General features: G+C 60.3%; 216 protein-coding genes, 4 pseudogenes and 1 other annotated feature (1 of these 221 only partly in view). Of the genes and pseudogenes, 79 read left to right on the top strand and 141 right to left on the bottom strand.

The window, feature by feature from the left end; genetic code table 11:
• Nucleotides 1–182 carry the 5' portion of a GntR family transcriptional regulator gene (locus FHW37_RS01085; protein WP_145631486.1) on the bottom strand. Its footprint begins 460 nt before the window's first position, so 182 of the gene's 642 nt are visible here — the first part of the coding sequence; it begins with the start codon at nt 180–182; its stop codon lies off the left edge, out of view.
• A gap of 143 nt (nt 183–325) precedes the next feature.
• Here FHW37_RS01085 and FHW37_RS01080 point away from each other — a divergent pair, with 143 nt between their 5' ends.
• The 7 genes from FHW37_RS01080 (at nt 326) to FHW37_RS01050 (ending at nt 9,044) form a co-directional block, all read left to right on the top strand.
• Nucleotides 326–2,395, top strand: a complete 2,070-nt coding sequence (locus FHW37_RS01080) for a hydantoinase/oxoprolinase family protein (protein ID WP_246690625.1) — start codon at nt 326–328, stop codon at nt 2,393–2,395.
• Nucleotides 2,396–2,400: 5 nt separating this feature from the next.
• A complete protein-coding gene (locus tag FHW37_RS01075; protein WP_145631484.1) occupies nt 2,401–4,062 on the top strand; it encodes a hydantoinase B/oxoprolinase family protein in 1,662 nt (553 codons plus the stop codon).
• 76 nt (nt 4,063–4,138) lie between these two features.
• Nucleotides 4,139–5,158, top strand: coding sequence for an NAD/NADP octopine/nopaline dehydrogenase family protein (locus FHW37_RS01070; RefSeq protein WP_145631481.1), 1,020 nt, complete (start codon nt 4,139–4,141; stop codon nt 5,156–5,158).
• A 174-nt stretch (nt 5,159–5,332) separates the two neighbouring features.
• Nucleotides 5,333–6,250, top strand: a complete 918-nt coding sequence (locus FHW37_RS01065; protein WP_145631478.1) for an ABC transporter permease — start codon at nt 5,333–5,335, stop codon at nt 6,248–6,250.
• Between the two features lie 9 nt (nt 6,251–6,259).
• Complete coding sequence (locus tag FHW37_RS01060) at nt 6,260–7,117, top strand: ABC transporter permease (protein ID WP_145631475.1); 858 nt, start codon at nt 6,260–6,262, stop codon at nt 7,115–7,117.
• Nucleotides 7,114–8,127: an ABC transporter ATP-binding protein gene (locus FHW37_RS01055; protein WP_145631472.1), complete on the top strand. Its 1,014-nt coding sequence runs from the start codon at nt 7,114–7,116 to the stop codon at nt 8,125–8,127. The genes FHW37_RS01060 and FHW37_RS01055 overlap by 4 nt, the downstream gene beginning before the upstream one ends.
• Nucleotides 8,124–9,044, top strand: coding sequence for an ABC transporter ATP-binding protein (locus FHW37_RS01050; RefSeq protein WP_432442818.1), 921 nt, complete (start codon nt 8,124–8,126; stop codon nt 9,042–9,044). Before FHW37_RS01055 ends, FHW37_RS01050 begins: the two co-directional genes overlap by 4 nt.
• A 35-nt stretch (nt 9,045–9,079) precedes the next feature.
• Here FHW37_RS01050 and FHW37_RS01045 read toward each other — a convergent pair whose 3' ends face one another.
• Nucleotides 9,080–9,550: an Lrp/AsnC family transcriptional regulator gene (locus tag FHW37_RS01045; protein ID WP_145631469.1), complete on the bottom strand. Its 471-nt coding sequence runs from the start codon at nt 9,548–9,550 to the stop codon at nt 9,080–9,082.
• Between the two features lie 130 nt (nt 9,551–9,680).
• On the opposite strand from FHW37_RS01045, the gene alr reads away from it, so the two are divergent.
• Both alr and FHW37_RS01035 read left to right on the top strand, forming a co-directional pair.
• A complete protein-coding gene (gene alr / locus FHW37_RS01040; protein ID WP_145631466.1) occupies nt 9,681–10,808 on the top strand; it encodes an alanine racemase in 1,128 nt (375 codons plus the stop codon).
• A 30-nt stretch (nt 10,809–10,838) separates the two neighbouring features.
• Nucleotides 10,839–12,101 carry a D-amino acid dehydrogenase gene (locus tag FHW37_RS01035; protein ID WP_145631463.1) on the top strand — a complete coding sequence of 421 codons (1,263 nt, stop codon included), beginning with the start codon at nt 10,839–10,841 and terminating at the stop codon, nt 12,099–12,101.
• A gap of 439 nt (nt 12,102–12,540) precedes the next feature.
• Here the strand turns inward: FHW37_RS01035 and FHW37_RS01030 are convergent, their stop codons facing one another.
• From FHW37_RS01030 to FHW37_RS01010, 5 genes are all read right to left on the bottom strand, one after another.
• The gene (locus FHW37_RS01030; RefSeq protein WP_145631460.1) at nt 12,541–12,930 is read right to left on the bottom strand and encodes a DUF4440 domain-containing protein; all 390 of its coding nucleotides are present in this window, start codon (nt 12,928–12,930) and stop codon (nt 12,541–12,543) included.
• Nucleotides 12,931–13,012: 82 nt separating this feature from the next.
• Nucleotides 13,013–13,495 carry a flavin reductase family protein gene (locus FHW37_RS01025; protein ID WP_186458102.1) on the bottom strand — a complete coding sequence of 161 codons (483 nt, stop codon included), beginning with the start codon at nt 13,493–13,495 and terminating at the stop codon, nt 13,013–13,015.
• A 204-nt stretch (nt 13,496–13,699) separates the two neighbouring features.
• Nucleotides 13,700–14,074 carry a DUF779 domain-containing protein gene (locus FHW37_RS01020; protein ID WP_145631454.1) on the bottom strand — a complete coding sequence of 125 codons (375 nt, stop codon included), beginning with the start codon at nt 14,072–14,074 and terminating at the stop codon, nt 13,700–13,702.
• Between the two features lie 180 nt (nt 14,075–14,254).
• A complete protein-coding gene (gene adh / locus FHW37_RS01015) occupies nt 14,255–15,763 on the bottom strand; it encodes an aldehyde dehydrogenase (protein WP_145631451.1) in 1,509 nt (502 codons plus the stop codon).
• A gap of 158 nt (nt 15,764–15,921) precedes the next feature.
• A complete protein-coding gene (locus FHW37_RS01010) occupies nt 15,922–16,875 on the bottom strand; it encodes a helix-turn-helix domain-containing protein (protein ID WP_145631449.1) in 954 nt (317 codons plus the stop codon).
• A 715-nt stretch (nt 16,876–17,590) separates the two neighbouring features.
• On the opposite strand from FHW37_RS01010, the gene FHW37_RS01005 reads away from it, so the two are divergent.
• The 9 genes from FHW37_RS01005 to fghA all read left to right on the top strand — a co-directional run bounded on the left by FHW37_RS01005 (nt 17,591) and on the right by fghA (nt 26,573).
• Nucleotides 17,591–18,157, top strand: a complete 567-nt coding sequence (locus FHW37_RS01005; RefSeq protein ID WP_210249252.1) for a sugar dehydrogenase complex small subunit — start codon at nt 17,591–17,593, stop codon at nt 18,155–18,157.
• Nucleotides 18,158–18,159: 2 nt separating this feature from the next.
• Entirely contained in the window at nt 18,160–19,806 is a 1,647-nt protein-coding gene (locus FHW37_RS01000) for a GMC family oxidoreductase (protein WP_145631446.1), read from the top strand.
• Nucleotides 19,803–21,260: a cytochrome c gene (locus FHW37_RS00995; protein ID WP_210249251.1), complete on the top strand. Its 1,458-nt coding sequence runs from the start codon at nt 19,803–19,805 to the stop codon at nt 21,258–21,260. The genes FHW37_RS01000 and FHW37_RS00995 overlap by 4 nt, the downstream gene beginning before the upstream one ends.
• Nucleotides 21,261–21,431: 171 nt before the next feature.
• Nucleotides 21,432–22,349 (top strand): LysR family transcriptional regulator, encoded by a 918-nt coding sequence (locus FHW37_RS00990; protein WP_246690624.1) that lies wholly within the window; start codon nt 21,432–21,434, stop codon nt 22,347–22,349.
• Between the two features lie 106 nt (nt 22,350–22,455).
• Entirely contained in the window at nt 22,456–22,863 is a 408-nt protein-coding gene (locus FHW37_RS00985) for a DoxX family protein (protein ID WP_145631443.1), read from the top strand.
• 87 nt (nt 22,864–22,950) lie between these two features.
• Nucleotides 22,951–23,910 carry a glutathione S-transferase family protein gene (locus FHW37_RS00980; RefSeq protein WP_145631440.1) on the top strand — a complete coding sequence of 320 codons (960 nt, stop codon included), beginning with the start codon at nt 22,951–22,953 and terminating at the stop codon, nt 23,908–23,910.
• A gap of 10 nt (nt 23,911–23,920) precedes the next feature.
• Nucleotides 23,921–24,535, top strand: coding sequence for an alpha/beta hydrolase (locus FHW37_RS00975; protein WP_145631437.1), 615 nt, complete (start codon nt 23,921–23,923; stop codon nt 24,533–24,535).
• Between the two features lie 28 nt (nt 24,536–24,563).
• Nucleotides 24,564–25,619, top strand: coding sequence for an LLM class flavin-dependent oxidoreductase (locus FHW37_RS00970; protein WP_145631434.1), 1,056 nt, complete (start codon nt 24,564–24,566; stop codon nt 25,617–25,619).
• Nucleotides 25,620–25,736: 117 nt separating this feature from the next.
• Nucleotides 25,737–26,573 carry an S-formylglutathione hydrolase gene (gene fghA / locus FHW37_RS00965; RefSeq protein ID WP_145631431.1) on the top strand — a complete coding sequence of 279 codons (837 nt, stop codon included), beginning with the start codon at nt 25,737–25,739 and terminating at the stop codon, nt 26,571–26,573.
• A gap of 132 nt (nt 26,574–26,705) precedes the next feature.
• Here the strand turns inward: fghA and FHW37_RS00960 are convergent, their stop codons facing one another.
• From FHW37_RS00960 to cyoA, 16 genes are all read right to left on the bottom strand, one after another.
• Nucleotides 26,706–27,584, bottom strand: a complete 879-nt coding sequence (locus FHW37_RS00960; RefSeq protein WP_145631428.1) for a ribokinase — start codon at nt 27,582–27,584, stop codon at nt 26,706–26,708.
• The gene (locus tag FHW37_RS00955; RefSeq protein ID WP_145631425.1) at nt 27,581–28,456 is read right to left on the bottom strand and encodes a MurR/RpiR family transcriptional regulator; all 876 of its coding nucleotides are present in this window, start codon (nt 28,454–28,456) and stop codon (nt 27,581–27,583) included. Before FHW37_RS00955 ends, FHW37_RS00960 begins: the two co-directional genes overlap by 4 nt.
• A complete protein-coding gene (locus FHW37_RS00950) occupies nt 28,453–29,427 on the bottom strand; it encodes an ABC transporter permease (protein ID WP_145631422.1) in 975 nt (324 codons plus the stop codon). The genes FHW37_RS00955 and FHW37_RS00950 overlap by 4 nt, the downstream gene beginning before the upstream one ends.
• Entirely contained in the window at nt 29,420–30,952 is a 1,533-nt protein-coding gene (locus FHW37_RS00945; RefSeq protein ID WP_145631419.1) for a sugar ABC transporter ATP-binding protein, read from the bottom strand. Before FHW37_RS00945 ends, FHW37_RS00950 begins: the two co-directional genes overlap by 8 nt.
• Nucleotides 30,953–31,015: 63 nt before the next feature.
• Nucleotides 31,016–32,077, bottom strand: coding sequence for a sugar ABC transporter substrate-binding protein (locus FHW37_RS00940; protein WP_145631416.1), 1,062 nt, complete (start codon nt 32,075–32,077; stop codon nt 31,016–31,018).
• A gap of 64 nt (nt 32,078–32,141) precedes the next feature.
• Nucleotides 32,142–33,131 (bottom strand): sugar phosphate isomerase/epimerase family protein, encoded by a 990-nt coding sequence (locus FHW37_RS00935; protein ID WP_145631413.1) that lies wholly within the window; start codon nt 33,129–33,131, stop codon nt 32,142–32,144.
• A gap of 89 nt (nt 33,132–33,220) precedes the next feature.
• Nucleotides 33,221–33,370, bottom strand: coding sequence for a hypothetical protein (locus tag FHW37_RS33430; protein ID WP_186458101.1), 150 nt, complete (start codon nt 33,368–33,370; stop codon nt 33,221–33,223).
• 214 nt (nt 33,371–33,584) lie between these two features.
• Nucleotides 33,585–34,277, bottom strand: a complete 693-nt coding sequence (locus tag FHW37_RS00930; RefSeq protein WP_145631410.1) for a RibD family protein — start codon at nt 34,275–34,277, stop codon at nt 33,585–33,587.
• Between the two features lie 30 nt (nt 34,278–34,307).
• A complete protein-coding gene (locus FHW37_RS00925; RefSeq protein ID WP_145631407.1) occupies nt 34,308–34,697 on the bottom strand; it encodes a (R)-mandelonitrile lyase in 390 nt (129 codons plus the stop codon).
• Between the two features lie 98 nt (nt 34,698–34,795).
• Nucleotides 34,796–35,092: a hypothetical protein gene (locus tag FHW37_RS00920; RefSeq protein WP_145631404.1), complete on the bottom strand. Its 297-nt coding sequence runs from the start codon at nt 35,090–35,092 to the stop codon at nt 34,796–34,798.
• Nucleotides 35,089–37,383, bottom strand: coding sequence for an FdhF/YdeP family oxidoreductase (locus tag FHW37_RS00915; protein WP_145631401.1), 2,295 nt, complete (start codon nt 37,381–37,383; stop codon nt 35,089–35,091). Before FHW37_RS00915 ends, FHW37_RS00920 begins: the two co-directional genes overlap by 4 nt.
• Nucleotides 37,384–37,476: 93 nt before the next feature.
• Nucleotides 37,477–38,232: an SURF1 family protein gene (locus FHW37_RS00910; RefSeq protein WP_145631398.1), complete on the bottom strand. Its 756-nt coding sequence runs from the start codon at nt 38,230–38,232 to the stop codon at nt 37,477–37,479.
• A gap of 5 nt (nt 38,233–38,237) precedes the next feature.
• On the bottom strand, nt 38,238–38,639 hold the full coding sequence (gene cyoD / locus FHW37_RS00905; RefSeq protein WP_145631396.1) for a cytochrome o ubiquinol oxidase subunit IV: 402 nt from the start codon (nt 38,637–38,639) through the stop codon (nt 38,238–38,240).
• Entirely contained in the window at nt 38,636–39,256 is a 621-nt protein-coding gene (gene cyoC, locus FHW37_RS00900) for a cytochrome o ubiquinol oxidase subunit III (protein WP_145631393.1), read from the bottom strand. Before cyoC ends, cyoD begins: the two co-directional genes overlap by 4 nt.
• A gap of 4 nt (nt 39,257–39,260) precedes the next feature.
• Nucleotides 39,261–41,264 carry a cytochrome o ubiquinol oxidase subunit I gene (gene cyoB / locus FHW37_RS00895; protein ID WP_145631390.1) on the bottom strand — a complete coding sequence of 668 codons (2,004 nt, stop codon included), beginning with the start codon at nt 41,262–41,264 and terminating at the stop codon, nt 39,261–39,263.
• Nucleotides 41,265–41,307: 43 nt separating this feature from the next.
• Complete coding sequence (cyoA, locus tag FHW37_RS00890) at nt 41,308–42,456, bottom strand: ubiquinol oxidase subunit II (protein WP_145631387.1); 1,149 nt, start codon at nt 42,454–42,456, stop codon at nt 41,308–41,310.
• A gap of 299 nt (nt 42,457–42,755) precedes the next feature.
• On the opposite strand from cyoA, the gene FHW37_RS00885 reads away from it, so the two are divergent.
• Nucleotides 42,756–44,105: an MFS transporter gene (locus tag FHW37_RS00885; RefSeq protein WP_145631384.1), complete on the top strand. Its 1,350-nt coding sequence runs from the start codon at nt 42,756–42,758 to the stop codon at nt 44,103–44,105.
• A gap of 63 nt (nt 44,106–44,168) precedes the next feature.
• Here the strand turns inward: FHW37_RS00885 and FHW37_RS00880 are convergent, their stop codons facing one another.
• The 16 genes from FHW37_RS00880 to FHW37_RS00805 form a co-directional block, all read right to left on the bottom strand.
• The gene (locus FHW37_RS00880) at nt 44,169–45,203 is read right to left on the bottom strand and encodes a LacI family DNA-binding transcriptional regulator (protein ID WP_145631381.1); all 1,035 of its coding nucleotides are present in this window, start codon (nt 45,201–45,203) and stop codon (nt 44,169–44,171) included.
• A 152-nt stretch (nt 45,204–45,355) separates the two neighbouring features.
• The gene (gene modC, locus FHW37_RS00875; protein WP_145631378.1) at nt 45,356–46,426 is read right to left on the bottom strand and encodes a molybdenum ABC transporter ATP-binding protein; all 1,071 of its coding nucleotides are present in this window, start codon (nt 46,424–46,426) and stop codon (nt 45,356–45,358) included.
• Nucleotides 46,423–47,124 (bottom strand): molybdate ABC transporter permease subunit, encoded by a 702-nt coding sequence (gene modB, locus FHW37_RS00870; RefSeq protein WP_145631375.1) that lies wholly within the window; start codon nt 47,122–47,124, stop codon nt 46,423–46,425. Before modB ends, modC begins: the two co-directional genes overlap by 4 nt.
• Before the next feature lie 177 nt (nt 47,125–47,301).
• Nucleotides 47,302–48,084: a molybdate ABC transporter substrate-binding protein gene (gene modA / locus FHW37_RS00865; RefSeq protein ID WP_145631372.1), complete on the bottom strand. Its 783-nt coding sequence runs from the start codon at nt 48,082–48,084 to the stop codon at nt 47,302–47,304.
• A 160-nt stretch (nt 48,085–48,244) separates the two neighbouring features.
• Nucleotides 48,245–50,227, bottom strand: a complete 1,983-nt coding sequence (fhuB, locus tag FHW37_RS00860) for a Fe(3+)-hydroxamate ABC transporter permease FhuB (RefSeq protein ID WP_145631369.1) — start codon at nt 50,225–50,227, stop codon at nt 48,245–48,247.
• Nucleotides 50,224–51,105, bottom strand: coding sequence for an iron-siderophore ABC transporter substrate-binding protein (locus FHW37_RS00855; protein ID WP_145631366.1), 882 nt, complete (start codon nt 51,103–51,105; stop codon nt 50,224–50,226). The genes fhuB and FHW37_RS00855 overlap by 4 nt, the downstream gene beginning before the upstream one ends.
• Before the next feature lie 13 nt (nt 51,106–51,118).
• Nucleotides 51,119–51,895 carry an ABC transporter ATP-binding protein gene (locus FHW37_RS00850; protein WP_145631363.1) on the bottom strand — a complete coding sequence of 259 codons (777 nt, stop codon included), beginning with the start codon at nt 51,893–51,895 and terminating at the stop codon, nt 51,119–51,121.
• 162 nt (nt 51,896–52,057) lie between these two features.
• A complete protein-coding gene (locus FHW37_RS00845) occupies nt 52,058–54,202 on the bottom strand; it encodes a TonB-dependent siderophore receptor (RefSeq protein WP_145631360.1) in 2,145 nt (714 codons plus the stop codon).
• A 163-nt stretch (nt 54,203–54,365) separates the two neighbouring features.
• Nucleotides 54,366–55,238 carry an alpha/beta hydrolase gene (locus FHW37_RS00840; RefSeq protein WP_145631357.1) on the bottom strand — a complete coding sequence of 291 codons (873 nt, stop codon included), beginning with the start codon at nt 55,236–55,238 and terminating at the stop codon, nt 54,366–54,368.
• A gap of 122 nt (nt 55,239–55,360) precedes the next feature.
• Nucleotides 55,361–56,488 (bottom strand): M24 family metallopeptidase, encoded by a 1,128-nt coding sequence (locus FHW37_RS00835; RefSeq protein ID WP_145631354.1) that lies wholly within the window; start codon nt 56,486–56,488, stop codon nt 55,361–55,363.
• Between the two features lie 2 nt (nt 56,489–56,490).
• Complete coding sequence (locus FHW37_RS00830) at nt 56,491–57,711, bottom strand: M20 family metallopeptidase (protein ID WP_145631351.1); 1,221 nt, start codon at nt 57,709–57,711, stop codon at nt 56,491–56,493.
• 22 nt (nt 57,712–57,733) lie between these two features.
• Nucleotides 57,734–59,368 carry a dipeptide ABC transporter ATP-binding protein gene (locus tag FHW37_RS00825; protein ID WP_145631348.1) on the bottom strand — a complete coding sequence of 545 codons (1,635 nt, stop codon included), beginning with the start codon at nt 59,366–59,368 and terminating at the stop codon, nt 57,734–57,736.
• A 10-nt stretch (nt 59,369–59,378) separates the two neighbouring features.
• Nucleotides 59,379–60,203: an ABC transporter permease gene (locus FHW37_RS00820; protein ID WP_145631345.1), complete on the bottom strand. Its 825-nt coding sequence runs from the start codon at nt 60,201–60,203 to the stop codon at nt 59,379–59,381.
• A complete protein-coding gene (locus FHW37_RS00815) occupies nt 60,196–61,143 on the bottom strand; it encodes an ABC transporter permease (RefSeq protein ID WP_145631342.1) in 948 nt (315 codons plus the stop codon). Before FHW37_RS00815 ends, FHW37_RS00820 begins: the two co-directional genes overlap by 8 nt.
• Nucleotides 61,144–61,203: 60 nt before the next feature.
• Nucleotides 61,204–62,754, bottom strand: a complete 1,551-nt coding sequence (locus FHW37_RS00810; protein WP_145631339.1) for an ABC transporter substrate-binding protein — start codon at nt 62,752–62,754, stop codon at nt 61,204–61,206.
• A 17-nt stretch (nt 62,755–62,771) separates the two neighbouring features.
• The gene (locus FHW37_RS00805) at nt 62,772–64,040 is read right to left on the bottom strand and encodes a M20 family metallopeptidase (protein WP_246690623.1); all 1,269 of its coding nucleotides are present in this window, start codon (nt 64,038–64,040) and stop codon (nt 62,772–62,774) included.
• Between the two features lie 162 nt (nt 64,041–64,202).
• Between FHW37_RS00805 and FHW37_RS00800 the strand changes: the two genes are divergently transcribed.
• Nucleotides 64,203–64,967 carry a GntR family transcriptional regulator gene (locus FHW37_RS00800; protein WP_145631333.1) on the top strand — a complete coding sequence of 255 codons (765 nt, stop codon included), beginning with the start codon at nt 64,203–64,205 and terminating at the stop codon, nt 64,965–64,967.
• Between the two features lie 30 nt (nt 64,968–64,997).
• On the opposite strand, the gene FHW37_RS00795 is transcribed toward FHW37_RS00800, so the two are convergent.
• The 8 genes from FHW37_RS00795 to FHW37_RS00755 all read right to left on the bottom strand — a co-directional run bounded on the left by FHW37_RS00795 (nt 64,998) and on the right by FHW37_RS00755 (nt 74,411).
• Nucleotides 64,998–66,263 (bottom strand): alkaline phosphatase family protein, encoded by a 1,266-nt coding sequence (locus FHW37_RS00795; RefSeq protein WP_186458100.1) that lies wholly within the window; start codon nt 66,261–66,263, stop codon nt 64,998–65,000.
• A 110-nt stretch (nt 66,264–66,373) separates the two neighbouring features.
• Nucleotides 66,374–67,942, bottom strand: a complete 1,569-nt coding sequence (locus tag FHW37_RS00790; RefSeq protein ID WP_145631328.1) for an ABC transporter substrate-binding protein — start codon at nt 67,940–67,942, stop codon at nt 66,374–66,376.
• Nucleotides 67,943–68,491: 549 nt separating this feature from the next.
• Nucleotides 68,492–69,181 (bottom strand): DUF4405 domain-containing protein, encoded by a 690-nt coding sequence (locus FHW37_RS00780; RefSeq protein WP_145631322.1) that lies wholly within the window; start codon nt 69,179–69,181, stop codon nt 68,492–68,494.
• A gap of 49 nt (nt 69,182–69,230) precedes the next feature.
• On the bottom strand, nt 69,231–69,653 hold the full coding sequence (locus FHW37_RS00775; protein ID WP_246690674.1) for a cytochrome P460 family protein: 423 nt from the start codon (nt 69,651–69,653) through the stop codon (nt 69,231–69,233).
• 155 nt (nt 69,654–69,808) lie between these two features.
• The gene (locus FHW37_RS00770; RefSeq protein ID WP_145631318.1) at nt 69,809–70,885 is read right to left on the bottom strand and encodes an alpha/beta hydrolase; all 1,077 of its coding nucleotides are present in this window, start codon (nt 70,883–70,885) and stop codon (nt 69,809–69,811) included.
• Nucleotides 70,886–71,013: 128 nt separating this feature from the next.
• Nucleotides 71,014–71,907 (bottom strand): LysR family transcriptional regulator, encoded by an 894-nt coding sequence (locus tag FHW37_RS00765; RefSeq protein WP_145631316.1) that lies wholly within the window; start codon nt 71,905–71,907, stop codon nt 71,014–71,016.
• A 177-nt stretch (nt 71,908–72,084) separates the two neighbouring features.
• A complete protein-coding gene (locus FHW37_RS00760) occupies nt 72,085–73,080 on the bottom strand; it encodes an aldo/keto reductase (RefSeq protein WP_145631313.1) in 996 nt (331 codons plus the stop codon).
• Between the two features lie 302 nt (nt 73,081–73,382).
• Nucleotides 73,383–74,411, bottom strand: a complete 1,029-nt coding sequence (locus tag FHW37_RS00755; RefSeq protein WP_145631311.1) for an alpha/beta hydrolase — start codon at nt 74,409–74,411, stop codon at nt 73,383–73,385.
• Between the two features lie 201 nt (nt 74,412–74,612).
• Here FHW37_RS00755 and FHW37_RS00750 point away from each other — a divergent pair, with 201 nt between their 5' ends.
• The 6 genes from FHW37_RS00750 (at nt 74,613) to FHW37_RS00725 (ending at nt 80,963) form a co-directional block, all read left to right on the top strand.
• Nucleotides 74,613–75,056: a MarR family winged helix-turn-helix transcriptional regulator gene (locus tag FHW37_RS00750; protein ID WP_145631309.1), complete on the top strand. Its 444-nt coding sequence runs from the start codon at nt 74,613–74,615 to the stop codon at nt 75,054–75,056.
• Nucleotides 75,057–75,407: 351 nt separating this feature from the next.
• Nucleotides 75,408–75,917 (top strand): MarR family winged helix-turn-helix transcriptional regulator, encoded by a 510-nt coding sequence (locus tag FHW37_RS00745; RefSeq protein ID WP_145631307.1) that lies wholly within the window; start codon nt 75,408–75,410, stop codon nt 75,915–75,917.
• Between the two features lie 13 nt (nt 75,918–75,930).
• Nucleotides 75,931–77,262: an NAD(P)/FAD-dependent oxidoreductase gene (locus FHW37_RS00740; RefSeq protein ID WP_145631305.1), complete on the top strand. Its 1,332-nt coding sequence runs from the start codon at nt 75,931–75,933 to the stop codon at nt 77,260–77,262.
• Between the two features lie 81 nt (nt 77,263–77,343).
• Nucleotides 77,344–79,023 (top strand): peptide ABC transporter substrate-binding protein, encoded by a 1,680-nt coding sequence (locus FHW37_RS00735; protein WP_145631303.1) that lies wholly within the window; start codon nt 77,344–77,346, stop codon nt 79,021–79,023.
• Between the two features lie 76 nt (nt 79,024–79,099).
• Nucleotides 79,100–80,050 carry an ABC transporter permease gene (locus tag FHW37_RS00730; RefSeq protein WP_145631301.1) on the top strand — a complete coding sequence of 317 codons (951 nt, stop codon included), beginning with the start codon at nt 79,100–79,102 and terminating at the stop codon, nt 80,048–80,050.
• 25 nt (nt 80,051–80,075) lie between these two features.
• Nucleotides 80,076–80,963: an ABC transporter permease gene (locus FHW37_RS00725; RefSeq protein WP_145633716.1), complete on the top strand. Its 888-nt coding sequence runs from the start codon at nt 80,076–80,078 to the stop codon at nt 80,961–80,963.
• Nucleotides 80,964–80,984: 21 nt separating this feature from the next.
• Here FHW37_RS00725 and FHW37_RS00720 read toward each other — a convergent pair whose 3' ends face one another.
• Genes FHW37_RS00720 through FHW37_RS00690 form a run of 7 tightly spaced genes read right to left on the bottom strand, consistent with a single transcriptional unit; the run spans nt 80,985 to nt 88,262 of the window.
• The gene (locus FHW37_RS00720) at nt 80,985–82,304 is read right to left on the bottom strand and encodes an NAD(P)/FAD-dependent oxidoreductase (protein ID WP_145631298.1); all 1,320 of its coding nucleotides are present in this window, start codon (nt 82,302–82,304) and stop codon (nt 80,985–80,987) included.
• Between the two features lie 23 nt (nt 82,305–82,327).
• Nucleotides 82,328–83,776: an aspartate ammonia-lyase gene (locus FHW37_RS00715; RefSeq protein ID WP_145631296.1), complete on the bottom strand. Its 1,449-nt coding sequence runs from the start codon at nt 83,774–83,776 to the stop codon at nt 82,328–82,330.
• A gap of 2 nt (nt 83,777–83,778) precedes the next feature.
• Nucleotides 83,779–85,095 (bottom strand): NAD(P)/FAD-dependent oxidoreductase, encoded by a 1,317-nt coding sequence (locus tag FHW37_RS00710; RefSeq protein WP_145631294.1) that lies wholly within the window; start codon nt 85,093–85,095, stop codon nt 83,779–83,781.
• Nucleotides 85,096–85,142: 47 nt separating this feature from the next.
• Nucleotides 85,143–85,889, bottom strand: coding sequence for an amino acid ABC transporter ATP-binding protein (locus FHW37_RS00705; protein ID WP_145631291.1), 747 nt, complete (start codon nt 85,887–85,889; stop codon nt 85,143–85,145).
• Nucleotides 85,886–86,686 (bottom strand): amino acid ABC transporter permease, encoded by an 801-nt coding sequence (locus FHW37_RS00700; protein WP_145631289.1) that lies wholly within the window; start codon nt 86,684–86,686, stop codon nt 85,886–85,888. The genes FHW37_RS00705 and FHW37_RS00700 overlap by 4 nt, the downstream gene beginning before the upstream one ends.
• 2 nt (nt 86,687–86,688) lie before the next feature.
• Entirely contained in the window at nt 86,689–87,405 is a 717-nt protein-coding gene (locus FHW37_RS00695; RefSeq protein WP_145631287.1) for an amino acid ABC transporter permease, read from the bottom strand.
• Between the two features lie 29 nt (nt 87,406–87,434).
• Nucleotides 87,435–88,262 carry a transporter substrate-binding domain-containing protein gene (locus tag FHW37_RS00690; protein ID WP_145631284.1) on the bottom strand — a complete coding sequence of 276 codons (828 nt, stop codon included), beginning with the start codon at nt 88,260–88,262 and terminating at the stop codon, nt 87,435–87,437.
• Nucleotides 88,263–88,445: 183 nt separating this feature from the next.
• On the opposite strand from FHW37_RS00690, the gene FHW37_RS00685 reads away from it, so the two are divergent.
• Nucleotides 88,446–89,216: an IclR family transcriptional regulator gene (locus FHW37_RS00685; protein ID WP_145631282.1), complete on the top strand. Its 771-nt coding sequence runs from the start codon at nt 88,446–88,448 to the stop codon at nt 89,214–89,216.
• Here FHW37_RS00685 and FHW37_RS00680 read toward each other — a convergent pair.
• The 7 genes from FHW37_RS00680 to FHW37_RS00650 form a co-directional block, all read right to left on the bottom strand.
• Entirely contained in the window at nt 89,210–89,908 is a 699-nt protein-coding gene (locus FHW37_RS00680) for an SDR family NAD(P)-dependent oxidoreductase (protein WP_145631280.1), read from the bottom strand. The two genes, FHW37_RS00685 and FHW37_RS00680, sit on opposite strands and share 7 nt — an antisense overlap.
• A gap of 15 nt (nt 89,909–89,923) precedes the next feature.
• Nucleotides 89,924–91,246, bottom strand: coding sequence for an NAD(P)/FAD-dependent oxidoreductase (locus tag FHW37_RS00675; RefSeq protein WP_145631278.1), 1,323 nt, complete (start codon nt 91,244–91,246; stop codon nt 89,924–89,926).
• Between the two features lie 343 nt (nt 91,247–91,589).
• Nucleotides 91,590–93,194 (bottom strand): MFS transporter, encoded by a 1,605-nt coding sequence (locus FHW37_RS00670; RefSeq protein WP_145631276.1) that lies wholly within the window; start codon nt 93,192–93,194, stop codon nt 91,590–91,592.
• Nucleotides 93,194–93,634, bottom strand: coding sequence for a DoxX family protein (locus FHW37_RS00665; RefSeq protein WP_145631274.1), 441 nt, complete (start codon nt 93,632–93,634; stop codon nt 93,194–93,196). Before FHW37_RS00665 ends, FHW37_RS00670 begins: the two co-directional genes overlap by 1 nt.
• Nucleotides 93,635–93,867: 233 nt before the next feature.
• Nucleotides 93,868–95,745: an amidohydrolase gene (locus FHW37_RS00660; RefSeq protein WP_246690622.1), complete on the bottom strand. Its 1,878-nt coding sequence runs from the start codon at nt 95,743–95,745 to the stop codon at nt 93,868–93,870.
• 94 nt (nt 95,746–95,839) lie between these two features.
• On the bottom strand, nt 95,840–96,130 hold the full coding sequence (locus tag FHW37_RS00655) for a XapX domain-containing protein (protein WP_145631272.1): 291 nt from the start codon (nt 96,128–96,130) through the stop codon (nt 95,840–95,842).
• A gap of 68 nt (nt 96,131–96,198) precedes the next feature.
• Nucleotides 96,199–96,888 carry a hydrolase gene (locus FHW37_RS00650; protein ID WP_145631269.1) on the bottom strand — a complete coding sequence of 230 codons (690 nt, stop codon included), beginning with the start codon at nt 96,886–96,888 and terminating at the stop codon, nt 96,199–96,201.
• A 328-nt stretch (nt 96,889–97,216) separates the two neighbouring features.
• Between FHW37_RS00650 and FHW37_RS00645 the strand changes: the two genes are divergently transcribed.
• Nucleotides 97,217–98,116, top strand: a complete 900-nt coding sequence (locus FHW37_RS00645; RefSeq protein WP_145631267.1) for a LysR family transcriptional regulator — start codon at nt 97,217–97,219, stop codon at nt 98,114–98,116.
• A gap of 14 nt (nt 98,117–98,130) precedes the next feature.
• Here FHW37_RS00645 and ggt read toward each other — a convergent pair whose 3' ends face one another.
• From ggt to pcaD, 13 genes are all read right to left on the bottom strand, one after another.
• Nucleotides 98,131–99,723: a gamma-glutamyltransferase gene (gene ggt / locus FHW37_RS00640; protein WP_145631265.1), complete on the bottom strand. Its 1,593-nt coding sequence runs from the start codon at nt 99,721–99,723 to the stop codon at nt 98,131–98,133.
• Between the two features lie 35 nt (nt 99,724–99,758).
• Nucleotides 99,759–100,178, bottom strand: coding sequence for a type II toxin-antitoxin system VapC family toxin (locus tag FHW37_RS00635; protein ID WP_145631263.1), 420 nt, complete (start codon nt 100,176–100,178; stop codon nt 99,759–99,761).
• A gap of 17 nt (nt 100,179–100,195) precedes the next feature.
• Nucleotides 100,196–100,450: a type II toxin-antitoxin system Phd/YefM family antitoxin gene (locus tag FHW37_RS00630; RefSeq protein ID WP_145631261.1), complete on the bottom strand. Its 255-nt coding sequence runs from the start codon at nt 100,448–100,450 to the stop codon at nt 100,196–100,198.
• A 61-nt stretch (nt 100,451–100,511) separates the two neighbouring features.
• Nucleotides 100,512–101,228 (bottom strand): ABC transporter ATP-binding protein, encoded by a 717-nt coding sequence (locus FHW37_RS00625; protein WP_145631259.1) that lies wholly within the window; start codon nt 101,226–101,228, stop codon nt 100,512–100,514.
• Nucleotides 101,209–101,973: an ABC transporter ATP-binding protein gene (locus FHW37_RS00620; RefSeq protein ID WP_145631256.1), complete on the bottom strand. Its 765-nt coding sequence runs from the start codon at nt 101,971–101,973 to the stop codon at nt 101,209–101,211. Before FHW37_RS00620 ends, FHW37_RS00625 begins: the two co-directional genes overlap by 20 nt.
• Entirely contained in the window at nt 101,970–102,968 is a 999-nt protein-coding gene (locus FHW37_RS00615; RefSeq protein ID WP_145631254.1) for a branched-chain amino acid ABC transporter permease, read from the bottom strand. Before FHW37_RS00615 ends, FHW37_RS00620 begins: the two co-directional genes overlap by 4 nt.
• Before the next feature lie 11 nt (nt 102,969–102,979).
• Complete coding sequence (locus FHW37_RS00610) at nt 102,980–103,843, bottom strand: branched-chain amino acid ABC transporter permease (protein ID WP_145631252.1); 864 nt, start codon at nt 103,841–103,843, stop codon at nt 102,980–102,982.
• A 126-nt stretch (nt 103,844–103,969) separates the two neighbouring features.
• Nucleotides 103,970–105,145 (bottom strand): ABC transporter substrate-binding protein, encoded by a 1,176-nt coding sequence (locus tag FHW37_RS00605; protein WP_145631250.1) that lies wholly within the window; start codon nt 105,143–105,145, stop codon nt 103,970–103,972.
• A 140-nt stretch (nt 105,146–105,285) separates the two neighbouring features.
• On the bottom strand, nt 105,286–106,347 hold the full coding sequence (locus FHW37_RS00600) for a 3-carboxy-cis,cis-muconate cycloisomerase (RefSeq protein ID WP_145631248.1): 1,062 nt from the start codon (nt 106,345–106,347) through the stop codon (nt 105,286–105,288).
• A 52-nt stretch (nt 106,348–106,399) separates the two neighbouring features.
• Complete coding sequence (pcaG, locus tag FHW37_RS00595) at nt 106,400–107,017, bottom strand: protocatechuate 3,4-dioxygenase subunit alpha (RefSeq protein WP_145631247.1); 618 nt, start codon at nt 107,015–107,017, stop codon at nt 106,400–106,402.
• Between the two features lie 2 nt (nt 107,018–107,019).
• Complete coding sequence (pcaH, locus tag FHW37_RS00590; protein WP_145631244.1) at nt 107,020–107,760, bottom strand: protocatechuate 3,4-dioxygenase subunit beta; 741 nt, start codon at nt 107,758–107,760, stop codon at nt 107,020–107,022.
• 1 nt (nt 107,761) lies between these two features.
• The gene (pcaC, locus tag FHW37_RS00585; protein ID WP_145631242.1) at nt 107,762–108,187 is read right to left on the bottom strand and encodes a 4-carboxymuconolactone decarboxylase; all 426 of its coding nucleotides are present in this window, start codon (nt 108,185–108,187) and stop codon (nt 107,762–107,764) included.
• Nucleotides 108,188–108,196: 9 nt separating this feature from the next.
• Entirely contained in the window at nt 108,197–108,988 is a 792-nt protein-coding gene (gene pcaD, locus FHW37_RS00580) for a 3-oxoadipate enol-lactonase (protein WP_145631240.1), read from the bottom strand.
• Nucleotides 108,989–109,080: 92 nt separating this feature from the next.
• Between pcaD and pcaQ the strand changes: the two genes are divergently transcribed.
• The gene (pcaQ, locus tag FHW37_RS00575) at nt 109,081–110,007 is read left to right on the top strand and encodes a pca operon transcription factor PcaQ (RefSeq protein WP_145631238.1); all 927 of its coding nucleotides are present in this window, start codon (nt 109,081–109,083) and stop codon (nt 110,005–110,007) included.
• Here pcaQ and FHW37_RS33985 read toward each other — a convergent pair.
• Nucleotides 109,991–110,194, bottom strand: a complete 204-nt coding sequence (locus tag FHW37_RS33985) for a hypothetical protein (RefSeq protein WP_246690621.1) — start codon at nt 110,192–110,194, stop codon at nt 109,991–109,993. The two genes, pcaQ and FHW37_RS33985, sit on opposite strands and share 17 nt — an antisense overlap.
• Before the next feature lie 351 nt (nt 110,195–110,545).
• Nucleotides 110,546–110,878, bottom strand: a complete 333-nt coding sequence (locus tag FHW37_RS00565; protein ID WP_145631235.1) for a hypothetical protein — start codon at nt 110,876–110,878, stop codon at nt 110,546–110,548.
• Between the two features lie 145 nt (nt 110,879–111,023).
• On the opposite strand from FHW37_RS00565, the gene FHW37_RS00560 reads away from it, so the two are divergent.
• Nucleotides 111,024–112,280, top strand: coding sequence for a glycerate kinase type-2 family protein (locus FHW37_RS00560; protein WP_145631232.1), 1,257 nt, complete (start codon nt 111,024–111,026; stop codon nt 112,278–112,280).
• Between the two features lie 6 nt (nt 112,281–112,286).
• Here the strand turns inward: FHW37_RS00560 and FHW37_RS00555 are convergent, their stop codons facing one another.
• The 3 genes from FHW37_RS00555 to FHW37_RS00545 all read right to left on the bottom strand — a co-directional run bounded on the left by FHW37_RS00555 (nt 112,287) and on the right by FHW37_RS00545 (nt 114,950).
• Nucleotides 112,287–113,192, bottom strand: a complete 906-nt coding sequence (locus tag FHW37_RS00555; protein WP_145631230.1) for a S1C family serine protease — start codon at nt 113,190–113,192, stop codon at nt 112,287–112,289.
• A gap of 189 nt (nt 113,193–113,381) precedes the next feature.
• Nucleotides 113,382–113,909: a DUF992 domain-containing protein gene (locus FHW37_RS00550; RefSeq protein WP_145631228.1), complete on the bottom strand. Its 528-nt coding sequence runs from the start codon at nt 113,907–113,909 to the stop codon at nt 113,382–113,384.
• 153 nt (nt 113,910–114,062) lie between these two features.
• Nucleotides 114,063–114,950, bottom strand: a complete 888-nt coding sequence (locus FHW37_RS00545; protein ID WP_145631226.1) for a helix-turn-helix domain-containing protein — start codon at nt 114,948–114,950, stop codon at nt 114,063–114,065.
• 109 nt (nt 114,951–115,059) lie between these two features.
• On the opposite strand from FHW37_RS00545, the gene pobA reads away from it, so the two are divergent.
• Together pobA and FHW37_RS00535 are read left to right on the top strand one after the other, a co-directional pair.
• Nucleotides 115,060–116,229 carry a 4-hydroxybenzoate 3-monooxygenase gene (gene pobA, locus FHW37_RS00540; RefSeq protein ID WP_145631224.1) on the top strand — a complete coding sequence of 390 codons (1,170 nt, stop codon included), beginning with the start codon at nt 115,060–115,062 and terminating at the stop codon, nt 116,227–116,229.
• 79 nt (nt 116,230–116,308) lie between these two features.
• Nucleotides 116,309–117,547: an amidohydrolase family protein gene (locus tag FHW37_RS00535; protein WP_145631221.1), complete on the top strand. Its 1,239-nt coding sequence runs from the start codon at nt 116,309–116,311 to the stop codon at nt 117,545–117,547.
• 23 nt (nt 117,548–117,570) lie between these two features.
• Here the strand turns inward: FHW37_RS00535 and FHW37_RS00530 are convergent, their stop codons facing one another.
• The 3 genes from FHW37_RS00530 to FHW37_RS00525 form a co-directional block, all read right to left on the bottom strand.
• Entirely contained in the window at nt 117,571–118,350 is a 780-nt protein-coding gene (locus FHW37_RS00530) for a DUF1194 domain-containing protein (protein WP_145631219.1), read from the bottom strand.
• A 103-nt stretch (nt 118,351–118,453) separates the two neighbouring features.
• Complete coding sequence (locus FHW37_RS33425; protein ID WP_186458167.1) at nt 118,454–118,594, bottom strand: hypothetical protein; 141 nt, start codon at nt 118,592–118,594, stop codon at nt 118,454–118,456.
• 279 nt (nt 118,595–118,873) lie between these two features.
• Nucleotides 118,874–119,728, bottom strand: a complete 855-nt coding sequence (locus FHW37_RS00525) for a LysR family transcriptional regulator (RefSeq protein WP_145631217.1) — start codon at nt 119,726–119,728, stop codon at nt 118,874–118,876.
• Between the two features lie 116 nt (nt 119,729–119,844).
• Between FHW37_RS00525 and FHW37_RS00520 the strand changes: the two genes are divergently transcribed.
• From FHW37_RS00520 to FHW37_RS00500, 4 genes are all read left to right on the top strand, one after another.
• On the top strand, nt 119,845–122,295 hold the full coding sequence (locus FHW37_RS00520; RefSeq protein ID WP_145631215.1) for a GcvT family protein: 2,451 nt from the start codon (nt 119,845–119,847) through the stop codon (nt 122,293–122,295).
• Nucleotides 122,292–124,760 (top strand): GcvT family protein, encoded by a 2,469-nt coding sequence (locus FHW37_RS00515; RefSeq protein WP_145631213.1) that lies wholly within the window; start codon nt 122,292–122,294, stop codon nt 124,758–124,760. Before FHW37_RS00520 ends, FHW37_RS00515 begins: the two co-directional genes overlap by 4 nt.
• Before the next feature lie 225 nt (nt 124,761–124,985).
• A complete protein-coding gene (locus tag FHW37_RS00505; RefSeq protein WP_145631211.1) occupies nt 124,986–126,227 on the top strand; it encodes an aromatic ring-hydroxylating oxygenase subunit alpha in 1,242 nt (413 codons plus the stop codon).
• 38 nt (nt 126,228–126,265) lie between these two features.
• On the top strand, nt 126,266–126,661 hold the full coding sequence (locus FHW37_RS00500; protein ID WP_145631208.1) for a GFA family protein: 396 nt from the start codon (nt 126,266–126,268) through the stop codon (nt 126,659–126,661).
• Between the two features lie 3 nt (nt 126,662–126,664).
• Here the strand turns inward: FHW37_RS00500 and FHW37_RS00495 are convergent, their stop codons facing one another.
• The 7 genes from FHW37_RS00495 to FHW37_RS00465 form a co-directional block, all read right to left on the bottom strand.
• Nucleotides 126,665–127,444 carry an ABC transporter ATP-binding protein gene (locus FHW37_RS00495; protein ID WP_145631206.1) on the bottom strand — a complete coding sequence of 260 codons (780 nt, stop codon included), beginning with the start codon at nt 127,442–127,444 and terminating at the stop codon, nt 126,665–126,667.
• Nucleotides 127,441–128,418: a FecCD family ABC transporter permease gene (locus FHW37_RS00490; protein ID WP_145631204.1), complete on the bottom strand. Its 978-nt coding sequence runs from the start codon at nt 128,416–128,418 to the stop codon at nt 127,441–127,443. Before FHW37_RS00490 ends, FHW37_RS00495 begins: the two co-directional genes overlap by 4 nt.
• Nucleotides 128,415–129,401: a FecCD family ABC transporter permease gene (locus FHW37_RS00485; protein ID WP_186458099.1), complete on the bottom strand. Its 987-nt coding sequence runs from the start codon at nt 129,399–129,401 to the stop codon at nt 128,415–128,417. Before FHW37_RS00485 ends, FHW37_RS00490 begins: the two co-directional genes overlap by 4 nt.
• Complete coding sequence (locus FHW37_RS00480; RefSeq protein WP_186458098.1) at nt 129,398–130,456, bottom strand: ABC transporter substrate-binding protein; 1,059 nt, start codon at nt 130,454–130,456, stop codon at nt 129,398–129,400. Before FHW37_RS00480 ends, FHW37_RS00485 begins: the two co-directional genes overlap by 4 nt.
• 114 nt (nt 130,457–130,570) lie before the next feature.
• On the bottom strand, nt 130,571–132,670 hold the full coding sequence (locus tag FHW37_RS00475; RefSeq protein WP_186458097.1) for a TonB-dependent siderophore receptor: 2,100 nt from the start codon (nt 132,668–132,670) through the stop codon (nt 130,571–130,573).
• Nucleotides 132,594–132,827: a hypothetical protein gene (locus FHW37_RS33420; protein ID WP_186458096.1), complete on the bottom strand. Its 234-nt coding sequence runs from the start codon at nt 132,825–132,827 to the stop codon at nt 132,594–132,596. Before FHW37_RS33420 ends, FHW37_RS00475 begins: the two co-directional genes overlap by 77 nt.
• 157 nt (nt 132,828–132,984) lie before the next feature.
• Nucleotides 132,985–133,389: a GNAT family N-acetyltransferase gene (locus tag FHW37_RS00465; RefSeq protein ID WP_145633707.1), complete on the bottom strand. Its 405-nt coding sequence runs from the start codon at nt 133,387–133,389 to the stop codon at nt 132,985–132,987.
• Between the two features lie 178 nt (nt 133,390–133,567).
• Between FHW37_RS00465 and FHW37_RS00460 the strand changes: the two genes are divergently transcribed.
• Nucleotides 133,568–133,804, top strand: coding sequence for a hypothetical protein (locus FHW37_RS00460; protein ID WP_145631195.1), 237 nt, complete (start codon nt 133,568–133,570; stop codon nt 133,802–133,804).
• A 21-nt stretch (nt 133,805–133,825) separates the two neighbouring features.
• On the opposite strand, the gene FHW37_RS00455 is transcribed toward FHW37_RS00460, so the two are convergent.
• The 5 genes from FHW37_RS00455 to FHW37_RS00435 all read right to left on the bottom strand — a co-directional run bounded on the left by FHW37_RS00455 (nt 133,826) and on the right by FHW37_RS00435 (nt 140,348).
• Complete coding sequence (locus FHW37_RS00455; RefSeq protein WP_145631193.1) at nt 133,826–134,611, bottom strand: carnitinyl-CoA dehydratase; 786 nt, start codon at nt 134,609–134,611, stop codon at nt 133,826–133,828.
• A 9-nt stretch (nt 134,612–134,620) separates the two neighbouring features.
• On the bottom strand, nt 134,621–136,675 hold the full coding sequence (locus FHW37_RS00450; protein ID WP_145631191.1) for an acetate--CoA ligase family protein: 2,055 nt from the start codon (nt 136,673–136,675) through the stop codon (nt 134,621–134,623).
• A gap of 4 nt (nt 136,676–136,679) precedes the next feature.
• Nucleotides 136,680–137,840 carry an acyl-CoA dehydrogenase family protein gene (locus FHW37_RS00445; RefSeq protein ID WP_145631189.1) on the bottom strand — a complete coding sequence of 387 codons (1,161 nt, stop codon included), beginning with the start codon at nt 137,838–137,840 and terminating at the stop codon, nt 136,680–136,682.
• A gap of 109 nt (nt 137,841–137,949) precedes the next feature.
• On the bottom strand, nt 137,950–139,440 hold the full coding sequence (locus tag FHW37_RS00440; RefSeq protein ID WP_145631187.1) for a carnitine 3-dehydrogenase: 1,491 nt from the start codon (nt 139,438–139,440) through the stop codon (nt 137,950–137,952).
• 5 nt (nt 139,441–139,445) lie between these two features.
• Nucleotides 139,446–140,348: a 3-keto-5-aminohexanoate cleavage protein gene (locus tag FHW37_RS00435; RefSeq protein WP_145631185.1), complete on the bottom strand. Its 903-nt coding sequence runs from the start codon at nt 140,346–140,348 to the stop codon at nt 139,446–139,448.
• 125 nt (nt 140,349–140,473) lie between these two features.
• Here FHW37_RS00435 and FHW37_RS00430 point away from each other — a divergent pair, with 125 nt between their 5' ends.
• Nucleotides 140,474–141,424 (top strand): GlxA family transcriptional regulator, encoded by a 951-nt coding sequence (locus tag FHW37_RS00430; protein WP_145631183.1) that lies wholly within the window; start codon nt 140,474–140,476, stop codon nt 141,422–141,424.
• On the opposite strand, the gene FHW37_RS00425 is transcribed toward FHW37_RS00430, so the two are convergent.
• Nucleotides 141,425–141,583, bottom strand: coding sequence for a YqaE/Pmp3 family membrane protein (locus tag FHW37_RS00425; RefSeq protein WP_145631180.1), 159 nt, complete (start codon nt 141,581–141,583; stop codon nt 141,425–141,427).
• A 244-nt stretch (nt 141,584–141,827) separates the two neighbouring features.
• Here FHW37_RS00425 and FHW37_RS00420 point away from each other — a divergent pair, with 244 nt between their 5' ends.
• From FHW37_RS00420 to FHW37_RS00390, 7 genes are all read left to right on the top strand, one after another.
• Nucleotides 141,828–142,928 carry a methyl-accepting chemotaxis protein gene (locus FHW37_RS00420; protein WP_145631178.1) on the top strand — a complete coding sequence of 367 codons (1,101 nt, stop codon included), beginning with the start codon at nt 141,828–141,830 and terminating at the stop codon, nt 142,926–142,928.
• 112 nt (nt 142,929–143,040) lie between these two features.
• On the top strand, nt 143,041–143,481 hold the full coding sequence (locus tag FHW37_RS00415; protein WP_145631176.1) for an HD domain-containing protein: 441 nt from the start codon (nt 143,041–143,043) through the stop codon (nt 143,479–143,481).
• Between the two features lie 73 nt (nt 143,482–143,554).
• A complete protein-coding gene (locus FHW37_RS00410; RefSeq protein ID WP_145631175.1) occupies nt 143,555–144,334 on the top strand; it encodes an SDR family oxidoreductase in 780 nt (259 codons plus the stop codon).
• 82 nt (nt 144,335–144,416) lie between these two features.
• Entirely contained in the window at nt 144,417–144,659 is a 243-nt protein-coding gene (locus FHW37_RS00405) for a hypothetical protein (protein WP_145631173.1), read from the top strand.
• Between the two features lie 238 nt (nt 144,660–144,897).
• On the top strand, nt 144,898–145,353 hold the full coding sequence (locus FHW37_RS00400) for a MarR family winged helix-turn-helix transcriptional regulator (protein ID WP_145631172.1): 456 nt from the start codon (nt 144,898–144,900) through the stop codon (nt 145,351–145,353).
• Nucleotides 145,354–145,480: 127 nt separating this feature from the next.
• Entirely contained in the window at nt 145,481–147,034 is a 1,554-nt protein-coding gene (locus FHW37_RS00395; protein ID WP_186458159.1) for an MFS transporter, read from the top strand.
• Between the two features lie 42 nt (nt 147,035–147,076).
• Nucleotides 147,077–148,147 carry an HlyD family secretion protein gene (locus FHW37_RS00390; protein WP_145631167.1) on the top strand — a complete coding sequence of 357 codons (1,071 nt, stop codon included), beginning with the start codon at nt 147,077–147,079 and terminating at the stop codon, nt 148,145–148,147.
• Between the two features lie 138 nt (nt 148,148–148,285).
• On the opposite strand, the gene FHW37_RS00385 is transcribed toward FHW37_RS00390, so the two are convergent.
• Complete coding sequence (locus FHW37_RS00385; protein WP_145631165.1) at nt 148,286–149,359, bottom strand: glycoside hydrolase family 25 protein; 1,074 nt, start codon at nt 149,357–149,359, stop codon at nt 148,286–148,288.
• 204 nt (nt 149,360–149,563) lie between these two features.
• On the opposite strand from FHW37_RS00385, the gene FHW37_RS00380 reads away from it, so the two are divergent.
• Nucleotides 149,564–151,015, top strand: a complete 1,452-nt coding sequence (locus FHW37_RS00380) for a sensor domain-containing diguanylate cyclase (RefSeq protein ID WP_145631163.1) — start codon at nt 149,564–149,566, stop codon at nt 151,013–151,015.
• On the opposite strand, the gene FHW37_RS00375 is transcribed toward FHW37_RS00380, so the two are convergent.
• The 3 genes from FHW37_RS00375 to FHW37_RS00365 form a co-directional block, all read right to left on the bottom strand.
• The gene (locus FHW37_RS00375; RefSeq protein ID WP_145631161.1) at nt 151,012–153,312 is read right to left on the bottom strand and encodes a heavy metal translocating P-type ATPase; all 2,301 of its coding nucleotides are present in this window, start codon (nt 153,310–153,312) and stop codon (nt 151,012–151,014) included. The genes FHW37_RS00380 and FHW37_RS00375 overlap by 4 nt on opposite strands.
• Nucleotides 153,313–153,422: 110 nt before the next feature.
• Nucleotides 153,423–153,941: a Dps family protein gene (locus FHW37_RS00370; protein WP_145631159.1), complete on the bottom strand. Its 519-nt coding sequence runs from the start codon at nt 153,939–153,941 to the stop codon at nt 153,423–153,425.
• Nucleotides 153,942–153,970: 29 nt separating this feature from the next.
• A complete protein-coding gene (locus tag FHW37_RS00365) occupies nt 153,971–154,171 on the bottom strand; it encodes a hypothetical protein (protein WP_145633704.1) in 201 nt (66 codons plus the stop codon).
• Between the two features lie 350 nt (nt 154,172–154,521).
• Between FHW37_RS00365 and FHW37_RS00360 the strand changes: the two genes are divergently transcribed.
• Nucleotides 154,522–156,450 carry a PAS domain-containing sensor histidine kinase gene (locus FHW37_RS00360; protein WP_145631157.1) on the top strand — a complete coding sequence of 643 codons (1,929 nt, stop codon included), beginning with the start codon at nt 154,522–154,524 and terminating at the stop codon, nt 156,448–156,450.
• A gap of 7 nt (nt 156,451–156,457) precedes the next feature.
• Here the strand turns inward: FHW37_RS00360 and hemN are convergent, their stop codons facing one another.
• Together hemN and FHW37_RS34410 are read right to left on the bottom strand one after the other, a co-directional pair.
• A complete protein-coding gene (gene hemN / locus FHW37_RS00355) occupies nt 156,458–157,783 on the bottom strand; it encodes an oxygen-independent coproporphyrinogen III oxidase (protein WP_145631154.1) in 1,326 nt (441 codons plus the stop codon).
• 138 nt (nt 157,784–157,921) lie between these two features.
• Nucleotides 157,922–158,053 (bottom strand): hypothetical protein, encoded by a 132-nt coding sequence (locus tag FHW37_RS34410; protein ID WP_281407227.1) that lies wholly within the window; start codon nt 158,051–158,053, stop codon nt 157,922–157,924.
• A gap of 200 nt (nt 158,054–158,253) precedes the next feature.
• Between FHW37_RS34410 and FHW37_RS00350 the strand changes: the two genes are divergently transcribed.
• Both FHW37_RS00350 and FHW37_RS00345 read left to right on the top strand, forming a co-directional pair.
• Complete coding sequence (locus FHW37_RS00350; protein ID WP_145631152.1) at nt 158,254–158,895, top strand: SGNH/GDSL hydrolase family protein; 642 nt, start codon at nt 158,254–158,256, stop codon at nt 158,893–158,895.
• Nucleotides 158,896–158,974: 79 nt separating this feature from the next.
• A complete protein-coding gene (locus FHW37_RS00345) occupies nt 158,975–160,345 on the top strand; it encodes a hypothetical protein (RefSeq protein ID WP_246690620.1) in 1,371 nt (456 codons plus the stop codon).
• On the opposite strand, the gene FHW37_RS00340 is transcribed toward FHW37_RS00345, so the two are convergent.
• The 15 genes from FHW37_RS00340 to FHW37_RS00270 all read right to left on the bottom strand — a co-directional run bounded on the left by FHW37_RS00340 (nt 160,338) and on the right by FHW37_RS00270 (nt 177,922).
• Nucleotides 160,338–161,495: a glycosyltransferase family 4 protein gene (locus tag FHW37_RS00340; protein ID WP_145631150.1), complete on the bottom strand. Its 1,158-nt coding sequence runs from the start codon at nt 161,493–161,495 to the stop codon at nt 160,338–160,340. The two genes, FHW37_RS00345 and FHW37_RS00340, sit on opposite strands and share 8 nt — an antisense overlap.
• On the bottom strand, nt 161,488–162,501 hold the full coding sequence (locus FHW37_RS00335; RefSeq protein ID WP_246690619.1) for a polysaccharide deacetylase family protein: 1,014 nt from the start codon (nt 162,499–162,501) through the stop codon (nt 161,488–161,490). Before FHW37_RS00335 ends, FHW37_RS00340 begins: the two co-directional genes overlap by 8 nt.
• On the bottom strand, nt 162,491–164,062 hold the full coding sequence (gene murJ, locus FHW37_RS00330; RefSeq protein WP_145631148.1) for a murein biosynthesis integral membrane protein MurJ: 1,572 nt from the start codon (nt 164,060–164,062) through the stop codon (nt 162,491–162,493). Before murJ ends, FHW37_RS00335 begins: the two co-directional genes overlap by 11 nt.
• Nucleotides 164,059–165,219, bottom strand: coding sequence for a glycosyltransferase family 4 protein (locus FHW37_RS00325; protein WP_145631145.1), 1,161 nt, complete (start codon nt 165,217–165,219; stop codon nt 164,059–164,061). Before FHW37_RS00325 ends, murJ begins: the two co-directional genes overlap by 4 nt.
• A gap of 1 nt (nt 165,220) precedes the next feature.
• Nucleotides 165,221–167,308, bottom strand: a complete 2,088-nt coding sequence (locus FHW37_RS00320) for a GumC family protein (RefSeq protein WP_186458095.1) — start codon at nt 167,306–167,308, stop codon at nt 165,221–165,223.
• Nucleotides 167,309–167,381: 73 nt separating this feature from the next.
• The gene (locus FHW37_RS00315) at nt 167,382–168,545 is read right to left on the bottom strand and encodes a glycosyltransferase (RefSeq protein WP_145631141.1); all 1,164 of its coding nucleotides are present in this window, start codon (nt 168,543–168,545) and stop codon (nt 167,382–167,384) included.
• Between the two features lie 155 nt (nt 168,546–168,700).
• Nucleotides 168,701–169,885, bottom strand: a complete 1,185-nt coding sequence (locus FHW37_RS00310; RefSeq protein WP_145631139.1) for a glycosyltransferase family 4 protein — start codon at nt 169,883–169,885, stop codon at nt 168,701–168,703.
• A 279-nt stretch (nt 169,886–170,164) separates the two neighbouring features.
• Nucleotides 170,165–170,935 carry a pyrimidine utilization protein D gene (rutD, locus tag FHW37_RS00305; RefSeq protein WP_186458094.1) on the bottom strand — a complete coding sequence of 257 codons (771 nt, stop codon included), beginning with the start codon at nt 170,933–170,935 and terminating at the stop codon, nt 170,165–170,167.
• Nucleotides 170,936–170,938: 3 nt separating this feature from the next.
• Nucleotides 170,939–171,325 (bottom strand): pyrimidine utilization protein C, encoded by a 387-nt coding sequence (gene rutC, locus FHW37_RS00300; protein WP_145631137.1) that lies wholly within the window; start codon nt 171,323–171,325, stop codon nt 170,939–170,941.
• A gap of 29 nt (nt 171,326–171,354) precedes the next feature.
• Nucleotides 171,355–172,086, bottom strand: coding sequence for a pyrimidine utilization protein B (gene rutB, locus FHW37_RS00295; RefSeq protein WP_145631135.1), 732 nt, complete (start codon nt 172,084–172,086; stop codon nt 171,355–171,357).
• A complete protein-coding gene (gene rutA / locus FHW37_RS00290) occupies nt 172,083–173,174 on the bottom strand; it encodes a pyrimidine utilization protein A (RefSeq protein ID WP_145631131.1) in 1,092 nt (363 codons plus the stop codon). The genes rutB and rutA overlap by 4 nt, the downstream gene beginning before the upstream one ends.
• 215 nt (nt 173,175–173,389) lie before the next feature.
• Nucleotides 173,390–175,048 carry a hypothetical protein gene (locus FHW37_RS00285; RefSeq protein ID WP_145631129.1) on the bottom strand — a complete coding sequence of 553 codons (1,659 nt, stop codon included), beginning with the start codon at nt 175,046–175,048 and terminating at the stop codon, nt 173,390–173,392.
• A complete protein-coding gene (locus FHW37_RS00280; protein WP_145631127.1) occupies nt 175,045–176,064 on the bottom strand; it encodes a glycosyltransferase family 2 protein in 1,020 nt (339 codons plus the stop codon). The genes FHW37_RS00285 and FHW37_RS00280 overlap by 4 nt, the downstream gene beginning before the upstream one ends.
• A 92-nt stretch (nt 176,065–176,156) precedes the next feature.
• Nucleotides 176,157–176,981: a bifunctional allantoicase/(S)-ureidoglycine aminohydrolase gene (locus tag FHW37_RS00275; RefSeq protein WP_145631125.1), complete on the bottom strand. Its 825-nt coding sequence runs from the start codon at nt 176,979–176,981 to the stop codon at nt 176,157–176,159.
• An 86-nt stretch (nt 176,982–177,067) separates the two neighbouring features.
• Nucleotides 177,068–177,922 carry a MurR/RpiR family transcriptional regulator gene (locus tag FHW37_RS00270; protein ID WP_145631123.1) on the bottom strand — a complete coding sequence of 285 codons (855 nt, stop codon included), beginning with the start codon at nt 177,920–177,922 and terminating at the stop codon, nt 177,068–177,070.
• Between the two features lie 184 nt (nt 177,923–178,106).
• On the opposite strand from FHW37_RS00270, the gene murA reads away from it, so the two are divergent.
• The 11 genes from murA (at nt 178,107) to FHW37_RS00215 (ending at nt 191,330) form a co-directional block, all read left to right on the top strand.
• On the top strand, nt 178,107–179,363 hold the full coding sequence (gene murA, locus FHW37_RS00265) for a UDP-N-acetylglucosamine 1-carboxyvinyltransferase (protein WP_145631121.1): 1,257 nt from the start codon (nt 178,107–178,109) through the stop codon (nt 179,361–179,363).
• Entirely contained in the window at nt 179,360–180,238 is an 879-nt protein-coding gene (locus tag FHW37_RS00260; RefSeq protein ID WP_145631118.1) for an N-acetylglucosamine kinase, read from the top strand. The genes murA and FHW37_RS00260 overlap by 4 nt, the downstream gene beginning before the upstream one ends.
• Before the next feature lie 116 nt (nt 180,239–180,354).
• Nucleotides 180,355–181,278: an N-acetylmuramic acid 6-phosphate etherase gene (murQ, locus tag FHW37_RS00255; protein WP_145631116.1), complete on the top strand. Its 924-nt coding sequence runs from the start codon at nt 180,355–180,357 to the stop codon at nt 181,276–181,278.
• A 45-nt stretch (nt 181,279–181,323) separates the two neighbouring features.
• Complete coding sequence (locus FHW37_RS00250) at nt 181,324–182,844, top strand: ABC transporter substrate-binding protein (RefSeq protein ID WP_145631114.1); 1,521 nt, start codon at nt 181,324–181,326, stop codon at nt 182,842–182,844.
• Nucleotides 182,845–183,073: 229 nt separating this feature from the next.
• Entirely contained in the window at nt 183,074–184,036 is a 963-nt protein-coding gene (locus tag FHW37_RS00245; RefSeq protein WP_145631112.1) for an ABC transporter permease, read from the top strand.
• Complete coding sequence (locus FHW37_RS00240; protein ID WP_145631110.1) at nt 184,036–184,875, top strand: ABC transporter permease; 840 nt, start codon at nt 184,036–184,038, stop codon at nt 184,873–184,875. Before FHW37_RS00245 ends, FHW37_RS00240 begins: the two co-directional genes overlap by 1 nt.
• Nucleotides 184,875–186,614 carry an ABC transporter ATP-binding protein gene (locus FHW37_RS00235; protein WP_145633693.1) on the top strand — a complete coding sequence of 580 codons (1,740 nt, stop codon included), beginning with the start codon at nt 184,875–184,877 and terminating at the stop codon, nt 186,612–186,614. Before FHW37_RS00240 ends, FHW37_RS00235 begins: the two co-directional genes overlap by 1 nt.
• Nucleotides 186,615–186,618: 4 nt before the next feature.
• Nucleotides 186,619–187,650, top strand: a complete 1,032-nt coding sequence (locus FHW37_RS00230; protein ID WP_145631108.1) for a serine hydrolase domain-containing protein — start codon at nt 186,619–186,621, stop codon at nt 187,648–187,650.
• Nucleotides 187,651–187,661: 11 nt separating this feature from the next.
• Entirely contained in the window at nt 187,662–188,789 is a 1,128-nt protein-coding gene (locus FHW37_RS00225) for an anhydro-N-acetylmuramic acid kinase (RefSeq protein ID WP_145631105.1), read from the top strand.
• 42 nt (nt 188,790–188,831) lie between these two features.
• Nucleotides 188,832–189,752 (top strand): DMT family transporter, encoded by a 921-nt coding sequence (locus FHW37_RS00220; protein ID WP_145631103.1) that lies wholly within the window; start codon nt 188,832–188,834, stop codon nt 189,750–189,752.
• Nucleotides 189,753–189,833: 81 nt separating this feature from the next.
• Complete coding sequence (locus FHW37_RS00215; RefSeq protein WP_186458093.1) at nt 189,834–191,330, top strand: S10 family peptidase; 1,497 nt, start codon at nt 189,834–189,836, stop codon at nt 191,328–191,330.
• 11 nt (nt 191,331–191,341) lie between these two features.
• Here FHW37_RS00215 and pcaF read toward each other — a convergent pair whose 3' ends face one another.
• The 3 genes from pcaF to FHW37_RS00200 are packed head-to-tail and all read right to left on the bottom strand — an operon-like array spanning nt 191,342 to nt 193,970.
• Nucleotides 191,342–192,550 (bottom strand): 3-oxoadipyl-CoA thiolase, encoded by a 1,209-nt coding sequence (pcaF, locus tag FHW37_RS00210; protein ID WP_145631101.1) that lies wholly within the window; start codon nt 192,548–192,550, stop codon nt 191,342–191,344.
• Between the two features lie 26 nt (nt 192,551–192,576).
• Entirely contained in the window at nt 192,577–193,266 is a 690-nt protein-coding gene (locus FHW37_RS00205) for a CoA transferase subunit B (protein ID WP_145631100.1), read from the bottom strand.
• Complete coding sequence (locus FHW37_RS00200) at nt 193,263–193,970, bottom strand: 3-oxoacid CoA-transferase subunit A (protein WP_145631098.1); 708 nt, start codon at nt 193,968–193,970, stop codon at nt 193,263–193,265. Before FHW37_RS00200 ends, FHW37_RS00205 begins: the two co-directional genes overlap by 4 nt.
• A gap of 156 nt (nt 193,971–194,126) precedes the next feature.
• Here FHW37_RS00200 and FHW37_RS00195 point away from each other — a divergent pair, with 156 nt between their 5' ends.
• Entirely contained in the window at nt 194,127–194,882 is a 756-nt protein-coding gene (locus FHW37_RS00195; RefSeq protein WP_145631096.1) for an IclR family transcriptional regulator, read from the top strand.
• Nucleotides 194,883–194,889: 7 nt separating this feature from the next.
• Here FHW37_RS00195 and FHW37_RS00190 read toward each other — a convergent pair whose 3' ends face one another.
• The 4 genes from FHW37_RS00190 to gnd all read right to left on the bottom strand — a co-directional run bounded on the left by FHW37_RS00190 (nt 194,890) and on the right by gnd (nt 198,970).
• Complete coding sequence (locus FHW37_RS00190; RefSeq protein ID WP_145631093.1) at nt 194,890–195,081, bottom strand: hypothetical protein; 192 nt, start codon at nt 195,079–195,081, stop codon at nt 194,890–194,892.
• A 169-nt stretch (nt 195,082–195,250) separates the two neighbouring features.
• Nucleotides 195,251–196,570: an LLM class flavin-dependent oxidoreductase gene (locus tag FHW37_RS00185; RefSeq protein WP_145631091.1), complete on the bottom strand. Its 1,320-nt coding sequence runs from the start codon at nt 196,568–196,570 to the stop codon at nt 195,251–195,253.
• A gap of 104 nt (nt 196,571–196,674) precedes the next feature.
• Nucleotides 196,675–197,904, bottom strand: coding sequence for a M24 family metallopeptidase (locus FHW37_RS00180; protein ID WP_145631089.1), 1,230 nt, complete (start codon nt 197,902–197,904; stop codon nt 196,675–196,677).
• A gap of 64 nt (nt 197,905–197,968) precedes the next feature.
• Nucleotides 197,969–198,970: a phosphogluconate dehydrogenase (NAD(+)-dependent, decarboxylating) gene (gene gnd, locus FHW37_RS00175; protein WP_145631087.1), complete on the bottom strand. Its 1,002-nt coding sequence runs from the start codon at nt 198,968–198,970 to the stop codon at nt 197,969–197,971.
• Nucleotides 198,971–199,194: 224 nt separating this feature from the next.
• On the opposite strand from gnd, the gene FHW37_RS33415 reads away from it, so the two are divergent.
• From FHW37_RS33415 to FHW37_RS00170, 3 genes are all read left to right on the top strand, one after another.
• Nucleotides 199,195–199,368, top strand: coding sequence for a hypothetical protein (locus FHW37_RS33415; protein ID WP_186458092.1), 174 nt, complete (start codon nt 199,195–199,197; stop codon nt 199,366–199,368).
• A 337-nt stretch (nt 199,369–199,705) separates the two neighbouring features.
• Nucleotides 199,706–199,834, top strand: a complete 129-nt coding sequence (locus tag FHW37_RS34405) for a hypothetical protein (protein WP_281407226.1) — start codon at nt 199,706–199,708, stop codon at nt 199,832–199,834.
• A 157-nt stretch (nt 199,835–199,991) separates the two neighbouring features.
• Entirely contained in the window at nt 199,992–200,381 is a 390-nt protein-coding gene (locus FHW37_RS00170; RefSeq protein ID WP_145631086.1) for a DoxX family protein, read from the top strand.
• 250 nt (nt 200,382–200,631) lie between these two features.
• Here FHW37_RS00170 and FHW37_RS00165 read toward each other — a convergent pair whose 3' ends face one another.
• From FHW37_RS00165 to FHW37_RS00130, 8 genes are all read right to left on the bottom strand, one after another.
• Nucleotides 200,632–202,362, bottom strand: coding sequence for an ABC transporter substrate-binding protein (locus FHW37_RS00165; RefSeq protein ID WP_145631084.1), 1,731 nt, complete (start codon nt 202,360–202,362; stop codon nt 200,632–200,634).
• A 72-nt stretch (nt 202,363–202,434) separates the two neighbouring features.
• Nucleotides 202,435–202,716 (bottom strand): DUF2160 domain-containing protein, encoded by a 282-nt coding sequence (locus FHW37_RS00160; protein WP_145631081.1) that lies wholly within the window; start codon nt 202,714–202,716, stop codon nt 202,435–202,437.
• Nucleotides 202,717–202,733: 17 nt separating this feature from the next.
• Nucleotides 202,734–203,561: a carbohydrate ABC transporter permease gene (locus tag FHW37_RS00155; RefSeq protein WP_145631078.1), complete on the bottom strand. Its 828-nt coding sequence runs from the start codon at nt 203,559–203,561 to the stop codon at nt 202,734–202,736.
• Nucleotides 203,562–203,578: 17 nt separating this feature from the next.
• On the bottom strand, nt 203,579–204,445 hold the full coding sequence (locus FHW37_RS00150) for a carbohydrate ABC transporter permease (RefSeq protein WP_145631076.1): 867 nt from the start codon (nt 204,443–204,445) through the stop codon (nt 203,579–203,581).
• Between the two features lie 3 nt (nt 204,446–204,448).
• Nucleotides 204,449–205,534, bottom strand: coding sequence for an ABC transporter ATP-binding protein (locus FHW37_RS00145; protein WP_145631074.1), 1,086 nt, complete (start codon nt 205,532–205,534; stop codon nt 204,449–204,451).
• A gap of 13 nt (nt 205,535–205,547) precedes the next feature.
• On the bottom strand, nt 205,548–206,621 hold the full coding sequence (locus tag FHW37_RS00140) for an ABC transporter ATP-binding protein (protein ID WP_145631072.1): 1,074 nt from the start codon (nt 206,619–206,621) through the stop codon (nt 205,548–205,550).
• Between the two features lie 41 nt (nt 206,622–206,662).
• Nucleotides 206,663–208,177 carry a glycerol-3-phosphate dehydrogenase gene (gene glpD / locus FHW37_RS00135; RefSeq protein WP_145631070.1) on the bottom strand — a complete coding sequence of 505 codons (1,515 nt, stop codon included), beginning with the start codon at nt 208,175–208,177 and terminating at the stop codon, nt 206,663–206,665.
• 105 nt (nt 208,178–208,282) lie between these two features.
• The gene (locus FHW37_RS00130; protein WP_145631067.1) at nt 208,283–209,077 is read right to left on the bottom strand and encodes a DeoR/GlpR family DNA-binding transcription regulator; all 795 of its coding nucleotides are present in this window, start codon (nt 209,075–209,077) and stop codon (nt 208,283–208,285) included.
• Between the two features lie 201 nt (nt 209,078–209,278).
• Between FHW37_RS00130 and FHW37_RS00125 the strand changes: the two genes are divergently transcribed.
• Complete coding sequence (locus FHW37_RS00125; RefSeq protein WP_145631065.1) at nt 209,279–210,565, top strand: diguanylate cyclase domain-containing protein; 1,287 nt, start codon at nt 209,279–209,281, stop codon at nt 210,563–210,565.
• A 380-nt stretch (nt 210,566–210,945) separates the two neighbouring features.
• Nucleotides 210,946–211,081 (bottom strand) — a sequence feature (AL1L pseudoknot).
• Here the strand turns inward: FHW37_RS00125 and FHW37_RS00120 are convergent.
• The 3 genes and pseudogenes from FHW37_RS00120 to FHW37_RS00110 all read right to left on the bottom strand — a co-directional run.
• Nucleotides 211,013–211,366: pseudogene (locus FHW37_RS00120) on the bottom strand (transposase); the annotation flags it as partial. It overlaps the preceding feature by 69 nt.
• 237 nt (nt 211,367–211,603) lie before the next feature.
• A complete protein-coding gene (locus tag FHW37_RS00115; RefSeq protein WP_145631063.1) occupies nt 211,604–212,026 on the bottom strand; it encodes a hypothetical protein in 423 nt (140 codons plus the stop codon).
• A gap of 45 nt (nt 212,027–212,071) precedes the next feature.
• Nucleotides 212,072–212,434, bottom strand: a complete 363-nt coding sequence (locus tag FHW37_RS00110) for a hypothetical protein (protein WP_145631061.1) — start codon at nt 212,432–212,434, stop codon at nt 212,072–212,074.
• Nucleotides 212,435–212,966: 532 nt separating this feature from the next.
• Between FHW37_RS00110 and FHW37_RS00100 the strand changes: the two genes are divergently transcribed.
• Together FHW37_RS00100 and FHW37_RS00095 are read left to right on the top strand one after the other, a co-directional pair.
• Nucleotides 212,967–214,247: an MFS transporter gene (locus FHW37_RS00100; protein WP_186458091.1), complete on the top strand. Its 1,281-nt coding sequence runs from the start codon at nt 212,967–212,969 to the stop codon at nt 214,245–214,247.
• A 96-nt stretch (nt 214,248–214,343) separates the two neighbouring features.
• Nucleotides 214,344–214,534 (top strand): annotated as a pseudogene (locus FHW37_RS00095) (CsbD family protein).
• 135 nt (nt 214,535–214,669) lie between these two features.
• Here FHW37_RS00095 and FHW37_RS00090 read toward each other — a convergent pair.
• The gene (locus FHW37_RS00090) at nt 214,670–215,122 is read right to left on the bottom strand and encodes a hypothetical protein (protein WP_145631054.1); all 453 of its coding nucleotides are present in this window, start codon (nt 215,120–215,122) and stop codon (nt 214,670–214,672) included.
• Between the two features lie 274 nt (nt 215,123–215,396).
• Between FHW37_RS00090 and FHW37_RS00085 the strand changes: the two genes are divergently transcribed.
• A complete protein-coding gene (locus FHW37_RS00085) occupies nt 215,397–215,909 on the top strand; it encodes a GrpB family protein (protein ID WP_145631052.1) in 513 nt (170 codons plus the stop codon).
• A 155-nt stretch (nt 215,910–216,064) separates the two neighbouring features.
• Here the strand turns inward: FHW37_RS00085 and FHW37_RS00080 are convergent, their stop codons facing one another.
• The 3 genes from FHW37_RS00080 to FHW37_RS00075 form a co-directional block, all read right to left on the bottom strand.
• Nucleotides 216,065–216,328 (bottom strand): DUF982 domain-containing protein, encoded by a 264-nt coding sequence (locus FHW37_RS00080; protein ID WP_186458090.1) that lies wholly within the window; start codon nt 216,326–216,328, stop codon nt 216,065–216,067.
• A gap of 165 nt (nt 216,329–216,493) precedes the next feature.
• Nucleotides 216,494–216,634 (bottom strand): hypothetical protein, encoded by a 141-nt coding sequence (locus tag FHW37_RS33410; protein ID WP_186458089.1) that lies wholly within the window; start codon nt 216,632–216,634, stop codon nt 216,494–216,496.
• A gap of 690 nt (nt 216,635–217,324) precedes the next feature.
• Entirely contained in the window at nt 217,325–218,212 is an 888-nt protein-coding gene (locus FHW37_RS00075) for a LysR family transcriptional regulator (RefSeq protein ID WP_145631048.1), read from the bottom strand.
• A 100-nt stretch (nt 218,213–218,312) separates the two neighbouring features.
• Between FHW37_RS00075 and FHW37_RS00070 the strand changes: the two genes are divergently transcribed.
• The 7 genes and pseudogenes from FHW37_RS00070 to FHW37_RS00045 all read left to right on the top strand — a co-directional run.
• Nucleotides 218,313–219,542 carry an MFS transporter gene (locus FHW37_RS00070; protein ID WP_432442826.1) on the top strand — a complete coding sequence of 410 codons (1,230 nt, stop codon included), beginning with the start codon at nt 218,313–218,315 and terminating at the stop codon, nt 219,540–219,542.
• Nucleotides 219,543–219,599: 57 nt separating this feature from the next.
• Entirely contained in the window at nt 219,600–220,706 is a 1,107-nt protein-coding gene (locus FHW37_RS00065; RefSeq protein ID WP_145631046.1) for an alpha/beta hydrolase, read from the top strand.
• A 165-nt stretch (nt 220,707–220,871) separates the two neighbouring features.
• Nucleotides 220,872–221,345, top strand: coding sequence for a hypothetical protein (locus FHW37_RS00060; RefSeq protein ID WP_145631044.1), 474 nt, complete (start codon nt 220,872–220,874; stop codon nt 221,343–221,345).
• A gap of 18 nt (nt 221,346–221,363) precedes the next feature.
• Complete coding sequence (locus FHW37_RS00055) at nt 221,364–222,059, top strand: hypothetical protein (protein ID WP_145631043.1); 696 nt, start codon at nt 221,364–221,366, stop codon at nt 222,057–222,059.
• On the top strand, nt 222,056–222,475 hold the full coding sequence (locus tag FHW37_RS00050; RefSeq protein ID WP_246690617.1) for a cyclophilin-like fold protein: 420 nt from the start codon (nt 222,056–222,058) through the stop codon (nt 222,473–222,475). Before FHW37_RS00055 ends, FHW37_RS00050 begins: the two co-directional genes overlap by 4 nt.
• Before the next feature lie 235 nt (nt 222,476–222,710).
• Entirely contained in the window at nt 222,711–222,887 is a 177-nt protein-coding gene (locus tag FHW37_RS33405) for a hypothetical protein (protein WP_186458088.1), read from the top strand.
• Nucleotides 222,884–223,135, top strand: a pseudogene (locus FHW37_RS00045) (FAD binding domain-containing protein); the annotation flags it as partial. The gene FHW37_RS33405 and the pseudogene FHW37_RS00045, both read left to right, overlap by 4 nt.
• A 1,003-nt stretch (nt 223,136–224,138) precedes the next feature.
• Here FHW37_RS00045 and FHW37_RS00035 read toward each other — a convergent pair.
• From FHW37_RS00035 to FHW37_RS00025, 3 genes are read right to left on the bottom strand one after another with little or no spacing between them, the layout of a single operon-like run.
• On the bottom strand, nt 224,139–224,444 hold the full coding sequence (locus FHW37_RS00035; protein ID WP_145631041.1) for a hypothetical protein: 306 nt from the start codon (nt 224,442–224,444) through the stop codon (nt 224,139–224,141).
• The gene (locus FHW37_RS00030) at nt 224,441–226,312 is read right to left on the bottom strand and encodes an AAA family ATPase (RefSeq protein ID WP_145631039.1); all 1,872 of its coding nucleotides are present in this window, start codon (nt 226,310–226,312) and stop codon (nt 224,441–224,443) included. The genes FHW37_RS00035 and FHW37_RS00030 overlap by 4 nt, the downstream gene beginning before the upstream one ends.
• An 11-nt stretch (nt 226,313–226,323) precedes the next feature.
• A complete protein-coding gene (locus FHW37_RS00025; protein WP_246690616.1) occupies nt 226,324–226,938 on the bottom strand; it encodes a hypothetical protein in 615 nt (204 codons plus the stop codon).
• 1 nt (nt 226,939) lies between these two features.
• On the opposite strand from FHW37_RS00025, the gene FHW37_RS00020 reads away from it, so the two are divergent.
• From FHW37_RS00020 to tnpC, 4 genes and pseudogenes are all read left to right on the top strand, one after another.
• Nucleotides 226,940–227,128 (top strand): hypothetical protein, encoded by a 189-nt coding sequence (locus tag FHW37_RS00020; protein ID WP_145631037.1) that lies wholly within the window; start codon nt 226,940–226,942, stop codon nt 227,126–227,128.
• 78 nt (nt 227,129–227,206) lie between these two features.
• The gene (gene tnpA, locus FHW37_RS00015) at nt 227,207–227,593 is read left to right on the top strand and encodes an IS66-like element accessory protein TnpA (protein ID WP_145631035.1); all 387 of its coding nucleotides are present in this window, start codon (nt 227,207–227,209) and stop codon (nt 227,591–227,593) included.
• Nucleotides 227,590–227,943 carry an IS66 family insertion sequence element accessory protein TnpB gene (tnpB, locus tag FHW37_RS00010; RefSeq protein ID WP_142912583.1) on the top strand — a complete coding sequence of 118 codons (354 nt, stop codon included), beginning with the start codon at nt 227,590–227,592 and terminating at the stop codon, nt 227,941–227,943. The genes tnpA and tnpB overlap by 4 nt, the downstream gene beginning before the upstream one ends.
• 69 nt (nt 227,944–228,012) lie before the next feature.
• Nucleotides 228,013–228,867: pseudogene (gene tnpC / locus FHW37_RS00005) on the top strand (IS66 family transposase); the annotation flags it as partial.
• Nucleotides 228,868–229,002: the final 135 nt, after the last annotated feature.

Here is a 229,002-nt window from a genome sequence, read left to right as displayed (position 1 = left end):
CGCGCCTGCAGCTGTTCCAGGGCGTGTCGCAAGGTCAATCTCGTGCACTGATACCGCTCTTCGAGATCGATCTGCTTGAGCCACATTCCAGGCGCGAGCTTGCCGCTGTAAATGTCGGTTTCGATCTGTTCAATCAGCGGCCGCGGGTCTTTTTCACCGCCGGTATCCGTCGTCTTATCCATATGCCGTTTCCCGCCTCCATCGCCGTCCTCCTGTGATGGGTCGGCTCGTGTTTTGATCTTATCAGCGATTTCCTGCGTTGACACTATCCAAAATTGGCGCCAATCTTGTGACAGATTTCAATTTAACGGTGGTTCATAGTATCGTGGCACAGAGCGCAGTTTCCCGTTACCGCATCGGCGTCGACTCCGGCGGCACCTTCACCGACGTCTGCATTTTCGACGAGACGAAACAGGAAATGTTCGTCTGGAAGGTCTCCTCGACACCTGCCGATCCGTCCGAAGGCATCGCCAACGGCATTGTTCAGGGGCTGCAGTCTCTGCCGGAAGGTGGCGCTAGCCCGGATGCGGTTGCCTATTTCGGTCACGGGACGACGGTCGGCACCAATGCCCTCATCCAGGGCCGTGGCGCAGCATCTGGCCTGATCACCACCGACGGTTTCCGCGACGTTCTGGAAATCGGCCGTCAGAAGCGGCCGGAGCTCTATTCGCTGCAGACCGTGAAGCCGCCGCTTCTCGCCAGCCGCGACATGCGCAAGGAAGTTCGCGAACGTGTTCTGTATGACGGCAGCATTGCCATTCCGCTCAACGAGGACGACGTCCGCAAGGCGGTGCGCGAGCTGAAGGAAGCGGGCATCAAGGCGATTGCCATCTGCACCCTGTTCTCCTTCGTCGAACCCGGCCACGAAAAGCGCATCCGCGAAATCGTCGAGGAAGAAATTCCGGACGCCTTCATCAGTGTCTCGCACGAGATCGCCCCGGAATTCCGTGAATACGAACGTGTCTCGACCACGGTGGTCAACGCCTATCTCGGGCCGATCATGCGCAGCTATCTCGACCGGCTGACGCCGCGTCTGGAAGCAGCCGGCGTGCATGCCGAGCCGCATCTGACCCAGAGCAATGGCGGCGTCATTTCCTGTGATACCGCCAAGAAGCAGCCGGTCCGCACCGTTCTGTCAGGTCCGGCAGCGGGCGTGACCGCCGCGCTTGAAATCGGCAAGGCGACGGGCAGCAACAATCTCATCACCTTCGACATGGGCGGCACGTCCAGCGACGTTTCGCTGATCGACGGCGGCAAGCCGCAAATGGCCAATGACATCGTCGTTCACGGTTATCCGCTGAAAGTGCCGATGCTCGACATTCACACGGTCGGCGCCGGCGGCGGCTCGATCGCCTATGTCGACAACGGCCTTCTGAAGGTCGGCCCGCGCAGCGCCGGCGCCAATCCCGGCCCGGTCTGCTACGGCCTCGGCAATGAAGAGCCGACGGTGACGGACGCCAATATCGTTCTCGGCGTGCTCAACCAGACGCATCTTCTCAACGGCCGCATGAAGATCGATGCGGAAGCCTCGAAGCGCGCAGTCGCACGCCTTGCGGCCGATCTCGGCATCGACGTCATGGATGCGGCACAGGGCATCATCCGCGTCGTCACCGCCAATATGGCCAAGGCAATCCGCGTCATCTCGGTCGAGCGCGGTTACGACCCGCGTGACTATACGATGCTCGCTTTCGGCGGCGCCGGCCCGATCCACGCGGCACGTCTCGCCAAGGAACTGGATATCCCGCGCCTGATGATCCCCAAACATCCGGGCATCATGTGCGCGCTCGGTCTGCTTCAGGCCGATCTTCGCACCAATATCTCGCTGACCCGCATGGCGCCGCTCGCCGCCGCCTCGCTGCAGGCGATCGACGAGGGTTTTGCCCAGCTCAACGAGCGTGCGCAGGAATGGTTCGAGCAGGAAAAGATCCCGGCTGAAGATCGCCGGGTGACGCTTGCAATCGACATGCGTTACGGCGGTCAGGGTTATGAGCTGACGGTCGAGCGTCCCGAAGGTCTGTCCGGTCAGGCGCTGCTCGATGCGATGAAGGCCGGCTTCGAGCGCGCTCACATGCAGCTCTACGGTTATGTCGCGGCAGAAGAGCCGATCCAGATCATCACGCTGCGCGTCGAGGCGATCGGCAATGTGCCGAAGGCCGAGATCAACTCCTATCCGGCCGCAACCGGCGACGTGAAGGCCGCCATCGTCGGCGAACGCACCGTCTATCTGCCGGAGCTCGGCGGCTTTACGCCTTGCCCGCTTTATGACCGCACGCTGCTTGGCCCCGGCCATGTGGTTGCCGGGCCTGCCGTCGTCGAGCAGATGGATTCGACCACGCTCATCCTTCCCAAGCAGTCGGCAACCGTCGACGCCCAGCTCAACCTGATCATCGAGTAAGCGCCATGAACCAGACTGTTCCAGTAACCGGGAAACTGCCTGCCGTTGATCCCGTCACGACGGAAGTGATCGGCAGCGCCCTGTCGACGATCGTCGAGGAAATGGGCAAGGCGATCGTTCGCGCCGCCTATTCGACCAATATCAAGGAGCGGCAGGACTGCTCCACGGTCATCTTCGATGCTCAGGGCCGCACCCTGGCTCAAGCCGAGCGTATCCCGGTTCATCTGGGCTCGCTGCTAGGCATCGGCGAATATGTGATGAACAATTGCGACCTGTCGTCCGTCGAACCGGGCGATGTCTTCATCGGCAACGACGCTCATACGGGCGGCGGCACGCATCTGAATGACATCGTTTTCCTCGAGCCGGTCTTCGTCGAAGGCGAGATCGTCGCCTGGGTGACGAACCTTGCTCACCATTCGGACTTCGTCGACCGCGGCCATGCGCATATCTTCCAGGAAGGCCTGCGCATCCCGCCGATCCGGCTTTATCGCAAGGGCGTGCTGCAGCAGGACATCATGGATCTGATCCTGCTCAACTGCCAGGTGCCGCGCGAACGCATCAACGATTTCCGCGCCCAGATGGCGGCAAACCGCCTCGGCGTGCAGCGTTATCAGGCGCTTTGCGAAAAATACGGCAAGGATGTCGTCGCCGCAGCCGGTGTCGAGGTCCTGAACTATGCCGACCGCAAGACACGTGCCGGCATCGCCCGTATTCCGGATGGCATCTACGAACACAGCTGCCGTTTCGACAGCAACCTTGTCGAAGAGGTCATGGATCTCAAGGTCAAGATCGAGGTAAAGGGCGACGAGATCTTCTTCGATCTCGCCGGCAATCCCGATCAGGTCCGCGCACCGATCAACATGGTGATGACCGCGACGCTGGCAACCGTGTATTTCGCAGTCAAGGCGCTGGTCGACCCGGATATCCCGGCCAATTCCGGCTTCCATCGCGCGATCCACGTTACCGCGCCGGAAGGTACGCTGTTCAACGCTGTAGCTCCGGCCGCCGTCTATAGCCGCACCGATCCGGGCCAGCGTCTCGTCGACCTGATCTTCGCGGCCATGTCGCAGGCGATCCCCGAGGAAGTCTGCGCTGCCTGCACCGGCGGTGGTCTGCTGACCTTCAGCGGTACCCATCCGCGCACCGGCCGCTTCTATGTCTATAACGAGATGTGCGGCGGCTCGATGGGTGCGCGTGCCCATATCGATGGACTGGACGGCGTGCAGGTTCACACGACCAACACCGCCAATATTCCGATCGAGGCGCTCGAATACGAACATCCGGTCATGGTCGAACGTTACGAGCTGGTCGAGGATTCCGGCGGCCCCGGCAAGTTCCGCGGCGGCATGACCATGCGGCGCAAGGTCAAGATCCTCGATCACACGGCAACGATCTCGGCCGGCGGCACCAATGCGGTGATCGCGCCCTGGGGCCTGTTCGGCGGCCAGGACGGTCGGACGACCAATGTAGAACTCGGCGAAGGTGTTGCGCCCTTGAAGAAGCGTGCCGGCATTGTCGGCCCGGGCCAGACGGTGGCGATGGTTGCGTCCTCCGGCGGCGGCTACGGCGATCCGAAGGAACGCGATCGCGATCTTGTCCGCAAGGACCTGCGTGAAGGCCGCATCTCGGAAAAGGCCGCACGGGAGATCTACGGCCTCGATATCTGAGGCTCGACCGGCGCGCTGCTTGACGGTGGCGCGCCAGAACCACACGGCGGATGCAAGCTAAAAAAGGGGAACAGGCATGCGCATTGGTATCGTTGGATGCGGCGGCATCGCGCTCGGTTATGCCGCCTGGCTGGCTGAGGAAGGGCATGATCCCATCCTCTGGTCGCCTTCCGGCAAGAGTGCAGCCGGTCTTTCCGGCCAGGACATCGAAGTCACCGGCGTGTTGGAAACGCGTTTCCGTCCGGTGATCGCCAGCGATCCGCAGGTCCTGGTCGAGCATGCCGAAGTGGTGATCATCGCCGTGCCGGGTTATGGTCACAAGGCGGTGATCGACGCGATCCTTCCCTATGCGAAGAGCTGCAATACCTTCATCGTCAGTGCCCAGCTTTCGTTGAGCGCGCGTTATCTCAAGGAACAGCTGAAGGCGAAGGGCGTCAATTCCAGCGTCATTGCCTGGGCAACGACTGCGCTCATGTCGCGCCGTTCAGGCCCCACCAGCATTTCGATCGGCGGCATCCGCACCCGGCTCGAACTGGCGACCCTGCCGGCCGATAACGGTGTTTCGGGATTGGGCCTCTGCCGCGAACTCTTCGGCGACCGGTTCACCGAGGTTGACGACATCACCGCGATCGCTCTCAGCAATCTGAACCCGCCGATCCATCTCGCCAGCGCGATGTGCAATTTCACCCGCATCGAAAAAGCCGAATACTGGGCCAATTACGATGCCATCACACCCTCGGTCGCCCGCATGATCGAAGTGCTGGATGCCGAAAGACTGGCGGTGGCCGCTGCCTATGGCGTCAAGGTGCGCACGGTCTATGATCATTATTACCTGACCTTCGGCTTCGAGCCGGGCATGTCGCTGGCGGAGATGGCGGCGGCCGTCCATGAAAAGCGCAAGGGACCTCCCGGTCCTACCTCGCTCGACACCCGCTTCATCACCGAGGATGTTCCTTTCGGCATCGTTCCGGTGATCGCACTTGCCGAAAAACGCGGCGTCGATGTCCCGCTTCACAAAGCCGGGCTCACCGTCGTCAACGCGCTTTACGGCCGCAATTTCGAAAACGAGAACGATCTACTTTCATGGGTGGCGTAACTGTCTCCTCCCATGATCTTCTGGAAATGTGTGGCGATGATTCCCGCCAAGGAGCCGACCGGCACAGCCGCCGGTATGGCTTTGAACCGGCAGGGCAGGCGAGATTGCGATGACAGGTAAATTCAAGACAAGTCCGGCGCCGACTGCCGGACGCCGTGAAACGGAAGGCCGCCGATGACGCGCTATCTTCTCGTCAAACTGCTGGAAGCCGTCGTCGCAATCTGGGGCGTCGTGACGATCGTCTTTTTCGTCAGCCGCATTCTGGGTGACCCGACGGTCCTGCTTCTGCCGGTCGGCGCAGGCCCCGAAGAAATTGCCAACCTGCGCACTGCACTCGGCCTCGATGAGCCGTTGTGGCAGCAATATCTCTATTCCCTGCTGGCCATGGTGAAGGGCGATTTCGGCATTTCCTTCCAGCATGTCCGCCCGGCACTCGACGTCGTCCTCGAACGCATGCCGGCAACGGCCTCGCTTGCCGGCCTCGCGCTGATCTTCGGTACGCTGATCGGTGCGATCGCCGGTGCGATTGCCGCGCTGATGCGTGGCACGGTGGCGGAGCTCGTCGTGATGATCGCAGCACTTCTCGGACAGGCAACGCCGACCTTCTGGCTCGGCATCATGCTGATCCTGCTGTTTTCGGTCGAACTCGGGCTTCTGCCGACCGGCGGGGCAGGGGGCTGGGAAAACTACATTCTTCCGGGCCTGACATTGTCGGTCTTCGTCTCGGCTTCCATCGCCCGCCTCCTGCGTTCATCGCTTCTCGACATCATGCGGGAAGATTATGTCCGCACTGCTCGCGCCAAGGGCCTGATGCCGCGCACCGTCTTCTTCTGGCATATCGCCCGCAACGCGCTGATCCCTGTCGTCACGATGATCGGCATTATCGCCGGTGAGCTGCTCGGCGGTTCGGTCGTCATCGAGACCGTTTTTGCATGGCCGGGTGTCGGCCGTGTCATCGTGCAGGCGATCCAGGCCCAGGATTTTCCGGTCATTCAGGCCGGCGTCGCACTGGTCGCTGGCATCTTCGTCGTCGTCAACCTTCTGGTCGATCTGCTTTACGGCGTGCTCGATCCGCGTATCCGTCGAGGCTGAGGCGCTGCCATGAAATCTTTCTTCCTTGCTCTCCTCAAAAGCCGCGCCGGCCTTTTCGGCTTCCTACTGGTGCTGGTCTTCATCGCCGGTGCGATCCTGGCGCCCTATCTCGGCCTGCCGTCGCCGACCCGTTCGAGCCTGACGGCGCGCATGGTCGCCCCGACCTGGACCAGCCTGTTTTCGCCCGGCGCCCATCCGCTCGGCACGGACGAACTCGGCCGCGATATTCTTTCGCGCATTCTTTATGGCAGCCGCACCACGCTGCTGATCGCGGCCGGTGCGGTGGTGCTTGGCGGCGTGGTCGGCACGCTTCTCGGAATTGTCGCCGGTTATTACCGCGGCATGGTCGATCGGATCCTGATGCGCATCGTCGATATCCAGCTGGCATTGCCGCTGATGCTGCTGGCCCTGCTGGTCGTGGCCGCCGTCGGCGCATCGAGCCAGAACCTCGTCGTTGTTCTGGCGCTGACCAGCTGGCTGCGGTATGCCCGCATCATCCGCGGTCAGGTGCTTGCCCTTCGCGAACGGGAATTCATCCTGTCGGCCCATGCGATTGGCGCCGGCACATGGCGGATCATGATCAAGCACCTGCTGCCCAATGTCATGACGCCGGTTCTGGTCATTGCCACACTCGAGCTTGCGCGCATCATCATCATGGACGCAGCGCTCTCCTTCCTCGGCCTCGGTGTGCAACCGCCAAGCCCGAGCTGGGGACGCATGCTGGCCGATGGCCGCGTCTACATCACCACCGCCTGGTGGATCGTCACCTTTCCGGGCCTCGCCATCTTGCTGACCGTCCTGAGCGTCAACCTTCTCGGCGACTGGCTGCGTGACTATTTCGACCCGAAGCTGAGGACCGCGCGATGACACCGCTTCTCGACATTCGCAACCTGACGGTCGTCTTCGATACACCGGCCGGCACGGTCCATGCCGTCAACGACGTCTCCTACACGATCGAAGAGGGCGAGACGCTGGGCATTGTCGGCGAATCCGGCTCCGGCAAGAGCGTGCATGCGCTCTCCATGGTCGGGCTGATTGCCCGGCCGCCCGGCCGTATCGTCAGCGGCGAGGTCTATTTCAAGGGCCGCGATCTCCTGAAGCTTGCACCGCGCGAACTCTACAATCTGCGCGGCAAGGAAATCGGCTTCGTTTTCCAGGATCCGATGACGTCGCTCAACCCGGTCCTGACCATCGAGAGGCAGATCGCCGAGCCTTTGCGCCGGCATTTCAACCTCTCGAAGAACCAGGCGCGCGAGCGGGTCGTCGAACTGCTTGAACTCGTCGGCATTCCCAATGCCCGCACCCGGATCGGGCAATATCCGCACGAATTTTCGGGCGGCATGCGCCAGCGGGTGATGATCGCGATCGGCATTTCCTGCAATCCGAAGCTTCTGATCGCCGACGAGGCGACGACGGCGCTGGATGTGACGGTGCAGGCGCAGATCCTTGATCTGGTGCGGGACCTGAAGAAGAAGATCGGCACGACGGTGATCTGGATCACCCATGACATGGGTGTCGTGGCCGGTCTCGCCGATACGATCCAGGTCATGTATGGCGGCCGGATCATGGAGCGTGGCCCGGTGGATGCGGTGTTTGAGGATCCGCGCAGCGCCTATACCTGGGGTCTTCTGAAATCGCTGCCTCATGGCGGCAAGCGCGGTGCGACGCGCCTTTACCAGATCCCGGGAAATCCGCCCAACCTGATCGAGAAACCGGTCGGCGACCCGTTTGCACCGCGCAACGCTTTCGCCACCGAACGCTGCAAGCGTGAAACGCCGCCGCTTCTGCAGGTGGAAGACGGCGTTGCCGGCCACAAGGCCGCGGCCTGGTACGACCTTCGCGCGGAACTGAAGAAAGAACGGGAAGCTTCGGCATGACGATGGAAAAGACGCCGCAAAAGCCCCTCGTGATCGCCGACCGCCTCTGCAAGACCTATGGGGGAGGGCGCGGTTTTCTGGCGGGATCGACGCCGGCCCTGAAGGCCGTCGACAATGTCAGTTTCGAGATTTATCCGGGCGAGACGCTCGGGCTCGTCGGTGAATCCGGTTCCGGAAAGAGCACGACCGGCCGGGTGCTGCTGCAGCTCGAAGAGCCGACCAGCGGCGACATCATCTTCAAGGGCCAGAACCTGACCGGCCTTTCCAAGCCGCTGCTAAAACCTTTCCGGCGCGACATGCAGATCATCTTCCAGGATCCGTATTCGTCGCTCAACCCGCGCATGACGGTCGGCGAATTTGTGGGCGAACCGCTGGTCGTGCATGGCCAGGGCGGCAACAGATCCGAGCGCAATGACAGGGTGGCGGCACTGTTTCGCAGGGTAGGGCTCGATCCCTCCTTCATGACGCGATATCCGCATGAATTTTCCGGCGGCCAGCGCCAGCGCGTCTGCATTGCCCGCGGCATTGCACTTGACCCGGCATTGATCGTTGCAGACGAACCGATTACCGCGCTCGACGTTTCGATCCAGGCGCAGATCGTCAACCTTTTCCAGGACCTGCAGGACGAGCTGGGGCTGACCTATCTGTTCATCGCCCACGACCTGTCGATGATCCGCTACCTCTGCCACCGCGTTGCGGTGATGCTGCGCGGACGCATCGTCGAAATCGGTCCCTGCGAGGCTATCTTCGAAAACCCGCAGCATCCGTATACGCAGGCGCTTCTCTCTGCGATCCCCGTCCCGGATCCGAAGATCGAGCGGGAGCGCCGGCCGATCGCCTTCGACGTCAACGCCAATCCGACACCGGCAGACGCGGTGCTGAAGCCGGTCGGCGAACGCCATTTCGTGCTTGGCTAAGCAAGCGAGGGCAATATGCCATCGCATAAATCCCGTTAGTTACGGTCGGAGCGGGGCAGGGAAGGGCCTGCCACGTTGCGGATCGAGAAGCTCGAATGGATTCGGGCCACGCCCGGCAATGTCGAGAGGATCTCCTTGTGGATCCGCTCGAAGTCGCGCGCATTCACAACCTCCACCCGCAGCAGATAATCGGAACCGCCGGTCATCAGAAAACATTCCCGGATTTCGGGAAAGCGCCTGACCGCAGCCTCGAAACGATCGAGATATTCCTCCGTCTGCCTGTCGAGCGTGATGTTGACGATGACGGCAATGGTGGGATCGATATCCGGGGAGCCGACCAGGGTTATGTAACCGCGGATGACACCCGATTCCTCCATGATCCGGATACGCCGCAGGCATGCCGAAGGCGACAGGCCGACTTCGGCTGCGATCGCCGCATTGCTGCGTCTCGCATCGGTGCGCAGCACACGCAATATGTTGCGGTCGATTGCATCCAGATCGGCCATGACAGATTATCTCAATTCTTCGTCGTTCATTTCATAATGGCCATAAATATGCGCGGATCTATCGCAGATCGCTAGGAAATTCGACGATCGTTTCAATATAGTTGCGGTAAGGGCAGCCTTGGAGGCCGGGGTGACGCAAGCAGCTATATCCGATTGGAAAATCACCGATGAGGCAGCCGGTGCGCCCGGTTATCTGACGATCGATCTCAAGGCTCTCGGCCGCAATTACGATCGACTTTGTGCGCTCGTCGCCCCGGCGCGGGTTGCGGCCATCGTCAAGGCGGATGCCTATGGGATCGGCGCCGAACCCGTCGCAAGAACGGTTTATGCGCGTGGCTGCCGCGACTTCTTCGTTGCACAGTTCAACGAGGCGGTTTTGCTGAGACCTGCCTTGGCAGGTGATGCGCGCATCTTCGTGCTGAACGGCCTGCAGCCCGGCAATGAGGATGTCTGTGCCCGGCAAAATATCGTGCCGGTGATCAATTCCTTAGAACAGTGGAAGCTCTGGTCCGACACGGTCAGGCGGCTGAACCGCATTCTGCCGGCCGTCGTGCAATTCGATACGGGCATGTCGCGGTTGGGGATTCCTCCCGAAGAACGGGAGGCTTTTGCCGGCGAAGTCGCCGCGGAGCGCGGCATCGACATCCTCTTTGTGATGAGCCATCTGGCTTCGGCCGATGAACCGGAGAACCTGCAGAATGCCGATCAGCTTGCCGAATTCGGCAAGATTGCCGCGCAATTCCCGGGGATCGACTTTTCCTTCGCCAATTCCGGCGGCGTCGGCCTGGGGGCGGCCTATCACGGGCTGATCGCGCGGCCGGGCATCGCGCTTTATGGCGGTGCGTTTACATCGGCTCCGCTCTCCATGGAACCGGTCGTGCATCTGGACGTCGCCGTCGTGCAGACGAGAACCGTGCCGGCCGGCGCGCGTGTCGGGTACAGCGCCACACATATAACCCGCGAGCCCAGACGCCTGGCGACGATCGCCGCGGGTTATGCCGACGGCCTGCCGCGCAGCCTGAGCGACAAGGGCGCCGTCTATTATGACGGAATACGCCTGCCGATCGTCGGACGCGTTTCCATGGACAGTATCACGATCGATATTTCCGCCCTGCCTGAAGGCACATTGGGGCTCGGCAGCCGCGTGGAGGTTTTCGGGCCGCACCAGACGGTCGAGGATGTTGCGCGTGATGCCGGCACGATATCCTACGAAATCCTGACCGGTCTCGGACAGCGTTACCAGCGGCACTGCAGATAAGGAGCGCAGGCTCCACACAATGAGGGAAACATGAAGGTCATTATCCTTGGTGCCGGCGTCATCGGCGTTACGTCTGCCTATCAACTCGCCAAGGCGGGCCACGAGGTTACGGTCATCGACCGCCAGCCCGGGCCGGCGCTTGAAACCAGCTTCGCGAATGCGGGCGAGGTCTCGTTCGGTTATTGCGGCCCCTGGGCTGCGCCCGGCATTCCGATGAAGGCGATCAAATGGATCTTCATGGAACATGCGCCGCTGATCCTGCGGCCGAAGCTGGATCGGGCAATGCTCTCCTGGCTTGTTCGCATGCTCGCGAACTGCACCTCGGAGCGTTATGCGATCAACAAGGGCAGGATGCTGCGGCTGGCCGATTACAGCCGTATCGCGCTGGCCGACCTGCGGGCGGAAACGGCGATCGAATACGACGAGCGGATGAAGGGTACGCTGCAGCTCTTCCGCAGCCAGCAGCAGCTCGACGCGTCTGCCAAGGACGTGAAGGCGCTTGCGGCTGACGGCATTCCTTATGAAGTGCTCGATCCGAACGGCTGCATCGCGGTCGAGCCGGCGCTCGCCCATGTCCGCGAAAAATTCGTCGGCGGTCTGCTGACCCCGAAGGATGAGACGGGCGACTGCTTCAAGTTCACCAATGCGCTGGCAGCAAAGGCCGAAGCGCTCGGTGTGCGGTTTCTTTACGGAACCGAGATCAAGGGCATCGACGTCGAAGGCAGGAAGGTCAAGGGCGTCGTGACTGACCGGGGCAATTTCTCCGCCGACAGCGTCGTCGTTGCGCTCGGAAGTTATTCGCCGCTTCTGCTGCGTGCGCATGGGATCAAGCTGCCGGTCTATCCGGTCAAGGGTTATTCGCTGACGATCCCGATCGTCGAACCCACGCGCGCACCGGAATCGACGATCATGGACGAGACGTTCAAGATCGCGATCACCCGGCTTGGCGACCGCATCCGCGTTGGCGGCATGGCAGAGATTTCCGGTTACACGAACGATCTCGGCGCACGGCGCCGCAGCACGCTCGAACATTCGGTCACCGATCTGTTTCCGGGGGGCGATGTCGGTAAGGCAACCTTCTGGTCAGGCCTTCGCCCGATGACGCCGGACGGAACACCGATCATCGGCCCGACGCCGATTTCCGGCCTGTTCCTCAATACCGGCCACGGTACGCTGGGCTGGACGATGAGCACCGGCTCCGCACGCGTGCTGGCCGATATGGTCGGCGGAAAGCGACCCGAGATCGATACCGGTGGCCTGTCGATTGCGCGGTATGGCAGCGCGCAGGGATGATCGAGCAATCCTGAACGCTCAAGCAATCCATGGCGTTCGGGGAACAGGTTCGGACATTGCCGCAAACTCCGAGTGCCAGCCAGTGGTTGCTGTGGAAGCGAGATCGGGCGTGCGAACAGAGGCTGTCGCACGCTGCCGACGATTTCAGGATTTCGGCAGTTTTCTGGCCTCTATGGCGTTGGGTGTCGTGGAGTGATCTTATGGGTCACCAACAAATGCCATGTTCCATAACACACGTTACGTGATTTAAGGCTATATCGCAACGTTGATGCCCCCAAAAAGCTCGATGGCAACATCCGGCTGATCTGGGCGGTGCCTGGAGGCAAGCAAAGCGAGTTGGTAAACGGGAGCGGTGAGTGAACAACACGGCCTACAGAAGACAGGCGCCCTGCCTGCAGTCATCCATTATTGGCTGGGTCGCTCTTCCGGCCTGAAGCCATCATTGATTGGGAACGGGCGTCCCTTGATGGAATATCATCTGCCAGCGGCCAGCCATCAATTTCCAGATGGAGCTTCGCAAAGTCTCATCATTGTTCTGACAGTCAGCCGACGTACGGATACTCTTGTAAGTGACCAGCACCACACGATCCGACAATGGACGAACGGAAAAGTCCGACACGTATGGCAGCGACGCCGAGGCCTGCGCGGTTTCGCCTGCAAGAGCCTCAACTGTGATCTGCTTGTTGTAAACTCTGCCGAATTTTCCGAATTCGATAAATTCATCGGCGATCAGATCCGACACGACCTCTCGCGACGCCCTGATTTCCGGCCGATGAAGGCTTGTCTCTAGCGCAAAGAACATGTCGATGTCGGGTTTGTTTAGCGACATTGAAGCTCCTGCCGGCAGTCCGGCGCAGCGATGATATGACGTCGAGAAAGAGGAAAGCGCCCCTTAAGGCGCTTTCGCTTGATCACATCAGCTTGCCCGCAAAGGAGATCAGCGGTTTCGCATCCTGATCGTGATGCAGACCGGTGATGCGGCCGAACAGAAGATAGGTATCGCCGCGCTTGATATGATCTTCGAGCCGGCATTCGATCACGGCCGTGGTCGCCTTGAAGATTGGCAGGCCTTCCGCTCCTGCGGACCAGTCAAACCCGGCAAACCGTTCCGCGCCCTTCGGTGCATCGCGGGAGGAAAAACGCTCGTAGATAGCCCTCCCCTCCGCGCTGAGGAAATTGATCGCGAACATGCCGGTTTCCAGGATCGGCTTCAAGGCGCTGGTATTTTCACCGATCGCCACCGTCATGGTCGGCGGTGAGGCCGAGAAATGCGTGGCAGACAGGGCGACGAACCCTGCCGGACCATTTTCATCCGCTGCGGTGACGATGGTCGCGCCGATCGCCCTTGCACCAATGGCCTTCCAAAAATCCTTTGCCGACAATTCCATATCCATCACTATTCCCTTGTTCCCCAATTCAGCAAACGAGCCGTATCGACCCATCCGAGTTATGGCCAGCGCACGAAAATCGCGCGCGTCATGCTCGAATGGCAGGTCGATCCTGAGGAATATAGGGGCTTGTGTCTTCGTGAGATAGCGAAAGTCGGCCTCGACAATGCCGCGATGCGACCTTTCTTGAAACGCCTTGCGGCTCGGGGATTAGCCGGGCAGCGCGCAGGCCTCCCCGCCTCCGAAAAGCCTCGAGCGCGTGAGAAACCGCTTTTCCCGGCCGTTATCGAGCGAAAACATGCCGCCGCGTCCGGGCACGACATCGATGATCAGCTGGGTATGTTTCCACGCCTCGAACTGGCTGCCGCTGATATAGACCGGCACGCCGCCGATCTCGCCGAGTTTCACGTCATGATCGCCGATCATGAAATCATCGGCCGGATAACACATGGGCGAAGAGCCGTCGCAGCAGCCACCGGACTGGTGGAACAGGATTTGCGGATAGTCGCGGCGGATATCGGCGATCAGGTCGAGCGCAGCATCCGTTGCGGTCACGCGCGGTTCGCCGTTGATAGTGGCATCCATTGTCTTCATCCCGTGTCAAATAGATAAGCGCCGCTCCCCGGGAGGGGGCTTTCCAGGGAGCGGCATTGCCTGCGATACCCGACGCCTTCTCGTCAAAAGCGGAACCGGGCGAGGCAGATCTGGCCCCTCCCCCTTTCGAGGGAGAGGTCGGGGAGGATAGGTTCTCCCCTGTTGTGAGGCTCAGAAGAAGCCGAGCTTTTTCGGGCTGTAGCTCACCAGCATGTTTTTGGTCTGCTGGTAGTGGTCCAGCATCATCTTGTGCGTTTCGCGGCCGATACCGGATTGCTTGTAACCGCCGAAGGCCGCATGGGCCGGATAGGCGTGGTAGCAATTGGTCCAGACACGACCGGCCTGGATTTCCCGGCCGAAGCGATAGGCGCGGTTGCCGTCGCGGGTCCACACGCCGGCGCCGAGGCCGTACAATGTGTCATTGGCGATCGACAAGGCTTCCGCCTCGTCCTTGAAAGTGGTCACGGACACGACCGGCCCAAAGATCTCTTCCTGGAACACGCGCATCTTGTTGTGGCCCTTGAAGATGGTCGGCTGGATGTAATAGCCGTTGGCCAGTTCACCACCGAGATCGTTGCGGGAACCGCCGGTCAGAACCTCTGCGCCTTCCTGTTTGCCGATATCGAGATAGGCGAGGATCTTTTCCATCTGCTCGGTCGAAGCCTGGGCACCAATCATCGTTTCACTGTCGAGCGGGTTGCCCTGCTTGATCGCCTTGACGCGCTTTACTGCCCTTTCCATGAAGCGGTCGTAGATCGATTCATGCACCAGCGCGCGGCTCGGGCATGTGCAGACTTCGCCCTGGTTGAGCGCGAACATCGCAAAACCTTCGAGCGCCTTGTCGAACAAATCGTCGTCTTCCGCTGCCACGTCGGCAAAGAAGATGTTCGGCGACTTGCCGCCGAGCTCCAGCGTGACCGGGATCAGGTTCTGGCTGGCATATTGCATGATCAGCCGGCCTGTCGTCGTTTCACCGGTAAAGGCGATCTTGGCGATGCGGTTGGAAGACGCCAGCGGCTTGCCGGCTTCAAGGCCGAAACCGTTGACGATGTTGAGCACGCCGGGCGGCAGGAGATCGCCGATGATCTCGGCCCAGACGAGCAGCGAGGCAGGCGTCTGTTCGGCCGGCTTGATGACAACGCAATTGCCGGCTGCAAGAGCGGGTGCCAGTTTCCAGGCGGCCATCAGGATCGGGAAATTCCACGGAATGATCTGGCCGACGACGCCGAGCGGTTCATGGAAGTGGTAGGCAACGGTATCGTTGTCGATCTCGCCGATCGAGCCTTCCTGGGCGCGGACGCAGGAGGCGAAATACCGGAAGTGGTCGATGGCGAGAGGAATGTCGGCTGCCATCGTCTCGCGGATCGGCTTGCCATTGTCCCAGGTCTCGGCCTGGGCCAGAACTTCCAGCTTGTCCTCCATGCGCTGGGCGATCTTCATCAGGATATTGGCGCGCTCGGCAACGGCGGTGCGGCCCCACTTGTCCTTGGCGGCGTGGGCGGCATCAAGCGCGGCGTTGACATCCTTTTCATCGGAGCGCGGGATTTCGCAGATCTTCTGGCCGGTGACCGGCGTGACATTGTCGAAATAACGGCCGCCGATCGGCTCCTTCCACTCGCCGCCGATATAGTTGCCGTATTTTAGCTTGAACGGCGACTCGACGATTTTCTGGTGCAGCATGATCCATCCTCCCTGGGTTGCCGGGTTCTTTTCACGAACCGGATGGGAGGAATCTGCGCATGTTCGCGGGGCCAAAACAGGGGCACATCGCCATACCGCATCGCACAGTGTCGCAACTCTGCGACACTGTGCGATGCGGTATGATCGCGAGGCTTACCTTACTGAAGATCGAGCTTTGACAGCTTCCGGTGCAGGGTCGCGCGGCTCATGCCAAGCGTGACGGCAGCCTGGGAGACATTGCCGTGATTGCGCAGGAGAACCTGTTTCAGCACCGCGCGTTCGGCATCCTGAAGATATTCGCCATCGGCGCTGCGGTGTTCATCAAGGGCGTCGGCGGCCGGAATGCCGGCCTCGATCTTCTTGTCGTCGAGCTTGAGCGCAGCACGAGCTGAACGCGTTGCGCCGACGACGATATCGTTCCGGTCGATGGCCAGAAGCGCGGAGGTCGAACCGCTTTCGGAGGGCACCATGACGAAACGCGCACCGGCAAAGGCACTGCAGAACAGGCTGAGTTCGATGCGCAGTGCCGCCTCCCGCACCGCCTGCGATAGCACGGAAAGCGTGAATTCGTTCGCATCCTCACGGCAGGTCGAAACGTCCAGTGCACCGGCAAGCTGGCCGCGATGATCGCGGATCGGCGACGTGGTGCAGCTGAGATTGATATTGGAGGAGAAGAAATGCTGGTCGCGAACAATCGTCACGGCCCGCTCGTCGGCCAGTGCAGTGCCGATGCCATTGGTGCCAATGCTCGCTTCGGTCCAGACCGAACCGGTCCACAGGCCGAGATTATGAAAATCCTTGTCGTCGCCGGATGTACCGCGCCGCTCGAGAGCAATGCCGTCGCGATCGGTCAGCAACAGGCAGCATCCGGCCTTGCCAACCGTCATGAACAGCCGGTCGATCTCGTCCACCGCTTCCGCGACCAACCTCTCGGATCGCTCCCGTGCAAGACGAAACTCCTCGTCCGTCAAGCGGACGGGCAAGCGTTTATCTTCCGGCGCCAGATGATGCATCGTCATGCACCGCCGCCAGGAGGCCACAATGGGAGAACTGGCCTGCGCGGATTGCGCAGACGCATAAACTTGCTCGGCATGTACTGACTGCTGGTGCATCAGGCTCCTCCACCGAATGCTTGAATCAAGTTTCGCTAAAAAAGGGGCATTTTGCAACCGTTTTGGGCTGCAGAATCCCGAAATCTGGCGGTTTCATTCTCAAGCTGGATTTTCATTGCAGAGGGCAGGCGTACAGTCAATTGACCCGTCCTTCCGATCATGGGCAACTTGCCGTGAAACCTCCTGTGGTTGTGCCGTCGTCGGGCCTGGTTGCCTCTGTTAAAAGACCGATGACGGCAATCGCGAGGTCTGTCGGCCCGCAAAGCCGTCCATCGATCCGGAAAGTTCGGCACTCGCGGCCAAAAACAGAATTCCCCTTCTCGCCCATGCAGACGGATGCCCCAAATTCGTTTTCACAATCACTTCATCCGGTCATCTTTTTCGGGAGCCGGAGGCTGTAGGTCGCCTCTCCGAATGCGTCATGTTGACGCACTTCAATGGAGCCCAAAAGCCGCTGTTTTTCGCGGTTTATGCGGCGAAAAATTGACGAGAACGGCGGCGTCAAAGGGCTATTAAGCCCGACTGGAAAAGCAGCCGCCTTCGCAGGCGCAGCATTTTTTGCATTGACTTAAATCGATCTAAATTTCACAAGGGGTGAGACATTTCGACCCTCGCCCCCCTTTGTGCCGACGTCGCGCCGAAATCAAAATTTCGATTCCAACCCCTCTTCCGATGGCCTCGGCAGCTCGATGCCGCATGCCTTTTTGGAGCGCTCATGACGACGAAAATTTCTGGTTCAACGCCGATGCCGGGAGGTTTCGGCAAGCTTTCGGTAACGCGCCGAACCCTCCTTGCCGGGACAGCGGCACTGCTTGCCGCAGTGGCAAGCACGCCAGAGGCACTGGCCCAAACGGCTTCGGCACAAGCTTCGGTTGCCGGCTTTCACGAAGTGTCCCGCGCCATCACCGGCAAGGCGAACCTTTCCCCGACGACATCGGAGCGCATCTACCGTGCTCTCGCTGCCGATCACGCGGACCTTGCCGAAAACGTGAATGCTCTCGCTACGCTCGCGAGCGCCAATCCGACGCCCTCGACCTTCCGCGATGCCGCAAAGCAGGCCGGTCAAGGCGATCTGCTGCTTGCCATCCTGACTGCCTGGTACACCGGAACGGTCGAGACCAAACAGGGTCCGGTCGTCGTCTCCTACAAGGAGGCTTTGATGTACCGACCGGTCGAGGACGGGCTGACGGTGCCGACCTACTGCAACAAGGGACCGATCTGGTGGACCGGGCTTCCGCCGGAGGTCACCCGCATGCCGATCAACAATCCGAAAGTTCTGTGACCATGAAATCCCCCGTATTTTCAAATGGCGATGCCACCGCAGATGTCGTTATCGTCGGTTCAGGTGTGGTCGGCGCGCTGATTGCCGATCAGCTGGCTGGCGAAGGCAAGAGTGTTCTCGTTCTCGACGCGGGTCTACGCATCCAGCGTGCCCAGGCTGTCGAAAACTGGCGCAATATGCCGTTCAAGAACCGCGTCGGCTCCGACTATCAGGGCCTTTATCCGCAATCACCGAAAGCACCTGCACCGCTCTACTGGCCGAAAAACAACTATGTCGCGCTGTCGGGACCGGATGGAAATGGCTTTCAGCAGGGTTATCTGAAGGTTGTCGGTGGCACGACCTGGCACTGGGCCGCCTCGAGCTGGCGCCATCTGCCGGTAGACCTGAAGATGCGCTCGACCTACGGCGTCGGCCGCGACTGGCCGATCTCCTATGACGAACTCGAACCCTATTACTGTCGCGCCGAAGAGGCGATGGGCGTGGCCGGGCCGAACGATCCTGCCCTGCAGTCGCCGCCGGAACGCTCCAAGCCCTATCCGATGGACATGGTGCCCTGGGGATATGCCGACAAGCGTGTCGCCGAAGTGGTGAACCCGCATGGCTGGAACCTGGTGCCGATCCCGCAGGGACGCTCCACCCGCCCATGGAACGGACGCCCGACCTGTTGCGGCAACAACAACTGTCAGCCGATCTGTCCGATCGGTGCCATGTATAATGGCATCCACTCCGTCGAATCGGCCGAGGCGAAGGGCGCCGTCGTTCTGGCGGAATCGGTCGTCTACAAGATCGATACCGACGAGAACAATCGCGTCACGGCCGTTCACTGGTATGACAGCGAGCACCGCTCGCACAAGGCGACCGGCTCGGCCTTCGTCATTGCCTGCAACTCGATGGAAACGCCGCGCGTCCTTCTAGCAGCTGCCAACGAGCGCAACCCGGCCGGGATTGCCAATTCCTCAGATCAGGTCGGCCGCAACATGATGGACCATTCGGGCTTTCATGCCCGGTTCACCGCAAACGAGCCGCTGTGGATCGGCCGCGGGCCGGCCCAGTCGAGCTGCATGGTCGGACCGCGCGACGGGGCTTTCCGCTCCGAATATTCGGCGACGAAGGTCATTCTCTACAATATCAACCAGGCGCCGCAGATGGCCGCAGCAGCCATCAAGGACGGCTTTGTCGGCGAGGAACTGGATGCGGAAATCCGGCGCCGCACCACCCATGGCGTGGACCTGTCGATCAGCCTCGAGCCGCTGCCCGACCCGAAAAACCGGGTCACGCTGTCGAAGGCTCGCGTCGATCCACACGGTATCCCCTGCCCCGACATGTATTACGACGTGGGCGACTATGTTCGCCGCGGTTACGAGGAATCGGTGCGCCAGCTTCGCGGCATCGGCGATCTGTTCGGCGCGACCGACTTCGTGGCCACGACCTCCCTTAATGCCAACAACCACATCATGGGTGGCACGATCATGGGCTCCGATCCGAAGGACTCGGTGACGGATGGAAATTGCCGTGCGCATGACCATCCGAACCTGTGGCTGCCGGGCGGCGGGCCGATTCCGTCGGCCAGCGTCGTCAACTCGACGCTCACCATGGCAGCACTCGGCATCAAGGCTGCCGACGATATCTCCAAGACGTTGAGGGCATGACGATGAGGACAACGGACATCATCATCAAAACGGGTGCCTTTGCAGCGATCGTCGCTAGCGGCCTGTTTGCCCTCACCGAAAGCAGCTTTGCCCAGACGGCATCGGCGGAGCTGATCGAAAAGGGTCGCATGGTCGCGACCGGTTCGGACTGCATGGCCTGCCACACGGTTCCGCATACGGGCCAGCCTTTTGCTGGCGGTTATGGCATCATCTCTCCGCTCGGCACGATCTATTCGACCAATATCACCCCGTCGAAGACGGCCGGTATCGGCAATTACAGCGAAGCGGATTTTTCGCGGGCTGTCCGCCAGGGCATCAGGAAGGATGGAGGCCATCTCTATCCCGCCATGCCCTATAATGCCTATGCCGAGATGACCGACGCAGATATCAACGCCCTCTACACCTATTTCATGAACGGGGTGAAGCCGGTCGATGCGGAACCGAAGGACTACACGGCCCTGCCCTTCCCCTTCAATCTGCGCTTCTCGATGGCGTTCTGGAATATTCTCTATGCGAACAAGACGCCGTTCAAGCCGGATCCGGCCAAGAGCGACGATCTGAACCGGGGCGCCTATATTGCCGGCGCGCTCGGCCACTGTGCATCCTGTCATACGCCGCGCGGCCCGCTGATGGGGGCCGATAGCGGCGCGAACCTCGCCGGCGGTTTTGTCGGTCCATGGTATGCGCCGAACATTACCTCGGATCCGGTCAGCGGCATTGGCGGCTGGAGCGAGGACGAACTCGTCCAGTATTTCCGCACAGGACATGCCGACGGCAAGAACCAGGCGGCGGGCGGCATGGCGGAAGCCGTGCAGAACAGCCTGCAATTCCTGCCGGACAGCGATCTTTTGGCGCTCGCGCGTTATCTCAAGACCGTGCGGGCCGTCCGCGACCCCGCCGATAAACGCCCGGCCCACGAATTCGGGACGACGGAAAGCGACGAGGCCAATATTCGCGGGATGTTCGCCTCGAACGAACATGACAGCCTGCGCAACGGCGGTGCCGAGCTCTATAGCGGCTATTGCGCCAGCTGCCACCAGCCGAACGGCGCCGGCAGCGAAAACCAGGCCTATCCATCGCTCTTCCACAACACCGCGACCGGCGCCAGCCGGCCGGCCAATCTCGTTGCTGCCATTCTCTATGGCGTCGAGCGCAAGACCGGTGAGCATGATGTGCTGATGCCGAGTTTTGGCGAGAAATCCTATGTCATGCCGCTGAACGACCAGCAGGTCGCCGACATTTCCAACTATGTCCTGACGAAGTTCGGCAATCCCGAAGCAAAGGTCACTCCGGCCGACGTCGCGGTGGCGCGGAAGGGCGGCCCGGTTCCGCTTCTCGCAAAGGCGCAGCCCTTCATCCTGCCGGCCATGATCATCGCGGCCTTGGTCGTGTTGATCCTCGCAGGTGTCCTGTTCTTCGTCACCCGGCGCGAACGGGTGCCACGTCAGGCCTGACATCTTCGGAGAACCGATCCTGAAGGCCGCCGGCGATCCTGGCGGCCTTTCCACAGACGGGCAGATGGAGGCCCGTCTTTCCCGTATCTGTCGCCACGGACCTTTTCATCCTCGTCACCGATGTCCATTATCGCGGCGGAATGATTTGGGCCGCGACGGGAGACACTCGATTTGGACCGCCTTGAATGCGACCGTATGTTCATTGCGGTCATTGATACGGGAAGTTTTGCCGCAGCGGCCACCCGGCTGGGCACCAGTACCGGCCAGGCATCGAAACTCGTTTCCCGTCTGGAAGCCAATCTCGGCGTGCAGCTGATCAAGCGTACCACGCGGGCAATGTCGCTTTCCGAGGCGGGCCGGGCCTATTACGAACGTGTAAAAGTTCTCATCGAGGATTTTGATGCGCTCGATGCCTCTGTGCGAAATACGTCCGGCGCACCTTCCGGCCGGCTGCGGATCACGGCACCGATCACCTTCGGCACGACGCAGCTTGCAGAGGTGCTGATCCGGTTCGCGACCGCCTATCCCGACATCCAGCTCGAGGTCAGTTTTTCCGACCGGGTCGTCAATCTCGTCGACGAAGGTTTTGATGCGGCCGTGCGGATCGGCCAGCCGGCCGACAGCAGCCTGATTGCCCGCAAACTCTGCCCGATGCGGATCGTCCTGATCGCCTCGCCCGGTTATCTCGCCGCCCGCGGCACGCCGCGCGTGCCGGCTGATCTGGCCGGCCACGACTGCGTCGTCGATACGAACTTCCACGATCCCCTGTCCTGGCGCTTCAAGACGGATGACGGCAAACAAAGCCTGTCGACCACGGTGCAGAGCCGCATCCATTTCACCAACGCGGAAGCCTGTGTTGCCGCCGCCGAGGCCGGCCTTGGCATTGCGCGAGTACCGAGCTTCGTTGCGGGTACCAAATTACGCGCGGGCGCCGTCCATCCGGTTTTGGGAGCCTTCGAGGATGAACCGCGCGGCCTCTATGCTCTCTATCCACCCGCCCGCCACCTTGCCCTGAAAGTGCGGGTCCTCGTGGATTTCCTCGCTGATTCGTTCCGTGGACAACCCATATGGGATGAGGGATGGCGATAATTGCTTCCCGAATGGAAGCAATCTCTCTCCCCTAAGCCGGATAATCGTCACTCCGGCATTGAGTTATATCCTCTGGCAGACATTCACCCATCCAGAGAGACAGACCATGATCGATTCCCGCACTGCCCCTTATGCCGCGCTTGTCCTGCGTCTGGCGCTCGGCATTCTTTTCCTCGCCCATGCCGGCCTGAAGATCTTTGTCTTCACTCCGGCCGGCACTGCCGGCTTCTTCGCCTCGCTCGGCCTGCCGGGCTGGTTCGCCTATGTCACCATTCTCTGGGAACTGGCTGGCGCCGTTGCGCTGATCCTCGGCATCTGGCCGCGTCTCGCCGCCATTACCGTCATCCCGATCCTGCTCGGCGCGATCTTCACCGTGCACGGCGCTGCCGGCTTCTTCTTCAACAACCCGAACGGCGGCTGGGAATTTCCGGCATTCTGGATCGTCGGCCTGATCGTACTCGCATTGACCGGCGACGGCGCTCTCGCCTTGCGCCCGACGTTCGGCCGCAAGTAATTCCCTGGCACGACCTGGATCAAGGCATTCGAAATCGGCATGGGCAAAAAGCTGCCCATGCCTAAGATACAAAATCAGGAGTGAGACATGCTTGTGGAAGGTAAGTGGACGGCCGATTGGCATCCGGTTCAGGCGACCGACGCCAAGGGCGGCTTCGTGCGGCAGATTTCCGGTTTCCGCAACTGGATCACGCCTGACGGAAGCGCCGGACCAACCGGCGAAAGCGGCTTCGAGGCAGAGGCCGGACGTTACCACCTCTATGTCGCGCTGATCTGCCCCTGGGCCTCGCGCACTTTGATCGGCCGCGCCCTGAAAAAACTCGAGGACGTGATCTCGGTTTCCGTCGTCGAGCCGGCACTGTCCGAGCAGGGCTGGCGGTTCGGCGATTATCCGGGCTCCGACCGCGACCTCATCAACGGCGCCACCTATATGCACGAGATCTATACGAACGCCGACCCGGTCTATACCGGCCGCGCCACCGTGCCGGTCCTGTTCGACAAGAAGCGCGGCACGATCGTCAATAATGAATCCGCCGATATCCTGCGCATGCTGAATTCCGGTTTTGGCGCGCTCGCCGACGACAGCATCGATCTCTACCCGGAAGATCTCCGCGCCGAGATCGACGCGCTCAACGACCGCATCTACCCGATGCTGAACAACGGCGTTTACCGCACCGGTTTCGCAACCACCCAGCTTGCCTATGAAGAGGCCTTCGCCGACGTGTTTGCCATGCTCGACGAGCTGGAAGCCCGGCTGGAAAACCGCGGCCCCTACCTGTTCGGCGACAGGCTGACGGAGGCGGATGTGCGCCTGTTCGTCACCCTCGTCCGCTTTGACGCCGCCTATAACGGCATCTTCAAGTGCAACCTGCGACGACTTGCTGATTACAAGCAGATCAGCCGTTATGTGGAAAAGGTCATCTCGATCCCCGGCATTCGCCAGACGGTGAATATCGACCATATCAAGCAGGGTTATTATTCGATCAAGGCGCTCAACCCGAACGGCATCGTGCCGGTCGGCCCCGATCTTCCCTTCATGCAGGCTTAAGGATCTGGCCATGTCATCGACCACAGCCACCATTCTCGTCATCATGCTGCACGGCGTCGGCTCCAACGGCGACGATCTCGCGCCGCTGGGGAACGCCTGGAAAACCGTCCTGCCGGATGCCGTCTTCGTTTCGCCGAACGCGCCCTCCCCTTCCAGCTTCGGTTCGGGTTACCAGTGGTTCAGCGTTGCCGGCGTCACGGAAGAAAACCGCAGCGGACGCATCAAGGATGCGCGCGCGGGTTTCGACAAGACGGTTTCCGATATCATCGAGAAACACGGTTTTGCCGACAAGCTCGACCGGGTAGCATTCGTCGGATTCTCACAGGGCACGATCATGTCGCTTGATGCGGTTGCTTCCGGTCGCTGGCCGGTCGGCGCAGTCGTCGGTTTTTCCGGCCGCCTCGCCTCACCGCTACCGCTTGAGCCCGCAACTGCCACGCCAATCCTGCTGATCCACGGCAGCGCCGACCCTGTCATCCCGGCATCCGAGACTACGAAGGCTGCAGCCACCCTGGAAGCGCTCGGCATGAAGGTCGAGACGGTAATCCAGCCCGGGCTCCCGCACACGATTTCCGGCGAAGGCGCTGCCAAGGGCGGCAGTTTCCTCGCAGAAATCCTGAAATAAAAGCGGACAGGACGGAAGCGAGACGGCCATGGAAATCGGACTCTATACATTCGGCGATCTGCCGGTCGGAACCCTTGGCCCGGAAGCCTCGCGACGTCGCCTTTCCGAAATCGTCGAGGCTGCGAAACTCGCGGATCAGGCGGGTTTGAGCGTCTTCGGGATCGGCGAACATCACCGTCTCGACTACACGATCTCGGTTCCGGTCGCCGTCATGGGGGCGATCGCCGCTGTGACGAAAAATATCAAGATCACCACGGCCGTCACCATTCTCTCCTCTTCCGATCCCGTGCGGATTTTTGAGGAACTGGCGACAATCGACCTCCTGTCGGGTGGCCGTAGCGAACTCACCGTCGGGCGCGGGGCGTTCATCGAATCCTTCCCGCTATTCGGTTACGATCTCGGTGACTATGACGCACTTTACGAAGAGAAACTGGCGCTGCTGCTGCAGATTGCCGGGAGCGACGAAGGCGTGACCTGGCGGGGCCGCTTCCGGCCAGCCTTGGAAGATGCCGAGATCGCCCCTCGCCCTTACGTCAAAAATCCGCCGATCTGGATCGGCGCTGGTGGTACGCCCGAGAGCGCAATCCGGGCCGGCAAGGCCGGCGTTCCACTCAACCTTGCCAATATCGGCGGCGAACCGGCACGGTTCCGTCCGTTCATCGATCTCTATCGCCGCAGTTTTCGCGATGCCGGTCACGACACATCCGCGATGAAAGTCGGCATATCCAGCCATCTGCATGTCCAGAAGGACAGCCAGACGGCGCTCGACGAATTTTATCCCCATTATGCCAGCTATATCGGCCATAACCTGCCGAATGGCGACAATGGTTGGAAGGTCTCGCGCGACGATTATCAGCGGCTTGCCGGCCCGCGCGGCGCGCTCTTTGTCGGCAGCCCGCAGCAGATCATCGACAAGATCCTCTACGAATACGAGCTGTTCCGCCATGACCGTTTCATGGCGCAGATCGATATCGGCGGCCTGCCCTTCGACAAGGTCGCCAAGGGGATCGAGCTTCTGGCAACCGAAGTCCTGCCCGCCGTCCGCAAGGCAACGGCTGGAGCGACGCCGCTCTCGGCCGCCTGAAGAGTTTCATACCAACCATCCGCTTGGACCCGCGCCGAAAACGTCGTATTCAGCCGGACGAATCCGGCGTGTGGCAGCACAACCCACGGCCTTTCTTTGTCCAAACGGGGTATGGCGATGAAACAGATCTCTGCCAACAAGGCATTTGACGGCACGCAATATGTCTATTCGCATGCCTCCGAGGCCTGCCAGTGCGACATGACTTTTGCGATCTTCATGCCGCCGCAGGCGCAGACCCGCAAGGTTCCGGTTCTCTGGTATCTCTCCGGCCTCACCTGCACGCACCAGAACGTCATGGACAAGGGCGAATACCGCCAGATCGCCGCCGAGCTCGGCGTTGCGATCGTCTGCCCGGATACCAGCCCGCGTGGTGAAACCGTTCCCGACGAGCCGGAAAGCTGGCAGTTCGGCAAGGGCGCGGGCTTCTATCTCGATGCAACGCAGGAACCTTTCGCGCGCAATTACAATATGCAGCGCTACATCATCGATGAGCTGCCGGCGCTGCTGAAGGCAAGCGATCTCGCGCTTGATTTCGACCGCCAGAGCATTTTCGGCCATTCGATGGGTGGCCATGGTGCGATCACGCTCGCCCTGAAGAACCCGGAGCGTTTTGCCTCCGTCTCCGCTTTCGCCCCGATCGCCCAGCCTTCGACGGCGGACTGGTCGCGGCCGGCGCTGGAAAAATATCTCGGACCCGACCAGTCGGCCTGGCGCGCCTATGACGCGACCCTGCTGATCGAGGACGGGTTCAAGGTCAAGGAAATGCTGGTCGACCAGGGCACGGCCGATTCCTTCCTTGAAACCGGCCTGCGGCCGCAGCTTCTCGCATCAGCCTGCGAAAAGGCCGGCATTCCGCTGACGCTCAACATGCGTAAAGGCTACGATCACTCGTATTTCTTCATCTCGAGCTTCATGGCGGCGCATGTTCGCTGGCACGCGGCGCGGCTGGGCTGATCGGCTACGAGGCCGAGAACCTCTCCACCGTCATCCTCGGGCTTGTCCCGAGGATCTGCATGTGCCTGATATTATCGACGTTATTAAATCCTCGCGATAAGCGCGAGGATGACGAAAAGCCAAAGCTGAAAATCAGCGGATCGAGCTGACCAGAATGGCGGCGGCCTCGTTAGCCTTGCCGAGTGCCATATCGATCGGAGCGCCTTGCAGCAATTGCGCGGCAAGCACGCCGATGAACTCGTCGCCTGCACCATGCGTGCTGACGAGCTTGATCTTTATTGCCGGGATAGCACCTGCGGTCCCACCCTGCTCTGCGAAGGCAACACCCGCGCCGCCGGCCGTGACAACTGCCACCGGGAAACGTGCCGACAGAATGCCAGCCGCATCAGACGCCTGATCAAGCGTCTCGACTTCGCCCGTACCAGCCAGCGCTTCCGCTTCGACAGCATTCACGACGAGAATATCGACAAGCGTTTCCAGCTCGGCGGAAAGAGCCCGTGCCGGTGCTGCATTGAGCAGAACCTTGCCGCCAGCTTTCTTCATCGCCGCAGCAGCCAGCACATTGGCTTCATCGGGAACTTCGTTCTGGAGAACGAGAATATTGCCGGCCTTGAACAGCGAGGCGGCCTGATCGACATCATCGGCGGAGAGTTCGAGATTGCTGCCCGAAACAATGACGGCGCCGTAATCGCCTTCGGAATCGAAGATCGCCACGCTCATGCCGGACGCACCGCCCTTGATGACCCGGACATGCTCATGTTCGACAGAACCATGGGCAAGATTTTCAAGCAGCGCCCGACCGAATTCGTCGTCGGCGACTGCGCCGATCATCGCCGAACGTACGCCCGCCTTCGCAGCCGAAACGGCCTGATTGCCACCCTTGCCGCCGCAGGCCGGATGCCAAGCGGAACCCGTCACCGTCTCACCCTTGCGCGGCCGCGCCGGGCCCTTGACGATGATGTCGTAGTGAAGGCTGCCGAAAGTGACGACGGCCGGAGTGTCTGCAGTCATAGGAACTTGTCTTTCCGCTTGGAGGCGACGGCCGCCATGGTCTTTTCGAGGTTCTTCTCCGCGGCACGGTAGTCGCGCTGGGCAACCGCCATGAAGACCGCGTCGAGAATATTGAGCTGGGCAATCCGCGCGGCGGCATTTTCACCCATCAGCGGCGAGCCCTGAGCCGTTGAACAGAGAACGACATCCGCATGCTGGGCGAGTGGCGATTCGTTGTAATTGGTGATCGCGATCGTGCGGGCACCATTGCGCCGGGCAAGCTGCAGGGCCTCGATGACAGCCATCGTATTGCCGGAATGCGAAAAGCCGACTGCCAGATCGTCCTTGCCCAGCAGCGAGGCCGACATCAGCATCATGTGGGAATCGTCAAAAATGCTGGCCCGAATGCCAATCCGCAGGAACTTGTGGGCGACATCGCGGGCAATCTGCGCCGATCCGCCGACACCGTAGAAATCCCGCTGGGTCGCGCCATGGATGAGGTCTGCCGCGCGATCGAAGGCATCGACATCCATGATCGACAGCGTTTCCTCGAGTGCCTGGATCGAGGTGCGGAAAACCTTCTGGATGATTTCCTGCGAGGTGTCGTCGACCGAAAGCTCCTGGTGCATTTCGGCGGTCGGCAGCTGATTGTACTGCACGACCGCGTTGCGAAACTCGCGATAGCCGGCAAAACCGAGCTTCTTGGTGATCTTTACGACCATGGCTTCCGAGACGCCGGCGTCGGTTGCGATTTCCTTCAGCGAGGTTTCCTCGTTGAAGCTGCGCAGCGCGAACACGGTTTCCACCACCCGTGCTTCGAGAGGCGTCAGCAGCGGCATGCGCATGCGAATGCGCGGGCCGACTGCCTTCAGATCCATGTTGTCGGAATTCATCCCCGTCCCCTTGTCACACGATCGATCATCATTGCGACAAGAATTATAAGGCCGGTTGCGAGCAGTTGATAGAAAGCCTGGACGTTCATCAACGTCAAACCGTTGCGCATGGCGCCGAGAATGATCGCACCGAGAATGGTGCCGATGACCGAGCCCTTGCCACCCATCAGGGAGGCACCGCCGATGGCTGCCGCTGCGATCGCATCGAGCTCCCAGAGGTTGCCGAGGATCGGCTCCGCCGCGCCGAGACGGCCGACGAGGATCATGGCGCCGAGGGCTGCAAGGAAGCCGGAGATGACATAGGCCGTGATCTTGGTGAGCGCAATCGGCACACCGGCAACGTAGGAGGCTTCCTCGTTACCGCCGACAGCGAGCAGGTATTCGCCGATCGGTGTCTTCTTGAGGATGACCCAGGCGACGAGCGCGATGACGGCAACGATGATGACCGAGTTCGGAATGCCGCCGATATTGCCGTTGAACAGCGAGCGGAACGTCATCGGCACGCCGAGAACCGGGTTGCCGCCGGTATAGATCAGGGCGAGCGCACGGTAGGTGGAAAGCGTGCCGAGCGTGACGATGAACGGCTGCAGGCCGACATAGGCGACCAGAATGCCGTTGACGAGGCCGCAGAGCATGCCGATGCCGAGGCCGGCGACGATCGCAACCGGCACGGGATAACCGGCAACAAGCAGGCTCGCCGTCAGAACCGCGGAGATCGCCGCGGTCGGGCCGACCGAGAGATCGATGCCGCCGGAAATGATGACCAGCGTCATGCCGAGCGCGATGCAGGCATTGATGCTCGACTGCTGCAGGATGTTGATCAGGTTCCGTTCGGAGACGAAGCCGGGCACCAGCATGGCGAAAACGGCGACGATCAGGATCAGACCGATCAGAGTGCCCGCATCGCGCACCGAAAAGGACGAAAAGGGGCTCGACGAACGCGCCGGCTGGCTGGTCGTGATATCAGACATGGGCTTGCTCCTGCTTCGCAGAATGGGTTTTGAGACCGGCGTCACCGACGGCATGGGCGACGATCGCCTGCTCGGAAAGCTCCTGGCGTTCCAGCTGTGCGGCGATCCTGCCATTGCGCATGACGATGACGCGGTCGGAAAGGCGGATGACTTCCGGCAGTTCCGAGGACACGACGATGATCGACTTGCCTTCGGCGGCAAGGTTTTCGATCAGGTGATAGATTTCCGACTTGGCGCCGACATCGATACCACGGGTCGGCTCGTCGAAGAGAAGGATTTCTGAACCGGCCGCCAGCCAGCGGGCGATGATCGCTTTCTGCTGATTGCCGCCGGAAAACAGGCGGATCGGCCGGTCGATCTGGAATGGACGCAGATTGACGCGCTTCAAAAGCTCGTTGGCGCGCGACTTGATGGCGCCATGGCGTACGATACCGCTCTTGGAAAACTTGCCGAGCGACGGAAGCGCCATGTTGACCGAGACAGAGCGGCCCGGAATGATGCCTTCACGCTTGCGCTCTTCCGGCAGGAGACCGATGCCGGCCGAGATCGCGGAACGCGGATCGGTCAGCTTCAAGGTCGCGCCGTCGATGGCAATCGTGCCATCGGCAATCGCATCGACACCGGCCAGCATGCGCACGAGTTCGGTGCGGCCGGAGCCGACGAGGCCGGCAATGCCCAGCACTTCGCCACGTCTGACCGTGAAGGAGACGTCGCGGACATGCGTGACCGCGGAGGAAAGGCCCCGCACATCGACGCGCACGTCCTCCTTCACGAAACTGTTGTGCTCTTCATGCTGCAGCTCGCGGCCGACCATCATGGCGATGACATCGGCTTCTGCAGTGGTCTTCAGGTCGACAGTGCCGACGACATTGCCGTCTCGCATGACTGTGCCGCGATGGCAGATGCGAAAAACCTCATCCATCTTGTGCGAGACATAGATGATCGACACGCCGAGGCCGGCGAGCCTTTCGATGACCTTGGCGAGGTTTTCGAACTCGGCTGGCGTCAGGCTCGACGTCGGCTCGTCCATGGCGATGATCTTCGCCTTGTCGAGCAGCGCGCGGGCGATCTCGACGATCTGGCGCTGCGCGACTTTCAACGTCTTGATCGGCACGGAAGGATCGATGGTCGGATCGATCATAGCCAGCGCCTCGGCGGCGCGCTTTTCCTGTTCGCGGCGATTGACCAGCATGCCGCCGGCGCTCTTGATCTGGTGACCGAGGAACATGTTCTGCGCAACGGTGAGGTTCGGCACCTGCTGCAGTTCCTGGTGGATCATCGCAATGCCGGCAAGGCGCGCATGTTCCGGCCGCTTGAAGGCCGCGATAACGCCATCGACGTAAAATTCACCGCTGGTGGGCTTCGCGACGCCAGACAGTGTGCGCAGGAGCGTCGATTTTCCGGCCCCGTTCTCACCGAGAAGCGCGTGGATCTCACCGGGCGCGACTTCGAAGGAGACATTCGTCAGCGCTTTGACGCCGGGGAAGGTCTTGGTAATGCCGTCGAATCTGAGGCGGGCGTTCATGGCCATTTCCGATGTTTTCAAATGGGATGAAGCCGGCCTCGGGAGGGCCGGCTTCAGCTTCGATTACTGCGCGGAAGCAGCATCCTTCATCAGCACGGCGCGGATGTCGACGCCGTCGCCGCTATACTTGCTGATATTGTCCTTGGTGATCAGCGCCTGCGGGGTGGCAACCACGCGCGGCAGCTTCTGGCCGGCGACAAGGCGCAGTGCGGTTTCCATGGCCACTTCGCCGGTCATTTCGGCAAAGCTGTCGACAGTGCCGGTCAGTTCGCCAGCGGCGATCGACTTGTAGGCATCGGAAATGCCGTCCGTGCCGAACACCGCGACCTTGCCGAGCAGGCCGGCGGACTTCACCGCCTCGACGACGCCGAGTGCCATGCCGTCATTGTTGCAGTAGAAGCCGACGAGGTCGGGATGCTGCTGCAGGATGTTGGTGGCGGCATCATAGGACTGCTGGCGATCCCAGTTACCCGGAACGCTGGCGACAACCTGGAACTTCTTGTCTTCCCCGATCGTGGACTTGAAGCCCGCGGTGCGCTGAACGGCTGCGAAAACGCCGGCCTGACCTTCGATGATCGCGACCTTGCCGCCTTCCGGATGGTTCTGGATGAACCATTTCGCGACGCGAACGCCATTGTCCTTCTGGACGTTGCCGACATAGTGCTCGGCCTGCGGGATCACGGCGTCATTGACGTTGACGACCGGGATTTTCGCCTCCTTGGCCTGTTCCATGACTGGCTGCAGGTTGGCGTCGGTCTGCGGCGAAACGAGGAGAACGTTGTAGCCGGTGGTGACCATGCCTTCGGCAATGGTCAGCTGGCCGAGTTGGTCGCCTTCGCTCTGGGCTGCCTGATAGGCAACGGTGGCGCCAACCTTCTTGCCGAACTTCTCATAACCCTGGCCGAGCGAGCGCCAGTATTCGTTGGTCAGCGTCTTCGAAACGCCGCCGGCCTTCGTACCTTCCGGCAGCTTCGGGAAAGCGCCGAACTTGGCTTCGAGCTGCGACCAGTCGATACGGTCCTTTTCGGTATCCGAATTGAGCGGCGCGAGATCCGCCGCAAAGGCGGCACCTGCCAGAAGCGCGAGCGCCACACCGGCGATCGCGGATTTCAGATGTTTGTTCATGTAATCCTCCCTGGATTCGGTTTGGGGTAGTAATCGTTCTTCGAGGCCCGGTCAGGCGAATTCGTCAGGCGATTTCGCCGTACATCGCCTCCTGAAGAATGGCCTGCGCCGAGACCGCGTCCTGACGATCGATTGCGCCGCTCAGGCGATTGTCGCCGTCCAGCTTGTCGACGATCTTCAGCATGCGCTTGACGGTCTTGATGTTGACTTCGCATTCATGAACCGGATCGAGGCCGGTCATGTCCGGGAAAGTGTCGAAATAGATGGCGCCATCATAACCGTCGCGGCGGATCTGGCGAAGCAGCTCGATCGTCTGGATCGAGTGGACCGCACCGACCATCAGGCCGTCGTCACGCTTGGCGTAACCGTCGTTCAGGTGAACGCCGAGAACGCGGCTGTGGCGGGCGATCATGGCTGCGGCGAAAGCCGGCTGTTCGTCGGCGTAAAGGACGTGGGCGAAATCGAGCGTGACGCCGAGGTTCTTGGCACCGACTTCCTTGATCGCCAGAAGCGTCGTCGCACAGTCGGGCATCAGGCTGTAGGAGCGCGGCTCGTTCGGCTTGTATTCGATCGAGATCAGGCAATCCGCATCATGTTCGCAAACTTCACGGATGCCGTCGATTTCGTGTTGCCACATGCGATCATAATCCGCCTGGAAGGCGTAATCGAAACCGTCCTGGCCGAGCCAGATGGTCATCAGATTGGTGCCGGCCTCACGAGCCGCATCAATGCCAGCCTTGGTGAGATCGATCGCTTCACGGCGAACTTTTTCATCCGGATTGGTGAAAGCGCCGAGCTTGAAGGCCGGATTGGTATAATAGCGCATCGCAAAACCGTTGATTGCGAGGCCCATGTCTTCCAGCTTGCGTTTCAGTTCCGAAGGCTTTTCACCGACATGGTCGGGATAGTTGAGGTCGAGATCCGTCAGGCCATCGACCTTTGCAGCGCGCGCCGCCATCTGCAGCACACTCGGCTTGCCCTTCAGATCCGGCCATTCACCGGCGGGATTGGAGGCGAAGGAGTTCAGGCGGGTGGCAAAACGGAGGTTCGACAATGTCTTCGGCCCTATCGATATTGATCAGATGCCGTTACTTCACAAAAATCTGTAATTTTGTAAAGTGAAATAGTTTTTGCGATGCAGCATCAGGCAGCCGCCAATCCGGGCGCCTGTTCATGCAAGCCGCTCCAAACACCCGGAATGCAACGGATGTTGCGCCGCACCGTGATGCGGTCAAAAGCGTGACCAAGGGTGGCTAAAAATGGGAAAGCATTGTTGAGCGGCGTATTGACCATGACCGCCGCATCGGGAATCGCTGCCTCCCGACAGCCTCAAGGCGCGCGACGAAAAAGCCGAAATCGTTACCGACCGCGATAAAATCCGGTGCGGGTTGCGGCCCGGCGAAAACGCGAACGGCCGCCCGGGCCGACATCATCGGCGGGCGGCCTGAGTTTTGACAGGTGTAAGAAACCGGGCGCGGCCTGAAAACCGCAGCCCGAGGCGGTTCGACTAGCTTACCTTGTAACGAAGATGCAGCATGCCCTTGTCGAGCTGTTCGCAGCTAGCAAGCGACAGCTCGCATTTGCCGGCAAGCCCCTCTTCGCCGAACTCGACCATCCGGTCGGCTCCCTTGCGTGAATCCAGCGCCGGGCAAACGAGCAGGCTCAGTTCGTCGGCGAGACCGGCTGCAAAGAGCGAGCCGTTGATACTGCCGCCGCCTTCCAGCAGCAGGCGCTTGATACCGAATTCACGACCAAGCGTTTCCATCATTGCCTTGAGATCCATCTCATCGCCCTTGGCGACGATATAGGACACGCCATCCGCCTTGAGTTCGGCGAGATGGCTGTCGGCAATATCCTTGCCGAGCAGGACGATGACATGATCGCCATCGAGATCGCCGCTCTTGAAATGCACTTTGCCAGAGCGATCGAGCGCGATCGCATAGCTTGATGCATCCCGGTTGGCGACATTCAGGGAGCGGTCGACCTCGAAAGGGCCCTGCGGCGGGTGCGCGCCCGCCTTGGAAATTTCCGCCATCGTCACGCGGCCGACCATCCAGGCGTCGCCTTTCAGGCTCTTGTGAATGGTCTCATAGGCATCCGACCACTCGGACCGCTCTCCGTCGGGGCTCTTGGTAAAGCGGCTTGGGTGCAGCCCGCCGTCGAGCGAGGTGATCATGTGGCAGATGATATGAGGTTTCATTCCTTGGTGCCCCTTCCCTGTATCCCAGGTTTATCCCAGGTAATCGACGTCCGTGACCTTTTCCATCCAGGTCACCACCGAGCCGTCCTGCATCTCGGCAATTGCGATATGGCTCATCGCGCAGTCAGGGGAAGCCCCGTGCCAGTGTTTTTCACCCGGCGCGAACCAGACCGTATCTCCGGGACGGATTTCCTCGATCGGCCCGCCTTCGCGCTGAACGCGCCCAAGGCCGGAAACGACAAGAAGCGTCTGCCCAAGCGGATGCGTATGCCACGCCGTGCGGGCACCGGGCTCGAATGTCACGGTCGCACCACTCAATGCACCGCTTCCTGCAAAACGGCTATCGATGCGGACCGTGCCGGTAAAATAATCCGCAGGGCCTTTGGCCGAGGCCTGTGCGCCGCTCCTCGTGATTTCCATGGGATCTCTCTTTCCGATGAATGCTTCAGCAAAGCAGGTGATTTAGGTCAGAAGACCGCTGCCAGCTAGATGCGCTTTGCCGGATGCCCTTATGCATGTCATTCATGAATGACCGCGCGAGCGCCGCCAGCCAATTCATAATAGAGCCGCATGGTTCTTTCGTCACGCCTTGTAACGTGAAGCAGATCTCGCGTTTCGATCAACGTGGTCAGTTCGCGGAGCACCAGGGCATGCGCCATGCCAAAAATGCGGGCAAACGCCTTGCTGTCACGGGCGATGCCCTGTTCGGCAGCAACCAGAAGTGCGGCCTGTACCGATGTCAGCCCACTATCCTTCGCCTGCATTTCGGCGACCAGATCCAGAAAACGCGCCTCATCCGGCGCGCCTTCGCTCACGCAGCCTCACGCTTGCGGAAGGAGACCATGATCGATTTCGAGGTCGGCGTATCACTCTCGGCGCCGGCACTGCCGATCGGCACGACGACATTGAGCTCCGGATAATAACCCGCAATGCTGCCGCGCGGGATATCGTAGGGAACCAGGCGGAAATCCTGGGCAATCCGCTCGATCCCGTCGTCATGCTCGCCAACCACATCGACCCTGTCGCCGGCATCTGCGCCCACGGCCTTCAGATCGTCGGGGTGCACAAAAACGACCTGCCGTTCGCCATAGACCCCGCGATAGCGGTCATCGAGGCCATAGACGGTCGTGTTGTACTGGTCGTGCGAACGGAATGTCTGCAAGGCAAAGAGGTTATCGTTTTTCTTTGCCCGCTGATGCACGGTCTCGACCGGGAGCGGGCCGGCGAGGAAGCTCGCTTTGCGAGCGGGCGTATTCCATTCGCGATGGGCTGCCGTGTTGCGCAGATGAAAACCGCGCGGCTTGCGCAGCCGCTCATTGTAGTTCTCGAAACCCGGAATGGTCGCCGCGATGTGATCGCGGATACGGTTGTAGTTTCCGGCAAGACCGATCCAGTCGACCTTCTCCGAACCGACCGTTGCGGCCGCAATGCCGGCGACGATTGCGACTTCAGAAAGAAGATAAGGCGAGGCCGGCCGGTTGATGCCCGCCGAGCCGTGTACCATGCTCATGGAATCTTCGACGCTGACCAGCTGCGATCCGCCGGCAGCATCGAGATCCATCTCCGTGCGGCCAAGGCAGGGCAGAATATAGGAGATCTCGCCCGGCATTAGATGCGAATGGTTGGGTTTGGTCGCGACATGGACCGTCAGCTTCAGACGCCGCAATGCCTTTTCGACAATGGCGCTATCCGGCGTGGCGCGAGCAAAATTGCCGCCGAGGCCGATAAAGGCATGAGCCGAGCCATCAAGCATGGCACCGATCGCGGCAAGAACATTGTGGCCATCGGCGCGCGGCATGGCAAAGCCGAATTCTTTTTCCAGCGCATCGAGAAATGCGGCCGGCGGCTTTTCGTTGATGCCGACGGTGCGGTCGCCCTGCACGTTGGAATGACCACGAACGGGGCAAAGGCCAGCGCCCGGCTTGCCGATATTGCCGCGCAGGAACATGAAATTGGAGATTTCGCGGATCGTCGCGACGGAATGAAGATGCTGGGTAACACCCATCGCCCAGGTGCAGATCACCCGCTCGGCCTTCATGTAGATCTCGGCCGCGCGCTCGATATCCACGCGCAAAAGCCCCGACTGATCCTCAATCTCGGCCCAGCTGGTCGCTTCCACAGCCTTACGGTAATCATCGAAGCCGGCGCAATGTTCAGCGATAAAAGCGTGGTCCAGAACCGGCGGAAGCCCCGCCGCGATCGCCGCATCCTCGGCAGCCAGCACCACCTTGGCCATGCCGCGCACAGCCGCCATATCGCCGCCAAGCTGCGGCTGCAGGTAATCGCTGGCGATATCCGTCGCGCCACCGCGCAACATTTCGAGCTTGTCCTGCGGATCGGAAAAACGCTCTAGTCCGCGTTCGCGGATCGGGTTGAAGACCACGACCCGCGCGCCGCGCATCGCCGCCCGGCGCAGGTCGCCCAGCATGCGCGGATGATTGGTGCCGGGGTTCTGGCCGATCACGAAAATCGCATCCGCCTTTTCGAAATCCTCGAGAAGCACCGTGCCCTTGCCGACACCGATCGACTGGCGCAGGGCAACGCCGCTCGCCTCGTGGCACATGTTGGAGCAATCGGGAAAATTATTGGTGCCGTAAGCGCGCACGAAAAGCTGATAGAGAAAAGCAGCTTCGTTGCTGGCGCGGCCCGATGTGTAGAATTCGGCGCGGTTGGGGCTATCCAGCCCCTTCAGGATGCTGCCGATTTCCGAAAAGGCCTCATCCCACGAAACCGCCAGATAACGGTCGGTCTGCGCATCATAGCGCATGGGATGCGTCAGGCGGCCGTTGAGCTCAAGTTCGTAATCCGAAAGCCGGCGCAGGTCTGATACCGTGTTTTCCGCAAAGAAGTCCGGCGTCGCGCGCTTGCCCGTCGCCTCCCAGGCAACCGCCTTGACGCCGTTCTCGCAGAATTCGAAGGAAGAGCCGTGCTCAGGGTCGCCCCAGGCGCAGCCAGGGCAGTCGAACCCGTCCGGCTGATTGGCTTTCAACATCGTGCGGGCGCCGGATAGCGGCGATCCGCTCTGCATCAGCCGCTTGCCGCAGCTCTTCAACGCTCCCCAACCGCCAGCGGCGGAGGACTTTTTGCCGATAAAACCTGTGTCCATGCCGCAGGTATCGGATATAGTTGAGATTTATCAAGCGGGCAGTCCGCATGGATTGATAGGCAAAACCTATCAATCTCACGGCTGCGAAAAGCATCAATCCAGAGCGCGCCCGCGGCGGAGCCAGATGAAGGCACCGATCGCCATGGTGGCAAGCGCATACCATGTCAGCGCGTAGGTCAGATGGCTGTTGCGGAACTGGACGACGGTGAGCCCGCCAACCGGATAACTGCCGGGATTGGGCGTTGCGTCGGCATCGATGAAATACGGCGCGTGCGGGCCAATTCCACGAGCGGAAGAAAGCGCCTCGACGTCACGCGAAAACCATCGATCGCCCGCAGGGTCGTTGGAACGGAGGAAAGCGCCGCCCGGTTCACTCAGCCGCAGCAAGCCGGTGACCGAAACGGAAGAAGCCCCCTCCCCCTTCGGCGCAGCCACATCCCGCTTGTCACCGGGAACATAACCACGGTTGACAAAAACGACGCGGCCATCATCGAGCGTCAACGGCGTCACGACCCAGAAACCGGGGCCAAGCTCCGTCACGGCCTGAACGAAGGCTTGTTTCGAATGGTCGAAAACACCCTTGGCTGTAACGTGGCGGTACTCGAAGGACGACGGATCGGCAGATGCCCATTCGGCATCGGTCGGCGGCGCGGTCGGCTCGGCATGCACGCGTGCATCGACACGGGCAACCAGATCGAGCTTCCAGAACAGTCTCTGGACCTGCCATGTGCCAAGCGCCAGGAAAACCAGTGTTGCGAAAAGCAGAAAGCCGCGAAACACGAGGAACGAGCGCGGCTTGGATGATGGCGCCGAGACGGCGCCATCCTTGCTGGTGTCGAGAGTGCCCATGCCGGTTACGGCAGGTTCTTCATCATCTCCGGCGACATGGTCATCATGTTGGCATTCAGATGATGCATGACCCAGAGCGAACCCGAGAGGGCGATGACGACGATAACGAGCGTGAAGATCAACGCCATGATCGTCCAGCCGCCTTCCGACTTGGTGTTCATGTGCAGGAAGTAGATCATGTGAACGACGATCTGCACTGCACCGATGATCATGACTGCTGCTGCGGTGGCAGCCTTGCTGTCGAGAACATCGGCCATGACCAGCCAGAACGGGATGGCAGTCAGGATTACCGACAGGACAAAGCCCGTCATGTAGCTCTTGAACGATCCGTGACCGGCTTCGTGGCCATGGCTATGGCCGTGATGGGCTTCGTGTGCGTCTTCGTGGGATGGTGCTTGAGCGGTCATCCGACAACTCCAATAAGATAGACGAAGGAGAAGACGCCGATCCAGACGACGTCGAGGAAGTGCCAGAACATCGACAGGCACATGAGGCGACGCTTGTTCTCGGCGATCAGGCCATGCATCGAAACCTGTACCATCAGCGTGATGAGCCAGATGATGCCGAAGGTGACGTGCAGACCGTGGGTACCGACCAGCGTGAAGAAGGCCGACAGGAATGCCGAACGCTGCGGACCCGCACCTTCATGGATCAGGTTGACGAATTCGTAGATTTCGAGACCGATGAACACCGCGCCGAAGACGCCGGTGATCGCCAGCCAGAACAGCGTTTCCGCCTTGGCGTTGCGTTCCATCTGCAGCATCGCGAAACCATAGGTGATCGACGAGAGCAGCAGCATGGCGGTGTTGACTGCAACGAGCGGCAGCTCGAACAGGTCAGCCGGCGAAGGGCCGGCCGCATAATTGCGGCCGACGACGGCATAGGTGGCGAACAGCACTGCGAAGATCAGGCAGTCGCTCATCAGATACAGCCAGAACCCGAGGTTCGTGCTGCTTTCCACGTGGTGGTCTTCCTCGAGGAAGAACTGTGGCTTTTCCGAAGTATCGATTTTCGTGTTGCTCATGATCTTACACCTGCTTCGCAAGCAGTTCGGTGCGCTTGTTCTCTTCAGCCGTCACTTCTTCGGCGGTGATGTAGAAGTCGCGCTTGTAGTTGAAGGTATGGCCGATGGCGACGACGAGGATCGCTACGAAGGAGACCACGACGAGCCACCACATGTACCAGATCAACGCGAAGGCAAGGACCAGGTTGAGAGCCGACAGGATCGCACCGGCGCCGGTATTCTTCGGCATGTGGATCGGGCGGTAACCCTTGACCGGACGCTCATAGCCACGGTTCTTCATGTCGTACCAGCTGTCATGATCGTGAACAACGGGCGTGAACGCGAAGTTGTAGTCCGGCGGCGGGGAAGAGGTCGACCATTCGAGCGTACGGCCATTCCAGGGGTCGCCGGTCTCGTCCTTGAGCTCTTCGCGTTTGATGTAGGACACGACGAGCTGGATGAGGAAACAGCCGATGCCGGCGGCGATCAGTGCTGCACCGAAGGCGGCAATGATGAACCAGATCTGCAGCGACGGATCTTCGAACTGCGACATGCGACGGGTGACGCCCATCAGGCCGAGAACGTAGAGCGGCATGAAGGCGAAGTAGAAGCCGACCAGCCAGAACCAGAAGGAGAGCTTGCCCCAGAACGGATCGAGCTTGAAGCCGAACGCCTTCGGGAACCAGTAGTTGACGCCTGCGAGAAGGCCGAACAGCACGCCGCCGATGATGACGTTGTGGAAGTGGGCGATCAGGAAGAGCGAGTTGTGGAGGACGAAGTCGGCCGGGGGGACTGCCAGCATGACGCCGGTCATACCACCGATGACGAAGGTGACCATGAAGCCGACCGTCCAGAGCATCGGAACTTCATACCGGATGCGGCCACGATACATCGTGAACAGCCAGTTGAAGATCTTCGCGCCCGTCGGGATCGAGATGATCATCGTCGTGATGCCGAAGAAGGCGTTGACCGATGCGCCCGAACCCATCGTGAAGAAGTGGTGCAGCCACACGAGGTAGGAGAGGATCATGATCACGCAGGTCGCGTAGACCATCGAGGCATAACCGAACAGGCGCTTGCCGGAGAAGGTGGCAACGACTTCCGAGAAGATGCCGAATGCCGGCAGGACCAGAATGTAGACTTCCGGGTGACCCCAGATCCAGATGAGGTTGATGTACATCATCGGGTTGCCGCCGAGATCGTTCGTGAAGAAGTTCGTACCGACATAACGGTCGAGCGAGAGGAGAACGAGGGTGGCGGTGAGGATCGGGAAGGTAGCAACGATCAGGATGTTGGTGCAGAGCGAGGTCCAGGTGAAGACCGGCATCTTCATGAAGGACATGCCCGGTGCGCGCATCTTGACGATGGTCGCGATCAGGTTGATGCCCGACAATGTGGTACCGACACCGGCGACCTGAAGGCCCCAGATGTAATAGTCGACCCCGACGCCCGGGCTGTATTCGGCACCCGACAACGGCGGATAGGCCAGCCAGCCGGTACGTGCGAATTCACCGACAAAGAGCGAAATCATTACGACGATCGCGCCTGCAGTGGTCATCCAGAACGAGAAGTTGTTGAGGAACGGGAAGGAAACGTCGCGGGCGCCGATCTGCAGCGGAACGACGAAGTTCATGAAACCCGTCACGAACGGCATCGCGACGAAGAAGATCATGATCACGCCGTGCGCGGTGAAGACCTGGTCGTAATGGTGCGGCGGGAAAATGCCTTCATTGCCGTTGAAGGCCATGGCCTGCTGGGCACGCATCATCAGCGCGTCGGCAAAGCCGCGCAGCAGCATGACGATTGCGAGGATGATGTACATGATGCCGATCTTCTTGTGATCGACGCTGGTGATCCAGTCTTTCCACAGAGGACCCCACCACTTCATGTAGGTGATGAGGGCAAGCATTGCGATGCCGCCGACCGCCACGCCGCAGAACGTCGCGACGAGGATCGGCTCATGGTAGGGGATCGATTCGAGGGTTAACCGGCCGAAGATAAACTTCAGGAGGTCAGGATTGGAAAACATGGGACAACCCGTTCATTAAAGTCTTGCGACGCTAAGCGCCCGGTTAATTCGTCTTTGGCGCCGGGGCGTCGCCGCCCTTGCTCATATCCATGCCAGACATGGAATGATTGCCGTGCGTCATGTCCATGCTGGACGTGTTCTGTGCGACAGGCGCAGAAGCCGCCGGAGCAGGTTCCGAGGACGAATGCTCCTCGGGGCCGTGGCCGCGCAGGTTGATATCGATCGGCGCGCCGTCGAACTTCAGCTTTTCGCGGTTTTCCTGGCTCTCCTTGCCGGCGCCGCCCATCATGTCGATATGCATCATTTCGTCGACGCACATCTTGCCCGGGGTGGCGCACATGTTGAGGATCGCACGATAGAGATCCTGATCGGCGCTGGCGTAGTAGCGGATCGGCTCTTTTTCGCTCGGCTTTTCAAGGCGCAGGTAGGTATCGCGGTTGAGCGCGGTGCCCTGCTGCTTCACCTGAGCGACCCAGGCGTTGAAGCCGTCATTGCTCAGACCGTGGAACTTGAAGCGCATATGCGAGAAGCCCGGGCCGCTATAGTTGGCCGAGAAACCGTCATAGACGCCTTCCTTGTTGATGACCGCATGCAGCTTCGTTTCCATGCCGGGCATGGCATAGATCTGACCGGCAAGTGCGGGCACGTAGAAGGAGTTCATCACCGAACTCGAGGTGAGCTTGAAGTTGATCGGAACGTCGATCGGCGCGGCCAGTTCATTGACGGTCGCAATGCCGAGTTCCGGATAGAAGAACAGCCACTTCCAGTCGAGCGCCACGACTTCAACAGTCAGGGGCTTCGCATCAGCCGGAATGTTGCGTTCGGCATCAAGCCGGTCCAGCGGACGGTAAGGGTCGAGCTTGTGGGTGCTGATCCAGGTGATCGCGCCAAGCGCGATGATGATCGCCAGCGGCGCAGCCCAGATAACGACCTCGAGTCGCGTCGAGTGATGCCATTCAGGATCGTATTTGGCGGTCGTGTTGGATTTTCTGTAGTGCCAGGCGAAATACAGGGTCAGGAAGAGGACCGGCACAATGATCAGAAGCATCAGTACGACCGACACGACGATCAGATCACGCTGCTGAACCGCGATATCGCCCGACGGCGACATGACGACGAGGTCACAGCCCGACAGGGCTGCCAGCAACGGAAGCATGGAAAGTTGACAAAGACGTTTCAAGGTGGGGAACATTGGTCTGCTCAAACTTGCAATCTATCTAATCGGCCTAACGGACCCCCACCCCGATCTCCATGAGGTGTTTCGTCGCACTGCAGCAGCCTTGTTGCAATGCACGCCCTCACGAATCACGCTAAGCGGTTGATATCGGCCCTGGCTCCTGCCTAAGCGGAGTATACGAAAAAAGTCACCTTGAAATATGTCAATTAAGGCGAAATTCGTCAAATAATGTGAATTTTAGACGATCCTCTTGATTGACAAACGTCCCGGCCAACATTCTCATAGATGCAGGCGATGCGTAGGAGGACGTATTCATGAGCCAGGCAGTCAATCTTTCTTCAACTTCAATGGAGCGCGATGCGCGCCTCATTCACGACGACAAGCCGATTTCGCCAGGGAGTATCGCAATCGGTGTCGTCATCGGAAGAATGTCGGAGTTTTTCGACTTCTTCGTTTACGGACTTGCGTCCGTGCTGGTCTTTCCAAAGCTTATATTTCCGTTCGCGTCCAGCCCGGTGTCGGCGACGCTGTATTCTTTCGCAGTGTTCTCCCTCGCCTTCCTGGCGCGTCCCGTCGGATCCATCGTCTTCATGTGGATCGACCGGAATTACGGCCGAGGCACCAAGCTTACGATCGCTCTGTTCATTCTCGGCGGCTCGACGGCTTCGATGGCCTTCCTTCCGGGATATGAAACGATCGGCTTCTGGGCCCCTGCCCTGCTGGCACTGTTCCGCCTGGGCCAGGGTTTTGCCCTTGGCGGCGCATGGGACGGCCTCGCCTCCCTGCTTGCCATGAACGCCCCGGAAAACCGCCGCGGCTTCTACGCCATGATCCCGCAGCTCGGAGCGCCGTTCGGCTTTGCACTGGCAAGCCTGCTGTTCGGTTATTTCGCCGTCAACCTCTCGGCCCAGGATTTCCTCGACTGGGGCTGGCGTTATCCGTTCTTCGTCGCCTTCGCGATCAATGTCGTGGCGCTCTTCGCCCGCCTCCGCATCGTCGCATCGCGCGAATTCGGCTCGGCGTTGGAGGCGCATGAGCTGGAGCCGAAGCCGGTTACCGAAATGCTGCATGTTCACGGCTTCGACGTCGTGCTCGGTGCATTCGCTCCGCTTGCAAGCTTTGCGATGTTCCATCTGGTCACGATCTTCCCGCTGAGCTGGGTCACGCTTTATGGCGGCCAGTCTGCCGGCAGCTTCCTGTTCGTTCAGGTCGCCGGCGCAGCGGTCGGCCTCGCAACCGTGGTCATCTCCGGCTTCATGGCGGATCGACTCGGTCGTCGTCGCCAGCTACTGATCGGCGCGATCATCATCGCGATCTTCAGCTTCACCGCCCCCTTCCTGCTTGAAGCAGGGCGGACAGGCCAGGATGCGTTCATCATCATCGGCTTCGCGATTCTTGGCCTTTCCTTCGGCCAGGCATCTGGCTCGGTCTCGTCGCGCTTCAGCCAGCCTTACCGTTATACCGGTGCGGCCCTGACGTCCGACCTGTCCTGGCTTGTCGGTGCCGGTTTCGCACCGCTGGTGGCGCTCGGACTGGCAAGCCAGTTCGGCATCATCTTCATCGGCGGTTATCTGATCTCCGGCGCGATCTGCACGATCCTTGTCCTGATGCTCAGCCGGGCTCTCGACACGGCAGGCGAGACTTATCTCTCCGCCAAGCGCTGAGATCGTCGAATATCCCATGAAAGGGCCGGCTCTGCCGGCCCTTTTGCTTTTTAACGGGCAAAGTCAGGCATCAATATCGGCGATCGAAACACAGGACTGGCGGATATGAAGCTCCGTCGGCGTGATCACCCTGCGCACGGCGCGCTCCCGATCAGCCAGGCGATCGAGCAGAAGGGTCGCCGCATTTTCCCCGACAGTCTCCGGCGCTGTCGAAACGGAGGTCAGGCGCGGCCGCAGCGCCTCCGCATCCGTGACGTCGTCGAAACCCACGAGCGAAAAATCCCGGCCAATCTGCATGCCCTTGTCGAACAGCCCGGCAGACAGTCCAAGCGCAATCACGTCATTGAAGCAGATGGCCGCCGTCGGCTGCCTTTCCTGCCGAAACAGAAGATCGGCAGAAGCGGAAATATCGCCGATCTTTTCCGGCACCTTCACGATCAGGTCGTCGCTCAGCCCATGCCCGTGCATGGCTGCGCAAAACCCTTCGATACGCTCGCGATAGGCCGAATGAACCTGGCCGTGTACCGCAAAGGCGATCGACCGGTGACCGAGCGAGACGAGGTAATCGACGGATTGCTTCACGCCGCCGATATAATCCGGGCCGGCATAATCCGTGCGCCCTGAAACGTGCCGGAGCGCCTGCACCACCGGCAGGCCCCATTCGTCGAGTCCGTCCAGCATGGCAGGCTCCGTCCCCGCTGCAGGGCAAAGAATGACGCCATCGACGCCATGCTCGCGCATCCGTCGCATCACGACATCCTGCCGTTCCGTCAGGTCGCCGCTATTGGCAAGAATGACCACCATTCCGGCCGAGTCGATGACGCGCTCGATCCCCGCCAGAAGTTCGGCGAAAAACGGGTTGGTCAGATTGGGAATGATGACGCCGACCGTGCGGCTTTTCTCGGCGCGAAGCCTTGCAGCCCCGACATTGTAGACATAGCCGAGTTCCTGCATCACCGCCTCGACCTTGGCGCGCGTCTTGGCGCCCACAAGGGGGCTGTTGCGGATTACCAGCGAAGCCGTTGCGCGGGAAACGCCGGCATGCTGCGCGACGTCGAGCAAGGTAACCCGGCTCTTCTTGCGGTCGTCTGATGGCATCAAAAATCACTTGTCCTGCGGACAGTCGATCTGCTGCCCTCCAAGCCTACGATTGCCATTTGGCGGCCTCAGGTCAATGCAGGAAGGGTGGAGATCGGACTATCTCCACGGCTGCCGCGTGCGGAAGACCGTCGCACCCGGCTTGAAGCAGGCTATTGCTCGAGGGCTACCGTCTTGATCACCGCAAAGACCGGCATGCCGAGCGAAAGTGCCAGCCTCTCGACGGAAAGCGCCGTTATCCTGGACAGGACGACATCGTCGCCGCACTGGATGCGAAGACGCGTCATGCCTTCCGCATCCGGCTCCAGCGCACTGATCCGGCCTTCCAGCAGGTTGAGCGCGCTCAATCCCTCCGGACGTTTGATCGCGACCATGACGTCACGCTCGGGGATGTGCACCCTTACCTTGCGACCCGGCTGAACCTGGGCATTGGGGACGATGAGGCTTTCCGACGACAGGCGGATAGTGGCAAGCCCATAGGCCGGATCGACCGTCTCGACGATACCCGACAGAACCGCGCCCGCATCGCGACGGTCGGATGATGACATGCCAGAGCGTCCGAAAACCTCGGAAGGCGTGCCGACCGCGTCGATGCGGCCATCCTTCATCATCACCACCCGGTCGGCGAGCCTCGTCACCTCGGCCAGCGAATGGCTAACATAAACGATCGGCGTCGACGTCTCGTCGCGCAAGCGCTCCAGATAGGGCAGGATCTCGGCCTTGCGTTGTTCGTCGAGGGCCGCCAGCGGCTCGTCCATCAGAAGCAGGCGCGGCGCCGACAGAAGCGCGCGACCGATGGCGACGCGCTGCTTTTCACCGCCCGAAAGATTTCCCGGCCGCCGGTCGAGAAGCGCGCCGATGCCGAGAAGCTCGGTCACCTGCGAAAAATCGACTGCCGGTGCAGATTTCGGCGCAAACCAGCGGCCGAAGAGCAGGTTCTGGCGCACGCTCATATGCGGAAAGAGCCGGCCTTCCTGAAAGACATACCCGAAGCGCCGTTTATGCCGGGGCACGAAGATGCGCTTCTCCGTATCGAGAATGACGTCGCCATCGACGACAAGCCGGCCCCTGTCCGGCTTCGAAAGGCCGGCGATCAGCCGCACCATCGAGGTTTTGCCGGAGCCCGAGCGGCCAAAAAGCGCCGTGACCCCGCTCTCGGATGAAAAGGCGGCATTAAGTTCGAACTTGTCGAGCTTCTGGTGGACTTCGACGACGAGGCTCATTCGACATGTACCTTGCGACCGACGAGATAGGCCATGAATTCCGAGGCAAGCAGCGCCACGAAGGAAATGACGACCGCGACGATCGTCAGCCTCAGCGCGCCAACGTCTCCGCCGGGAACCTGCGTGAACGTATAGATCGCCGCGGACAATGTCTGCGTTTCGCCGGGAATGTTGGAGACGAAGGTGATGGTTGCGCCAAACTCGCCCATCGCCTTGGCAAAGGCGAGAATCATGCCGGCAATCACGCCCGGAAGGATGAGCGGCAAAGTCACCGTCGTAAAGACCCAGGCAGGGCTGGCGCCGAGCGTGCCCGCTGCTTCCTCGAGCTTGCGGTCGACTGCCTCGATCGACAGACGGATGGAGCGCACCATCAACGGAAACCCCATGACACCACAGGCAAGTGCGGCGCCGGTCCAGCGGAAGGAAAAGACGATGCCGAGATATTCGTTGAGAAAAGCGCCGATCACGCCCCTCCGGCCGAACAGGATGAGGAGGAGAAAACCGGTCACGACCGGCGGCAGGATCAACGGCAAATGGACAAGGCCATTCAGCACCGACTTGCCCCAGAACCGCCCCCGCGCCAGAAGATAGGCGATGAACAGGCCGAAGGGCAGGCTGACGACTGTCGCGACGCCCGACACCCAAAGGCTGAGCCGGACAGCCGTCCACTCCTCATCGCTCAGAACCAGCCATTCCAACGGTCACGATCTCCGGATCAGATTTTTGGTCTCAAGCGGCAGGCAATGGGCGCTTCGAGACCGAAAGGACGTTTACAATCAATATCAGAAAAACAGGTGAGAGCGACGAACGAAACGGCCCTCCCCTTTCGGGAGAGGGCCATTCCATACCGTCACGGATCGATCAGGATCGACCCCTTATTTCAGAACCGTAAAGCCTTCCTTCTCGAAGAAGGGGGCAGCCTTTGCGGACTTCAGGAACTCCAGATAGGCGGCCGCATCGGCCGACTTGGATTCGCTCAGGATTGCGACCGGATAGATGATCGCCGGATGGGTGTCCTGCGGGAAGGTGCCGACGATGGCAACGCCCGGGTCAGCGGCTGCATCCGTCTGGTAGACGATGCCGTAAGGCGCTTCGCCGCGCGAGACGAGCGCGAGGGCTGCACGAACGCTCTCGGCGCTTGCAACGCTCTTTTCAACACCGGCCCAGGCGCCGAGCTTTTCCAGCGCTGCCTTGCCGTACTTGCCGGCCGGAACCGAATTCGGCTCACCCATTGCAAGCTTGCCGCCCTTCAGGAGAGCTGCGAGATCAAAGCCCTGACCGATCTCGACCGGCTTTGCATTTTCCTTCGGCGCGACGAGGACGATACGGTTGCCGAGAAGGTTGGACTTGGTGTCTTCCTTCACCAGCTTCTTGTCGGAAAGGTATTTCATCCAGTCCAGATCGGCGGAGATGAACACGTCGGCGGGAGCGCCACCTTCTATCTGCTTGGCGAGTGCCGAGCTTGCGGCATAGGACACGGTGACTTCCTTGCCCCAGGCCTTGTTGGCGTTGTCCAGCGCGTTCTTCATGCTGGCGGCGGCAAAAACGGTGACCTTTTCCTGCGCCAGTGCCGGCGATGCGACGGATGCCAGCGAAACGAAGGCGGCAACGGCGGAAGCGAGGGCTGCTCCAAGCCAGGAACGACGATTGATGTTCATGTTAAACTCCCCAGGATCATCGATATAGTGCGCTCAATATATCGACCGACCGGGCTTTGGCTAGCGTTATATTCATGAAAACATCTTGGAATACACGCATGTTTGATGACCGCGTGTAGCGGCAAAAGAAGCCGTGACGACAACCGCATTTCGCGGATTTCTATCGGACTTTCTTGCTCATCAGGATCATCAGGAAAGGCGCACCGATCAGTGCCGAAACGAGACCGGCCGGGATCTGGTAAGGCGAGACGATGGTGCGACCGACAAAGTCCGCCGCGACCATAAGGCCGCCACCGATCGCGGCTGCGCCGATCATCTGCGGCAAGGCGCGTGTAAGGCCCGCTTCCCGCGCCAGATGCGGTCCCATCAAGCCGACGAATGACAGGGGGCCGACGGTCAGGGTCGCAGCCGCTGTCATCAGGCCCGCAAGCCCGAACATTGCCAGCCGCGACTTTGCCAGCGGCAGGCCGATCGCGATCGAGGGCGCAGGCCCGAGCGGCAGGATATCCAGCCATCGGCGGGCCGCGAACGCCAACGCAACAAGCACGACCGCCACTATGATTTCAGAGAATGCGGATTTTGCATCAATAAGATAGGTCGAGCCGCTCATCCAGCGCATCAGAAGCACTGCTCTTGGATCCCCGGTCGAGCTCAACACACCGACCACCGCGTCCACCATGGCGCTGAGCGCGATACCGGCAAGCAGCACGCGTTCCGGCGCGAAACCCGATTTCCGGGCACTGAAGAAAATGACGGAAAGCACACAGAATGCGCCGATAATAGCAAAGGCGAACTGACCGGAGAAACCGGGCGCGACCGCAAACAGGGCGATCGCCACGCCGAATGTCGCGCCCGCACTGATGCCGAGCACTTCGGGACTGGCCATGTCATTGCCGGTCAGCCGCTGCAGGATCGCGCCGGCGACGGCGAGCATGGCGCCGGAGGCCATGGCGGCAAGAACCTTTGGATATCGGATGGCGAAAATGTCGGCGGCAGAAGCGCCATGCAGGAACGCCCAGTCTCCATTGACGTCGCGGCCGAAGCAAAGGCTGATCGCGACCAGCAGGACGAGGCCGAAGAGGACGATGACAATCGGCATCCTCAACCTAAAACTGCGCATATGGGTGCGCATCGGCATATGCTGGATCCTGTGGCGGATCTTCAGCCGCGGCAGAAGCGCCAGAAGCAACGGCGAGCCAAAGATGGCGGTCACTGCACCCGTCGGCAGGAAATCGCCAAGCCCGCCCGCGACAAGCTGCAGAACGGAATCGGCAAAGAACAACAGCCCGGCGCCGATCAGCGGTGACCAGAAGATCAGCTGTGCCGGACGGCGTGCGCCCGAGAGGCGCGTGATCGTCGGGGCGACAAGCCCGATGAAGCCGATCACGCCGACGGCGCTGGTGACGAAGGCGGCAAGCGCCACCGCACAGGCGACGGTGATGAAGCGCAGGTGAACCAGTTTGACGCCGAGCGCAGTAGAGCCGCTCTCGCCAAGATCAAGCAGCGACAGCGGACGGATCACCACGCCGCAGATAATCGCGACGAGGACAAGCTTCCACGACAGGGAAACGGGAATGACCCAGCTCTGCTGCGACAGCGAACCGGCACCCCAGATGAACAGGCTCGCAAGATAACGATCGTTGAGATAGGTCAGGATCGCCGCAAGGCCGCCGCACCAGAGGCTGAGAACAAGCCCCGACAGGACCAGCGAATAGGGCGAAAAGCCTCGGCGCGCGCCAAGACCGACAACGATCAGTGCCGCCGCGCCGCTGCCGGCAAGCGCGACCAGATCCCTGCCCGCCCCGAGCAGACCCGGCAAAAACAGCGAAACCACCACAAGAGCAAGATTGGCGCCGGCCGAAACACCAAGCGTCGTCGGGTCCGCCAGCGGATTGAGCAGGACCTGCTGGAACAGCGCACCGGACAGGGCGAGTGCCGCCCCGGCAATCAGCGCCGTCGCAAGCCGGGGAAGCGTCGAATAATAGAGCACCATCCGGGGGATGTCGTAGCCAGCCTGCATATCGGGCGCTGCCGGTGTGGAAAGCGCGGGCGCAATGATGAACCACGAGGCGATGCCGCCGGCACAGAGCAGAAGGAGAGCAACGAGTGCCGGTCCAAGATTATCGCGGCGGGATATGGTCATGCCTGTCTTTCCAGATGATCCGTCAGCAGGCTCGCAAAGCGCAGGGCCTCATTGACCATGCCGAACATCAGAACCGGCGGCAGGATCGAGAGATGGCCGGGCTGCGAAAACGGCAGCCGGTTCCAGAGGGGGCTGTCGGCAAGTTTGGGAAAAACGTCCGGCGGAACGGGATCGAACGCGATCAGATGCGCATCCGGATCCTTCACCTTGGACAGGTCCTCGATGCCGATCGTCTCGAACCCCCAGTAATTGGACTGGCCGGCCCAGGCATTGCGAACGCCGATCCGCTCCAGCACGCCGTGAAACAGGCCGGGATCGGAATAGACGCGCGCGTGGCGGGCATCCATGAAATTGACGAGCGCGACCGGCGGCACATTCTTTCCGGCAAGCCGCTTCCGGCAGGTCTCGAAAAAGGCATTCGCATTGGCGAGAAATTCTTCCGCCTTGCTTTCAAGGCCAAGCTCTGCCGCCAGCTTGCGGGTCGCGGCCTCGGCAGAGGTCAGGATCGGGCCGCTGGTCGGTGTGAATATCTCCAGACGCGAAACCTTGGTCACCGACTGCAGCTTGGGCAGGAGTTCGTCGAGATAAGGCGTGGTCAGAATCAGATCCGGCTTCAGCGCCAGCAGGACCTCGAAATTCACCTCGAAGGAACTGCCGATATCGATCACGGACGCGGGCAAGGCCGGCTCGACAACCCACCTCCCCCAATCCGCGAGATCCGAAATCCCGACGGGCGGCAGGCCGAGCGACAGGAGCGTCGAGCTCAATCCGTAATCGAGGCTGACGATTCTTTGCCCGGTAGACTGGGAAAACGCTTGACCGGGCACGCATGCTGCGACGGCCAAAGATTGCAGCAGAGTGCGCCGTGAAAAGGTCATCCTCTGTCCGAGCTCAGCAGACATAGGCAATTGGATGCGGCAAGTCGGGGCCGGAAATGACGTTCATGTCGATCCCGTAGATGTCATGAAGCGTCTTTGCCGAAAGGACTTGCGCCGGGGCACCGCTGGCAACGACCCGGCCACCTTTGAGGGCGTGGATACGATCGCAGAACCGCGCCGCCATGTTGATGTCATGCAGCACGATGATGACGCTGCGCCCGCCTTCATGGGCAAGCCGGCGCACCAGCGACAGAACTTCGATCTGATGGGCGACATCGAGCGCTGCGGTCGGCTCGTCGAGCAGAAGGCAACGCGCGTCTTGGGCAACCAGCATGGCAATCCAGGCCCGCTGCCTTTCGCCGCCCGATAGGGTACCGACGAACCGGTCGGCAAAACGCTCGATATGGGTCGCCCGCAGCGCCTCATCGACCTTTTCCTGATCCGTCTTCGAAAAGCGGCCGAGCGCACCATGCCAGGGATAACGGCCACAGGCGACAAGTTCGCGGATCGTCATGTCGGAGCCGCTGTTGACGTCCTGGGGCAGATAGGCGACCGAGCGGGCAAAGGTCCGGTCGTCGTAATGGCGCAGGTCCTGACCGCCATAGGAGATCGAGCCCGCCGAAGGCGTGGCCTGACGCGCGAGCAGTTTCAACAGGCTGGACTTGCCGGAACCATTATGGCCGACCAGGGCCACAACCTCGCCGGCCGGAAACTCCAGGCTGACATCGGAGAGAATTTCACTATCGCCGATCGACATGCCGATTTTCTCGACGCGAAAGGTTTCCGTCATGTCTGGCGCCCCCGGCGCCGGCTGAAGTTTGGCCACGTCATGTCCCTATTGTCGGAGCGGAAGGCCTACCGAAAAGGCGGCCAAGGCTCCCATGCAATATGCCACCCGCATGGGATCATGCGTGTGGATTTTTCCGCGCCATTGGCACGAGTTTTCAAAAACTTACCAGGAATATTTCAGAGTGCCGACAACCTTGCGGCGGTCGCCGTAATATTCCGTGCCGTAATAGTTGGTGGCAACATATTTCCGGTCGAACAGGTTCGTGGCGTTGACGGCAAGCGTCACGTCCTCGGTGACCTTGTAGCTCACCGCCGCATCGACCGTTGCGTAACCGCCGAGCGAAACGGTGTTCGCATCATCGCCAAAACTCTGGCCGATGTAACGGACACCACCGCCAAGCGTCAGGTCACCGATCTTGTCGCCACCGGGGATCGTGTAGTCGAGCCAGGCGGAGGCGAGATGGCGGGGAACGCGCTGCGGCCGGTTGCCGACATTGCCACCGGTTCCGTCTTCCTTGATCTCGCCATCCCAGTAGGAATAGGCAAGCGTCAGGTTGAGATTGTCGGCAATCGCCGCCTTGCCTTCGAACTCGATACCGCGCACGCCGACCTTGCCAATCTGCTTCTGCAGGATCGGACTGACATAGGTCGGAACATTGGTCTGGGTCAGGTCGAAATAGGCAAGCGTGAACAGGCCGTCAAAGCCGTCCGGCCGATACTTCAGGCCGACTTCGTATTGCTCACCCTTCTGCGGCTTCAGTGAGTCGGAGAGAGCGTAACCATTACCGGTCGGCGTCACCAGCGGCTGGAAGCTTTCCGAATAGTTGGCATAAGCTGCGAAATTGGGCGTGAACTTGTAGGTTACGCCGATACGCTTGGTGAATGCCGTTTCGGTATTGTCGTCCTGCGTTCCGGTGTCGAGGTAATCGGCTTTCGTATTGACATGGTCCCAGCGTCCGCCGAACGTGACGATCCAGCGGTCGTCAAAGGTCAGCTGTTCCTGGCCATAGATGCCAAGCGCCTGCTGCCGCACCCGCCAATCCACATAGGGACCAAGCGTGATGCAGGAGAGACCGCAATAGGTGGGATTGTTGATATCGATCGGACCCGCGGTGCCGAAGAGGATGGTTTCGCGGGTATTGTCGTTGGCGTAATCGACGCCCAGAAGCGTTTTGCTTTCAACGCCGCCCCAGCTCGCATCATATTGCAGCTGGTTGTCGATCATGTAGCGGTTGGAGCTGCCGTCGACGGAAAATGCCGTACGGTCCGCGGTCGGATCGAGCGACGCGCCATAAACTTCCGCATAGTCGAGGCTGACATGCGAATAACGGGCATTCGAGCGGAAGGTCAGGTTCTCGTTGAACTCATGCTCGAACTGAAAGCCGATATCGCCCTGCTTGGTGTTGAAGCGGTTGAAATCCGGCTCGCCGAGGAAGGTATCGATATCGAGATTGGCGCCGGTCGGGAAACCGCGGGCACCCGTTCCATCGCGCTTGTAGTAGTCGGTAAGAATGGTCAGCGACGTGCCGTCATCGGGGCTGATCGTCAGGGCCGGCGCGACATAGATACGGTCGTCATTGGAATAATCCCACCCCTGATCGCCATTCTTGCCGAGCGCCGTAAAGCGGTAGCTCCAGACGCCGTCGGGATCGATCGGGCCGCCGAAATCGACGCCGACTTCCTTGGTGCCGTCACCATAGGACGTATAGACCTCGCCGAACTTCTGGTCCTGTGGCCGCTTGGTGATCGAGTTGACGAGACCGCCGGGACCGTTCAGGCCGAACAGGGTTGATGTCGACCCCTTCAGCACTTCGACTCGCTGCAGGCCATAAGGCTCAAGACGGCTTGCGGTGAAGAAGGCGGGGATACGCTGAGTCAGGCCATCGCGATAGATGCCGAGCGTCGTCTGGTCGAAGCCGCGGATGCGGATATAGTCGTAACGGTCATCATTGCCGAATTCGTCGGTCAGAACGCTCGACGTATAGGCGACGGCCTGTTGCAGGCTGTCAACGTGACGCGTCTCGAGTTCCTTCTGGGTGATGACAGAAACGGAAGCCGGAAGATCGACGACGGGCGTATCCGTCTTGCTGCCGACCGTCGTGTCCTTGGCGACGATGGTCGAATCGGGGCCGACGGCGCGATCCGATTTGCCCTGCAGGACGATGGTTTCCAGCTGGGTGCCATTATCGCTGGTCGCATCCTGCGCCCAGCCAATACCCGTCATCGCCATAAAAACCGTTGCCAAGGCGCTGCTTGCGACAAGATGCCTTGCCGAAACACGCATCCCCCTGCGTCGATCCACCGTCATATTTTCATCCCCTACCAGACTGCATCAAACGATCGATGGCCTCCCCTAGACAGCCACCGCATGAAGGCAGTTAGTCAACCATGAGTAAAATAGTCAAGTTATTTGTAGTAGTGAAAACCGGCCGGGCGGAAGCGATCCACAAAAGATCATTTTCCGTCTGCGTTCATCGGTTTACGGCAAAGGCAATCGCAACCGCACGGTTCACCACGGCAGCCAGAACCGACATGTGAGTCTCGCCCGGGAAGAGCTCGAACTCAGCCCTGATGCCGTCAGCGGACCCGTCCAGGCGCTCCACCATTTCCTGAGCGAGGGATATGGTCCGCTCCGTCCTGTTGTTCTCCAGGCGCTTGGCGGCATCCTCATTCTGGTGCTGGAACGGTGCCAGCTCATCACCTTCGTGCTCGCCGGCAGAGAGATGCAGGAAGGGTGCTGCGCCGGGTGCCGCCATCTTCCGGTTCGCCTCGTTATTGAGGATTTCGCTGCCTTCCCAGAAGATCGAGGGGCTCGCTGCAACCCAGTTGGCGAAGAGATCCGGACGATCGAAGAAGGCGTAGAGGGTAAAAAGCCCGCCGAAGGAATGGCCGCACAGGGTTCGCCGCGCCGGATCGATCGCGACCATTTCAGCGATCTTCGGGAAAAGCTCCTTCTCGATGAAATCGAGCAGCTCGCCGGTTCCACCGATCCTCACGGGCGGACCACCTTCGAAATAGGGCGGATAGCTCTTGATCGGCGGCGGCCCGAGATCCCATGCGCGCCGAAAGGCATCGTAAGGCGAATCCGTCGGATAACCGACCGCCGCAATCACGCCCCAGCCGACATTCGTCCCCCTTGGATAAGGCGCCTGCGTAACAAGGCAGGCGGACGCGAAGGGAAAGGTCGCATTGCCATCCGTCAGGACCAAAAGCGGCCAGCCTTCCTTGGGCGGCGCTTCAGACGGGATATGCAGGAAGATGCGGTAAGGCTCGCCACCACCGGCAGGCGCCAGGTCGAAAAAGCAGGTGCCCGGCATAAAATAGGCTTGGGTGATGTCGCTCATGCTATCCTCATCGACAAGGTCGGATGGAGATAGCTATCGGCAGGCCCATGGGCGGCGCAAGCCAGTGCTGCTTAATTCTGGAGAAAACCACACATGTTTTCTCCAGAATCAAGACCTAAGCGTTAGGCCTCGATCGAGGTCAGAATTTTGCGCGGGCTCTGCGTCAAGCGAATGCCACGGTCTGCACCGACAACAACGGTTTCGCTGAAACCCAACCCCTGAGCCGTCGTGTAGAGATGGAACACCATCCCCTCCTCCAGCGGCCAGTCCGATGTCGGCAGGAAGACGCCGGAAAAATCGCTGGTGCGCGGCGTGCGGGTATAGAGGCCGAGCGTATAGGCGGTGACATTCTCATAATCCGGCCTTAGGCCCGCATCGAGTGCGCCCAGCCGCATGATCGCATCGACATCGCGGGCAATAGCGCCGGGCTTCATAGCGGCGATCTGCCGGTCCTGCAGCGCGACCAGCGCTTCGGCCGTTGCGGAAAGCTCTGCCGACGGCGTTCCGACCATGACCGGGCGCATCATCCGCGCACCATAATTGCCGACGCGCGGGATGAGCTCGACATGCAGGATATCGCCCTCGCCGATCGTCTCGGTCTTGAAGACGCCATGCAGGAATTCATGGCTACCGGACGCCTTGACGACGGGACCGACCTCGCCGGTATCGGCCCCTTCCCGCAGGAAGACACCGGATGCGATTGCAGCCGCATCACGCGTCGTCATACCCGGCCTGGCCTGCTGCGCAATCGCGAGCATCGCCTTGTCGGCGACCCCAGCTGCCTGCTGCAGCACAGCGATCTCGGCTTGCGATTTCACCCAGCGAAGACTGTCGCTAAGACCGGGCATCGGCACCAGATGCGCCTCAGGCAAAAGCACTGTCAGGCGCATGAACGTATCGGCATTCATGCTGTAGGAACGCGTATCGAGACCGATACGCGCCTTGCCGAAACCATGCGCGGTGATGCTCGCGGCGACAGCCGCCACGGCATCCTCCGTATCCCTGAAACCGATGACGTCGGAGATCCAGCTCTTTTCGCGGCAAGGGGCTTCGTCGAGCGCCCGCAACGTGAACCAGGCTTCTCCCTCGCGCGGCAAAAAGGCCGCGCGATACATGGTTTCCGACACGGTGTAACCTGTCGCCCAGGCGAGCAGCTCACCGCTGTCGATCAGGAGAAGATCGACGGAGGCGGCATCCATCGCCGCCCGCGCCAAAGCCGTCCGCCGCTGGTATTCCGCCTCCGCAAACATGATCAGGCCACTTCGCAGATGTCGAGAATGGTCAGCATGTAGACGCGGATCATGTCGAGGAAATCGACGATGTCGACGCGTTCGTCCGGCATGGTGTTGTAACGGCCGCCCGGACCGCAGACGATGCCTTCCATGCCAAGCTCATGGTAAAGATGGCCGGCATCCGTGCCGTAGAAACGGGTCGGCGTGATCGCGCCGGTCGGCTGCTTTTCGCCGCGAACGGCTTCATAGGCGGCGTTGATCGACTTGACGATGCGGCTCTCCGGCGAAACCTCGAAGGGCGGCATCAGCGGACGGCCCTCGATCTGTTCGGGAACGAGCTTGGCCTTGAGACCGGGGAAGCGGCCTTCGAGAGCACGCAGTTCCTTGTCGAGATCGGCAAGCACGCCTTCCTGCGTCTGGCCCGGCGCATAACGGCAGGAACCCTTGAGACGAACGAAATCGGCCACCTGCGGCGGACGCCATTCGGCAAGGTCACGGCCAAGTGCACCATGCACGACGCCAACATGGCCGCGGTTGATCGAGCGATGAACATCGCTCCGGGCGCCGCTGAACGTCATCGCGTTGATGCGCGGGATGATATCGCAGGCGGCTGCGATGGCATCGACCGACTCTTCGCGCTTCGAAAGGTGGCGGGTATCGCCGGTCAGTTCGATGACGTAGCTGAGAGCTGCGGCATGCATGGTGACTGCAACGAGATCGCTCGGCTCGCTGTTGATGAAATAATCAGCCTTGACGCCGCTGCGGATGGCCGCCAGCGTACCGACGCCGCCCTGAAGCTCGCCGACGACGAAGGTCAGCACGACATCGCCCTTCAGCTTGACACCGGCATCGAGCAGCGTCTTGACGGCGCAGAAATAGGCCGCGTCGCCCGCCTTCATGTTGGAAACGCCGATACCGTAGATGAACTTGTCATCGACCAGACCGGCATAAGGATCGACCGTCCAGCCTTCAGTGACCGGGTTGGTGTCGAGATGGCCGTTGAACAGCAGACTTTTTCCGCCGCCCTGCCCCTTGAGGCGACCGATCGTGTTGAAGCGACGGCCTTCGTCAAAAGCCTGAAGCTCAGCTTCGACGCCGATCTTTTCCAGCTCCTTGGCCATCCAGCGGGCGAGATCCTTCTCGCCTTCGGTTTCCGAATGGCTCTTGTGCTGCACCATTTTCGACAGGAAATCGAGGCAGGCCTTTTCGTCGATCCGATCCACCAGGGACTTCGGGTCCATTGTCATGCTCCTATGCTCAAAATCAAACTTGCGAACCGGCCGGAAGAGGCACGGCTGCGATAAGGCGGCGGGTATAGTCGGCGCGTTCCGGGCTATCGATCTCGGTGGCCGGGGCGATCTCGATCAGGTCGCCGCGATACATGACGGCGATCCGATGGGCGATTTGACGGATCAGGTTGAGATCATGGGTGATGAACAGATAGGCCGTGTTGCCGGCCTTCTGCAGATCGAGCAGCAATTCGACGATCGAGGCCTGCACGGACACGTCGAGCGCCGAAGTGATCTCGTCGCAGATGACCAGCCGCGGCTTGGAGGCAAAGGCACGGGCGATCGCCACGCGCTGCTTCTCACCACCGGAAAGCTGATGCGGATAACGGTCCGCATGGGTGCGCGGCAGACGCACTTTTTCCAGCATGTCGCCGACCTGCTGGGCGATATTGCTGCCATCGCCATAGAGTTTCAGCGGCCGCGACAGGATTTCGCCGATCTTGTGACGCGGGTTGAGCGAGGCGTCCGGATGCTGGAAGATGATCTGCACATCCTTGCGATAGGCCGTGTCCATGTCCGAGAGCCCAGTGATCGGGCGGCCGTCGAACCAGATCTTGCCCTCGAACGGGTTGAGACCGGTCATCGCCTTGGCGAGCGTCGATTTTCCCGAGCCGGATTCGCCGACAATACCGAGGATCTCGCCTTCGTTGACGCTGAGCGTCACGGCATTGTTACCCTTCACCCGCGTAAACGCCTTGCCGGTCAGCGAGGCGAGAAGCGGCTTGCGACCGTAATGGACGCTGACGTTCTCGACCCGCACCAGCGGCTCGCCTTCGGTCTTGGTGACGCCGTCGGCGACCAGTCGGCGCGAGGGATTGGGAACTGCGGCACAAAGTTCCCGCGTGTAAGCTTCACGCGGATTGGCGAAGATGTCCTGGACTGGACCCTGTTCGACAATCTCGCCGCGGCGGATGACGGCCACCCGGCTTGCGGTGCGCGAAACCAGCGCCAGGTCATGCGAGATATAGAGCGAGGCAACGCCCGTCTCGGCCTGCAGCTCGACGAAAAGGTCAAGAATCTGGCGCGAGGTGATGACGTCGAGCGCGGTGGTCGGCTCATCGAAGATGATACATTCGGGATTGCAGGCGAAGGCGGATGCGATGACGACGCGCTGCTTTTCGCCGCCCGAAGCCTCATGCGGCATACGCCGCATCATGTCCGCCGGCGTTTTCAGCCCAACATGGGCAAGCATCGCCTCGCCTTCGGCCCAGGCCTGCTTACGGGTCAAGCCGCGATGGCGCACCAGAACTTCGGAAAGCTGGGTGCCGAGCGACAGCGTCGGGTTGAGCGAAGTGCTCGGATCCTGGAACACCATACTGATCCGCTGGCCGCGCATCGCCTCGACTTCGGCATCCGACATGGTCAGCAGGTTTTTAGCGCCGAGCAGGATCTCACCACTCGTCTCACGGGCGTTCTTCGACAGATACCGCATGATCGACCAGGCAAGCGAGGTCTTGCCCGAGCCGGATTCGCCCACAAGGCCGAGGATCTCGCCGCGCGAGATCGACAGATTGATCCCTTTCAGCGCATGGAATGTGCCATTCGCCGTCTCGTAATCGAGGCTGTAGTTCTTGATGTCGAGGACGGGCATTTCTGGAGTACTGGTCATCGTGCCTGCCTCATGTGCGTGGGTTGAGCGCATCGCGCAGCCCGTCGCCGAGCAGATTGAAGCCGATCGAGGCAATGGCGATCGCAACGCTCGGCCAGATCAGGATGCCGGCGGAAAGGTGCATGTAGCGGCGCGCTTCCGAAACCATCAGGCCCCATTCGGCGGCTGGCGGCTGGGCGCCGAGACCAAGGAAGGAGAGCGTCGCGAATAGCATGATCGCGAAGGAGATGCGGATGGTCATCTCGACGATAATAGGCGCCACGACATTCGGCAGCATTTCGCGGCGGATGATGAACGCCGAGCTTTCACCACGGGCCATGGCCGCGTTAACATAATCCTGCTTGCGCACGGAAAGCGCCACGCTTCGTGTGATGCGGGCCATGCCGGGCGCAAAGGCGATCGCGACTGCCACCAGCGCGTTGACCGTGCTGGAACCGAGCAGGTTGACGACGAGAAGCGCGAAAAGAAGGCTCGGGATCGACATCACGGCATCGACGGTGCGCATGATGAACTCGTCGGCGCGGCCACCCAAGAAGGCAGAGGTCGTGCCGATCAGCGCGCCGACCAGCGTTCCGATAATGGTCGCCAGCACCGCCATGACGACGGTGGCGCGGGCGCCAATCAGCAGGCGGCTGAAAATGTCGCGGCCATATTGATCGGTACCGAGCAGATAGGTGAGGCTCGGTGCCTTGTAGCGTGCGAGCGGCGCCATCTTTTCCGGATCGTTGGGGGCGAGCATCGGTCCGAAGATGACGATCAGCAAAACCAGCACGACCACGAAGAGGCCGATGGCGCCCTGCGGCGTGCGCAGGAGACGTTTCAAGAACTCAATCATACTGGATTCTCTTGTCGAGCACCGCGTAGAGCATGTCGGCGATGAAATTGACGATGGAATAGGTGGCGGCCATGATCAGCACGCCGGCCTGGATGACCGGCAGGTCACGGGCCTGAATGGCGACGATCAGCTCGCGGCCGATTCCCGGAATGGCAAAGATTTCTTCAACGACGATGACGCCACCGAGCAGATAACCGACATCGAGCGCGACGATGGTGATCGTTGGCAGGAGCGCATTGCGCAGTGCGTGCCGGCGCAGCACCGTGCCGCGCGACATGCCCTTCAGCCGGGCGGCGCGGATGTAATCGGTATGCAGCACGTCCACCAGTTCGGAGCGCACCATGCGCGAGACGTGGGCAATGAGAATGACGGAGATGACGCAGACCGGCAGGATGAGATGGGCGATCGCGCCGAAAAAGTCCTCGGTGGGCGAGACGTAACCGGTCGGCGGCAGCCATTTCAGCCAGTCGGCCAGAAGAAGGACGGCGACCGTGGCGGTGACGAATTCCGGCAGGGCGACGCCGAGATAGGAGATGAGGCTGACAACGATATCCGCGACCTTGCCGCGGCGGATGGCGGCGATAATGCCGAGCGGGATCGCCAGGATCAGCATCAGACCGATCGACAGGAAGGCGAGCAACAGGGAACGCCCGAGCGCGCTGAACATGGCAGGGCCGATCGGCTGGCCGGTGCGCAGCGAGGTGCCGAAATCACCCTGCAGGAGAGCCCAGAGCCAGTGGCCGTATTGCACCCAGACAGGCGCATTGAGGCCCATCGTCTGGCGCAGCGCATCGAGCGCTTCGGGCGTGGCATGTTCGCCAAGCATCATCACGGCGGCATCGGCCGGCAGGACTTGCGTGATCGCAAAGACGATCAGCGACACGACGAACAGCGTGTAGAAGATCATCAGCAATCGTTTGAGCAGGTAATTCGGGGACACGAGTGTTCCTTGGTCAAGAGAGAGCCGGACGCGGCGGATACCGCGTCCGGAGGATCATGATCAGCCGCGCTTCGGCGCCTTGTCGGTCAGCGAGACGTAGTCGAGGCGGAAGACGGAGGCACGCGGATGGGCTTCAAAGCCCTGAACCCAGCTGCGCTTGGCGGCAAGCACGTCGAAGAAGGCCGGGATGATCGACGGCACTTCCTCGTTCATCAGGGCCTGCGCCTTGGTGTAGAGGTCGGTACGCTTGTCCTTGTCGGTCGTGCCGCGGGCTTCGGCGACGAGGGCGTCGAAAGCCTTGTTGTTCCAACGGGTTTCGTTCCACGAGGCGTCGGACGTGTAGAGCAGCTTGAAGATGCCGTCCGGGGTCGGCTGCATGTTGTAGAAGCCGACGTAGAACGAGCCTTTCTTCCAGACCTGATCGAGATAGGTCGCATGCGGCATCGTCTGCACGTTGATGGTGATGCCGGCTTCCTTGGCCATTTCGCGGATGGCGATGGCCAGCTGGCCGCGCACCGACGGACGGTCGGAAGCGATCAGGGTTGCTTCAAAACCATTCGGATGACCAGCTTCTGCCAAGAGCTTCTTGGCTTCGGCAATGTTCTGCTCACGCGTCGCGACCGGCTTGAAGAACTGGTAGGACGGGTTGAGCGGTGTGTCATTGCCCGGCGTGCCGAAACCTTCGGTCACAAAATCGACCATGGCCTGACGATCGACCGTCAGGGCAAGAGCGCGACGGACGCGGGCATCGTTGAAGGGTGCCGTGTCGCAGCCGAAGTTGATGTTGCAGAACTGGCCGGAGGCAACGCGCAGCGTGTCGACGCCATCCGAATCCTTCAGACGCAGGAATTCGGTCGGCTGGACGGTCGACATGATGTCGGTATCGCCGGAGATCAGCGAAGACCCTTCGGCCGACAGATCCGGGAAGACGCGGATTTCGATACGATCGAGATAGGGGCGCGCCGGATCGTAATAGGCCGGGTTGCGCTCGACGACGATCAGACGATCCGGCTCGTAGGATTTCAGCATGAACGGACCGGTGCCGACAGCCTTGGTGGCCAGGCTCTTGAAATCGCCGGTGGCGATTGCGGCCGGGATGATGCGGGCATTGGTGTAAGCGAGTGCGACCGGAAGGTCGGCATAGGGGCCGGACAGCTTGAAGCTGACAGTCTGCGGATCGACGGCTGAAACCGACGCGATCGGGCCGATATTGTTGCGGCCCGGCGAAGCGTTTGCCGGATCGAGGATCGCCTTGATCGTGGCGACGACATCATCGGCCGAGAAGGCGGAACCGTCATGAAATTTCACGCCCGAACGGAGCTTGAAGGTCCATTCGGTCAGCTCGGCATTGGCAGTCCAGCTTTCAGCCAGATCGGCCTCGACCGACATGTCGACCTTGAGGCGGGTCAGGTTACTGTAGAGCAGTTCGCTGACCAGGTATTCCGGGTTGACGCGGGTGAGCAGCGGATGGATGACGCTGACGGCCTGGTCGATCGAGACGCGCAGCGTGCCGCCCTTGGTCGGAGCAGCAGCGAAGGCGGGCGTCATGGCCGGAGCGGCGAGGATCGCAGCAGTGCCGGCCAGGAAAAAGCGTCGTTTCATTTCAAGCATGCGTGGTCCCCTTCAGGTTATGGACGCGTTTCTGGAATGAGGTCGGCGGCGAAATCAGCCGCCAGATAGGAAAGGATGCTCTTGGCGAGCGCGACGATGTCTTTCTTCGTAGTGTGTTCTTCCGGGCTGTGGATGCAGCTTTCCGGCCGGCCGAGGCCGCTCAGCAGGACTTCCTGGGTAAAGCCGGCCTTCTGGACGTAACCGAAATCCGAACAGCTCGCCGCGCCCCATTTGTGAAAGTCTTCCGGCTTGTAGCCAAAGCCGACCGACAGTGCCTTCTGCCAGCGCGGCCAATGCGGGCCGTCCGGATCCGCGGTCGGGATCAGATGGCCGACAAGATCGATGCCAAGCCCGAGGCCCGGCGTTTCGGCAACGGCCTTCTCGATAACGGCCTCGATCTCGGCGCGGGCCTCATCGTAGCTTTCTTCCGGCGCATAACGGCGACTGACAAGGATTTTTACTTCGGCCGGAACCTGACCGCCTGCCGTGCCGCCCTCGACTGCGGCGATCGTCAGTTGCGGGCGTAGCGGGCCGGTCGCATGCGGCGGCGGGGCAAGCGCTGAGGCGCGGGCGGCAACGACCGGCTTCAGGCCCATCAGCGCGTTCATGACCGGCAGCGCGCCTTCGATCGCGTTGATGCCGGCGCCGGTGCGGTTGCCCTCGCCGGCATGCACGGCATGGCCGCGGATCGTCAGTTGCAGGTTGAAAATGCCGAAACAGCCGGCCCAAACACGCGGTGCCGCCGAGCCGTTGAAATTGAGAATATGGCCCTTCAGCATGCCCTGTTCGGCGAGATAACGAATGCCGGGATAAAGGCCACCCTCTTCGTCCGTGCACAGAAGCAGCATCGGATCATAGGCAAGCTCGACACCCGCCTCTTTCGCGGCCCGCAGCGCCAGAAGGGTCGCGGCGATCGTGCCCTTCATGTCGGCAGCGCCGAGACCGTAGAGTTCGTCGCCCTCGACGGTGAGTTTCAGCGGATCGCGCTGCCAGCCGGGCGCGACTGGGACTGTATCGACATGATAATAGAGGCCGAGAACCGGCTTGCCGGTTTCGCGGGAGGCGACGAGATTGGTGCGGGCGCCGGAAGCCGGGCCACCTTCGACCTTCCAGAGTTCTTCCGGCACGGTGACGCGGGCGCAATCAAAACCCATCGGATCAAGCAGATCCTGCATCAGGTCGGCAAAGGCGTCATACCCCTCTCCCGGCGGGAAGGAGGTATCGACCGCAATCATCCTCGCAAGATCATCGACAGCGACCTCGACATCGCGTTCAATCGCTGTCATGGCAGATGACAGAGTTTCCTGCTGGCGTGCAGGCCGCTGCTCAGACATTGCAGTGTCCTCGATACTCATTGCCGGGGTGCCGTACTTGAGGTTTAATATAAACTATATAGTAATACTGCGTAGATCGACATCGTGAGTCAACTCCAAAGAAGAGGCAAATCTTTGCCCGAATTGCCCAATAATTCATCATCTGCCATCAAGTTGAACGAGCTTTCTTTGCCTCTTTACGAAGTGGTCAAACGGCAGATCACTGAGGCGATCATGCTTGGCAAGCTGGAGCCAGGTGCGGTCCTGCCCAGTGAGGTGGCATTGTCGCAGACTTATGGCGTCGCAGTCGGCACTATCCGGCGGGCGCTGATGGATCTGACCAACGAAGGCCTGCTGGCGAGGCGCCGCAAAACCGGGACGGTCGTCACCGGCCGCAAGCCGCAGCACAGCCTCCGGCTCTTCTTCCAATATTTTCGTCTGCACGGGCTGGATGGCTCGCTCAGCAAGTCGGTGACGACAGTGACGTCCCTCATCCGCGGTCCGGCCTCTGAAGCAGATGCGGCAAAACTGCAGATCGAGGCCGGCGCGCCGATCATCAGCTTCCACCGCGTCAGAACCGTCGATGATCGCCCGATCATGCACGAGACTTTGGCGATTTCGGCCGAGCGCGTGCCGAACTTTCCGGAAAAGGCGGAGGATATTCCCGCCCTTTTCTATCTCCATCTGCTCGACAATTACGGCATCCGCATTTCCGCGATCCGCGAGCAGATCGGTGCCGACCTCGCCAACGATCTCGACAACCGCTGGCTCGAACTCGCCTTGCCGGCCGCGGTGCTGACGATCGACGAAGTGGCCTATGACCAGCTGGCCGTACCGGTTCTCATCGCCTCGCATCGCGCGACGACGGCCAACCACCGCTACGTCAACGAGGTGCAATAAGAGGCAGGAAGCCGGTGTTTCGGCTCCCGGTCAGCGTTCTTGCAGCGGACGCCCGTCGACATTTTCGACCGGAAGGTCGAGATGGCGCAAGGCGGTCGGTGCGATATCGGTGATCGAGGAAAGCCCGGTCACCACATGGCCCGCAGCGAAGCCGGATCCGACCGCCATCAGCGTCGGCCGCGTTTCGAACGCCCCGCATCCACCATGCACGCCGCAATGCTGGCGAATGTCGTCCTCCGTCTCGGAAAAACGCACGGCCATGGCCGAGAGGCCCGGAACGCCGTTGATATTGGTGCCCTCTGTCTTCGCCATATCGATGGCGATGACATCGTCCGCCGGGATCTGACCAAGCCTTGCGAGATCCTCGCCCATGAAGACCTGTCCGACCCAGGACTGTTCGCCGAGCCAGCTCGCAGCCTCGGCGCGACGCGAAAGCGCGTCTCCGCCGAAATGAATGAAGGCCGAGCCACCCTGCGGCGCGACGATGACATCCGGGCTGTCGAGCTCCTTCTTGAAACCTGCCTGGAACAGCCGCCGCTCGACCGGGATGACCTCGGTCACCGCCTCATGCCCGTGGTCGGAACCGATCAGGAAAAGAACGTCATGCCCCTCGTCACGCAGGCGATCGACCATACGGGCGACGCGGCCAACCATCCTGTCGGCGCCCGCCAGGGCTTCCAGATGCACATCGCTGCCGAGCGGCGCCGCATGCATGGACTTATCGGGGTCGGAAAGCCAGAGCGTGGCCGCGGACGGCCGGATCTCGTCGAGTGCGACGAGAAAACGCTCGGTCATGACGGCATCGCCTTCGGCACCGGGCGGCGCGACGATCGTTTCGCCTGTGGGAACGCGGCCCGGACCGTAGCAAAGCTCGCGATGAAACATGTGCGCATGACCATAGCTGTCATGGAAATAGGCAGCACCCGGCGACACGTTGGAGCAGATGACGGCGCCGTTCAGGCTCGCCACGCGTTCCGCAAGTGCCGGCCGCATCAGCATGCGGCCGAAATGCCGGCGATACGTGTCGAAGAATTCCGGCTTGCCCGCGTCATGAAACTCGTGGCCGCCGGGGATCGGCAGCGCGACGGAATTGCCGCGAAGACCGTGTGAGAGCGGCGTGCTGCCGGTTGCGATCGATGCGGACGAAGCGCGGGTTGCGGAAGGAAAGATGCCGCGATGGCTGTCGAACCAGGTTCCGGCGCGCTTCAGGGATGCCATTTCCGGCGTCGTTGCGTCGGAAACGAAATCCGGGCGGTTTCCGTCGCAGATAACGGTGACAACCATCTTGTGGCGCATCGGGCACTCCATGAGCATTCGGTCAAAACATGTGAAAAGACCGCCGGAAAACACAAGGCATCCCGGCGGCAAATCTTTCAGCGATCACAGGGATCGCGGTTCGTTCGATCTCAGGACTGCGGGAAGCGCAGGTTGTCCGGGCGCAGGTCCATGAAATAGAAAGTGGTCGGCCGCCATGCAATCGAGCGCTTGATCGCGTAGGCTTCGGACGGCTGGTAGAGGATGGTGCCGGGAACTTCATCATCCCACTGGTCGAGCATCTTGACGAACAGGTCCTTGCGCTTGGCAGGATCCGTCTCGGCTTCGAGCGCGCGGCCGGCTTCGTTGAAGCCCTTGGCGGAATCGGCACTCCAGATGCCGGTCGTCTGCATTTCGCCGGCCGGACCCCAGGCAACCCAGATGCCGCCGAGCGGATCGGGAAGACGGGTCGAGTTCGACCAGTTGGAAATCTGCGCACCGGCAGCACGCATCTGCGCCGAGGTCTCGACGACCTGCAGCTCGGCATTGATGCCGACGGCCTTCCACATCTCGATCATGATCTGGGCGGCTTCGACGGCATTGGTGTAATAACCTGCCTGGGTGCGATAGGTGATCTTCTGGCCGTTATAACCGGCCTCTTTCAGAAGCGCCTTGGACTTTTCCGGATCGTAAGGCAGCTTGCGGCCTTCGACGAACATCTTGCCGTATTCCGGATAGTTGTGATCGGCCGGAACCTTGGCTTCACCGAGCCACAGCGCATCAACGAGCTTCTGGCGGTCGATCGCGGCGGACAGTGCCTGACGGATACGCTTGTCGGCGAGAACCGGATCGCGGTTGTCGAAAACCAGAACATGGGCGTTGGCGAGAACGACCGAGCGAACTTCGATATCCTGGTAACCACCAACAACCTGTTCCTGGTCCGGCGGGACGTTGGTGATCAGATCGAATTCGCCCGAGACGAGACCGGCAACCCGGGCCGCAAGTTCCGGAACGGCGCGGAAGGTGACGCGCTTGGCGGTCGGCTTGGCCATGAAATAGTCGTCGAAGGCTTCCAGAACTGTGGCATCGCTCTGGTTATGCGAAACGACCTTGTAGGGACCGGTTGCGACCGGCTTGCGCGAATAGGCTTCAAAGCCCATTTCTTCATAGGCGCGCTTGTTGACGATCCAGGCGCACCAGGAAGCCAGGCGCTGCTCGAGCAAGACGTCCGGAACGCGGGTGGTGAAGCGGACCGTATACTTGTCGACGGCCTCGACCTTGTCGAGAATGCTGAAATAGGGCTTGCCGCCGGGGATCTGGGCCTTGTCGCCGCGCAGACGGCCATCGCGGAACGTGTACGCGACGTCTTCCGAAGTCAGCTCGTCACCATTGTGGAATTTTACGCCCTGGCGCAGGGTAACGATGAGTTCACTGGGGCTCTTGCGCTCCCAGGACGTCGCCAGATGCGGCTTCAGCTCCGAACCACCGCCATCCGGCGTGCCGAGAAAGTCGCGACGGATCAGCGTGTCGAAGATCGAATAGGTGACGCGGGTGCCGACATTGGAAAGCTCGCGTGCCGGCTCAAGCGTCGCCGGAAGCGCCGCAACAGCAACCGTGAAGTCCGGGCGGTTTTCACCGGCTGCGAAGGCGAACGGAGTATTGAGGACGAACGGTGCAAGAGCCGCTCCCCCCAACAGATGACGGCGCGAGATGGTGAACATTGGAGGAGCTCCATTTATCGGGAAACAGGTACCGGTAGGCCCGGTGGAGGCTCGTCTTAGGCGGCGATTATAACAGTTGGGTAACTCCGGAATGAACTTTGAATGACCGTTTTCCGACAGTTTGTGACAGCCGCGAAAGGCTACTCCGTCGCAAAAAGGCGTATTCAGCTGACTTGCTGACCATGAGCGACGTCCAAGGCTGGACAGAATTTGAACAAGGAATAGGCAAATCGGAGCCAAATGGTCCCATTTTAGACCTGCGACAATATGCGCAATGCGCCAGGCGCATAGCTGAGCTGCGCAGTGACGGCTAACTCGGGCCGGATAATTCTGTATAAGTGGATCCAACGAAGCGATGTACCTCCTCCCACAGAGCTTCGTGGTTCGGGCGCCCTACTCCTCCTCCCAAGGGTCGCCTGATGGAACAGCGGCACTCCTCCTCCCAGTCGCTGTTCGGATTTCGAAAAGCCTGCCGCACCTCCTCCCGCGGCAGGCTTTTTCGTTTCTGACAGCACTTTCCAGAAAACGTGCTTTTATGACCCGCGAGGCTCAGCGCCCTACCGGCGTGTTCCGGCGCATCCGTCGAAGTGCGATCAGGGCGTAATGCGCCAGAACCGCATAGAGCCCCACGATCGAGCCGTAGTTCAGAAAGAAACCGATCGTCGACTCGTTGAAATCCCACATGTCGAGGGAATAGGTCAGCATCAGCTTCGAGCCGAATGCCATGTCCGACGAACTCTTGATGCCCCAGGCCGCGATTGCCACCGCGATCAGCCGCAGGAAAACCGAACGCAGCCGACTGGGCTGTTTCATCCTGATAAAACCGCGCGCGACATTCATCACCACCTGCCAGCGCGTGCCAAGATGCACTGCCATGATCACCAGGACCCAATAGGCGGCGAACATGTGAATTTCCCGCACGGCGAAGGCGCCGCCCACGGCCGTGAACCTGAACAGATCGCGCGAGATCATCAGGCTTGTTGCCAGCATGATGATCATGCCGATCGCAAGCGAGATGATCATCACCGCATTGATCACGCGCGGCAGATCGAAAGCGGACTTTACGATCTTGCCATACCAGCGCCTGTTGAAGACATTGTGGACGATGATCAGCGCAAAGAGAAACGTGCCGAAAAGCTCATGCGAGAGATTGTCCAGCCACCAATAGGCAAGGCAGGCAATGAACAGCCCGACCGCCGCGAAATCGAGCAGGAGGCGAAAGCGAAGGATATTGCTCACGCTGCCAGCCCCGGCACGCGACGCAGCCCACGACAATACCATATGCGGCTCATTCGAATTCGAACCTTCGCATCTCGTTGAACGAATAGAGAAAGTCGCGATCCGACCGCGACGTATGGCAGGACTGACAGCGAGCCGTGTTTTCGGCCATGTTGATCGACGTCTTGTCCGGCTGGAACCACTGGAATTGCCAGTCGCCGGTTCTGCGGCCCTCGTCATAATCCTGGCCGAAGCCGGCGCCCTTCTCCATCACGAAATAGCGGAAAACCTTGCCATCCCGGTAGTCGACGAGCACGACATGGGTGTCGAGCGGCACCGGTTCCCCACGCTTCACCGCCTCGATAGCCGCCCGCGAGGTCAGCAGGTGTTCCGTCACTTCGCCGCGGGTGACCGTCGTGTAGTGAACCAGCTCGTCGAGATTGGGGAATGTCGTCCGGTTCGGTTCGGCCTGCACCTGCCATCCGGCGAGCATGACCGCTGCGCCTGCAACAAATGCTCCGCCGATTGCTGCGGCAAACCTGTTGCGCTTTTTCGTTCTGACAGTCCCGCTGCTCATTCCGGACTCCACTTCTGTTCTGCTGGAAAGATGAGGATCTCTGGCCCTTGGCGGCCTTTGCGGATGGCCGGTCAATCGAGCTTCTTCTCGGCGAGAAACTTCGACACCTCATCGGCGATCTGGACGTTGTTGAGATCGGACATCAGGAAATGGGTGTTGCCCCTTATGCCGATATCAGGCAGGTGCACGAGCCTGGCATCACCGCCGTGCCTGTTGACCGCATCCACCCAGAGCCTGGCCATGGCCAGCCGAACGCGCCAATTGTCCTCGCCGCGTTCCTTCGTCGGCTCGGTCGAAAAATTGTCGCCGTAATAAAGCACGATGGGGATGCCTGCGAGCTTCTCGAAATCGGCGACGGCGATCGGTTCGGCGGTCAGCGTGCCGGCTGCGCTCGGCATCGGCGGCGGTACTTCGCCTTCGGGGAAGATGAAACCGCTCCCGGGTTCGAACGCGACGATAGCCTTCACATTCGGGTTCTTGATGGCGGTCAACCAACCCGGGCCACCGGCCTGCGAATGGGTGAAGAGGATGCCTGAGCCGATCCTGTCAAAGAGCGCCGACATCGCATCCGAAATGACATTGGCATCATAAGGACCAGTATTCGGCGTCACGGATCGAAGGAACTGATCCAGCACGGCCGGATCGCGATTGAATTGCACGTTCTGGAAATAATTCGGCCATTTGCCAAGGCGGAACTGGTCGAAGAAAAGCTGGTCGTAAGGCGTCGGCTCGATCGTCGTTGCGACCGTGCTGTTGCCGGCGCGACCGCGGCGCGGCTGGTCGACGAGATAGACCGGATAGGATCGGCGCAGGAAAATCGTCTGGAACCCCTCGCGGCCATCGGGTGTCGTCTCCCAGCTTCGCGCCGACTGGAACGCGCCATGCAGCATGACGATCGGCAGCAGCTTCGGGTTCTGCGGGATCTGGTAGAAAGCGTAGAGATGATCACCGTGAAGGCTCTGCCCTTCGGCGCTCGGCGCGTTGTTATTATAAGGCCCCGGTGTCTGCGCCACGGTGCCGCCGACGGCAAAACTGCCCTGCGCCTGGATGGTGATCGGATCGAATTTTGGCGCCGATTGAGCGAGGGCAAGGCCGGGCAGCAGCTGCGCGGTCAGCAGAAGTGGGATCGCAAATCGTCGCAACAGCATGTCCGTTTTCTATCTGGAGTAGATCTCTCGATGGAAAATCTAAGGGAAATGCCGATCTGCAATTAGATGGCGAATTACGCTAGGGGAGATTAGCTGGACTTATTAATCACATTTCGTTGATTAGAAATTCACTGGCGGTGACGCAGGGCGTCGACCAGCAGGGAGAAGGCCGGAGAGGCGTGGCGCCGGTTGGGATAATAGAGATGGTAACCCGGGAAATAGGGACACCAGTCTTCCAGAACCCGAATAAGTTTGCCGGCAGCAATCAGATCGCTCACCTGATCTTCCGGCAGATAGGCAAGGCCAAGCCCGCGCAGGGCGGCATCCAGCCGCATCGAGATATTGTTGAAGGTCAGCTGCCCGCCGACACGGACACGCAGCTCCCGGCCATCCTTCTCGAATTCCCAGGCGAAAAGATTGCCATGCGTCGGGAAGCGGATGTTGATGCAATTGTGGGAGGTCAGATCCTGCGGCGTCTCGGGCCATGGATGCTGATGAAAATAGGATTGCGAACCGACCACCGCCATACGCATGTCCGGGCTGATGCGCACCGCGATCATGTCGGCGGCCACCTGTTCGCCAAGCCGGACGCCGGCATCATAACGCTCGGCAACAATATCCGTCAGGCCATAGTCGATGATGATCTCGACCTCGACATCGGGATAGGTCGGAAGCAGTTTTTCGAGGGCCGGCGCCAGGACCGAAATGGCCGGATGCTCTCCGGCGGTGATCCGGATTTTGCCGGCCGGCGTATCGCGCATTTCCTTGAGCGCCGAAAGCTCGCTCTGGATCTCCTCAAACCGGGGACCCGCCGTCTGCAACAACCGTTCCCCGGCGACCGTCGGCGAAACGCTTCGCGTCGTCCGGGTCAGCAACCTTATGCCGATGCGCTCCTCAAGGCTGCGCACGGTCTGGCTCAACGCGGATTGCGACACTCCGAGCTTTGCCGCCGCCTTCGTGAAACTGCCTTCATTGGCGACCGTGATGAACGCCACCAAGTCGTTGAAATTCTCCTGCGGCATTCACTCGCTCTCCGGATCAGCACCAACGCGCGAAACTGGCTGGACAAGGCCAGACACCGCAAGACTTAAACGATGGTCAGCAGACAATTCTGCTTTACCCGACGCACTGAGGGCAATCGGAAACAGAGTGACAAAAGGGAGCTGCCCGCATAAGCGAGCGGACAGCTCCCCTTTCAATCAATGACCCGTCATTTTCAGTACGGCTTCGGGAAGCCGCTCGCCCTGAACCTCGATCGTCGACAGTTTCGTATCGATCTCTGCGAGATCCTCGGCTGTGAGAACGAGGCTTGTGCTGCCGGCATTCTCTTCGAGGCGATGCAGCTTCGTCGTTCCCGGAATCGGAACGATCCATGGCTTTTGGGCCAGAAGCCAGGCCAGAGCGACCTTTGCGGGTGTTGCGGCCTTGCGATCCGCAATGGCCTTGACGACATCGACCAAAGCCAGATTGGCCTTGCGCGCCGCCGGCGAGAAGCGCGGCACCACATTGCGGAAGTCGCCCGCCTCGAATGTTGTGTCTGCGGTGATCTGGCCGGTCAGGAAGCCGGCGCCGAGCGGGCTGAAGGGCACGAAACCGATGCCCAGCTCTTCCAGCAACGGCAGCAGTTCCATCTCGGGTTCACGCCAGAACAGCGAATATTCGCTCTGCACGGCCGCAACCGGCTGAACTGCATGGGCACGCCGAATTGTCTCGATGCCGGCCTCGGACATGCCGAAATGCTTCACCTTGCCGGCTGCGATAAGGTCCTTTACGACTCCGGCAACATCCTCGATCGGCACATTGCGATCGACACGATGCTGGTAGAAGAGATCGATGTGGTCCGTCCCAAGACGCTTCAACGCGGCATCGGCAACGGCCTTGATATGGTCGGGACGGCTGTTCGTGCCGCCACGCCGCTCGCCGGTGTCCTGATCGATGTCGAAACCGAATTTCGTTGCGATCGTCACCTTGTCGCGGATCGGCTGAAGCGCTTCGCCAACCAGCAATTCGTTGGCAAACGGCCCATAGGCTTCGGCCGTATCGAAATGGGTAATGCCCAGCTCATAGGCGTCGCGAATGAGCTTGATCATCTCGGACTTGTCGACCGGCTTGCCATAAACCCCGGTCATGCCCATGCAGCCAAGCCCGAGTGCCGAAACCTCAAGTCCATTCCTGCCGAGTATACGCTTTTCCATAATACACGCCTTCCAATTTGCATTTTCGCTGATTGATGAACCACACGGCGAGGATTGCCAGCCCGCTGGCCGAGACGACCCGTAAAGAGCAAACCGGCTCAGTCCGCGTTCTGGTGCGAGATATAAACCTGCTGTTTCATCATCATTAGATGGCAAAGTCGGGATGCGGCCATAAGCCGAGCTTATAAATGCGGCAGGAAGCGTTCAGCTCCCGATAGAAAGTCTGGCAGCCGTAAAAACAGAAAGGCCGTCGAAAAGCCCTTTCGCTCTTCGACGGCCAAATGACCTGCATTTGAAAAATGCTACTTCTTCAGCGCATCACGCAGCGTGGCATTGGCGACCGAGATGGCGCTGCGTACGGCAGGCGTCTCGGAGATCGCGTTCAGCAGCACGAAGTCATGGATCGTACCATTGTAACGAAGCGAGGTTACGCGGACGCCTGCCTGGGAAAGCTTGCGGCCATAGGCTTCGCCCTCGTCGCGCAGCACGTCGTTTTCATCGACGATGATCAGTGCCGGCGGCAGGCCGTTCAGCTGTTCGATCGAGGCCTGAAGCGGCGAAGCCGTCGGTTCCTTGCGCTTGGCTTCGTCCGGCAGATAGGCGTTCCAGAACCATTTCATCGCTTCTTTGGTCAGCCACGGGCCATTGGCGAAATGATTGTAGGAACCGGTGTCGAAGCTGGCATCCGTGACAGGGTAGAACAGAACCTGCTGGTCGATCTTCGGGCCGCCGCGCTGTTTGGCGAGGAGCGTGAAGGCTGCCGCCATATTGCCCCCGACACTGTCGCCGACCACGGCAAGCCGGCTCGGATCGACGCCGAATTCCTTCGGATGCTCGGTCACGTATTTGGCGGTCGCGTAGACCTGCTCGATGGCAACGGGATAACGGGCTTCCGGCGACCGTTCGTAATCGACGAAGACGACCGCGGCATGGGCGCCATTGGCGATTTCGCGGACTAGACGGTCATGGGTATCGGCATCACCCAGGACCCAGCCACCACCATGAACATAGATGATGACCGGCAGCGTGCCCTTGGCGCCGGCAGGCTTGACGATGCGGATCTTGGTCTTGCCGGTCGGACCGATAGCGAGAACCTTGTTCTCTTCGTCGGCGGCCAGCTTCTTTACGTCGCCCTTCTGGGCGCCGGCCAGAACATTGCGGGCATCTGCCGGCGACAGCGTGTAGATCGGCGGTGCGCCGGCGAGCGAATTGATGAATGCCTGCGTCTTCGGCTCCAGGACGACATCACCGGCAATGGCCAGGCTCGGAGTGATGATAGCGGAAGCTGCAGCGATGGCAGCGGCGGATACGGTAGTAGTGATCTTGGACATTGTCGTGTCCCCTTTCTTGATCGTGTCGGCCTCGTTGGCCACCCAATTTATATCGCGCGCGATTTAATCGCTTACAAACAGTCATCCGGCATGGCAGCCATGCAAAAACCTGCATGGCGATTATTTATCGCGCGATATAAGTTGACCCGTTTCGGAAAACCGATTGGCTGCGCCGTTCGGCTGGACGGCAAGGAGACCGACATGAAGCACGAACTGAAGCTCGACACCTTCCTGTGCTTTGCCCTCTATACGGCAAACCACGCGATGAACCGCGTCTATAAGCCACTGCTTGAAGCGCTGGACATAACCTATCCGCAGTTCCTGGTCCTCGTCACGCTTTGGGAAGAAGATGAGCAGACGGTCGGCAGTATCGGCGAAAAACTGTTTCTCGAATCAAGCACGCTGACCCCGATTCTGAAACGTCTCGAAGCCGCCGGCTATATCCGTCGCGAACGCAATCGGCATGACGAACGCCAGGTGATCATCCGCCTGACTGATCAGGGCCGCGCGCAGAAGGCCAAGGCGGAAGCCATTCCCGGCCATATCGTTACGGCAACAGGATGCTCGTCGGATGAGGTACAGCGGCTGAGGCAGGAAATCAGCGACCTGCGCGACGCGCTCAACGAAAAGAGCCATGCCGCATAGCCGCTGGGAAACCGGCACTTCGGGCTCGATGCAATCGCCGCAGACACCAAAGCCCCGGCGACCTTCCATCCTGCATTATATTTAAGCGAAATATGTGGATGAGATATTTTTTGGCAGTTTTATGAAATCATAGTTGCAAAAGTCCATTAATCGGAATTGAATAACTCCTGCAGGCGGAACCACACAGCGGGCTTCGAATGTACCGGTGGCAGATGGCCACCTCTGGAATTTCGCAGACCAGCGCCTCGCAAACAGGGCGCATCGACAGCAAAACCGACTAGCGAATACGTCAGACGGGTGGGCATTGCCTGCCGGGAGCGAAACGATATTGCCTTTCTCGGAGTCTCGATCATGGTTCAGCTCAAGAGCAAGCGAAGTACCGATCCGGAGGCGATCGCCCATGTCGGGCTGGATGTCCTCGAAAACGTCCTCAGCTATTATATCCGCTCGCTCAACATGGCCGTCTCCCGCGATCTCGATGAAAAGCTTGACGGTCTCGAAGTGGCGAAGGGCACGGGCAAGATCACCACGCTCCTGCTCGTCGACCGCCATCCCGGCATCCGCTCTTCCGTGATTGCTCAACTCGTCATGCGGGATCGCTCCGCCATGGTCCGCGTCGTTGACCAGATGGAAGAACAGGGCCTGCTCACCCGCAGGGCCGATGACGAGGACAATCGCGCGCAGGGGCTTTTCATCACCCGCAAGGGCCGGGAACTTGCAGACCGGATCCGCCCGGTCGTCGTCAAGCAGTCACGGGACTTCTTTCCCGATCTCAGCGACGAGGAACACCGTACTCTGATCACCCTGCTCGGCCGCACCTATCGCCGTATCGTCGGCCTGCCGCAGCAAACGCCAGCCTGAGGAGCCTTTTCGAATGCCCGGTCCCTATGTCGTACCCGTCCATGGTGATGCCGAACTGCCGAAAGAAGTCGATGTCGTGGTAATCGGCGGCGGCATTATCGGCTCGTCGACGGCACTGGAACTCGCCGATCAGGGACTGCGTGTGGCGCTCTGCGAAAAGGGCGGCATCGGCCACGAACAATCCAGCCGCAACTGGGGCTGGGTGCGGATTTCGCGGCGCGATCCGCGCGAAGTGCCGCTAATGGCTGAATCCCTGCGCATCTGGGCAGACCTCAACCGCCGCACTGGTCGCGAGACGGGTTTCAAGCGCGCCGGCATCGTCTTCACCTGCGCCGACGAAAAGCAATATGAAGACCATGAGCGCTGGATCAGCAATCTGGAAGGCTACCAGATCGAAAGCCGCATGTTGAACGCCAAGGAATTCAAGGAGAAATACCCGGGTTCCAATCTGGATATTGCCGGTGCCCTTTATACCGCGGGCGACTGCCGGGCTGAACCGCAGCGCGCCGCCCCCGCAATCGCTGAGGCCGCGCGAGAACGCGGCGCCCATATTCTCACCGAATGCGCCGTGCGCGGCCTGCAGACCTCGGGCGGCCGGGTCTCCGGCGTCGTGACGGAGCGCGGCGAGATCGCCTGCAAGGCAGCCGTTCTTGCCGGCGGCGCATGGTCCAGCCTGTTCATGGGCAATGCTGGCCTTGATCTGCCGCAGCTGCGGGTCCTGAATTCGGTCATGCGCACAAAACCACTCGAGGGCGGGCCGGAGGAAGCGATCTGGGCCGCAGGCTTTGCCATCCGCAAACGGCTCGATGGCGGCTACACGATTGCCGACGGCATGCAGAATATCGTCGATATCGTGCCGGCCTCCTTCCGTTATGCGATGAATTTCATGCCCGCCTTCCGGCATGAATGGCGCGCCCTGCGTTTTCGTGTTGGTGGCCGCTATTTCGACGACCTGCGCATCCCGCGCCGCTGGTCGCTCGATGAGCCCTCGCCCTTCGAATATAATCGCGTCCTCGACCCCATTCCGTCGAAGAAGATGGTCGATGGCGCTATGGCGCGGCTGTCAAAGGCCTTTCCCATCTTCGAAAAGGCCGAGGTCGCTCAGCGCTGGGGCGGCATGATCGACGTGACGCCGGATGCGGTGCCTGTCATCGATGCGATCGACGCCATTCCGGGTTTCCACCTTGCCACAGGCTTTTCCGGTCACGGCTTTGGTATCGGCCCGGCCGCCGGCCGGTTGATGGCCGATATCGTTACCGGCAAGCCGCCGATCGTCGATCCGAAAGCTTTCCGTTTCAAGCGGTTTTCCGATGGCTCGAAGATCGAGATCATCAGCGGCTTTTGAGGAGAATTTCAGTCAAAAACGCCCCGTCAGAGGGCGCGCAAAACGAGAGATACAAGCACAACCAACCACAGGGGATCTGAAATGTCTGATAATGAAAATCATGTTCTGACCCACCCCACTCGCCGCCAGGCCCTTGGACAAGCCTTGGGCCTGATGGCGCTCGGCGCCTCGGGCGTGGTGTTTTCCGGCGTGCCCGGTTTCGACCAGGCTCTTGCCGCGACACCGAAAACGATCAAGGGACAGCTGACCGTCAGCTTCTCGCAGGAACCGACCGTCTTCAACCCGCACCTTCTGCATATCGAAGTCGATGACGGCATTCATTTCAGCCTTTTCGACCCGCTCTTTTATGTCGACGCCGAAGGCAAGTTCGTACCAGCTCTGGCAGTGGAAGTGCCGACCGTCGAGAATGGCGGCATCTCCGCCGACGGCCTGACCTGGAAGGTGAAACTGCGCGAGGGCGTTAAATGGCATGACGGCAAGCCCTTCACCGCCGAAGACGTCAAGGCGACCCTCGAACTCCTGGTCGATCCGAATTTCCGCAGCTGGCGCAAGACCGGACATGAACTGGTGCGCAACCTGACGGTCGTCTCGCCAACCGAGATCACATGGAAAATGGAGAAGGCATTCGCGCCCTACCCGTCTATTCTCGCATCGACGTTCATTACTCCGAAGCACCTGATGTCGGCGGCGGCAGATCCCAACAACGCGCCGTTCAACAATGCCCCGGTCGGCACAGGTCCGTTCAAATGGGTCGAGCGCGTGCCGGGCGACCACATCACGCTCGCCGCAAACGCCGACTATTTCGGCGAAGGTCCCTATGTCGAAAAGCTGATCTACAAATACATCCCCGACCTCAACGTCATGTATACCCAGTTCAAGGCCGGCGAGATCGACGTGCTTGGCCTGCAATGGATCACGCCGGACCACTATGAGGAAGCCAAGGGCCTGTCAGGCATGGAAGTCGCTGTTGTGCCCGCAGCTTCCGTCGAATCCTTCACGTTCAACATGGAGCGGCCGCAGTTCAAGGATCCGGCCGTGCGCGAAGCGCTTTACGCAGCGATCGACAAGCAGTCGATCATCGATGCCCTCTATTACGGGCTGCCGACGCCGACCGAAACATACATGCCGCAGCAGTCCTTCTACTTCAATCCGGACCTGCCGAAGCAGAGCTATGACATCGCCAAGGCCAAGGACATTCTAGACAAGGCCGGCTGGGCGCCAGGCCCCGACGGCATCCGTGCCAAGGGCGGCGTGAAACTGTCCTTCACCTGTTCGACGACGGCCGGCAACCACATCCGTGAACAGGTGCAGCAATATATGCAGCAATCGTTCAAGGAGATCGGCGTCGACATGTCGATCTCCAATCTGCCGCCGGCCGTCATGTGGGGCGAATACTGGATGATGTCGAAATTCGACACCGTCATCGTCGGCCTCAACTTCCTGACCGGCGCGGACCCCGACACTTCGGACTACTTCATGTCGACCTCGTCAGGTGCCAAGGGAGGTGCTGGCCAGAACACCTGGCAATATGCCAATCCGGAGGTCGATGCCTTGCTCGTCAAGGGCGGCAGCCTCTTCGTGCCCGAGGAGCGCAAGGCGGTCTACATGAAGATCCAGGAGATCATGCGCAAGGACCTGCCCTTCCTGCCGCTCTTCCAGTACGCGACCGTGCGCGGCCACAAGCAGGGCATCCAGAATATCCTGCCGAACGTCAACGTTCGTATCGACACCTGGAACGTCAACACGTGGCGCAAGGCCTGATCGCGGCCTGACCCAGGACCCTGCCGCCCGTCGCGGCGGGGTCTTGCACGTCCCCTCTGGAGACCGGAGAACGTCCATGCTGACCTATATTGTCAACCGGCTGCTGCAGAGCGTCGTTCTGCTTCTGCTCGTCTCGATCATCGGCTTTGCAGTGCTCAACCTCGCCCCTGGCGGGCCATTGTCGCAATATGCGCTGACACCCGGCCTGACCCAGGAGGCACTCGACCGCATTGCCCATCAGATGGGCCTCGACCGGCCACTGCCGGTGCAATATCTCGACTGGATCTGGCGCCTGCTGCAGGGCGACTGGGGAAAATCCTATCGCGACCAGCTGCCGGTCCTGCAGATCATTTCCAGCCACCTTTTCGCTACGCTTCTTTTGATGGGCACGTCGATGGTGATCTCGATTGGGCTCGGCACGTGGATCGGCATACGCGGCGCGACCAAGCGCTATTCGGTGTTCGATTATACTGCGACGATCGGCGCCATGGTGGCGCTGTCCATCCCGACCTTCTGGTTCGGCCTTGTCGCCATCTATGTCTTCACCCTGCGCCTCAAATGGCTGCCGGCCGGCAACATGTACACGATCGGCAATGAAAGCATCATGGATTATGCAATCCACCTGATCATGCCGAGCCTCGTCCTCGCCTTCGTCGATATTGCTGTCTGGAGCCGGTATATGCGCAGCGCCACGCTCGACGTGATCAATCAGGATTTTGTCCGCACCGCCCGTGCAAAGGGCCTGCCGGAACGCAGCATCCTGATGAAACATGTCGTCCGTAATGCGCTGATCCCGATGATCACGCTTGCCGGCATGCAGCTGCCAACCATTCTCGGCGGCGCGCTGGTGACCGAGACGGTCTTTACATGGCCCGGCATGGGGCGGCTGTTCCTCGATAGCCTCGGTTATCACGATTATCCGGTCGTGATGGGCCTGCTGATGTTTTCCGCCATCCTCGTCCTGGCCGGCAGCCTGATTGCCGACCTTCTCGTCGCCGTCGTCGATCCGCGCGTCCGCTTCGGCTGACGCAAAGGAGGAAAGGAACATGTCCATGTCTTCAGTTTCGGTCCCCATGGCAGCGACCATCCAGGCTCATTGGTGGCAGAGCCGCACGCTAAAACGGTTTCTGCGCCACAAGCTCGCCGTCGCCGGCGTCGTAATGATCACCATCCTCGTCCTGACCTGCGTCTTCGGCCCCTATCTCCTGCCCTATGACGAACTTTTCATTGACCTTCGCGCCCGTTTTGCGCCTCCGCTGACCGGCTACCATATTTTTGGCACCGATCCGCTCGGCCGCGATATCGCCGCCCGCCTGTTCAACGCCGGCCGGATCTCGCTTCTCGTCGGCTTTTTCGCGATGCTGATGTCGACCGCCTTGGGCACGCTGATCGGCATGATCGCCGGTTATCGCGGCGGCCTGATCGGCACGATACTGATGCGCATCGTCGATGCCTTCCTGTCCTTCCCGTCAATCTTCCTGCTGCTGGCGCTTGCCGCCTTCATCAAGCCGAGCCCGTTCATGATCACTGTCATCATCGCGCTGACGAGCTGGATGGAAGTGGCCCGTATCGTCAATGCCGAGATCCGCTCGCTGCGGGAACGGGATTTCATCATGGCGGCGCGTTCGCTCGGTTATCGCGGCAGCACGATCATGCTCAAGGAGTTGTTGCCGAATGCGGTTGGCCCTATCATCGTCGCCGGCACGCTGACGGTTGCCCGCGCAATCCTGCTGGAAGCCTATGTGAGCTTTCTCGGCTACGGTATCCAGCCGCCGCTGCCGAGCTGGGGCAATATGCTGAACGGCGCCCAGCAATATCTCGACAAGGCGCCGTGGCTGGCGATCGTGCCCGGCGTCGCGATCACGCTCGCCGTCACCAGCTTCAACTTCATCGGCGACGGCCTGCGCGACGCACTGGATGCCCGCAGCGATCTGGACTGACGAGATAGAGAATGACGAGGTTCAGGCGGCTGTCCGCTGCAGCCGCTTGAAACGCTCAAGCCGGAAGGGTGCCGGATCGACACAAGGCTTCGATCCAGTGACGAGATCAGCCATCAAGGCACCTGCCCCGGGACCGATGCCAAAGCCATGGCCGGAAAAACCAACGGCGAGATGAAAGCCCGGAATGGCCCCGACGGGTGCGATGACCGGCACGGCATCCGGCGTCACGTCCATCAGCCCGCCCCAGGTGCGGGTGATCCTTGCATCATTGAACGCCGGAAACGCCGCACGCAGGCGGCCGATACCGCCATCGATCAGGTTTTGCGACGGGACAGGATCGAGAATGCGGATGTTTTCGAACGGGGTTATTTCGTCGCTTTTCCAACGCTTTGGCATTGCCATTTCACTCAGAAACTCACTACCCGCTCTCAGTTTCAGCACACGCCAGTTCTTAATCAGGCTCGGTGTGTAATCTGAGAAAAGCTTGAAACTATCCGGTGTGATCGGCGCAATATCCAGATTGCGTTGGGCAACGGTAAACCCGCCATCCATGCGGCGGCGGAAGGAAAAACGTCCGGCGCCGACCGGCATATCGGTCATCCCGTCGATCGGCGAAAGACGCGCGACGCTGCCCAAGATTTTCAGGATCGGCAGATCGATACCAATATTGCCCGCGAAAAGCCGCGACCAGGCACCGCCGGCAAGCACGACCGACGAGCAGCGGATTTCGCCATGCTCGGTAACGACGCCGCTGACCCGTCCGGCGGAACGCTCGATCGAACGCACGGCACAATTGGTGAGGATGTGCGCGCCCTTGGCGGCAGCACCGCGTGCCATGGCCGGCACGGCAATGAACGGCTCCGCCTTGCAGTCGCTCGGCGTATGCATCACCGCCTTGAACGGCGAGCCCATGCCGGGCACGAGCGCATTCATGGCATCGCCGCGCACCAGCCGGGAATCGAGCCCGACCGCTGCCGCATGTTTCAGCCATTCCTCGTAGACGGCGATATCGGCATCGGTCTCGCAGAGATAGGCGATGCCCGTCTGACGCAGCCCGGTCTCTCCGTCGACCCTCTCGTTCATGCCCCTCCACAGCCTAAGGCTTTCCATGGCGAGCGGCAGTTCAGCCGGATCGCGCCCCATCTGGCGCACCCAGCCCCAGTTGCGGGAAGACTGTTCGCCCGCGATAAGCCCTTTTTCGCAAAGCGCCACGCTGACGCCGCGCTCGACCAGCGACAGCGCTGTCGAGACACCAACAATACCGCCGCCGATGACGACGACGTCCACCTTTTCGGGCAGTTTGCCCGCAGACACCACGGCATCGGGTATGATCCTGGACATCTCTTGCTCCTGATGACGTGCGGCTATTGGTTCTTGCGGGCTCGAAAACGGGCAATCAGCTGCTCCGTCCGGGCCGGATCGGCAAAGGCCGCGACATCGCCGAAGAGCATTTCCGCCTCCGCCTCCGTCATCAGCCCGCAGGCGATGGAAGCGGCATGGATCGAAAGGCCATGTTTCGCAGCATGCTTGGCAACGGCAGAAGCCGCCGGATAACCGTAGATCGCGGCGAGCGCCGTCGAAAGCGCAAGCGAGCCCGAAGCATCGGCAAGGCCGCGCTCCGCATTCACCTCGATGCCCGCGACGCAGCCGGAAACGAACAACGGGATCGCTCGACGCATCAGCCGGATACTTTCGCTGACGGCTTCCAGAATGATCGATTCCCAGACGTTCAGATCGAGCTCACCTTCGGCCGCGCGGGTGACCGTCGCGTCGTTTCCGATCACCCGGAAGGCGACCTGCATCATCATTTCCGGCATGACCGGATTGACCTTGCCTGGCATGATCGAGGAACCGGGCTGCACCGCCGGAAGAGCGATCTCGCCGAGACCGGCCCGCGGACCGGACGACATCAGCCGCAGATCGGCGGAAAACTTCGACAGGGTGACGGCAATCGCCTTGAGGGATGCCGATACGCGGATCCAATGGTCGGCATTCTGCAGGGCATCGAACAGGTTTTCTTCCGGCTGATAATCCTTCGCCGTCAGCACACACAACTCTTCGAAAACGAACTGGCGATAGGCTTCCGACGCGCCAAACGCCGTGCCGACCGCAGTCGCACCGAGCGGAATGTGGAGGCAGGAGGCTTCGAGCGCTTCAAGATCCTGGGCCTGGCGTTCGAATGCCGCGCGATATCCGGAAAACTGCTGGCCGAACGTTACCGGCAGCGCATCCTGCAGGCAGGTGCGCGCGAGTTTGACGACATCCGCGAAGGCTTCTTCCTTTTCGCGCAGGGCGCCGACGAGGATCGCAAGACTGCTGCGCAGGGCAAAAATCTCGCCGCCGATCGCCATCTTCATGGCGGAAGGAATGACGTCATTGGTCGACTGGCCCATGTTCACATGGGTATTGGGATGAACGGGATCCGGTCCCTTGATCCCTGTCAGGATCTCGCTTGCCCGATTGGCCAGCACTTCGTTGACGTTCATATTGGCGGCCGTGCCGCCCCCGCCGTGATAGATATCGACAGGAAAGTCCTGCCTGCTCACGGTCTGGGCATATTCGGAACCTGCGCTGTCGATCGCCTCGGCGATCTGCAGTTCAAGATCGCCGGTTTTCATATTCGCCCGCGCAGCCGCGCGCTTGATCGCGACGATCGCCGGCACAAACCCTTCGATATCGGCGATCACCCTTCCCGAGATCGAGAAGTTGTCGACGGCGCGCGCGGTCTGGATACCGTAGAGGATATCGTCCGGCATCGACCGCGTGCCGAGCGCATCCTCTTCGATACGAAAACCTGTTTCCGGCTGGTCCATGATCAGCGTCCCGGACGGTCGAGGAAGTCGCGCAGGCGATACCAGCCGGTAAAGGCCGGCAGGAACCACGGTTTTCCCGAATAGAGAGGAACTGGTGTAAACTTCTCGCGGTCGAAAGCGGACGACATGTTCTGCTCGCCGAGGATTTTTCGTGCGGTCTGGTAACCGAGATAGGTCATCAGCGCGACACCATTGCCGTTGCAGCCAACAGCGAAATCCGTTCCTTCGCGCTCGCCGACATGGGCAAGCTTGTCGACAGTCATCGCAACGCTGCCGACCCAGGAATGGGTGATCTTGACACCGGCAAGCTGCGGCCAGATCGCCACCATGCGGGCATAGATACGCTTGGCCGCCTGCCTTTCCGACATTTCGAAAATGCCGGGCCGCGAGCCGAACAGCAGCCTTGTGCCATCGGTCGAAGGCCGGCTGAAAATCAGGTCGCGCCGGGTATCGGAAAGCATTCGCCCCTGAGGAATGATTTCCGCCATGAGATTGGCCGGCAGCGGTTCGGTCGCGATCTGGTAGCTCTTCACCGGAACAAGACGCCGGGCGAGTTCAGGCGTCTGGTCCGCTTCCGTATAACCGTTCGTGGCAACGATGACGTTCCTGGCCCGGATCGTGCCGCGCGCCGTGGGCACGATCTTTTCACCGTTCAGGCCATCGGTGACGATGCCCGCGCGGGCATGCGAACGCAGCATGACACCGGCGGCCTTCGCCCGCTCGCGCAACGCCCGGTGATACATGCCCGGATGCAGGCCGCCGTAATCGTCGATCAGCATGCCGCCATGGAAAAAGTCCGAGCCGATCGCCGCGCGCTGCTGCTCACGTTCGAGAAAACTCACGGTGACGCCGGTTTTCTCCGCAAGCAATGCGCCGTGACGCTTCAGGGTCTCGTAATGATCCGGAGCATAGGCACCGAAGAAGCGGCCGGTCAGCTTCAGTCCGGCATCGAGATTTTCCGTCTCGATCAGCATTTTCAGATATTCAAAGCTTTCATTGCTTTCGCCGATCAGCCGGTTGATCAGCGCCGGATCGATGCCCTTGATGGCGCCGCCGACGACGAGCTTTTGGCCACTTGAGACCATGCCGCCCGAACGGGTCGAGCAGCCTGAGCCAAGCCGGTCACGATCAAGCACGACGACAGATCGCCCGCCCCGCGCCAGATGGGTCGCGGCATTGATGCCGGCGTAACCGGAGCCGACCACCACGACGTCGACACGTTCAGGCAAGGGATCGAGATTGGTTTCCGGCTCGGCCGCATCCCACCAATAGGGCGCTTCCTTGAAATCGGCGGAATAGATGTCGTCAAAACGGGGCATTCTGCGTCGGGCCTTTCGGCTCGCCTTTCAATGAATTTTCAAAGTGGTCAGAGAACCTGGCCGAGGAATTCGCGGGTGCGCGGGTCCTGCGGGTTGTCGAAGAACTCGGCCGGCGGCGCGCTTTCGACGATCATGCCCCGGTCGGTGAAGCAGACACGGTGCGACACTTCACGGGCGAACTTCATTTCGTGAGTGACTAGCACGCAGGTCAGCCCCTCCTCCACCAGCTGGCGGATGGTGAACAGCACTTCCTTGACCGTTTCCGGATCGAGCGCCGCCGTGACTTCGTCGAACAGGATGATGTCGGGCTGCATGGCAAGCGCGCGGGCGATGGCGACACGTTGCTGCTGGCCACCGGAGAGCTGGCCCGGATAGCTGTCGGCCTTTTCGGAAAGCCTGACCTTGGCCAGCAGCTTGCGGGCGCGATCCTCGACCTCTGCCTTGTCGTGGCCGAGAACCTGGATCGGCGCCATCATGATGTTTTCGAGCGCCGTACGGTGCGGGAAAAGATTGTACTGTTGAAAGACCATCGCCACCTGGTGGCGCAGAGGCCGCATCGCCTTTTCGCTGCGCATCTCGTGAACCCGGTGATTGCCGACCCGGATGAAACCCTCGTTGATCGGGATCAGGCCGTTGATACAGCGCAGGATCGTCGATTTGCCCGAACCGGACGGGCCGATGATGCAGACGGCCTCGCCCTTGCTGACATTGAGGGAAATGCCTTTCAGCACTTCGAACGTGCCGAAGGATTTGCGGATGCCGTCGATCTCGATCAGAGCGTCGGAGCGGTTCATAGATTATCTCCTTTGACAGCATTCTCCAGCCGCCGCGCGAAGATCGCGATCGGATAGCAGTAGGCGAAGAACAGGAAGAGGATGGTCAGGTAGAAGTAGACGATGACGCGGTCGCTCTCCATGGCAAGCGACGTGTTGAGGATCGTCAGCACATCCTGAATGCCGGTGACGGTGGCAAGCGCGGTTGCGATCATCAGCAGCGCATAAAGGTTCATCCAGCCGGGGATCATGCGGCGAAACGCCTGCGGCAGGATCACATAGCGGTAGATCTGCATCTGCGTATAACCGAGCGAACGGGACGCTTCCCACTGGCCGCTATGGATGGATTGAACGGCACCGCGGATGACTTCGGAAAAATTCGCCGCGGTCGGCAGCGCCAGACCGATAACGGCCTTCACGAAGGGCGGGAACGGGATGACCAGGCCGAACACCTTCATTTCGAACGGCAGGATGTAGAGCATCGCAAACAGCAGCACGAGCCAGGGCGAGTTGCGCAGAAAATTCATGATGAAGAAGGACGGCAGCCGGATGATCGGCGACTTGGCGAGCGTAGCAAGCCCCATCACCGTCCCGAGCGCGGTGGCGACCGCCATCGAGGCGATCGACAGGAGAATGTTGAGGATGAAACCGCCGGTGATCGGCCAGCCGGAACCGGAGCCTGTCAGAAGCAGCGGCAGGCGTAGCCAGACACGCGCCCAATATTGCGCACCGCCGGCTGCGGCATCGACGGCGATCCAGGCCACGACTGCTAGCGCGATCAGCAGAAGGACGGCGCGTTTCTTGTTTTCGTAGGTCATGGTCAGTGCCCCTTTCCGTAGCCAGGAAAGGCCATCCAGCGCTCGAGCCGCGCCATCGCGAAGGTGACGATCGACACCAGGGACACGTAGATGAGGAGCACGAGGATCATGACCTCGAGCGTGCGGAACGTGTCGTTGTAGATCTGACCGGCATAATACATCAGCTCCGGCACGGTGATGACGGATGCCTGCGAAGTGGTCTTGAACAGGTTGGTGAGGATGTTGGTCAGCGCCGGCAGGCAGATGCGCGCGGCGATCGGCGCCTCGACCTTCCAAAAGCGTGACCAGCGGCTGTAACCGAGCGACCGGGCCGCCTCGATGATCGATCGCGGCATGGTTTCGATGCCCGAACGAAAGGCCTCGATCGCCAGCGCACCGCCGAACAGGCTGAGCGAGATCGACGCGCAGGCGAATGCGCTCAGAAGCGGCACGGAAAGGCCGGTCGATGGGTCTGTCACCTTCAGGCCGAGCGTCGAGAGCGTGAAATAGGCAAACAGCATCTGCAGAAGCGGCGGCGTGTTGCGGAACACTTCAACGAACAGCTCGACGATGGCGTCGAGCCAGAAGATGCGCAAAGTCAGTGCAAGTGCACCGACCAGGCCGATGATGACCGCGGCGCAGGAAGAAAGCGCCGCGAGCTCAATCGTGTTGAGGATCCCTTTGAGCAGCCATTGCTGGTAGGCCGGATCAGAAAGCCAGGAATAATCGAGACCGAACAATGGCTGCCCCAGAAGCTAAGAGGTTTCTATCAGTTCAACTTGGCCTTGGCCGCCTTGGCGCGCTCGGCAATGTATTCGGCATGCGGGATGTTGAATTCGGTTTCCCAGCCGATCATCTTGCCTTCGGCTTCCGCCTTGGTGATCGCCTTGTCGACGGCTTCCTGGAATGCCTTGTCGCCTTCGCGGATACCGCCGGCCATCGGCAGGTATTCGTAGGTCGGAACGGCAACCTTGTAACCGGTCCAGTCCGCTTCCTGGACCTTGAGGTCGAGCGTCATCTGGTCGAATACGAAGCCAACGCAACGGTTGTCACGCAGGGCGCGCAAGGCTTCCGGCTGGGTCTTGAAGGCAACGAGATTGATGCCGAAATCCTCGGTCATCTTCTTGTTGTAATATGAACCCTGGATGCCGCAGACAGGCTTGCCCTTCAGCTCTTCCCACTTGCTGGTGGTGGCTTCCTTCGCCATCATGACGGCCGGGCCCGGCGAGCTGACATAGGCGGTCGTGAAGTCGATGACCTTGTCGCGTTCCGGGGTTACGCCGAGGGTTGCGAAGATGACGTCGATACGGCCGGCAGTCAGGAACTCGATGCGGTTGGCAGCGACGACCGGAACGAGCTCGATCTTGTCGGCAGAACCCAGAAGTTCTTTGGCGACGTATTTCGCGAGCTCAACTTCGAAGCCGATGATCTCGCCCTTGTCGTTGAGATAGCCGTAGGGCGCGTAGTCGTTCTTGACGCCGACGATCAGTTTGCCCCGCGCCTTGACGTCGTCAAGCGTGCCTGCCAGCGCCGAACCTGCCGTGAGGAGGCCGAGTGCCATCAATGCCGTGGATGCGAATAGTTTTGCTGCTTTCATCTTCGTTTGTTCCCCAGTTGGTTGGCGCGGGATTACCGAAAAGTCTGAACCCCGCAGGGCCTTCGCAAACTAAACTGCCTACATAATGTGCATTTATGCAGGAGGCTTAATTTTCATCATTGAATACGCACATTTCTCATTATACAAGTAATCGAACAGTTGTTTTTCATAATGTGAGATTTTATGACGAAGAGCCCTCAATCTTCATCCGGCGGAGCACAGCTTCTGGATCGTGCGGTCATCCTGCTCGACCTGGTTGCCGATGGCGGCGTCAATGGCGTCACACTCAAGGATCTGACGGCGCGCTCCGGCCTCAACACGGCGACCTGTCACCGGATCCTCAACACGCTTGTCGGCCACAAGCTTCTGGCGCGGGACGACAAGAAGCGCTGTTACAGGCTGGGCGCCCGGATGGCGATTTACGGCGCGCGCGCCGCGCGTGGCCCCGGCATCATCAGCCGCTGCGAAGTGGCCCTCACCCGTATCCGCCGCCGCACCGGCGACACGATCCATCTGATGGCACGGCTCAACCACGATTCCGTCTGTCTCGACAGGCGCGACGGAGAATGCGTCGTGCCGACCCTGACCGGATCGATCGGCGGTTCGGTGCCGCTCGGCGTCGGGCCGGGATCGATCGCGATGCTCGCCTTCCTTGACGAGGACGAGCAGGAATTCATCATCCGTGCCAATATCGAGCGCTATGCGGCCTATCGCGACCTGACCGCGGACAAGGTTCGCCGGCTGATCGCCGAGACGCGTGACCGCGGTTATGCGATCGATGTCGGCGAACTCATTCCCGGCATTGCCGGTGTCTCCGTGCCGATCTTCTCCGATGGTGTGACGCCCAACGCTTCGCTGGGCTTCACGATCCTGAGCGCCAAGCTGACGCCCGGCACGCTGGAGCAATACGCCATGATCCTGAGAGAAGAGATCGCCGCGATCGTCGATCAATAGGAATCGTCGAGCAGGCAGTTGACCCAGAATTCCGAAACACTTGCCCGGTTGGGCAGGTTGACGACATGCAGGATCGAGCTTGCAATGTCTTCCGGCTGGGTCAGCGTCTCGCCCGGCGTGGTGCCCGCCAGCGGAAGCCCCATATCCGTCGCGACAAAGCCTGGGCAGATGGCGGTGGCGCGCACACCCTTGTCGAACCCGGCATGACGGATTGCATGCGACAGGCCGAGGGCTGCGAATTTCGACACCGAATAGGAGCCGGAGGCCGCCGACTTGACCCGCTTGCCCGAAAGCGATGCGACGATAACGACACGGCCGGATCCGCTGGCAACGAGATCGTCCCAGCAGGCTTTGACCAGTCGGCGGGGGCCATTGACGTTGACATCCATCAGCGAGGCGAATTCCTCGTCCGTCGCCTCGACGGCCGTCTTGCGCACCATGATGCCGGCATTGGCGATGACGCCGTCGATACGGCCGAATTTTTCCCGTGTAGCAGCGGCCCAGACAAGCGGCGAGCCCGCATCGAGCGCATCATAGGCATGCGCCTGGACGGTGTCGGGATCCGCCCAATCCGGCAAGGCCGGCGTCCGCATGCCGAGGGAAACGTTCCAGCCGGCTTCCATGAAAGCCTTGCCCGCCGCAGCGCCGATGCCACGGTTGCCGCCGGAGATGAGTATGGTCTTCTTCGTCATTGATGTAAGCCCCAATTACGCGTGCGGCACGAGGGCTGCGCCCTCCTTGCGGGTTGCGCGGTTTTCCTGCATGCGGAAATAACGCAGGCGCATGGCCGGCGCGAAGGACATGAACAGTGGCGCCTTGTGCAGCGGCTCCATCTTCAGCGACAGATCCTTTTCCGGCACGCCGAGCGCCCATTCCGAGAGGATGCCGCCCAGCATGGAGCCGGTCGGCACACCGCGACCGGAAAGACCGGTGCAGGCAATGACGCCGGGGGCGAGATCGTAGAGCCGCGGAATGGTGCGCATCTGCATGTCGAGCTCGCCGTACCAGAAATACTCCCAGCGGATCTCTTCCTTGATCTGCGGATGCAGGAATTTCAGGCGCTCGGTCATCACCTGACGCGTATAGTCCGGATCGACGCCACGCTGGCCCATCGGGAACATCGAGGCAACGATGCGGCCCTCGCGATTGTATTTGTAGACATAGATGTCGCCGCGGCCGTCATGCATGGTCGTGTTGTTCGGCAGAACTTTTTTGCGCGTCTCAGGGTCCAGCGGCTGGGTTGCCGCGATGAACACCTTCTTGATGCGGAAACTGCGGTCGAGACCCTTCCAGCCGCCAACCGTATAGGCACCCGTCGCAAAGATGACCTTGTCGGCAAGCACACTGCCGCCCTGCGTACGGACAGACCACTTGCCAGCTTCCGGCTGAACATCCTCGACCGGAGAACCGGTAAACACCTGGCCGCCTTCCTGAATGACCGCACGTGCCAGACCGCGGGCATAGGAGAGCGGATTCACGTGGCCACCCTCGGCGTGATACCAGGCACCATAAAAACGCGGACTGCCGGTGATTGCCTCGACCTCTTCCCTGCCGATGACCCGGCAACGGGCACCGGCGCTGGCATAGGCATCCGACTTGGCCTGCATGGTCGACATCGCACCGGGGCGAAGGGCGCCCATGATATAGCCGTTCTGCACCCATTCGCAGTCGATGTCATAGGTCGACATCATCTCGACCACCCGGTCGTTGGCGCGGGTCTGGCGATGGATGATACGTTCGGCCCAAGGCTCGCCGAGCATCTTTCTCAGCGAATCCAGGCTGTAATAGCTGAATGTCGGCGTGCAGTGCCCGGCATTGCGGCCCGAGCCGCCGAAACCGGCTTCCTGCGCCTCGACGAGGGCGACCTTCACGCCCTTGCGGGCCAGTTCAAGCGCCGTCGTCAGGCCCGTATAACCAGCTCCGACGACACAGACATCGGCCTCAACGCGACCGGCCAGCTTTGCCGTCGGCGGCGCCGGCACGGCGGTGGCGAACCAGAGCGTTGTCTCAAAAGGCGAAAATTTTCCCAAGATCGTTCTCCTCAAGGCAGCCGAAAGCATTCGAGGAACAGGCTTGGTTCCCAGAAAGGCAGCTTGTCGTCATATGGTAGCCCGGCTTTTTGCCGATTTTCTATGCGTGCCAGATTTTAAAGCAGAACGTCAAACCGAATCTCATAATACGATGTTCGGCTTTCGTGTTTTTCATATAATGGAATTTTTAAAGGTTCGAACGGCGACGCTGTCGCCATCTTCACAGCATTCGTCCGTATGGCGGCAATCAAAAGCTGCATCGAGGTGGGAGAATGGAGAAAAAAGGACCGGAACGTTTCCGTTCCGGCCCTTTCTAATGTTCAGCATCATGCCAGTGGGAAGCTTAGTCAGAAACCCTGCCCGGCCGGTTGATGGTCAGGAAGTGCCGCACGACGGGCTTTTCCGGGCCTGTATGGTAGGCAAGAACCTTGCCCTGGAGATCGGCATCGGCATGCGAGACGCGCTTGTGCTGTCTCAAATGCTCGGCCCAGGATTCGACCATGAACCATTCCACGATCTTTTCCGGATCAGCCGAGTCTTCCGTCACGCCCCAGCCATAGGCACCGTCCCGGCGACGCTCGTCCGACAGAGTGTCGAGCGCGTGAAGGAAGGCGGTACGGTGATGCTTTTCGACATGGTATTCGATCAGGATCAGGACCGGGCCACGGTCATGGGCAACCGGTTCGGCAACAAGCGGTTCCGGCCAATGGTTGGAGGGCACGAGATCGGCCTCGCCCGAGGGCAGCTTGAGGCGGTGCATGATCAACCCGGCAACGAGCAGGCCGGCCGCGCCGATCAGCAGGGTGCCGGGGATGCCGGCAATCTCGCCGACCGCACCCCAACCGAGGCTTCCGGCGGTCATCGCACCGTTGAAGACGGTCAGGTAGACTGCGAGACCGCGACCACGCACCCAGTTCGGCAGGACGGCCTGAGCGGCACCGTTGAGCGTCGTCAGCGCGGTAATCCAGGCAGCGCCGAGGAAGAGCAGGACGACGATGGCAACCCATTGCGGCGGAGCGAGCGAAAGAGCACCCATCACCAGAGCAGTAACGATAGCCGATCCAAGCAGAAGCGCATCGGCATCGAATTTTGCACGCAGTTTCGGCATGATCAGCGCCCCGCCGATCGCACCGGCACCAACGGCGCCGAGCAGGATGCCGTAGAAGCTGGCGTTACCGCCCAGCAGCTGGCGCGCTACCAGCGGCAACAGAGCCCAGACGGCACTGGCGAAGGCGAAGAAGATTGCGGCCCGGAGGAGTACGACATGCAGCGGCCGGCTGGCACGGGTGTAACGAAGCCCCGCCCGGAACGCGCCGAAGAAGTTTTCCGACAAGGCGTCATTGGCATTTTTGGCACGCGGCCACCAGACAAGTGCTGCGATGACGATGATATAGCTCGCGACATCGGCGCCGTAGGTGATGCCGGCACCAAAGGCGGCAAGCAACAGCCCACCGGCCGCAGGTCCGATCGACCGGGCGATGTTGATGCCGAGCGAGTTGAGCGCAACTGCGCTTTTGACATCCTCGCGCTTGACCAGTTCAGGCACGATCGCCTGCCAGGTCGGACCCATCAAGGCGGCACCGATACCGCCGAGGAAGGTTAGGCCGATCAGCGCGCTGACGGAGAGCATTCCCGTCTGGGCAAGAACCATCAGGCTGATGCTGACGGAGGCAAGCAGAAGCTGGACGGCAATGAGAAACTTGCGACGGTCCAGAATGTCGGTCAGCACGCCGGCCGGAATGGCAAGAAGGAAGATCGGTAGCGTGCCGGCGGCCTGAACCATGGCAACGGCGGCCGGAGAGGCCGAAAGATCCGTCATCAGCCAGGAGCTTGCGACGTCGCGCATGAAGCTGCCTGTATTGCCGAGCACGGTTGCGGCCCAGAGGACTGCGAATACGGGCTGCGCGAGCGGGGCAAAACTGCCTCCAGAGGATTTGGGCGAAGTCATTATTTATCTCCTTTGGCGATATCGCTGATCGCGACGAGGACGAAGGCTCCGGCGAGGCCGAGATGTTCGAAAAAGGCATTGGCGGCCATGCTCCGTTCCATGCCGGGTGCAAGCTCCCAGAAGCGAAGAGCAACGAGGGTTGCGAGAAGCGTGAAGCCGGCGAGCGACAGTGCGCCGACCCAGCGGAGGAAGCCGAGAACCACCATGGCAGAGGCGGCGAGCTCGAAGGCGATGACGGCAATGGCGAAGAAGACGGCCGGCTGAAGACCAAAATGGTTCATCTCGGCAATCGCGCCCTGAAAATCGACGATCTTGGTGAGCGGGCCCTGGATATAGGCCGCGCAGAGCGCCAGAAGGGCGGCGGTCCGGGTGGCAGGGGCGGCAAGCACGGTTGCGGCAAGGCCGCTCTTTTGCTGTTGCCATGGTGTCTGATTGATCATGTCTGCTCCTCAAATTTCTGGCCGCCCGGTCGGATCGGCTTCGGTTTCTGCTGATGGAGCGATATTGACGACAAACATTGTCGCCAACAATTGCATCAATTTTGTCGAATTAATTGCCGTTTATGCAATAATCTATTTTGGACGCAGATGTGGGTAGTATCCGCCGGAGAACAGAGTAACGGGCGGCACCGACGCACCACCCGCTCCGATTTTCAAGATGAGACGCTTGGGCCTCAGACCGCCCAGCAGGAGCAACCGAGAGCGCCAAAGAAGCCTTTCAGATCCGATATCGGCAGTTTTGACGTCCATGCGCCGGCATGGTCGTGGCCATGCACGCCGCAATCGCTTGCGCAGCCGCAGGACGTGATGGCCGTGCGACGCAGTGAACGGGCGCCGGCGCCATCCGGCTCGCCCCAGGCGGCATAACCACCGAACTTACGAACCGGCGACCAGTCCGGCATGGCTGGCGGAATATTGCTTTCGTCCAGCTTCGCAAAATCGCCGGCGCCATAGACAATCTTGCCGCCGACCATCGTGAGTTCCGAGGTGAGGAACGAGATCTCGTCCTCAGCGCATTTGAAGAAGTCCTTGTCCGGCACAACGAGATCGGCGAACTGACCCTTTTCGATCCGGCCCTTCTTGCCCTCCTCGTTTGAGAACCAGGTGACCTTTTCGGTCCACATGCGCAGCGCCGTCTCACGGTCAAGGCAATTGGCACGCGGATAAAGCTGCATGCCGCCGACCGTCTTGCCGGTCACCATCCAGGACAGCGAGACCCAGGGGTTATAGGAAGCGACGCGAGTTGCATCGGTGCCAGCGGAAACGTTGACGCCCTTATCGAGCATGCGGCGGATCGGCGGGGTGGCTTCGGCGACGCCGTGGCCATAACGTTCGACAAAATATTCGCCCTGATAGGCCATGCGATGCTGAGTGGCGATGCCGCCGCCCAGTGCCGCGATACGGTCGATGGAACGTTCCGAAATCGTCTCGGCATGATCGAAGAACCAGTTCAGACCTTCGAGCGGAATATCCTTGTTGACCTTTTCGAACACGTCGAGCGAGCGCGAAATGGTTTCGTCATAGGTGGCGTGCATACGCCAGGGCCAGCGGTTTTCGGCAAGAACCCGCACGACCTCTTCCAGCTCGCCTTCCATTTCCGGCGCCATTTCCGGACGCGGCTGGCGAAAATCCTCGAAATCGGTGGCAGAGAAGACCAGCATTTCGCCGGCACCGTTGTGACGGAAATAATCGTTGCCCTGCTTGTATTTGACCGACTGCGTCCAGTTGAGAAAGTCCTGCTTCTCTTCCTTCGGCTTCTGGGTGAAGAGATTGTAGGCGAGACGGACGGTCAGCTGGTTCTCGTCGGAGAGTTTCTGGATGACTTCGTAATCGTCCGGATAGTTCTGGAAACCGCCGCCGGCATCAATGACACCGGTGACGCCGAGGCGATTCAGCTCGCGCATGAAATGGCGGGTGGAATTGACCTGATAGTCGAGCGGCAGTTTCGGGCCCTTGGCGAGCGTCGAATAGAGAATGCCGGCATTCGGCTTGGCAATGAGCATGCCGGTCGGATTGCCGTTCGCATCGCGGGTGATCTCGCCGCCATGCGGGTTCGGCGTATCGCGCGTATAACCGACGGCCCGCAGGGCAGCGCCGTTCAGAAGAGCGCGGTCATAGAGATGGAGAAGGAAGACCGGCGTATCGGGCGCGATCGCATTGATCTCCTCGATCGTCGGCAGGCGTTTCTCGACGAACTGGTGTTCGGTAAAGCCGCCGACGACGCGCACCCACTGTGGGGCCGGCGTGATCGCCACCTGGCGTTTCAGCATGTCCATGGCATCGGCGAGCGAGCGCACGCCATCCCAGCGCAGTTCCATATTGTAGTTGAGGCCGCCGCGAACGACGTGGGTGTGGTTGTCGATGAGGCCCGGCAGCACGCGCTTGCCTTTGAGATCGACGATTCTCGTATCCGGTCCGGCAAACGCCATGATCTCGGCATCGGTGCCGACTTCCATGAAGACGCCATCCTTGATGGCGATGGCGGTTGCATTCGGGTTGGTGCGGTCAAGCGTGGTGATCAGGCCGTTGTGGAGGACGATATCTGCAAACATGGGAGCGGCTCCGGTCTTGATGGGATCGGCGGCTTTGGCCGGGAAAATGAAAGCGCGGGCAAGGATTGCCGCAGCGCTGAGGACGGCGCTGCCGTCAGATCTTGTCGTCAGCCTTTGGCTGGTTGACCGAAGCAAGAGCGGCCGGCTTTTCGCCGCCCTTCGGCATATGGCCGAACATGTGCGGCTTGACCTGCTGCAGCCAGGAAAGGGCCGCGGGCTCACGCGCCCAGACGCTTTTCGCCAGCGGTACGATCTGCTCACCGACAAGAATGCCGAGCAGACCGATCAGGGCAACGACGGGCGGAGCCGGAGAACGGACATTGAGAAGGCTGTAGATGATGCCCACCAGAAGGCCGGCACCGAGCGAAAAAAGATAGACTTTCATGATGAGACCCTCAGGTTTTCAGGGAAAATGCTCCGGCCGGCATTGGCCTGCCGGAGCACCGTCGATCATTACTTGGCCGGGTTCGGGCCGATGCGCTTGCCGTGCTTGACGCGCTCTGCGCCGCCATGGACGTGGGTAACGGCATAATCGATGCCCATGCCGTAAGCGCCGGAATGTTCCTTCACCAGGTTGGTGACGGCGTCATAAGTTTCCTTGCGGGCCCAGTCGCGCTGCCATTCGAGCAAGACCTGCTGCCAGGTGACCGGAACAATGCCGGCCTGAACCATGCGATCCATGGCGCGATTGTGAGCCTCAAGCGACGTGCCGCCGGATGCATCGGCAACCATGTAGATCTCGTAATCCGGAACATCATGGAGGGCGGAAAGAGCGAAGGTCGTGTTGCACACTTCAGTCCAGAGGCCCGAGACGACGATCTTCTTGCGGCCACCGGCTGCGTTTTTCGCCAGGGCATCGCGTACATTCTGGTCATCCCAGGAATTCATCGAGGTGCGCTCGAGAATATCGTTTTCCGGGAAAACGGCGAGCAGTTCCGGGAAGGTGTTGCCCGAGAAGCTTTCCGTCTCGACGGTGGTGATCGTCGTTGGGATGTCAAAAATCTTGGCTGCCTTGGCAAGCCCGACGACATTGTTCTTCAGCGTCTGCCGGTCGATCGACTGGACACCGAAAGCCATCTGCGGCTGCTGGTCGATGAAGATGATCTGGCTGTTGGCAGGGGTCAGGACTTCGAGCTTGGACATGGGATATCTCCGTTGATGTGGATTGAGAGCCGACATGCGGCAAGATGGGTTGGCATGGCTTGAACGATCGCCATCCGCTTTGTCGGATAGCGTCTAAAACGAAAATCGAGGGGATGGCCCCGCCCGGTTGGGCGGAAGAACCGGCCGGCGTTTATGCCGCGGGCAGTTTCAATCGCACCTGGGAGGCAGAGTTTGTGATATCTTTTGTCATCGCTCCGTCTCCGCTTCGTGGTGTGTCTTGTCTGCTGAAAACAAACCTATGCGGATTGCGCTCGTGACGGAATTGCAATATTAATTGAGAATGAATTGTGATTTTTGAAATAATAAGATGAACGATTATAAAGCGCTCCGCACCTTCCTGATGGCCGCTGAAAAGAAGAATTTCGCGCAGGTGGCCCGCGAACTCGACATGACGCCGGCGGCGGTGACGCGCGCGATCGCGGCGTTGGAAGAGGATCTCGGCGTCCAGTTGTTTGTAAGAACGACACGGCAGGTGTCGCTGACGACGGACGGCGCAGTGTTCGCCGCGCAGATCAAGCCGGCAATCGAAACGCTGGAAGCAGCGCGGCGCGACGTGATGAATGCCAACAAGGTGGATGAAGGCCGCCTCAGGATCAGCGCGCCGACATGGCTCGGCAAGACCATCCTTCCGCCGATCCTGTCCGGCTTCAAGGAAATCTATCCGAAGATGAGCTTCGAGGTTTCGGTCTCGGACGGCCTCGTCAATATCGTCGATGACGACTACGATCTGGCGATCCGTATTTCGGCGCAGCCTTCAGACAAGTTCACCATCTGGCGGAAGATCCGCGTCATTCCGCGCATACTGGTCGCCGCTCCTGGCAGCAGGTTCGCCGACATGGCGCATCCGAGTGAGCTGAAGCCTGATGATTGCCTCGCCTATAGCGGCGAAAGCCGGCGTGAAAACTGGGTTCTGTCCGATGGCAGTTCATCCATCAACGTATCGGCCGGCCGCAGTTTCAGCGCCAATAGCGGCGAGGTTTTGGCCGACATGGCGGCAGAAGGCCTCGGCGTGACAATGCTGCCCGGCTTCCACATTGCCGAACACCTGGCGACCGGCCGGCTCGTGCATGTCTTCAAGGGCTGGGCGCCACCGGATCTGTGGCTGACGCTCTATTATCCGCCCTATCAGGCACTGCCCCCACGCATCGCCTCCTTCTCGAAATTTTTCGAGGAGAAACTGCCGGCCTTCGTCATTCCGACCCATTGAAGGATCGCGCTGGATTAAATCCCCAGCGCCATCCCATCCTTGCGGGGATCGGAGCCGCCCTTCAGCACGCCGGTTTCCCAGTCGATCCAGATTGCCTGAGCGCCGCCGATGGCCGACTGCGGTTCCTGCACGCCAAAACCGCGCTTTTCGAATTCCTTGCCGATTGTCGCGCGCAGCCGATGCTCCATCTCGACATTGGCCGTTCCGGGCAGCGGGAAGAGCCGTGGCAGGTCGATCGCGGCCTGCAGGTCGAGACCGTAGTCGAAGACTTTTGACAGAAAATGGGCGTGGCCCATGGCCTGATACTGACCGCCCATGACACCGAACGGCATGACAGCCTTGCCCGCCTTCGTCACCATGCCTGGAATGATCGTGTGCATCGGCCGTTTGCCGGGCGCGATCGAATTCGCCTTGGCCGGATCGAGCGAGAAGCTCATGCCGCGGTTCTGGAAAAGCACGCCGCTCTTCGGCGTCATCCGGCCGCTACCATAGGGGAAGAACACGGAGCTGATGAAGCTCACCACGTTGCGATCTTCGTCCACGACACAGAGATAGATCGTGTCGCGATGCGGCACCTCATCGAAATCCGGCAGGTCGGCGATCGCCTTTTCGGGATTGATCATGCCGGCGAGCTCCTTTGCCAGCGCATCCGACAGAAGATAATCGACCGGCACATCCACCTTGGCGGGGTCCGCGACGAAACGGTTGCGGGCAGCATAGGCAAGCCGGGTCGCCTCGACCTCGATATGCAGCCGCTCCGGCGACAGCGGATCGCCGCTGCCGGGAAAATGCGAAAGGATGTTGAGGATCATCAGCGCGATAATGCCCTGGCCGTTCGGCGGGCATTCATGGATGTCGTAACCGCGGAACGTCGTCCTGACCGGCGTCACATATTCGCCGCTCGCATTGGCGAAATCGTCGAGCGTATGCAAGCCGCCCAATCCGTTGAGGAAACCGACCATCTCCTCCGCAATCGGCCCGCGATAAAAGGCATCCCTGCCCTCGCGTCCGATTGCTTCGAGCGTATCGGCAAGTTCGCGCTGATACTGAACCGTGCCAGCCGCCGGCGCCTCGCCATCGACGAGAAAAATGCGCGAAGCCGTCGGATCATTGCTGACGGTTGCGATTTCGGCTGCGAGATCATGGGCGGTGCGGGGTGGCAGAGCATAACCGTCGCGCGCCAGTTTGATCGCCGGCGCAAGGATATCGGCCATCTTCATCCGGCCGTGATCGGCGACCAGCCGCGTCCAGGCGTCGACGGCGCCCGGAATGGTGATCGAATGCGGGGAAGTCCGCTCCAGGCTGGAAACACCGAGCGAGCGCAGGTGCTCGATGGTGGCTGCAGCCGGCGCCCGGCCCGAGCCGTTATAGGCAAGAACCTTGTCGGAGCCGCCAAGCGAGAGAAGCGCGAAGCAATCGCCACCGATGCCGGTCGATCCCGCTTCGACGACACATTGCACGGCGCAAGCCGCGACCGCTGCATCGATCGCATTGCCGCCATTGCGTAGAATGTCGATCGCCGTCAGCGTCGCAAGCGGCTGCGATGTCGCAGCCATGGCATTGCGGCTGACCGCCAGCGAGCGGCCCGGAAGTTCGAAATCCCTCATGTCATTCCCCTTGGCGAATTACCTTTTATCAAGGCTTAGCCTTTGAAATTCCAAGGGTCCAGACAGGAGACGCTAAAGGGCGAAAAATCGGCGAGATTGCGGGTTACCATCGTCAGTCCGTGCTGAAGCGCGGTCGCAGCGATCATCGCGTCGGATGTCGGCCGCCTGCCGGGCGTAGGGAGCATGCCCGTTCTCAAGGCGATTGCGGCATCAAAGGGCAGGATACGGCCGGCAAAATCAATAAGCAGGTCTTCGTTGAGCCAACGATCGAGATCGGCTGCGAATTTAGCATCCTTGGAGAAGGCGCCCTGGATTCCGAACCTAATCTCCATGATCGTGATTGCAGAAAGGTAGGCGTCTGCGGTTCGAAACTTCTGCATGAAGGCCTGAAAACCGGCCTCCTGCCTATGCACGCGCCGCGCCGCCGACACGACATTAGTATCCAATAGAAACACCCTGGTTTCACCCGGCGCTAGAATTCCACCTCTGCGCGCCCTTCGAAGCTGAGGCGCGGCGGATCGAAATCCAGATCCATTCCATTCGGGTCACCAAGCGCCTGAGCCAAAGTCTTGGATTTTTGCCAGTTCGCCTCGAACTGCTCATAAGTCACGAGCACATGCGTCGGCTTGCCATGGTCGGTGATCACCACAGGCTGGTCATTGGCGGCCTGTTTGGCCTTGCTGGGATTTTGGTTGAAGGATGCACTGGTCATAAAGGACAAGGTCATGACGCCGGTTCCTAGTATATCTTTACAGCAAATATACTAGGAACACCGGCCACCTTCAACATCAGTGCAAACCGCCGACCCCGAGCAGGCGGTTGATCGCTTCCTGATCGCCGGAAAGTTCGGACGGCGTGCCCTGCCAGGCGATGCGGCCGCGCTCCAGAACGACAACGCGCTCGGCGAAATCCAGGGCGCTCTGGATCCGCTGCTCGACGAGCAGGATCGTCATCTCGCCAGATCGGGCGAGCGCAGCAAAGGCTGCCATCAGCTCCTCGCAGATCACAGGCGCAAGCCCTTCCAGCGGCTCGTCGAGCAGAAGTACGGAAGGTTTGCCGAGGATTGCCCGGGCGGTCGACAGCATCTGCTGCTCACCGCCGGAAAGCTGGCCGCCGAGATTGCTGCGTCGTTCCCTCAGCCTCGGAAACATTTCGTAAGCCTCAGTGACGGCCGATTTCGGCCTTGCCTTCAAACCGACGAAGAGGTTTTCCTCGACGGTCAGCGTCGGAAAGATGTCGCGTGTCTGCGGGACGTAGCCGAGGCCGTGCCGCGCGCGCTCGGCGCTCGGCGACCGGGAAATGACCCGGCCATCGAGACGGATTTCTCCGGAATGGAGGCGCGTCTGGCCAGCGAGCGTGGCAAAAAGGCTGGTCTTGCCAACGCCGTTACGGCCAAGGACGGCAAGTCGCGTTCCTGCCGGCACGATGATCGAGATATCCTCGATCACCCGGGTCGGCCCGTAGCCTGCGGAAAGATTTGTTATTTCAAGCGGCGCTGCCGGCATGGCCGTAACTCCCTAGATAGGCTTCACGGACGCGCTGATCAGCCGTCACCGCCTGCGGCGAACCGTCGAAGATGACGGTCCCGGCCGCCAGCACGACGACGCGTTTGGCAAAACGGAAAACAAGGTCCATGTCATGGTCGATCATCAGCACGGCAAGTTCGGCCGGCAGCATGTCGAGCGCTTTTTCAATACGCGTGGTTTCGGAATGCGGCACGCCGGCCGCCGGTTCATCGAGAAGCAGGACCTTTGGGCGCAGTGCCATTGCAACGGCGATTTCCAACAGCCGCTGCTGGCCATAAGCGATTTCGCGCACCTTGAGATGCGCAAGCGCGCTTAAGCCCAGGAGATCGAGGATGGAGCCGACTTCTTCCATGACCTGCCGCTTGCCGGCATAATGGCCGAACATCCTGCCCGATCGGCCATCCCGTTGCAGTACGGCCATCGCAACATGCTCTTCCGGCGTCATGTCCTGAAAGAGCCGCGTCACCTGGAAGGAACGGATCAGGCCGCGCTTGACGCGCTCCGCCGGTTTCATAGCGCTGACATCCTCGCCGCCGATCAGGACGCGTCCCTGATCCGGCTTCAGATTGCCGGTGACCAGATTGACGAAAGTCGTCTTGCCGGCGCCGTTCGGGCCGATCAAGGCGACCCGGTCGCCGGGCGCAAGTGACAGGGAGACATCGTTGGTGACAGCGAGGCCGCCAAAACTCTTTTTCAGATGAATGACATCGAGCAGAGCACTCATGCCGACTTCCTCCGTGTCAGGCGGGAGGACAGGGCAATCGCGGAGCCGTAAAGTCCCTTCGGTGCGAAAAGCACCACGAGGATCAGCAATGCGCCGACGATCGTCAGCCAGTGGAACGGGTTTGCAGCCGAAACCGTATCCTCGAAGAACATAAAGACGACTGTGCCGATTATCGCGCCATAAAGCGATCCGACACCACCCAGTACCAGCATGACGAGCGATTGGGCAGACAGAGTGAAGGACAGGCTGTCGAGCCCCACCACCTGCGTGGAAATCGCTGAAAGCGCGCCGCCAATACCGGCCACGATGCCGGAAATGACATACATGCGCATTTGCACGGAATGGGCCGAAGCACCCATCGCGGCAATGCGCAGACTGTCTTCCCGAACGCCGCGGGCAAGCATGCCGAATGGCGAGCGAACGAGAATTTTGAGAAGCGCGAAAACTAGGACCAGCAGCACGATACCGTAGACATAGGCAGTACGGCCCCAGAGATCGAACTCGAACACGCCAAAAATTGCGCCCGGCGCAATGCCCGAAAGTCCATCGCTGCCGCCCGTCCAGCCCGAAGCCTTATTGGCTGCCTCGTGGGCGAGGTGGACCACGGCGATCGACAGGACGAGCTGAGCGAGCCCGTGCGCGCGCAGGATAACGAAACCTGAGATCAATCCGGCAAGCGCGCCGGCGGCAGCGCCGATCAGCGTCATCGAGATCGGCTCGTTTATGCCGAAATGTGCCGAGGCAATGCCTGCCCCGTAAGCACCAGCGCCGAACAGGGCCGCATGGCCGAGCGTCGCCACGCCACAATAACCGGTCACGAGATCGATCGACAGAACGAGCAACGCTGTCGCCGTGATGCGTGTCAGGAGTGCCAGATTGTTCGGCAGCAGATAATAGCCGGCAATGCCGACCAATATGATGATGAGGATGCCGAAAATGCCGCGATCGGCAAGCGCCTGAACAAGGCCTCGGGACGAACCATCCTGTGTTCTCATTGAAATATCCGTCACTTGAGGCGCCCCATCAGTCCGCGCGGGAAGAGCGTCACGATGACGATGACCGCAAGATAGAAGAAGAATTCGCCATATTCCGGCGCGAGATAACGCCCCGTCGTATCGATCGCGCCGAGCAGGAGACAGGCGACCAGCGCACCGGAAATCGAGCCGGCACCGCCGATCGACACGACGACAAGGAAGGTCACCATGTAGCGCAGCGCATAATAGGGCTCGACCGGCAGAAGTTCCGCACCGAGGACGCCGCCGAGTGCGGCAAGGCCGATGGCGACCGCGAAGCTGATGGCATAAACGATCTCGGTACGCACCCCGAGTGCCGCCGCCATCGCAGCATTATCGACCGCAGCGCGGATCCTGATTCCAAAGGACGTCCGTTCGATCAGGAACCAGAGTGCAAAGGCCACGACAAGGCCAGCGCCAATCGCGAAAAGCCGGTGAATGGCAATAGACCGGAAGCCGAGATCGACCGAGCCACTCAGCGAAGGCGGCAATGGTACGGTCTTCAACGTCGGCCCGAAGACGAAATTGGCAATGCCGATGACGCAGAAGGTAATCCCGATCGTCATCAGCACCTGGGTCAATTCCGATGCGCCATAGATGCGGCGATAGAGGAAACGCTCGACCGGAATGGCGATGGCAATCGTGCCGACGACCGCAAGCAGGACTGCAAGGCCGTAATGCAGACCGAGATCGCGCGCCGCATAGGAGGCGAGATAACCGCCAATCATGGCAAAGGCGCCATGGGCCAGATTCACCACCCGCATCAGGCCCATCGTCACCGACAGCCCGATCGAGATGACGAACAGGATCATGCCATAGGCCAAGGCATCTATGCCGATGCTCAATACAGTCTGCATGAAGAATTTCCGCAACTTGTTCCGAAAGACGTTTCTGCCCGAGACGGCAGGAAACCGGTTCGTCTACCCGAGAGAACGACCGGATTGTTGGCAGCCCGCCCCGCGGGAGCGGGCCGCCGGAAGGCCTTACTTCTTGGCTGCGGCGAGCCCTGGATCGCCCTGCTTTTCGAAGGTCCGGATTTCCTTGTTGTAATATTTCCCGCTCGCATCCTTGGCGACTTCGCGCAGATAGATGTTCTGCGTGATATGCCGGCTCTCGGCGTCGATGACGACAGGACCGCGCGGGCTTGTCCAGGCAAGTCCCTTGACGGCGGCAACGGCGGTCGCCGCGTCCTGCTTGCCCTTGGTCGCTTCCACCATCTTCGAGATCACATACATGCCGTCAAAGGCACCGACAGCCGGGAAAGACAATTCGGCGGGATTGCCGATTGCCTTTTCAGCGGCAGCCACGAAAGCCTTGTTTTCCGGGCTGTCATGCGAAACGGCATAATGGAAGCTGGTCTGCAGGCCGACACCGGCATCGGCCAGCGCCGGAAGGTCTGATTCCTGGGTCAGGTCGCCGGTCGCATAAAACTTGATGCCGGCCGTCTTCAGGCCATTGTCGTTATAGGCCTTGACGAAGGCGAGCGTCGGCGGGCCGGATGGCAGGAAGGTGAAGAGCGCTTCCGCGCCCGAATCCTTCACACGCTGCATCAGCGGCGCGAAATCATTGGTGTTGAGCGGCATGCGAATCGACTCTACCACCTTACCGCCTTCCTTCTCGAACGCCGTCTTGAATGCGTTCTCGGCATCGATGCCCGGCCCGTAATCGCTGACGAGCGTGATCATCTTGGACGCGCCGGCTTCCTTGGCAACCTTGGCGATCGGCGTTGCCGTCTGCCAGGTCGTGAAGGACGTACGCACGACATTGGGGCTGGCCGAAACGATCGCCGAAGTTGCCGCGTTCATGACAACCATCGGCACATTGCCCTGCTGCAGAAGCGGAGCAGCGGCCATCGCATCGGGGGTGAAATAGAAGCCTGCGAGATATTGCACGCCTTCCTTGACAATCAACTCCTGGGCAAAAGCCTTGGATTTCGCCGGATCGGCCGTCGGAACGTCACGGTAGACGACCTCGATCTGGTTATCGCCGACCTTGTTGCCATTGATGGCAAAGAAGGCGTCGATCCCTGCCTTGAAGTTCTTGCCCTGCAGCGCGAACGGTCCGGAAAACGGTCCGATGACACCGACCTTGATCGTATCCGCATAAGCGGCACCCGACATCACGGCGAGTGCAAAAACAGTCGTTAGAAGCTTCCTCATATGGCCCTCCCTTGCCCATCGCCACCACGGCGATCCGCTATCTCATCTTTCGCAGCTTTGCATGTCTTTCGGCAATGCAAAACAAATTTCAACCAGGCCGACATGCCGACTGCGCAGCACACCAATGCGTGATCTCGCCTTCAATCTCCGTCCCGGCCGATGGACCTGATATTGCCCACCAGTTCCAGTGCCAGCCGCAGGCCGGCACCCGTCGCCATCACCATGCCCGGCAGGATCATCCATTCCAGCGTCCAGGCGGCGCCCGAACGTTCCTGCTCGTGGATCATGGCCTGCTGCATGCCGGAAGCCTGAACCGCATTAAAGCGGCCGATCGCGACCAGCGCCTCGGCCGCCACAGGGTTCTGCTTGTGCGCCATGGTCGAAGAAGCGCCACCGCCTGCAAGTGCGATCTCACCGCCCATCTGCGCCAGAAGCGCAATGTCCTGACCGATCTTGCCGAGGCTGCCCGAAATCATCGCGAGAATGCCGGAAAATTCGACGAGCCGATCCCGCTGGCTCTGCCATTGTGGGGCATCCGAGAGCGACAGTTCTGCGGCAAGTGCGAGACGAATTGCGGCAGCCTTCGTGCTGAGTTTTTCTAGCGTTCCGACAGCACCACCGAACTGCACGGCAAAGCCATCCGCCGCAAAACTTTCCAGACGCTGCCGGTGACGCACAAGCGGGTCGCGCCAGGCGCTGATCCGGTCCGATACTTTAATCGGGAGTGCCGCCTGCATACGGGTATGGCCCATCAGACGGCGTTCGCCAAACTCCTGATCGCCATCATTGAGCCGCGCTTCCAGCACGGACAGGCGACCTATGAGCAGCAGGCATCCCTGTTTCAGGCGCAACATCAGCGCGGTGTCGATTACATCCTGGCTGGTCGCGCCGAAATGCACATGGGCGCCGGCCTCAGGCCCGACCGCATCGCGCAATTGCCGCACGAGATCAGGCACCACGACCCCATCCCTCGCCGTGCCTGCACGCAGTGCATCGATATCAGGCACGAAACTGCCACAGACGGTCGCGATATGTTCGGCGGCGGAAACCGGAATGAGGCCTAAATCCGCCTCGGCACGCGCCAAAGCAGCCTCGAAAGCAAGCATCGCATCCACTTCGGTCGTCACCGAAAACAGGTCCGCGATCTCGGCATCGCCAAGAAGGCCTGACAGATAGGGATGCTCGAAAACCGAGACGCTCATGAAATCCTGCTCAAAGACTATTGCTTGAATGGGCTGCTGACGACCAAAGCGATCAGATATCGAAAAATACCGTCTCCTTGTCACCCTGGAGATGAATGTCGAATGTCACCGTATCGCCATCCCGTTTGCCGATCAGGGTCGGCACGCGAACCTTGTGCTCGATCCGCGCCAGCACCGGATCCTCGGCATTTGCGGCTTCTTCATCGGAAAAATACATGCGGGTATGCAGACCGAGATTGATGCCGCGTGCGACGATCCAGAAGGTCACATGCGGCGCCATCAGGCGGCCATCGCGGAAAGGTACGCGCCCCGGCTTGATCGTCTCAAATAAGAATTCGCCGGTCGCCATGTCTCCCGGACAGCGCGCCCAGCCGAGGAAATTCGGATCCGCCTTGCCGCGGGTTTCCGAAGGGCTGTTGTAGAAGCCATCGGCATCCGCCTGCCAGATCTCGATCAGCGCGTCCTTGAGCGCGGTTCCGCCGCCGTCATAAACGAAGCCGCGAATGGTGATCCGCTCGCCGCGCGTATCGGCATTGACCATCGGACCTGAACCGAGATCCTGTGCATAGACACCTTCTATGCCGACGAAATTCGGCGTGCAGCCGATATGGACGTAGGGACCGGCGGTCTGGGAAGGCGATTCCTTCAGATAATTCAGCGACTGCGCCATGGTCAGTTCCCCTCCAGACGGTTTTCGAACAGGGTCGAGCGGCGGCCACGCAGGACAATGTCGAATTTGTAGGCCCGCATGTCATGGGGAATGGTGGCGTTCATATCGAGCGCCGCGATCAGCTGCTCGATCGCCTGTTTGTCGGGGATCGTCTTGACGATCGGGCAGATCCAGATCATCGGATCGCCCTCGAAATACATCTGGGTAATCAGCCGCTGGGCAAAACCGTGGCCGAAAACCGAGAAATGAATATGGGCTGGCCGCCAATCGTTGACGCCGTTCGGCCAGGGATAGGCGCCGGGCCTGATCGTCTTGAAAGCGTAATTGCCATCCGCATCGGTGATCGTGCGGCCGCAACCGCCGAAGTTCGGATCGATCGCCGCGAGATAACTTTCTTTCTTGTGACGATAACGGCCGCCGGCATTGGCCTGCCAGAATTCCACTAGCGCGCCTTCGACGCCACGGCCACGCTCATCCAGCACCCGGCCATGCACCAGAATGCGCTCGCCGATAGCCATTTCGCCCGGCTTCGCGTAATTGACGATCAGGTCATTGTCGAATTCGCCGAGAATGTTGTGGCCGAAGACCGGCCCGGTGATTTCGCTTTTCGTGCCCTCGAGTGAAATCAGCGCCCGCTGCGGCGAACGGAGAATGGATGTCTTGTAGCCGGGCGTATAGGCCGGCGGATGCCACTCGCGATCGCGCGCGAAAAACGGCGTGGTTTCCGGCAGCGTGTTCTTCATCTCACTCCTCCGCGGCTGCCTTCGCAGCCTCCCCTGCAGCATCCATTTCGGCATAGGTCGCCTTGGCGATCTTGAAGGCATGATTGGCGGCCGGCACACCGGCATAGATCGCCACATGCATCAGCGCCTCGCAGACATCCTCCCGAGACGCCCCCGTATTCTGCGTCGCGCGAATATGCATTGCCACTTCTTCATGCTGACCGAGCGCAGCGAGCAGAGCGATCGTGACGACCGAGCGTTCCCGCTTGGTCAGCTGTGGGCGCGACCAGACGGATCCCCAGGCGCTTTCGGTGATCAGTGTCTGGAACGGCTCGTCCAGTGGCGTGATATTGGCAAGCGAGCGTTCGACATGGGCATCCCCGAGCACCGCGCGGCGCGTCGCAAGTCCCTGTTTGTAAAGATCCGATGGAGACGATGGCACGGCCATATCCAAATCCTATTCGACTGCTTCGAGGAAATCGCGGATCAACGCCGCATAGGCCGCCGGCGCCTCGACGCAGGGGATATGCGCCACAGCGTCGATCACTTCGTAACGGGCACCGGGCACCAGATCCGCCAGCGATTTGACGACGGCGGGCGGCGTCGACCCGTCCTCGCTTCCCGCGATGCAGAGAACCGGCACAGCGATGCGCTTCGCCTCTTCGGTAAAATCGGCGTCGCGGATGGCCGCGCAGGTTCCGGCGTAACCGGACACAGGCTGCCGCACCAGCATGTTGCAATATCCCTGATAGGCGGCATTGTCGGGCGAACGGAAGGCAGGCGTGAACCAGCGCTCCATGATCGCATCGAGAATGCTGCTAATGCCGCCCTTTTCCACGGCGGCAATCCGGCCTGCCCACATTTCGGCCGTGCCGATCTTGTGCGCGGTATTGGAAAACACCAGCGCCTTCACCAGATCCGGTCGTGTCGCATAAAGCCCCTGGCCAATCAGCCCGCCGACGGAAAGACCGACGACGATAACCTTGGTCAATCCGAGATGATCGAGCAAGCCGGCAAGATCGGCGACATGATCAGCGATCGCATAAGGCGGCGAGCCGAGATCCGAGAGACCGTGACCACGCTTGTCATAGGTGAGGATCGTGCAGTCACCGGCGAGCTTCGGCACGACATGATGCCAGATGCGGCTATCGGTTCCGAGCGAATTAACGAAAACCACCACCGGCCCGCCATTTTCGGCGCGCTGGATATCGTAGTTCACGACAATGCCGTTGATATCTGCAAACTGCATCAGATCCTCCTCCCACCGAAGTGATGCCACTGGCCGTTGGTTAGGTAAAATGATAATTTTGCGCCATTACTTAACCAAGTGGTTATACGAAAATGTCCCAATCCCAGATAAAATTCAGGCATCTCACCACATTTGTCGAGGTGGCGCGGCAGAAGAGTGTCGTCAAGGCGGCAGGAATTCTCAGTGTCAGCCAGCCGGCCATTACCAAGACTATTCGCGAACTCGAAGATGCGCTGGGCGTCTCCGTCTTCGAACGTGATGGACGCGGGATAAGGCTGACACGCTACGGCGACGTTTTCCTGCGCCATGCGGGCGCGGCACTGACTGCCTTGCGTCAAGGCATGGATTCCGTGTCACAGGAACTCCTCAACGCGGTACCGCCGGTCCGGGTCGGCGCGCTCCCCACCGTTTCGACCCGCATCATGCCGCACGCCATGTCGCTCTTTCTTGCGGAAAAGACAGGCAGCCAGGTGAAGATCGTCACCGGCGAAAATGCCGTCCTGATGGAGCAGCTTCGCGTGGGCGAACTCGACCTCGTCGTCGGCCGACTGGCTGCGCCGGAAAAGATGTCGGGTCTCTCATTCGAACATCTCTATTCCGAACAGGTCGTCTTCGTGGTACGCGCCGGCCATCCTCTTCTTGAACGGAAAGCTTCTATTTTCGAGAACATGGCCGATTTCCCGGTCCTGATGCCGACACGCGGCTCGATCATCCGCCCCTTCGTCGAACAGTTTCTGATCGCCAACGGCATAGGCGGCCTGCCGAAACGCATCGAAACGGTCTCAAGCGCTTTCGGACGCGCCTTCGTGCGCTCAAGCGATGCGATATGGATCATTTCGGCTGGCGTCGTTGCAACCGATATCGAGGACGGAATTTTGGCGACGTTGCCGATCGATACGCGGGAAACCCGCGGCCCGGTCGGCTTGACATTGCGCACCGACACAAGCCCTTCGACGCCGCTCACGATTCTGATGCAGACGATCCGCCAGGCAGCGGCGGAACTTACGCCTGCGCCCTGAGAGCGTCCCGGTCGGTGGTCGCGGAGAGGGCCGCTGGTCCCGCTTCGATCTTTTGAACCTCGTCGCCACAGAAGAGGATGACATATCGCCCTTCACCTTCCGCATGTTGCGCCCAGCGGTCGAGATCGGACCGATAGGGCTCCTGCGTAAAGATATCCGGATGGTCGGGGTCAACGAGAATGGTCAATTGCGGCCCCTGCTCGTAAACAAGCATATGGGATGTGAGCGGCCGCCAGGTATCCGGCAGCGTCTCATCCGTCATCCAGCGACAGAGGAAATCACGGCAAAGCGTTGGTCGATCAGCATAAATCGCGCAGCCCGTTCCTGTGCAATTATCGCACCACACATCGGCCGGCTTCGAAAGGCTTTCGATTTCTGGCAAACGGCAACAGAGCGTACAACTGCCGCAGGAGCGGATGGGTATCCGATTTTCAGACTGCGCCACGTTGGTTTTCCGCCTTTGAAGACCCAGCCGCCGGGACGGCCAGGCCCTCAATGCCCGGAATAATGGGCCTGCGCAAGGTTGGGGATGACGACCTCAGCCAGCCCGCAATTCCGGAAACCGCCGGCGCAGTTCGACAGCGGAGGCGATCACGGCATCGTCCGCCTGCAGCGTCACCGAAATATTGTCGGCGACATTCAGCGTCTCTTCGAAATGCACAGGCACCTCCCGTCCACCCTCGCAGACGAGCACGGCTTCCTTGCGAAAACCCTGCCGAAGCAGCCAGTCGCGTGGCGCGGTGAGACTGAGCGCGACACGATAGGCGCCGTCATCATTTTTCTGAGCCTTGAGCTTGTAGGTTACGGGCGAACGGTTGCCGTCTATGTCGATCTGACCGGTGTGACCGCTGTCTTTCAGATATTCCGCCATCGGCTTCAACTCCTTGTTCTTCATGTCACTGAAGCAGAACCGATACCGATTCCGTTTGTTCCGCTGTTGATGGATATGCGGATCAAGCCCTGTTGACGCCTGTCAGGTGCCGTGATCGAAAGAACGGGCAAGAGGAGTGGAATTCATGCAGGATCGTGACCTACTGGAAGCGCTGTTCAGGGCAGCCGTCTCGGCTGCGGAACCGGTCACGGGCATAACCAAACACCTGCCGGAACCGCCTGCAAACGGACGCACGGTTGTCATCGGTGCCGGCAAGGGAGCCGCCCAGATGGCCGCAGCCCTCGAAACGCTCTGGCCTACGGAACTCTCCGGTATTGTGGTGACACGTTACGGTTACGGCTGCCCGACACGGTCCGTGGAGATCTTGGAAGCATCCCATCCGGTGCCGGATGCGGCCGGCCTGATGGCGTCGAAAAAACTGTTTGCCGCCATATCGGACCTTTCCGAGGACGATCTCGTCATCGCGCTTGTCTGCGGTGGCGGATCGGCACTTCTGCCATCTCCTCCGCCGGGCCTCACGCTCGATGACGAGATAGCGCTCAATGAAGGTCTGCTGGCGTCAGGCGCGCCGATCTCGGCCATGAATGTGGTCCGAAAACATCTGTCCACGATCAAGGGCGGCCGGCTTGCCGCAGCCACGAAAGCACGGGTGGTCAGCCTCATCGTCTCAGACATACCCGGCGATAATCCCGCCTTCGTCGCCTCCGGTCCGACAATCCCGGATGTGAGCACCCGCCAGGATGCGCTTGCAATCATTGAGCAATACAGGCTCGACCTGCCCGCCGCCATGATCGCCCATCTGCATTCACCGGCGGCCGATGCGCCGAAACCCGACGATCCGATTTTCGCGCGTCACACGCATCACATCATCGCCTCGGCCGGCGTGTCGCTCGAGGCCGCCGCAGATCTCGCACGAAATTACGGAGTGACGCCGCACATCCTGTCCGATGCGATCGAGGGAGAGGCCCGCGACGTGGCGCTGGTTCATGCGGCACTCGCCCGCGAAGTGGCCGTCCACGACAGGCCTTTTACAAAACCCTGCATTCTTCTGTCGGGCGGGGAAACGACGGTCACTCTTCGCGGCAAGGGCGGGAAAGGTGGGCGGAACGGTGAATTTGCGCTGGCTCTGGCACTCGCAATCGACGGCTACGACATCATTGCGCTGGCCGCCGATACCGACGGTATCGACGGATCGGAAACCAATGCCGGCGCCTTTGCCGATGGAACGACCGCCCGCCGGCTTGTCGCGGCGGGTCTTGAGGGCCGAAAATTGCTGGATCGCAATGACAGTTTTTCCGGCTTCGAGGCTATCGGCGATCTGTTTTCGACGGGGCCAACCGGCACCAATGTCAACGATTTTCGCGCAATCCTGATCCGCTAGCTGAAGTTATTGCAGCTGCGGCTTGCGCAGAAAATCATTGCGATCGGCGGATTTCACCCGCAACCAGGCCTCTCGCCCGTCGCGCAGAACCCGGATCGGGATTTCGGCGCCCGGAGGGCCGCTTTCCCAGACTTTTCGATAAAAATCGGCAAGACCGTCGACCTCGCCATCCCTGATTTCCGAGATGATATCGCCGCGCCGCATGCCGGCTTTCGCTGCCGGGCCGTTTTCGGTAACGCTCATGACGACGACATCGCCATTGTTTTCCGCCGAAAAGGCGCCGAGCCATGGCCGAGGCGGCCGGTTGTATTCGCCCTGGTTCAGCAGATCGTCGAGGATCGGGCGCAAGAGATTGATGGGCACGGCCATGTTGATGTCGGCGATCTCGCCGCCCTTGCTCATCTGCAATCGCAGCGAACCGACGCCGACCAGCTTGCCGTCCTTGTCGACGAGCGCCGCACCACCCCAGGACGGATGCGCCGGGGCGGTAAAGATCGCCTCCTCCAGCAGATATTCCCAGTAGCCGGCGAATTCCTGCTTGGCGACGATATTGCCGCGAACATACTGCCCTTCGCCATCGATGAAGAGGATCGGGTCTTCGACCTGGGTGGCGTCGGAATCACCGATCTCGAGCGCCGGCAGCTCCAGCGGCGCGAGCGCCTGGACGAGACCGAAACCGCTCTCCTGATCATAGGCCATGGGGTGACCCGGAACGACGCGGCCATCACCGCAATTGATCCAGACATCTTCCGCTTCGGTGATGAGGTAACCGATCGTCAGGATCAGTCCGTTTTCGCGGATGACGATGCCGCTGCCTTCGCGGCTCGTCCCGAGCGTGCCGGCGGTAAAAGCATTCTCCGGTATGGAGGCCCGCACAGAGACGACGGCGCTTAGAATTTTGTCCATATCCATGATGTCACGTCCCAGAAAGCTTACTCACGCAACGTTTCCGATGCGCTGCACAAAACCGCAGGTGACAAAGGTATGACTTAGGATAGCCGGCTTCAAGAGCATCCGCCTGTGAGAGCCACGGCACAGCCCAAAACAAAAAGCCTCCCCTCAAAGAATGAGAGGAGGCTTTTCAAGCGATCTACGAATGGATTATTCCGTCGGCGAAAGCGTCAGAGACGTACCTGTGGCGGCAACGTTGAGGCCGAGCTGGCCGGTCACGCTGATCGTCTGCAGATGGATCGAGCCGGACGTGCCACCGACCAGAATGTTGGTGCCGACACCAGCGCCGACCGTGACTTCTGCCGTGGCGCCCTGGTAGAGGCCACCGAGCGAACCATGGTGATAACCGGCGGTCGGCGCGAACACGGCCCAGATCAGGCGGCTGCGCGTGGTGAAGCCGAGATCGACGCCCATCTTGCGGACGACGCCGGTGTAATGATCGAGCGGCTCGCTGCCGACCGTCGAGCTGAATACGCAATCGGCTTCCTTGGCGGAGCCGAGAACGTAACCAACGCCACCGTCGATGGTGCAATCGAGATAGCCGATGCGAACGCCGCCACGCTGGTCAGGCTGTTCGGCAATGACATTTCTGCGCGAGATGACATCGGCCGAATAGGCCGATACGGCCGTCAACACCACCGGCAAAGCGGCGACAGCCGCGACAAGAGTCTTATTCATCCCTGTACTCCTTAAATTTTTTTATACTGCCCGTCATTCGCATCACATATGCAACGCTGGCAGCCGAGGGTAACGCATATGCGGTCGAAATGATCCCGCAGTGCCAACACGAAATGTCACGATCATGTCTTCTTCGTGAGCATGGCTCGCGATTTACATCACTGTCCCCAGCCTCGCACGCTCCTCGTCCCGGTAATGGCTGGGCGTCCTGCCTGTGCGCTGGCGAAAGCAGCGCGAGAAATAGGCCGCATCCGAAAAGCCGAGTTCTTCGGCGACGTCCTGGACGGTCGAGGATGTGAAGATCAATGCCCGGCGCGCCTCTTCGATCACCCGCAGCATGATTCGATCATGGACGGTCATGCCGGTCACCGTCTTCACCACGCGATTGAGGTGTGTGGGCGAGATTGCCAGCAGATCGGCATAGGCCTGCGCCGTCAGCTGCCGGCGAAAATGCTCTGCGATCAGATCGTCGAGCCGCTCCGTGGTCACGGATGCCGGGGAGCGCTCTTCACCCCTGCCCTCATTGGCGGCCGTCCGGCCGAGCAGAACCACGATCGCATTGAGATAAGCCGCCATCAGGGCATTGCTTCCGGACCGCCGAGCCTCGAATTCCGAAAGAAGACGCAGGAGCGTGGTGTCGAGATAGTCGGCATCGGCACCTTGATCGAGGCGGATCACCCTTGGGCGTGCAAGCCAGTCCATCAACCCGGCGGCAAGTCCGGCGCCATGCATCAGCCGATCGGCGATCAGGGTGATGATGAGGCCATCGACATCGCGCGAGAATCGGAACCCGTGCCGGCAACCCGGCGGCAGCGCAACGACGCATGGCGGCTGCAGAGGCACCGTCTCGTTTTCCAGCAGCGCGTCGCCGGAACCTTTCCTTATGTATAGGAACTGCTGAAAGCTATCGTGCCGATGAAGCCCTATCTCCCATCGATGGACACTGCTGCGGCTGGCAATCGTTTCGCAATGCAGCCAGAAATCCGGCCTTTCGGAGCGGCTTTCACCATAGAGATCATAGGTCGGAACGAGCTTCTTCACGCTGCCCTCCTCCAGGCTGCAGATGTTCGTTTTGTCCTATAACTTGGCTCTTCTGTCCATATTTCCCTGCAGACCTCTCGCCTAGGATGGGGAAGAGGTGGAGGAAATCATGCGAACACAGGTCGCCATTATCGGCTCGGGCCCGTCCGGGCTGCTGCTCGGTCAATTGCTTGGCAATGCAGGCATAGACAACGTCATTCTCGATCGCGTCTCCAAGGACTATATCCTTGGCCGCGTTCGCGCCGGCGTGCTGGAGGAAGGCACGGTCGGGCTTCTCGACAGATGTGGTGTCGGTGCACGAATGCATAGGCAGGGCCTGCCGCATGACGGCTTTTCGCTTGCCTTTAACGGCCGCGACCACCGCATCGACCTGCATGGGCTGACCGGAAAACGCGTCATGGTCTATGGCCAGACAGAACTGACCCATGACCTGATGGACCATCGCGAAGCGACCGGCGGCAAATCGATCTACGAAGCCGCCGATGTTACCCCGCATGATTTCGATCGCGACAATCCTTATGTCACTTATGTCCAGGATGGCATCACACACCGGATCGACTGCGATTTCATCATCGGTTGCGACGGTTATCACGGCGTCAGCCGCCGCTCGGTGCCGCAGGCTGCGCTGAAGACCTTTGAACGCGTTTATCCTTTCGGCTGGCTTGGCCTGCTCGCGGACGTTCCACCGGTTAGCCACGAACTGATCTATGCCAACCACGAGCGCGGTTTTGGCCTCTGTTCGATGCGCTCGGAAACCCGCAGCCGCTATTACATCCAGTGCGCGCTCGACGAAAAGGTCGAGGACTGGTCGGATGACCGCTTTTACGACGAGCTGCGCCGACGCCTGCCGGAAGAACATGCGCAGCGAATGGTGACCGGCCCCTCGTTCGAAAAATCGATCGCGCCGCTCAGATCCTTCGTCGCCGAGCCGATGCGTTTCGGCAAACTGTTCCTTGCCGGCGACGCCGCCCATATCGTGCCGCCGACCGGCGCCAAGGGGCTGAACCTTGCGGCGAGCGACGTGCATTATCTCTTCGAGGCCCTCGCCGAGCATTACGGCGAAGGTTCGAATGCCGGCCTCGATGCCTATTCGGCAAAAGCGCTCGCCCGCGTCTGGCTTGCCGTCCGCTTCTCCTGGTCGATGACGACGATGATGCACCGTTTTCCGGATACGGGCGAATTCGGCCAGAAGATACAGGAGGCGGAGCTCGATTATCTCGTCTCCTCGACGGCCGCCTCGACCGCTCTTGCCGAAAACTATGTAGGGCTTCCCTATTGATGCGCCTCCACCCCTTTGCCGCAGCTTTCCAACCGGAAGCGATCTTCGTATAGGAAAAGCGTCAGGCGGAAGGGTGCTTATGGAAGACCACAACTTCGATCTCATCATTCGCAATGTCGTGGTCGATCCGAAATGGGGCCCGACCGATATCGCGATCCGTGAGGGCAGGATTGCGGGCCTGTCCCCATCCCTGCGCTGCGAGGCGATCGAAGAGGTCGATGGCGAAGGACTTTTCGCCATTGCCGGCTTTGTCGATACCCATATCCATCTCGACAAGGCCTGCATCCTCGACCGCTGCAGCATCTGCGAGGGAACGCTCACTGAGGCCGTTCGGGAGACGTCGCGTGCCAAGGCGGCGTTCGAGGAGGCCGATGTCTATCGCCGCGCGGCAAGCGTCGTGGAAAAGGCCATCATTCATGGCACGAACCGGATGCGGACTTTTGTCGAGGTAGACCCTCGTGCCGGCCTGCGCTCCTTCGAGGCCATCAAACGCATCCGCGCCGATTACGCTTTTGCGCTCGACATAGAAATCTGCGCCTTTGCTCAGGAAGGCCTGACCGGTGAGCCGGAGACGGCGGACCTTTTACGCCATGCGCTGGAAAATGGCGCCGACCTGATCGGCGGCTGCCCCTATACGGATCGTGATCCGCGCGCCCATGTCAGCCAGATCTTCGATCTCGCCGAGGCCTTTGGTGTCGCGGTGGATTTCCATCTCGATTTCGACCTTGATCCTGATCACACCAACCTGCCGGCGGTGATCGAGGAGACGCTTGCCCGCAATTACCAGGGCCGGGTATCAATCGGCCACGTCACCAATCTCTCCGCTCTCTCTCCAACGGATCTGGCCGACATCGCGAAAAAGCTTTCGGCTGCCGGGATCGCCTTAACGGTCCTGCCGGCAACCGACCTTTTCCTCAATGGCCGAGGCCATGACCGGCTCGTGCCCCGAGGCGTTGCGCCGGCGCATCTGCTGGCAGAACGAGGCGTCACCGCGTCGATCGCCACCAACAACGTACTCAACCCGTTCACGCCCTATGGCGATGCCTGCCTGCCGCGCATGGCGAACCTCTATGCCAATGTCGCGCAACTCTCGAAGCCGTCGGATATCGACCGCGTTTTCGACATGGTCACCGGTTCAGCCGCCAAGCTGATGGGACTTGAGCACGGCCTTGAAGTCGGCGCTCCCGCCGACATCGTGCTTGTCGATGCCGGCAGCGGCGAACAGGTTATCCGCGAGATCGGCCGTGCCGTGCGGGGCTGGAAGCACGGCATCAAGACGTTCGAAAACGGTCGGCCGCAACTGATCCGCAAGGGCTGAGTCACGCTCTCTGCTTCGGCCGGTTAACGGTCAAAAATATCCTGCCACTGCTTTTCGCCGATCAGGCAATCGCTACGCGGCGTGTTTGCGACCTTCTTGACCGTTGCAGGCGGGGTAAGCCCACTGATCTCCATCACCAGCTTGCGGCGCACCGCGACGGCAAAATCCTCGATATTATGCACCGGAAGGACAAAGGAGCCCGGTCCGCCGACGACGCAATCGGCATAATATTTGTCCAGCCCGCCGGGTGCGCCGGAGGGGCGAACCATGATCGCCAGACCGTTGATGACGATACCCGCCTCGATCGCCTTGTCGCGGGCGGGCTCGACCGGATTGCCGGAATTGTTCGGTCCGTCACCGGACACGTCGATCACCTGCCGCATGCCCTTGAGCGGGCTCGAGACGATCATCGTTGCCCCTTGCGCGATCGCCGCCGAGATCGAGGTGCGCCGCTGCGTATCGATCGGCCGGGCCTCGAGCTTTTGCGCAAAATTCAGCGCATCCTGTTCGGTCTCGATGATCTGCCAGTCGATCACTGATTGCGGCACGACGTCACCGGCCCATTCGAAATAGCTGATCGCGATCCGGCCGTTAAGGCCGGTCTTGACCGCATCGATGAATTCCTTGTGCTTCAGGGCCTCCACATAGCCCTCCCGCTGGATGCGGACTTCCTCGTAATCCATGGAGCGGGACGTATCGACGGCGAGCACGAGCTCGACATCCACTTCACCTGTTGCCGCTTGGGCGACCATCGGGCCGCCAGCGGCAGAAAGGCTCATCAGCATCGCAAGTGTGGCAAGCATAGGCGATCCGATCACTGCGTTGGTCTTCACCAAACTGTAACACAGGATCGAAAGCCGGCGATTCCCAAGAATTACCGAAGCTTCAAATTTCAGTGATGGGAGTTTATTCCGCGGCAACCGCGACCGGCGGCTGTCCCTGTTTCAGCGCTTCGACGAGGCAATCCATGATCGCCTTCCTGAGAGCGTAGGTATTGGCGCTCGTCCGCTTGCGGTCGAGGCATTGGGCAGCTTCGATCAGGCTCATACCTTGATGCACAACAATCTGGTGAGCCTGGTTCATTGCCCAGTGTTCTATGGAGATACTCGTTTCACGGGATTGGCTTTGTGTGCTCAAAGCAGCCTCGCTTGATCATTAGCGTTGTCGGCGCGAATCATTCGCTGAATTGATAGTAACCCAACAGTATAGAATCGCTAACAATTTCCCGTTGTTTGGCTGTTACAACCGCATTCGAACTCGCTAAATCGCCAATAATATAATTTCTTGGGATTGAGAAATACTGGCGCTTTACGCCGTACCGGACAATCAATCATATTTGGGCAAAAGCCCAGCCAGCGTGGCAATCATCTTCCGGTGCTGATGGGCATGGCGAAAGCGAATATTGGTGGCCGCATAAACCGTCTGGGTGATGGCCGGCGCATCGGCGACAGGCCGCGCAATCCCCTCGCCTACAAGCTGTTCGGCGGTCGAGCGAATGACGTACCCTGCCCCGCCGATCTCCTTCAAAAGCTCGGCAACGATGAGATTCCTGCCCGTAGCGGCAGAGGCTGCGGAAAATTGCGGGAGCGCGATACGGTGCGCCCGATCGAAAGCCGGCGAATAATTGGCGTAGATATAATCTTTCGGCGCGATGTCCGCGATATATTCAGCCGCAGTACTGACAAGAATATAGGAAATATCTCCTATCCGCTCATAATGCAGATCGGGCAGGTGATGCGGCGTGTAGAGTATGGCGAGGTCGAGATCACCGGCACCGAGATCGCGGTTCATCTGGATGGAATAGTCCGCCTCGACATAGATCGAGGTCTGCGGAAGTTCGCTTCGCACCGTCTTTAAAAATGTGCCGATCACCATTTCGGCGACATCGTGCTGGATGCCGATGCGCATCTCCCGTTCATAGGTGCCGGCCGCCTCGACGGCGCGGGTTGCCTCGTGCCACTGGCTCTGCAGCGCCTTGGCATGATCGACCAGTCGCAGGCCGGCCGCCGTCGGCACCGTTCCGCCCTTGCCGCGCGTGAAAAGTTTTCGCCCGAACGCCGTTTCGAGCGCGTTGACGCGGTGAGACACCGTCGACTGGGTCAGGTTCAGCCGCTCGGCCGTGCGGTTGAAACTGCGCGTCTCCATCAGGTCCAGAAAGGTCTCGATCAGCTCGATCTGCATGTGCTCAATCTAATCGATATCTTCAATCAATAAAGGCAAATCTGACCGCTTGATGGAAATCAATTCCACTGAAAAACTTGGCTTAAAAGACGGGGAACCCAGACTGGGAGCATGACATGGCGGAATTGCCGGAACGGGCGCGCGTGGTGATCATCGGCGGCGGAGCGGTGGGCGCGTCGTCGCTTTATCACCTCGCCAAGGCAGGCTGGACGGATTGCGTGCTGCTTGAAAAGAACGAGCTGACGGCCGGCTCCACATGGCATGCGGCCGGCAACGTGCCGACCTTTTCCTCCTCGTGGTCGCTGATGAACATGCAGCGTTATTCCGCTTCGCTTTATCGCGAGCTGGGTGCGCTGGTCGATTATCCGATGAACTACCATGTCACCGGCTCGATCCGGCTCGGCCATTCCAACGAGCGCCTGCGCGAATTCAAGCGCGTCGTCGGCATGGGCCGTTATCAGGGCATGGATCTCGACATTCTCTCGCCCGACGAGATGCGCTCGAAATATCCCTTCCTCGAAACCCATGACCTGACCGGCGCGCTTTACGACCCCTATGACGGCGACATCGACCCGGCGCAGCTGACCCAGGCTCTCGCCAAGGGCGCCCGCGACATGGGCGCGAAAATCATCCGTTTCTGTCCCGTCACGGCCGCGCGCCGGGAAAAGGACGAGTGGATTCTGACGACACCGAAGGGCGAGATCGCCTGCGAATATGTCGTCAACGCCGCCGGTTATTACGCCCGAGAAGTGGGCAGGCTTTTCGGCCGCGACGTGCCGATGATGGTGATGAGCCATCAATATATGCTGTTCGACGAGATCCCCGAACTCGCAGCATGGTCGAAGGAGGCAGGCCACAAGCTGCCGCTGCTGCGCGACGTGGATTCTTCCTATTATCTCCGCCAGGAGAAATACGGCATGAATCTCGGGCCTTACGAGAAGAACTGTCGCGCCCATTGGGTGACGCCTGATGATCCGATGCCGGAAGATTTTTCCTTCCAGCTTTTCCCGGACGATCTCGACCGGCTGGAATGGTATCTGAACGATGCGATCGAGCGCGTGCCGATATTGGGCACGGCCGGCCTGTCGAAGATGATCAATGGCCCGATCCCCTATGCACCCGACGGCAATCCGCTGATCGGCCCGATGCCCGGCGTGCCGAACGCTTTCGAGGCCTGCGTCTTCACCTTCGGCATCTGCCAGGCCGGCGGCGCCGGCAAGGTTCTGGCCGAATGGGTGACTGAGGGCGAGACCGAATGGGACATGTGGTCCTGCGACCCGCGCCGCTACACGAGCTTTGCCTCGGACAAGACCTATTGCGTCGACAAGGGCATGGAAATCTATGGCCACGAATATGCCATGCACTTTCCAAAGCACTATTGGCCGGCCGGACGCGGCATGAAACAGTCGCCGATCCACGAGCAGATCGCAGCGCTCGGCGCCCAGTTCAAGCCCTATAACGGCTGGGAACGCGCCATGTGGTATGCCGAACCGGGCGACGATATTTCGGAGGAAGCGACCCAGACCTGGAGCCGGCAAGGCCCGTGGAGCCCGCGCATCGAGGCGGAATGTCTCGCCGTGCGCGATGCAGCCGGTATTCTCGACCTGCCGGGCTTTTCCCGCTACCGGGTAAAGGGACCGGGCGCCACCGCCTGGCTGTCGTCGCTGATAACGGGCAAGGTGCCGAAACCCGGCCGCATCGGCCTTGCCTATTTTGCCGACGACAAGGGCCGGATCGTCACCGAAATGTCGGTGATGATGCTGGACGAGGATTTCTTCTTCCTCATCACCGCCGCGACAGCCCAGTGGCACGATCTCGACTGGCTGAAGAAACATTTGCCGGCCGACGCGGCCTTTTCGATCGATGATGTCACCGACGATTTCTCCTGCCAGATCCTGTCCGGCCCGAAGAGCCGCGACATCCTCGCTGAAGTCACGGATGCGGATCTTTCCAAAGGTTGGCTGACGCACCAGTCGGCGCAGACCGCCGGCCGCTGGTGCCAGCTGGTGCGTGTCTCCTTTGCCGGCGAACTCGGCTGGGAAATCCACACCAAGCTCGATGACACAGCAGAAATCTTCGACGCCGTCTGGGCAGCAGGCGAAAAACATGGCCTGAAGCCCTTCGGCATGGAGGCGCTGGATTGCCTGCGGATCGAAAAGGGATATCGCGCCTGGAAGGGAGACCTTTCGACCGATTACACGGTGCTGCAGGGCGGGCTCGAACGTTTTGTCGACTGGACGAAGGCCGACTTCAAGGGCAAGGCAGCGCTTGCGGCCGAAAAGCAGCGTGGGGTTTCGAAGCGCTTCGTGACCTTGACCGTCGAGGCCGGCGATTGCGATGCGCCCTATATGTCGACGCTCTGGCATGGCGGACAGGTGGTCGGTGAAACGACTTCCGGCAATTGGGGTTTTCGCGTCGGCAAGTCGCTCGCTCTCGGGATGCTGCGCATCGACCTGACCGAGCCCGGTACGGAACTGGAAGTCGAGATCTTTGGCGACCGCTTCAAGGCCGTGGTGCAACCGGACGGACCGCTCTGGGATCCCGCCAACGAGAGGATCCGCGCATGACCTCGCTCAATGTTCAAAAGCAGATCCCGGCCAAGGCGCGCGCCGTCATCATCGGCGGCGGCGTGTCGGGCTGTTCGGTCGCCTATCATCTGGCAAAGCTCGGCTGGACCGATGTCGTTCTGCTTGAGCGCAAGCAGCTGACCTCGGGCACGACCTGGCATGCCGCCGGTCTGATCGGCCAGCTGCGCGCCAGCCAGAACATGACGCGGCTCGCGAAATATTCGGCCGATCTTTACGTCAAGCTGGAGGCCGAGACCGGCATCGGCACCGGGATGAAGCAGAACGGTTCGATGACCGTTGCCCTGACCGAAGAACGCAAGGAAGAGATCTACCGCCAGGCCTCGCTTGCGCGCGCCTTCAACGTCGATGTCAGGGAAATTTCGCCGGAAGAGGCGAAGGCCATGTATCCGCACCTTAATATTGGCGACGTGAAGGCCGCCGTGCATCTGCCGCTCGACGGCCAATGCGATCCGGCCAATATCGCCATGGCGCTGGCCAAGGGCGCCCGCCAGAACGGTGCTACCGTCATCGAAGGCGTCAAGGTCATCGAAGTGCTGACCAGGAACGGCCGCGTTACCGGCGTCGTCTGCGAACAGAATGGCGAGCGTTACACGATCGAAACCGAAAACGTCGTCAACTGCGCCGGCATGTGGGGCCGCGATCTCGCCGCCAGATCCGGCGTGACCGTGCCGCTGCATGCCTGCGAACATTTTTATATCGTCACCGAACCGATCGCGGGCCTGAAGCAGCTTCCGGTTCTGCGCGTGCCGGACGAATGCACCTATTACAAGGAGGATGCCGGCAAGATGCTCGTCGGCGCCTTCGAGCTCAAGGCAAAACCCTGGCCCCCAACGGGCGAAAAGATCCGCGAGGACTTTTGCTTCGACCAGCTGCCGGAAGATTTCGATCATTTCCAGCCGATCCTGGAAATGGCGATCAACCGCATGCCGATGCTGGAAACGGCCGGCATCCACACCTTCTTCAACGGCCCCGAAAGTTTTACCCCCGACGACCGCTATTATCTCGGCGAAACGCCGGAGATCAAAGGGTATTGGGTGGCGGCCGGCTACAATTCGATCGGCATCGTCTCCTCCGGCGGCGCCGGCATGGCGCTGGCGCAGTGGATGAACGACGGCGAACCGCCCTTCGACCTCTGGGAAGTGGATATCCGCCGTGCCCAGCCGTTCCAGAAGAACCGCACCTATCTGCGCGAACGGGTTGGAGAAACGCTCGGCCTGCTTTATGCCGACCATTTTCCCTATCGCCAGATGGCAACGGCCCGTGGCGTGCGCCGCTCGCCGATCCACGAACATCTGAAGGCCCGCGGCGCCGTGTTCGGCGAGGTGGCCGGCTGGGAGCGGGCCAACTGGTTCGCAAAACCCGGTCAGGAACGGGAATACAGATACAGTTGGCAGCGCCAGAACTGGTTCGACAACCAGCGCGACGAACATATGGCGGTTCGATCAGGCGTCGGCCTGTTCGACATGACCTCGTTCGGAAAGATCCGCGTCGAGGGCCGCGACGCCTGCGCCTTCCTCAACCGGGTCTGCGCCAACCAGATGGATGTGCCCGCCGGGCGCATCGTCTATACCCAGATGCTGAATGCCAAAGGCGGCATCGAATGCGACCTGACGGTGACCCGGCTGTCGGAGACGGCGTTTTTCCTCGTCGTGCCCGGCGCCACGCTGCAGCGCGACCTTGCCTGGCTGCGCAAGAATCTCGGCGATGAATTCGTCGTCATCACCGATGTCACGGCCGCCGAGAGCGTGCTTTGCCTGATGGGGCCAAAATCGCGCGAGCTGATCGAAAAGGTCAGCCCGAACGATTTTTCCAACACGGTCAATCCGTTCGGCACGATGCAGGAGATCGAGATCGGCATGGGGCTGGCCCGCGCCCATCGCGTCACCTATGTCGGCGAGCTCGGCTGGGAGCTTTACGTTTCGGCCGACCAGACGGCGCATGTCTTCGAAGCGCTGGAAGAGGCCGGCGCCGATGTGGGCCTGAAACTTTGCGGCCTGCATACGCTGGACAGTTGCCGCATCGAAAAAGCGTTCCGCCATTTCGGCCATGACATAACCGACGAGGACCATGTGCTGGAAGCCGGTCTCGGTTTCGCCGTGAAACTGGACAAGGGTAACTTCATCGGCCGTGACGCGGTGTTGCGAAAGAAAGAGGCCGGGCTTTTACGGCGCATGGTGCAGTTCAGGCTGACCAAGCCGGAGCCGCTCCTCTTCCACAACGAGGCCGTAGTACGCGACGGCAAGATTGTCGGCACCGTCACCTCGGGCAATTACGGCCATTTCCTCGGCGGCGCGATCGGCATGGGTTATGTGCCCTGCGAAGGCCAAACTGCCGCCGATGTTCTGGCATCGAGTTACGAAATCGAGATCGCCGGCCGGCGGGTGAAGGCGGAAGCATCGCTCTCGCCAATGTATGACCCGAAGGCCGAGCGGGTGCGAATGTGATTTTACCGCTGGCGACCTCTTACCGGCTGTCGCTGGCCATATGCCCCTCACCCTAACCCTCTCCCCGCATGCGGGGAGAGGGGACGTGCCCCACAGAACATGCCGGAGGGGACGAAAGCGTCGCGGCATATCCCTTCTCCCCGTCTTTACGGGGAGAAGGTGGCGGCAGCCGGATGAGGGGCAACCAGACAAATGCCGGCAATCCCGGCCAGAGGAGACCATGCCATGCTCGCATCAGAACTGGATAATGGGCATATTTCCCAAGGTGGAAATGGTGATCGCATCGACCATCTGGTCGCCGCCCACAAGCCGGGCTACGGCCTGACACGCCCCTTCTATTTCGACCCCGAAATCTTCGAACGGGATATGCAACGCGTCTTCTTCCGCCATTGGCACTGCCTGGCGCATGAAAGCGTCATCCCGAACGTCAATGATTTCGAGCTGTTCAAGCTCGGGCCGGAACAGGTGATCCTGACGCGCGCCGGTGACGGCACAGTGCATGCCATGCTGAATGTCTGCCGCCATCGTGGCGCAGAAGTCTGCACGAAGGACAGGGGCAATGCCAAAGCCTTCGTCTGTCCCTATCACGCCTGGACCTTCGCCAATGACGGCCGCCTGAAGGCCGCCCGCCTAATGCCGAAGGATTTTAAACGCGAAGACCATGGGCTGAAGAAACTGCATGTCCGCGTCGTCGAAGGCCTTGTGTTCATCTCGTTTGCCGAAGAGCCGCTGGATTTCTCCGAGGTCGAAAATCTGCTGCGCGCCACTTGCGGCCAATATGGTTGGGGTGCCGCCAAGGTCGCCTACCGCCAGAGCTACCCATTGAACGCCAACTGGAAGCTCGCGGTCGAAAACTATGTCGAATGTTACCATTGCGGCCCGGCGCATCCCGAATATTCGGAAACCCATGCGCTGGAACAGCCGCTTCACATGATCGAGGAGCTGAATGCCGCGATGGAGGCGCGCACCTGCGCTCTTGGCATCGAGGTCGGCTCCGGCAATCACTGGCAGAATTCGAAGGAAGGCCGCGAGGCGATCCATGCCTTTCGGTATGCACTCTATGACGGCGTCAAGACCGGCAGCAGGGATGGCCAGCCGCTTAGCACACTGATGGGCCGCTTCTCCGATTTCGACGGCGGCGTCACCTCCATCCATCTCGGCGGTACGACCTTTCTCGTCTGTTATGCCGACCATGGCATGATCTACCGCTTCATTCCGAAAACGGTCGATACTTGCGAGATGGAGCTGATCTGGCTGGTCGACGAAAAGGCCGAGGAAGGCCGCGACTATGACCTCGAAAAGCTCACCTGGCTGTGGAAGGTGACGACCGATGAGGACAAGGCGATCATCGAGCACGCGGCCCGTGGCGTTGTTTCCCGCTTCTTTGTCCCCGGCCCGATCGCCCCTATGGAACAGAACGAACTGCGCTACATCAACTGGTATCTGGACGAGATCAGCCGGCCATAAAGCACGGCGATCTTTCTGACCGGTTTGATGGAGGCACAATGACCAGACTGTCCGGCAAATGCGGCTGCGGCGCGGTGGAATATGCGGTGGACGACGCCTTCGTGTATGCCGCCTATTGCCATTGCTCGGATTGCCGCCGCACGACCGGCTCTGCCTTCAAGCCCTTTGCCGGCATTCCGCGCGAAAAACTCACGCTGATAAAGGGTGAGGCTGCGCTGTTGATCCACGGCCAGCCGGACAATCACGATGCCCATTGCGGCACATGCGGATCGCTTCTTTATTCGCTGGTGCGCGAGGCGGCATGGCTGCATGTGGCGATGGGAACGCTTGTCGATGCACCGTCCATCCGCCCGACGCATCACATATTCGTCGGCTCGAAGGCGCCGTGGTACGAGATCACCGACGACCTGCCGCAATATCAAGGCCACAAATAGGTCTTAGCGCGGCACGACCATCGGCGTGCCCGTCACCGGGTCGGGAATGACCAGCGCCTTCAGGCCAAACGCCTTTTCGAGATTGGCTTCGGTCAGCACTTTTTCGGGCGCACCGGTCTCCACCAGCCCATCGCGCCCCAGCAGGACAAGATGGTCGGAGAAACGGGCTGCCAGATTAAGATCGTGAAGGACGGTGACGACCGTCGTGCCGTGAGCGCGGTTTCGCTCCCTCAACAAAGACAGCACTTCGAGCTGGTGCGTCAGGTCAAGCCATGTCGTAGGCTCATCGAGCAGAAGATAGGGCGTATCCTGCGCAAGCACCAAGGCGATCCAGGCCCGCTGGCGCTGGCCGCCGGAAAGCTCGTCGACAGCGCGTTCGGCCAGATCGGCAAGACCGACTTCGCGCAGCGCCCGCTCACAGGCTTCCGCATCCGCCTCGCTCCAGGGTGCCAGCAACCCTCGCCAGGGGGTGCGGCCGCGCTTGACAAGATCGGCAACGGTAATCCCTTCCGGCGCTTTCGATGCCTGCGGCAGAATGGCGAGGCGGCGGGCCAGCGCCCGCGTCTCGATCTTCAGGATTTCCTCGCCGGCGAGCGAGACATGGCCGCTTAGCGGCTGGATCAGTCGTGCCATGGCTTTCAGCAGCGTCGATTTTCCGCAGCCATTCGGGCCGAGGATCGATGTCACCTTGCCATCCGGCAATTCCAGCGTCAGATCCTGGATCACGATCCGGTCGCGATAGCCCAGCGTCAAAAGTTCGGTTTTCAGCGCAGTAGCAGTCACAGATCTCCGGCCTCCATTTCACGTGCCAGCAGCCAAAGAAGATAGGGTGCTCCTAGAATACCGGTCATCACCCCGACCGGCAGCTGCAGCCCCGGCACGACCGAACGAGCGGCGAGATCCGCCAGCACGGTAACGATGGCGCCTGTGACGGCGGCTGAAAACAGGCGGCCGCCAGGTTGGCGGGCGCCAGTAATCTTCATGCCGAGCGGTCCGGCCATCAGGGCGACGAAAGGCACGGGGCCGGCGACGGCGACGCCAGCTGCCGCAAGCAGGACGCCGGTTGCGATCAGGCCATATCGGGCGCGGCGAATACGGGTGCCGAGGCCCGTCGCAAGGTCATCCCCCAGTTCCAGCAGTGCCAGCGCGCGTACCTGCAGGGCAGTGATCACGAAAAGAATGGCGGCCAGTCCGAAAACCTGGGTGACATGTCCCCAGTTGCGGGCCGCGAGCGAGCCGCTCAGCCAGCGCTGGGCATCGGACGCATCCTGAGGCGAAAGACGGGTCAGGAGAAAGCTGCTCGCAGCGGAGGTAAAGAAGCCGATGCCGAGACCGACGAGGATCAAGGTAAGCCCTGCCTGCGCCGCATCCCTGCGATAGGAGAGCATTGCCACGGCAACGGCAGCAAGTAGGCCCCCGACGGCAGCAAGTAGAGGCAGGGGCAATGACAATCCGAAGGCAATACCGCAGATCACCGCTAGCCCCGCCCCCGACATGAACCCCATGATATCGGGCGCTGCCAGCGGATTGCGCAGCAGGATCTGGAAGATCGTGCCGGAAACGCCAAGAACGGCGCCGACGCCGGCCGCCGTCGCAATGCCCGGCCCACGCAGGACGCGCAGTGTCAGCGAAGCCGGACCGGTGCCGGTCATCAGACCAGTCCACAGTTGGACGGGCGACAGCATGACCTGCCCGATCATCAGCGACAGAAGAACGGAAGCCAGAAGCAGGCCGATCAAGACAAGCCCACCCCTCATGTGGAAGCTCCCGGTCGCAGCCGCCTGGCGATGAAGATGAACATCGGCGCCCCGATCAGCGCCGTCATGATGCCGACGCGAATTTCAGACGGCGCCAGAATGAGTCGGCCGGCAGTGTCGGCATAAAGCAGGATAGAGGCACCGATGACGGCCGATGCCAAAAGTTCGCGACGCAGCGCATGGCCGGCGACACGGCGTGCCAGCGGCGGCACGAGAAGCCCCAGAAACGCGATTGGCCCGGCAACTGCAACCGCAGAGCCGGTCATCAGCGTCACCGCCAGCAATGCGCCGAACTGGATCCGGGCGGGCTTGGTGCCGAGGCCGCGGGCAAGAGCGGAACCGAGCGAAAGCGCCTCGATCCGCGGCGCGAGCAGGAGTGCGAGAGCCGCACCAATCGCCGCCGTGACCGACATTCCGGCAAGCGGGCGGACGTCCGCCTGGGCCAGCGATCCCGTCACCCAGAAGCGAAAGATTTCGAGCGTTTCGTTGCGCGCAAGTACGATCGCGGACACGAGCGAGAGCAGAAGTGCGTTCAGCGCGGTGCCGGCCAGCGCCAGGCGCACCGGCCCCGCCTGCCCGCGCGCGCCGCCGCCCAGCATGAAGACGGAGATGGCAGCCAATGCGGCGCCGGGAAAGGCCATGGCCGACATCCAGCCGCTGTCGGAACGCCCGGTCAGCAATGCGCCGACAACGACGGCAAAGGCGGCACCGGAATTGACGCCGAGAATGCCGGGATCGGCGAGCGGATTGCGGGTCAGAGACTGGATCACCGTTCCGGCCATTCCGAGGCCCGCTCCGGCAACCAGCGCTGCGACGAGCCGCGGCGTGCGAACCGAATGGATGACGACATGCACTGGATTGGTCGGATCGAAGGCGATGAAGGCCTGCAGCATATCCATCAGCGTCACGTCGCGCACGCCGATACCAAGCGTCAGCGCGATGGCGATCAGCAGGATGATGCAGAGGCCGATCGTCTGCTTCACGGAGCCAATCCGGCCGCAACGCTGGACGGAACCTGCGTTTCGGGCTTGCCATCAAGTGCAAGAGCGATCTCGGCCTCGAGCTTGTCGAGCGCGAACGGCAGGGACAGAACGCTGCCGAAGCTCAGGGCACCTGCAAGCTCCGCGCCTGCAAAAACCTCGCGGCCTTCCAGATGCGCCTTCAGCGTCTTGCGCATCGGCAGCGCGACGATGTCGGGAGCAGCATCCGCCGAAGAAATCCAGATCAGCAGGTCGGCATCGAGCGCGGACAGATCTTCCGGAGAAAGGCGGGAATAAAACCCCTCCTTCGTCGCAACTTCCAGCTTTTCCGGGGCCTTGAAACCGAGTTCGCGGACGAAGGTGGCACGCGTGTCCGAGCCGATAAAAGCACCGCTCTCGCCGCCGAAATTATAGGCGCAGACGGCGGTATGGCCGGCCCAGTCCGGGTGCCGCTCACGCGCATCCGCGAATTTCTTGTGAACGCCCGCGATCAGCTCATCCGCCTTGTCGCTCATGCCCACGGCCCGGCCGATGACCGTCAACAGCACGTCCCAGGTCGTTCCATAGGAGGGCTGATCGGAAGTCTGCATCAGCACCGGTGCGATCTGCGAAAGGACCTCATACTCGGCTTTCGAAACACCGGAGCCAATGGCGACGATCAGGTCCGGCTGCAGCGAGGCGACGATTTCCGGCGAGACTTCGCCCGAGATCAGCTGCGGCTTGGCATCACCGAGAAGCGGTCGCGCCCAGGGCCAGACGGCATAGGGCTGGTTTCCGAACCACTGGCGGATGGCAAGCGGCACGACACCGAGCGCCAGAAGTGTGTCCTGCGTCGTATAACCGAGCGAAACGACCCGCTTTGCCGGCTGCGGCAGGGTGATCTCGCCAAAGGCATGAACGAAATGCAGATCGTCTGCAGCGGCCAGAGCCGGCATGCCGGAAAGGCCTGCGGCCGCCAGAGACGATGCAAAGCCGGCGAGCAACTGGCGCCTGTTCGGTCCTTGCGCGCCGCTCAAGATCTCAGGCGCACTCGACGGATGGAAACGGGTCTTTTCCATTTGATCCCCTGCATTCATTGCATTCAAATGGCCCGGCTTTGCGGCCGGGCCATTTTACGATCTGTTTTTACGCCCTCATTCCCGACCGCGGATCGGAAACGAACCGTGCGACACTTACCAAGTGTAACGCAGCGTTGCCATGACCTGGCGACGATCGCCATAGAAGGTCGCTTTGCTGAAGCTGTCGATCTGGCTGATATATTCCTTGTCGAACAGGTTCGTCGCGTTGACGGCAAGCGCGAGGTTGTCGCGGATCTTGTAGTTCACAGCGGCGTCGAAGACCACCCTGGACGGGACAGGAAGGGTGTTGGCGTTATCGGCGAACGAGCTGCCGACAAGGCGACCGCCGAAACCAAGCGTCAGATCACCGAAGAAGCCCTGGCCCGGAATGGTATAGTCGAGCCATGCCGATGCCATGTGCTTGGGAACGAGATACGGACGATTGCCGACGATCGTCGGATCGACGTCATCCTTGATCGATGCGTCGAGATAGGCGTAGCCGGCCGTGAAGTTGAGGTTGTCGGCAAGCGCCATCTTGGCCTCGAGCTCGATACCGCGGACGTTGATCTTGCCGACCTGATACTGTGCCGAATAGTCAGACGCCCATTGTGCGACATTGGTCTGGGTCAGGTCGAAGGCGGCTGCCGTGAACAATGCATCGATACCGGTCGGCTCGTACTTGATGCCGATTTCGTACTGCTTGCCTTCCTGCGGCTTCGGCGTGCCGATGAAATAGGCGCGATTGGCTGCGACCGGGAGGAAGGACTCCGAGTAGTTGGCGTAAACCGAAACTTCGCTGGTAACCTTGTAGGTTACACCGGCGCGCTTGGAGAAGTTCTCGTCCACGGCATCGGCATAGGTGCCGTAGGAGGTGTTTTCCGATTCGGCGTGGTCGTAACGTCCGCCGAGCGTGAAGATCAGGCGATCGTCATAGGTCAGCTCTTCCTGGATATAGAGCCCCTTCGTCGTCAGGTCCGTCTCGGACAGGGAGGCCGGGCCGAGGGTGATGCAGGCGCGACCGCAATAAACCGGGTTATGGATATCACCCACGCCGCCGGCCGTGCCGTCCCGCCGCAGTTCTTCATTGGTGTCGCGGCCATAGTCGAAGCCGAGCAGCGTGCGGCTATCGAAGGCGCCGAAGCTCGCATCATATTGCAGCTGGTTGTCGATATGGAAGCGTGTCGACTGGCCGACGATCGACCAGGCATTACGGCTGACGCCCGGATCACCGGCGCCGAGATAGACCTGCTCATAGGTCATGTCGAGCTTGGTATAGCGAACGTTCTGGCGGAACTCGAGGCCGTTGCCGAAATTGTGCTTGAACTGGTAACCGACGTTCTTTTCGATCGTATCCATGTTGTCGAAATCAGGCTCGGCCAGATAGGTCTCCGAGTCGATGCCCGAGCCGAACGGAATGCCGTGCGCGGTGCTGCCATTACGCTTGTTATAGTCGGTCAGCAGCGTGAAGGACGTATCGGCATCCGGCGACCAGGTCAGGGCCGGCGCGATAAAGACGCGGTTGTCGTCCGTATGGTCAATGCCGGCATTGGCATTCTGCCACTTGCCGGTGAGGCGATAGCTCCAGACACCATCCGGATCGATCGCACCGCCGAAATCGGTTCCTGTTTCGACATGACCATCACCGAGCGTGGTGTAGACCTCGCCGAATTTTTCGGTCTGCGGCAGCTTGGTGACCGCGTTGACGATTCCGCCCGGTCCGGACAGGCCGAACAGCGACGAGTTGGAGCCCTTCAGCACTTCGATGCGCTGCATGGCATAAGGCTCGAGACGGTTGGTGGTGAAATCGCCGGTCGTGTACATCGGCAGGCCGTCGCGATAGGTGGCGTTGCCCGTCGAGTAGAAGCCGCGGATCAGATAGTGGTCGTAACGGTTGTCGGAACCGTAGATGTCTGTGGAAACGCCCGGCGTGTAGGACAGGGCTTCATCGAGCGTCGTGACGCCGCGTTCCTTCATTTCCTTTTCAGTGACGACCGAGACCGAGGCCGGCGCGTCGAGGATCGGCGTATCGGTCTTGCTGCTGGTGCGCGAGGCCTTGGCAACGATCGTCTTGTCAGGCCCGACGGAGCCGCCGTCGCTCGTCAGCGTGATTGGGGCAAGCGTCGTGTCGGAGCCAGCCTCAGCGGCCGTTCCGGAAGCCGACTGCGCGAAAGCCTGCAGCGGCATAAGGACGGCGGCGCTCGAAAGCAGCGCCACCAGTTTTCGCCTCCGCTGCAACTCCTTCCCCTTGAACAAAATCGTGTTTTTCGAGGTGGATGTCGTCGTTTGAGGCGCCATTATGCGAGATTCCTGTCTGCTGAAAAAATTCCGAACCACGATGCGGTCTGTTTAAAAGAAACGTGACGATAATCATGATTAATATCGTCAGGAATTATCCAGCAGGATTTTACAAGTCAATCGCCGCAGCCCAGTGCATATTGGATGATCGCCATCGCCGCAAAATCGCCACGAAGGCGTTGCGAAAATGCAACAAATCGCCTGATTGCGACATCGCGCGCGAGTCGTTTGTTCTACCCCCGCGCGGCGAGTGCCTGAAGTTTTTCGCCTTCCAGGCGATAAAAGATTCGGTCGTCCTTCTGCTCGCCACCGAGCCGCCCGTAGAAGCGGTGGAGATTCTCGTTGGTCCGCGACGCCGTCCAGTCGACGCGCGAAAGACCACGTTCAACGGCAATGGCCGCCAGACGCGCCATCAAGGCTTCGCCGACCTGCTTGCCGCGTTCGGAATTCGCGACATAAAGCTCCTTGAGAAAGAAGCCGGGCTGCAAGCCCGGGCCGGGGTAGATGGCCGAAAAAGCGGCAAACCCGACGACCTTTTCCGTCCGCGCCACAAGGATTTCGGCACCCGCCGGGCGGTTCTTTATACCCGCGACAATGGCGTCGCGTGATGGGCAGAAAACACCGTAATAAGCCTGCATTTCCTCAATGACCGAAGCCAATTCTCCAATATAGGTTGCCGTCAAAAAGCTGATGTTCAAAATCGTATCTCCGAATCGCAATCACAGTCGTCTCGTTTCACTATTTCACGAATACCGCCGGACGCTCATTGACTTCTGCGGCAAGAATGAACAAAACAGGAACAAGCAAGGAGTCGACATGTCCAAATCCGAAAAATTCATCATTCTGCCGTTCAAGAAGGTCCGCGGAAACCTGGCGCCGGGCGAAATGCGGGCAGCTTCGAATGCGGCGTCGGCGGAAAAGATCGCGCGCGCGATGGCTGACCGGTTTGTCGGTGTGGCCGCCTACTCGGTTCAGGTGGATATGGAAAGCGGCGACATGTCGGAGCCCCGCGTTCTCTGGCAGTCGGGCGAAATCAGCGATATCGCCGCCTAGACGCCACAGCTCGGCAGCGGGCTATTTTCCGCGCCAGACCGGATCACGCTTTTCGGCGAAGGCACGCGCGCCCTCCAACTGGTCCTCGCTGCCATAGAGGATGTCGACCGTCTTGAACTGGCGGCGGGTGATCCTGTTCATCGTCGTCTGGAAGGTCTCGCCTTCGGCGGCACGCACCACTTCCTTGATCGCCGCATAGACGAGCGGCGGGCCGCTTTCGAGAAGCCGCGCCAGTTCCCAGGCCCGCTCCATCAGCTTGTCTGCGGCCAAGACCTCGTTCACGAAGCCCCAGCGATGGGCTTCGTGAACGTCGAGCCAGCGGCCGGTCAGGAGCATGTCCATGGCGATGTGATAGGGAATGCGCTTCGGCAGCTTGATCGAGGCGGCATCCGCCACCGTGCCGGAACGGATTTCAGGCAGCGCGAAACTCGCATGTTCGGCAGCAAGGATCAGATCGGTCGAGAGCGCGATCTCCAGCCCGCCACCGCAGCATATGCCGTTGACGGCGGCGATGATCGGCTTGTTGAGATCCCGCAATTCCTGCATGCCGCCAAAACCGCCGATGCCGTAATCGCCGTCCACCGCGTCGCCTGCCGCGGCCGCCTTCAGATCCCAGCCGGGGCAAAAGAACTTTTCGCCGGCACCGGTGATGATCGCGACGCGAAGACTGTCGTCATCACGAAAGCTCGCAAAGATCCGCCCCATGATCCGCGAGGTGACGAGATCGATGGCATTGGCCTTCGGCCGGTCGATCGTCACTTCCAGAATGCCGCCTTCGCGGCGTGTCTTGATCGGTTCGTCGGTCATGCTTTTCCCTCACATCCTGCGCCGTATCAGTGCATCCACCGCAACGACGCCCTCGCCCTCGGATAAAACCATCAGGGGATTGATATCCAGCTCATCGACAGCGGCGGCATTCGCGGCCAGGTAAGCGGCGACCGAAGCGATTGCCCGTTCGAGCGCGACGATATCGCCTTTCGGTCCGCCACGATAACCGTCGAGCAGCTTTTTGATCTTCAGCCCGCCGATCGCCTCCGAAATCGCCTCCGGCGATGCCGGCAGGGTGATGAGCGCGGAATCTTCCAGAAGCTCGACCAAAATGCCGCCGGCTCCGACCGTCAGAACCAGGCCTGCAACCGGATCGCGCAGGGCGCCGATGATGATTTCGGCGACCGGCCGGCCGGCCATTTTCTCGACCAGATAGCCCTGGGCGACGCCCGCCATGGCATGGGCCGCGGCAAGCACATCCTCGCGGCTTTTCAGGTTGAGTTTTACCGCACCGGCCTCGGTCTTGTGGGCAACGCCGCGGCCTTTCAGCGCCACCGGGAAACCCAGTCTTTCGGCAGCATCGGCCGCCGCTTCCGCCGACATTTCGACGAGACCTGCCGGCACCGGCAGTCCATAAGCCGCAAGCTCGCGTTTCGCCTCGTCCTCGTTCAGCGTGACCGCCTCACCAGCAGTTGGCGACATTTGCAGAAGAGGCTCGTCCGCCTGCATTCTCCAAGCAACACCGATAAAAGCTGCGGCCTCGGCCGCCGCAAGTGCTTCCTCGATGCCATAGAAGGGGACGACACCCTCCCGCATCAGGCTGATCGCCACATCTTCGGGCAGATTCTCCGCCATCGAGGTGACGACACCGGCATTGGCACCGGTCGCGCGATGGGCTGCGACGATCGCATCGACCGTCGTCTGCCAGTCAGCCGCATCACAGCGGTCGCGACGGGGAAAATCGAGCACGACCAGATTGAGCGCGTAACCGCCCTGCATCATCGCCGAAAAAGCCGTCGTCTGCTTCTCGCCATTGCCCCAGACGAAGGTGTGATAATCGAGCGGATTGGCGAGCGTCACCATCTGGCCCAGCGTCTCGCGCAGCGGCTTCAGCTGTTCCGGCCTCAGCGCCCGGTAGGAGATGTTTCGCCCCACCCCGGCATCGGCCATCAACGAGGCCTCGCCGCCGGAACAGCTCATCGACGAAATCTCGTTGGTGTCGAGCGGGCCGCAGAGATGCAGCAGCTTTAGCGTTTCCAGCAGTTCCGGCAGAGTTTTGACACGGGCAATGCCAAGGCGGGCGAGTAGCGCCGAAGAAACCTTGTCATTGCCGGCAAGTGAGGCCGTATGGGACACGGTGGCCAGCTGGGCCGCTTCCGATTTGCCGACCTTCAGCATCGCCACCGGCTTCTTCAGCTGCCGCGAGAGGTTTGCCAGCCGTTCCAGTGCTTCAAGACTGTCGAACCCTTCGACATGCAGGCCGACGGCGGTCACGCGTGGGTCCTGGATGACGGTGCAGGCGAGATCCGCCAGCCCCGTCTGCGCCTGGTTGCCGGCCGTCATCAGATAGGCGAGCGGCAGGCCGCGTTGCTGCATGGAGATGTTGCAGGCAATGTTGGAACTCTGGGTCAGCACTGCGACACCGCTTTCGGTGCGCAGCATGCCATGCTGGTCCGGCCACATCAGCGCGCCGTCGAGCATGTTGATGAAGCCATAACAATTCGGCCCGAGGATCGGCATGTCGCCCGCCGCCTCGACAAGAGCCGCCTGCAGGTCGTCGCCATCGGCGAGTTCGCTCACCGCCTCGCGAAAACCGGACGCGTAGCACACTGCCCCACCGGCACCACGCTCTGCAAGCTCCCGAACAATCTCGATCGTCAGCTGCCGGTTGACGCCGACAAAGGAAGCGTCCGGCGAACCCGGCAGATCGGCGACCGAGCGATAGCAGGGATAACCGTGCACATCCGCCTTTGTCGGATGAACCGGCCAGATCTCGCCCTCATACCCCATCTTGCGGCATTGTTCGACGACACGCCCCGCCTCCTTGCCGCCGAACACGGCAATGGTTTTCGGGCGGGTCAGGCGATCGAGGGAACGGATCATCGCGTCATGCCCCCAACGGCCGCAAAAGGTCGCGGCTGATGATGTGCCGCTGGATCTCACTCGTGCCGTCCCAGATGCGTTCGACGCGTGCATCGCGCCAGAAGCGGGCGAGCGGCAGGTCGTCCATCAGGCCCATACCGCCATAGATCTGGATCGCCTCGTCGGTGACGCGGCCGAGCATTTCCGACGCATAGAGTTTTGCCGAGGCGATCTCGCGGTTGGACGGCTTTTTCTGGTCGAGCAGCCAGGCGCCGTGCAGGGTCAGGAAATCGGCGGCGTCGATCTCGGTGATCATGTCGGCGAGTTTGAAGGAAACGCCCTGATTGGCGCCGATCGGCTTGCCGAACTGTTTTCGCTCGGCGGCATAGTTGAGGGCGTAATCGAACACCCGGCGGGCACGGCCGACGCAATTGGCGGCGACGGTCAGGCGGGTACCGTAAAGCCAGTCATTGGCGAGATCGAAACCCTTGTGCGGCTCGCCGAGAACTTGGGCAGACGGCAGACGGCAATCGTCGAAGGTCAGGATCGTGTTCTTGTAACCGCGATGCGAGACGGAATTGTAACCCTCGCGGATCTCGAAACCCGGCGTGCCGCGGTCAACGAGGAAACAGGTGATCAGCTTTTTCGGCCCGCGTGGCGTCTCCTCCTCGCCGGTCGCGATGAAGACGATGACGAAATCGGCGATATTGGCGTGGGAGATGAAGTGTTTCGTGCCGTTGACGATCCAGTCGTCACCGTCCTTTTTCGCAAAGGTCTTCATGCCGCGCACATCCGATCCGGCACCCGGCTCGGTCATCGCGAGCGCGTCGAATTTTTCACCGGTCGTTGCCGGGATCAGGTATCTTTCGCGCTGTTCGGCATTGCAGCCCATCAGGATGCCGGAGGGGCGGCCGAAGAAGACGGTGAGCGCCATCGAACCGCGCCCAAGCTCGCGCTCGACCAGTGCAAAGGTCAGGTGGTCGAGGCCTGCGCCGCCGACGTCTTCGGGCATGTTGCAGCCGAAAAAGCCGAGCTCTTTCGTTTTGCGCGCGATCTCCTGCCCCATGTCCGGCGGCACGTAGCCGAGACGCTCGACCTCGTCTTCCAGCGGATAGATCTCCGTCTCGACGAAGCTGCGCACGGTGGAGACGATCATCTCCTGTTCGTCGGTCAGTCCGAAATTCATGGCATCCCCTCTTGAACGTCTTGCCGTGGCTAGCCCCTCATCCGGCTGCCGCCACCTTCTCCCCGCATGCGGGGAGAAGGTTAGGGTGAGGGGCAGACATCAGCGCCGATTATTTCTTCTGCCCGACCGACCTACCAACGCCATCCGGCACCGGCAGCGTGGCATGCGCGTCTGCAATCGGCTTCAGTTTGGCCAACACCTCCGCGGGCGCCGCCACCGATTTGCCGGCCTTGCTGTCGACATGCAGCATCAGCTGCTCGGCAGTGGCGACGATCTCGTCGGTCTCGGCATTGCGGATGGTCGAAAAATACTGGATGCGCTTGTCGTCCGTGGAGAGGATCTGCAACGTCGCATAAAGCCTGTTGCCAAGCTTCGCCTCGCCGAGATGGCGGATATGGGTCTCGACCGTGTAATAGCTGTGGCCGGCCTCGACATAGGCGAAATCGACACCGATCAGCCGCAGCAGCGCATCGGACGTATCGCCGAACACCTGCAGATAGCGGTGCTCGGTCATGTGGCCGTTATAATCCACCCATGCGGCGCTGACCTTGGTATCGATCAGGCGCAGCGGCTGCGAGAGGTCGGGCGCCTCCTTCTTAGCCCCCCCTTGCGCCCAGAGATGCTTTTCGAAATCGGCGAGAATCTTGCCGGAACCCCAGCCTTTGCCGCCATTCGACGCTTTCAGCGTCTGCATGATGCCGACGAGGTTTTCGTCGCGGATGCGCTCCAGCTCGCGGAAACCATAGGCGCCCGACTGGGCATCCGACTGGCTGGCGATCTTTTCGACCAGTTCGTCGGTCAGGTCGACGACGTCGGTGAGCTTGGTCCAGGGCCAGGAGAGGCAGGGGCCGAACTGGGCGATGAAGTGGCGCATGCCCGCTTCGCCGCCGGCAATGCGATAGGTCTCGAACATGCCCATCTGCGCCCAGCGCATGCCGAAGGAATAGCGGATCACGTCATCCAGCGTCTCGGTATCGCAGATATCATCCTGAATGAGCCACAGGCCTTCGCGCCAGACGGCTTCGAGCAGGCGGTCACCGACAAAGGCCTCGATCTCCTTTTTCAGGATGACGCCCTTCATGCCGATCGGCGCAAGCCGCTCCTTGGCGAGTTCAAGCGTTTCCGGGCTGGTCTTCTGGCCGCCGACCAGTTCGGCGAGCGGCAGGAGGTAGACCGGATTATAGGGATGGGCGACGAACATCCGCTCCGGATGTTTCATGTCTCGCTGCAGTTCGGTCGGCATGATGCCTGACGTGGAAGAGCCGATCAGCGCCTTGGGGTCGGCTGCCGCATCGATCTGGGTAATGACGTTGCGCTTCAGATCGACGCGCTCCGGCACGCTTTCCTGGATCCAGTCGGCGCCGGCAACGGCTTCCTCGATCGTCTTGACGAAGGTCAGCTTGCCCTTCGGCGGAAGCGGCGCCATGGTCAGCAGGCCATAGGCGCGCTCGGCATTGGCAAGCACCTCGCCGACGATGCGCTCGGCTTCGGGATGGGGATCGTACATCGCCACATCGATGCCGCCGAGCAGGAAGCGGGCAGCCCATGCCCCGCCGATGACACCGCCGCCGATGCAGGCCGCTTTCTGGATACCGCTCATCTCGATCACCGCTTCGTCAGCTTGAGTTTTTCACGCACTTCGGCAGGCCCGATGATTTTGGCGCCCATGCCCTCGATCACGCCGACCGCCTTTTCGACGAGCTGCGCATTGGTGGCGAGCATGCCCTTGCCGGCATAGAGATTGTCTTCCAGCCCGACGCGGACATTCCCGCCGGCAAGCACTGCCGCCGCCGGATAGGCGAGCGCGTTGCGGCCGATCGAGAAGGCCGAAAAAGTCCAGTTCTTCGGCACGTTGTTGACCATCGCCATGAAGGTGTTGAGATCGTCCGGTGCGCCCCATGGAATGCCCATGCAGAGCTGGATCAGAACCGGATCCTCGATCAGGCCTTCCTCGACCAGCTGCTTGGCGAACCAGAGATGGCCGGTATCGAAGGCCTCGATTTCCGGGCGCACGCCGAGCGCCGTCATCTGCCGCGCCATCTCGCGCAGCATCGAGGGCGTGTTGGTCATCACGTAATCGCCGAGCGAAAAGTTCATCGTGCCGCAATCGAGCGTGCAGATTTCCGGCAGACATTCGGCAACATGCGCCACACGTTCGGTGGCGCCGGCCATGTCCGTGCCGTTGGGATTGACCGGGAAAGGTGCCTCGACATTGCCGAACACGAGATCGCCGCCCATGCCGGCGGTGAGATTGAGGACCACGTCGACATCCGCCGAACGGATACGGTCGGTCACTTCCCTGTAGAGTTCGATATTGCGGGCGGCGGCACCGGTTTCCGGATTGCGCACATGGCAATGGACGACGGCGGCCCCTGCCTTGGCGGCGTCGATCGCCGATTCCGCGATCTGTTTCGGGGTGATCGGCACATGGCTGGATTTGCCGACTGTGTCACCCGCACCGGTCACGGCACAGGTGATGAAGACGTCGCGATTCATGTTGAGCGGCATTGTTCCCTCTCCTTTTGTTGCGCCCATTACGATCCAGAAAATCGCGCAATGCTTTTCATCAGCGGCGCCATCCTATACATTTTCGGAAGCGCGGCGCAGATCGACGGAGAGGGGACAGGACGCAGATGCAGCATTTCGACATCCTCATCCTGCCGGAAACGAACCTGATCCTCACCGCTTCGGTGATCGAGCCGCTGCGCGCCGCCAATCGCATCACGGGTCGCGATCTCTACCGTTGGACCCTGTTTTCCCCGAACGGCCAGGCAATCGAAACCAAGGCCGGCATTCCCATACCGGTCTCCGGCCCGTTCCATCCCGGACGTGAAACCGATCCGCTCTTCGTGCTCTCAAGCTACAACTGGAAGAACGGCGCGACACGGGAATTGAAAATGCAGCTGTCCCAGACGGCGCGCCATCGGTCGATGATCGCTGGCATAGAGGCCGGGTCCTTCATCCTCGCCGATACGGCGCTGCTCGACGGCTTTTCGGCGACCACCCACTGGGAGGATTTCGAGGATTTTTCCGCCGCCTATCCGCAGGTGAACATGCTGCGCGACCGGTTCGTCATCGACCGCAAGCGGATCACCACCGGCGGCTCGCTGCCGACGCTCGACCTGATGCTGGAACTGATCCGGCGCGCCCATGGTTATTCGCTGGCGCTCGAAGTGTCGCGGCTGTTCATCTACGAACAGGAGCGCACCCGCGGCGACCTTCTGCAGGTGCCGGCCATCGGCAATATGCGTATTCTCGACGCCCGTGTTCAGGCCGCGATCAAATTGATGGAAGACACGGTCGAGGCGCCGCTTTCGCAGGCGCGTCTTGCACGGCGCGCAGGCGTCAGCGCCCGCCATCTGCAGGACCTGTTTCGTGATCTGATGGGCGTTGCGCCGCACGAGCATTATCTTGCCCTGCGGCTCAACGCGGCACGCCGAAAGGTGATCGAGACACGATCGACATTTGCGGATATTGCGGCGGCGACGGGTTTCAATTCCGCCTCCGCCTTCTCGCGCAGCTATCGCGCCCATTATCGCGAAAGCCCGAGCGATACCCGACGGCGGCTGAAACAGGAGGCCTGACTATTTCTTGAGGATCACCCACAACGCATGCACGATGCCCGGCAGCCAGCCGCACAGAGTCAGCAGAATGTTCAGCCAGAAATGAAGGCCAAAGCCCACCTGGAAGAACACGCCGAGCGGCGGCAGGATGAAAGCAAGCAGAATGCGAATGATGTCCAAGATTTGGCTCCCTGTGGCGATTGATCACCGGTCGTGACGAAGCTTCGAGAACGTCGGAGACGCTCTTCGGTTCCAGACCATTCGATCGTTGCCAAGTCTTTCCCGGGAACAAACCTGTTGCGGTCTACACGGAAAGGAAGAAGAGCAAGAACAAATACACGCCGTTAACCGCTCATCAACCAAAAGATGCAAATTTCTGACATCAAGTCGGCATTACCATTTTTGCATTTGAGGTGGATTTCAGATGATACCGGCGGAAATTAATAAGGTGCCAAGGCTTGCAACCCCGCGTTCGATGCGCGTCCTCACCGAGGCGATCGGCGGCGATCTGGAAAAATTCAGCACCGATAACACGCTGGTGGTGAAACAGATCCGGCTTCTCGCGATCAATGCCCTGATCGAGGCGGCCCGCGCCGGCGACATGGGCAAGGGTTTTGCCGTCGTCGCCAATGAAGTGCAGCGGCTGGCGCAGATTGCCGGCGATATCGCCATGAAGTTCGAAAGCAACGTTCTCGGCCGTATCGGCGTCACGCGCTCGATGGCAGACAGCCTGATGACCGAAATGGAAGGCGTGCGCCTGACCGATCTGGCGCAGACACTGGTGCAGCTGATCGTCCGAAACCTGTTCGAGCGCACCGCGGACGTGCGCTGGTGGGCAACAGACAGCGCCCTCTGGGAAGCGCTGCAGGATCCGAACCCGCAACGCGTGGCCTTTGCCGGCGAGCGTCTGGGTGTCATCAACCGCTTCTACACCGTCTATCTCGACCTCGTCCTGACCGACCTTTCCGGCAAGGTAATCGCCTCCGCCAATCCCCGTTTCCAGCGCAAGCTTGCCGGCGTTGCTCTCGGCGAAGAGCCCTGGTTCAAGGCTGCAAGCGGATGCCGGTCCGGTGACGAATATATCGTCGACGAGGTGAAGCCGAGCATGCTGCATGACCGGCACAATGCGCTCGTTTATGCAACCGGCGTGCGCGAAGGCGGCAAGCTCGATGGCCGGCTGGTCGGGACACTCGGTGTCTATTTCGATTGGCAGAACCAGGGGCAGGCGATCGTCGAGAAGGAAGCAAACCTGCCGCCGCAAGTGGCCGACCGGACGACAGTCATGCTGCTCGACGGAAACAGCCGTGTCATTGCGACCACCAATCCCGCCCTGCTCTTCACCCATTTCATGCTGGCAGGACAGGCCGGCCAGCCTTCCGGCAGTTATTACGACAGGAACGGCTCGATCGTCGCCTTCGCCAAGACACTTGGCTATGAAGATTACGATGGTCTTGGCTGGCATGGCGTCGTCGTGCAGCAGACCGAAAGTGACGATGCCATCCGCGCCGATCTCGATCTGCGCTGACGAAAACCCGATAAAACGCATCAGGCTCTCCGCCATATCCTGAGGGCCATATCTGGCGACTGGCTTTTCGCGCACTTGCGGTTATCTTGCCCGCAAGAGTCGGAGCCATCCCATGTCAGATCAGAAACTCTCCTATCCTCAGCTGCTGGAAAAGGCGATCGCCATTGCCACCGAGGCCCATGAGGGTCAGTCAGCCAAGACCGGCGGCCCTTTCATCGACCATGTTGCGCGCGTCGCAGGAGCTGTTGCGGACGGCGACCAGAAGCTTGTTGCCTGGCTTCACGATGTCGTCGAAAAAGGCCCCGGCTGGAGTTTTGAGCGGTTGCATCAGGAAGGCTTTTCCAAAACGGTGATCGACGCCGTCGATGCCATGAGCAAACGCGACGGCGAGGACTATTTCGACTTCGTCCGCCGGTCGATCGAAAACCCGCTGGCGCGGCCGGTCAAGCGTGCCGATCTCACCGATAATATATGGCAGATGCGCCAGATGGGCGGTGATGACGGAAAGTTTGCGGAAGGCCTGCGCATTCTCAACGAGACTTTCGGCTCCTGACCAAGGAACCAAGCATTCCGTCTCCCGTTCGCTTCCATGTAACCCTCCCCGGTCACAGCAATAGGAAGCGCTCATGGAACTCAAGACGCTGGTTGGATTGGTGACCGGTGCCGGCTCCGGCATCGGCAAGGCAACGGCCCTCAAGCTCGCAGCCGCAGGTGCCAGAATCGGCGTGCTGGGCCACACGAAAAGCGAGATCGACAAAACCGCAGCGGAGATCGAAAAATCCGGCGGCAAAGCGATCGTCCTCGAGGCCGACGTTGTCGACGAGGCCCAGATGCGGGCTGCGGTCGAAAGACTGATCGAAACCTATGGCAGACTTGATATCGTGGTTGCCAATGCCGGCATCAACGGCGTCTGGGCACCGATAGATGATCTCAAGCCCGAGGAATGGGATGCAACGATCAGAGTCAACCTGCGCGGCACCTACCTATCCCTGCATGCCGCGGTCCCGCATATGAAGAAGCATGGCGGCTCGATCGTGGTCGTCTCCTCGATCAACGGCAACCGCACCTTCACGACGCCGGGCGCCACCGCCTATGTCGCCACCAAGGCAGCGCAGGTGGCAATGGTCCAGCAGCTGGCGCTCGAACTCGGCAAACACGGCATTCGTGTCAACGCAGTCTGCCCCGGCGCGATCGACACCAGTATCAATGACAACACCAAATTGCGTGGTGAAAAGGAAACAGCGATTCCGGCAAAGTTTCCGAAGGGCGATATTCCGATCACCGGCGGCAAGGCGGGCCATAGCGAGGACGTGGCAGACCTGATCCTTTTCCTGGCTTCGGACAGATCGCGACACATTACCGGTACGCCGATCTATGTCGACGGCGGGCAAAGCCTGCTGCGATGACAAAACGTGCCCGTGCGAGATGAGATGGAACCGCAATCGCCCAGCGGCGTTTCCATGTCACCAAAAGCAGAGGGTTAAGACCATGAAGAATATCATCATTGCATCCGCCATGGCAGTCGCTTCCGTACTCGCCGTCGCGCCCCAGTCGCAGGCTGCGAGCATTACCGTGACAACCGATCAGCCGGCTCCGCGCCATTACGCGCAGAACTATCGTCACGTGGAAGAATACCGCCATCATCGTCATCAGCGCGATTGCACGGTGAAGAAGGTCAAGACCTATCGTCATGGCGCGGTCGTCGTGCGGGAAACACGGGTTTGCCGCTAAGTCCGCTTAGTCAGGCATAAATTCCATTAATGCCCGCCCGGGTTTCCGGAGCGGGCATTTTTGTATTCGGAGAAGGCTGAAAAGCGTCTAAACTGGGCAGTCGTGCAAAAGCGGGATGGCGGTCCTGCTGAAAGATCATGGCTCTGCAAGCGCATGCAGCCGCAGTCGTCTTGCAGCGCAATAATTGGCATGCTAATTACTTCTCAGATAAAATTAGCCCCCTAATGGTTTGTTCACTATGAAACAGGAACAAGTCGCCTCCGATTTCCTCGAAGCGCTGACCAAGGTCAGCCGCCGGGTGAGAACCGCGTTCAACCAGCAGGTGACCGCGCACGGCCTGACCTATCCGCGTGCCCGGGCATTGTTCCGCCTGGCAAAGCGGCAAAACATGACCCAGACGGAACTCGCCTGCGAACTGGAACTGGAACAGGCAACCCTTGTACGGCTTCTCGACCGCATGGAAGAGAATGGCCTGATCGAGCGGCAGCCCGACCCGAATGACAGGCGCGCGAAACTCATCAAGCTGACCTCCCACGGTGAGGAACAGGCGGCTTTCGTACGTGCGATCGCGGATCAGCTGCGCGCGCAGATTTTCGAAGGTATCGATCTGGCGTCGCTCAGCAACGCCGTCGATCTGATGGAGCGGATCTCGACCAACATCGCGGAGATGGAGGATCTCAATGTCCCCGCGTGACATGGCCGCCGCAAAGGATCAGGTCGATCCGGAAGACGTGCCGGAACAGGCAGCGGCAGATGAACCCAAGCCAGCTGCCCCGGCACCCGCGGCACCTCCCGCCTTCGTGCCGAAATCTCCACTTCTTATGCTGGCCTATGCGGTGGCATCCGCGACGGCCGGCATCATGCAGGGGCTCGGCACCAGCCTCATCTCGGTCAATCTGCAACAGATTGCCGGCCCTCTGGAAGCGACGCAGACCGAAGCTTCCTGGCTGATGGCCGCCTATCTCTTTCCCAATGCCAGCCTCGCGCTCATCCTCTTCAAAGTGCGCATGCAATATGGCATCCGCAATTTCTGCGAAATCGCCATCATTCCTTATGTGTTGATCAGTCTGGCGCATCTCTGGGTCAACGACCTGACACTTTCGATCGCCCTGCGCTTCTTTGCCGGTGCGGCGGCGGCGCCCATTTCCTCGATGGCGCTCCTCTACATGATCGAGATCTTTCCGCCCGAGAAGAAACTCAATGTCGGCCTCAGTCTGGCATTGATCGGCCTGTTCCTGTCGACGCCGGTCGCCGGCCTGATTTCCCCTGCCCTTCTCGACATGCGGGACCTACAGGGCCTTTATCTTTTCGAACTCGGCCTTGCGCTGATTACGCTCTGTTTCATCTATCTCCTGCCGCTAAGCTCACCGCCGAGGGCGAAGGTCATCGCGCCGCTCGATATCGTCAGCTACCTGCTTCTCGCCATCTGCCTGGGCTGCCTGTCGATCGTCTTCACCATGGGCCGTCTCTACTGGTGGCTCGAGGTCGACTGGCTCGGCTGGCTGCTGATCGTTGCGATTGTCACAGGCACGCTGATGGTGGTGATCGAGCTCAACCGCAAGAACAATTTGATCGACATTCGCTGGCTGACTTCGACGGAAATTATCCACTTCACAGGCGTTCTGCTAGTCTTCCGTATTCTTCTGACCGAGCAGTCGACGGGCGTCATCAATTTCTTCAAGCAGCTCGGCCTCTTCAACGAACAGATGAGCGGCATGTACTGGTCGATCCTCGCAGCCACCGTCGTATCGGGCATGCTGTGCGCCGTGATCGTCAAGCCGGGACGCGAGGCCGCCATCCATCTGGCCGCGCTGACCCTGATCGCCATCGCCACCTATATGGACAGCCAGGCGACGATCCTGACGCGGCCTGAACAGATGTATCTCAGCCAGGCGATGATGGCCTTCGGCAGCGGTCTTTTCCTGCCGCCGGCCATGGCAGTCGGCTTCGGAGCCGCCCTGAAGAGGGGCCTGCCCTATATCATGAGCTTCATCGCCGTATTCCTGTTCACCCAGAAGGTGGGCGCCTTCATCGGCAGCGCGCTGTTCGGCACGTTCGTCACATGGCGCGAACAATATCATTCGGCGATCCTGACATCGCGCCTGCTGCCGACCGACCCTTTGGTGACGGCACGCATGCAGCAATATATCGGCGCCTATGCCAAGACCGGTGCGGACAGCGTCAACAACACGATCCAGGGCACCAGTACCTTTGCCAAGCAGGTCCAGCAGCAGGCCTATGTGCTCGCTTATAACGACGCCTTCTACGCAACCTTCCTGATCGCACTGGGCGCCATCGCCCTTCTCATTCTCCACGTCGCCTGGAACAACCGACACAAGCTCCTGCCGGGCGGCATGCCCGCGGAACAGGCGTAAACGTACCCGCGAAACACAACTCAGACAGACAGCGTCCGAACCATGAAATCCGTTTTTCGAACCATTGCCACATTCGTCGCCGTTGCGATCGGCATTTGCGGCGTCCTCGTTGTTCTTTACGTGTGGAACCTGCCGCCCTTCCGCGGCTCGGTCGAAACCACCAATGATGCCTATATCCGCGGTCAGGTGACCCTGCTCAGCCCGCAGCTTGCCGGTTACCTCGTTCAGGTACCGGTGCAGGATTATCAGCGGGTCAAGACGGGCGACCTGATCGTCCAGATCGACGATCGCATCTACAAGCAGAAGCTGGAGCAAGCAAAGGCGACACAGGCCACAGCAGAAGCCTCGCTCGACAATTCCGAGCAGAGCCGCAAATCGGCAGAAGCGAAGATCGGCTCGGCAAAGGCCGCAACCGAAAGCGCCAATGCCGCCTTTAATGCCGCCAAGACGACCTTTGAGCGCACCTCTGCACTTTTGAAGAACAATGTCTCGACCCAGAGCGAGTTCGAAAAGGACCGCGCCGCCTTCGACCAGGCGCAGGCTGCGGTTCATCAGGCTCAGGCAGCCGAATTGGTCGCTGAACAGGATCTCAACACGATTATCGTCAGCCGCCGCTCGCTGGAGGCAACGGTCGAAAGCGCCAAGGCAGCCGTCGAGCTTGCTGAAATCGATCTTCAGAACACACGCGTTACCGCACCAAAGGACGGAACGCTCGGCGAAGTCACCGGTCGCGTCGGCCAATATGTCTCGATCGGCACCCAGATCGGTTCGCTTGTGCCCGACAATGTCTGGGTCGTCGCCAACTTCAAGGAAACCCAGCTGGATGGCATGACTGCCGGCCAGAAGGTGACCTTTACGGTCGATGCTCTCGGCCACCAGCGCTTCACCGGCCGTATCGAGCGTTTTGCGCCGGCGACCGGCTCCGAATTCTCGGTCATCAAGTCCGATAACGCTACCGGCAACTTTACCAAGGTGGCGCAACGCATTCCCGTCCGGATCGCCATAGATCCGCAGCAAAAGCTGATCGACAAGCTAGTCCCCGGCATGTCGGTTGTCGCAAGTGTCGACCTCGCGCAGGGCGACGCGGGCCTCGCAAACGCGAAAACCAACTGATCGGCCCCCAGTCGGTCAGGCGCCAGTTTGCAAGCATCCGGACGGAAAACGCCCCGCGCCCTGTTCAGCTCAGGGGCGCGGGGCAACCACGAAGGATGGCGATCGACGATTGCCATCCTGCATCTACCTGATGAGATTTCAGCGGGAATCCGCGACCCAGTCGTGCCAGTCGCCTTCGTCCCCGTGGAAGACGTTAAGGTCGATCTTGCCCGAGACGCCCTGCGTCAGGCCCGAACCCGAATATTGCCAGAAGACCCATTTGCGGCCCGGATAGACCTTGGTCGGATGCTGAGCCACGGCACGCAGCCAGAACGGATATTTCAGGAACTCGCCGTCGAGATTGTCGGCATAAAAGTCCGGCGCGGTATAGATGATCGGCCGCTTGCCGTAATGCCGCTCGAGCTTGTCCATGAAGACTTGCATCTTTTCCAGGATCTTCGCACGCGAAAGGCGCATCTTGCAGCTGGATTCGCCGTTATATTCCACGTCGATGACCGGCGGCAGCGCATCGGGATCGCGCGGCACGTTGCGGATGAACCAATCGGCCTGCTCGCCAGCGGTGCGGCACCAGTAGAAGAAGTGGTAAGCGCCGTGCTTGACGCCGGCCGCCTTGGCACCGCGCCAATTGGTCTTGAACATCGGGTCGAGGTGATCGCCGCCATCGGTCGCCTTGATATAGGCGAAGTTGGCGCCCTGCGTGCGCAACTTCACCCAGTCGATATCGCCCTGCCAGCGCGAAACATCTACCCCGTGCACAGCGAGTTTACGCGGCGAGGTCCGGCCAAAGTTGATCGGCTTGGCATCGCGAAAACGGTGTCCGTAGATCTGAGTGCGCGGATTGGTGGACCGCAGCTGCGAATTGATTTCCGGCATGGACGGCGCGATCGCGGCAATCGGTCGCTCGATGGGAACCGGCATGCCGACCGTCATTTCCATCGAGCCGAATGCGGCAGGCTCCTCGGGAGCGCCTTCCCATGCAAGCGGCTGCTGCGGGCGCAGCGTCTGATCCGAAGACAGGACTGAAACCGGCGTCGGCGCGGAAGCCATTGTTGCGGCAGGAGGCTGGATCGGCGCGCTTGGCCTGACGTCAAGACGGGATGTCTTCACCGATGCCGGTGGCATCGGCAATACCGTGTCACTGCTACCGCTACCGGATGTGCAACCGACAACAGCCAGCGAACTCAACAGCATTGAGACGATCGTAAGACGCATGAAAACCCGCACGCAATACAAACCGGCACACACAGCTTTCGGCCGGACACTTATTTACTAACGGGACCTTACCGGCAAAACATAAATGCAATCTTTACGAAGCCTCGATAGGCCGACCGTTTACCGCGGCCAATTTCCGCCGGCGATAACCCGATCGTAAGCTCTTCATAATAAAGCGTCCTCGACACAGTTCGAGGGCGGGTCATGGCAAAACCTGGAATGCGTTTCATTCAGTTCAGACTGATAGGTCCGGCAATCGTCGGCCTTGGACTGCTGATCGCCGGCATGGCGGCCATCCCCTATTATGGCGTTGCGGAGATCGATGCCGGCGTCAAGCAGAAGCAGGAAACGCTGGTCGCCCGCAATATTTCGCTCTGGATCACCGATATCGAATTTTCCCTGACGGCATGGACGGTCTGGGACGAAGCGATCGCCAAGATCGACAATGCCTATGATTTCGAATGGACCGACCGGAATATCGGTGCCTCCCTGATCGGCACGTCGCGGACGCGTTTCGTCGCAGTTCTCAAGCCAGATGACAGCATTCTCTATTCCCGCATCGACGATACGGTAAAGGACAAGCCTTTCTTTGCCCGCGGCGCGGACGCGATCATCAACGATTCCAGCGCCATGATCGGCGAGGTACGCGCAAGGGAGCCCAGCCAGGAAAAGACCGGCATTCCGAAGCCGCTTTCCGTCAGCCGCATCGAGGTTCTCGGAAACGAAGCCGTACTTTTGACCGCAAGCCTGTTTCAGCCGGATTTCCGTACGTCCGAGCCGAAGAGCAATCGGGCACCCGTTCTCGTCACAGCCATGCCGATCGCCGGCAGCCTGCCTGAGTTCTTCGGAACCCGTTTCCTGCTCGATGACGCCCGGGTTGGGCCTCTCTCCGAAACCACACCGGATCGCGCGCGTGCGGAAATTGCCGTTGGTGCAAAGGGCGAGGTTCAGGTCCTCTCCTGGCGCACCCCGACCCCCGCGGCCGATGTTCTCTGGCGCGCCCTGCCGCTGGCGGTCACAGTCGGCATCGTTCTGATGGCCGGTGGCTTTTTCCTGATCCGCATGTCCCGCACCGCCGCAAAGGTTCTGCTTTCGCGCGAACGTCAGATGCGCCATGCGGCGACGCATGACTTTTTGACCGGGCTTGCCAATCGTGCCCGGCTGGAGCCCGAATTCGACACTCTCGTGAACAAGGGGGCACTCACCGTCGCCTGTCTTGATCTCGACGGGTTCAAGGAAGTCAATGACACATACGGACATGCGATCGGCGACGAACTTTTGAAAGCCGTGGCCTCGCGCTTGCGCGCTGGGACCGCCTCCTCGGACCGACTGTTCCGGCTTGGCGGCGACGAATTCGCGATCATGATCCCGGGACAATCGCTTCTCGATGCGCAGAGGGCCTGTCGGCGCCTTTCGCTTCAGCTCGCCAAGCCATACTCGCTTTCGGCAGGTGAGGTTTCGATCGCGGCGTCTTTCGGTCTTGCCCATGTCGCAGGCCCTGAGACAGCCTGCGACACCGCGCTCGGTGCCGCCGATACGGCGCTTTATGCAGCCAAATTGCTCGATCTCGGCAGTGTGGTCACGACCGAGGAGATGCAGCAGCCGTCGCCAGCACCATCTCGCAGCAGGCGGTCGTCGGAGCGGCGCTGCGCCTAACCTTTGACCCTCAGCAGCCGCAAGGCGTTGATCGTCACCAGCACCGTCGCGCCGGTATCGGCCAGAATGGCGGGCCAAAGGCCGGTAATGCCGACAATCGTCGTCACCAGAAAAATCGCCTTCAATCCGAGCGCAATCGCGATGTTCTGATGGATATTGCGCATCGTCCGTTTCGACAGCGCGATCATTGCTGCGATATCCCCGACCCTTCCATGCAGCACGGCCGCATCCGCCGTTTCCAATGCAACATCGGTACCGCCGCCCATGGCAATGCCGACATCGGCAGCGGCTAGCGCCGGCGCGTCGTTGATACCATCGCCGACCTTGCCGACAACAAAACCTTCGCGCTGCAACTCGCCGACAATACGCTGCTTGTCCTCCGGCATCAGCTCCGCGCGGACCTCGATCGAAAGCTGCTGGCCGATCGCATTGGCCGTTCGGGCATTGTCGCCGGTCAGCATGACGGTCTTGATACCGGCATCGGTTAGTTCCTTGAGACCGGCAGCCGCATCCGGACGGGGTTCGTCGCGCATGGCAACGGCGCCGGCAAGGACGCCACCGACGATCAGAACCGATACGGTCTTGCCCTCATCGTTCAGCGCCGTGATCCTTCGCGAATGCGCCATGGGAAGAGAGACGCGCGCAGCAGCAGCCTTGGGAGAACCGAAGAAAACCTCTTCACCCCCGACGATCGCGGTCACGCCCTGCCCGCCAAGCGCCTTCGCCTCGCTTGCGGACGGGATCTCGACCTCCTCGTCAGCCGCCTTGGCAAGGATCGCGACGGCGAGCGGATGGCTGGAGCCGGTCTCCAGCGCCGCTGCATAACGCAAAACGTCTTCGGCATTGCGGCCAAAGGCGATGACGTCGGTCACTTGCGGCTTTCCGGCTGTCAGCGTCCCGGTCTTGTCGAGCGCAACGGCGGTGATCTTGCCGAGCATTTCGAGAACCGCACCGCCCTTGAGCAGCAGGCCCCGGCGCGCGCCGGCCGAGAGCGAGGCTGCGATCGCGGCAGGTGTCGAAATGACCAGCGCGCAAGGGCAGCCGATCAGCAGAATTGCCAAGCCCTTATAGACCCACTCGCTCCAGGATGCCCCGGCGACAAGCGGCGGCAGAACTGCGACAAGGGCGGCAACAGCAACCACGCCCGGCGTATAATACCGCGAGAAACGATCGATGAACCGCTCGGTCGGGGCCTTCTTCTCCTGCGCTTCTTCGACTAGGCGGACGACGCGGGCAATCGTATTGTCCTCGGCAGCGGCTGTGACGCGGACACGCAGCGCTGCGGCACCGTTGACGGTGCCGGCAAAGACAGTGTCATCGACCCGCTTGGTCACCGGCGTGCTTTCGCCCGTCACCGGCGCCTCGTCGATCGCGCTTTCGCCAGCAACAATGACGCCATCGGCAGAAATCCGGTCGCCTGGACGGACAAGGATGATCGAACCGATTTTCAGGCTTTCCGCCGGCACTTCCCGGTTCTTCACGACACCTGCGACAGTCTCTTCAACGATCGCGTTTTTCGGCACCAGCGCCGTCAGGCTCTGGATGCTCTGGCGGGCCTTGCCCGCCGCTACACCTTCCAGCAGTTCACCGACGAGGAAGAGGAAAACGACGGCAGCTGCTTCTTCGGAGGCATTGATGACGACGGCGCCGATAGCGGCAATCGTCATCAGCATCTCGATCGAGAAAGGCGTACCGGCAAAGGCGGCCAAGACGGCACGCCGCGCGATCGGCACGAGGCCGATCAGCATCGCAGCCGTGAAGATATAGCTGTCATAGGCAGGGATCAGGTGACCAATGCCATAAGCGACGACCAGTGCAACGCCGACCAGAATGGTGAGGCGGCCCTTGGTGGACTTCCACCATGGCCCGTCCATGGGTCCGTGATCATGGCCATGCAGACCTTCGATCTCTTTCGCGCCGTGGCCGGAATGATCGTGGCCATGATGCGAATGGGCGTGGTCGCCATCGTGGCTGTGCGCATGATCATGGCTATGATCGTGATGCGCGCAATCCGGTCCATGGACATGCGCATGACCGTCTGCCTGTGGCGCGCCTACGTTAACCGTCGCCGTCTTCTTGCCTAGCGCGCGCAGCGAATAACCGAGGCCCGCGACCTTCTTCTCGATCGCGGCCAGATCCGTCGTCTCGTCGTGGCTAAAAGTCATCGTCGCGGCGGCAACGGAAACGGAGACATCCTCGACACCCGGCATGCGGCGCACCGCCGTGTCGATCTTGGCTGCGCAGCTGGCGCAATCCATGCCGCCAACCTTGTATCGTGCCTGATTTGTCGCTGTCATTTTTCTGCTCCGCATAGATGGAGCAGCTTATCTACAACCTCTAGCGACTAGAGGTGCAAGCCTGATTTTTGAAAAAAGGCGGCGGCTTTGACAGCCGCCGCCTGATCAAATCAGCTGTTGGTGTTGCGCAGGATCTCGAACAGGAACCAGACGCGACGTTCGCTTTCGTCGATCCAGTTTTCGAGCAGGCTCGCGGTTGCAACGTCACCATGCTCATCGCAGGTGTCATGCAGCGAGCGCATGCTGGCAACGAGTGCACCATTGTCGTCGCGAAGCTCGGCGAGCATTTCGTGCGGATGCACGAAGTCGGCGTCATTGTCCTCGATCCGCTGGCGACGGGCGATATCGCCGATGGAACGCAGGGTCGCTCCACCAATCTTGCGGACACGCTCTGCGAGCGGGTCAGTCATTGCGAACAGGGCATCGCCATGGTCGTCGAGCATCAGGTGATAGTCGCGGAAATTTGCACCGGACATGTGCCAGTGGAAATTCTTGGTCTTCAGGTAAAGCGCGAAAACATCAGCCAGCAGCGTGGTCGCGCCGGCCGAAATGTCCTTGACCGCCTGCTCGCTGAGACCGGTCGGGGTGCGGAGCGGAGCTTCCCGGCGAGATTTTACGGACTGTTGCATATTCCTTGGTCCTCTACTTCATTGTGAAACTAGGCGATGTGATAGGAGGCGGGCGGATCGCTGGCGGGAAAACTCTCTTCCAGCGCTTCGTCGATATCGGCGTCTGTAACGGCCACGTCCGGGTTTTCTCCGGCTATGGACTGGTCAAAACGTTCCGGCAGCATTTCGGTGCCATCGCGCAGCGCTTCTTCGCTTTCCTTGGGTCGGCTTTCTTTCGGCGGGACTGTCATCTCGGAGATCTCCTTATTCGGCTTGACCGTTTCCGGCTTTGCGGAAGCGCAACCGGCAAGACAACGCGTTGAGATATAGATGGGGCAGACAGCAGGATATTGTAGGATCGGATCGACTTTGGACAACCATTCGCCCAATCCTCGATATCCGGCCGGATGAACGAAATTGGGCGGCATGTCTGGAAGGCCGGGCCTACTATGGCAGCCAACGCGCCTGGACTGTCAACCTGTCATGTTTGCTATCTCGACATGCAAAAAAGGAGACAATAATTCAAGAATTGGCGGGACGACTGAGACATCGTCGCGCGCGTGAGAAGCACTTCGATAAAAGTATTGAAGGGGGATGAGAATTGACGACCGAGTTTGCGCCGGAGCTGCAGGCTTCCGCCAGTGGCGCCAGCCCTCTACTGAGCCGTCATCGGCTGAGAATGACAGCAGCGATTGCTCTTGGTTCATCGATCTTTCTCATCGATACGCTGACCGCGCTCGGCAGCGCGGTCGCGGTGCTTTATGCCATGGTCATCGTTCTCGCGGCCGATTTGGGCGGCAGATCGACAATTCTGCGCACATCTGCGCTCTGTGCAGCACTGACGCTGATCAGTTTCCTTTACGTCCATGGTCCTTCTGCAGAATCCCAGGTCGTATTGCGGCTGATCTTCAGCCTTGCCGCCAATGGCTTGACGACCGCGCTGCTTCTGAAGCGCAGCAGCGACCAGCTTGTGCTCGAAGCCCAGGCCCGCCTTCTGGAACTGACCAGCGACGCCGTTTTCCTGCGCGACGAAAGCGGCCGCATCATCTACTGGAACAACGGCGCCGAGGCGCTTTACGGTTGGACCGCACGCGAGGCCATCGGCCGACAAGCAGACGAAATCATCCATATGGTCTCCTCGCCCAGCCGCGCGGAAGTGCAGCACCTGCTTGAAGCCGGCGGCACCTGGGATGGCGAAGCCAAGATATTTGCCAAGGACGGGCGCCAGATCGACGTCCTTTCCCGCTGGCGCATGGATAGCGGCAGGGACGGAAGCCGCCGGGTGATCGAGACCACCGTCGACATCTCGCGCCGGAAAGCCGCTGAACGGGACCTCAAGGCCAGCGAACATCGTTATAGGACGATTTTCGAAACGCTGGCGGTGGCGATCTGGGAACATGATCTGCGCGAGGTCAAGCAGGCGCTGGTCGCTCTTCGCGACAGCGGTGTGCGCAATCTGCGCGCCTATCTTGCTGAGCATCCGGAATTCGTCACCAGGACGCGCGCCATGGTGCATATTACCGATGTCAACGCCACGGCGTTGAAGCTGATGGGCGTGCCGAGCAAGGCCGAGTTTTTCACGCGGCTCGATGGGTTCCTGCCCGAAACAGACAGCACCTTTTCGGACTTTCTCATCGCGCTCGATGAAGGCCATCCAACCTACCAGGCCGAAACCAGTATCCGCGACAAGCAGGGCCGTCTCATTCCGATCATCGTCGCGATGAGCTTTCCGCCCGGCGGCGAGGGTCTGGATCGTATCCAGGTCAGCATTATCGACATTACGGAACGGCTCGAATTCCAGAAAGCCAAGGAGAGTTTTCGCCAGGAACTGGAGCAGGCTTCGCGCGCGGCCATGGTCGGTGAAATCAGCGCATCCATCGCCCACGAGGTCAACCAGCCGCTTTCGGCAACGATGACCTTCGTTCAGGCAGCCCAGCGCTGGCTTGCCCGCGACGTGCCGGATCTCGGCGAAGCCAAAGCGGCGCTACAGCACGCCACATCTTCGATCGAGCAGGCCGCCAATGTCATCAAGCGGGTCCGGATGCTGCTCGGGAAGGCGAAATCCGATACCGGCGCCGTTGCCATCGATGCGGCAATCATGGATGCGGTGCGGCTGAAGCAATCCGACCTCACCGACAGCAATGTCGACCTGATGCTGCGTCTCAACGCAACGACCGGGATCATTACAGGCGACAGGACGCTGCTGCTGCAGACCTTTCTCAATGTCATCGCCAATGCCGCTCAGGCGATGGAGGCGACCGCACCGCAATCACGATCCCTCGTCATCCAGACGGAAATCCTCGACGATATTCTGGCAGTGCGTTTTCTCGACACAGGCCCCGGTCTCGACCAGCCCGGAGATAACCTGTTCAAACCGTTTCACACGACCAAGCCGACCGGCATGGGTCTCGGCCTTGCCATGTGCCGGTCGATCGTGACCGCCCATGACGGCACGATCTCGATCGGCAATCGCGACGATATGCCGGGCGCCATCGTCGAAATCAGGCTCCCCGGTGTGACGCGGCACTGAGTGCCGCTCAGATGGATACGCTGAAACGCCCCGCTCCCTCGACCCTGTAGCTGTCAAAAGCGGCAGCCACCAGGCGCACGAAGGGGCGGCCAATCGGCGTCACTGTAACGCGCCCGTTTTCCAATTCGACAAGGCCGTTCGCTGCAAGCGATTTTAGGCGCGAAAGATCATTCGCATAAGCGGAGGCCTCGTCAGCGAGATCGACAGTGAAGTCGCACATCAGCCGCTCGATAATGGCGGCGCGCCTGTGGTCCTCCTCCGAAAAGGCATGGCCACGTTTGGCAGCGAGGCTCCCCTCACCGATCATCCTTTTATAAGCCTCGATCCCGCTTTCCGACTGCACATAGCCGCCCGGCAGCTGCGAGATAGACGAGCAGCCGAAGCCAATCAATGTCTGCCAGTTGTCGTCGGTATAGCCCTGAAAATTTCGGTGGAGGCGGCCTTCGCGTGCCGCGATGGCAAGCGGATCGGATGGCTTCGCAAAATGATCGATGCCGATCGCCTCAAATCCTTCGGCCTGGAAGAAATCCGAGATGACAGCTGCCTGCTCCAGCCTTGCCGCGGAACCCGGCAGAAGCCGCTCGTCGATCAGGCGCTGATTGGCGCGGCGTGATGGCAGATGCGCATAACCGTAGAACGCGATCCGGTTCGGCTGCAGCGCAGCAACCGAGCGGCAGGTCTCACGGAGACTTTCGACGCTCTGGTTCGGCAGGCCATAGATGAGATCGAAATTGATGGCCTCGATGCCGGCACCACGCAGATTGGCGACCGCCTCGGCAACACGGTCTGCTGGCTGGATGCGGCCGATGGCCTGCTGCACAGCGTGATCGAGATCCTGCACGCCCAAGCTGACGCGGTTGACGCCGAGCGCGGCCAAGGCTTTACAAAACGCACGATCCAGCATGCGCGGATCGAGCTCGATCGAATGTTCGTAACCGTCAGCGAGATCGAATCGGCTCGTCAGTGTGCGGAGAACCGAGGCAAGGGCTTCAGCACCCAGAATGGATGGTGTGCCGCCACCCCAGGCAATACGTCCGATTCTCGCCCGTTTGGGCAAATGCGACGCAACCAGCGCGATTTCCGCTTCCAGCGCACGGCGGTACTCCGTCACCGGCTCGGCCTTGTTCACCGCTTTTGCATGACAACCACAGTAGTGACAGAGCTGCTTGCAATAGGGCACGTGCAGGTAGATCGAAACGGGCTCGTCACAGGACAATTCGGAAAGCCAGCGCTCCTGATCCGCAGGGCCGATTGCCGAAAAATCGGCAGCCGTCGGGTAGGACGTGTAACGCGGCACGGACAGTTCCGCGAGCCGCTGGAAGAGGCTGCTCATCGTTATTGGTTCCTGATTTCAATGCTGCGGCAACCACATAGGCGCCAGCAACATTGGAATTAGGCCCGAACAGGCGATTGCGCCTTGACGATGATCAATCCTTGAAGGGCTCCGAGATCCGGTCTGGACAGCCTCCGCCTACCAGCGTGTCCAGCGCGCACGGTTGCGCTTGTTCTCGGCGCGACGCCGGTCGCTTACCGCATAGATGACGGCAAAGACCACAATCGCAATCTCAGCCGCAGCTCCCAAACACCAGAGTGCGTCTGCCATAACATTCCCTCCATATACGGTCCAATACGGATCGAGGCGGAAAGGTTCCGCAACTTTTGATTACACGCGACGGACCGAAGTCGCGTTGATATTCATCATCACCCCTTGGAATCGGATGATGAACGGCTAGACATGGGGCTTGATTTGGAAGGTCGCCGGCAAGCCCATGGCCCAGTACGGCGTCTCATTGGCATAGAGATATGACAGGCAGAATACTGGCATTTGGCGATAGCCTGACCTGGGGGCTCAATCCTGGGGAGGGACAGCATCGTTATGAGGACCGCTGGACAAGCGTGGTCGAAGAGATGGTCCCCGGCCTGCATGTCATCGTGGAAGGATTGCCTGGCCGGACGACCTGTTTCGACGACTGGGCTGAAGACGGCACGGACCGCAACGGTGCTCGGGTTCTGCCGAGCATTCTTGGCGCCTGCCAAAGGCTCGATCTCGTCATCCTTTTGCTTGGCACGAACGATCTGAAGCCGGATCTGTGCGGCCACGCGGAAGGTGCCGCATCGGGCATCGAGAGGCTGATCACGATTATCGCCGGTTTTTCCTACGTCGATGTGGCCGTTCCACCAAAAATCCTTGTGGTCAGCCCTCCTCTTTGCGGTCCCTCCATCAAGGGAGATGGCCTGCCTTCGCGTGGCCGCAGCATAGAGCAATCCGGAAAGCTGGCGTCTTGCTATCGGACGGTTGCCGAACGCCATGGCTGCGCCTTCTTCGATGCAGCGACGGTTGCAAACCCGTCTCCGATCGACGGCGTACATCTCGGCGCGGAGGATACGAAGGCGATCGGGCGGGGGCTCGCGCCGATCGTGCGTGAGTTGCTCCTCCTCGCATGACGCGGTTTGCCGCCTGCTCCCGGCAATGTCAGCGCTCCGCGCATTGCGCATGGGTCCGGAATTGAAGCATAGTTCCGCCATGTCAGAGAAAGTTTGCAACGCCATGCCAGGACGGCTTTTCCGGTCGAAATCATTCATCGGTAGCGTTGCCGCAGCCGTTCTGGCGGCGATCGTCTCGACCGCGACCGGCAGTCATGCTCAGGAACAGCCGGACAGCCTGCGCTGGAAAGTCGGCGGTGGCAATCTCGTAACCCACCTGACGGGCGCCCCGACCGCAAATCTCTACACCGCCCTGCGCACGGTCGGCGCCAAGCTGGGGCGGATGGATTCCTATGGCTGGCGGGACGACAAGCACAAGCCGACACCTCATGACTTCGATGCGGCGATGATGGAAGCCTACCGCAAGGGCATCACGCCGATCATTCTCCTCGAATACGAGGGAAGTTATCAAGAACTCAATCCACCGCAGCTGATCGGGAGTTATGACGAATGGTTCATCATGGGCGCCACCTATGCACGCCGCTTTCAGCCGGGTGGTGAATGGGCGCGCGAACACGGCATTTCAGGCTTCGGGGCCAGCATTTTTACCGCGATCAACGAACCGGACGTACAGGCTAGCATTCCGAAAAAGGACTACCACGACGCGCTGGCCGGCTTTGCCGATGGCGTCCATAGCGTCAATTCCATGTTGAAAGTCGTGCCCGGCGGCTTCGCCACATGCAATTCCAACGGTGATCCGACGCTTGGCGGTTACGGAACGGCGATTGCCGATCTGCTGCAATCCGGCCAGCTCGACGGCATCGATCTGCACACCTATTACAATGCCCGCTGGTTTCCGCTGACCAAGGGCCGCTTCTTTTCCGCGCAGGGCTGTTTCGACCGTGTAAAGCAGGCGCTCGGCATAACCCGCGACATCAATTTCTACGCCACCGAATTCAACATCGCCAGGGATGGCGACTGGACGGCGCCCGATCTGATCGCGAGCCTTTTCCTGACGGCCATCTGGGATCATCTCGGCGTTGTCGGCAGCCAGGGCCGGCCCGCGACCGTGCTTGCCTTCCCCTGGAATTTTGCCGATACAGGCCGTATCGAAGGCCCGGCCTATGCGATGGCAACCCACGAAAATCCCTGGGCACCGGACGGCAGATCGAAGGTGATGCAGATGGTGCTTTCGCTCGCAGGCGACATGAAGTTCACGAAGCTCGATCCGCTCCATCAGGGCGTATTCGAGCTTGTCGGAGACCAGTCGGCGCTGTTCGTCTGGCAGAACCGCAGCGACTGGACGGATCGCCCGGGACCGAACTGGACGATCAAGATGCCGGATTGGGCGAAGACGGCGGAACTCTGGGGCTGGGACGGCCTGCGCCGCACATTCGAGGTCAAGGGCGGGCAGGCCCTGACCGTCAGGGAGCTGACGATCGGCGAGACCTATATGGTTCGGGTCAGATAGCCCCGCGCTTAATGTCCCTTGCGATGTAAGCCGCTTTCCAGGCAGTCGCCAGTTGCTCGGCGATCGCACCATAGGTGAAACGCGCCTGCACATTCTCCATCGCCAGTTTTCGCTTCGTGTCGATTTCCGCCCGATCCTCGGCCAGTCTGTCGACGAGTTCGGCAAGGGCTGCGGGATCATGCTGGGGAATGATCCATCCCCCCTCGCCGACGACATCCGGGATTGCGCCGGAATCCGCACCGATGACGGGCGTGCCGCAGTTCTGGGCCTCAATGATCACACGGCCGAACTGTTCTTTCACCGCCGGTGTCGTATGCGTCAGCAGCAAGAGAGCATCGAGGCCACGCATGAAATCGGCAACGGCAGCCGGCTTGTCCCATCCACGAATGGAAACACGTTCCCCAAGACCGAGGCGATCAATCTGGCTTCGGATCGCCGGCTCGTAGGGCCCTTCACCGATGATGTGCAGCATCGCGGGATGGCCCATCCGGACCATGGCATCAAGCGCGTCCTGAATACCCTTTTCCTCGACCAGCCGTCCGACATAACCCAAGGCAAGCGGCGCACCCACTATCCTCGGTTCGGATGCCTCAACCGGATGGAATGTCTCCTGATCGACGCCATAACCGATCGGGCTTACCGGACCGGTATAGCCATTGGCGCGGATTACTGCCGTGGCATCGCTGCTGCGAGACAGGATATGATCGCAGTGTTGCAGCACCTTGCGGCGCATGAATTCAAATGGCGGCGGCAATCGCTTCAGGATGTTCTGATCGACTTCCAGAACCAGTGCCGCATGCTTCTTCAACAGGCATGCCTGGGAGGCAACCGCGCTCCAGGGTTCTTCCCAGAGATGGATCACATCCGGTTTCAGAGCCGAGATCAGCTTCGAGAGACCGGGATAGATATGCAGATACCAGGTCATCGGCCCGGCGCTGTCGAGAATGATCGGCAGGACATGAACGGTAATGCCCTCATCATCGCCCGGATCCGCCTCCAGCGTCCGGCCGAACTGACGGAACCGCTGCGGCACGACGAGATGTACATCGAGATCCGCATAGGATTTGAAAGGATGATAACGAAGGCGGCCCGCCGAGCGCGATACGGCAGTATGCGCGATCGACAAGACACGCAGTTTGCGTTCAGACACGACCGATCAACCTCGCCGCCAGCCCCGTCATGCCACTGAGATGCAGCTCGGCGTGGAGAACGCTTCGATGCGATCCGTTCAGCGTGTTGCGGGGGAAATTATAAGGGCGCTGCCCTTTGCCGACGAGGCCCTTGCGGGTCGTCGCGACACCGGCATAACCGGCGCGACGGGCGATATCGAAATCGCGGATCGAGCAATCGGCGGCCCGGCCATAAGGAAAGGCGAAGTATCGGGCGTCGATCTTCAATCTCTCCTCAAGCCGCAGCTTGCTCTGGTTAAGTTCGAAAAAGGCGTCATCGACGGTCAGGCTGGAAATGCGTGGATGGTTGACGGTGTGCGAGCCGATCTCGACCAGAGGATCGGCTGCAAGCTCTTCCAGCATCGCCCAGCTGATGGCATGCTTTTCGTGCATTGCCGCGTCATCTATGCCGTTTTCTATGCAGAACCGATGATAATGCTCGCCGGCCTTCGGTCCGTCCCAGAGTGCTTCGATTTCCAGATAGGCGGAACGCTTCTTTTCCGGCGTATCGGTCTCGAACCTGCGGCCGTCGATGGTGATCGAGCCGTGATTGAGAATATAGTCTTCCAGACCTGCGCCCCAGAGCGGCATCGTGCCATCCGGAATACCGGTGCTGACGAACAGCGTTACCGGCACGCCGTGCTTGCGAAACAGGGGCACGACCTCTTCATAGGTATCGCGGTAGCAGTCATCGATCGAGAAGTTCACGAAGCGGCGCCCCCGCGCTGCATCGTTTTCAAGTGCCATGGCCTGCGCAATCGTGACGACATCCCATCCGCTCTCCTTCAGATAGGCGAGCAGCTGATCCAGAAAGGTCAGGTCGAGATAAAAGTTGCGGTTCGGCAGCGCTTCCCAGCGTTCGGTCGAGGCCACGCGGTGGAAGGTGAAAAAGCAGCTACGGCCGCCGGAAACCAGATCGACGGCCTGCCCGACGCTCCTGACCGCAAGGGCAGCAGCGGATTTCATGAAATCCCTCTCAAGCATCATGTTCTTTTCCCCTCTTCGATCGCAGCAGGCGCGCCACAATCCGGCCGACAACCCACGGCGTCAGCATCCAGAACGACATCAGCAGCACGAACAGCAGGCCGATGCCACCAAGCAGCAGACGCACAAAACTACCCTGCAGAACTTCCAGCACACCTGCCCCGATGCCCAGCATGACAGCTGCAGGAACACAGGCGATAGCGATCAGGCCAAGCAGCCGACCGCGGCATTGAAGGGCCAGCATGACGCCGCCGAGCAGAACGAGACTGCGGCAGGTTTCGCCAAGGCCGAGGATCAGCACGCCGAAACCGCTGCTCTGCTGCAGTCCGGAAGTCGCATAGTTGAGGCTGAAATTCACCGCATAGGCCAGAACGAGGATGACGGCGGCGCGGACATTGCGCTGCGAACTGTTGAGGAGCCGCAGCAGGATCCAGCCGAGTGTCGAAGCCCAGAGACCGATCGAGATACCACGCAGCGCCTGGCTGGTGAGAAATACGCCGCCCTCGCCGAAGGCACCGCGGTGGAAAACGATCCGGACGATATCCTCAGCGAAGACGAACACAAAGGCGGACATCGGCAATGCGACGGCCAGCACGTAGCGGGCGATGATTTCCGCCTGCTCGTCGATCGTCTTTTGCGAACTGCCGGAAAGCACCGCAAGGCCGATCGGCTGGCTGATCAGCAGCAGCGCGCTATCAGTCAGCGTACGGGCATAATCCAGAGATGCAATCGCGCCGGTCGTCAACCGCGAGGCAAGCAGGCGCTCAAGCCAGATATTGCCCTGCTCGGCGGCCGGCAGTGGCAGGAATGGACGAAGCCGGCGAACGAACTCGATACCTTCCGAGACGATCCAGCGCATGCGCAAGCCAGTCACAGACAGATTGCCTTCTCGCCACAGAACCATCGTGCCCCAGAGGGCCAGCGCGTTGAAGGCGAGCGTGAATGACCAGGCGAGAACCATCACATACTGAGTCAGCACCAGCATTCCGAGACCGGCAATGACGCCGATATTCAGGATGGAGGCACGCAGATTGGTAATTCGTGTCTTGCCGAGAACGATCTCGCCGGCAGCGTAGCAGTTGATGGCGACGGAGGCCGGCATGCTGAGCGCCATGATGATCAGGAAGTGAAGCGTCACATCCTGTGCGTCCGGTGCGAGGCCGCCGACCATGGTGGAGACGAGGAAATGACCAAAAATCATGGTCAGCAGCATCAGCACGAAACCGATCAGCGTCAGCGCTGCGGTGATCGTCGCAAGTCGGCGCGGTCCATCCCCGCGCCTCTGGGCTTCCTGCATCATCGGGATCAGGATCGCCGGAACGCTTTCGTTCTGCAAGAAGGCGAGCGGCAACAGCACCAGCGTGATCGAGGTTCGGAAACCGTCGGCAACGGCCGCGATACCGATGATCTGCGCCATGATGATTTCGCGCACGAAACCAAGGCCCTTGCTCAGGAGCGCGCCGCTCATCAGGAAGGCGGCGATCTTCTGAACGGAAGGGCGTTCCTTGGTCCGATCGAGCTCCGCCTGATCGCCCGGCGTTTCGGGTGGTGACTGCCCCGTCATGATGGCGCCACTCCTCTTTTCATCACGAGTTCGCCAACCAGAGCCAGCACCCTGCTTCGCATCTCTTCAAGGCCGTAGAGCCGTTCGGCACGTTGTCTTGCATAGTCGGTGGATTGCGTGCTGGCACCGTCAGCCGCGAAAACCTCGCGGATCGCTCTTGCCATATCGTCCACCGATCCCGGCCGAACAAGCCGGCCGGCATTGCCGTTTTCGAGGATCTCGGCACAGGCGCCGGCATCCGTCGCGATCACCGGCGTTCCGGCAAGCATCGCTTCGACCACGGTGAGGCCGAAGGGCTCCGGATCGACGGAAGGGTGAACGACGATATCGACGGCCCGCATCAGGTTCGCGACGTCGCTTCTCTGGCCGAGAAACCGCACACGCTTGCCAAGATCGAGATCCTCCACGATCCGGTGAAGACGGCGCTCATAATCCTGCTCGTCAAAAAGGGCGCTGCCGACGATGATGCATGAGACTTGCGGCAGTTCCGCAAGCGCTTCCAGCACGACATGCTGCCCCTTCCAGGCGGCCAGACGGCTGAAGACGCCAATCAATTGGCCGGATGGGAGACTCTGTTCTGCTCTGTAGACGACGCCATCAACGGACGCAGTCGGCGAAGGCACGCCGTTCGGGACGACCTTCACCAGATCGGCTTTGCCGCCACTGGCCACGAAGGCATCGGCAGCGGCTTTCGACGGCACCAGAACGAGGCTGGCGCGGCGATTGGCGAGAAACACCTGAAGCCGGCGCTGGTTTGCACCAAAATGCTGCCCATCAAGAATGTCGTGAAGATGCCAGATCAGCGGCTTTCGCGTGACAAAGCTTGCCAGCGCAGACAGAAGAAAGGCCTTTTGGGAATTCGCGTAAATCACGTCGCAACGTTTCGACCGCTTCACAATCTGCCCAATCAGGCTCAAGAGCGGGCCGATGAGCGAGAACACCCCAAGCAGCGACCCGCCGCGACGGATCGTCCGAAGAGATTCGCCTGTCTGCACGGTCTCGACATCGAGCCCGTTGGTTTTCAGGGCTTCTGCCAGTGGCCCCTGTTCAAAGATCAGGGCTGCCCCGTTCTTCCAGCCACGGGTGAGATTGGCGAGAACATATTCGGCACCGGACATGCTGCCCGTATGGCTGACGAAAAGTACTCGCGCATTCATTTTACGCGATCCTGCTTCGGCTGAGGGAAACAGTCGGACGCTGCACCTCGGCAGGACGCGCCGCGGTGACGACGATGGCGAGCGGATGCCCGAGCAATCCGCCGGCAAACCCGTCTTCGCGGAACGGCTCGTCGCCATTGGTGCAGATCAGCAGGCCATCGACGAGAGCAGCCAGCGCCGTCGCCTCGTCGCCGAGGCAGGGACCGTCGAGCAGAATCAGATCGTAACCGCGCGCCCATTCGAGAAGAGCCGACATCTTGCGCCGGCTCGCCGTGCCAACGAAAGACATCGGCTGGTGGCCGGAAGGAAGAAGGTGGAAACCTTCGATCGTACCGCTCTGGACGATCGAAGCCGGATCGACACGGTCGTTCAGAATATCGGAAAGCCCGCCTTCGCTGTCGAAAACAAAGGCCTCTTCGAAATCGCCGCGCGCGGACGCGCATTCGATTGCAAGCACCTTCATGCCGGCCCGGGCGGCGGCGCGCGCAAGCGCGATCGTGGTGAAGGTCTTGCCTTGGCCAACCCTTGCCGAGGTGACGAGGATGCGTTTCACATTGTCTCCGAGACCATGCTCCTGCAGCCCGGACAGAAGGTCGTCCAGCGCCAGCTGCATGTCGCGTGCCGCCGAAGCCTTCCAGAGTGCCGAGGGCAGAGACATTGTCGCGCTGTCGAGCAGACTACCGGGCTTGAGGGCGGGCAGTTCGATGATGGCCGGCGGCCGGCGCGGCGCAGTCGGAGCGTTGGACGCGACAAGCGTCTCCGGCTCCTGCGGAGCGAGGGGCACAGACGAAGGTCCGCCGGCAAACTTGTCACGCAGCAAGGCTGCGACTGCTCCAAGGATCAGGCCAAGGACGAGGCCGATGGCGAGGAATGGTACCTTCTTCGGGAAGACCGGCTTCAAAGGCAGTTCGGCAAGGCTGATCAGACGCGTGCTGCCGATCAGCGAGCGGCGCTCGGTTTCGAGCGCGCTGGCGCGCTGGTAGAGTTCGGCATATTGCTGGCGCTTGATCGCCACGCCGCGCACCATGCCTTCGATAGAGGCTTCATTGGAGGCGGCCTTCCCGGCCTCGTCTGTCGCAGTCTTCATCTGCGACTGCAGGGAATTCACCAGGCTGGAAGCCGCGTCAAAATCCTTCTGGGCGCTTTCACTGACCTTGCGGGTCTCAACGGAAAGCTGCTGCTGCAGAGCGTCTAGCGCGTCCTGCTGGACCCTGAGCTGCGGATGCCGCGGTCCGAAAATCGTGGTCGTCGCGGCCAGCTGGCGTCTTGCTGCTGCGATCTGTTGTTTGAGGTCGGCGATGGAGCGATTGTCGAGAACGCTGGTGGCACTGGATGCCCCACCCGACTGGCCTTCCCGGATTTCCTTGAGGCGTGCAGCCGCCTGTGCCTTGTTTTGCTGCGCAGCGGCAAGCTGCTGGCCGATACTTGTCAGCTGCTCGGAGGCGATGGGCGCCGTTGCGCCACGCATCAAACCCTTCTGGCGGCGGTAATCCTCGATCTGCGTATCCTGAGCGCGGATGTCGCTGTCGAGCCTTGCCAGTTCCTGCCACATCCATTTGGCCGCTTCCTCGCGACCGCTCGACATGCCGTCACGTTGGTCGGCAAGGAAGGCGGCGATCAGCGCATTGGCAAGCGACTGGGCGACATCGGGCAGATTGGACTGGTAGGCGATGTTGATGACGCGGGAGCGGCCAGCTGTTCCGATCGAATACAGGCCGCCGACGCGATCGATCAGCTGCGGATCGTCCGACGTCAGCCCATCACAATTCCGACTGCCGGAAAACAGGCTACGGGAGGACCGGCATTCGCGCTTGAGCGCGTCCAGCGCGCTTGGTTGTTCCAGCGCAAGCTTGACCAGTCTCGGAGACCGCAGGATCATCAACTGGCTCTCAAGGTCGGCCGGATCGCCGGCATTCTGGGTGCGCAATGCAGATGGATCCGCAACGCCGGGATCCGGTTCGGCGACGATTACCGTTCCCGTCGCGAGATAACGGACCGGCAGCACCACGAGCGCACCGACTGTGGCAACCAGCACAGCGGCCACGACCAGCACGAACAGGATCTTCTGGCGCCAAAGGCCGGCAAGCATGTCTGCGGCCCTTGGGCTTAAGGGAAGGCTTTTGCTCATGCTTTCGAAGGATCGACTGTCTGCCACAGGCGTCTCACTTTTTTCTTGCTGAGAGCTGCTGCGGCTGCTCGAATTGCGGTCCGACAGCCGGCTTGAAAGCGACCAGCGCCTCCTCGACCGTCGACTTTATTTCCCGGCGAAAACGCTCCGGTGCGAAGCGCGATGCATGGGTGCGGCAGGTCTCTGCCGAAAATTCCGTCTCGGTTTCGATGAAGGCCCGCACCGTCGCTGCGATCCGATCGGGCTCCGGCGCATCGAAAAAGAGGCCTGTCTTCTTCTCGATGACGGTCTCCAGCGAGCCGCCCTTGCGAAGCGCCAGGACCGGCGTCCCTTCCGACTGCGCTTCGACGGGAACGATGCCGAAATCCTCTTCGGCGGCAAAAACGAAGGCACGCGCCGAGGCCATCAGGCTACGCAGCTCGTCATCCTTGACGAAGCCGGCAAAGGTGACGTTCGGGCCGGCGATCGACTTCAGATGCGCGGCCTGCGGCCCGTGGCCGGCAACGATCAGCTTCTGGTCCGGAAGCTTTTCAAAGGCGCGAACGATCGCCTCGATATTCTTGTAGGGCACGAGCCGGCTTGCCGCGAGGAAATGCGACCGGTTGGCGGGCTTTATGTCACGTGTCGAAAGCTGGACCGGCGGATAGATGACCTTCGCCGCCCGACCATAAACCTTGCGGATACGGCGCGAGATGAAATGCGAGTTGGCAACGATGACATCCGGCCCATTGGCCGTGCGCGTGTCCCAGAGCCGCATCTTGTGCAGGATATAGCGCATCAGCATGCTTTTGACGCCACGCGTATTGCCCGTCTCGGCCAGATAGGTGTGCTGCAGATCCCAGGCATAACGCATCGGCGAATGCACATAGGCGATATGGATCTGGTTCGGCCCGGTGAGGACGCCCTTGGCAACCGCATAGCTGCTGGAAATAACGAGATCATATTCCGACAGATCGAGCTGCTCGATGGCGATCGGCATCAATGGAAGAAACGCACGGTGCCAGCGGCGGACGAAGGGCAAACGCTGAAGGAAACTCGTTTTGGTTTCCCGGATGCCGACCTTGGCGCGATCCTCGGGCGTCAGGAAATCGAACAGGGCATAGATATCGGCTTCCGGATAGCAATGGATTATCTCCTTGAGGACGCGCTCCGCGCCCCCGACCACATAGAGCCAATCATGTACTATCGCGACGCGCATTCGCCGGTCCTCACTTACGTGCCGGAACAGATCCATATAGACCTGTCAGGTGTTATGTTTGTTAACAAAGTAGTAAATTTCATTTACTTAGTTAACACCTGCAGCCTCAGGCCAAACTTCCGGATACCGAGAAACTTGGCTTGGCCATCTTGAATTTATACAACCTTAACCATTCCTGGACCTGTACTTCTGGTACTGGCTTTCTTCTCGCGATCGACCTGCTCGACCAGCGCTACATACTGGGTTGCGATCGCATCCCATCGGTAGCCGAGCGCCGTTTCGTAAGCGCCTTTTGCAAGTTGCTTGAGGCCTTCCTTGTCCTGAAAGGCCTGGGCAAGCTTGGCGGCGACATCGTTCGGGTCTCGCTCGATGGAAAAGCCGTTATGGCCATCCACCAGATAATCCTCGATGCCGCCGACGCGGGTGGCGAAGACAGGGACCGCACAGGCCATGGCCTCCATGCAGACCAGTGAGAAGGTCTCGTAGGCCGTCGGCAGGACGAAGGCATCGGCTGCCGGATAGATGCTTTCAAGCCCGCGCTGCTCGCCAGCAAAGACAACCCGGCCACGCAGCTGACTTACCATACGCTTATAGCGGCCTTCATCGCCGGCCCCGACGACCAGAAGCCAGTATTCCGGTCCGAGCCGCTCCATCGCGCCGATGATATGGGCAAGGCCCTTGCGATCGAATTCATGCCCGACGAACAGAAGCAGCTGCGCATCCGGCGGAATTCCAAAACGCGCCCGGGCCGTACGGCGCGCAGCCTGATCCGGCTTGAAGCGCTCGACGTCGATACCGTTGGGAATGACCTGGATACGATCGGCAGGCACGTTGTAATGATGCTTGAGTTCGCCAGCGACACGCGGCGAGACCGCGACATAGCGGCGATATCGCAGGCCACCAATCATGAAATGATCGCGTAGCGAAACCCATAGATGCAGCGGATTGAACCGCCACATCCATTCGCCGGCCCGACGCTTCTCATGCAGGTTCTCGATATTCACGGCATGAACGACGAGAATGTCGCCCGCCAGCGTATCGCCATGGCTGATTGCAACCGCGTTTCGATAGTGCCGAAGCGTGAAAGTGGCAACGAAGGTAAACAGTGGAACGACCAGCAGGCGACCGATATACCGCAAAGGTCCCCGCGTCGGGATCGAAGACGTGAAGGGTATGACCAGGCGTACGTTCTTGGCATCTGGCGCTGCCGCAGAGCGAGAGGTCAGAACTAGATTGGAAATACCCAGGCGCTCGAATGCACGGGCCAGCTCCCACGATACGTTCTCAGCTCCACCGACAGTACTAAACTCTTGGATAATCTGCACAATTTCCAGGGGCATGGAGCTTGTCTCTACATTTGGCGAAGCCGCAGAAACGCGGCGTCTGTTTGAAGCGATCCTCATGACTGCTCCTTTGCGTTTCACCCTGACACACGAAATTTAAGAGATTCCATCCAGACAAGGTTGTATTTTAGTAAATATGCATTTTTTAACAATGGCAGGAATTTTCTTAACCTTCCGTGTCAGACCGGACGCAGAAAAGCATCCCCCCGGAAATCGAGGAGATTTCCAGGGGGAGGATTTTGGACGAATACCGGATTGGTGAAATGTCGATTGACGCTACGGCGCCAGGAAAGCCATCATTGCGCGGTTAAAGCCGGCAGGGTCGACCACATTCACTGCATGGGCGCCAAATTCCATCAGGCAGAGTTCGGCATTCGGCATCTGTCCGGCAAGCATTACCGAGCGCGTGAAGGGAACCAGAAGATCATCCTTCGTCGCGACCAGAAGCGTCGGATGGGTGATCTCAGACAAGCGTGCCTCGATATCAAAAGCGCGCAGCGCGGCGATGCGCCGCAAGATATTCTGCTCGCCCTGGAAATGGGCCGCTGCATGGGCTTCCTCGGCATCCATCCGGGCCGCATTTTCCGACATCCACACAGCCGGATACAGGAAAAGCGGCTGTGCCTTGACGAAAGCCGGAACGCCGGACTTTTTCAGAAGCTCGATGCGAACGTCGAAACACCGACCGGAATGCGGATCGGCCTTGCCCCAGGCATTGATGAGAACCAGATTTTCGATGAGTTCCGGTCGACGGGCCGCGAGATCGAGGCCAATCAACCCGCCTAGCGCATGCCCCATCAGGCTGAAACTCTCGATGCCGAGTTCTTCCGCAAGTGCGATGACATCATCGGCCATCGCAGCGATACCGCCATTCTCGGGAACTTCGCCTGGCGACCGCCCCGTGCCGAACTGATCATAGGTGACGACACGGAAACGACGGGAAAGCGCCTCGATCTGCGGCGCCCAATAGGCATGACTGCCGCCGAGACCCGATGACAGGATGATGGTCGGGGCGTCGGACGCCCCGTGAACCTGATGATACAGCACGGACTATTTGCCGATATGTGCGACGGTAGCGATCTCGACCAGCGCATCCGGCTTGACCAGACCGCACTGGATGCAATAACGCGCCGGCTTGTCGCCCGGGAAATATTCGGCATAGACCTTGTTGACTGCCTGGTAATTGGCCCAGTCGGTGATGAAGATGTGGTTCATCGTGACATCTTCCATCGTGCCGCCGGCCGTCTCGATGACCGACTTGATGACTTCGAGCACATGCCTTGTTTGAGCGCCGGCATCACCGACATGAACGACATCGTTGTTCTTGTCGAACGGCAGCGTGCCGGAAACATAAACGACACCATCGGCAAGTGTGCCGGGCGAATAAGGGGCGATCGGCTTCTGTGTGCCTTCGGGAACGATAATGGACTTGGGCATTCGGTTTCCTCTCCTTGATAAAACGATGCTCAGGCCGCCGGAGCCGCCTGGCTGATCACGCCACAGAAATCATTGACGGTCGCGACCCAGCCGAAGAATTTTTCCACATTGTAGACGGTCGCCTGCTGGATGAAGTCAGGCCCCAGATGATGGGTCGCATCCTCCAGCATCACGCCGAAATATTCGAGGTGGAAGGCATCGCGCAGCGAGCTTTCAACGCAGACATTGGTGGCGATGCCGACAAACACCAGATTGCGGATACCGCGGGCGCGCAGGACGCTGTCCATATTGGTATTGAAGAACCCGCTATAACGCGTCTTAGGGACCAGAATGTCGCCCGGCTGCGGCTGCAACTCGTCGACAATCGCATAGTCCCAGCCACCCTTGGCGAGAAGCTGGCCCTGAAGCTCGGGATTGGCCCGCATATGCTTCAGCGCATTCGACTTGTGCCAATTGGGCGAGCCGGGGCCACCGGCCTCGATATAATCCTTGTCCCAGCCGTTCTGGAAATAGATCACCTGTACGCCATTGGCGCGGGCCGTCTCCAGCGTCTTCTTGATATTGGCGATCGTGCCCTTGGCGCCGGAAATGTCGAACCCGGCAAGATCGACATAACCGCCCTCGGTCGAATAGGCATTCTGCATGTCGACCACGACGATGGCGGTTTCCGATGGCTTGAGCGTGATCGGCTCCGGACGGGCCGGAAGCGTGACGCTTTCCGACTTGCCAACCGGCATCTGGTATCCTGCGACAGTGCTCATTCGGCGGCCTCCAGAAGCGGCAGGACATGCTGCCGGCATTTCATCAATGGTTGGATATATTTGCCGAACTTTTCGACACCTTCAACAAAGTCGTCGAAGGTCAGCATGGCGCCGCCGGTGCCGGGTACTTCGGACATTTCGTCCAGCATGGCCGCCACTTCCTCATAGGAGCCGATCAGCGTGCCCATGTTGATATTGACCGCCGAAACCGGGTTGGACATGTGGCGGACATTGGTATCGGCGCCGGATTTGGTATCGACCGCGCTCTGCAACCCGAGCCACTTGATCGCATCCTGGTCGGCGCCGGCCTTGTAATGCTCCCATTTCGCCCAGGCATCCTCGGATTTTTCCTCGGCAATGATCATCGTCAGCACGAAGGAACGAACGTCGCGTCCTGTCTTTTCGGTTGCGGCCAGCAGGCGCTCATTGGTCTTTGCGAAAGCGGTCGGCGTGTTGACACCGACACCGAAGCAAAAGCTGTAATCCGCGAACTTGGCAGAAAATGCCATTCCCTTGTCGGAAGAGCCGGCGCAGATCATCTTGACCGGACCTTCCGGCACCGGCTTCATCTGGCAATCCTCCATTTGGAAGAACTGGCCCTTAAAATCCGACTGACCGAAAGTGAGCAGCTCCTTCAGCACCGTCGTGTATTCATCGAGATACTGGTAGCGATCGCCGAAATAATCGTCGCCCGGCCACAGCCCCATCTGACTATATTCGGGGCGCTGCCAGCCTGTGATGAGATTGACGCCGAAACGGCCACCGGAAATGCTGTCGATCGTGGTTGCCATGCGCGCGACGATGGCCGGCGGCATGACCAGCGTCGCGGCCGTGCCGAACAGTTTTATCTTCGAGGTGACGGCGGCAAGACCGGCCATCAGCGTGAAAGATTCGAGATTGTAATCCCAAAATTCCGTCTTGCCGCCGAAACCGCGCAGCTTGATCATCGAGAGCGCGAAATCAAAGCCGTATTTTTCGGCCTTGAGGGTAATTTCCTTGTTGAGCTCGAAGCTCGGCTTGTATTGCGGTGCGTTCTCCGAAAGCAGCCACCCATTGTTCCCAATCGGGATGAAAACTCCGATTTCCATATCCTGATCCCTTCAATGCTGCACATTTGACAGGCGTGCGCTGAATGGATCGACGCAAGCGTCGTGCCAGATGATGTATCTTATATATATCAGATACTTAGAGAAGTTTGGTCGAGCGAAATTTATCGCCTGATAAAATTTTGACCATTTGATAAATTTATTTCGAGCACATCTGCTCAAGTCTTGATCTTCGTCAAAGCACGATCTGGCGCCTTTTAATGAGAAGCATCATGATCAATCCGATAAAGGCGGGCGAAGCCTTCGTCTGCGACGATATGGACCGTGTCGAATGTCGGCATGGGATAAGAGGAGCTTTCCATATCGGCATTCAAAAGCAGGATATAATCGAACCGGTTTTTCCAGTCGGCCATGTAAGGAAGATAGTCAGCGACATCCATATCGAGCAATCGGCTTGGAACAGGTGCACCTTCCGGTACGGAAATAGCGCGCCACGGTTCACGCACCCGCAATGGCTGCTTGCCTGCGGCGGTAAACAGATATGGCATGAACGCATCCCGCTCCAGACTTGCAAGCGCAGGATAATGCAGGAAGCTCGGGAACATGCCGCCGACCGACCGGCCGACTGGCATCTTCTGAAACTCAGCCGTATCGAGTGAAGTTTGCGCTGGCAATATGGCTGCACCCGGCTCTACGTGATCAAGGACCCTCTCGACGGAGGCGACATCCGCAGACCGCTGCAGCCAGACATATTCGATGAAGGCGGTGCGAGAGGCGACGACGAGAAAAACGACCGGCAAGATGATGAGCTGCAGCCGTCCCCTCACATCCGGCCGAAGACCAGCAGCAGCCGCAAGGGCCATCATGCAGGGCAAACGGACGTCGATACCGCCGGTGTCAAAGACCTGAGTCGGCATGACCAGGGATAGCAGGCCCAAAACGATCGAAGCGAGGATGAGGCCCCAATGGAGGCGCATGAGATTTCGCCGGATGGTTTCGCGAACCACAACGAGCAGCAGCAACAGGTAGATCATGTCGATGCGAATGTCATAAGTCCTGAAATACGTCAGCAGCATCATGAAAGAGCGGATGAGGGACGGATTGTCCCAATACATGCTTTCGAACAGGGAGACGTTTTTCTGGCCGGGCAATGAGGGGCCAAACAACAGGAATATGACCAGGGGAAGAAAGACCGGAGCGACGGCGACCAAAACCCGCAAGACCGCGGCGAAAAACATCTTTCGCTGCCGTAAGGGCGCAATCGATGGTCCGAACGCGAGCGCGGCAAGCAGGGCTGTGTAAAACAGCAAACCAAAGGGGTGAGCAACGAGCAGGATGGCGGACAGGACTGCGCGCACGCCAAAAACGAGCGCCGGATTTCTCGATTTCAGATGCTCGTCGGCATAAGCGAAGATCAGCGCGAGCCCGAGACTGATCGAGAAGCTGAGGAAGCCGAAAAGGAAGACTGAATTCCAGGCGAGAACAAAACAAAGAACCTGCCACCAATGGAAGCCGCCGAAAAGCTTGCGGTTGAGCAGCGCAACGCCAAGCGAAGGCAGCAGCAAGGCAAGACCAAGCATCAGCGGTCCGATAATGCCAATACCTGCCACCTTGCCGAGCACAAACGCCATCAGATCGATGGCGATATTTGTCCAGGCGACGTTCCAGTCGATCTGGTAAAAATCGGCCATATGTGGCCGGTTGATGCCACCGGTCAGAAGCCATAACCGGACATAATGGTTGGCATAGTCGGTCATCGGCGGGAAACGTACCGATAGCACCGGTATGAGCGAGATAAGCGCCGCGAGAACGATAAAAGCGACAGCCCGCAGGCTTTCGCGCCGGCAATCGGCTTGATTCGGGGCAACGAGGTTCGCCTGCTCGTCTTCGGTCAAGTCCGACTTCACTGCGTTCATGGGGCGGATGCACTCTTTTCAGGGCGGTGGCGTTTCTCCAGCGACGCCTGAAGACCGTGCACATCGTCTATGCGACCTGCAGCCGCTTGCTGCTGCCGAATTTCCCCAATCGTGAACAAGGGGCGGCCTTTGATCTCCTGCACGACGCGGCCGAGATATTCGCCAAACACGCCCATGACGAAAAGCTGTGTGCCAGAGAAAAACGAGATCGTGGCCACCGAGCTTGCCCACCCCGGAACGACATTGCCGGCTGCCCATTGGACGATGGCGTAGAGAAGGATGGAAAACGCAAACATCGACGATAGGAGACCGAGCCAGACCGCGGCACGAAGTGGTTTGGTCGAAAAGCTCGTCACAGCATCAAGCGCTAGCGCAACCATCTTGCGCAGTGGATATTTTGTCGTGCCGGCATAACGTGCGTCCCGCGCATAAGGAAAGGCAACCTGCCGTCCACCGATCCAGCTGACCATGCCGCGAATGAAACGATGGCGTTCCGGCATGCTGTTCAGAATATCGACGACCTGCCGTGTCATCAGCCGGAAATCGCCGGTATCCTCCGGGATCGGAACGGAGGAAAGCCGATTGAGGAGCCGGTAAAAGGATGACGCGGTGAAGCGTTTGAATGGCGTTTCGCCCATGCGCGCAATGCGCTTGCCATAGACGACGTCATGCCCCTGATCGAGGACATTCACCATGGCCGGCAGCAGTTCCGGGGGATCCTGCAGATCCGCGTCGATCAGCAGGACGCGCTCGCCTCGCGTCATCGATAATCCGGCGGTCACCGCCAGCTGGTGGCCGTGATTGCGGAAGAGCCGGACACCGACGAAGCGGGGATCGCCATCCGTCAGTTTCTCGATGATCGACCAGGTGCTGTCGGACGATCCGTCGTCAACGACAATGATCTCATAATCGCTGGTGACGGCAGCGCAGGCTCTCGCCATCCGCCCGGAAAATTCCTCCAGGACGGCTTCTTCGTTAAAGCAGGGAACGACAACCGAGAGAGCGCACTTGTTCATGCGGAAAAGATCATCTTTTCCGCTTAAAATTGGCTTACCGTCGAAAAGAAAACGCGAGATCGACGATCTCGCGCCGATTTCTTTGAGGTGACTTAAAGCGATAGCGCCGGGTGCCGGTTCACATCCTTATAGAGGAGGTAACGGAAACGGCCGGGGCCGCCCGCATAACAGGCCTGCGGGCAAAAGGCGCGCAGCCACATGTAGTCGCCGGCCTCGACTTCGACCCAGTCCTGATTGAGGCGATAAACGGCCTTGCCCTCCAGCACATAGAGCCCGTGCTCCATAATGTGGGTTTCCATGAAAGGGATCACCGCACCCGGCTGCAGCGTGACGATGTTGAAATGCATGTCGTGGCGGATGTCGTTGTGGTCGACGAAACGCGTCGTGCCCCATTTGCCATCCGTATCCGGCATGGCTGCGAACTCGACCTCGTCCTCATGAGAGAAGATGGCCGGCGGCTTTTCGATGCCATCGACGACCTGATAGATTTTCCGCACCCAGTGGAAGCGCACGGCCGCACCGCTGCTGTTCCAGACCTGCCAGGCGGAGCCAGCCGGAATATAGGCAAAGGAGCCAGGCCGCAGCGCATGCGGCTTGCCGTCCAGCTCGATCACCATCTCGCCCTCGACCACGAAGATTGCCGCCTGCGCCCTTGCATCCGGTTCCGGTCGGGCACTGCCGCCGCCGGGCTGCACGTCCATGATATATTGCGAAAACGTTTCGGCAAAACCGGACAGCGGCCGCGAGATGATCCAGGCACGCGACTTTTCCCAGTGCGGAAGGAGGCTGGTGACGATATCGCTCATCACCGAGCCGGGAATGACCGCATAGGACGTCGTGAAGACGGCCTTGCTGGAAAGAAGATTGGTCTGGGGCGGCAGACCGCCGAGATTGGAAAAGTAGCTGTTATTCGACATGCGAAAAAGTGTCCCGGATTCCATCGAAGTCTTAAGGTCTAGAGCCGGGGCGGGATTTCATCAACAGGCCATTCCGCGGAACGGCGCTAGCGCGGCACCTTCAAGGCCGAAACCGCAAGCTCGCTGTTATGGACATATTCGTTGGCGTCGGGCTGGCGCTGGATCAGCAAGATGAAGAGCAGATCCGTCAGCATTAACTGCGCATCGCGCGCGGTGATAGACGACGACCGCGCCCTCTCCTCATCCGCCACCGTATAAAGCCGGATATTGGCGGCCTGATGCAGCGGGCCTCCGGACAGGCCGGTGATCGCAATCACCGTCGCCCCCCGCTGATGCGCCAATTCTGCGATCCTGAGCGTCTCGATACTGGCGCCGGAATAGGAGAGCGCAACCAGCACATCCTCCCGTCCTAGGGTCGAGGCATTGGCCATCTGCACATGGCTGTCGGCATCGTGCAGCACGCTGCGGCCGAGCTTCATAAGCTTGTAGGAAAAGTCTCGCGCCACCAGCGAAGAGGCGCCGACGCCCGCCAGATGCACCCGCCGCGCTCCATTCAGCGCCTGAAGAGCCTTCTCGATCTCCTGCTCGCTGTTGACGGCAAGCGTCTGCTGCATGGAAAGCATCTTGCTGCCGATCAGCTTCTGCAGAATGGTGAGGTAGCTGTCGCCGGTCTCGATCGTGCCATGGATCACGCCGGGCGGCGCGTGACGCTCCTGCACCTTCGCCTCGCTGACGGCGAGTTTCAGCTGCTGGTAACCGGCGAAACCGAGTTTCTGGCTGAATTTCACGACCGCCGACTGGCTGCGGCCCGTCTCCATCGCCAGTGCAGCAGAAGACAGCGTCAGCATCTGCTCGGGATTGTCGAGGATGAAGCGGCCGATCTCGCGGTCGGCGGGGGCCATTTCTTCGAGCTGAGCAGTAATCTTCTTCAGAACTGACATGGGATCCGGCAAATCAGGACAATGGTGGACGAGGATAGCATTCCGATGGCCACCGAAAACAGCCCGCCCTTGACTGCACTGGATTATGACGAACTGAAACGAAGAATGGAATATAAAATTCCAGATCATTGACAGGCCGTGACCAAGGTTTAGTTTCGTCCGGAAAAGCGGAACGGGTCGGCACATGGACAGATTGAGGATCGTCGGCGGGCATAAATTGCAGGGCGCGGTGACCATTGCCGGCGCTAAGAACGCCGCCCTGCCGCAGATCGCCGCCTCGCTGCTCAGCCCGCACCCGCTGGAACTGACAAACCTGCCGCAGGTGAGCGATGTCGAAAACATGCTCGGCGTCATCGCCCTGCATGGCGCCGACGTCACCCGCAGCGGCCATTCGACCGTGATCGACGCAAAACATATCGTTTCCAAGGAAGCATCCTACGATACCGTACGGCGGATGCGGGCGACCGTGCTCGTTCTGGCACCGCTGCTCGCCCGCTTTGGTGAGGCACGCGTGAGCCTGCCCGGCGGCTGCGCGATCGGCGCCCGGCCGGTCGATATGCACATCAAGGCGCTTGCAGCATTGGGCGCCGAAATCGCCATCGAAAACGGGCTGATCGTCGCCTCGGCGACCGGCGGGCTGAAGGGTGGCCGCATCGTGCTCCCCTCCCCTTCTGTCGGCGCGACCGAGACGGCGATGATGGCGGCGACCTCCGCCAAGGGCGAGACCGAAATCCTGAACGCGGCGCGTGAGCCGGAAGTTGCCGATCTCGCCGCCTGCCTCACCGCCATGGGCGCCCGGATCGAAGGCGCCGGCACGCATCGCATTCTCGTCGAAGGCACAACGACATGGCAGCCGGCACGCCATCACGGCATTCCGGACCGTATCGAGGCCGGCACCTATGCCGTTGCCGCAGCGATCACCGGCGGCACGCTGGAACTCACCAATGCCCGGCTGGAAAACATGGCCGCCGTCGTGCAGGCGCTGGAGGCGATGGGCGTCAGCGTCTGGCCGAGCGACCGCGGCCTCGTCGTGTCGCGCGATGGCCCATTGCGCGGCGCGGACCTGACCACCGAACCCTATCCCGGTTTCCCGACAGACCTGCAGGCGCAGTTCATGGCGCTTGCCGCCTGCGCCGAAGGGGCATCGCTGATCCGCGAGACGGTGTTCGAAAGCCGGTTCATGCACGTACCGGAACTGATGCGGCTTGGCGCCAATATCGCGCTTCAGGGCACGACGGCTTTGGTACGCGGCGGTCCGGCGCTCAAAGGCGCTCAGGTGATGGCGACCGACCTGCGCGCCTCGGTCTCGCTCGTGCTGGCCGGGCTGGTGTCGAGTGGCGAGACGATCATCAACCGTGTCTACCATCTCGATCGCGGCTACGAGCAGCTGGACCGCAAGCTCAAACTCTGCGGTGCCGATATCGAGCGGCAAAGCATATGAGCGGGCCGCATTATTTTCTCGGCGTCGATGGCGGCGGCACCGGCTGCCGAGCAAGGATTGAAGACGCTTCTGGCACTGTTTTGGGCCAAGGGCTTTCGGGCCCGGCCACGACACGGCTCGGCATAGAGGAAGCCTGGGCCTCGATTTCGCGCGCCTTCAATGCTGCTCTTGATGAGGCGGGCCTCGAAACCGACAAAACCGCGCATGTGCATGTCGGCATCGGCCTTGCCGGGATCGGCCGCAAGGGTGCGATCGAGACGCTTAAGGCAATTCCGCACGACTTTGCCAGCATTGATTTCGTCAGCGACGGCATGGGAGCCTGCCTCGGCGCCCATTCGGGCAAGGATGGCGCGATCGTCATTGCCGGCACCGGCTCGATCGGCCTCGGCTTTGTCGGGGACAAAAACCTGCGTGTCGGCGGCTACGGCTTTCCGATTTCCGACGAGGGCAGCGGCGCCGATCTCGGGCTGAAGGCGGTCCAGTTCGCTTTGCGCGCCCATGACGGACGGTTGGAAAAGACCGCGCTTCTCAGCGAAGTCATGCAGCGCTTTCGCGACGATCCGATGGAAGCCGTCGCCTGGATGGACCGGGCTACGGCGACCGATTACGCTGCACTGGCGCCGATGGTCATGCGCCATGCCGACCAGGGCGATGCTTCCGGCCGCCGCATCGTCCAGAGCGCGGCCGAACAGATCGATACGCTGGTGCGCGCCCTGTTCGATCTCGGCGCACCCCGCGTCACCCTGCTCGGCGGCCTCTCTTCGCCGCTCGAAGCCTGGCTTTCCCCCGACGTCCGCCGCCGCCTGAAGCCGGCCGACGGCGATGCGGTTTCCGGCGCCATCATCCTTGCCCGCCGCGCCATTACTGCCAGCTGAGCCCATACGGATTGGTTAATCCCGAAGACTCGCCAAAATAGGAATAAAATATTCCTTAGTCGATTGACTTGAGGAATGAACGATCCTAATCCTTTAACGAAAGGTCAAGGATTGCCATGAGTGAAGTGCGTCTGATTTCCGAGCTGGAACGACTGGTCTCCGAGGATCGCAATCCCCGCTCGATGGACATCGACCTCCTGCCGACCGTCGATGTTCTGCGCGAGATCAATACGGAAGACCGGCTTGTTCCCGAAGCCGTCGAGAAAGTCCTGCCGCAGATCGCCGAGGCCGTCGACGAAATCGTCAGGGCTTTCCGGAAAGGCGCCCGCCTCGTCTATATCGGCGCCGGCACGAGCGGCCGGCTCGGCGTGCTCGATGCCTCCGAGTGCCCGCCGACCTTCAGCGTGCCCGAAGGCACGGTCGTCGGCCTGATTGCCGGCGGCAATGATGCGTTGATGCACGCGATCGAAGGCGCAGAAGACGATCCCGAACAGGGCGCCAAGGATTTGGCCGGTATCGGCCTGACGAAGGACGATGTCGTGGTCGGCATCGCCGTCAGCGGCCGCACGCCCTATGTGATCGGCGCCTTGAACCATGCGAAGGCGCTTGGCGCAAAAACCGTCGCGCTCTCCTGCAATCCCGGCTCGGCCATTGCCGATATCGCCGATATCGCGATTTCCCCGGTCGTCGGCCCGGAAATTCTGACCGGCTCGACGCGGCTGAAATCCGGCACAGCGCAAAAGCTGGTTCTCAACATGCTGACGACCGCCAGCATGATCAAGATCGGCAAGAGCTATCAGAACCTGATGGTCGATCTCAGCGCCACCAACCGGAAACTCGAGGCGCGGGCCGCCCGTATCGTCATGCAGGCGACCGGCTGCGAAGCGGACGAGGCGCGTCGCGTGCTGGATCTCACCGGCAATGACGTGAAGCTGGCGATCCTGATCGAACTGACCGGAATGGAGGTTGAAACCGCCCGCAATGCACTTCATGACGCAGGAGGCTTCCTTCGCGCCGCAATCCATGGGAAGACAGCATAAGCTACTGAAACAGGCCAGAAATCTGGAAAAAAGGGGAGAATAAGAATGGGAAGGCATTTTTCGACGAAATTCATCACCGGACTGACCCTTGCGGCAGCACTTTGCGCTTCCGCACTTTCGGCTCCGGCCTCCGCCGCGTCGCTGAAAATGGCCTGGAAACAGGACGCGACCGGCCTTGATCCGCACAAGCAGACCGCCTTCTCCTCCATCCGCCTCCTCGAACTGATCTATGAGCCGCTGGTGCGGTTCGACAAGGACCTGCAGATCGTCCCGGCTGTCGCATCCTCCTGGGAATTTGCGCCCGACGCCAAGCAGATCACCTTCAAGCTCGATCCGAAGGCGAAATTCCAGGATGGCAAGCCGGTCACCTCGGCCGACGTGAAAGCTTCGTTCGAGCGCCTGCTCGATGAAAAGACCGCCGCCGCCGCCCGCGCCAACTTCCTCTCCATCGCCTCGATCGAAGCGCCGGATCCGCAGGCCGTGATCTTCAAGCTGTCGCAGCCGGATGTGCCGCTGCTGACGGCCATGGCAAGCATCAATGCCGCAATCGTTCCGGCGGCAGAAATCACCGCCGGCACGGTCGGCACCAAGGCGCTCGGCTCCGGTCCATTCAAACTCGACAAGTGGGAACCGAATTCCAAGGAAACGCTGTCCGCCAACAAGGACTGGGCCGGCGGCAAGGTCGGTGTCGATGGCATCGATATCAGCGTCCTGCCGGACGAAACGGCGATCCTCGCCGCCCTTCGCACCAAGCAGGTCGATTTTGCGCTGATCAATGATCCGCTCGTCGCAACGCTCATCCCGAACGAAAAGAGCCTCGTGCTGAACCGCACGCCGGTTCTCGCCTACCACGTCCTGCAGCTCAATCCGTCGCGCAAGCCGATGGACAATCTTGCCGTCCGCCAGGCGATCTCCTGCGCCGTCGATCGTCAGGACGTGCTTGACACCGCCTCGGTCGGCGAAGGCAAGGTCACCGGCCCGCTGACCATGCCGGGTTATACGGCCGATGCCAGCACACTTCCCTGCTACAAGAAGGATCTTACAAAGGCGAAGAAGCTGATGGCCGATGCCGGCTTCGGCAGCGGCTTTTCCGCCACCGTGATCGCCGCCAATGGCGAACCGGCAACGGCTGCAGCCGAAGCGCAGGTCCTGCAGTCGCAGCTCGCCGAGATCGGCATCAAGCTCGACATCAAGATGATGGAGCTCAACGTCTATGTCGATGCCTGGCTGAAGGGCGATTTCGACATGGCGGTAGCGCTGAACGGCGGCCGCGCCGATCCCTATTCGATGTATAATCGCTACTTCACCAAGACCGGTAACCTGCAGAAAGTCTCGAACTATATCGACGACACGCTGGACAGCCTGATGCAGAAGGGCCGCGTCGAGACGGATCCAGCCAAGCGCAAGACGATCTTCGCCGATTTCGAAAAGCACCTCGTCGAGGTCTCGCCCTGGATCTGGCTCTACACGTCCTACAGCTACACGGCGCAGCAGAAGAACGTGCAGGGTTTTCAGCCGACACCGGAAGGCTCGCTGTTCGGGCTGAGCAAGGTGAGCTTGAATTGATCGAAGCCTTTTCTTGACCCCGCAAGACAAGGGTCAGGATCACCGTCAATGAATGAAGGTCCCTCCCAACCCTCCCCACATGGGGAGGGCTTAACCCGATCGCACAGCCAAGCCCCTATTTGGGCAGGCGGGTGCGACGGGGTTTTCTCTCCCTTGTCGGGGGAGATGGCCGACAGGCCAGAGGCGGCCTTGGGAACACAACAGCCATGCAGCAGAGCCTGACAACATTATGACCTATCTGGCGAAACGGCTTTTGACCTTTCCGCTGGTCATGCTCGGCGTATCGATCCTCGTCTTCGTTGCCATCCGCATGGTGCCGGGCGATGCGATCACCGCCATGCTCGGCACCGAAGCGGGTCTGCTGACACCGGCGCAGCGGCAGGCGCTTGCGGCCTATTTCGGCATCGATCAGCCGATCCTCGTGCAATATGGCCACTGGCTGCTCGGCGTGTTCAAGGGCGATCTCGGCATTTCCGTCATTCACGGCAAGCCGGTCCTCGGCATCATTCTCGAGCGTTTTCCGCTGACGCTCGAGCTCGCCTTGCTTTCCATGATGATTGCCATTCTGGTCGGGCTGCCCGCCGGCATCTTTGCCGCAACGCGCACCGAAAAGCTCTCCGACCTCGGCGTGCGGATCATCGCGATGATCGGCCAGTCGACACCGAATTTCGTCACCGGCCTGCTTCTGATCTACGCACTCTCGGCCGGGTTCGGCATCCTGCCGACCATGGGTGAATTCACGCCGCTCACGGTCGATCCCCTGAAAAACCTCGGCCAGATGATCCTGCCGGCCATCACGCTCGGCTTTGCCTTCGCCGCCTCCGTCGCACGCATTTCCCGTTCCGCCATGCTCGATGTGCTGAGCGAGGATTATGTCCGAACCGCCCGCTCACGAGGCGCGCCAAAACGCTGGGTGATCTGGCGGCATGCGCTGCCCAATGCGTTGATCCCGGTCGTGACGATCAGCGGCGTCGAGTTCGGTTATCTTCTGGGTGGCGCCGTTCTGGTGGAACAGATCTTTGCGCTGCCGGGCCTCGGACGACTGGTGCTCGAAGCGATCCTGCAGCGGGATTATGCGCTGGTGCAGGGCTGCGTGCTGTTCATCGCCTTCAACTTCATGGTCGTCAATCTTCTCGTCGATCTCGCCTATGTAGCGCTCGATCCACGCATCCGGCTTGGAGAGGGCAGCTGATGGCCTTCCTCCGAGCCATATTCTCGCATCCCAGCGGCCGTATCGGCGGCACGATCGTGCTTGTCTATCTGGTCATCGCCCTGCTCGGCGTCTTCGGGGTGACGCCGCACAATCCGCTGCAGCAATTCCGCATCGACCGCCTGCATGGCCCGAGCATGAAATACCTGATGGGCACGGACCTGTTCGGCCGCGATGTCGCAAGCCGGCTGATGACGGCGATCGGCCAGTCCTTCCTCGTCGCCTTCGCCTCGGTCGCGATCGCCAGCATTTTTGGCACGATACTGGGGCTGACCGCCGCCTGGTTCGGACGGCTTTGGGATGGCCTCGTCATGCGGATCATGGATGTGCTGCTTGCCTTCCCCGCCATCCTGCTCGCGCTCTTGATCATCGCCATTGCCGGCCCCGGCAGTTTTACGAGCATTGCCGCGATCGCCATTGTCTACACGCCGATCTTTACCCGCGTCGTGCGCGGCCCGGCGCTGTCGATCAAGGGCCGCGAATTTGTCGATGCGGCCCGCACCTTCGGCTCCAGCCGCCGCTATATCCTGACCCGCCATCTGCTGCTCAACCTCGTCGCGCCGCTCACCGTGCAGGTGACGCTGGCACTCGCATGGTCGCTTTTGACCGAGGCCGGCCTTTCCTTCCTCGGCCTCGGCACCCAACCACCCGCGGCCTCGCTCGGCCTGATGCTGGCGGACAGCCGAAACATGATGGAGACAGCGCCCTGGCTTCTCATCTTCCCGGCCGTCGCCATCATGATCAGCATTCTCGGCTTCAACCTTCTGGGCGATGCCCTGCGCGACATCTTTGACCCCAAGACAAGGAGCCGGCCCGCATGATCAGCCCGCTTCTTTCCGTTTCCAACCTTCACGTCGGTTTCGGCCGCGATCTGGTAAAGACCGAGATCGTGAAGGGCGTCAGCTTCGACCTTTCGGCGGGCGAAACACTGGCCATCGTCGGCGAAAGCGGCTCCGGCAAATCCGTGACGGCGCTTTCGATCAACCGCCTCGTCGATTTCGGCGGCGGGCGGATCACCGCCGGCTCGATCATGCTGTCGCGCGCCGACGGGACGACCGTCGACATCGCTACAGCAAAGGAACCGGTTCTCGAAAAGATCCGCGGCGGCGAGATCGGCATGATCTTCCAGGAGCCGATGACCTCGCTCAATCCGGTCCTGTCGATCGGCAGGCAGATTGCCGAATCCTTTCGCCTGCATCGCGGCCTGACCGGAAGGCAGGCAGAAGCTGCAGCAAAGGATGCGCTCGACCGGGTTCGCATTCCCGACGCCGCACGGCGGCTCAAATACACGCCGAACCAGCTTTCCGGCGGCATGCTGCAGCGGGTGATGATCGCCTCGGCCCTTGCCTGCAATCCGCGCCTGCTGATTGCCGACGAACCGACCACGGCGCTCGACGTAACCGTACAGGCGCAGATCATGGCGCTACTCGCCGAGTTGAAGCGCGAGACCGGCATGGGCATGATCTTCATCACCCATGATATCGGCCTCGTCGCCGGCAGCGCCGACAAGGTGATGGTCATGCAGGCCGGCGAAGCGGTGGAACAGGGCCCGCTCGACGACATCCTGGATCGGCCACAGCATGCCTATACGAAACACCTTCTCAGCGCCGTTCCGCATTTCCAGTCCGGCCGTGCCGCGCGCGCGGATTTTGCCCGTCAGCAAAAGCAGATGGCTGCGTTGAAGGTCGAGGGACTTACTGTCCGTTTTCCCGTTTCGGGCAGCATTTTCAGCCGCTCGCCAGGCTCGGTCCATGCCGTCGAAAATATCGGTTTCGACCTGATGCCGGGCGAGACGCTGGCGATCGTCGGCGAAAGCGGCTCGGGCAAGTCCACCACGGCCCGCGCCATTCTCGGCCTCGTCAAACCGATCCGCGGTGACTTTTCGACGCCCGGGACAAATGCGGCAACCCGCACGGACCCGGGCGTGCAGATGGTGTTCCAGAACCCCTATGCCTCGCTCAATCCGCGGCTTCGGATCGACAGCATTCTGGCCGAACCGGTGATTGCCGCCGGTGAACCGGTCACCGCAAAAACGCGCGAGCGGATGGCCATGCTCCTCAAACGTGTCGGCCTGCCCGAGGACAGTCTTGAGCGTTACCCGCACCAGTTTTCCGGCGGGCAGCGGCAGAGGCTCTGCATTGCCCGCGCACTGATGCTCAATCCGAAAATTCTGGTGCTGGATGAGGCGGTTTCGGCGCTCGATGTCTCCGTTCAGGCAAGAGTGCTGGAACTGCTCATCGACCTGCAGAAGGAATACGGCCTTGCCTATCTCTTCGTCAGCCATGACATGGCGGTGGTGGAGCGGATCGCGCACCGGATCGCCGTCGTTTATGCGGGGCAGATCGTCGAGATCGGCGATGCGGCCTCCGTCCTGTCCAACCCGCAACATTCCTATACGAAACGCCTGATTTCCGCCGTTCCGACCATCGATCGTCGCCAGCAGCACTTCGAAATCGACACGCGTCAGATACCCTCTCTCGTCCGCCCGGCCGGATACGAGCCGCCGCAGGCCGATTGGCGGGGTTTTGGTGGGGATCACCGTGCAAGGGTGGAGGCGTGAGGTCATGGAGAACGGAACTTTCAGGACAGCAGTCACCGATCTGAACGTCCGGTTCAACCGCGCCTTCGAGCCGCTCAGGACCGCTGTCGCAACGCGCCGTATTCCGGGCGGCGTACTCGGCATCGTCGACCTGAAGCATGGCCGCAGGACCCAGGCGATTGGTTCGGCGGAATTCATGCCGAAATACCGCGAGATGACCGAAAAGACATGGTTCGACCTCGCATCGCTGACCAAGGTCATCTTCACCACGCCGCGCATTCTGGAACTTGCCCATGACGGCACGATCGATCTCGATGCGCCGCTGACGACGCGCCTTCCCGACCTCCGGCAATATTCCGCCGACGACTGGGAGCGGCAGGTGACTTTTCGCCAATGCCTCGGCCACCAGACGCCATTTCCGGCCGTTGAGCCGATCTATACCTATGGCCGCGATCCGGATCTGCTACGCGCCTTCATCCTGCAGAGGGAATGGAAGGCCGGCCCGCCGGTCTATTCCGACATTAATTTCATCCTGCTCGGCTTCGTGCTCGAGCGGCTCACGGGAAAACCCTGGCGCGAGCTCGATCCCGGCCAGGGTTTCGCATGGTCGGCCGCGCCTGAAAATTCCGCCGCGACGGAAGATTGCACCTGGCGACACCGGATCCTGTCCGGCGAAGTGCATGACGACAATTGCTCGGCGCTGGAAGGCTCCGGCCATGCCGGCCTGTTCGGCACGGTGACCTCGGTTCTCGATTTCGCCGAAAGCCTGCTCGTCGGCACAGGCGCATCCGAGGAAACGATCAAGCTGATGCGTACGCCGCTTTCCGAAAAGCGGACGCATGGCTGGGAGCACCCCTACCACGACTGGTCCGGCGGCAATGCCTGCAGCGCGGGCACGATTGGCCATACGGGCTTTACCGGCACCGGCCTCTGGATCGATTTCGACCGTGGCCGCGCCTGGACGCTGCTCACCAACCGCATTCACCCGACCCGCCATTTCGACAGCGGCATCATCGCGTTGCGTCAGGCGGTCGGCGATCTCGTCAATCAGGATTGAGGAATTTTACGATGGCAGATATTTTCGAGCCGATATGGGCCGTCGGCCTGATGACCGGGACCGTCCTCGACGGCAATATCGACGTGGCCCTGCTGAAGACCGATGGCGAGACGATCGAAACCTTCGGAGCTTATACACTGGCGCCCTACCCGCCTGAGATCCGGACGCTCTTGGAAGAGACGCTGAAGCAAGCGCGTGCCTGGAATTTCGAAGGGCCGGAGCCAGATATTTTTCGCGAGGCCGAAGGGGCGCTGACGCGCGCGCAATCGCAGGCGGTCAAGGATCTGGTGGAAAGCGCCGGGCTGACCATGGCCGATATCGGCATCGTCGGCTTTCACGGCCAGACCGTGCTGCATCGTGCCCCGACCAAAGAGCGACTGGGCGATACGCGCCAGCTCGGCGATGGTGAACTGATGGCCCCGATCCTCGGGACTAAGGTCGCCTATGATTTCCGCTCAACAGATGTCCGTGCCGGCGGACAGGGAGCGCCGCTTGCTGCTGCCTATCATTCCGCCCTCCTGCGCAGTCTGGACAAGACCGGGGAGACGGCCGTGCTCAATCTTGGCGGCGTCGCCAATATCACCTGGTGGGATGGTGGCGATCTGGTCGTCGCTTTCGACACCGGCCCCGCCAACGCACCGCTCAACGATTTCATGAAGGCCCGCGGCCTTGGGGAAATGGATTTTGGCGGCGCGCTTGGTGCGTCCGGTACGGTCGATGAAGCCCGGCTCGCCGAGCTGACGAAACACCCCTACCTGACCGCCGCCTATCCGAAATCGCTCGACCGGTTTTCGTTCACGGCCGCCATGGCCGATGGGCTTGGCGATGCCGAAGGCGCCGCCACTCTCTCGGCCTTCACCGCATCGGCCGTCGGCAAGGCGCTCGATCTCCTGCCGCGGCGACCGAAGCGGCTGATCGTCTCCGGCGGCGGCCGGCACAACCCGACCATCATGGCGATGCTGGAAGATAGGGCCGGCGCAAAGGCCGTCTCCGCCGACCAGTTCGGCTGGCGCGGAGACGCCGTCGAGGCCGAATGCTTCGCCTTTCTGGCGGTGCGCGTTCTGCGCGGCCTGCCGATCAGTTTCCCGACCACGACAGGGGCTCCAAAGCCCTTGCAAGGTGGGCGGTTGGCCGGCTAAGCGGAAGATAACCGAGCGCTCCGACTCGGACGGAGAAACACCATGGCCAAGGGCCTGTCGGCACGCGCCGGCATCAGCGCTGTTACTGCCGGCATCCTGCTGATGCTGCTCGGCGATTTCCTGTTCGCACTCAACGATGCCATGGGCAAATGGCTGGTCGCCAGTTTTGCCGTCGGGCAGGTTCTGGTGCTGCGCTCGATCGGCTCAGCCATCGTGCTGGCGCCAATGCTGGCTCGCCAGCCGCTGAGTGCGCTCTATCGGGTCGAACAGCCGGGCATCCAGATCATGCGCGTTGCCTTTGCAACGCTCGATCTTTCCCTGTTTTACGCGGCCGTCGCCTATCTGCCGCTTGCCGATGTCATGACCTTCTATATGGCCGGACCGATCTATGTCGCGGCGCTTTCGCATTTCTTCCTCGGCGAGCGGATCGGCTGGCGGCGCTGGCTCGCCGTGTTTCTCGGCTTTGTCGGCGTCATCATCGCGCTCCGCCCCTCCTCTGCCATGCTGGACTGGCCGGCTTTGTTCGGGCTTGTCGGCAGTTTTGGGTTTGCGTTGACGATCGTCCTCAACAGGCAGCTGCGCGCCACCTCGGATGCGACGCTCGTCACCTGGCAGGCTATCGCCGGCCTGATCGGCGGCGTCTTCCTCAGCATCGGCCACTGGTCGCCTTTCACCTTCGGCGAACTCATGGCGCTTCTCCTGCTCGGCGTCGTCGCCAGCACCGGCCACCTGCTTCTGACGCGCTCGCTGAAACTGGCGCCCGCCTCGGTTCTCGCACCGTTGCAATATACGCTGCTCGTCTGGGCCGTCTTCCTCGGCTGGCTTTTCTTCGGCGACCTGCCGGATGCCCAGACATGGATCGGTGCTGCTGTCATCGTCGGATCCGGCCTGTTCATCTTCCACCGCGGCAATGTCAAACAGGATACGTCTCCTGTGCTACCGACGGATTCCAGCCACGGCTGATCGCCGCTTCAACAGGAAGTGAACTTCCCGGCATCCCTTGCGCGCATTAGATAAGGCGTGGCCTGTCTAGGAGGATTTGCCGTGTCCCTGTTTCGACCGATCGCCTGCCTTATCCTGCTCCTGTCCCTCACTGCACCCGTTTCGGCGCAACAGCGTGGCGGCGAACAAGCGCGCGGACCCGTTATTTTCAGCCTAATCCCCGAGGATTCGGTAACGGATCACGTGCTGAAAACCGCAACAGGCGATCTACCCTATACCGCGACCGCCGGCACACTCGATCTCTTCGGCCAGGACGGCAACCGATCGGCAAAGATTTTTTACACCGCCTATATCGCCAAGGACCGCAAGCCGGGCCGGCCGCTAACCTTTGCCTTTAATGGCGGGCCGGGTGCAGCCTCCGCCTATCTGCATCTCGGGCTGATCGGCCCGAAAATCGTTGATTTCGGCAAGAGCGGCGACGACGGCACGATGCCCACGCTGAAGGACAATCCGGACAGCTGGCTCGCCTTGACCGATCTCGTGATCATCGATCCCGTCGGCACTGGCTGGAGCCGTGCCAGCGATGACGAGACCGCCAAGAATTTTTACGGCGTCCGGCAGGATGCCGACAGCCTTGCCAAGGCAATCACGCTCTACGTGCAGAAAAACGACCGGCTGGATGCGCCGAAATATCTCGCAGGCGAGAGTTACGGCGGTTTTCGAGCGGCCAAGGTGGCGCTGTCGATGAAAAACAATCAGGGTCTTCTCGTCTCCGGCATCGTGATGCTGTCGCCCTTGCTGGAGGGCCGGTTCCTCGCCAATTCCGATGATCCCCTGAGCGCAGCGCTGCAGCTTCCATCTCTTGCCGCTGCCCATATGGAAAACACAAAAAGCTTCACGCCGGAAAAGCTCGCAGAAGCAGAAACATTTGCGCTGAAAGACTATCTGCCGGCGCTTGCTGGGCCTGCTCCGAGCGGCACGGCCGCAGATGGCCTCTACTCGCGTATCTCCGCGATGACGGGCATATCGAAGGATGTCATTGCGGAAAGCCGCGGCTTCATCGGTGATGCCTATACGAAGCAGATGGGTGGTCCCGGCCGGGTCGTCAGCCCCTATGACGCATCCTATTCCGTTCCCGACGCCTATCCGGAATCGCCCTTCAGCCGCAATGACGACCCCATTCTCGAAGGTTACACCCGCGCCTATGGCGCAGCCTTCGTCGCTTACGCCCGCAACGAGCTGAAATTCTCAAGCGACATGACCTACAACCTCCTCAACGAGGAAGTGAACCGCCGCTGGGAATGGAACGGCAGCCGCGGCGGCGATTCCCGCGCACTCGCGAGCGCCTCCACCGATCTGCGCGATCTCCTCTCGGTCATCCCGCCCTTCCGGCTGGTCATCGCCCATGGCTATAGCGACGCGCTGACGCCCTATGGCGCCAGCCGCTACGTGATTGAGCACCTGCCTGCGCCGCTTGCGACCGGCCGGGCGGAGCTCAAGCGTTATCGCGGCGGGCACATGTTCTACACCAACCCGGATTCACGCCACGCTTTTGCCGAGGATATCCGCGCCTTCTATGGAGCGAAGGCGACGGATTAAAGGGAGCGGGACTAAACCCGCTCCAGCGCCACCGCGATGCCCTGACCAACACCAATGCACATCGTGGCGAGCGCTCGCTTGGCGCCGCCGCGCAGCGAGAGCTCGAGCGCAGCCGTGCCGGCAATGCGGGCACCGGACATGCCGAGCGGGTGGCCGAGTGCGATAGCGCCGCCGTTCGGATTGACGTGGTCGGCATCCTCGGCAATGCCGAGTTCGCGCAGGACGGCGATGCCCTGAGAGGCGAAGGCTTCATTCAGCTCGACGACGTCGAAATCCTTGGGCGAAAGGCCAAGCCTGGCGCAGAGTTTTTGGGTTGCGGGTGCCGGGCCGATACCCATGATCCGCGGCGGAACACCGGCCGTCGCGCCGCCGACGATACGGGCGATCGGCGTCAGGCCGAATTTCTTGGCGGCAGCTTCAGAGGCGATGATCAATGCCGCGGCGCCATCATTGACGCCCGAGGCATTGCCGGCAGTGACCGTGCCGCCTTCGATCTTGTTAACCGGCTTCAGCTTGCCGAGCGCTTCCATGCTCGTTGCGCGCGGATGTTCGTCGCGATCGACGATAACGGGGGCGCCCTTGCGCTGGGGCACGCTGACGGAGGTGATTTCCTTCGCAAGACGGCCGTTTTCCTGAGCCGCAGCGGCCTTGACCTGACTGCGGACGGCGAAGGCGTCCTGGTCTTCGCGGGAGACCTTGTAGTCGATCGCCACGTTGTCACCGGTCTCCGGCATGGAATCGACGCCATACTGCTTTTTCATCAGCGGATTGACGAAGCGCCAACCGATCGTCGTGTCATAGATTTCGGCATTGCGCGAAAAGGCGGTCTCGGCCTTGGGCATAACGAAAGGCGCACGGCTCATGCTTTCGACGCCACCGGCAATCATGATCTCGGCCTCGCCGGCCTTGATGGCGCGAGCGGCGGTGATGACGGCATCCATGCCCGAACCGCAGAGACGGTTCATGGTCGTGCCGGAGACAGAAACCGGCAGCCCCGCGAGAAGCACGGCCATGCGGGCAACGTTGCGATTGTCCTCGCCGGCCTGGTTGGCGCAGCCATAGATGACATCGGCGACGGCTTCCCAATCGACGGAGGCGTTGCGCTCGACCAGAGCCTTCAGCGGCACGGCAGCGAGATCATCGGCGCGAACCGAAGACAAACAACCGCCGAAACGGCCGATCGGCGTGCGGATGTAATCGCAGATATAGGCTTCCGTCATTCTTCCCTCCTCACAATTTCGTCTTCTTACAAAGCCGGTACGGTGAGATCGGCAACGGCTCCATCGATATGAAGCGGCGCGCCGGTCATCGCCTGCAGCTCTTCGACCGACATGTCGGCCAGTTTTTCACGCAGCACGAACCGGCCATCGACGATGTCGATCACGGCATGGCTCGTATAGACCCGAGTGATACAGCCAACCCCGGTTAGCGGAAAGGTACAAGCTTCAACTAATTTTGGTTCGCCGTTTTTCGTCACATGTTCGGTGACGACGCAGACCTGTTTTGCGCCATGCACGAGATCCATGGCGCCGCCGACGGCCGGCACGCCCTTCGAGCCGACCCGCCAGTTGGCAAGGTCACCGTTCTGGGCCACCTGCAGCGCGCCGAGGATGGCGACATCGAGATGGCCGCCTCGCACCATGGCAAAACTGTCAGCATGGTGGAAAAAGGCGGCACCCGGCTTCAGCGTTACCGCCTTCTTGCCGGCATTGATGAGGTCCCAGTCCTCTTCACCGGCGGCCGGCGCCTCGCCAAAGTTGAGGATGCCGTTTTCGGTATGAAAGATCGCCTCGCGGCCCGGTGGCTGGTAGCGCGCCACCATTTCCGGAAAGCCGATCCCGAGGTTTACATAGGCGCCATCGGCAATGTCCTGCGCGGCGCGCCAGGCGATCTGGGCGTTGGAAAGTTTGATGTCTTCTCGCGTGTTGAGGGTCATGCGTAGACAACTCCGGCCCGGATGAGCTCTTCTTCCTGTTGCGGATTGGCGACTTCGACGACACGGTCGACAAAAATGCCCGGCGTCACGACATGTTCGGGATCGATATCCCCGACCGGCACGATCTTCGAGACCTGCACGATCGTCTTTGCGGCGGCCATGCACATCAGCGGATTAAAGTTGCGGGCGGCCTTGTTGTAGGTGAGGTTGCCGAGCGCATCGCCGAGATGCGCCTTGATGATGGCGAAATCGGCCTTCAGCCAGCGTTCCTGGACGTAAGGACGGCCGTCGAATTCGGCGATGACCTTGCCTTCCGCCAGTTCGGTTCCATAGCCGGTCGGCGTGTAGAAGGCTGGGATCCCGGCGCCGCCGGCACGGATCCGCTCCGCAAGCGTGCCCTGCGGCACCAGTTCCAGCTCGATCTGACCGGCCAGATAGCGATCCGTGAAGGCGCGCGGATCCGACGATTTCGGGAAGGAGCAGATCATCTTGCGCACCATGCCCGCGTCGATCATCGCGGCGATGCCGATGCGGCCATTGCCGGCATTGTTGTTGATGACGGTCAGATCCTTGATCCCGCGGTCGATCAGCGCGTGGATCAGCTCGATCGGCGCCCCCGACCCACCAAAGCCCCCGATCATGATCGTGGCGCCGTCTCCGATTTCCGCGACAGCCTCGGCCATCGTCGCGATCGTCTTGTCCATGCAAAATCCTCCGGGATTCTGTGCGGCCGCTATCGACGGCCACGCCTCCGGCACAATGGATAGGACGGCAGCCATCAGCCGACAAGAATTTTGTGCGATAATTGACATTTGTTCATATATCGCACAAAATGGCGCTCTTACGTTTAAGGTGCCATCATGCGGGAAACGGATTTCGTCAGCGGCTTTGCGCGCGGATTGAAAGTGATCGAGGCCTTTGGCGAGAAAACGCCAAGACTGGCGATTGCCGATGTCTCGAAGGCAACCGGCCTCGATCGGGCGACCGCACGACGTTGCCTGCTGACGCTGGCCGAGCTCGGTTATGCAGATTATGACGGGAAATTCTTTTCGCTGACGCCAAAAATCCTGCGCCTTGGCCATGCCTATCTGTCGGCGACACCGCTGCCGCAGGTCGTTCAACCTTACCTCGACAGGCTTGCGGAAGAAGTCCACCAGAGCGCATCGGCAAGCGTGCTGGACGGCACGGAAGTCGTCTATATTGCGCGCGCCTCGCAAAAACGGGTAATGTCGATCAACCTCATGCCGGGAAGCCGTCTTCCGGCCTATTGCGCCTCCATGGGCCGTGTGCTTCTGGCCGCCCTTCCCGAAAACGAGGCGCGCCAGCTTCTGGAAAAAACCAGCCTTGCCGCGTTCACGCCGCGAACCAAGACTGAACCCAACGAGCTTCTGGAAGAACTTTCAAAGGTAAGGCAGCAGGGGTTTGCAATCATCGACCAGGAGCTTGAGCTTGGCCTGTGCTCAATCGCGGTACCATTGAAAAATGATCGCGGCATCACTGTCGCCGCGCTTAATATCGGCGCTTCAGCAGCCAGCATATCCGCCGACCAGATGGCACATAAATTCCTCGAGCCACTGCAAGCCGTGGCAAATGCTCTTAGGCCTTTACTGCGCTGACGAGCGATCAATAGTGGGGATACATGCCCCAGAGGAAGGTTGTCGACAACTCGCGATCCGAAACCAGTGCGCCTTCGCTCCCCTTGCCGGCGAATTCGCCAGCCTTGGCATCAGCCTTTTTGCGATCGGCCTCACGGCGGGCGTGGCGGCTCGGACCCAGAAGGTCGAATCCGAAAAGCGAAAAGCTTCCGTCAATCATCGCAGCTCCATCACGTTAAACATTTCTTCACCCTGACTTTCGGGTGAAATCGCTTCAAGGTCAACGCCGGGAGCCATAACGCGATGCCAATTTATGGCAAAAGCCTGCAAAATATGTGTCGGAATCGGGGCGCCCAAGCATAAACGATCCCGGAGCCCCTTTCCGATGCTTAAGAAAAGAAGCGGTTCGCCGGCCTCGGAAGCCCAAAGTGTTCCCGCAAGGTCGCGCCTTCGTAGTCGCGGCGGAAGAGGCCCCGGCCTTGCAGTTCGGGGACCAGCTTTTGCGTGACGTCGTCCAAGCCTTGCGGAAGGAAGGGAAACACGACGGTAAAACCGTCGGCCGCTTCCTGCGCAAGCCATGCCTCCATTTCGTCGGCCACGGTTTTTGGTGTGCCAACGAAGGCGAGCCCCGAATAACCGCCGTAACGCTGTGCAAGCTGCCGCACCGTCAGCTTTTCCTCTTCGGCGAGCTTGAGAAGCTGGGCGCGGCCGGATTTGCTGGCATTGGTTTCCGGGGTTTCAGGCAGAGGACCATCAGGGTCGAAGCCAGATGCATCATGGCCGAGTGCGATCGAGAGCGAGGCAATGGCGCTGTCGTAATGAACGAGGCTGTCGAGTTGAGCTCGCTTGGCCTTCGCCTCCTCAACCGTTTCCCCGAGGACGATGAAGGCGGCAGGCAGGATCTTCAGGTGATCGCGATCACGTCCCGCTGCTGCCATCCGCCCCTTGATATCTGCATAAAGGGTCTTTGCGCCCGCGATATCGCGTGGGGCGCAGAACACGACTTCCGCCGTTTCCGCAGCCAGCTGGCGGCCCGGCTCCGATTGTCCGGCCTGAACGATGACGGGCCATCCCTGTACGGGTCGCGCGATGTTGAGCGGTCCGCGAACACTCAACTCGTCGCCCTTGTGGTTCAGCACATGCATTTTCTCAGGATCAAAAAAGATGCCGCTTTCCTGATCGCGAATGAAGGCATCGTCAGCAAAACTGTCCCACAGGCCGGTGACCACGTCATAGAATTCGCGGGCCCGTTTGTAGCGTTCACCGTGTTCGGCATGCTCGTCATGCCCAAAGTTGCGGGCGGCATCCGGATTGGATGTCGTGACGATATTCCATGCTGCCCGGCCGCCGCTGATATGGTCGAGCGAGGCGAAGCGCCGGGCGATGTGATAGGGCTCGTCATAGGTGGTCGAGGCGGTCGCTGCGAGACCGATCTTTTCCGTGACGCCGGCCAGTGCCGAAAGAAGCGTGAAAGGCTCGAAGGAGGTGACGGTGTGGCTGCGCTTCAACGCCTCGACGGACATGTTAAGGACGGCGAGATGATCCGCCATGAAGAAGGCATCGAACTTGGCTGCCTCCAGCTTCTGGGCAAAGGATTTCAGATGCTGAAAATTGAAATTGGCATCGGCATAGGCGCCCGGATAACGCCAGGCACCGGTATGCAGGCTGACGGGACGCATGAAGGCGGTGAGATGCAGGGATTTTGCCATGAGGTCGCTCTACGGAAATGAAAGCCTGCCTTCTCACATAGGCAGTTTATTGCGGCGCACCAGAGCGCAGCATCTCCGTAAACGGGCAAAAGCGAAAAATCATTTCAGACGGAAAGATCACGCAGGTTTCGCGGCAGCGTCGTCATGCATTCGGCGCCCGTTTCGGTGATGAGGAACTGGTCCTCGATCATCAGGGCGCCAAAGCCCTGGCCGTAAAACGGCGCCTCGAGGGCAACGACCATGCCCGGCTCGAGGGTTTCGGTGCTGGTCGCGGAAAAGAACGGCCATTCCTCGATCCCGACACCGCCGCCGACGGAATGGCCAAAATGGCCGCGATAATATTCGCTAAAGCCGTCGCGGCGCATCGAGGCGAGCATCGCGGCATGGACCGAGGCAAAACCATTGCCGGGGCGCAGGTTCCCGAGGCCGGCTGCGAAGGCATTTTCAAGCGCCTTGAATACGTCTGCCGCAAGCGGCGACGGCGAACCGTAGACGAAACTGCGGGCACCATCGGAGGAATAACCGTCCACCAGCGTGCCGACATCCGCCTTGATCAGGGCGCCCGGCTCAACGACCGCGGACATATCCGACAGGTCAGGCCCAACCGAGATGAAGTCCCAGTGACCGCTTAGGGAAAAACCGTTGCCCGCAGCAAAGGACAAAGCACCATCCTTCCACGCAGCGGAAAGTGCCGAAAGCGAAACACCCGGCCTGACGGCTGCAGCAAGCCGCACCAGCCCGGCTTCCGCCGCCAGGGCTGCGCGGCGCAAACGTTCGATTTCTGCCCCGGTCTTGACCATGCGCAGCCGGCGCAGCAGCGGAGACCCATCCACCCAGTCTATGCCAGGTATTGCCTGTTTCAAGGCGTCGAAATCGGCGGCTGGCATGAATTCCAGATCGGCGCCGATCCGGGCCTTCGCCAATCCACGTTCGGTAAGGAGATCGGCCAGAAGTTCGAAACAGCGCGTCCGATCGAATGTCTCCGGTCGCGAACCACCAGCGCCCGAACGGCGATAGGCTTCATTGACCTGTGCGACGGTTTCGGCACCGGTCAGATCGGCACTGTCGATCCAGACCCGGTGGGTGCGCAGATCGATGGCTGGGGAAATTTTACGGATCGCGCCAGCCGCATGGTCGCTGGCAACAGCTGCAATCTTTGCGCCACGATCCGCAGGCACGAGCGCGATTGCCGCACCTGCCCTGCCCCACATGGTGGCGACACCGGCCGGAGCACCGACGGCATAACGGAATGCTTCAGGCTGGAAGAGAACAAGAGCATCGAGGCCAGCCTCACGGCAAAGCTGTTCGGCCCGTGTCCGATCGATATCGCTCATGATGACATCTCGACCCTAAAGGGATTTCAGGCGGGTGCCAAAACACCCGCCTGAAAAATCGATATCAGTGCTTCTTTTCCGCATGGCCGCCGAAGGCAGCGCGCAGTGCGGAGAGAACCTGGTTGGAATAACGCTCGTGGCCCTGCGAGGAGAAGCGCTGGAAGAGCGCCGAGGACAGGACCGGCAGCGGAATGCCGGTATCGATACCAGCCTTCAGCATCCAGCGACCTTCGCCGGAATCCGAAACGCGTCCGCTGAACACTTCGAGGTTCGGGTCGTTTTCCAGCGACTGCGCCAGAAGATCGAGCAGCCAGGAGGAAACGACGCTGCCATGGCGCCATACTTCGCTGATCTCGGCGACATCGAGATCGAACTGGTAATATTGCGGATGCGACAGCGGGCTCGTCTCGGCATCGACTGTGCGGGTCTGCTTGCCGGAATTGGCGGCTTTCAGAAGGTTCATGCCTTCCGCATAAGCGGCCATCATGCCGTATTCGATACCGTTGTGGACCATCTTGACGAAATGGCCGGAACCGCTCGGTCCGCAATGGATATAGCCGAGTTCCGAGGTGCGGCGGCCTACGCCGCTTTCCGCCGTGCCGGCACCCGGTGCCAGCGACAGGAAGATCGGGTCGAGGCGCGTTACCGCAGCCTTCGGGCCACCGATCATCAGGCAATAACCGCGCTCGAGACCCCAGACGCCGCCGCTCGTGCCGACATCGATATAGTCGATGCCCTTTTCAGCGAGCTTGCCGGCGCGATCCACGTCGTCCTGGTAATTCGAATTGCCGCCATCGATGATCACGTCGCCACGAGCCAGAAGGCCGGCGAGAACATTCAAAGTGTCATCGGTAATTGCGGCGGGAAGCATCATCCAAACGGCGGCCGGCTTGGCAAGCTTGGAGACGAGGTCCTCGATCGAGCTTGCGCCAACGGCGCCTTCGCCTGCGAGCGCATCGACGCTTGCCTTGTTGACGTCAAATACCACGCATTCATGACCACCGCGAAGAAGCCGCCGAACCATGTTGGCGCCCATTCTTCCCAGGCCTATCATAGCGATCTGCATTGCAATTCCTTTCTGCGCATAAACAGCGTCTTTGTCCGACAGTCCGGACTCAATTGCGCGATAGACATAACAGTTCACCCGCGGATTGGCACCCCGCTGGAATGGGGTGAGGATAATTTGCCAGCGCCCGCCCGCATGCCGCGAACCGACAATTCTCCATGCCGCCATATCTCTTGACGTCGAGTAAAAAATATGAGAACAAAAGAAGAACAAAGGAGATTGCCATGCAAAGAACTGATGAGGTCGTCGCACGCGCTCTTGCAGCCGTGGCAGCATCCAAGGCGCTTCGCGAGCGCCATGATCGTGAGCGCAAGGCAGTTTACGGACGAATCGAGCTTGCGACACTGCGTAAGCTGAGCGTGCCCAAGGGCGTTCAGCTTCGGCTGAACCTGCAATAGATCGAAGCCTGCGGTATCTGAAAACAGCGGCGCACCCGCTGATGTGGTATCTCAATCCGCGAAGCCTGTGGGTATTCATAATTCGTTAGGCATGTCTGCTTACGCAACTGGAACCATAAAATTTGCCGCGGCAATGTCCCCTTGTCGCGGGTGTCCCCCTCAAAATGCAGCCTGCGGCAGAGGCTTGGCGCGCAGATCACGCCCTGGTACGCGCTAAGCCTCACCTCCAGGTTCTCGCCGCCAGCGTGTAAACGTATGGTTTAGCCTGTTGCAAAACCGCACTCGACTCGGACGACGGCAGGTGGTTCACTCCGGCCATTGGCGTGAGGAGTGAAGCATGCATCGCGAGTGGGAAAATCCGGTCATTCCTCGGACCTACTTCATCAAGATTCTGATGGCATGGCTTGGCGCTATCGTCGTCGCCGGCCTGCCGATCCTGATGGTCGTGAACGCCGTTACGGTGTGAGATACGTTTAAGGTCGATCCTTTCGATCTTCTCTAAAGCCGGCCGTAATCGGGACCGGTGTGACGATCCAGCGCAATCACAAATAAGTGCTGGTGGATTTTGTTGACGGCTGAGAGTGGCGGCGGCAACACCCGTTGGATCAACAACGGAGTCCCTCATGGATAAATATCTGAAAGACCTGCAGCCCACTGCACTCGGCATCCTGCGCATTGCCTTCGGCCTGGTTATCTTCTCCTTCGGCACAGCGAAGATTTTTCACTTTCACGCCGGCCAGTTCATGCCGCCGGAAGGTTCGATGCCCTGGATCGCCGGCCTGATCGAGCTGGTTGTCGGCTTCTTCTTCCTGATCGGCTTCAAGACGCGCATTGCCGCCTTCATCCTGTCGGGTGAAATGGCCGCCGCCTATTTCGTCGCGCATTTTCCGAAAAGCTTCTTCCCGACCGAGAACGGCGGTTATGCGGCTGCGGTCTTCTGCTTCGTCTTCCTGTATTTCGTCACCTCGGGCGCCGGCAAATTCAGCGTCGACCGGATGATGGGCAAGGACTGATCTGTCCGGTAAATCGGAAGACATGCTCGGTTGACGTTCAAAAGTCCGACGACGACCCGTTTACAGCTTCGCTCTCGACGCTTCTCCTCCCAAGCGCGTCGGGATGCACTTTCCGGATGCGGCCGGCGCAGCCTTTGCGAAAGCGCGCCCCGCCCGGATGACGGTCGCAAGGACCTTGGCAACAACCCATAAAAAAACCGCGCCGAACAGAAGTCCGGCGCGGTCTTTTTTTTCTAAGCCAGTGACGGCATTACTTCTTGGCGTCGGCCCAGCTCTTGACCAGATCGTCGTAATTGACGGTGATCGGCTTTTCCTTTTCCTTCTCGATCTTCAGCTGCGGCGCAAGATTGCCCTTGGAGACCGCATCCTTGTTCCAGTAGGCAAGGTCATGCTCTTCGGCCAGTTTCGGGCCGATATCGCCCTGGACCTTGGCACGTTCGAGACGCTGCATCACCTTTTCCTGTTCGGCGCACAGCGAGTCCATCGCCGCCTGCGCGGTCTTGGCACCCGAGGACGCGTCACCGACAGCTTGCCACCACAGCTGAGCCAGCTTCGGATAGTCAGGCACGTTGGTGCCGGTCGGCGACCACTGGACGCGGGCCGGCGAGCGGTAGAACTCGACCAGACCGCCAAGTTTTGGCGCACGTTCGGTAAAGCTCTTGTCGCGGATGGTCGATTCACGGATGAAGGTGAGGCCGATATGGCTCTTCTTCACGTCTACCGTCTTCGAGGTGACGAACTGGGCGTAGAGCCAGGCCGCCTGCGCACGCTTTTCAGGCGTCGATTTCATCAGCGTCCAGGAACCGACATCCTGGTAACCGAGCTTCATGCCGTCCTTCCAGTAGACGCCATGCGGAGACGGTGCCATGCGCCATTTCGGCGTGCCGTCCTCGTTGACGACGGGCAGGCCCTTCTTGACCGCATCGGCGGTAAACGCCGTGTACCAGAAGATCTGCTGCGCCACTTCGCCCTGCGCCGGCACGGGGCCGGATTCGGAGAAGTTCATGCCCTGGGCAGCCGGCGGAGCATAAGCCTTGATCCAGTCGAGATATTTTTGGATCGCATAAACGGATGCCGGGCCGTTGGTATCGCCGCCGCGCGCGACGCAGGAGCCGACCGGCCGCGACTTCTCGTCGACCTTAATGCCCCATTCGTCAACCGGCAGACCGTTCGGCAGGCCCTTGTCGCCATTGCCGGCCATCGAGAGCCAGGCATCGGTGAAGCGCCAGCCGAGCGACGGGTCCTTCTTGCCGTAGTCCATATGGCCGAACACCTTCTTGCCGCCGATCTCGCGGCCGGTAAAGAATTCGGCGATATCCTCATAGGCTGACCAGTTGACCGGCACGCCGAGGTCGTAGCCATATTTGGCCTTGAAATCGGCCTTGTTCTTGGCGTCGTTGAACCAGTCGTACCGGAACCAGTAAAGGTTGGCGAACTGCTGGTCGGGCAGCTGGTAGAGCTTCTTGTCCGGCGCGGTCGTGAACGACGTGCCGATGAAGTCGGCAAGGTCGAGACCGGGATTGGTGACGGACTTGCCTTCCTTTTCCATCCAGTCGGTCAGCGAGCGGGCCTGCTGGTAGCGCCAATGGGTACCGATCAGGTCCGAATCGTTGACATAGGCGTCATAAATGTTTTCGCCCGACTGCATCTGTGTCTGCAGCTTTTCGACCACGTCGCCTTCGCCGATCAGGTCATGGGTGATCTTGATGCCGGTGATCGCCGTGAAGGCAGGCGCCAGAACCTTAGATTCGTATTCATGGGTGGTCAGCGTTTCGGAAACCACCTTGATATCCATGCCGGCAAAGGGTTTTGCCGCATCGATGAACCACTGCATTTCCTTTTCCTGCTCGGCCGGCGAAAGCGTCGAGAGTGTGCCGATTTCCTTGCCGAGGAACTGTTTTGCCTCGTCCATGCCGGCATAGGCGGAACCCGCCAGAGCCAGCAACATGCCTGCCGTCGTTGTGAGTAGATGCCGTCGCATAATGTCCTCCCAGAGTTTGCGATTGCACGATATCGGTTTGGCGCCCCTCCCCGGGCCGCCTTTCAGCTTGCCCTAGACGAAGCGGAAAACGCCGATGGCGTAGACCACTGCGAGGCCAAGAGCCCACCACAGGTTAGGGCCGACCAGCCCCAGCCATGCGAGTTGAATGAATGCGGCGCCGAGCAGCGAGATGAACAACCGGTCCCCCCGCGTCGTCTCGAAGCGCAGGATGCCGATGCGCGGCGAACCGCCCGGCGCAAAATATTCCCAGACGCTCATGCCGAGCAGGAAAATCAGGATCGTCACGAAAAACAGGGCCGTAGGCAGCGTCCAGGCCATCCAGGTAAAGTTCATGGTCGTATCCTTCCCTGTCAGACGCGCCCGAGGGCAAAGCCCTTGGCGATGTAGTTGCGGACGAAATAGATGACGAGCGCGCCGGGCACGATGGTGAGTACGCCGGCAGCAGCCAGCACGCCCCAGTCCATGCCGGCCGCCGAGACGGTACGGGTCATGATTGCCGAGATCGGCTTTGCGTCCGTCGTCGTCAGTGTGCGGGCAAGCAGCAGTTCCACCCATGAGAACATGAAGCAGAAGAAGGCGGCGACGCCGATGCCGGATGCGATCAGCGGCATGAAGATCCGCACAAAGAAGCGCGGGAAGGAATAACCGTCGATATAGGCGGTCTCGTCGATTTCCTTTGGCACGCCGGACATGAAACCTTCGAGGATCCAGACCGCCAGCGGCACGTTGAACAGGCAATGCGCCAAGGCGACAGCGATATGCGTATCGATCAGCCCGAAGGCCGAATAGAGCTGGAAGAAGGGTAGCGCGAACACCGCCGGAGGCGCCATGCGGTTGGTGAGCAGCCAGAAGAACAGGTGCTTGTCGCCGAGGAAGCGATAGCGCGAGAAGGCATAGGCTGCCGGCAGTGCGGCTGCGACCGAAATCACCGTGTTCATCACCACATAGATGATCGAGTTGATGTAACCCGAATACCATGACGGATCCGTGAAGATGACAGCGTAATTGTTGAGCGTCGGGTTTTGCGGCCACAGCGAGAACGTACCGTTGATCTCGCTGTTTTCCTTGAAGCTCATGTTGACGAGCCAGTAGATCGGCAGCAGCAGGAAGACGATATAGAGCGTCGAAACGAGCCAGGAGAGATTTCCGGCAGGCTTGTATTTCTTGACTTCCGCCATGGGGTAATCCTCCTTTCTCAGTTATCGGCATCACTGCTGGTCATGACCGTGTAGAAGATCCACGACATCAGCAGGATGATCAGGAAGTAGATGATCGACATGGCCGCCGCCGGCCCCAGATCGAACTGGCCGACCGCCATCTTGACGAGGTCGATCGACAGGAAGGTCGTCGAATTACCCGGCCCGCCGCCGGTGACGACAAAGGGTTCGGTATAGATCATGAAACTGTCCATGAAGCGCAGTAGCACGGCGATCAGAAGAACACGCTTCATTTTTGGCAGCTGGATATAGCGGAACACGGCCCAGCGCGAGGCTCCGTCGATCTTCGCCGCCTGATAATAGGCGTCCGGGATCGATACGAGACCGGCATAGCAGAGAAGCACGACCAGGCTCGTCCAGTGCCAGACATCCATGACTATGACGGTGATCCAGGCATCGAGCGGATCGCGGACATAGTTGTAGTCGAGGCCGAGCGCTTCGAGCGTATGACCGAGCAGGCCGATATCGACGCGCCCGAAAACCTGCCAGATCGTGCCGACGACGTTCCACGGAATGAGCAGCGGCAGCGACATCAGCACGAGGCAGACCGGCACGCCCAAGCCTTTTTTCGGCATGTTGAGGGCGATGAAGATGCCGAGTGGAATTTCCAGTGCGAGAATGATGAAGGAGAAGAGCAGATTGCGTTGCAAGGCCGCCCAGAAACGGTCGGAATGCAGGATTTCGGTGAACCAGTCCGTGCCGGCCCAGAAGAACTCGTTATTGCCAAAAGTGTCCTGAACCGAATAGTTGACCACCGTCATCAGCGGGATCACCGCCGAAAAGGCGACGAGCAGCAGGACCGGTAGGACCAGGAACCAGGCCTTGTTGTTCCATGTCTTTTCCATGGTTCACGCCTCCCCGGCTGTTGCTGGAGAGCCTGCCAGCCACGAATTGACATAGATGTGGACGCCGGCCGGATCGAAGGCGATTTTCGGTTCTGCCGGGATCTCGACATCTTCCGACGCGACGATGGCGATCGGCCGCCCCTCGAAATCGGCGCGGACGATCTTTCGTCGGCCGATATCCTCCACCCGGTCGATACGGACAGGCATGCCTTCACGGCCGATGCGGATGAATTCCGGCCGGATGCCGAGCTGCAGCCGGTCACCGGCGACGGACTTCGGCGCCTCTGCGAGCGCAATATCCTGACTGCCGACCACAGCGCGGGCGCCATCGAGCGAAACCGGCATGACATTCATACCGGGCGAGCCGATGAAATACCCGACGAATGTATGGCGCGGTTTTTCGAACAGTTCCGCCGGCGTACCGATCTGAACGATCTGGCCCTCATACATGACAACGACCTTGTCGGCGAAGGTCAGCGCTTCGGTCTGGTCATGGGTGACATAGACCATGGTGAAACCGAGCTGCTTGTGCAGCCGTTTCAGCTGCGAGCGCAGAACCCATTTCATATGCGGGTCGATGACGGTCAGCGGTTCGTCGAACAGGATCGCGTTGACATCGTTGCGCACCAGCCCGCGACCGAGCGAAATCTTCTGCTTCTGGTCCGCCGTCAACCCTTGCGCCTTGCGTTTTGCCCGATCCGAGAGGTCGATGATTTCGAGCATTTCCTTGACGCGCCGATCGACGTCCGCTTCGGCGACACCGCGATTGCGCAAGGGGAAGGCGAGATTGTCGTAGACGCTCATCGTGTCGTAGACGACCGGGAACTGAAAGACCTGGGCGATGTTGCGGGCCTGGGTGGAAAGGTCGGTGACGTCCTTGCCGTCGAACAGGATGCGCCCATGCGAGGGCTGCAGCAGCCCGGAAATGATGTTGAGCAGCGTGGTCTTGCCGCAGCCGGAAGGTCCGAGCAACGCATAAGCGCCGCCATCCTTCCATTCATGGTGAACCTCGCGAAGGGCGTAATCCGTATCGGCCTGCGGATTGGGGCCGTAGGCGTGGCGGATATGGTCGAGGGTGATCCGTGCCATGTCCTTATCCCCCTCAAGCCGCGCCGGCCGCGATGGCGCGGCCATGGGCGTCGAATGCCATCAGATGGCGGGTGTCGAGAAAGACCTCGATATCCGTATCGGGATCGATGTCGTGGATGCCCGGCGCCAGCATGACCCAGCGCCTGCCGCCATAACTCAGGTGCAAAAAACTTTCCGAGCCGGTGATTTCGGAAATCTGCATGCGGGCCTTGAGTGCCGCCGCATCCGGCGTCTGGCGCGAAAAGCCGACATGGTGCGGGTGGAAGGCGAGCGCCATCGGCCCGTCGGCGATCTGGCGAAGATGGGCCGGCACAGGCAGATTGCCGCCGCCCTGTTCGGCAAAATTGCCGCCCGCCTTCACCACGTCGATGACGTTGAGCGGCGGATCGGCAAAGGTTTTTGCCGTCATCAGGTCGGCCGGCCGGCGATAGACATCGATCGTCGGTCCGAACTGCGTGACCCGACCTTCGGAAAGCGTCGCCGTATTGCCGCCGAGCAGCAGCGCCTCCGAAGGTTCGGTCGTCGCATAAACGAAGATCGCACCCGACTGGGCAAAGATCTTCGGCAGTTCCTCGCGCAGTTCCTCACGAAGCTTGTAATCGAGATTGGCCAGCGGCTCGTCCATCAAGACGAGGCTTGCATTCTTGACCAGCGCGCGGGCAAGCGCCGTGCGCTGCTGCTGGCCGCCGGAAAGATTGAGCGGCGTGCGGTCGAGATAGGGCGTCAGCCGCATCAGTTCGGCGGCCTTGCGCACCTCGCGGTCGATCGTCGCAGCATCCTTGCCGGCAATACGCATAGGAGAGGCGATATTTTCGTAGACGCTGAGAAGCGGGTAATTGATGAACTGCTGGTAGACCATCGCGACATTGCGCTTCTGCACGGCAAGGCCAGTGACATCTGCGCCGTCGAAATAAACGGAGCCTTCGGTCGGCTTATCAAGACCGGCCATCAGCCGCATCAGCGACGTCTTGCCCGACAGGGTCGGGCCAAGCAGCACGTTCAGGGAGCCGCGCTCGAATGCAAGGTCGGTCGGGTGAATGTGATATTCACCCGCCACCATCTTCGCGGCTTTTCGCAATTCCAGCATTCCGGTTCCCCTGCCTCCTCACAGCGGGAACACATGCCGTTTTAACCAGCCATCATCTGAGCCGGTATCGCGGCCATGTACTCCTCCAAAAGCCTCTTTTCGTCTTCCGACAGACGCAATCCGTCCTTCGTCCTCCTCCAAAGGACGTCGGCGGCGCTTTTTGCCCATTCGTGTTCGATCAGGTAGCGAACCTCCACCTCATAGAGATCGCCACCGAAACGTTTTCCAAGGTCAGCGGCACTCGACGCCTTGCCGAGCAGCAGGGCCGAGCGGGTGCCGTAGCGGCGCACGAGACGGCGTGCATGGCTGTCGGCCAGGAAAGGATAAGCCGCCTTCAGCTTCGCCACCTGATCCTCGTAACCGCGCGCCGGGAAATCGCCGCCCGGCAGATGGCTGCCGGCCGTCCAGGGCTTGCCCTTGACGCCGATCGCCTCGCCGATCTTTTCCAGCGCATGTTCCGACAGGCGCCGATAGGTGGTGAGCTTGCCGCCGAAAACGTTGAGCAGCGGCGCACCCTGTTCGGCTTCGAGCTTCAGCACGTAGTCGCGCGTCGCTTCCTGTGCCTTGGAAGCGCCGTCGTCGAACAGCGGCCGCACGGCCGAATAGGTCCAGACGATATCTTCCGGCCGCACCGGCTCCTTGAAATATTCGCTCGCCGCATTGCAGAGATAGACGGTTTCCTCCTCGGAAATCCGGACATCTTTCGGGTCGGCCTTGAAATCGCGGTCCGTCGTGCCGATCAGCGTGAACTCGCCTTCATAGGGGATGGCAAAGATGATGCGGTTATCCGGGTTCTGGAAGAAATAGGCCCGCGGACCTTCGAACTTCTTCTTCACGACAATATGGCTGCCCTGCACCAGACGGACGTGTCGCGCCTCGTTCTGGCCAAAAGCGGCGCGAATGACCTGATCGACCCAGGGGCCGGCGGCATTGACCAGCATGCGGGCGCGATGGGTTTCGCTGCGATCGTCCGCATCGCGCGTCTCGATCAGCCAGACACCGTCTTCGCGGCGTGCCGAAACGACCTTGGTGCGCGGCATGATCCTAGCGCCCTTGTCGGCGGCGTCGCGGGCGTTGAGCACGACCATGCGGGCGTCATCCACCCAGCCGTCCGAATATTCGAAGGCCTTGGTGAAGAGCGATTTCAACGGCTTGGCAGCCGCATCCTTGCGCATGTCGAGAACAGCCGTCGGCGGCAGCAGCTTGCGGCCACCGAGATGGTCATAGAGGAACAGGCCAAGCCGGATCAGCCAGGCCGGGCGGATACCGCCCTTGTGATAGGGCAGGACAAAGCGCATCGGCCAGATGATATGCGGCGCCATGGCCCATAGGACCTCGCGCTCCATCAACGATTCGCGCACGAGACGAAACTCGTAATGCTCGAGATATCGCAACCCGCCATGGATGAGTTTGGTGGCGCCGGAGGACGTGCCGGAGGCGAAATCGTTCATCTCGGCAAGCGCCACGGAATAACCGCGCCCAGCAGCATCGCGGGCAATGCCGCAGCCGTTGATACCCCCGCCTATGACGAAAAGATCGTGAATGATCTCGCTCATCGTTCCCTCACCGACCCGAATATCGCGATCTGAAGCGCCGCTTTTTCGAAAGTCAAAGCCATTAAATCGAAAACCTTCCGAATGTCAAACGAATGCACGCAAAGATTATATCTCTGCCTCTTCCTGCGCCCGTAAGCCGCTAGCTGCCTCGACCAGCGTAACGCCGCTCTGCCGACAGAGCGCATGAATAGCCTCGGATTCGCATCGATCCGTGACGAAGGTATGAACCTGCGAAAGTTGTGCTATCCGCACCGGTGCAGTTCGCTGGAACTTGTTGGAATCGGCAACGAGAATGACATGCCGGGCATTGGCGATAATCGCCTGGGCGACCTTCACTTCGCGAAAATCGTAGTCGAGAAGTGCGCCATCCGCATCGATCGCCGAGGCGCCGATCACGGCATAATCGACCTTGAACTGGCGGATGAAATCGACAGCTGCCTCACCGACAATGCCGCCATCCGACTGCCGTACGACACCGCCTGCAATGATAACTTCAATCTCATCAATCAGTCTCAACGTATTGGCAACATTGATATTGTTTGTGATCACCATCAAGTCGCGATGGCCCGCCAAAGCTTCGCCTACGGCTTCCGTCGTCGTGCCGATATTGATGAAGAGCGAGGCGCCATCGGGAATGGCCGCAGCGGCCGCAGCGCCGATCGCCTGTTTCTCGCCGGCCGCGATCTGGCGGCGCGCTTCGTAGCGCATGTTCTCGGTGCCGCGCGGAAATGTGGCGCCCCCGTGGATACGGGTCAAAAGCTGGGCATCACAGAGGTCGTTGAGATCCTTGCGAATCGTCTGCGGCGTCACCGTAAATTGTGAGGCCAGATCCTCGACGAGAACACGCCCCACAGACCGCGCCTGCTCAATGATCTTCGCCTGACGGTCCGTCAGATGCACATCACCCTCCCCTTTCGTTTTTCTTTCACTTTGCGCGAAAACGCGGCAATTGGCAACGCGGATGCGCGCCCTGCACGGCGTTTTCGATTTCTTTAACTCGCCACACTAAATTAGCCCAGCTATTACCGGGACTTGTGCGGCAAAGGAGAGTGTTGCCAAAGACCGGATCGAACCGAAATACTGCCTGGAGCCTCCGGAAAGATGAAGCATAACGTCAAGGCATCGAATACAGACGGGATCGATCACGACGAGGATCGCCGCCTGCTTTTCGACTATGCTTTCGAGGCGGCTCCGATCGGTATCGCGCTCGTCGATACACTTGGCCGCGTCCTTCGTGCCAATGACAGCTTTTCGCGCATTGTCGGGCTTTCGAGCTCCGAACTTGATTCCAAGCCTTTCCAGGATTTCACCCATCCGGAAGACCTGAATATCGATCTGGAGCTTTTTGGCGAAGTGCTGGACGGGCGACGCAACGGCTACCGCCTTGAAAAGCGCTATCTGAAGCCGGATGGCACCGTGGTTCCGACCATGCTGACAGTGACGGCCATGCGCAACCCGCAAGGTCAGGTCATCCGCTTCATCTCGCAGATCGAGGACATGACGGAGCAGAAACGCGCTGAAAGGCAGCTTGCCGAACGCGCGGCCCAGCTCGAACTTGCCATGGAGGCAATCCGCGGCGGCTTCTGGCACATGGATGTCGAAAGCCTGCGGTTCGAAACCTCGGCAAAACTGGCCGAATTTATCGGCGGGCCCGGAACGCCTCCGCTCGATCTTCAGGGTTATCTCGACCATATCGAAATCAGGGACCGCGCTGGAGCAACCCTGGCACCGCTGGTCGAAGGCAAGGTCGATCAGTCCGTCGCCGAATATCGGCTCGATACCAGCCGGGGCGAGCGCTGGATGCGCTGTGACCGCCGCCTGTTGAGGGACCCGAAAGGCAACCCTCTGCGCATCGTCGGCGCGGTGATCGACTTCACCGACGAACACAACCGGCTGCAGCAGCTGGAAACGAGCGCCGAAACCGACGCTTTGACGGCCCTGCTCAACCGACGTGGCCTCCTCAAGCACTTCCTCAAGTCGACTTTCGTTTCAGGCTGCGGCCTGCTGACCGTCGACCTTGATGGTTTTAAGGCCGTCAACGACCTTCACGGCCACGCCGCCGGTGACGGCGTCCTGATCGAAACCGCCAATCGCCTCATCAGCGCGGTTGGAAAGCAGGGCGTTGTCTCCCGCATGGGCGGCGACGAGTTCGTGATTGCAGTCGATGTTGCACAAGCAGCCTTCGAGGATATTGCCGCACGCATCGTCACCTCGCTCGCACGCCCCATCCTCCTGCCGGAAGCATCCGTGATTGCCCGCGCGAGCGTTGGCGGCGCATGGTCCTTTCAAAAGCCGGCCAGCCTCGAAAGCTTTGCCAAGATCGCGGACATGCAGCTCTATGAAGCAAAGGCGGCCGGCAAGAACACGTGGCGCATCAAGGCCTTATAGCCGACGGCAGAAAAACCGCTGCAACGCAAAACGCAAAAAATGCGAAGATTTTCACGGCATAATAGAGCGCCAGAAAAGCAAAAAGCCTGCCGCGGGAGGAGGTGCGGCAGGCTTCTTGAACTGATGAGTAACGGCTGGGAGGAGGAGTGCCGCTGCTCTGGTGCAGAACCTCTGGGAGGAGGAGTAAGGTTCCGCTCATCTGGCGATGTGGGAGGAGGTACATCGCTTCGACACCCTCAAGATAATCGATTCTCGCCCAAATTCTAGGCAAGTTTTCGAACGCCAGATATGCGCTCTACGCATGGCTCTAAGAGTTGGAAATTACACACCTGAATCCGTCCGCCAACAATGGCTCGAAAGCACTCGATTCCGCGCATAAAGTGCGCGAATGCATGTCCCTAATTTTGGGTGGACACCGCCCCTAATTTCGTCCCGATGCACCGGCATGCGGTGTGCATCGATGAAGGAAATCATCGCTTCACTGGGCGGTCGAGCTCCGCCTGGGCAAAATACGCCGAGGCTTTGCGTAAAATCTCATTCGCCTGACGAAGCTCCCGGTTCTCCCGCTCCAACGCCTTCATCTTCTCCGCCACGTCACTCGGAAAACCTGCAGGCTTGCCGCTGACGACCTCGGCCTTCTTCACCCATTCATTGAGCGTATGCGCCAAGCGGCCGATCTTGGCCGCTATGGAAGATACAGCCGCCGACCGGGAAGGATGTTCGGCTTCATGATCAGCCACCATTCGAACGGCGCGGGCGCGGACTTCAGGAGAAAAAGTTGTTCGTCGTCTTGCTTGTCACAGACCCTACGTCTCACGAGTTGGGGTCTCCGGCAAAGCCGGCGCGGTTCACTTTGTAATGCCGCCGCTGCAGGAATGATTTTCCGACCTTCGATTGGATAGCAGCCGTGTTGCGCCGACCAGCTTTGCTGGCGTCGCTGGACCTTTTCCTAGAGCGAGGAAACTTCGTAACGCCGGATGAATGCCTCATCGAACACCAAAACAAACAGCGTGACGAGAGGCGAAGTTCAGGCGCGCGTCACTCAGCTCGCGAAGGCTCAAGGACTGCTGCAATCCAACCTTCTTCAAGCAGTTTCAAAAACTCCTGTCGCAAAGACGGGTACCTATCGGCCAAGAATTCGAACAACTCGTCTTCAAGATTTTGAAGGCTAGAAGAGTGGCCGATAAAGTTCCCGCGGTAGGCTGGTCCGTCACCGGTTTGTACGTCACCCGGAAATGCGTCGGTATTTACTGGTTCTCCGAAGGCCATATAGTAGCGCGCTGCGAAGCCGTGCGCTACTACGAGTGCGCGCGCTAAACCAAGTCGATTACTCTCTCCGAACTCAGCTAGGTGGTGGTCGATAGACTTGACCGCCTCCCCGTATCTCTCTTTCATCTCATTCTGGGCAAGCTCGTCGAAAGCTTCCAACTGACTCTGTAAACGATTTAAATCTGCTACCATGGTCACCTCTCGGTGCCGTGATAGCTGATCGCCATGAATCAAGTCTTACGCCTGGATAGTCGATACCCGATCAATCAACGATGCTACTCTACCCTTTACGTCGGACGCAGCGCGGGCGACAGCGAATGGATTTGCAGAGCCTCTGAGTACACCATGGAGATCCCAGAGTTCGGCGACGATGAGCTCAAGCTTGAACGAGTGTAGGTAAGTGAAATAGTTGCGGCACAGCTCCGTCGATTTGGAGATGAGTGCGATATCGAAATCGTTGGCCGTTTCCAGGTGCACGACTGTCCGTTGCGCCAGTTCAACCACGTCTTCAGAAGGGGCAGCTAGACCTGCTGCTTCAAGTGCTCTGCTGCTCATTGCTCGAAGATCGAGAAGCCCCGAGGTAACTTCCAATTTTTCCACGCGTGACTCCACCCATGCTTTCGATGTCGACTATGGTTTCATTGAATTCAGCCGGCAGCAACTCGCCGACAGTTACCCTTGAACGGTCCCGCCGGCATTTAGTGAAGAGATCTATTGACACGGATCGCCGCCGAAGATCGGGTAGCAAGACCAGCGCATTAAGTTGTCCGTTTGGCCTATGCCGGGCATGAATGCCTTCTGAGTGATCTGTCCGCCGCCGACGACGGCATAACGAACTTTCTTTTCATCTGTTATAAGGATGGCAGTTCCATTCGGGTTATCGAGATGAACGCTTCCTGACTGCCGCAGCGACAACGACCCAAATGAGTGCCGGTGGCCATCACTTCCCCGCCATGACGAGAGAATTTATTGCAGCGCAGCATTCGGCGCATCTATTACCCCAAAATGCTGCGGTGCGGAACGGTTCGGCGGGTCACGAGTTTTGGCCATATCCCCGCAGCACAACAATGAGGCCGCCATGTCAGCCGGATCAGAACCGTCTTCAACACCCCAAGAGCAGTCAGTGCAGGCCATGTACGACGATCGTGAACCGAAGGCCGAAAGCGTCGCACTAGGTATGGTTATCGGCAAGGCGTCTGAATTCTTCGACTTCTTCACCTACGGGATAGCATCAATCCTGGTTTTCCCTGCGCTGATCTTTTCTTTCGCAGGCGATCCCACGATAGGGCTGACCTATTCGCTTCTCGTGTTCGCCATCGGTTATTTGACGCGGCCTTTCGGGTCTGCGCTATTCCTCGCCATCCAGCGGCGGTATGGGCGTGGATCAAAACTGACTGCGGCATTGCTTCTGCTCGGCGCTTCTACAGCCGGCACGGCGTTTATTCCGTCTTACGATTCGATCGGATCGACCGCCGTCATCCTGCTAATCGTCTTTCGTGCACTACAAGGACTTGCGCTGGGCGGCGCCTTCGACGGCCTGACCTCTGTAGCTGCGGCTAACGCTCAGCCGTCCGAGCGGACCTGGTACACAACAATGCCGCAACTTGGCGCGCCGATCGGGTTCGGCCTTGCGCTTCTGATTTTCACATACATCCACAGCTCGCTGTCGCCGGAAGACTTCCTGGCATTCGGCTGGCGCTACCCGATGTATGTGGCATTCGCCATCAATGTCGTCGCCCTCTTCGCAAGGCTCCGCATCGTCGCCAGTTCCGAATTCGTTGAGGCGACCAAGGACTTCCAGCTTGACCCCAAGCCGATATCGAGAATTGAGAACTGGCGCGCCGTATGGACAGGAGCCATCGTTCCCTTTGCAGGGATTGCCACGCTTGTTCTGATCACGCTGTACCCGCTCGGCCGTGCGGTTGCCCGCGATTCTGCATCGATCGGGTCGCTGTTCATCTACGAGATCATCGGCGTCATCGTGGGCATCGCGTCCATCTTCGCCGGCGCGTTTCTAAGCAAGCGGACTGGGGCATTGCGCGTCGTCCGAACAGGTGGTGCGGCAACCGTCGTCTTCGCATTGCTAAGCCTGATTTTACTTCAGAGCGATGGGATCGGCACAGGAGCCTTCATCATCGTCGGCTTTGCCCTGCTGGGCCTCACCTACGGCCAGAACCCACGTCTTGTCGCCCGCCAGTTCTCTCGCCGGGATCGTTACACGGGCTCGGCCATTGCGGCCGATCTGAGCTGGATCGTCGGCGCCGCCCTTACGCCGGTCGTCGCAGCCTGGCTGATCGACACCTTCGGATCGAGCGGGGTTTGTATCATGCTCAGCGTTGCTGGCGTCGGGACGCTTATGGCGGCCGCCAATGTCCGCGATGGGCGTCGAGAAGAGATGGTCCCGGCAGAGTAATCGCCCCCATGCCGTCCGTGTGATCATTTCGATGGAACGAACGCCGCCGCATTCAGGTTAGGTTGATATCACAAACGATTTATAGGGAGAATTGACATGGGAAGCATGTCCGACAAGGTCGCAGGTAAGACCAACGAAATGGCTGGTAAGGCACGTCAGGCTGCCGGTGAGCAATGAATGACCGCGAGATGCAGGCCAAGGGCGCAGCGCAGGAAGCTAAGGGCGACGCGCAGCAGTTCAAGGGTAAAGCCAAGGACTCGGCTAAGGACATCGTCGACCGCGCGTGATTGCCTTCACGATCTTGGAAAAGGCCCGTCGTTTCGGCGGGCCTTTTCGCATGTTCATGCATGTGATTTCGAGCGTCGACCTAGAAACGTACGGAGCAAGAAAAGTAGCCGCTACCACTCTTGGAACTTATGAGTTCACGGCCTGGAAGATATTTGTTTTCCCTCGTTAAAGTAGGCATTCTCCAGACGATCGATCTTAGAACTACGAATACGCCCGCTAGATCGAAGAAACGTAATCATCATCTCGACATCGGTGCCGCCTGGGGCTTCGCCAACAGCAACAGGCTTTCCGGAGTGCTTCTGCGTCCAATAGCGGATCTCGCGCTCGGCTGGGGGATAGAAGGTTCCGAGGCGATACAGTCGATTTTCCGAGCGGGCCCATCGAGGATTTGGGCCGGCATCGATTTCGACCATCCGGGAAGTATGGCCGTGGGTGCCGTCCTCGATCTCGGGATGTCCGAAAAACCAGGCATGGATCCATCCACCGTCCTGAGCTAACGCCCACCCTTCGAGTAAGGGGCTTAACGAAAGCTCCGCTTCGAATTTGGCATCCAGAGCGCTCGCTTCGTCACGTGATTTCTCGGTCAACTGTTTCTCCCGTCTTTCCGGCGCTGCCGGTGGAAAACTCAAGCAGCATCATCTGAGCCAATTCCAATAATAGCGGCGGCGGCAGTCCGACAAGTCGTTCTGTCGCTCCGATCGGATCAACGTAAGCGGTGTTTCCCTCGCACGTTGACCAAACGGGGTGGGCGGTTCCGAGGCTACCGCTGCAGCATTGACGGCAACAAAGCGCCACGAGGAGACATACGCGGACTGGATAGGCTAACTTTGGTCCGTCCTCCACGATCACGGATTCGCTCACATGCCGACTTTGGTTGAAATTGTTCCCTACGACCCGAAGTGGGTAGATGACTTTTCGACGGCTGAAATCCTCTTGCGGAATATACTCGGGGGATATGTCGTAGCGGTCGAGCACGTCGGCAGCACCGCAGTGCCGGGATTGGCCGCAAAGCCGGTACTTGACGTGGACGTCGTATTGTCGAGCCTCGGAGACATTGCTGAGGCGAGCGCGGCTCTCATCGGCGCTGGCTTTGAGGCTCGCGGCAATCGGTATGACGATGATGTTTGGGCCTTCCTTTTGAAATGCTCTCTACCCCAGATAAGGGCCTATCTCTGCTCACCTTTTAACCGGACGCATGAGCGGCGGATACTTTTCCGAAATTACCTCCGTCAGCACAACGATACAGCCTTGAAATACTCGAATCTGAAACGCCGCCTTGCGGACCATTTCCCGTATGATGGTGATAGCTATACCTCGGAAAAAAGTGCTTTCATTTCCGAAGTCGTCTACGTTGCACAGCGAGGTATGGAATGACCGGTTTGGGGCCGAAAGCTGACATCCACCGCCCATCATCAAAAGAGGCCCGCGCTGGTCCGCCAGAGCGCGAGCCTCGTGCCGGACAATGTCCAAGGCGAGCCTCAGATAGGTTCCCTCGATCCGACTTCAAGCCAGCGCGAATATGTGGATCGCTAATGCTCCGTCTTCACCATGTACTCGGCATAAGCAATGATAAACGAAGTGCGGGCAACTTCTATATCGCAGCGGTAACAAAGAGCTTGTCTGCAGTCGGAGACGGCGGCCCGATAATGCGCACCCGCTTGAATATCAAAATCCTCCAGCAGGAAGTTAAGGGCCTGCCGCGGGCCTGTAATAGCCTTATCTCGGAGCCCTTCTTTCACGAAGACGACGAATTCCCATTGGAGGCTGAAGCCTACGGGTATTACGGAGTTCAAGCTGTATCCCTTCAAAGGGTGCAAGTGCATGCTCCCGCATCGCAAGATAATTTCACGTTCTGAGAAATGAAACGCGGCTTATTTCGCCGCATAGATGAGCCGTGAGCCTTAGGGATAATCCCACGCGGGTAGATGCCGTCATCATGACCCACTAATCGGCCTTAGTCAGATCTGATCTTTTGGCTTCTTTCCCTTGGCATCTTCGATACCCTTTTCCGCCCTCTTCACAAGTTCCTCGCGATTCTTGTCTGCATCGGCCCCGCTTCTTGCAGCATCGCTCTCAGCGTCTGGCTTTTTGTCGGTCATGATAGTTTCTCCTATTTGCCTGACGCCAACAGGCCAAAGCTGATATGGTTCCATAGATTTGAGGATCGATAATCGGCTCCATACCTGTGTAGGAGTTTGCCCCATCGTCAAACGAGAAGCCGCAGGAGCTGCCTCGGGTCTCGCACGCCGTGCTGGTAATGCTGAACGATTGTAGCCGCCATATCTTCGGCTTCCTGTGACATCTTTTTGAGCGACTTCTTCTTGCACACTTGGTCGAATACTTCCTGAAGCGTAGCCAGATCGTCGGATGTTAAGGGTGGCAGGTGATGAAGGTGCTCTTGCAGCATGAGACGGCGACTCCAAAATAATGGTGGCGCGGAGTTGAAGTCCCAGCGGGCGAAAAGTTAGGGGTCTGCCCCACTCCCGCGCCAAGCGAAATATTTGTCGATGTGCGGCCGGTGTCAACCCGGCACCCAATACGTAGGGATTCCGTTGTCGGCCGCTTTGGGCCGATAGCCGTCTTCCGCTTTGCGCCAAAAGGAGACATGAGCTGCTTCGAAGTTGACGGCTGTACTGGGGCCGCAAGCGGACGGGCGGCTTTCAGGTGATGGAGCCGGGCAGCGGACGAATGCGGGCGAGGAGAACATGTTTTAAGCATCGAAGCTGCATTACTCCGCAGCCCCGCAACGGCCCTTAACGCTACATCGGCTGCGTTCGCCCCTTTCACATTTAAACGCGCAGCGCCTCTACAACGACCTTGAACGCTGGAGAGTTCTGTCGTCTGCTTGGGTAATAGAGGTAGTAGCCTGGAAACAGCGGGGTCCAGTCATCGAGAACCTGCACTAACTCACCGGACGCAAGCTGCCGTTGAACCAGATTTTCGGGTACGTAAGCAATTCCGTACCCTTTCACGGCGGCATCGATCATCGCGTAGGACGTGTTGAAGGTCAGTTGGCCCTCTACACGGACCCGAAGCTCCCTGCCACCCTTCTCGAATTCCCAACTGTACAGCCCTCCGAGGCGCGACTGCCTATGGTTGATACAGTCATGAGCGACGAGCTGCTGTGGCATTTCAGGAGCCGGCCTCCCTGCGAAATATTCCGGAGAGGCCACGACGATCAGTCGCCAGTCTGGCCCGATGCGGACGGCGATCATGTCCTTATCAACACTTTCACCGAGCCGCACCCCGGCGTCAAATTTCTCTTCCACAATATTCCGGAAGCCGTTGTCGCTGTTAAGCTCGACCTTGATGTCGGGGTAGTCTCGTAGAACTGAGCGCAGCTTCGGCCAGACAACGCTTTCCAACGCGTGATCGGAAAGCGTTATGCGAACAGAGCCCGACGGTTTGTCCCTGAACTCCATCAGCGCGTCGATCTCGGTCTCGAGCTCCTCGATGCGCGGCGCCAGGGAGCGGATCAATCTCTCTCCCGCTTCCGTGGGAGAAACGCTGCGGGTCGTGCGGGTCAGAAGGCGTAGCCCCATCCGAGCTTCGAGCTTCTTGATGGTATGGCTGATGGTCGATTGCGACGTACCGAGTCTCGCGGCCGCTTTTGTGAAGCTCCGCTCCTCTGCCACTGCCAGAAACCAAAGCATGTCATTGAGATCTTCCCGCTTCATGGTCCGTCTCCAAAGCATCGGTGATTGATGTCATAGGGCGATAGGTCCAAGCGAATTGCAATGACTAATCTTGGAACTGACCGTTGCGTATATTGCGGCCATGGCACAAAAAGCTCTCATACAATCCGACTTTAAGAACGACGAAGTAGCCTCGGTCACGTCTCCTGCCACTTCGGCTGTACCGGTTGCGGCCTGGGGCGCAGTCATCTCCATGGCCTTGTGCGTTGCCGTCCTGATCGCGTCGGAATTTATGCCGGTCAGCCTTCTCTCCCCCATCGCCACGGACCTGGGTGTAACGGAGGGCCGAGCCGGCCAGGCGATCTCCATCTCAGGCATTTTTGCCGTCGTCACCAGCATTTGCGTGGCGGGGTTCACGCGTCGATTGGACAAGCGATTGGTGCTGGGATCGTTCTCGCTGATCCTGGTGATCTCGGGAGCGATTGTGACCTTTGCGCCAAACTACATCGTGCTGATGGTCGGGCGTGCCTTGCTAGGCGTCGCCATTGGTGGCTTCTGGTCGATGTCGACGTCGGTCGTCATGCGTCTGGTTCCAGAAAACTCCGTGCCCAAGGGCCTTGCGATGCTGAATGCAGGCAATGCCATTTCGGCAACGATTGCTGCGCCACTCGGAAGCCTGCTTGGAAGCTACATAGGCTGGCGCGGCGCCTTCTTTGCCGTCGTTCCGCTGGCACTTCTGGCGCTCGTCTGGCAGTGGATCAGCATTCCGCCCCTGCCTCCGCGTCGCAGTGAGGGCTCATCAAACGTGTTCAGGTTGCTGCTCCGCCCACCGGTAGCCATCGGCATGGCATCAATCATGCTCGTCTTTATGGGTCAGTTTGCCCTGTTCACATATCTCCGTCCTTTCCTGGAAACCGTGACGTCGGTTTCAATATCGACCCTGTCGCTCCTGCTTCTGTTGATGGGTCTGGCGGGAGTGGCAGGGACCACGATCGTCAGTCACCTGCTGCAAAAGTGGTTGTTCGTCGTTCTCGCTGCGATACCGCTGATCATGGCCGTCATTGCATTGGCGCTGATCGCATTCGGTACATCCCCAACGATCACAGCAGCTCTGCTCATAGGCTGGGGTCTGTTCAGCACTGCCGCTCCTGTCGGTTGGGGGACCTGGCTTAGCCGAACCATGCCTGACGACGCAGAGGCAGGTGGAGGACTGCAGGTGGCGACCATTCAGCTCGCGATCACGCTTGGCGCCTCTATCGGAGGCGTGCTGTTCGACAGCGCAGGTTGGTGGACCACCTTCCTGTTCGCTGCGGCGCTGCTGGGCGGATCTTTCGTTTTAGCCATCGCGGCGCGGCATTCAGCGGGTCGGTGAAGCTGGTCTGCCGTCCGGCACAATTCGCAACCTATGATTTCTAAAGGAGACGCGCAGATGACCCAAGATATTCACGAGAACGCAGAGACCTCGAAAACCGGCATCGATCGCCGCCACCTGCTCAAGATGACAGGAGCCGGCGTAGCAACCATCGCGGCGATGTCCACTTTCGACATAACAGTTGCAAAGGCTCAAGACATGTCCAACGGGGCGGCAAATTTCTACACCAGCGATAAGGTAACCTTCCACAAGGTCACGTTCAAAACGCAGTATCAGACAAATGTCGCCGGCAACCTGTACCTTCCCAAGGACCTCGACCGGACGGTCAAGAGCCCTGCCATCATCGTGGGTCACCCAATGGGAGCAGTCAAAGAGCAGAGCGCAAATCTCTACGCCACGAAAATGGCCGAGCAGGGTTTTGTAGCCATGTCCATCGATCTTCCTTTCTGGGGGGACAGCGAGGGACAGTTGCGCAATCTCGTTTCGCCGGAAATCTACGCCGAAGCATTCAGCGCGGGCGTCGACTTCCTCGGGTCAAGCGACTTCGTGGACCGAAAGAATATCGGCGCAATCGGAGTCTGCGGTAGCGGAAGCTTCGTCATCAGCGCCGCCAAGATCGACCCGCGTATCAAGGCGGTCGCAACGGTCAGCATGTACGACATGGGCGCTGCCTTTCGCGACGCACTGAACAAGTCGCAGACAGTCGAGCAGCGCAAGGAGTTCATCGCAACCGCCGCAGAACAGCGCTGGGCGGAGGCCGACGGTGCAAAGACCCAGTACATTGGTGGCACCACACTGGAACTGACGGCCGATACGGATCCGATTCAGCGCGAGTTCTATGACTTCTATCGCACGCCCCGCGGTGAGTTCACGCCTGTCGGCGTCATGAGGGAGACGACGACGAAGCCGACCCTTAGCAGCAGCGTCAAGTTCATGAACTTCTATCCCTTCAACGACATCGAGACGATCTCGCCGCGCCCGATGCTGTTCATCTCCGGCGACCAGGCGCATTCGAAGGAATTCAGCCAAGATGCCTACAACCGGGCGTCGGAGCCCAAGGAACTGGTCTGGGTCAAGGGAGCGGGTCATGTCGATCTCTACGACCGCGTTGATCTCATTCCGTTCGACCGGCTGAAGAACTTTTTCGATCAGCATCTCGCCTAAACTGAAGCGGAACCAGCCGCAGGCGTTGCTTGTGGCCTTGGTCCCTCCATCTGTCTCGGCCGTCGTGAGGCGACCGAGACAGATGGGCAAGCTCAAGAATATGCCTGCCCAATGCGGAGGCGAAGAGTGCGACAGCGTCAATCGATCGTTACAAGGGTGAATACTATGAAAGTCTATCGCTTGTCCGGCTTGATGGCCCTACCCTTCGTGGTCGTTCTGACAGGCTATTTCCTGGTCGAGACCGAGTTTTCGCCGACACCAGCACTTGCGGCTGCCAACTCGGTGACATTCCCGCCTCTCGATCAGCTTATGCACTACACGACGGTTCGACGGGGCATCACGCGGGAACACATGCTGACAAGCCCTCAGGCCCTCACAGCTCTCAAAGCCGGCCAGCCTGTTCCCACAGGCACGCACATGGTTCTTGTCGATTATCAGCGCGATGTCCTGACGCGCTATCTCGTCGGCCAAAAGATCGGCGACGGGGAGAACGAGTGGGAATATCAGTGGTTCTGGCCGGATGGGACAGCCAAAGCAGACGAAAATGTCGCTCGTTGCTATTCCTGCCATCGCTCACGTCAGTCCGAACAGTTCATGTTCACGTTCGATGGAGCTATCTCAGATGATGATCTCCTCTGATGTTAGCGGGGTATCGCGATGCTCCGACTAGCAATCAATCGCCTTCTTCTGCCCGCAGCTATGGCCGCGCTCTTGATGCTATCCCTTGCCTACTGGTGGCTCGACAACGGCCCACACGAGGCCTTTGGGACGGCAATGTTAGGACTTTTGACCTGGCACATTTACACCAACAGGCGGTGGTTCCTAACGCTTCGTATCGGCCAATACGACGCCCGCCGCTGGGCGGTCGTGATCATCCATACTTGGTTGGCGATCAACATCACGGTGCTGTTCGTGACCAGCGTGCTGATCTCCCGGTCGGTGAGCTTCATCCAGTTCACGGATCACGTCAGCGTCATCGAAGTCCACTGGTTCTCGGCTTACTGGGTGGTGTTGATCATCGCCGTGCATCTCGGAAGCCATTGGCCGCGTGTGATGGTGACTTTCGCTACTGTACTCAGGCTCTCTCCCTCGCGGGTCAGGACCAACTGGCTCAGGCTCTTTTCCGCGCTCTTGCTGGCGTATGGAGCATGGAGTTTCGCTGTCCTCGGCGTCTCGACGAAGCTGACGTTTGGCTACAGCCTGTACTTCTGGGATTTCACCGCGTCGGTGACGCCGTTTTTTGCCCATTGGACAGCGGTCATTGCTGGTGTCGCCGTGCTTTCATATTATTCGATGGCTGCTCTAAGGTCGGCCGGAAAGCCCCGTTCTCGCTCAAATAATGGTGGAACATGAAGTATCTCGCAGGAAGCGCATTCATCATTGCCTCGCTGACAATGCCAATGGGAGGGACCGCAATGGCCCAGGATCGTATCTCGATTTCGTCGAACTGGGGCAATGTCACGGCCGAGCTCGCGGACAACGCTGCTGCTCGCGCCTTTGCCGAAATGCTGCCTTTAACGATCGAGATGGACGATCATCTGCGCCAGGAAAAGACGGGCGACCTGCCTTCTGCCTTGCCAACGGCTTCACGCCAGCGCGAATTTTCCACGGGAACGCTTGGCCTATGGAGTTCGAGCGATTTCGTCATCTACTACCGTGATGGACGCGTGCCGGCGCCAGGCATCGTTATTCTGGGTCGGGTGCAAGGCGACGTTTCGGTCTTTGATCGTCCCGGTAAAGTCACCGTCACAGTCGATAAGGCCCATTGAATCCACGCGCTGACAAGGTCGCTAGTGTTTTGCCGCGCCCATGCTTAACTCGTCGGTGGCGTGCAGGGTGAACCCCTTTAAAGACTATGGTGGGCCTGCCCGGCCTCGGCAGTGATGGGGTAGACGCATAAGCCTTATCAAAAACGGACCTCTAATCCCGCTGAACTGCATCGCCATATCGCTTAGGCGGCCGCTGTTGCGTTCGTGAGTGTTACTCAACCGAAGGACTTGACCCATGAAGCAGCACCTCGCCGCAACGGCGCTCTCTGTCTCGATTGCCACGGCGCCAGCCCTTGCCGAAGACAAAAAATACCCGCTCTCCAATCCTCCCGTTACCGTGCAGGACAGTCGCTGCGGTGCTTATTCCAACATTCTCGACGCCATATCCGAAGTTGCGGGGATCGAAGCATGAGAGCCTTTACCTACGAACGTGCTTCCTCCATCGAGGCCGCGGCGCAGACGGCTGCCGGCAACCGGGAAGCCAAGTTCATCGCCGGCGGCACCAATCTCCTCGACCTGATGAAGCTGGAGATCGAGACGCCCACCCACCTGATCGACGTGAACGGCCTCGGGCTGGACACGATCGAGGCCACCGCAGACGGCGGGCTGCGGATCGGCGCCATGGTGCGCAACACCGATCTCGCGTCGCATGATCCAATTGATTGATGTTCAGGATCGATATGTCCAAGCGATTGGCGGGGATACAAAATGATTAGGTGGCATTCACGGTTCTTCAGCAGCGGAGGATAGCTCGCAAGCCATTGAGCGACAGGGCTACCGGAGTTTGGGCAATTTTGCTTAAGCTGCTGGGCAGCATGGATGCGGCACATTGAGCCGAGGACGTTTAGGCAGTGCAATTTTGGATGTGCGCAATCCACCCTATGCCACAAACAAGGGCAAGCAGGGAGAATACACACGATTGGAAGCCCGAGAATTTCATGGTGGTCTCCGTTACAACGAATAAGCCGTTTTACACCGTATCCGCCAAAAGGATTAGGTCACCCAGACCGCATACGGTTATGCACTATTTGGACCAATCGCTTGGTTACTAGAGAGGAACGTCAATCGCTCAGGTGCCAATCTAATAGGGACTATAGAAACGTGGGACGAGTTTTTCGTTGGCGACCCGATCTTCTGACTTCGATGCAGGGTGGCCCCTCGGCTCTTGAGCCTGTATCCTGATCGGAACAGACCCAAATGCGACGCTACAAGTAAACATCACACACTTCGCGATGATCTGCTGGGGCGTCGAGGCAGAGCCCTCCACGAAGCAGGTGATCAAGGATAGACCTTTTCGATTGCCGACGGACTAGCTGGTGAGACTTCGCCACCCCGCCTACGATCCTTTCTCCTGAGCGGCACCACAACACGAGGGTGCCCAGCCGTAGATGGAGTAGCTTCCGTGAACCCTCGCAACTTGCGCGCACAGTGAGGATTGCCGGGTAGTGAGTATGTCCACTTTCAGGAACGCGACAGATGGTTTCTACGTCTGACCTGGGGGCGCGAAGCTGCCCTCCCGCCACCCTGCTGGCAGTGACCGGTTTGGGCCGACAGCAGACTTTAGCCGTTTGACCGCCGCGAATTATTCCACGGTATCAGCTCTTCGATACGGCTCTGCCTATCGCCATTGACGATCGCGGTCAGCGTGGCGCTCAGGTATGGATCAACGGCGATCTCTTAATACCTCCGCCAACGTTGGCCCGTCCTCTATCACAACGTCCAGCAGATCATCCAACGCGATGAGGCAGACCAGCCCGGTGTCCGTCCCGATTACCGCCGGCCTTCCTTCGGACGCGGACGTCGTCAGCATGAAGAGCCGACGTCGCGCTTCGCGAAGCCTAAGCGGAATTCCTGCCGCTTCAAGGATTGCCTTCTCCGCGAGCACGAGCGCGCCGTCCGTGCCACTTGACTTCAAGCTCCGCACGACGAGTTTCCAGTCGATTTCCGACGCCGGGTTTCCTTTGGTCATTGCGAAGCCTCCCATACAATGCGCCTGACTTCGTCACCGTCGATGAGCGCCTTTTCAACAAGGATGTCGGCAATCTGTTCGACTGCCGCGCGGAACTTCCCAACGATTTCCCGGCTTCGCTCCATCTCCTGAGCAAGGAGACGCTCCACGCGTGCCGCGACGACATGATTGGCTTGACGAAGGCCGTCCCGCTGCTCGGGGGACTTGAGATTGAAGTAAGCAAGGCTCTCTCCCATGCCGAGCTGGACTTCTAATCTGGTGGCGAGGTCGCTCGCCTTGTGGAGATCCGCGCCTTCACCCGCCCCTGCGCCTTCGAAGGCGGTCCCGAGGATGACCTCCTCCGCCGCCCTGCCCCCGAGAGTCATTGCGATCTGATCGAGATATCCCTGCCTGCTCATCAGCAGGTCGTTGTCGAACTCAAAGTGTGCAAATCCCAGGGGCTGCATGGCGTGCGCCTCCCAAGGGACGGCTACCGTTCTGAGAACACCGACGCCCAGTCGAACTCCGACGACAGCGTGCCCAGCTTCATGAAGGGCCACCATGCGGCGTTCATGGCCGGCGATCCGTTTCGGCTCAGGAAGGACGGCCAGTACATCGACAATGGAAACAGCCCTATCCTTTCGTCGAGCCGTCCGCCTCGCTTCGCGGCCAGCTTGCTCGAAATGTGCTCCAGAGAACCCGGCGGTCGCCGCCGCCAGCATTTCGACCTCGGTGTCGGAAAATTGGTCACCGAAATACCTGCGGGATAGATGCTTGCGCTCGCCGTGATCTGGAAGGGAGATCTGGATATGCCGATCAAGACGACCAGGACGCCGGAGGGCGGCATCGATCATAGTGGGATAATTCGTTGCGCCGATGACTACGACGCCTTCAAGCCGTTCGTGGCCATCAATCAGTTCGAGCAGCAGATTGATCACCTGACGCCAATATGTTTCGTACTCGTTGCCCACAAGCCGCGTCCGGTCGCCGATTCCGTCGAACTCGTCGATGAAGACGATGGCGGGTTTGTTTGCGATCGCTTCTTCGAAAGTTCGACGCATTGCTTTCAAGGTGTCGTCGAGATGTCCCGCCGCCTGCCATTGCGCAACCGATGTCGCCACGAGATGCGCGCCGCAGGATCGAGCAACCGCTCCAGCAAACATCGTCTTGCCGGTTCCGGGCGGACCGCTCAGGAGAAGGCCGCGATCGACGTCTGACCATTCGAGGTTAGCGGCCCTCCATGCATCAATGTCTGTGGCGAGCGAAAGCCCCCAGACCTTAGCCTCCCCGTACCCGACAAGTTCTTCAAGATAGGGTCCCTGCGGCACGGGCTCGGCGACAATCCGTGGCTGCTCCAATCGATCGAGGACCTCCGCGGGCGGACGCCGGTTGCGGAAGGCCGCAAAGACGTCCGTCACTGGATGATCGAGCATCTTCCTTGCGTCGGCCAGTTCTACCTTTTGATCTGCAACGCTCTTGGCCGCTGAGACGAGGTGAAACGGCCGGACAGGTTCGACGTCCACGACACGATCGGCAGCCAGCGCGACGTCGCGGGGCATCGTGTATTCGTGCGGCCAGATGACGAGAAGGAAGTGTTTTCTTTTGAGGTCATCTCGAACGCTCTGCGCCTCGAGAGCTCCCTTATATCCGACCTTTGGAGCAGCAACATCGAACCTGCTCAGGGCTTCAACCGAAGAAACGAGGATGTTTGCGGCGGCAACATATTCCTGGAAGTCGGAACCGGCAGGAAGCCGGAGAGCGATCACGACCTGACGGCCGTTCTCTACCTTCTTGAAGCCGCCACCCACTCTGGCGGCGACTTTTAGGGCGAGGCCGTAGGCAACGCGTTCCATAGTCACCGTGCGGCGACTTTTAGAAGGATGGGTCATTTTTGCCCCCCTCAGCGCTGAAAACGGCGAATGACGGTCTCCGGACCGATCATTGCTTCGTCGAGTTCCACAGCAATCAGTCGGTGCAGCACCATCCAGGAAATCCCGGTCATCGGCTGAACCTCCCTGAAGATGCCTAGGCACTCGGCGACCGTCAGCGCTCCCGCCTCCTCGATGGCGGACAGCATCCGAATACGGTCGTTAAGGGGCGTCCTGCAGTTGGCGTAACGAAGCAGATCGCGCGCATTGAGAAGACGACAGCCATCAGTGACTTCGCGTCGCGGAATGCCGCGATACCGGAACCCAGAGAGCGCGGCGCCTTCCGCGATCGACGGAAGTTCTCGATCCTCTACCGCATCGAGCAGCGTTCGTTCGCCGTCTTCGTAGTCAACTAGGAAGTCGGGCACATGGCTTCCTGTTTCGCACTGGAATTCCAGAGGCAGGCACAGCCACGCGACGACGTTCGGGTCGACGTCCAAGAGGCAGCCGAGATCACGTGCGGACCGCGATCTGAACATTGCATCCGCGGAACAACGGACGGTCCCCCTAGGGTAAAAAAGCTGACTGGAGGCTTCTGCATAAGCGGCGTAGAGCGCCGCAGGCTCTTCGATGTGCGAATGGCTCATCATGAACATCCTGAAATATGTAAACGGATTTTCTGCCGCGCGGGCGGCGCGCCGTTCAACCTATTCGGGATGTCCTCAGGAGCTTGATCATGGTGAACAAAATATGAACAAAATTTCCGAAGTCAACGGTGATTCTGAGGCTGGTGAAAAAAAGCAGCTTTACCGAGCACAAAGTCGCTTTGTACCGTAACCGGTGTTCTACCCCCACCTTTCCCGCCGTCGCCTGATCTGTGATCGGCTTACCATGGATGAAGACGGGAGTTTCTCCATGGAGACTACATTGGAGTTTCTCACAACTAGGAAGCCTGTACGTGATGTTCACCGTCAATGGCCGGACGAGGTCAAAGCGAAGATCGTTTCGGAAAGCTTGCGGCCTGGTACGACGGTCAATGAAGTTGCTCAGCGCTATGGATTGCGAGCGAACAGCCTTTCCACCTGGCGGACGATGGCGCGGCAGGGCAAGCTAATCCTGCCCGCACCGGAGGATGCTGTAGAGTTCGCGGCGGTGATCGTCGATTCACCTGTTTCGGAACCGCCGCCTAAAACAGTTGGTCGCCCCGAGATTATCATCGGTCCAGTCACCATCCGTCTTGAGGAAGGGGCGTCTACGGCCCGGATCGCCGCTATCGCGCGTGCCTTGGCGGCGGCGACATGATCTTTCCGTCGAACCGCGTCAGGATCATGGTGGCCACCAAACCCGTAGACTTCCGCAAGGGTCATGACGGCTTGGCGGCGCTGGTGAAGAACGAGCTGCACAAAGACCCGTTTACCGGAACGGTCTTCGTGTTCCGATCACGCAAGGCGGACCGGTTGAAGCTGATCTACTGGGATGGCTCCGGGATCGTCATGGCCTACAAAAGGCTGGAAGAGCACACGTTCACCTGGCCAGGCATCAAGGACGGATTGATGACGCTCACCCATGCCCAGTTCGAGGCGCTGTTCGCGGGCCTCGATTGGCGGCGGGTTCATGCCATCCAGACGAGAACGCCGGAGGCCATCGAATAGCTGCGGCACGATGACTCAGTACGACAAATTCCAAAGGCAAATCGGCTCGGGATTTGGTAGTTTCCGGCCATGCTTGATGCCTCCGACCTTCCCGATGACGTTGCCGCCCTGAAGGCGATGCTGATTGCGGCGCAGGCACGCGAGGCGGCCAAGGATGTTGCTATAGCCAGCAAAGATGAGCACATCGCCCGCAAGGATGAGCGGATCGAGCGGCTTGAGAAGCTGGTCGCAGCATTCAAGCAGGCAGCCTTCGGGCGCAAATCCGAGAAGACCGATCCTGATCAATTCGACCTGGCGCTGGAAGACCTGGAGACGGCGATGGCCGTGATCCATGCCGAGGATGAGGCGGACGCTCCTGCGGCAAATAGGATTGCCAAGCCACGTGCGATCAATCGCGGCTCCCTTCCAAAGCATCTTCCTCGTTTTGAAGAGGTAATCGAGCCAGAAAGCCTGATCTGTGCCTGCGGCGGTTGCCTGCATTGCATTGGCGAAGATGTCTCCGAGCGGTTGTACGTCGTCCCGGCGCAGTTCCGCGTCATCGTCACCTGTCGTCCCAAATATGCGTGCCGTGCCTGCACCGACGGCGTCGTTCAAGCCCCGGCTCCAGCACGGCTGATCTCGGCAGGACTGCCGACGGAGGCCACGGTGGCCCATGTCCTTGTCTCCAAATATGCCGATCGTCTTCCGCTTTACCGTCAGGCCCAGATCATGAACCGCCAAGGCGTCGATCTCGACCGCTCCACGCTCGCCGATTGGGTCGGCCGGGCAGCGTTCGAATTACGTCCCGTCTTCGATGCACTGATTGCCGACCTGAAGCGCTCGACCAAGCTGTTCATGGACGAGACCCGTGCACCAGTTCTGGACCCCGGCTCGCGCAAAACGAAGACAGGATACTTCTGGGCGCTGGCGCGGGATGATGGACCGTGAGGCGGCGGCTCTCCACCGGGCGTGGCCTTCACCTACGTGCAAATTCCGAGGCAATCCGCCCCCTGATTCCGAAATGATGTCGCCCCCTGATTCCGAGAAATAGTCGCCCCCTCGTTCCGAGATGATGCCGCC

Source organism: Neorhizobium alkalisoli (assembly GCF_007829835.1).
GTDB lineage: Bacteria > Pseudomonadota > Alphaproteobacteria > Rhizobiales > Rhizobiaceae > Neorhizobium.
The sequence above is the reverse complement of the archived record's forward strand: the minus strand, read 5'-3'. Positions and strand labels throughout refer to the sequence as shown.

Excerpts from the sequence above, each read along its gene's own strand:
- FHW37_RS01075 (WP_145631484.1), top strand. The coding sequence starts at position 2,401 with ATGAACCAGACTGTTCCAGTAACCGGGAAACTGCCTGCCGTTGATCCC.
- FHW37_RS01070 (WP_145631481.1), top strand. The coding sequence starts at position 4,139 with ATGCGCATTGGTATCGTTGGATGCGGCGGCATCGCGCTCGGTTATGCC.
- FHW37_RS01065 (WP_145631478.1), top strand. The coding sequence starts at position 5,333 with ATGACGCGCTATCTTCTCGTCAAACTGCTGGAAGCCGTCGTCGCAATC.
- FHW37_RS01060 (WP_145631475.1), top strand. The coding sequence starts at position 6,260 with ATGAAATCTTTCTTCCTTGCTCTCCTCAAAAGCCGCGCCGGCCTTTTC.
- FHW37_RS01055 (WP_145631472.1), top strand. The coding sequence starts at position 7,114 with ATGACACCGCTTCTCGACATTCGCAACCTGACGGTCGTCTTCGATACA.
- FHW37_RS01050 (WP_432442818.1), top strand. The coding sequence starts at position 8,124 with ATGACGATGGAAAAGACGCCGCAAAAGCCCCTCGTGATCGCCGACCGC.
- FHW37_RS01045 (WP_145631469.1), bottom strand. The coding sequence starts at position 9,550 with ATGGCCGATCTGGATGCAATCGACCGCAACATATTGCGTGTGCTGCGC.
- FHW37_RS01035 (WP_145631463.1), top strand. The coding sequence starts at position 10,839 with ATGAAGGTCATTATCCTTGGTGCCGGCGTCATCGGCGTTACGTCTGCC.
- FHW37_RS01030 (WP_145631460.1), bottom strand. The coding sequence starts at position 12,930 with ATGTCGCTAAACAAACCCGACATCGACATGTTCTTTGCGCTAGAGACA.
- FHW37_RS01025 (WP_186458102.1), bottom strand. The coding sequence starts at position 13,495 with ATGGATATGGAATTGTCGGCAAAGGATTTTTGGAAGGCCATTGGTGCA.
- FHW37_RS01020 (WP_145631454.1), bottom strand. The coding sequence starts at position 14,074 with ATGGATGCCACTATCAACGGCGAACCGCGCGTGACCGCAACGGATGCT.
- adh (WP_145631451.1), bottom strand. The coding sequence starts at position 15,763 with ATGCTGCACCAGAAAATCGTCGAGTCGCCGTTCAAGCTAAAATACGGC.
- FHW37_RS01010 (WP_145631449.1), bottom strand. The coding sequence starts at position 16,875 with ATGCACCAGCAGTCAGTACATGCCGAGCAAGTTTATGCGTCTGCGCAA.
- FHW37_RS01005 (WP_210249252.1), top strand. The coding sequence starts at position 17,591 with ATGACGACGAAAATTTCTGGTTCAACGCCGATGCCGGGAGGTTTCGGC.
- FHW37_RS01000 (WP_145631446.1), top strand. The coding sequence starts at position 18,160 with ATGAAATCCCCCGTATTTTCAAATGGCGATGCCACCGCAGATGTCGTT.
- FHW37_RS00995 (WP_210249251.1), top strand. The coding sequence starts at position 19,803 with ATGACGATGAGGACAACGGACATCATCATCAAAACGGGTGCCTTTGCA.
- FHW37_RS00985 (WP_145631443.1), top strand. The coding sequence starts at position 22,456 with ATGATCGATTCCCGCACTGCCCCTTATGCCGCGCTTGTCCTGCGTCTG.
- FHW37_RS00980 (WP_145631440.1), top strand. The coding sequence starts at position 22,951 with ATGCTTGTGGAAGGTAAGTGGACGGCCGATTGGCATCCGGTTCAGGCG.
- FHW37_RS00975 (WP_145631437.1), top strand. The coding sequence starts at position 23,921 with ATGTCATCGACCACAGCCACCATTCTCGTCATCATGCTGCACGGCGTC.
- FHW37_RS00970 (WP_145631434.1), top strand. The coding sequence starts at position 24,564 with ATGGAAATCGGACTCTATACATTCGGCGATCTGCCGGTCGGAACCCTT.
- fghA (WP_145631431.1), top strand. The coding sequence starts at position 25,737 with ATGAAACAGATCTCTGCCAACAAGGCATTTGACGGCACGCAATATGTC.
- FHW37_RS00960 (WP_145631428.1), bottom strand. The coding sequence starts at position 27,584 with ATGACTGCAGACACTCCGGCCGTCGTCACTTTCGGCAGCCTTCACTAC.
- FHW37_RS00955 (WP_145631425.1), bottom strand. The coding sequence starts at position 28,456 with ATGAATTCCGACAACATGGATCTGAAGGCAGTCGGCCCGCGCATTCGC.
- FHW37_RS00950 (WP_145631422.1), bottom strand. The coding sequence starts at position 29,427 with ATGTCTGATATCACGACCAGCCAGCCGGCGCGTTCGTCGAGCCCCTTT.
- FHW37_RS00945 (WP_145631419.1), bottom strand. The coding sequence starts at position 30,952 with ATGAACGCCCGCCTCAGATTCGACGGCATTACCAAGACCTTCCCCGGC.
- FHW37_RS00940 (WP_145631416.1), bottom strand. The coding sequence starts at position 32,077 with ATGAACAAACATCTGAAATCCGCGATCGCCGGTGTGGCGCTCGCGCTT.
- FHW37_RS33430 (WP_186458101.1), bottom strand. The coding sequence starts at position 33,370 with ATGGTCAATACGCCGCTCAACAATGCTTTCCCATTTTTAGCCACCCTT.
- FHW37_RS00930 (WP_145631410.1), bottom strand. The coding sequence starts at position 34,277 with ATGAAACCTCATATCATCTGCCACATGATCACCTCGCTCGACGGCGGG.
- FHW37_RS00925 (WP_145631407.1), bottom strand. The coding sequence starts at position 34,697 with ATGGAAATCACGAGGAGCGGCGCACAGGCCTCGGCCAAAGGCCCTGCG.
- FHW37_RS00915 (WP_145631401.1), bottom strand. The coding sequence starts at position 37,383 with ATGGACACAGGTTTTATCGGCAAAAAGTCCTCCGCCGCTGGCGGTTGG.
- FHW37_RS00910 (WP_145631398.1), bottom strand. The coding sequence starts at position 38,232 with ATGGGCACTCTCGACACCAGCAAGGATGGCGCCGTCTCGGCGCCATCA.
- cyoD (WP_145631396.1), bottom strand. The coding sequence starts at position 38,639 with ATGACCGCTCAAGCACCATCCCACGAAGACGCACACGAAGCCCATCAC.
- cyoC (WP_145631393.1), bottom strand. The coding sequence starts at position 39,256 with ATGAGCAACACGAAAATCGATACTTCGGAAAAGCCACAGTTCTTCCTC.
- cyoB (WP_145631390.1), bottom strand. The coding sequence starts at position 41,264 with ATGTTTTCCAATCCTGACCTCCTGAAGTTTATCTTCGGCCGGTTAACC.
- cyoA (WP_145631387.1), bottom strand. The coding sequence starts at position 42,456 with ATGTTCCCCACCTTGAAACGTCTTTGTCAACTTTCCATGCTTCCGTTG.
- FHW37_RS00885 (WP_145631384.1), top strand. The coding sequence starts at position 42,756 with ATGAGCCAGGCAGTCAATCTTTCTTCAACTTCAATGGAGCGCGATGCG.
- FHW37_RS00880 (WP_145631381.1), bottom strand. The coding sequence starts at position 45,203 with ATGCCATCAGACGACCGCAAGAAGAGCCGGGTTACCTTGCTCGACGTC.
- modC (WP_145631378.1), bottom strand. The coding sequence starts at position 46,426 with ATGAGCCTCGTCGTCGAAGTCCACCAGAAGCTCGACAAGTTCGAACTT.
- modA (WP_145631372.1), bottom strand. The coding sequence starts at position 48,084 with ATGAACATCAATCGTCGTTCCTGGCTTGGAGCAGCCCTCGCTTCCGCC.
- fhuB (WP_145631369.1), bottom strand. The coding sequence starts at position 50,227 with ATGACCATATCCCGCCGCGATAATCTTGGACCGGCACTCGTTGCTCTC.
- FHW37_RS00855 (WP_145631366.1), bottom strand. The coding sequence starts at position 51,105 with ATGACCTTTTCACGGCGCACTCTGCTGCAATCTTTGGCCGTCGCAGCA.
- FHW37_RS00850 (WP_145631363.1), bottom strand. The coding sequence starts at position 51,895 with ATGACGGAAACCTTTCGCGTCGAGAAAATCGGCATGTCGATCGGCGAT.
- FHW37_RS00845 (WP_145631360.1), bottom strand. The coding sequence starts at position 54,202 with ATGACGGTGGATCGACGCAGGGGGATGCGTGTTTCGGCAAGGCATCTT.
- FHW37_RS00840 (WP_145631357.1), bottom strand. The coding sequence starts at position 55,238 with ATGAGCGACATCACCCAAGCCTATTTTATGCCGGGCACCTGCTTTTTC.
- FHW37_RS00835 (WP_145631354.1), bottom strand. The coding sequence starts at position 56,488 with ATGTTTGCGGAGGCGGAATACCAGCGGCGGACGGCTTTGGCGCGGGCG.
- FHW37_RS00830 (WP_145631351.1), bottom strand. The coding sequence starts at position 57,711 with ATGGACCCGAAGTCCCTGGTGGATCGGATCGACGAAAAGGCCTGCCTC.
- FHW37_RS00825 (WP_145631348.1), bottom strand. The coding sequence starts at position 59,368 with ATGACCAGTACTCCAGAAATGCCCGTCCTCGACATCAAGAACTACAGC.
- FHW37_RS00820 (WP_145631345.1), bottom strand. The coding sequence starts at position 60,203 with ATGATTGAGTTCTTGAAACGTCTCCTGCGCACGCCGCAGGGCGCCATC.
- FHW37_RS00810 (WP_145631339.1), bottom strand. The coding sequence starts at position 62,754 with ATGCTTGAAATGAAACGACGCTTTTTCCTGGCCGGCACTGCTGCGATC.
- FHW37_RS00805 (WP_246690623.1), bottom strand. The coding sequence starts at position 64,040 with ATGACAGCGATTGAACGCGATGTCGAGGTCGCTGTCGATGATCTTGCG.
- FHW37_RS00795 (WP_186458100.1), bottom strand. The coding sequence starts at position 66,263 with ATGCGCCACAAGATGGTTGTCACCGTTATCTGCGACGGAAACCGCCCG.
- FHW37_RS00790 (WP_145631328.1), bottom strand. The coding sequence starts at position 67,942 with ATGTTCACCATCTCGCGCCGTCATCTGTTGGGGGGAGCGGCTCTTGCA.
- FHW37_RS00775 (WP_246690674.1), bottom strand. The coding sequence starts at position 69,653 with ATGCTCGCCGGATGGCAGGTGCAGGCCGAACCGAACCGGACGACATTC.
- FHW37_RS00770 (WP_145631318.1), bottom strand. The coding sequence starts at position 70,885 with ATGCTGTTGCGACGATTTGCGATCCCACTTCTGCTGACCGCGCAGCTG.
- FHW37_RS00765 (WP_145631316.1), bottom strand. The coding sequence starts at position 71,907 with ATGCCGCAGGAGAATTTCAACGACTTGGTGGCGTTCATCACGGTCGCC.
- FHW37_RS00760 (WP_145631313.1), bottom strand. The coding sequence starts at position 73,080 with ATGGAAAAGCGTATACTCGGCAGGAATGGACTTGAGGTTTCGGCACTC.
- FHW37_RS00755 (WP_145631311.1), bottom strand. The coding sequence starts at position 74,411 with ATGTCCAAGATCACTACTACCGTATCCGCCGCTGCCATCGCTGCAGCT.
- FHW37_RS00750 (WP_145631309.1), top strand. The coding sequence starts at position 74,613 with ATGAAGCACGAACTGAAGCTCGACACCTTCCTGTGCTTTGCCCTCTAT.
- FHW37_RS00745 (WP_145631307.1), top strand. The coding sequence starts at position 75,408 with ATGGTTCAGCTCAAGAGCAAGCGAAGTACCGATCCGGAGGCGATCGCC.
- FHW37_RS00740 (WP_145631305.1), top strand. The coding sequence starts at position 75,931 with ATGCCCGGTCCCTATGTCGTACCCGTCCATGGTGATGCCGAACTGCCG.
- FHW37_RS00735 (WP_145631303.1), top strand. The coding sequence starts at position 77,344 with ATGTCTGATAATGAAAATCATGTTCTGACCCACCCCACTCGCCGCCAG.
- FHW37_RS00730 (WP_145631301.1), top strand. The coding sequence starts at position 79,100 with ATGCTGACCTATATTGTCAACCGGCTGCTGCAGAGCGTCGTTCTGCTT.
- FHW37_RS00725 (WP_145633716.1), top strand. The coding sequence starts at position 80,076 with ATGTCTTCAGTTTCGGTCCCCATGGCAGCGACCATCCAGGCTCATTGG.
- FHW37_RS00720 (WP_145631298.1), bottom strand. The coding sequence starts at position 82,304 with ATGTCCAGGATCATACCCGATGCCGTGGTGTCTGCGGGCAAACTGCCC.
- FHW37_RS00715 (WP_145631296.1), bottom strand. The coding sequence starts at position 83,776 with ATGGACCAGCCGGAAACAGGTTTTCGTATCGAAGAGGATGCGCTCGGC.
- FHW37_RS00710 (WP_145631294.1), bottom strand. The coding sequence starts at position 85,095 with ATGCCCCGTTTTGACGACATCTATTCCGCCGATTTCAAGGAAGCGCCC.
- FHW37_RS00705 (WP_145631291.1), bottom strand. The coding sequence starts at position 85,889 with ATGAACCGCTCCGACGCTCTGATCGAGATCGACGGCATCCGCAAATCC.
- FHW37_RS00700 (WP_145631289.1), bottom strand. The coding sequence starts at position 86,686 with ATGACCTACGAAAACAAGAAACGCGCCGTCCTTCTGCTGATCGCGCTA.
- FHW37_RS00690 (WP_145631284.1), bottom strand. The coding sequence starts at position 88,262 with ATGAAAGCAGCAAAACTATTCGCATCCACGGCATTGATGGCACTCGGC.
- FHW37_RS00685 (WP_145631282.1), top strand. The coding sequence starts at position 88,446 with ATGACGAAGAGCCCTCAATCTTCATCCGGCGGAGCACAGCTTCTGGAT.
- FHW37_RS00680 (WP_145631280.1), bottom strand. The coding sequence starts at position 89,908 with ATGACGAAGAAGACCATACTCATCTCCGGCGGCAACCGTGGCATCGGC.
- FHW37_RS00670 (WP_145631276.1), bottom strand. The coding sequence starts at position 93,194 with ATGACTTCGCCCAAATCCTCTGGAGGCAGTTTTGCCCCGCTCGCGCAG.
- FHW37_RS00665 (WP_145631274.1), bottom strand. The coding sequence starts at position 93,634 with ATGATCAATCAGACACCATGGCAACAGCAAAAGAGCGGCCTTGCCGCA.
- FHW37_RS00660 (WP_246690622.1), bottom strand. The coding sequence starts at position 95,745 with ATGTTTGCAGATATCGTCCTCCACAACGGCCTGATCACCACGCTTGAC.
- FHW37_RS00655 (WP_145631272.1), bottom strand. The coding sequence starts at position 96,130 with ATGAAAGTCTATCTTTTTTCGCTCGGTGCCGGCCTTCTGGTGGGCATC.
- FHW37_RS00650 (WP_145631269.1), bottom strand. The coding sequence starts at position 96,888 with ATGTCCAAGCTCGAAGTCCTGACCCCTGCCAACAGCCAGATCATCTTC.
- FHW37_RS00645 (WP_145631267.1), top strand. The coding sequence starts at position 97,217 with ATGAACGATTATAAAGCGCTCCGCACCTTCCTGATGGCCGCTGAAAAG.
- ggt (WP_145631265.1), bottom strand. The coding sequence starts at position 99,723 with ATGAGGGATTTCGAACTTCCGGGCCGCTCGCTGGCGGTCAGCCGCAAT.
- FHW37_RS00630 (WP_145631261.1), bottom strand. The coding sequence starts at position 100,450 with ATGACCTTGTCCTTTATGACCAGTGCATCCTTCAACCAAAATCCCAGC.
- FHW37_RS00625 (WP_145631259.1), bottom strand. The coding sequence starts at position 101,228 with ATGCCGGCAGCGCCGCTTGAAATAACAAATCTTTCCGCAGGCTACGGG.
- FHW37_RS00620 (WP_145631256.1), bottom strand. The coding sequence starts at position 101,973 with ATGAGTGCTCTGCTCGATGTCATTCATCTGAAAAAGAGTTTTGGCGGC.
- FHW37_RS00615 (WP_145631254.1), bottom strand. The coding sequence starts at position 102,968 with ATGAGAACACAGGATGGTTCGTCCCGAGGCCTTGTTCAGGCGCTTGCC.
- FHW37_RS00610 (WP_145631252.1), bottom strand. The coding sequence starts at position 103,843 with ATGCAGACTGTATTGAGCATCGGCATAGATGCCTTGGCCTATGGCATG.
- FHW37_RS00605 (WP_145631250.1), bottom strand. The coding sequence starts at position 105,145 with ATGAGGAAGCTTCTAACGACTGTTTTTGCACTCGCCGTGATGTCGGGT.
- FHW37_RS00600 (WP_145631248.1), bottom strand. The coding sequence starts at position 106,347 with ATGAGCGTCTCGGTTTTCGAGCATCCCTATCTGTCAGGCCTTCTTGGC.
- pcaG (WP_145631247.1), bottom strand. The coding sequence starts at position 107,017 with ATGGCGCAGTCGCTGAATTATCTGAAGGAATCGCCTTCCCAGACCGCC.
- pcaH (WP_145631244.1), bottom strand. The coding sequence starts at position 107,760 with ATGAAGAACACGCTGCCGGAAACCACGCCGTTTTTCGCGCGCGATCGC.
- pcaC (WP_145631242.1), bottom strand. The coding sequence starts at position 108,187 with ATGGCCGTGCCATCGTCTCCATCGGATCTTTACAAACAGGGACTTGCG.
- pcaD (WP_145631240.1), bottom strand. The coding sequence starts at position 108,988 with ATGCAGTTTGCAGATATCAACGGCATTGTCGTGAACTACGATATCCAG.
- pcaQ (WP_145631238.1), top strand. The coding sequence starts at position 109,081 with ATGTCCCAATCCCAGATAAAATTCAGGCATCTCACCACATTTGTCGAG.
- FHW37_RS00565 (WP_145631235.1), bottom strand. The coding sequence starts at position 110,878 with ATGGCGGAATATCTGAAAGACAGCGGTCACACCGGTCAGATCGACATA.
- FHW37_RS00560 (WP_145631232.1), top strand. The coding sequence starts at position 111,024 with ATGCAGGATCGTGACCTACTGGAAGCGCTGTTCAGGGCAGCCGTCTCG.
- FHW37_RS00555 (WP_145631230.1), bottom strand. The coding sequence starts at position 113,192 with ATGGATATGGACAAAATTCTAAGCGCCGTCGTCTCTGTGCGGGCCTCC.
- FHW37_RS00550 (WP_145631228.1), bottom strand. The coding sequence starts at position 113,909 with ATGAATAAGACTCTTGTCGCGGCTGTCGCCGCTTTGCCGGTGGTGTTG.
- pobA (WP_145631224.1), top strand. The coding sequence starts at position 115,060 with ATGCGAACACAGGTCGCCATTATCGGCTCGGGCCCGTCCGGGCTGCTG.
- FHW37_RS00535 (WP_145631221.1), top strand. The coding sequence starts at position 116,309 with ATGGAAGACCACAACTTCGATCTCATCATTCGCAATGTCGTGGTCGAT.
- FHW37_RS00530 (WP_145631219.1), bottom strand. The coding sequence starts at position 118,350 with ATGCTTGCCACACTTGCGATGCTGATGAGCCTTTCTGCCGCTGGCGGC.
- FHW37_RS33425 (WP_186458167.1), bottom strand. The coding sequence starts at position 118,594 with ATGAGCCTGATCGAAGCTGCCCAATGCCTCGACCGCAAGCGGACGAGC.
- FHW37_RS00525 (WP_145631217.1), bottom strand. The coding sequence starts at position 119,728 with ATGCAGATCGAGCTGATCGAGACCTTTCTGGACCTGATGGAGACGCGC.
- FHW37_RS00520 (WP_145631215.1), top strand. The coding sequence starts at position 119,845 with ATGGCGGAATTGCCGGAACGGGCGCGCGTGGTGATCATCGGCGGCGGA.
- FHW37_RS00515 (WP_145631213.1), top strand. The coding sequence starts at position 122,292 with ATGACCTCGCTCAATGTTCAAAAGCAGATCCCGGCCAAGGCGCGCGCC.
- FHW37_RS00505 (WP_145631211.1), top strand. The coding sequence starts at position 124,986 with ATGCTCGCATCAGAACTGGATAATGGGCATATTTCCCAAGGTGGAAAT.
- FHW37_RS00500 (WP_145631208.1), top strand. The coding sequence starts at position 126,266 with ATGACCAGACTGTCCGGCAAATGCGGCTGCGGCGCGGTGGAATATGCG.
- FHW37_RS00490 (WP_145631204.1), bottom strand. The coding sequence starts at position 128,418 with ATGAGGGGTGGGCTTGTCTTGATCGGCCTGCTTCTGGCTTCCGTTCTT.
- FHW37_RS00480 (WP_186458098.1), bottom strand. The coding sequence starts at position 130,456 with ATGGAAAAGACCCGTTTCCATCCGTCGAGTGCGCCTGAGATCTTGAGC.
- FHW37_RS33420 (WP_186458096.1), bottom strand. The coding sequence starts at position 132,827 with ATGATTATCGTCACGTTTCTTTTAAACAGACCGCATCGTGGTTCGGAA.
- FHW37_RS00465 (WP_145633707.1), bottom strand. The coding sequence starts at position 133,389 with ATGCAGGCTTATTACGGTGTTTTCTGCCCATCACGCGACGCCATTGTC.
- FHW37_RS00460 (WP_145631195.1), top strand. The coding sequence starts at position 133,568 with ATGTCCAAATCCGAAAAATTCATCATTCTGCCGTTCAAGAAGGTCCGC.
- FHW37_RS00455 (WP_145631193.1), bottom strand. The coding sequence starts at position 134,611 with ATGACCGACGAACCGATCAAGACACGCCGCGAAGGCGGCATTCTGGAA.
- FHW37_RS00450 (WP_145631191.1), bottom strand. The coding sequence starts at position 136,675 with ATGATCCGTTCCCTCGATCGCCTGACCCGCCCGAAAACCATTGCCGTG.
- FHW37_RS00445 (WP_145631189.1), bottom strand. The coding sequence starts at position 137,840 with ATGAATTTCGGACTGACCGACGAACAGGAGATGATCGTCTCCACCGTG.
- FHW37_RS00440 (WP_145631187.1), bottom strand. The coding sequence starts at position 139,440 with ATGAGCGGTATCCAGAAAGCGGCCTGCATCGGCGGCGGTGTCATCGGC.
- FHW37_RS00435 (WP_145631185.1), bottom strand. The coding sequence starts at position 140,348 with ATGCCGCTCAACATGAATCGCGACGTCTTCATCACCTGTGCCGTGACC.
- FHW37_RS00430 (WP_145631183.1), top strand. The coding sequence starts at position 140,474 with ATGCAGCATTTCGACATCCTCATCCTGCCGGAAACGAACCTGATCCTC.
- FHW37_RS00420 (WP_145631178.1), top strand. The coding sequence starts at position 141,828 with ATGATACCGGCGGAAATTAATAAGGTGCCAAGGCTTGCAACCCCGCGT.
- FHW37_RS00415 (WP_145631176.1), top strand. The coding sequence starts at position 143,041 with ATGTCAGATCAGAAACTCTCCTATCCTCAGCTGCTGGAAAAGGCGATC.
- FHW37_RS00410 (WP_145631175.1), top strand. The coding sequence starts at position 143,555 with ATGGAACTCAAGACGCTGGTTGGATTGGTGACCGGTGCCGGCTCCGGC.
- FHW37_RS00405 (WP_145631173.1), top strand. The coding sequence starts at position 144,417 with ATGAAGAATATCATCATTGCATCCGCCATGGCAGTCGCTTCCGTACTC.
- FHW37_RS00400 (WP_145631172.1), top strand. The coding sequence starts at position 144,898 with ATGAAACAGGAACAAGTCGCCTCCGATTTCCTCGAAGCGCTGACCAAG.
- FHW37_RS00395 (WP_186458159.1), top strand. The coding sequence starts at position 145,481 with ATGCTGGCCTATGCGGTGGCATCCGCGACGGCCGGCATCATGCAGGGG.
- FHW37_RS00390 (WP_145631167.1), top strand. The coding sequence starts at position 147,077 with ATGAAATCCGTTTTTCGAACCATTGCCACATTCGTCGCCGTTGCGATC.
- FHW37_RS00385 (WP_145631165.1), bottom strand. The coding sequence starts at position 149,359 with ATGCGTCTTACGATCGTCTCAATGCTGTTGAGTTCGCTGGCTGTTGTC.
- FHW37_RS00380 (WP_145631163.1), top strand. The coding sequence starts at position 149,564 with ATGGCAAAACCTGGAATGCGTTTCATTCAGTTCAGACTGATAGGTCCG.
- FHW37_RS00375 (WP_145631161.1), bottom strand. The coding sequence starts at position 153,312 with ATGACAGCGACAAATCAGGCACGATACAAGGTTGGCGGCATGGATTGC.
- FHW37_RS00370 (WP_145631159.1), bottom strand. The coding sequence starts at position 153,941 with ATGCAACAGTCCGTAAAATCTCGCCGGGAAGCTCCGCTCCGCACCCCG.
- FHW37_RS00365 (WP_145633704.1), bottom strand. The coding sequence starts at position 154,171 with ATGACAGTCCCGCCGAAAGAAAGCCGACCCAAGGAAAGCGAAGAAGCG.
- hemN (WP_145631154.1), bottom strand. The coding sequence starts at position 157,783 with ATGAGCAGCCTCTTCCAGCGGCTCGCGGAACTGTCCGTGCCGCGTTAC.
- FHW37_RS34410 (WP_281407227.1), bottom strand. The coding sequence starts at position 158,053 with ATGGCAGACGCACTCTGGTGTTTGGGAGCTGCGGCTGAGATTGCGATT.
- FHW37_RS00350 (WP_145631152.1), top strand. The coding sequence starts at position 158,254 with ATGACAGGCAGAATACTGGCATTTGGCGATAGCCTGACCTGGGGGCTC.
- FHW37_RS00345 (WP_246690620.1), top strand. The coding sequence starts at position 158,975 with ATGTCAGAGAAAGTTTGCAACGCCATGCCAGGACGGCTTTTCCGGTCG.
- FHW37_RS00335 (WP_246690619.1), bottom strand. The coding sequence starts at position 162,501 with ATGATGCTTGAGAGGGATTTCATGAAATCCGCTGCTGCCCTTGCGGTC.
- murJ (WP_145631148.1), bottom strand. The coding sequence starts at position 164,062 with ATGACGGGGCAGTCACCACCCGAAACGCCGGGCGATCAGGCGGAGCTC.
- FHW37_RS00325 (WP_145631145.1), bottom strand. The coding sequence starts at position 165,219 with ATGAATGCGCGAGTACTTTTCGTCAGCCATACGGGCAGCATGTCCGGT.
- FHW37_RS00320 (WP_186458095.1), bottom strand. The coding sequence starts at position 167,308 with ATGCTTGCCGGCCTTTGGCGCCAGAAGATCCTGTTCGTGCTGGTCGTG.
- FHW37_RS00315 (WP_145631141.1), bottom strand. The coding sequence starts at position 168,545 with ATGCGCGTCGCGATAGTACATGATTGGCTCTATGTGGTCGGGGGCGCG.
- FHW37_RS00310 (WP_145631139.1), bottom strand. The coding sequence starts at position 169,885 with ATGCCCCTGGAAATTGTGCAGATTATCCAAGAGTTTAGTACTGTCGGT.
- rutC (WP_145631137.1), bottom strand. The coding sequence starts at position 171,325 with ATGCCCAAGTCCATTATCGTTCCCGAAGGCACACAGAAGCCGATCGCC.
- rutB (WP_145631135.1), bottom strand. The coding sequence starts at position 172,086 with ATGAGCACTGTCGCAGGATACCAGATGCCGGTTGGCAAGTCGGAAAGC.
- rutA (WP_145631131.1), bottom strand. The coding sequence starts at position 173,174 with ATGGAAATCGGAGTTTTCATCCCGATTGGGAACAATGGGTGGCTGCTT.
- FHW37_RS00285 (WP_145631129.1), bottom strand. The coding sequence starts at position 175,048 with ATGAACGCAGTGAAGTCGGACTTGACCGAAGACGAGCAGGCGAACCTC.
- FHW37_RS00280 (WP_145631127.1), bottom strand. The coding sequence starts at position 176,064 with ATGAACAAGTGCGCTCTCTCGGTTGTCGTTCCCTGCTTTAACGAAGAA.
- FHW37_RS00275 (WP_145631125.1), bottom strand. The coding sequence starts at position 176,981 with ATGTCGAATAACAGCTACTTTTCCAATCTCGGCGGTCTGCCGCCCCAG.
- FHW37_RS00270 (WP_145631123.1), bottom strand. The coding sequence starts at position 177,922 with ATGTCAGTTCTGAAGAAGATTACTGCTCAGCTCGAAGAAATGGCCCCC.
- murA (WP_145631121.1), top strand. The coding sequence starts at position 178,107 with ATGGACAGATTGAGGATCGTCGGCGGGCATAAATTGCAGGGCGCGGTG.
- FHW37_RS00260 (WP_145631118.1), top strand. The coding sequence starts at position 179,360 with ATGAGCGGGCCGCATTATTTTCTCGGCGTCGATGGCGGCGGCACCGGC.
- murQ (WP_145631116.1), top strand. The coding sequence starts at position 180,355 with ATGAGTGAAGTGCGTCTGATTTCCGAGCTGGAACGACTGGTCTCCGAG.
- FHW37_RS00250 (WP_145631114.1), top strand. The coding sequence starts at position 181,324 with ATGGGAAGGCATTTTTCGACGAAATTCATCACCGGACTGACCCTTGCG.
- FHW37_RS00245 (WP_145631112.1), top strand. The coding sequence starts at position 183,074 with ATGACCTATCTGGCGAAACGGCTTTTGACCTTTCCGCTGGTCATGCTC.
- FHW37_RS00240 (WP_145631110.1), top strand. The coding sequence starts at position 184,036 with ATGGCCTTCCTCCGAGCCATATTCTCGCATCCCAGCGGCCGTATCGGC.
- FHW37_RS00230 (WP_145631108.1), top strand. The coding sequence starts at position 186,619 with ATGGAGAACGGAACTTTCAGGACAGCAGTCACCGATCTGAACGTCCGG.
- FHW37_RS00225 (WP_145631105.1), top strand. The coding sequence starts at position 187,662 with ATGGCAGATATTTTCGAGCCGATATGGGCCGTCGGCCTGATGACCGGG.
- FHW37_RS00220 (WP_145631103.1), top strand. The coding sequence starts at position 188,832 with ATGGCCAAGGGCCTGTCGGCACGCGCCGGCATCAGCGCTGTTACTGCC.
- pcaF (WP_145631101.1), bottom strand. The coding sequence starts at position 192,550 with ATGACGGAAGCCTATATCTGCGATTACATCCGCACGCCGATCGGCCGT.
- FHW37_RS00205 (WP_145631100.1), bottom strand. The coding sequence starts at position 193,266 with ATGACCCTCAACACGCGAGAAGACATCAAACTTTCCAACGCCCAGATC.
- FHW37_RS00200 (WP_145631098.1), bottom strand. The coding sequence starts at position 193,970 with ATGGACAAGACGATCGCGACGATGGCCGAGGCTGTCGCGGAAATCGGA.
- FHW37_RS00195 (WP_145631096.1), top strand. The coding sequence starts at position 194,127 with ATGCGGGAAACGGATTTCGTCAGCGGCTTTGCGCGCGGATTGAAAGTG.
- FHW37_RS00190 (WP_145631093.1), bottom strand. The coding sequence starts at position 195,081 with ATGATTGACGGAAGCTTTTCGCTTTTCGGATTCGACCTTCTGGGTCCG.
- FHW37_RS00185 (WP_145631091.1), bottom strand. The coding sequence starts at position 196,570 with ATGGCAAAATCCCTGCATCTCACCGCCTTCATGCGTCCCGTCAGCCTG.
- FHW37_RS00180 (WP_145631089.1), bottom strand. The coding sequence starts at position 197,904 with ATGAGCGATATCGATCGGACACGGGCCGAACAGCTTTGCCGTGAGGCT.
- gnd (WP_145631087.1), bottom strand. The coding sequence starts at position 198,970 with ATGCAGATCGCTATGATAGGCCTGGGAAGAATGGGCGCCAACATGGTT.
- FHW37_RS33415 (WP_186458092.1), top strand. The coding sequence starts at position 199,195 with ATGCAAAGAACTGATGAGGTCGTCGCACGCGCTCTTGCAGCCGTGGCA.
- FHW37_RS34405 (WP_281407226.1), top strand. The coding sequence starts at position 199,706 with ATGCATCGCGAGTGGGAAAATCCGGTCATTCCTCGGACCTACTTCATC.
- FHW37_RS00170 (WP_145631086.1), top strand. The coding sequence starts at position 199,992 with ATGGATAAATATCTGAAAGACCTGCAGCCCACTGCACTCGGCATCCTG.
- FHW37_RS00165 (WP_145631084.1), bottom strand. The coding sequence starts at position 202,362 with ATGCGACGGCATCTACTCACAACGACGGCAGGCATGTTGCTGGCTCTG.
- FHW37_RS00160 (WP_145631081.1), bottom strand. The coding sequence starts at position 202,716 with ATGAACTTTACCTGGATGGCCTGGACGCTGCCTACGGCCCTGTTTTTC.
- FHW37_RS00155 (WP_145631078.1), bottom strand. The coding sequence starts at position 203,561 with ATGGCGGAAGTCAAGAAATACAAGCCTGCCGGAAATCTCTCCTGGCTC.
- FHW37_RS00150 (WP_145631076.1), bottom strand. The coding sequence starts at position 204,445 with ATGGAAAAGACATGGAACAACAAGGCCTGGTTCCTGGTCCTACCGGTC.
- FHW37_RS00145 (WP_145631074.1), bottom strand. The coding sequence starts at position 205,534 with ATGGCACGGATCACCCTCGACCATATCCGCCACGCCTACGGCCCCAAT.
- FHW37_RS00140 (WP_145631072.1), bottom strand. The coding sequence starts at position 206,621 with ATGCTGGAATTGCGAAAAGCCGCGAAGATGGTGGCGGGTGAATATCAC.
- glpD (WP_145631070.1), bottom strand. The coding sequence starts at position 208,177 with ATGAGCGAGATCATTCACGATCTTTTCGTCATAGGCGGGGGTATCAAC.
- FHW37_RS00125 (WP_145631065.1), top strand. The coding sequence starts at position 209,279 with ATGAAGCATAACGTCAAGGCATCGAATACAGACGGGATCGATCACGAC.
- FHW37_RS00115 (WP_145631063.1), bottom strand. The coding sequence starts at position 212,026 with ATGGTAGCAGATTTAAATCGTTTACAGAGTCAGTTGGAAGCTTTCGAC.
- FHW37_RS00100 (WP_186458091.1), top strand. The coding sequence starts at position 212,967 with ATGTACGACGATCGTGAACCGAAGGCCGAAAGCGTCGCACTAGGTATG.
- FHW37_RS00085 (WP_145631052.1), top strand. The coding sequence starts at position 215,397 with ATGCCGACTTTGGTTGAAATTGTTCCCTACGACCCGAAGTGGGTAGAT.
- FHW37_RS33410 (WP_186458089.1), bottom strand. The coding sequence starts at position 216,634 with ATGACCGACAAAAAGCCAGACGCTGAGAGCGATGCTGCAAGAAGCGGG.
- FHW37_RS00075 (WP_145631048.1), bottom strand. The coding sequence starts at position 218,212 with ATGAAGCGGGAAGATCTCAATGACATGCTTTGGTTTCTGGCAGTGGCA.
- FHW37_RS00070 (WP_432442826.1), top strand. The coding sequence starts at position 218,313 with ATGGCACAAAAAGCTCTCATACAATCCGACTTTAAGAACGACGAAGTA.
- FHW37_RS00065 (WP_145631046.1), top strand. The coding sequence starts at position 219,600 with ATGACCCAAGATATTCACGAGAACGCAGAGACCTCGAAAACCGGCATC.
- FHW37_RS00060 (WP_145631044.1), top strand. The coding sequence starts at position 220,872 with ATGAAAGTCTATCGCTTGTCCGGCTTGATGGCCCTACCCTTCGTGGTC.
- FHW37_RS00055 (WP_145631043.1), top strand. The coding sequence starts at position 221,364 with ATGCTCCGACTAGCAATCAATCGCCTTCTTCTGCCCGCAGCTATGGCC.
- FHW37_RS00050 (WP_246690617.1), top strand. The coding sequence starts at position 222,056 with ATGAAGTATCTCGCAGGAAGCGCATTCATCATTGCCTCGCTGACAATG.
- FHW37_RS33405 (WP_186458088.1), top strand. The coding sequence starts at position 222,711 with ATGAAGCAGCACCTCGCCGCAACGGCGCTCTCTGTCTCGATTGCCACG.
- FHW37_RS00035 (WP_145631041.1), bottom strand. The coding sequence starts at position 224,444 with ATGACCAAAGGAAACCCGGCGTCGGAAATCGACTGGAAACTCGTCGTG.
- FHW37_RS00030 (WP_145631039.1), bottom strand. The coding sequence starts at position 226,312 with ATGACCCATCCTTCTAAAAGTCGCCGCACGGTGACTATGGAACGCGTT.
- FHW37_RS00025 (WP_246690616.1), bottom strand. The coding sequence starts at position 226,938 with ATGAGCCATTCGCACATCGAAGAGCCTGCGGCGCTCTACGCCGCTTAT.
- FHW37_RS00020 (WP_145631037.1), top strand. The coding sequence starts at position 226,940 with ATGAACATCCTGAAATATGTAAACGGATTTTCTGCCGCGCGGGCGGCG.
- tnpA (WP_145631035.1), top strand. The coding sequence starts at position 227,207 with ATGGAGACTACATTGGAGTTTCTCACAACTAGGAAGCCTGTACGTGAT.
- tnpB (WP_142912583.1), top strand. The coding sequence starts at position 227,590 with ATGATCTTTCCGTCGAACCGCGTCAGGATCATGGTGGCCACCAAACCC.